At 44.9% G+C, this 201,848-nt stretch carries 191 protein-coding genes, 2 tRNA genes, 1 other RNA gene and 1 pseudogene (1 of these 195 running past the window's edge); 49 read left to right on the top strand and 146 right to left on the bottom strand.

Annotated features, from left to right (window positions below; all coding sequences use genetic code 11):
* Window positions 1-3,615: the 3' portion of a helicase-exonuclease AddAB subunit AddA gene (gene addA, locus BLV66_RS02430; protein WP_342746281.1), read on the top strand. It extends 198 nt beyond the left edge of the window; only the last 3,615 of its 3,813 coding nucleotides appear in the window; its start codon lies beyond the left edge, outside the window; its stop codon occupies window positions 3,613-3,615.
* A gap of 110 nt (window positions 3,616-3,725) precedes the next feature.
* Here addA and BLV66_RS02435 read toward each other — a convergent pair whose 3' ends face one another.
* Complete coding sequence (locus BLV66_RS02435) at window positions 3,726-4,187, bottom strand: DUF2798 domain-containing protein (RefSeq protein ID WP_086984916.1); 462 nt, start codon at window positions 4,185-4,187, stop codon at window positions 3,726-3,728.
* Between the two features lie 240 nt (window positions 4,188-4,427).
* Between BLV66_RS02435 and BLV66_RS02440 the strand changes: the two genes are divergently transcribed.
* From BLV66_RS02440 to BLV66_RS02470, 7 genes are all read left to right on the top strand, one after another.
* Window positions 4,428-7,304, top strand: a complete 2,877-nt coding sequence (locus tag BLV66_RS02440) for a sigma-54-dependent transcriptional regulator (protein WP_425445303.1) — start codon at window positions 4,428-4,430, stop codon at window positions 7,302-7,304.
* A gap of 208 nt (window positions 7,305-7,512) precedes the next feature.
* Window positions 7,513-8,499 (top strand): mannose/fructose/sorbose PTS transporter subunit IIA, encoded by a 987-nt coding sequence (locus BLV66_RS02445; RefSeq protein WP_086984911.1) that lies wholly within the window; start codon window positions 7,513-7,515, stop codon window positions 8,497-8,499.
* Window positions 8,500-8,520: 21 nt separating this feature from the next.
* Window positions 8,521-9,321, top strand: a complete 801-nt coding sequence (locus tag BLV66_RS02450; protein ID WP_086984909.1) for a PTS mannose/fructose/sorbose transporter subunit IIC — start codon at window positions 8,521-8,523, stop codon at window positions 9,319-9,321.
* A gap of 17 nt (window positions 9,322-9,338) precedes the next feature.
* Window positions 9,339-10,265: a PTS system mannose/fructose/sorbose family transporter subunit IID gene (locus tag BLV66_RS02455; RefSeq protein WP_086984907.1), complete on the top strand. Its 927-nt coding sequence runs from the start codon at window positions 9,339-9,341 to the stop codon at window positions 10,263-10,265.
* Between the two features lie 127 nt (window positions 10,266-10,392).
* On the top strand, window positions 10,393-10,773 hold the full coding sequence (locus tag BLV66_RS02460) for a DUF956 family protein (RefSeq protein ID WP_086984905.1): 381 nt from the start codon (window positions 10,393-10,395) through the stop codon (window positions 10,771-10,773).
* 61 nt (window positions 10,774-10,834) lie between these two features.
* Complete coding sequence (locus tag BLV66_RS02465; RefSeq protein ID WP_176974095.1) at window positions 10,835-11,332, top strand: mannose/fructose/sorbose PTS transporter subunit IIB; 498 nt, start codon at window positions 10,835-10,837, stop codon at window positions 11,330-11,332.
* A 94-nt stretch (window positions 11,333-11,426) separates the two neighbouring features.
* On the top strand, window positions 11,427-12,059 hold the full coding sequence (locus tag BLV66_RS02470; RefSeq protein WP_086984903.1) for a copper homeostasis protein CutC: 633 nt from the start codon (window positions 11,427-11,429) through the stop codon (window positions 12,057-12,059).
* 64 nt (window positions 12,060-12,123) lie between these two features.
* On the opposite strand, the gene BLV66_RS02475 is transcribed toward BLV66_RS02470, so the two are convergent.
* Together BLV66_RS02475 and BLV66_RS02480 are read right to left on the bottom strand one after the other, a co-directional pair.
* Complete coding sequence (locus BLV66_RS02475; RefSeq protein ID WP_245826644.1) at window positions 12,124-13,371, bottom strand: putative glycoside hydrolase; 1,248 nt, start codon at window positions 13,369-13,371, stop codon at window positions 12,124-12,126.
* A complete protein-coding gene (locus BLV66_RS02480; RefSeq protein ID WP_086984901.1) occupies window positions 13,371-14,750 on the bottom strand; it encodes a polysaccharide deacetylase family protein in 1,380 nt (459 codons plus the stop codon). Before BLV66_RS02480 ends, BLV66_RS02475 begins: the two co-directional genes overlap by 1 nt.
* Before the next feature lie 261 nt (window positions 14,751-15,011).
* Between BLV66_RS02480 and lspA the strand changes: the two genes are divergently transcribed.
* From lspA to rpoN, 8 genes are all read left to right on the top strand, one after another.
* On the top strand, window positions 15,012-15,491 hold the full coding sequence (gene lspA, locus BLV66_RS02485) for a signal peptidase II (protein ID WP_086984899.1): 480 nt from the start codon (window positions 15,012-15,014) through the stop codon (window positions 15,489-15,491).
* A 12-nt stretch (window positions 15,492-15,503) separates the two neighbouring features.
* Window positions 15,504-16,409, top strand: coding sequence for an RluA family pseudouridine synthase (locus tag BLV66_RS02490; RefSeq protein WP_086984897.1), 906 nt, complete (start codon window positions 15,504-15,506; stop codon window positions 16,407-16,409).
* A gap of 173 nt (window positions 16,410-16,582) precedes the next feature.
* Window positions 16,583-17,122 (top strand): bifunctional pyr operon transcriptional regulator/uracil phosphoribosyltransferase PyrR, encoded by a 540-nt coding sequence (pyrR, locus tag BLV66_RS02495; RefSeq protein WP_086984896.1) that lies wholly within the window; start codon window positions 16,583-16,585, stop codon window positions 17,120-17,122.
* Between the two features lie 121 nt (window positions 17,123-17,243).
* A complete protein-coding gene (locus BLV66_RS02500) occupies window positions 17,244-18,020 on the top strand; it encodes a dihydroorotate dehydrogenase electron transfer subunit (protein ID WP_218131786.1) in 777 nt (258 codons plus the stop codon).
* A complete protein-coding gene (locus BLV66_RS02505) occupies window positions 18,017-18,946 on the top strand; it encodes a dihydroorotate dehydrogenase (protein ID WP_086941438.1) in 930 nt (309 codons plus the stop codon). The genes BLV66_RS02500 and BLV66_RS02505 overlap by 4 nt, the downstream gene beginning before the upstream one ends.
* Window positions 18,936-19,649, top strand: a complete 714-nt coding sequence (pyrF, locus tag BLV66_RS02510) for an orotidine-5'-phosphate decarboxylase (RefSeq protein ID WP_086984893.1) — start codon at window positions 18,936-18,938, stop codon at window positions 19,647-19,649. The genes BLV66_RS02505 and pyrF overlap by 11 nt, the downstream gene beginning before the upstream one ends.
* Window position 19,650: 1 nt before the next feature.
* Complete coding sequence (gene pyrE, locus BLV66_RS02515; RefSeq protein WP_086984891.1) at window positions 19,651-20,283, top strand: orotate phosphoribosyltransferase; 633 nt, start codon at window positions 19,651-19,653, stop codon at window positions 20,281-20,283.
* A gap of 152 nt (window positions 20,284-20,435) precedes the next feature.
* The gene (gene rpoN / locus BLV66_RS02520) at window positions 20,436-21,764 is read left to right on the top strand and encodes an RNA polymerase factor sigma-54 (RefSeq protein ID WP_086984889.1); all 1,329 of its coding nucleotides are present in this window, start codon (window positions 20,436-20,438) and stop codon (window positions 21,762-21,764) included.
* Between the two features lie 300 nt (window positions 21,765-22,064).
* Here the strand turns inward: rpoN and BLV66_RS02525 are convergent, their stop codons facing one another.
* Both BLV66_RS02525 and BLV66_RS15410 read right to left on the bottom strand, forming a co-directional pair.
* On the bottom strand, window positions 22,065-23,768 hold the full coding sequence (locus BLV66_RS02525; protein WP_086984887.1) for an NFACT RNA binding domain-containing protein: 1,704 nt from the start codon (window positions 23,766-23,768) through the stop codon (window positions 22,065-22,067).
* A gap of 1,164 nt (window positions 23,769-24,932) precedes the next feature.
* Window positions 24,933-25,178 carry a hypothetical protein gene (locus BLV66_RS15410; protein WP_143033079.1) on the bottom strand — a complete coding sequence of 82 codons (246 nt, stop codon included), beginning with the start codon at window positions 25,176-25,178 and terminating at the stop codon, window positions 24,933-24,935.
* A gap of 482 nt (window positions 25,179-25,660) precedes the next feature.
* Here BLV66_RS15410 and trpX point away from each other — a divergent pair, with 482 nt between their 5' ends.
* The 11 genes from trpX (at window position 25,661) to coaBC (ending at window position 36,398) form a co-directional block, all read left to right on the top strand.
* Complete coding sequence (gene trpX, locus BLV66_RS02530) at window positions 25,661-26,704, top strand: tryptophan ABC transporter substrate-binding protein (RefSeq protein ID WP_245826643.1); 1,044 nt, start codon at window positions 25,661-25,663, stop codon at window positions 26,702-26,704.
* A 5-nt stretch (window positions 26,705-26,709) separates the two neighbouring features.
* Complete coding sequence (locus BLV66_RS02535) at window positions 26,710-27,606, top strand: ABC transporter permease (protein ID WP_086984885.1); 897 nt, start codon at window positions 26,710-26,712, stop codon at window positions 27,604-27,606.
* Complete coding sequence (locus BLV66_RS02540) at window positions 27,599-28,393, top strand: ABC transporter ATP-binding protein (RefSeq protein ID WP_086984884.1); 795 nt, start codon at window positions 27,599-27,601, stop codon at window positions 28,391-28,393. Before BLV66_RS02535 ends, BLV66_RS02540 begins: the two co-directional genes overlap by 8 nt.
* Before the next feature lie 20 nt (window positions 28,394-28,413).
* Window positions 28,414-29,268 (top strand): LD-carboxypeptidase, encoded by an 855-nt coding sequence (locus BLV66_RS02545; RefSeq protein ID WP_086984882.1) that lies wholly within the window; start codon window positions 28,414-28,416, stop codon window positions 29,266-29,268.
* A gap of 397 nt (window positions 29,269-29,665) precedes the next feature.
* Window positions 29,666-30,607: an aspartate carbamoyltransferase catalytic subunit gene (locus tag BLV66_RS02550; RefSeq protein ID WP_086984880.1), complete on the top strand. Its 942-nt coding sequence runs from the start codon at window positions 29,666-29,668 to the stop codon at window positions 30,605-30,607.
* Between the two features lie 29 nt (window positions 30,608-30,636).
* Window positions 30,637-31,914: a dihydroorotase gene (pyrC, locus tag BLV66_RS02555; protein WP_086984878.1), complete on the top strand. Its 1,278-nt coding sequence runs from the start codon at window positions 30,637-30,639 to the stop codon at window positions 31,912-31,914.
* Between the two features lie 88 nt (window positions 31,915-32,002).
* Window positions 32,003-32,656 (top strand): YczE/YyaS/YitT family protein, encoded by a 654-nt coding sequence (locus BLV66_RS02560; RefSeq protein WP_086984876.1) that lies wholly within the window; start codon window positions 32,003-32,005, stop codon window positions 32,654-32,656.
* 117 nt (window positions 32,657-32,773) lie between these two features.
* Window positions 32,774-33,013, top strand: coding sequence for a glutaredoxin-like protein NrdH (nrdH, locus tag BLV66_RS02565; protein ID WP_086984874.1), 240 nt, complete (start codon window positions 32,774-32,776; stop codon window positions 33,011-33,013).
* Window positions 33,014-33,150: 137 nt separating this feature from the next.
* Entirely contained in the window at window positions 33,151-33,567 is a 417-nt protein-coding gene (locus tag BLV66_RS02570; RefSeq protein WP_086984872.1) for an OsmC family protein, read from the top strand.
* Window positions 33,568-33,669: 102 nt separating this feature from the next.
* Window positions 33,670-35,163, top strand: coding sequence for a hypothetical protein (locus BLV66_RS02575; RefSeq protein WP_086984870.1), 1,494 nt, complete (start codon window positions 33,670-33,672; stop codon window positions 35,161-35,163).
* Between the two features lie 14 nt (window positions 35,164-35,177).
* Window positions 35,178-36,398: a bifunctional phosphopantothenoylcysteine decarboxylase/phosphopantothenate--cysteine ligase CoaBC gene (gene coaBC / locus BLV66_RS02580; RefSeq protein WP_086984868.1), complete on the top strand. Its 1,221-nt coding sequence runs from the start codon at window positions 35,178-35,180 to the stop codon at window positions 36,396-36,398.
* A gap of 639 nt (window positions 36,399-37,037) precedes the next feature.
* Here the strand turns inward: coaBC and BLV66_RS02585 are convergent.
* Both BLV66_RS02585 and BLV66_RS02590 read right to left on the bottom strand, forming a co-directional pair.
* On the bottom strand, window positions 37,038-37,421 hold the full coding sequence (locus BLV66_RS02585) for a hypothetical protein (protein WP_086984866.1): 384 nt from the start codon (window positions 37,419-37,421) through the stop codon (window positions 37,038-37,040).
* Window positions 37,422-37,592: 171 nt separating this feature from the next.
* Complete coding sequence (locus tag BLV66_RS02590) at window positions 37,593-38,303, bottom strand: redoxin domain-containing protein (RefSeq protein WP_086984863.1); 711 nt, start codon at window positions 38,301-38,303, stop codon at window positions 37,593-37,595.
* Between the two features lie 121 nt (window positions 38,304-38,424).
* On the opposite strand from BLV66_RS02590, the gene BLV66_RS15490 reads away from it, so the two are divergent.
* Both BLV66_RS15490 and BLV66_RS02605 read left to right on the top strand, forming a co-directional pair.
* Window positions 38,425-39,570 carry a hypothetical protein gene (locus BLV66_RS15490; protein ID WP_176974096.1) on the top strand — a complete coding sequence of 382 codons (1,146 nt, stop codon included), beginning with the start codon at window positions 38,425-38,427 and terminating at the stop codon, window positions 39,568-39,570.
* A gap of 13 nt (window positions 39,571-39,583) precedes the next feature.
* On the top strand, window positions 39,584-40,261 hold the full coding sequence (locus BLV66_RS02605) for a PspA/IM30 family protein (protein WP_086984861.1): 678 nt from the start codon (window positions 39,584-39,586) through the stop codon (window positions 40,259-40,261).
* Between the two features lie 153 nt (window positions 40,262-40,414).
* Here the strand turns inward: BLV66_RS02605 and BLV66_RS02610 are convergent, their stop codons facing one another.
* A complete protein-coding gene (locus BLV66_RS02610; RefSeq protein ID WP_086984859.1) occupies window positions 40,415-40,966 on the bottom strand; it encodes a tyrosine-type recombinase/integrase in 552 nt (183 codons plus the stop codon).
* A gap of 366 nt (window positions 40,967-41,332) precedes the next feature.
* Between BLV66_RS02610 and BLV66_RS02615 the strand changes: the two genes are divergently transcribed.
* Together BLV66_RS02615 and BLV66_RS02620 are read left to right on the top strand one after the other, a co-directional pair.
* On the top strand, window positions 41,333-42,301 hold the full coding sequence (locus BLV66_RS02615) for a DUF1002 domain-containing protein (RefSeq protein WP_086984857.1): 969 nt from the start codon (window positions 41,333-41,335) through the stop codon (window positions 42,299-42,301).
* 189 nt (window positions 42,302-42,490) lie between these two features.
* On the top strand, window positions 42,491-43,201 hold the full coding sequence (locus BLV66_RS02620) for a M50 family metallopeptidase (RefSeq protein ID WP_086984855.1): 711 nt from the start codon (window positions 42,491-42,493) through the stop codon (window positions 43,199-43,201).
* Window positions 43,202-43,276: 75 nt separating this feature from the next.
* Here BLV66_RS02620 and BLV66_RS02625 read toward each other — a convergent pair whose 3' ends face one another.
* The 5 genes from BLV66_RS02625 to BLV66_RS02645 all read right to left on the bottom strand — a co-directional run bounded on the left by BLV66_RS02625 (window position 43,277) and on the right by BLV66_RS02645 (window position 47,613).
* The gene (locus tag BLV66_RS02625) at window positions 43,277-43,657 is read right to left on the bottom strand and encodes a hypothetical protein (RefSeq protein WP_086984852.1); all 381 of its coding nucleotides are present in this window, start codon (window positions 43,655-43,657) and stop codon (window positions 43,277-43,279) included.
* Window positions 43,658-43,790: 133 nt separating this feature from the next.
* Window positions 43,791-45,056 carry a diaminopimelate decarboxylase gene (locus tag BLV66_RS02630; RefSeq protein WP_086984850.1) on the bottom strand — a complete coding sequence of 422 codons (1,266 nt, stop codon included), beginning with the start codon at window positions 45,054-45,056 and terminating at the stop codon, window positions 43,791-43,793.
* The gene (locus BLV66_RS02635; RefSeq protein WP_086627910.1) at window positions 45,053-45,757 is read right to left on the bottom strand and encodes a TrmB family transcriptional regulator; all 705 of its coding nucleotides are present in this window, start codon (window positions 45,755-45,757) and stop codon (window positions 45,053-45,055) included. Before BLV66_RS02635 ends, BLV66_RS02630 begins: the two co-directional genes overlap by 4 nt.
* A 157-nt stretch (window positions 45,758-45,914) precedes the next feature.
* Window positions 45,915-46,532 carry a uridine kinase gene (gene udk / locus BLV66_RS02640; protein ID WP_086984848.1) on the bottom strand — a complete coding sequence of 206 codons (618 nt, stop codon included), beginning with the start codon at window positions 46,530-46,532 and terminating at the stop codon, window positions 45,915-45,917.
* 142 nt (window positions 46,533-46,674) lie between these two features.
* On the bottom strand, window positions 46,675-47,613 hold the full coding sequence (locus BLV66_RS02645; RefSeq protein WP_086984846.1) for an AEC family transporter: 939 nt from the start codon (window positions 47,611-47,613) through the stop codon (window positions 46,675-46,677).
* Window positions 47,614-47,876: 263 nt separating this feature from the next.
* Here BLV66_RS02645 and BLV66_RS02650 point away from each other — a divergent pair, with 263 nt between their 5' ends.
* Window positions 47,877-48,596 (top strand): IS1096 element passenger TnpR family protein, encoded by a 720-nt coding sequence (locus tag BLV66_RS02650; RefSeq protein WP_086984844.1) that lies wholly within the window; start codon window positions 47,877-47,879, stop codon window positions 48,594-48,596.
* Window positions 48,597-48,845: 249 nt separating this feature from the next.
* A complete protein-coding gene (locus BLV66_RS02655) occupies window positions 48,846-49,814 on the top strand; it encodes a hypothetical protein (RefSeq protein WP_086984842.1) in 969 nt (322 codons plus the stop codon).
* Window positions 49,815-49,881: 67 nt separating this feature from the next.
* On the opposite strand, the gene BLV66_RS02660 is transcribed toward BLV66_RS02655, so the two are convergent.
* The 6 genes from BLV66_RS02660 to BLV66_RS02685 all read right to left on the bottom strand — a co-directional run bounded on the left by BLV66_RS02660 (window position 49,882) and on the right by BLV66_RS02685 (window position 61,447).
* Entirely contained in the window at window positions 49,882-50,112 is a 231-nt protein-coding gene (locus BLV66_RS02660) for a helix-turn-helix domain-containing protein (RefSeq protein WP_086984840.1), read from the bottom strand.
* Window positions 50,113-50,231: 119 nt separating this feature from the next.
* Window positions 50,232-51,488, bottom strand: coding sequence for a hypothetical protein (locus BLV66_RS02665; RefSeq protein ID WP_086984838.1), 1,257 nt, complete (start codon window positions 51,486-51,488; stop codon window positions 50,232-50,234).
* A gap of 179 nt (window positions 51,489-51,667) precedes the next feature.
* Entirely contained in the window at window positions 51,668-55,207 is a 3,540-nt protein-coding gene (gene nifJ, locus BLV66_RS02670; RefSeq protein WP_086984836.1) for a pyruvate:ferredoxin (flavodoxin) oxidoreductase, read from the bottom strand.
* Window positions 55,208-55,440: 233 nt separating this feature from the next.
* On the bottom strand, window positions 55,441-56,235 hold the full coding sequence (locus BLV66_RS02675) for a carbon-nitrogen hydrolase family protein (protein ID WP_218131787.1): 795 nt from the start codon (window positions 56,233-56,235) through the stop codon (window positions 55,441-55,443).
* Between the two features lie 101 nt (window positions 56,236-56,336).
* Window positions 56,337-58,739, bottom strand: a complete 2,403-nt coding sequence (locus tag BLV66_RS02680; RefSeq protein ID WP_086984832.1) for a GW dipeptide domain-containing protein — start codon at window positions 58,737-58,739, stop codon at window positions 56,337-56,339.
* Between the two features lie 260 nt (window positions 58,740-58,999).
* On the bottom strand, window positions 59,000-61,447 hold the full coding sequence (locus tag BLV66_RS02685) for an ATP-binding protein (RefSeq protein WP_086984830.1): 2,448 nt from the start codon (window positions 61,445-61,447) through the stop codon (window positions 59,000-59,002).
* A gap of 244 nt (window positions 61,448-61,691) precedes the next feature.
* On the opposite strand from BLV66_RS02685, the gene BLV66_RS02690 reads away from it, so the two are divergent.
* Window positions 61,692-62,150, top strand: a complete 459-nt coding sequence (locus BLV66_RS02690) for a VanZ family protein (protein WP_086984828.1) — start codon at window positions 61,692-61,694, stop codon at window positions 62,148-62,150.
* 62 nt (window positions 62,151-62,212) lie between these two features.
* Here BLV66_RS02690 and BLV66_RS02695 read toward each other — a convergent pair whose 3' ends face one another.
* From BLV66_RS02695 to BLV66_RS02765, 15 genes are all read right to left on the bottom strand, one after another.
* Window positions 62,213-62,911, bottom strand: a complete 699-nt coding sequence (locus BLV66_RS02695) for a DNA/RNA non-specific endonuclease (RefSeq protein ID WP_086984827.1) — start codon at window positions 62,909-62,911, stop codon at window positions 62,213-62,215.
* A 209-nt stretch (window positions 62,912-63,120) separates the two neighbouring features.
* Window positions 63,121-64,044 carry a metallophosphoesterase gene (locus tag BLV66_RS02700; protein WP_086984825.1) on the bottom strand — a complete coding sequence of 308 codons (924 nt, stop codon included), beginning with the start codon at window positions 64,042-64,044 and terminating at the stop codon, window positions 63,121-63,123.
* 348 nt (window positions 64,045-64,392) lie between these two features.
* Entirely contained in the window at window positions 64,393-65,316 is a 924-nt protein-coding gene (gene cysK / locus BLV66_RS02705) for a cysteine synthase A (protein WP_086984823.1), read from the bottom strand.
* A 169-nt stretch (window positions 65,317-65,485) separates the two neighbouring features.
* The gene (locus BLV66_RS02710) at window positions 65,486-66,634 is read right to left on the bottom strand and encodes an AAA family ATPase (protein WP_086984821.1); all 1,149 of its coding nucleotides are present in this window, start codon (window positions 66,632-66,634) and stop codon (window positions 65,486-65,488) included.
* A gap of 183 nt (window positions 66,635-66,817) precedes the next feature.
* Window positions 66,818-67,489, bottom strand: coding sequence for a uroporphyrinogen-III synthase (locus BLV66_RS02715; protein WP_086984819.1), 672 nt, complete (start codon window positions 67,487-67,489; stop codon window positions 66,818-66,820).
* Window positions 67,486-68,370 (bottom strand): hydroxymethylbilane synthase, encoded by an 885-nt coding sequence (gene hemC / locus BLV66_RS02720; protein WP_086984817.1) that lies wholly within the window; start codon window positions 68,368-68,370, stop codon window positions 67,486-67,488. Before hemC ends, BLV66_RS02715 begins: the two co-directional genes overlap by 4 nt.
* Before the next feature lie 61 nt (window positions 68,371-68,431).
* Window positions 68,432-69,205: a formate/nitrite transporter family protein gene (locus BLV66_RS02725; protein WP_086984815.1), complete on the bottom strand. Its 774-nt coding sequence runs from the start codon at window positions 69,203-69,205 to the stop codon at window positions 68,432-68,434.
* Window positions 69,193-70,164 carry a uroporphyrinogen-III C-methyltransferase gene (cobA, locus tag BLV66_RS02730; RefSeq protein ID WP_086984813.1) on the bottom strand — a complete coding sequence of 324 codons (972 nt, stop codon included), beginning with the start codon at window positions 70,162-70,164 and terminating at the stop codon, window positions 69,193-69,195. Before cobA ends, BLV66_RS02725 begins: the two co-directional genes overlap by 13 nt.
* Window positions 70,161-70,478 (bottom strand): nitrite reductase (NAD(P)H) small subunit, encoded by a 318-nt coding sequence (locus tag BLV66_RS02735; RefSeq protein WP_086984811.1) that lies wholly within the window; start codon window positions 70,476-70,478, stop codon window positions 70,161-70,163. The genes cobA and BLV66_RS02735 overlap by 4 nt, the downstream gene beginning before the upstream one ends.
* 1 nt (window position 70,479) lies before the next feature.
* Window positions 70,480-72,903 (bottom strand): nitrite reductase large subunit NirB, encoded by a 2,424-nt coding sequence (nirB, locus tag BLV66_RS02740; protein ID WP_086984809.1) that lies wholly within the window; start codon window positions 72,901-72,903, stop codon window positions 70,480-70,482.
* A 170-nt stretch (window positions 72,904-73,073) separates the two neighbouring features.
* Window positions 73,074-73,523 (bottom strand): precorrin-2 dehydrogenase/sirohydrochlorin ferrochelatase family protein, encoded by a 450-nt coding sequence (locus BLV66_RS02745; RefSeq protein WP_086984807.1) that lies wholly within the window; start codon window positions 73,521-73,523, stop codon window positions 73,074-73,076.
* Complete coding sequence (locus BLV66_RS02750; RefSeq protein WP_086984805.1) at window positions 73,511-74,200, bottom strand: sirohydrochlorin chelatase; 690 nt, start codon at window positions 74,198-74,200, stop codon at window positions 73,511-73,513. Before BLV66_RS02750 ends, BLV66_RS02745 begins: the two co-directional genes overlap by 13 nt.
* Window positions 74,201-74,210: 10 nt before the next feature.
* A complete protein-coding gene (locus BLV66_RS02755; RefSeq protein WP_086984804.1) occupies window positions 74,211-74,843 on the bottom strand; it encodes a response regulator in 633 nt (210 codons plus the stop codon).
* The gene (locus BLV66_RS02760) at window positions 74,840-75,832 is read right to left on the bottom strand and encodes a sensor histidine kinase (RefSeq protein ID WP_086984802.1); all 993 of its coding nucleotides are present in this window, start codon (window positions 75,830-75,832) and stop codon (window positions 74,840-74,842) included. The genes BLV66_RS02755 and BLV66_RS02760 overlap by 4 nt, the downstream gene beginning before the upstream one ends.
* Window positions 75,825-76,271, bottom strand: coding sequence for a GAF domain-containing protein (locus BLV66_RS02765; RefSeq protein ID WP_086984800.1), 447 nt, complete (start codon window positions 76,269-76,271; stop codon window positions 75,825-75,827). The genes BLV66_RS02760 and BLV66_RS02765 overlap by 8 nt, the downstream gene beginning before the upstream one ends.
* 120 nt (window positions 76,272-76,391) lie before the next feature.
* On the opposite strand from BLV66_RS02765, the gene BLV66_RS02770 reads away from it, so the two are divergent.
* Window positions 76,392-77,897 (top strand): amino acid permease, encoded by a 1,506-nt coding sequence (locus BLV66_RS02770; RefSeq protein WP_086984798.1) that lies wholly within the window; start codon window positions 76,392-76,394, stop codon window positions 77,895-77,897.
* Between the two features lie 70 nt (window positions 77,898-77,967).
* On the opposite strand, the gene BLV66_RS02775 is transcribed toward BLV66_RS02770, so the two are convergent.
* Window positions 77,968-78,537 carry an SF0329 family protein gene (locus tag BLV66_RS02775; protein WP_086984796.1) on the bottom strand — a complete coding sequence of 190 codons (570 nt, stop codon included), beginning with the start codon at window positions 78,535-78,537 and terminating at the stop codon, window positions 77,968-77,970.
* A gap of 275 nt (window positions 78,538-78,812) precedes the next feature.
* Between BLV66_RS02775 and BLV66_RS02780 the strand changes: the two genes are divergently transcribed.
* Window positions 78,813-79,577 carry a C39 family peptidase gene (locus BLV66_RS02780; RefSeq protein ID WP_176974097.1) on the top strand — a complete coding sequence of 255 codons (765 nt, stop codon included), beginning with the start codon at window positions 78,813-78,815 and terminating at the stop codon, window positions 79,575-79,577.
* A 53-nt stretch (window positions 79,578-79,630) separates the two neighbouring features.
* Here BLV66_RS02780 and BLV66_RS02785 read toward each other — a convergent pair whose 3' ends face one another.
* From BLV66_RS02785 to BLV66_RS02875, 19 genes are all read right to left on the bottom strand, one after another.
* Window positions 79,631-80,287, bottom strand: coding sequence for an amino acid ABC transporter permease (locus BLV66_RS02785; protein ID WP_086984791.1), 657 nt, complete (start codon window positions 80,285-80,287; stop codon window positions 79,631-79,633).
* Window positions 80,288-80,294: 7 nt separating this feature from the next.
* Window positions 80,295-80,942 carry an amino acid ABC transporter permease gene (locus BLV66_RS02790; protein ID WP_086984789.1) on the bottom strand — a complete coding sequence of 216 codons (648 nt, stop codon included), beginning with the start codon at window positions 80,940-80,942 and terminating at the stop codon, window positions 80,295-80,297.
* 12 nt (window positions 80,943-80,954) lie between these two features.
* Window positions 80,955-81,755, bottom strand: a complete 801-nt coding sequence (locus BLV66_RS02795) for a transporter substrate-binding domain-containing protein (RefSeq protein WP_086984788.1) — start codon at window positions 81,753-81,755, stop codon at window positions 80,955-80,957.
* Window positions 81,756-81,782: 27 nt separating this feature from the next.
* Window positions 81,783-82,511, bottom strand: a complete 729-nt coding sequence (locus BLV66_RS02800) for an amino acid ABC transporter ATP-binding protein (RefSeq protein ID WP_086984786.1) — start codon at window positions 82,509-82,511, stop codon at window positions 81,783-81,785.
* A gap of 745 nt (window positions 82,512-83,256) precedes the next feature.
* Window positions 83,257-83,613, bottom strand: coding sequence for a 30S ribosome-binding factor RbfA (rbfA, locus tag BLV66_RS02805; protein WP_086984784.1), 357 nt, complete (start codon window positions 83,611-83,613; stop codon window positions 83,257-83,259).
* Between the two features lie 37 nt (window positions 83,614-83,650).
* Window positions 83,651-86,104 carry a translation initiation factor IF-2 gene (gene infB / locus BLV66_RS02810; RefSeq protein ID WP_086984782.1) on the bottom strand — a complete coding sequence of 818 codons (2,454 nt, stop codon included), beginning with the start codon at window positions 86,102-86,104 and terminating at the stop codon, window positions 83,651-83,653.
* 22 nt (window positions 86,105-86,126) lie between these two features.
* The gene (locus tag BLV66_RS02815; RefSeq protein WP_086984781.1) at window positions 86,127-86,435 is read right to left on the bottom strand and encodes a L7Ae/L30e/S12e/Gadd45 family ribosomal protein; all 309 of its coding nucleotides are present in this window, start codon (window positions 86,433-86,435) and stop codon (window positions 86,127-86,129) included.
* The gene (gene rnpM / locus BLV66_RS02820) at window positions 86,432-86,716 is read right to left on the bottom strand and encodes an RNase P modulator RnpM (protein WP_086984780.1); all 285 of its coding nucleotides are present in this window, start codon (window positions 86,714-86,716) and stop codon (window positions 86,432-86,434) included. The genes BLV66_RS02815 and rnpM overlap by 4 nt, the downstream gene beginning before the upstream one ends.
* 18 nt (window positions 86,717-86,734) lie before the next feature.
* Window positions 86,735-88,036: a transcription termination factor NusA gene (gene nusA / locus BLV66_RS02825; RefSeq protein ID WP_086984779.1), complete on the bottom strand. Its 1,302-nt coding sequence runs from the start codon at window positions 88,034-88,036 to the stop codon at window positions 86,735-86,737.
* A 31-nt stretch (window positions 88,037-88,067) separates the two neighbouring features.
* Window positions 88,068-88,541, bottom strand: a complete 474-nt coding sequence (gene rimP / locus BLV66_RS02830) for a ribosome maturation factor RimP (RefSeq protein WP_086984778.1) — start codon at window positions 88,539-88,541, stop codon at window positions 88,068-88,070.
* Between the two features lie 170 nt (window positions 88,542-88,711).
* On the bottom strand, window positions 88,712-93,049 hold the full coding sequence (locus BLV66_RS02835; protein ID WP_086984777.1) for a PolC-type DNA polymerase III: 4,338 nt from the start codon (window positions 93,047-93,049) through the stop codon (window positions 88,712-88,714).
* An 82-nt stretch (window positions 93,050-93,131) separates the two neighbouring features.
* On the bottom strand, window positions 93,132-94,406 hold the full coding sequence (gene rseP, locus BLV66_RS02840) for an RIP metalloprotease RseP (protein ID WP_086984776.1): 1,275 nt from the start codon (window positions 94,404-94,406) through the stop codon (window positions 93,132-93,134).
* A gap of 36 nt (window positions 94,407-94,442) precedes the next feature.
* Complete coding sequence (locus BLV66_RS02845; protein ID WP_086984775.1) at window positions 94,443-95,237, bottom strand: phosphatidate cytidylyltransferase; 795 nt, start codon at window positions 95,235-95,237, stop codon at window positions 94,443-94,445.
* Window positions 95,238-95,247: 10 nt separating this feature from the next.
* Window positions 95,248-96,009, bottom strand: coding sequence for an undecaprenyl pyrophosphate synthase (uppS, locus tag BLV66_RS02850; RefSeq protein ID WP_086984774.1), 762 nt, complete (start codon window positions 96,007-96,009; stop codon window positions 95,248-95,250).
* A gap of 173 nt (window positions 96,010-96,182) precedes the next feature.
* Window positions 96,183-96,740: a ribosome recycling factor gene (frr, locus tag BLV66_RS02855; RefSeq protein WP_086984773.1), complete on the bottom strand. Its 558-nt coding sequence runs from the start codon at window positions 96,738-96,740 to the stop codon at window positions 96,183-96,185.
* Between the two features lie 2 nt (window positions 96,741-96,742).
* Window positions 96,743-97,465 (bottom strand): UMP kinase, encoded by a 723-nt coding sequence (pyrH, locus tag BLV66_RS02860; RefSeq protein ID WP_086627869.1) that lies wholly within the window; start codon window positions 97,463-97,465, stop codon window positions 96,743-96,745.
* Between the two features lie 87 nt (window positions 97,466-97,552).
* The gene (tsf, locus tag BLV66_RS02865) at window positions 97,553-98,434 is read right to left on the bottom strand and encodes a translation elongation factor Ts (protein WP_086984772.1); all 882 of its coding nucleotides are present in this window, start codon (window positions 98,432-98,434) and stop codon (window positions 97,553-97,555) included.
* Between the two features lie 136 nt (window positions 98,435-98,570).
* Complete coding sequence (gene rpsB, locus BLV66_RS02870) at window positions 98,571-99,356, bottom strand: 30S ribosomal protein S2 (RefSeq protein WP_086984771.1); 786 nt, start codon at window positions 99,354-99,356, stop codon at window positions 98,571-98,573.
* 201 nt (window positions 99,357-99,557) lie between these two features.
* On the bottom strand, window positions 99,558-102,782 hold the full coding sequence (locus BLV66_RS02875; protein WP_176974098.1) for a DEAD/DEAH box helicase: 3,225 nt from the start codon (window positions 102,780-102,782) through the stop codon (window positions 99,558-99,560).
* A gap of 170 nt (window positions 102,783-102,952) precedes the next feature.
* Between BLV66_RS02875 and BLV66_RS02880 the strand changes: the two genes are divergently transcribed.
* Entirely contained in the window at window positions 102,953-103,570 is a 618-nt protein-coding gene (locus BLV66_RS02880; protein ID WP_086984769.1) for a lysophospholipid acyltransferase family protein, read from the top strand.
* 105 nt (window positions 103,571-103,675) lie between these two features.
* Here the strand turns inward: BLV66_RS02880 and BLV66_RS02885 are convergent, their stop codons facing one another.
* The 3 genes from BLV66_RS02885 to BLV66_RS02895 form a co-directional block, all read right to left on the bottom strand.
* Window positions 103,676-105,451: an ABC transporter ATP-binding protein gene (locus BLV66_RS02885; RefSeq protein ID WP_086984768.1), complete on the bottom strand. Its 1,776-nt coding sequence runs from the start codon at window positions 105,449-105,451 to the stop codon at window positions 103,676-103,678.
* Window positions 105,448-107,202: an ABC transporter ATP-binding protein gene (locus BLV66_RS02890; RefSeq protein ID WP_086984767.1), complete on the bottom strand. Its 1,755-nt coding sequence runs from the start codon at window positions 107,200-107,202 to the stop codon at window positions 105,448-105,450. Before BLV66_RS02890 ends, BLV66_RS02885 begins: the two co-directional genes overlap by 4 nt.
* Window positions 107,203-107,288: 86 nt before the next feature.
* The gene (locus tag BLV66_RS02895; RefSeq protein WP_170100217.1) at window positions 107,289-107,519 is read right to left on the bottom strand and encodes a YneF family protein; all 231 of its coding nucleotides are present in this window, start codon (window positions 107,517-107,519) and stop codon (window positions 107,289-107,291) included.
* Between the two features lie 243 nt (window positions 107,520-107,762).
* On the opposite strand from BLV66_RS02895, the gene lexA reads away from it, so the two are divergent.
* Window positions 107,763-108,386 carry a transcriptional repressor LexA gene (lexA, locus tag BLV66_RS02900; RefSeq protein WP_086984765.1) on the top strand — a complete coding sequence of 208 codons (624 nt, stop codon included), beginning with the start codon at window positions 107,763-107,765 and terminating at the stop codon, window positions 108,384-108,386.
* 88 nt (window positions 108,387-108,474) lie between these two features.
* Here lexA and BLV66_RS02905 read toward each other — a convergent pair whose 3' ends face one another.
* The 15 genes from BLV66_RS02905 to BLV66_RS02975 all read right to left on the bottom strand — a co-directional run bounded on the left by BLV66_RS02905 (window position 108,475) and on the right by BLV66_RS02975 (window position 124,397).
* Window positions 108,475-108,987 carry an adenine phosphoribosyltransferase gene (locus tag BLV66_RS02905; RefSeq protein ID WP_086984764.1) on the bottom strand — a complete coding sequence of 171 codons (513 nt, stop codon included), beginning with the start codon at window positions 108,985-108,987 and terminating at the stop codon, window positions 108,475-108,477.
* A 16-nt stretch (window positions 108,988-109,003) separates the two neighbouring features.
* Window positions 109,004-111,334 (bottom strand): single-stranded-DNA-specific exonuclease RecJ, encoded by a 2,331-nt coding sequence (gene recJ, locus BLV66_RS02910; RefSeq protein WP_086984763.1) that lies wholly within the window; start codon window positions 111,332-111,334, stop codon window positions 109,004-109,006.
* 141 nt (window positions 111,335-111,475) lie between these two features.
* The gene (locus BLV66_RS02915; RefSeq protein WP_086984762.1) at window positions 111,476-111,883 is read right to left on the bottom strand and encodes a lipopolysaccharide assembly protein LapA domain-containing protein; all 408 of its coding nucleotides are present in this window, start codon (window positions 111,881-111,883) and stop codon (window positions 111,476-111,478) included.
* Window positions 111,884-112,001: 118 nt separating this feature from the next.
* The gene (gene rnz, locus BLV66_RS02920) at window positions 112,002-112,931 is read right to left on the bottom strand and encodes a ribonuclease Z (RefSeq protein ID WP_086984761.1); all 930 of its coding nucleotides are present in this window, start codon (window positions 112,929-112,931) and stop codon (window positions 112,002-112,004) included.
* A gap of 2 nt (window positions 112,932-112,933) precedes the next feature.
* Window positions 112,934-114,793, bottom strand: a complete 1,860-nt coding sequence (locus BLV66_RS02925; RefSeq protein ID WP_086984760.1) for an acyltransferase family protein — start codon at window positions 114,791-114,793, stop codon at window positions 112,934-112,936.
* 38 nt (window positions 114,794-114,831) lie between these two features.
* Window positions 114,832-116,139, bottom strand: a complete 1,308-nt coding sequence (obgE, locus tag BLV66_RS02930; RefSeq protein WP_086984759.1) for a GTPase ObgE — start codon at window positions 116,137-116,139, stop codon at window positions 114,832-114,834.
* Between the two features lie 291 nt (window positions 116,140-116,430).
* The gene (glyS, locus tag BLV66_RS02935; protein WP_086984758.1) at window positions 116,431-118,494 is read right to left on the bottom strand and encodes a glycine--tRNA ligase subunit beta; all 2,064 of its coding nucleotides are present in this window, start codon (window positions 118,492-118,494) and stop codon (window positions 116,431-116,433) included.
* Window positions 118,495-118,498: 4 nt separating this feature from the next.
* A complete protein-coding gene (gene glyQ, locus BLV66_RS02940) occupies window positions 118,499-119,410 on the bottom strand; it encodes a glycine--tRNA ligase subunit alpha (RefSeq protein ID WP_086628188.1) in 912 nt (303 codons plus the stop codon).
* A 270-nt stretch (window positions 119,411-119,680) separates the two neighbouring features.
* Complete coding sequence (gene recO, locus BLV66_RS02945; RefSeq protein ID WP_086984757.1) at window positions 119,681-120,520, bottom strand: DNA repair protein RecO; 840 nt, start codon at window positions 120,518-120,520, stop codon at window positions 119,681-119,683.
* Window positions 120,521-120,610: 90 nt separating this feature from the next.
* The gene (era, locus tag BLV66_RS02950; protein ID WP_086984756.1) at window positions 120,611-121,522 is read right to left on the bottom strand and encodes a GTPase Era; all 912 of its coding nucleotides are present in this window, start codon (window positions 121,520-121,522) and stop codon (window positions 120,611-120,613) included.
* A gap of 10 nt (window positions 121,523-121,532) precedes the next feature.
* Window positions 121,533-121,958, bottom strand: coding sequence for a diacylglycerol kinase family protein (locus tag BLV66_RS02955; protein ID WP_086984755.1), 426 nt, complete (start codon window positions 121,956-121,958; stop codon window positions 121,533-121,535).
* Window positions 121,930-122,412, bottom strand: coding sequence for an rRNA maturation RNase YbeY (gene ybeY / locus BLV66_RS02960; RefSeq protein WP_086984754.1), 483 nt, complete (start codon window positions 122,410-122,412; stop codon window positions 121,930-121,932). The genes BLV66_RS02955 and ybeY overlap by 29 nt, the downstream gene beginning before the upstream one ends.
* 8 nt (window positions 122,413-122,420) lie before the next feature.
* Complete coding sequence (locus tag BLV66_RS02965; protein WP_086985980.1) at window positions 122,421-123,368, bottom strand: PhoH family protein; 948 nt, start codon at window positions 123,366-123,368, stop codon at window positions 122,421-122,423.
* Between the two features lie 240 nt (window positions 123,369-123,608).
* Window positions 123,609-123,782: a 30S ribosomal protein S21 gene (gene rpsU / locus BLV66_RS02970; protein ID WP_086627850.1), complete on the bottom strand. Its 174-nt coding sequence runs from the start codon at window positions 123,780-123,782 to the stop codon at window positions 123,609-123,611.
* A 183-nt stretch (window positions 123,783-123,965) separates the two neighbouring features.
* Window positions 123,966-124,397, bottom strand: a complete 432-nt coding sequence (locus tag BLV66_RS02975; protein WP_086984753.1) for a Fur family transcriptional regulator — start codon at window positions 124,395-124,397, stop codon at window positions 123,966-123,968.
* A 92-nt stretch (window positions 124,398-124,489) separates the two neighbouring features.
* On the opposite strand from BLV66_RS02975, the gene BLV66_RS02980 reads away from it, so the two are divergent.
* Window positions 124,490-125,326: a pyruvate, water dikinase regulatory protein gene (locus BLV66_RS02980; protein WP_086984752.1), complete on the top strand. Its 837-nt coding sequence runs from the start codon at window positions 124,490-124,492 to the stop codon at window positions 125,324-125,326.
* Between the two features lie 77 nt (window positions 125,327-125,403).
* Here BLV66_RS02980 and BLV66_RS15880 read toward each other — a convergent pair whose 3' ends face one another.
* The 5 genes from BLV66_RS15880 to hisS all read right to left on the bottom strand — a co-directional run bounded on the left by BLV66_RS15880 (window position 125,404) and on the right by hisS (window position 131,111).
* Window positions 125,404-126,252: a TPM domain-containing protein gene (locus tag BLV66_RS15880; protein WP_086985979.1), complete on the bottom strand. Its 849-nt coding sequence runs from the start codon at window positions 126,250-126,252 to the stop codon at window positions 125,404-125,406.
* Window positions 126,253-126,280: 28 nt separating this feature from the next.
* Window positions 126,281-126,862 carry a LemA family protein gene (locus BLV66_RS02990; RefSeq protein ID WP_199902972.1) on the bottom strand — a complete coding sequence of 194 codons (582 nt, stop codon included), beginning with the start codon at window positions 126,860-126,862 and terminating at the stop codon, window positions 126,281-126,283.
* A gap of 86 nt (window positions 126,863-126,948) precedes the next feature.
* A complete protein-coding gene (locus BLV66_RS02995) occupies window positions 126,949-127,842 on the bottom strand; it encodes a deoxyribonuclease IV (protein WP_086984750.1) in 894 nt (297 codons plus the stop codon).
* 155 nt (window positions 127,843-127,997) lie between these two features.
* On the bottom strand, window positions 127,998-129,764 hold the full coding sequence (aspS, locus tag BLV66_RS03000) for an aspartate--tRNA ligase (protein ID WP_086984749.1): 1,767 nt from the start codon (window positions 129,762-129,764) through the stop codon (window positions 127,998-128,000).
* 24 nt (window positions 129,765-129,788) lie between these two features.
* A complete protein-coding gene (gene hisS / locus BLV66_RS03005) occupies window positions 129,789-131,111 on the bottom strand; it encodes a histidine--tRNA ligase (protein WP_086985978.1) in 1,323 nt (440 codons plus the stop codon).
* A 567-nt stretch (window positions 131,112-131,678) separates the two neighbouring features.
* Between hisS and BLV66_RS03010 the strand changes: the two genes are divergently transcribed.
* Entirely contained in the window at window positions 131,679-132,995 is a 1,317-nt protein-coding gene (locus BLV66_RS03010; RefSeq protein WP_245826641.1) for an N-acetylmuramoyl-L-alanine amidase family protein, read from the top strand.
* A gap of 65 nt (window positions 132,996-133,060) precedes the next feature.
* Here the strand turns inward: BLV66_RS03010 and dtd are convergent, their stop codons facing one another.
* The 6 genes from dtd to BLV66_RS03040 all read right to left on the bottom strand — a co-directional run bounded on the left by dtd (window position 133,061) and on the right by BLV66_RS03040 (window position 138,907).
* A complete protein-coding gene (gene dtd, locus BLV66_RS03015) occupies window positions 133,061-133,507 on the bottom strand; it encodes a D-aminoacyl-tRNA deacylase (protein ID WP_086984747.1) in 447 nt (148 codons plus the stop codon).
* A gap of 22 nt (window positions 133,508-133,529) precedes the next feature.
* Window positions 133,530-135,740: a RelA/SpoT family protein gene (locus BLV66_RS03020; protein ID WP_086984746.1), complete on the bottom strand. Its 2,211-nt coding sequence runs from the start codon at window positions 135,738-135,740 to the stop codon at window positions 133,530-133,532.
* A gap of 273 nt (window positions 135,741-136,013) precedes the next feature.
* Window positions 136,014-136,679 (bottom strand): deoxyribose-phosphate aldolase, encoded by a 666-nt coding sequence (gene deoC / locus BLV66_RS03025; RefSeq protein WP_086984745.1) that lies wholly within the window; start codon window positions 136,677-136,679, stop codon window positions 136,014-136,016.
* Complete coding sequence (locus tag BLV66_RS03030) at window positions 136,672-137,448, bottom strand: 16S rRNA (uracil(1498)-N(3))-methyltransferase (RefSeq protein WP_086984744.1); 777 nt, start codon at window positions 137,446-137,448, stop codon at window positions 136,672-136,674. Before BLV66_RS03030 ends, deoC begins: the two co-directional genes overlap by 8 nt.
* A 3-nt stretch (window positions 137,449-137,451) precedes the next feature.
* Window positions 137,452-138,402, bottom strand: a complete 951-nt coding sequence (gene prmA / locus BLV66_RS03035; protein WP_086984743.1) for a 50S ribosomal protein L11 methyltransferase — start codon at window positions 138,400-138,402, stop codon at window positions 137,452-137,454.
* 22 nt (window positions 138,403-138,424) lie between these two features.
* Window positions 138,425-138,907, bottom strand: coding sequence for a DUF3013 family protein (locus BLV66_RS03040; protein WP_086984742.1), 483 nt, complete (start codon window positions 138,905-138,907; stop codon window positions 138,425-138,427).
* Window positions 138,908-139,132: 225 nt separating this feature from the next.
* Between BLV66_RS03040 and BLV66_RS03045 the strand changes: the two genes are divergently transcribed.
* The 4 genes from BLV66_RS03045 to BLV66_RS03060 all read left to right on the top strand — a co-directional run bounded on the left by BLV66_RS03045 (window position 139,133) and on the right by BLV66_RS03060 (window position 141,692).
* Entirely contained in the window at window positions 139,133-139,507 is a 375-nt protein-coding gene (locus BLV66_RS03045; protein ID WP_086984741.1) for a hypothetical protein, read from the top strand.
* 169 nt (window positions 139,508-139,676) lie between these two features.
* Complete coding sequence (gene gpsB, locus BLV66_RS03050; protein WP_068559682.1) at window positions 139,677-140,018, top strand: cell division regulator GpsB; 342 nt, start codon at window positions 139,677-139,679, stop codon at window positions 140,016-140,018.
* 18 nt (window positions 140,019-140,036) lie between these two features.
* Window positions 140,037-140,402: RNase P RNA component class B (gene rnpB, locus BLV66_RS03055), an RNA gene on the top strand.
* 123 nt (window positions 140,403-140,525) lie between these two features.
* A complete protein-coding gene (locus BLV66_RS03060) occupies window positions 140,526-141,692 on the top strand; it encodes a THUMP domain-containing class I SAM-dependent RNA methyltransferase (protein ID WP_086984740.1) in 1,167 nt (388 codons plus the stop codon).
* A 92-nt stretch (window positions 141,693-141,784) separates the two neighbouring features.
* Here the strand turns inward: BLV66_RS03060 and BLV66_RS03065 are convergent, their stop codons facing one another.
* From BLV66_RS03065 to BLV66_RS03080, 4 genes are all read right to left on the bottom strand, one after another.
* The gene (locus BLV66_RS03065) at window positions 141,785-142,819 is read right to left on the bottom strand and encodes a zinc-binding dehydrogenase (RefSeq protein ID WP_086984739.1); all 1,035 of its coding nucleotides are present in this window, start codon (window positions 142,817-142,819) and stop codon (window positions 141,785-141,787) included.
* Between the two features lie 138 nt (window positions 142,820-142,957).
* Window positions 142,958-143,107 carry a hypothetical protein gene (locus BLV66_RS15725; protein ID WP_245826640.1) on the bottom strand — a complete coding sequence of 50 codons (150 nt, stop codon included), beginning with the start codon at window positions 143,105-143,107 and terminating at the stop codon, window positions 142,958-142,960.
* A 252-nt stretch (window positions 143,108-143,359) separates the two neighbouring features.
* Entirely contained in the window at window positions 143,360-144,358 is a 999-nt protein-coding gene (locus BLV66_RS03075; RefSeq protein WP_086984738.1) for an aldo/keto reductase, read from the bottom strand.
* A gap of 42 nt (window positions 144,359-144,400) precedes the next feature.
* A complete protein-coding gene (locus tag BLV66_RS03080; protein ID WP_256327588.1) occupies window positions 144,401-145,018 on the bottom strand; it encodes an NAD(P)H-binding protein in 618 nt (205 codons plus the stop codon).
* A gap of 239 nt (window positions 145,019-145,257) precedes the next feature.
* On the opposite strand from BLV66_RS03080, the gene BLV66_RS03085 reads away from it, so the two are divergent.
* Window positions 145,258-146,094 carry an SDR family oxidoreductase gene (locus BLV66_RS03085; RefSeq protein ID WP_086984736.1) on the top strand — a complete coding sequence of 279 codons (837 nt, stop codon included), beginning with the start codon at window positions 145,258-145,260 and terminating at the stop codon, window positions 146,092-146,094.
* A gap of 128 nt (window positions 146,095-146,222) precedes the next feature.
* Here the strand turns inward: BLV66_RS03085 and BLV66_RS03090 are convergent, their stop codons facing one another.
* From BLV66_RS03090 to BLV66_RS03175, 18 genes are all read right to left on the bottom strand, one after another.
* A complete protein-coding gene (locus BLV66_RS03090) occupies window positions 146,223-147,203 on the bottom strand; it encodes an aldo/keto reductase (RefSeq protein ID WP_086984735.1) in 981 nt (326 codons plus the stop codon).
* An 83-nt stretch (window positions 147,204-147,286) separates the two neighbouring features.
* Window positions 147,287-148,129 carry an aldo/keto reductase gene (locus tag BLV66_RS03095; protein WP_086984734.1) on the bottom strand — a complete coding sequence of 281 codons (843 nt, stop codon included), beginning with the start codon at window positions 148,127-148,129 and terminating at the stop codon, window positions 147,287-147,289.
* A gap of 203 nt (window positions 148,130-148,332) precedes the next feature.
* Window positions 148,333-148,743 carry a ribonuclease HI family protein gene (locus tag BLV66_RS03100; protein ID WP_176974099.1) on the bottom strand — a complete coding sequence of 137 codons (411 nt, stop codon included), beginning with the start codon at window positions 148,741-148,743 and terminating at the stop codon, window positions 148,333-148,335.
* A gap of 81 nt (window positions 148,744-148,824) precedes the next feature.
* Window positions 148,825-149,034 (bottom strand): cold-shock protein, encoded by a 210-nt coding sequence (locus BLV66_RS03105; protein WP_086984732.1) that lies wholly within the window; start codon window positions 149,032-149,034, stop codon window positions 148,825-148,827.
* A 114-nt stretch (window positions 149,035-149,148) separates the two neighbouring features.
* On the bottom strand, window positions 149,149-150,120 hold the full coding sequence (locus BLV66_RS03110) for a tetratricopeptide repeat protein (RefSeq protein ID WP_086984731.1): 972 nt from the start codon (window positions 150,118-150,120) through the stop codon (window positions 149,149-149,151).
* 117 nt (window positions 150,121-150,237) lie between these two features.
* Window positions 150,238-151,020, bottom strand: coding sequence for an acetyl-CoA carboxylase carboxyl transferase subunit alpha (gene accA / locus BLV66_RS03115; protein ID WP_086984730.1), 783 nt, complete (start codon window positions 151,018-151,020; stop codon window positions 150,238-150,240).
* Window positions 151,017-151,892: an acetyl-CoA carboxylase, carboxyltransferase subunit beta gene (gene accD / locus BLV66_RS03120; protein ID WP_086984729.1), complete on the bottom strand. Its 876-nt coding sequence runs from the start codon at window positions 151,890-151,892 to the stop codon at window positions 151,017-151,019. The genes accA and accD overlap by 4 nt, the downstream gene beginning before the upstream one ends.
* A 36-nt stretch (window positions 151,893-151,928) precedes the next feature.
* Window positions 151,929-153,305, bottom strand: coding sequence for an acetyl-CoA carboxylase biotin carboxylase subunit (locus tag BLV66_RS03125; RefSeq protein ID WP_086984728.1), 1,377 nt, complete (start codon window positions 153,303-153,305; stop codon window positions 151,929-151,931).
* A 1-nt stretch (window position 153,306) separates the two neighbouring features.
* Window positions 153,307-153,738, bottom strand: coding sequence for a 3-hydroxyacyl-ACP dehydratase FabZ (gene fabZ / locus BLV66_RS03130; protein WP_086984727.1), 432 nt, complete (start codon window positions 153,736-153,738; stop codon window positions 153,307-153,309).
* 18 nt (window positions 153,739-153,756) lie between these two features.
* On the bottom strand, window positions 153,757-154,218 hold the full coding sequence (gene accB / locus BLV66_RS03135) for an acetyl-CoA carboxylase biotin carboxyl carrier protein (protein ID WP_086984726.1): 462 nt from the start codon (window positions 154,216-154,218) through the stop codon (window positions 153,757-153,759).
* 3 nt (window positions 154,219-154,221) lie between these two features.
* Entirely contained in the window at window positions 154,222-155,457 is a 1,236-nt protein-coding gene (gene fabF / locus BLV66_RS03140; protein ID WP_086984725.1) for a beta-ketoacyl-ACP synthase II, read from the bottom strand.
* Window positions 155,458-155,472: 15 nt separating this feature from the next.
* Complete coding sequence (gene fabG, locus BLV66_RS03145; protein ID WP_086984724.1) at window positions 155,473-156,204, bottom strand: 3-oxoacyl-[acyl-carrier-protein] reductase; 732 nt, start codon at window positions 156,202-156,204, stop codon at window positions 155,473-155,475.
* Window positions 156,205-156,233: 29 nt separating this feature from the next.
* Complete coding sequence (fabD, locus tag BLV66_RS03150; protein WP_086984723.1) at window positions 156,234-157,160, bottom strand: ACP S-malonyltransferase; 927 nt, start codon at window positions 157,158-157,160, stop codon at window positions 156,234-156,236.
* Window positions 157,161-157,181: 21 nt separating this feature from the next.
* Window positions 157,182-158,141, bottom strand: a complete 960-nt coding sequence (gene fabK, locus BLV66_RS03155) for an enoyl-[acyl-carrier-protein] reductase FabK (RefSeq protein ID WP_086984722.1) — start codon at window positions 158,139-158,141, stop codon at window positions 157,182-157,184.
* A gap of 25 nt (window positions 158,142-158,166) precedes the next feature.
* Window positions 158,167-158,394, bottom strand: coding sequence for an acyl carrier protein (locus BLV66_RS03160; protein WP_086984721.1), 228 nt, complete (start codon window positions 158,392-158,394; stop codon window positions 158,167-158,169).
* Window positions 158,395-158,420: 26 nt separating this feature from the next.
* Window positions 158,421-159,404 carry a beta-ketoacyl-ACP synthase III gene (locus BLV66_RS03165; RefSeq protein WP_086984720.1) on the bottom strand — a complete coding sequence of 328 codons (984 nt, stop codon included), beginning with the start codon at window positions 159,402-159,404 and terminating at the stop codon, window positions 158,421-158,423.
* On the bottom strand, window positions 159,404-159,865 hold the full coding sequence (fabT, locus tag BLV66_RS03170; protein ID WP_176974100.1) for a fatty acid biosynthesis transcriptional regulator FabT: 462 nt from the start codon (window positions 159,863-159,865) through the stop codon (window positions 159,404-159,406). The genes BLV66_RS03165 and fabT overlap by 1 nt, the downstream gene beginning before the upstream one ends.
* A gap of 284 nt (window positions 159,866-160,149) precedes the next feature.
* On the bottom strand, window positions 160,150-160,488 hold the full coding sequence (locus BLV66_RS03175; RefSeq protein ID WP_086985976.1) for a DUF2187 domain-containing protein: 339 nt from the start codon (window positions 160,486-160,488) through the stop codon (window positions 160,150-160,152).
* Between the two features lie 235 nt (window positions 160,489-160,723).
* On the opposite strand from BLV66_RS03175, the gene BLV66_RS03180 reads away from it, so the two are divergent.
* Window positions 160,724-161,029, top strand: coding sequence for a hypothetical protein (locus BLV66_RS03180; protein ID WP_143033081.1), 306 nt, complete (start codon window positions 160,724-160,726; stop codon window positions 161,027-161,029).
* 84 nt (window positions 161,030-161,113) lie between these two features.
* Here the strand turns inward: BLV66_RS03180 and BLV66_RS03185 are convergent.
* From BLV66_RS03185 to BLV66_RS15890, 3 genes and pseudogenes are all read right to left on the bottom strand, one after another.
* Window positions 161,114-161,187: transfer RNA gene (locus BLV66_RS03185), tRNA-Arg, on the bottom strand.
* Window positions 161,188-161,455: 268 nt separating this feature from the next.
* Window positions 161,456-161,529 (bottom strand) — tRNA-Arg (locus BLV66_RS03190).
* 175 nt (window positions 161,530-161,704) lie between these two features.
* Window positions 161,705-161,797, bottom strand: a pseudogene (locus BLV66_RS15890) (methionine gamma-lyase family protein); the annotation flags it as partial.
* Between the two features lie 464 nt (window positions 161,798-162,261).
* Here BLV66_RS15890 and BLV66_RS03195 point away from each other — a divergent pair.
* Window positions 162,262-162,615: a hypothetical protein gene (locus tag BLV66_RS03195; RefSeq protein WP_143033082.1), complete on the top strand. Its 354-nt coding sequence runs from the start codon at window positions 162,262-162,264 to the stop codon at window positions 162,613-162,615.
* A gap of 64 nt (window positions 162,616-162,679) precedes the next feature.
* Here BLV66_RS03195 and BLV66_RS03200 read toward each other — a convergent pair whose 3' ends face one another.
* The 9 genes from BLV66_RS03200 to BLV66_RS03240 form a co-directional block, all read right to left on the bottom strand.
* Window positions 162,680-163,045 (bottom strand): hypothetical protein, encoded by a 366-nt coding sequence (locus tag BLV66_RS03200; RefSeq protein WP_086984717.1) that lies wholly within the window; start codon window positions 163,043-163,045, stop codon window positions 162,680-162,682.
* 289 nt (window positions 163,046-163,334) lie between these two features.
* On the bottom strand, window positions 163,335-164,417 hold the full coding sequence (locus BLV66_RS03205) for an AbiH family protein (RefSeq protein WP_086984716.1): 1,083 nt from the start codon (window positions 164,415-164,417) through the stop codon (window positions 163,335-163,337).
* A gap of 238 nt (window positions 164,418-164,655) precedes the next feature.
* Window positions 164,656-165,633 (bottom strand): DNA/RNA non-specific endonuclease, encoded by a 978-nt coding sequence (locus tag BLV66_RS03210; protein ID WP_086984715.1) that lies wholly within the window; start codon window positions 165,631-165,633, stop codon window positions 164,656-164,658.
* A 116-nt stretch (window positions 165,634-165,749) separates the two neighbouring features.
* Window positions 165,750-166,085: a DUF6075 family protein gene (locus BLV66_RS03215; RefSeq protein ID WP_086984714.1), complete on the bottom strand. Its 336-nt coding sequence runs from the start codon at window positions 166,083-166,085 to the stop codon at window positions 165,750-165,752.
* Between the two features lie 123 nt (window positions 166,086-166,208).
* Complete coding sequence (locus BLV66_RS03220) at window positions 166,209-167,375, bottom strand: AbiH family protein (RefSeq protein WP_176974101.1); 1,167 nt, start codon at window positions 167,373-167,375, stop codon at window positions 166,209-166,211.
* A 181-nt stretch (window positions 167,376-167,556) separates the two neighbouring features.
* Window positions 167,557-167,829, bottom strand: coding sequence for a LysR family transcriptional regulator (locus tag BLV66_RS03225; protein ID WP_086984712.1), 273 nt, complete (start codon window positions 167,827-167,829; stop codon window positions 167,557-167,559).
* A 107-nt stretch (window positions 167,830-167,936) separates the two neighbouring features.
* Window positions 167,937-168,503, bottom strand: a complete 567-nt coding sequence (locus BLV66_RS03230; RefSeq protein ID WP_086984711.1) for a recombinase family protein — start codon at window positions 168,501-168,503, stop codon at window positions 167,937-167,939.
* 375 nt (window positions 168,504-168,878) lie between these two features.
* Window positions 168,879-169,199, bottom strand: a complete 321-nt coding sequence (locus tag BLV66_RS03235) for a hypothetical protein (protein ID WP_086984710.1) — start codon at window positions 169,197-169,199, stop codon at window positions 168,879-168,881.
* Window positions 169,200-169,342: 143 nt separating this feature from the next.
* Window positions 169,343-170,533: an AIPR family protein gene (locus BLV66_RS03240; protein WP_086984709.1), complete on the bottom strand. Its 1,191-nt coding sequence runs from the start codon at window positions 170,531-170,533 to the stop codon at window positions 169,343-169,345.
* 79 nt (window positions 170,534-170,612) lie between these two features.
* Here BLV66_RS03240 and BLV66_RS03245 point away from each other — a divergent pair, with 79 nt between their 5' ends.
* On the top strand, window positions 170,613-170,876 hold the full coding sequence (locus tag BLV66_RS03245) for a helix-turn-helix domain-containing protein (protein ID WP_086984708.1): 264 nt from the start codon (window positions 170,613-170,615) through the stop codon (window positions 170,874-170,876).
* Window positions 170,877-171,165: 289 nt separating this feature from the next.
* Here the strand turns inward: BLV66_RS03245 and BLV66_RS03250 are convergent, their stop codons facing one another.
* The 7 genes from BLV66_RS03250 to BLV66_RS03280 form a co-directional block, all read right to left on the bottom strand.
* Entirely contained in the window at window positions 171,166-171,792 is a 627-nt protein-coding gene (locus BLV66_RS03250; protein WP_086984707.1) for a hypothetical protein, read from the bottom strand.
* A 43-nt stretch (window positions 171,793-171,835) separates the two neighbouring features.
* Window positions 171,836-173,158 (bottom strand): 5-methylcytosine restriction system specificity protein McrC, encoded by a 1,323-nt coding sequence (locus BLV66_RS03255; RefSeq protein ID WP_086984706.1) that lies wholly within the window; start codon window positions 173,156-173,158, stop codon window positions 171,836-171,838.
* On the bottom strand, window positions 173,142-175,418 hold the full coding sequence (locus tag BLV66_RS03260) for an MrcB family domain-containing protein (protein ID WP_245826639.1): 2,277 nt from the start codon (window positions 175,416-175,418) through the stop codon (window positions 173,142-173,144). The genes BLV66_RS03255 and BLV66_RS03260 overlap by 17 nt, the downstream gene beginning before the upstream one ends.
* 758 nt (window positions 175,419-176,176) lie before the next feature.
* The gene (locus tag BLV66_RS03265) at window positions 176,177-177,355 is read right to left on the bottom strand and encodes a DUF262 domain-containing protein (protein ID WP_086984705.1); all 1,179 of its coding nucleotides are present in this window, start codon (window positions 177,353-177,355) and stop codon (window positions 176,177-176,179) included.
* Window positions 177,356-178,500: 1,145 nt separating this feature from the next.
* Window positions 178,501-178,638 carry a hypothetical protein gene (locus BLV66_RS15495; RefSeq protein WP_176974102.1) on the bottom strand — a complete coding sequence of 46 codons (138 nt, stop codon included), beginning with the start codon at window positions 178,636-178,638 and terminating at the stop codon, window positions 178,501-178,503.
* A gap of 241 nt (window positions 178,639-178,879) precedes the next feature.
* Window positions 178,880-179,185, bottom strand: a complete 306-nt coding sequence (locus BLV66_RS03275) for a hypothetical protein (RefSeq protein ID WP_086984704.1) — start codon at window positions 179,183-179,185, stop codon at window positions 178,880-178,882.
* Between the two features lie 1,104 nt (window positions 179,186-180,289).
* Window positions 180,290-182,572 carry a virulence-associated E family protein gene (locus BLV66_RS03280; protein ID WP_086984703.1) on the bottom strand — a complete coding sequence of 761 codons (2,283 nt, stop codon included), beginning with the start codon at window positions 182,570-182,572 and terminating at the stop codon, window positions 180,290-180,292.
* A gap of 387 nt (window positions 182,573-182,959) precedes the next feature.
* On the opposite strand from BLV66_RS03280, the gene BLV66_RS03285 reads away from it, so the two are divergent.
* Window positions 182,960-183,418 (top strand): helix-turn-helix domain-containing protein, encoded by a 459-nt coding sequence (locus BLV66_RS03285; protein WP_086984702.1) that lies wholly within the window; start codon window positions 182,960-182,962, stop codon window positions 183,416-183,418.
* A 548-nt stretch (window positions 183,419-183,966) separates the two neighbouring features.
* Here the strand turns inward: BLV66_RS03285 and BLV66_RS03290 are convergent.
* From BLV66_RS03290 to BLV66_RS03395, 22 genes are all read right to left on the bottom strand, one after another.
* Entirely contained in the window at window positions 183,967-184,983 is a 1,017-nt protein-coding gene (locus BLV66_RS03290; RefSeq protein WP_086984701.1) for a tyrosine-type recombinase/integrase, read from the bottom strand.
* Between the two features lie 168 nt (window positions 184,984-185,151).
* Window positions 185,152-186,408, bottom strand: a complete 1,257-nt coding sequence (locus BLV66_RS03295) for a methionine gamma-lyase family protein (protein ID WP_086984700.1) — start codon at window positions 186,406-186,408, stop codon at window positions 185,152-185,154.
* A complete protein-coding gene (hflX, locus tag BLV66_RS03300; protein ID WP_086984699.1) occupies window positions 186,392-187,651 on the bottom strand; it encodes a GTPase HflX in 1,260 nt (419 codons plus the stop codon). The genes BLV66_RS03295 and hflX overlap by 17 nt, the downstream gene beginning before the upstream one ends.
* 37 nt (window positions 187,652-187,688) lie before the next feature.
* Entirely contained in the window at window positions 187,689-188,630 is a 942-nt protein-coding gene (gene miaA / locus BLV66_RS03305; RefSeq protein WP_086985974.1) for a tRNA (adenosine(37)-N6)-dimethylallyltransferase MiaA, read from the bottom strand.
* 1 nt (window position 188,631) lies between these two features.
* The gene (locus tag BLV66_RS03310) at window positions 188,632-189,372 is read right to left on the bottom strand and encodes a glycerophosphodiester phosphodiesterase (protein ID WP_086984698.1); all 741 of its coding nucleotides are present in this window, start codon (window positions 189,370-189,372) and stop codon (window positions 188,632-188,634) included.
* Window positions 189,373-189,415: 43 nt separating this feature from the next.
* Complete coding sequence (gene recN, locus BLV66_RS03315; RefSeq protein ID WP_086984697.1) at window positions 189,416-191,116, bottom strand: DNA repair protein RecN; 1,701 nt, start codon at window positions 191,114-191,116, stop codon at window positions 189,416-189,418.
* Between the two features lie 35 nt (window positions 191,117-191,151).
* Complete coding sequence (locus tag BLV66_RS03320) at window positions 191,152-191,994, bottom strand: TlyA family RNA methyltransferase (RefSeq protein WP_086984696.1); 843 nt, start codon at window positions 191,992-191,994, stop codon at window positions 191,152-191,154.
* 12 nt (window positions 191,995-192,006) lie between these two features.
* Window positions 192,007-192,900, bottom strand: a complete 894-nt coding sequence (locus BLV66_RS03325; RefSeq protein WP_176974103.1) for a polyprenyl synthetase family protein — start codon at window positions 192,898-192,900, stop codon at window positions 192,007-192,009.
* Window positions 192,901-192,905: 5 nt separating this feature from the next.
* Window positions 192,906-193,148: an exodeoxyribonuclease VII small subunit gene (locus BLV66_RS03330; protein WP_086984694.1), complete on the bottom strand. Its 243-nt coding sequence runs from the start codon at window positions 193,146-193,148 to the stop codon at window positions 192,906-192,908.
* Complete coding sequence (gene xseA, locus BLV66_RS03335) at window positions 193,123-194,484, bottom strand: exodeoxyribonuclease VII large subunit (RefSeq protein ID WP_086984693.1); 1,362 nt, start codon at window positions 194,482-194,484, stop codon at window positions 193,123-193,125. The genes BLV66_RS03330 and xseA overlap by 26 nt, the downstream gene beginning before the upstream one ends.
* Window positions 194,485-194,500: 16 nt before the next feature.
* Window positions 194,501-195,340: a bifunctional methylenetetrahydrofolate dehydrogenase/methenyltetrahydrofolate cyclohydrolase FolD gene (folD, locus tag BLV66_RS03340; RefSeq protein ID WP_086984692.1), complete on the bottom strand. Its 840-nt coding sequence runs from the start codon at window positions 195,338-195,340 to the stop codon at window positions 194,501-194,503.
* 126 nt (window positions 195,341-195,466) lie between these two features.
* Window positions 195,467-195,922: a transcription antitermination factor NusB gene (nusB, locus tag BLV66_RS03345; RefSeq protein ID WP_086984691.1), complete on the bottom strand. Its 456-nt coding sequence runs from the start codon at window positions 195,920-195,922 to the stop codon at window positions 195,467-195,469.
* On the bottom strand, window positions 195,919-196,344 hold the full coding sequence (locus BLV66_RS03350) for an Asp23/Gls24 family envelope stress response protein (RefSeq protein WP_086984690.1): 426 nt from the start codon (window positions 196,342-196,344) through the stop codon (window positions 195,919-195,921). The genes nusB and BLV66_RS03350 overlap by 4 nt, the downstream gene beginning before the upstream one ends.
* Window positions 196,345-196,370: 26 nt before the next feature.
* A complete protein-coding gene (gene efp / locus BLV66_RS03355) occupies window positions 196,371-196,928 on the bottom strand; it encodes an elongation factor P (protein ID WP_086984689.1) in 558 nt (185 codons plus the stop codon).
* 68 nt (window positions 196,929-196,996) lie between these two features.
* Entirely contained in the window at window positions 196,997-198,058 is a 1,062-nt protein-coding gene (locus BLV66_RS03360; protein ID WP_086984688.1) for a M24 family metallopeptidase, read from the bottom strand.
* 244 nt (window positions 198,059-198,302) lie between these two features.
* The gene (locus tag BLV66_RS03365; RefSeq protein WP_086984687.1) at window positions 198,303-198,629 is read right to left on the bottom strand and encodes a hypothetical protein; all 327 of its coding nucleotides are present in this window, start codon (window positions 198,627-198,629) and stop codon (window positions 198,303-198,305) included.
* A 34-nt stretch (window positions 198,630-198,663) separates the two neighbouring features.
* On the bottom strand, window positions 198,664-199,125 hold the full coding sequence (comGF, locus tag BLV66_RS03370) for a competence type IV pilus minor pilin ComGF (RefSeq protein ID WP_086984686.1): 462 nt from the start codon (window positions 199,123-199,125) through the stop codon (window positions 198,664-198,666).
* Complete coding sequence (locus BLV66_RS03375; protein ID WP_086984685.1) at window positions 199,100-199,441, bottom strand: hypothetical protein; 342 nt, start codon at window positions 199,439-199,441, stop codon at window positions 199,100-199,102. The genes comGF and BLV66_RS03375 overlap by 26 nt, the downstream gene beginning before the upstream one ends.
* Window positions 199,416-199,862 carry a competence type IV pilus minor pilin ComGD gene (gene comGD, locus BLV66_RS03380; protein WP_143033083.1) on the bottom strand — a complete coding sequence of 149 codons (447 nt, stop codon included), beginning with the start codon at window positions 199,860-199,862 and terminating at the stop codon, window positions 199,416-199,418. Before comGD ends, BLV66_RS03375 begins: the two co-directional genes overlap by 26 nt.
* Before the next feature lie 17 nt (window positions 199,863-199,879).
* Window positions 199,880-200,200: a competence type IV pilus major pilin ComGC gene (gene comGC / locus BLV66_RS03385; protein WP_086984683.1), complete on the bottom strand. Its 321-nt coding sequence runs from the start codon at window positions 200,198-200,200 to the stop codon at window positions 199,880-199,882.
* Entirely contained in the window at window positions 200,200-201,267 is a 1,068-nt protein-coding gene (gene comGB / locus BLV66_RS03390; protein WP_176974104.1) for a competence type IV pilus assembly protein ComGB, read from the bottom strand. Before comGB ends, comGC begins: the two co-directional genes overlap by 1 nt.
* Window positions 201,224-201,790: an ATPase, T2SS/T4P/T4SS family gene (locus BLV66_RS03395; protein ID WP_086984681.1), complete on the bottom strand. Its 567-nt coding sequence runs from the start codon at window positions 201,788-201,790 to the stop codon at window positions 201,224-201,226. The genes comGB and BLV66_RS03395 overlap by 44 nt, the downstream gene beginning before the upstream one ends.
* Window positions 201,791-201,848 lie beyond the last annotated feature (58 nt).

Genomic DNA, 201,848 nt, shown 5'->3' on the forward strand with positions numbered 1-201,848 from the left:
GAATCCGCAGCCAAGGAAATGAAGGAACGGATGACGGGAGCCATCCAGACCGCCATCAACGAAGCACAGTCGCAGGAACAATACCTGCACCTGATCAAGCAGCTCTCGCTGATGCCGCAGGCGAACATCTCGACGATCCACGCCTACTGCCTGAAGGTCATCCAACGCTACTTCTACCTGATCGATCTGGATCCGGTCTTCCGCTTGCTGGCGGACACGATCGAAGTCGAGCTGCTGAAGGAAGACGTCTGGGAAGAGGTCAAGGAGGAGCTTTACGGTGAGCCGGATACGCACTTCAAGAATCTGGCCAAGGCTTACTCGAAGGACCGCAGCGATGACGATCTGATGAAGCTGATCTTCTCACTCTACGATTTTTCGCGCGCGAATCCGAATCCTTACCGCTGGCTCGACTCCTTGCCATCTTTGTACAATACCGAGGACGGGTTGACGAACAGCGTGCTCTACCAGGATTTGCTGAAGCCGCAGCTGTTGAGCCTGATCGAAGGCATCCGCTACGACATCGAACAAGCCAAGCATTTGGCCGGCCAAGACGTGGAGACGGCTGCCCAGCGCGAAATTTTCGAAACCGAGCAGGGCTATGCCGACCGGCTGTTGGAAGCTGTCCAGCAGGATGACTATGGATTTGCCTACACGATTGCGAACGAACAAGTGCAGTTTGCACGCTGGCCAAGCGCCAAGAAAGCCGATCCGGATGAAGTGAAGGATCAAAAAGCGCTGCTGAAAAACCTGCGCGACAAATACAAGAAGGATTTCGCCGCATTGAGCGCGCAGTACCTCAACCGTCCGCTTGCGGAACAGGAAGAAGTGCTGAAAGGCATCCACCCGTATGCCGAAGAGATGGCCCGGGTGACGAAACGCTTTTCCGAAGCCTATTGGGAACGGAAATTGGACGACAATGTGCTTGATTTCAATGACTTGGAGCACCTGACGCTGCAGATTCTGGCCCCGATCGCCGAAGACGGGGAGCGCAAGATGAGCGACGCGAGCGCCTATTACCGCAACAAATTCGAGGAAGTGCTGATCGACGAATACCAGGACGTGAACCAGCTGCAGGAGAGCATCCTCTATTGGGTGACCCGCCATCAGCCGGAAACCGAGAACCTGTTCATGGTCGGGGATGTCAAACAGTCGATCTACGCCTTCCGCTTGGCCGACCCGAGCCTGTTCCTGCGCAAATACGCGGCCTTTGCCGACAAAAACGGCGGGGAACGGATCATTCTGGCCGAAAACTTCCGTTCGCGCGCAGAGGTCATCCATTTCACGAATTTCATCTTCGAACAGCTGATGGACGAAAAAGTCGGCCAGATGGACTACGATGAAGCCGCGAAGCTCCAAGCCGGCAACAAATCCTTCCCGGAGAGTGAGCGCAACCAGACGGAACTACTGATCTACCTGTCGGAGGACGTCGACAACGGCGAGGAAGCCCTCGCGCCGGAGAACGATCTCGAAGCCGACCTGACGATCGACGACAAGACGGCCGGGGAAGTCACGATGGTGGCGCAGAAAATCAAGGCGCTGATCGACGAAAAGTTCCTGATCTACGACAAAAAGACCAAGGAAGAGCGGCCGCTTTCCTACCGCGACATCGTGCTGTTGACGCCGACGAAGAAAAATAATCTCGTCATCCTGGAGATTTTCAAGGATTTCCAGATACCGCTCATCCTGAACGACACGGAAAGCTATTTCCAGCGCACCGAGGTTTCGATCATCCTGTCCTTGTTGCAGGTGATCGACAACCCGCGCCAGGACATCCCGCTCGCTGCAGTCCTGCGTTCGCCGATCGTCGGTTTGGACGAGAAGCAGTTGGCGCTCATCCGCATCCAGCAGAAGAACGGCGATTTTTACGAAGCCGTGCAGCATTTCATCAAAATATGCGAAGCTTCTGAAATCGACCAGTCTACGGAAATCAAGGATGCCCACAGCAAACTGGCGCTGTTCATGGGCCGCTTGCACGAATGGCGCAACACTGCCAGACGCAGAAGCCTCGTCACCCTGATCTGGACCATCTACAACGACACGCACTTCCTAGATTATGTCGGCGGCATGGTAGCCGGCAAACAGCGGACGGCCAATCTGCACGCACTATATGAGCGGGCCAAGAAATACGAGGAAACGAACTACAAAGGGCTGTTCCAGTTCATCCGTTTCATCGAGAAGATCCAACAGCGCGACAAGGATTTGGCTGAGCCGACTTCCTTCAGCGACGACGAGGATGCTGTCAGGGTTATGACCATCCACGCCAGCAAAGGCCTGGAGTTCCCGGTCGTCTTCCTGATGGATCTGTCGAAACGGTTCAACCTGAGCGACACCCAAAGCAAATACATCTTCTCGGAGACGCATGGGCTCGGGACCGATTATTTCGACGTCCAGCAACGGGTCCAGTACCCGTCCTTGGCACGCCAGGCTTTGGCGATCGAAAAGAAAAAGAAATTGCTGGCGGAAGAGATGCGCAAGCTCTATGTTGCTCTGACCCGCGCCGAACAGAAATTGTTCCTGGTCGGTTCCTACAAATCCGAAGAGAAGCTCTGGGCCGATTGGCAAGTGGCCGACGGGACAAGCGGAAAACTGCTGCCGGATTACCTGCGCCTGCAGGCCAGTTCGATGATGAAATGGCTCGGTATGTGCCTGTACCGGCATGAGGATGCCGAGAACGACCATTTCCATAAGGAATACCGGGGCGAACTGACGCACTACCCGGTGCACTTCAGCATCCAGACTTACCGCGAGGAAGATCTGTTGTCCTACATCCCGGTCGCCATGGAGGAAATCAACGAATCGCAGTGGAAAGATGAAATCGAGCAGATGGCGTCTGCCAAGGTAGAAACGCATGAACATTCCCTGGCGGAAGAAATGAAGCTGGCCGTTGCCCTGATGGAGGCGCAATATCCCCACGAAGCGGCGACGACGACAACTAGCTACCAATCTGTATCGGAGATCAAGCGGCTGTTCGAGGATCCGGACGAGAGCCATATGCTGAAGCTGGATCTTTCCAACACGAAGAGGGTCTCCCGCTATGTGGAGCCTGAATTCCCGCGCCCGCGCTTCATGCAGGAAACGGTGATGCCGAACAGCGCCGAAATCGGTACCGCGACGCATTTTGTGATGCAGTCCGTGGATCTGGAAAAGGAAATCACTGAAGCCTATGTGACGCAACTGTTGCTTGAATTGGTTGGTGATGGATTGCTTGAGAAGGCTGTTGCGGAGAAGCTCGACGCGAAACAGATCGCGTTGTTCTTCCTGACGGAACTGGGACAGGAAATTCAGGCGAATGCTGACAAGGTGAAACGGGAAATGCCGTTCTCACTGCTGATCCCGGCTAGCCGGATATTCGCGGAGATGCCCGAAGACTCAACTGACAATCTGCTGATTCACGGTATCATCGACGGTTTCATCGAGTACGACGATCACATCGTCCTCTACGACTTTAAAACCGATTTCGTGGGCGATCAAGCGCCGGTATTGCCGGAGAACATCGTCGACAAGTACCGCGGCCAGATGAATCTGTACAAGAAGGGCCTTGAGACCATCCGTCAGAAACCCGTCAGCGCGGCGTACATCGCGCTACTTTCGAACCATACGAATGTGGTTGTCTGATTGATTACGGCAGTATGTTATTGAACAACAAATAAAAGGTGCAGCATCCTTGGTTTTCGCCAAGGGATGCTGCACCTTTTTCTGATTTTTTTACACCTATGCGCTAACGTTTATTCCGAAACAAGCTGACCATTGGCTTGGATTTTACCAAGAATTGTCCGGGACATAGGCCCAACAAGCAACAATTGTAATGGTAAAGCGACAATAACATTCATTCTCCACGCTTCGCTATAAGCTGCCCATAAATTATCAGGGATGCCGCCTTCAATCAGAACACCGAATAATGACATGAAAGTGACCATCCCTAGAACCATCAAACTGGAGATTGTCAAAATTAACTGCAACTTATTTTCTTTTTTGATGGGTAGTCGAAAAGCGATTTTCTTTGCGATTACTCCTACAACGAATACGTCTAAAACAAAGGCAACAACAAAACCCGGTGCTAATCCTGCTACAAGCGGCATAAGAGCTAAATTGTCATGTAACTGCAGATTATAAAGGCTCATTCCTACCACCATCATCGAGCACATTATCGTCGTAAAAATAATTCCTTCTTTTTTGTTTGTGGGCATATAAACACTCCTTCTATTTTTGTGCAACGTCAACCATGGTATCACAAATGTAGAAAGCGTGTAAGAAGTATTTTCAGGATTAATTTAAGTGTTTTTAAATTCATTATATGACTATTGCATAAGTGTCCTTTGAGATTGCTCTTAAAGGCTCTTTTAAATGGCACTTTTCGTAAGCTTCCGCTTTCGTTTCTTTCGGGAATATGGTACTTTTAGGACGATGAAGTAAAAGGGGGAATCTTGGTGAAACGAATTGATAGAATCTACGAGTATATCAAAATCTGCTCACAGGAGTGGACAGAAGTTGCTTTTGAACAAGGGAACGAAGGTGTGACGACTCAGGATGTTGTGACGCAGCTCGAAATCAAACGGCCCAATGCAAGCAGTGACTTAAATGAGCTCGTGCGTCAGGGAAAACTAATCAAATCCTCTGGGCGTCCGGTAAGATATGCGGATCACTCTTTGAAATGGCAAAAGCAACCACAAAAAAAGATGCACTCATATAAAGAAGATCAACCCACTCCAATAGCAAGGCCTAAGAGCGAAACACGCATGCCTGCTTCTGAAATTTCTCGTGTTCCCGCAACCCGGGAAGGAAATAATACAGGCATCCGTGAAACAAAAAATGAGGTATTTGCGAATGTAATCGGTTCAAAAGACAGTATGCGGACGCAAGTTGATCAGGCAAAAGCGGCAATCCTCTATCCTCCTAAGGGGTTAAGCTGCTTGATCACTGGACCGACAGGAAGCGGGAAAACCTTTTTTGTTCATGCGATGTTTCGTTTCGCGCGAGCAAATCAAGTTTTTGCAGCTGATAAGGAGCTTGTTGTGTTCAATTGTGCAGACTACGCTCACAATCCCGAATTATTGATGGCTCATTTATTCGGATACCGCAAAGGTGCTTTTACAGGAGCAACAGAAACGACGGATGGGTTGATCCAACGGGCAGACGGCGGCATGCTCTTTATGGATGAAGTGCACCGCCTGCCGCCTGAAGGGCAAGAAATGATTTTTTATCTTCTGGATCACGGCACCTATAATCGATTAGGTGAAACCGATAAAGCCAATAAAGTCAATGTCCGTCTTGTTTGTGCAACGACGGAAGATCCCGCTTCCAGTTTGCTACAGACCTTTGTGCGACGCATTCCGATCGTCATTAAATTACCGCAATTTTCAGAGCGTCCGATTGCGGAACAAGTGGATTTGTTGAAGCGGATGGTCTCGATCGAAGCCAATCGAATCCAAAAAAGTATCCATGTGAAACAGGATGCAGTGAAAGCTTTGATCGGCAGCGTAACCTACGGAAATGTCGGGCAGCTGAAATCGAATGTCCAGCTTGTTTGTGCGCGGGCCTTTTTGAACTATATGAATTCAAGTGAAATAGCGATTACGTTGGATGAGCTTACACCAGAAATCCAAAACGGCCTTCTCAATCTGGCGAATAATCATCGTGAGCGCTTGAATGAACTCACTCGGATGCTGGAGCCCGTGCTGACGTTGGTGCCGAATGAAGGAGCGGAAAGCCCGCTGAAAGGCGATTCCTATGAGCTTCCTTATAATTTATATGAAATTATTGGGAATAAGGCCGCGCTGCTGCGGGAAGAGGGGCTAGATAAGGAATCCATCAACCATTATATTACGACAGACATCAATGTCCATCTGAAGTCTTTTTATCGTGATACGGGTTTGACTTTTGACACGGAGAAAAAGCTTTCCGAAATCATTGATCAACGAATCATTCGCTTTGCAAAAGACATGTTTGAGTATGCGCAAGATCATTTGGACTATCACATCCAACGGAATTTCGTCTATGCGATGAGTCTCCACATCAGTTCGTTTTTAAAACGGATTCAATTAGGGGAAAGCAGCCGGACGCTCCATGCAAGCATCAAAAATATGGTGGAAGATTATCCCCAAGAGTTTGCTGTCGCAAAATGGATGAAACAGGAGCTGCAAAAAGAATACAGCATCAACATCCCTGAGGTGGAGACCTATTATCTGACTTTGTTGCTGGTTTCATTAAAGCAAGACAAGGTCACCGGGCGAGTGGGTGTTGTGATTGCAGCCCATGGCAAGAGTACAGCAACGAGCATGGCGGAGGTTGTGACGACATTGTTGGGGGTCGACAATATTCGCGCTGTAGATATGCCTCTTGAGATGAAGCCCCAAGTGGCCCTCGAAAAAATTATTCATTGTGTCCAAGAAATCGATCGAGGGAGCGGCGTCATTTTGCTGGTCGATATGGGCTCGCTGACGACCTTTTCGGAAAAAATCACGGAAAAAACCGGAATTGAGGTCAAAACAATCGACATGGTCACGACCCCAATCGTTTTGGAGACGGTGCGCAAGACGAATCTTGTTGAAACGACACTTGATGAAATTTATCGATCACTCAAATCTTTTCGTGGTTATGCAGGCACCAACGTGACCACGAGAGAAGAGAACGGGCACACTTTAGATCGCAAAAAGGCAATCATTGCGATCTGCGCTTCGGGTGAAGGAACCGCGCAAAAGATGAAAGAGCTCATCGACAAGCATTTAGAAAAATATTTTGACGTGGAAATCGAGGTACTGCCGATTTCGGTGATCGAAATAGATGAGCAGCTGGCAAACCTGCAACAGGAGTATGAAATCCTGGCGACAACAGGGATCGTCAAACCAAAAATCGATGCCGTTTTCATTCCAATGGAACATTTCTTCAACGGGGATGCCGAAAAAGTATTGGACTATTTAGTGGAAGAGTCCGAATCCTATGATGAAAGCGAGCTGACATTGGAAAAGGCAAAGCAGATATGCGTGGAATACATGACGCAAAGCTTTACTTTCTTGAATCCGAAAAAGCTGATCGAACCTTTGTGGAAGTTTAGTCTTTCCTTATTGAAGAATGAAGAAAATTATTCCCAAGCAATCAATCTTTTGATGCACATCGCGGGAATGTTTGAGCGGTCACTGCGCCAAGATACATTGATCGCGCCGCAAGAAGAGCTGGAAACGACCGAACAGACAGAAACATTTAAGCAGCTGGAACAGTCCTTAAATCTCCTGAGCGGCACCTTTCAAATTGAAATGCCGAAAGATGAAGTTTACTATCTGCAGCAACTGCTTGCCTATCAAGAATAACGATACACTGCCTCATACACTAATGATAAATTAAAACGATACACTAAAACACTGTGGGTTTTAGTGTATTTTTATTGTTTTTTTCTCCGAGAGAATGAGCCATACACTAAGTTGGCACGCTTTTTGCATATAGTTAAGTGTCTGGGAAATAGCCTACCAAGCTATTTATCCAAACAGTCACAAAATACATTCAATAGGAGGTATACAAATGGTAGGAATTATCCTAGCAAGTCATGGGGATTTCGCTGAAGGCATTTTGCAATCTGCTTCGATGATTTTCGGCGAACAAGAAAATGTCAAAGCAGTGACCTTGGCACCTAGCGAAGGACCTGACGATGTCAAAGCAAAGATGCAAGAGGCTATCGCATCTTTTGACAACCCAGAGGAAGTGTTGTTTTTAGTCGACTTATGGGGCGGAACACCGTTCAATCAAGCCAACAGTCTTTTCGAAGCGCACAAAGACACATGGGCAATCATCGCTGGAATGAACCTTCCAATGGTCATCGAAGCGTATGCTGCACGTCTAAGCAGTGAATCGGCACAAAAGATTGCCGCACAAATTCTTCCAGCAGCGAAGGAGGGCGTAAGAGCTAAACCTGAAAGTTTAGAGCCAAAGAAAGTGGAAGCGGCTTCTAAGGGGCAACAGCTAAAAGGCAGCCTTCCCCCAGGGACAGTCGTTGGCGATGGCAAAATCAAGTTATCGTTAGTTCGTTTGGATTCACGTTTGCTTCATGGACAAGTAGCAACAACATGGGCGAAATCAGCCGGAACCGATCGGATCATTGTAGTTTCTGATGATGTTTCAAGAGATGAATTACGGAAAAACCTGATCGTGCAAGCAGCTCCTCCAGGAGTTAAAGCCAATGTAATTCCAATCAAAAAAATGATCGAAATTGCCAAGGATCCTCGTTTTGGGAACACGCATGCGCTCTTGCTTTTTGAAAACGTGCAAGATGTCGTTCGGGCAATTGAAGGCGGCGTGGAGATTAAAGAATTGAATGTCGGATCAATGGTTCACTCAGTCGGCAAAGTTGTTGTGAATAAGGTCTTGTCAATGGGGCCTAAAGATGTGGAAGCATTCGAAACATTGAAAGCAAAAGGCGTTAAATTTGATGTCCGGAAAGTTCCGAATGATTCATCGGAAAAAATGGATTCGTTGCTGAAAAAAGCTAAGGAAGAATTAGCTAAGGCATAACAAGAAAAGAGGAGGTATATTATGTCAGTCGTTTCAATTATTCTAGTCATCATCGTGGCATTCTTTGCCGGGATGGAAGGCATTTTAGATGAATTCCAATTCCATCAACCGCTCGTTGCATGTACACTTATCGGACTTGTCACAGGTAATCTTGAAGCTGGTATTATTCTTGGCGGATCATTACAAATGATCGCATTAGGTTGGGCAAATATCGGAGCAGCTGTAGCTCCTGACGCAGCACTTGCTTCTGTTGCATCGGCAATTATTTTAGTTTTGGGTGGTCAAGGCGTAAATGGCGTATCTTCCGCAATCGCCATTGCGATTCCTCTGGCTGTAGCCGGATTGTTCTTGACGATGGTCGTTCGTACTCTGGCTGTACCGATTGTTCACATGATGGATGCAGCAGCAGAACAAGGAAATTATCGCAAGATTGAATGGCTTCAAATTGGAGCTATTGGCATGCAAGGTTTGCGAATCGCGATTCCTGCTGCATTGCTTCTGTTCATCCCAGCAGACGCTGTCAGAGCTGGCTTGGAATCAATGCCTGCTTGGTTGACTGATGGAATGGCTATCGGTGGCGGTATGGTCGTAGCCGTTGGTTATGCAATGGTAATCAACATGATGGCCACAAAAGAAGTATGGCCATTCTTCGTCATTGGTTTCGTTGTTGCCGCTGTATCTCAATTAACGTTGATCGCATTAGGAGCCCTAGGTGTTGCAATGGCCTTGATTTACTTGAACCTTTCAAAAATGGGCGGTTCTGGTACTGGCGGTTCTGGCAATACTGGCGATCCACTTGATTCGATACTCAACGATTATTAGGAAAGGAGACTGCAAACATGGCACAAAATACGGTAGATAAAAAATTTGTATTAACTAAAAAAGATAGACTAGCGGTTGCTTGGCGTTCCACCTTCATTCAAGGATCATGGAACTATGAACGGATGCAAAACGGCGGCTGGGCTTTCGCAATGATTCCAGCAATCAAAAAACTTTATCCAGAAAAAGAAGATCGCGTCTTGGCGTTGAAACGCCACTTGGAATTCTTCAATACACATCCATATGTGGCCTCTCCAATATTAGGAGTAACACTGACTCTGGAAGAAGAACGCGCAAACGGAGTCCCAGTGGATGATGTTACGATTCAAGGTGTGAAGGTCGGAATGATGGGACCTCTTGCCGGTGTTGGTGACCCTGTGTTCTGGTTTACAGTCCGTCCCATTCTGGGGGCTTTAGGTGCATCCTTGGCCTTAACAGGAAACATTTTAGGACCTATCCTCTTCTTTGTTGCATGGAACATTATCCGTTGGTCATTCATGTGGTATACCCAAGAATTCGGTTATAAGGCTGGATCAAAAATCACCGAAGATTTGTCTGGTGGAGTACTTCAAGATGTGACAAAAGGAGCTTCCATTCTTGGGATGTTCGTATTGGCTGCCTTGGTGCAACGTTGGGTTTCCATCTCGTTTGCTCCAATCGTTTCTTCAGTGAAACTATCAGAAGGCGCATTTATCGACTGGGAAAACCTTCCAAGCGGCACTGCCGGCATCCAGCAAGCCCTGACGCAGTATACTTCAGGCTTGTCACTGACTGATACAAAAGTGACGACCTTGCAAAACAACTTGGATCAATTGATCCCTGGCTTGGCAGCTTTGCTGTTGACATTACTTTGCATGTGGTTGCTGAAGAAGAAAGTTTCTCCAATCGTGATCATTCTTGGCTTGTTCGTTGTCGGTATCGGCGGACGCTTGATCGGATTGCTATAATTTTCGGATGCATCAAAAATGACGATTATGAGGCTCAGGCAAACCTGCCTGAGCCTTGTTTTTCTTGTATAAAGTAAAGAGTGTATATTATACTCAAACCAGACGAAAAGAGAGAGGGGCATATGCAATGGTTGAATCCCTGAATGCAAAGGTTGATATGGCAGTGGATGGTACTTCTTATATGGGGTTGACGGACTATGGGAAAATTATGATCGGAGATAAAGCGTTTGAATTTTATCATCATCGTGATCCACGAAAGTTCATTCAAATTCCTTGGGAAGAGGTCGATTATGTCTTGGCATCCGTGATGTTCAAAGGGAAATGGATTCCACGTTTTGCGCTTCAAACAAAGAAAGATGGTACGTATACTTTTTCAGCCAAAAACCCCAAGGACGTGTTACGTGCGATCCGCATCTATGTTAGACCAGATCACATGGTTCAATCATTGGGTTTCTTCGATGTTATGAAGAATGCCTTCAAGCACTTGTTCAAAAAGAAAGCATCCTGAATTGTGGCGGGAAATGTAGATGCATGCGGTTGCTGGATGAGCGATTTAAGGAGGTTCTAAGGTGGTAATGGATATTCGATTAGTACGAATCGACGATCGTTTGATTCATGGACAGGTGGCAACCGTGTGGACAAAGCTAAGCAAAGCAGAGCGGATTATCGTCATCAGTGATGAGGTGGCGAAGGATCATCTGCGTAAGACGCTCTTGCGTCAGGTCGCTCCACCAGGTGTAAAGGTCAATGTGATTCCAGTAGAAAAGTTTATCGAAATTTACTTTGATGATACACACAATAATTTTCGCGCGATGCTCTTGTTTACGAATCCTACAGATGTCGCACGAATCGTACAAAGTGGCGTTCAAATTCATTCCGTCAACATCGGCAGTATGAGCTATTCAGATGGTAAGAAGATGATCACAAACGCAGTAGCGGTTGATAAACGCGATATTCAGGCTTTTGAGTATTTAAACTATAAAGGCATCCACTTGGATATCCGGAAGGTCGTCGCTGACAATAAAGTAGATCTCATGCAAGTGCTGAAAAAAGAAGGATTAGTGTGAGCACATATTAAAAGAAGACACGAAGCGAATGGAACATCGCCTTGTGCCTTCTTTATTTTTAGACGGAACGGTATACTATCCAGGAGGTGACAGAATGCTAAAAGAAGCATGTGTAGAAAATTTTACGAACGTCCCAGGAGTCATCGAGCGCGGGGCTAAACGGATTGAACTCTGCGACAACTTGGCAGTAGGGGGAACGACACCAAGCATTGGTGTCATCAAAATTGCAACGGAGTATTGCTCCGACAAAGATGTGTCCATTATCGTGATACTGCGACCACGAGGCGGAGATTTTGTTTATTCCAATATGGAAAAAGCCATCATGATGCGGGATTTAGAAGAAATAATAGCCTCGCATGCCAATGGTATTGCAGTAGGGGCTTTAACCGCAGCCGACGCATTGGATAAACCCTTTTTGGAAGAAATAGCCAAGCTGGCCTGCGATAATGGAATCGAACTTGCTTTTCACATGGCGTTTGATGAAATACCGGAAGATAAGCAAAGAGACGCATTATTGTGGTTGGGAGAAATTGGTTTCACGCGGATTTTGACGCATGGCGGTCCTAAAGAAAATACGATTTTCGATAACGCAGCCCACATTGCCGAACTTGCGGAAATCAATCCAGACATGACAATAATGCCGGGTGGAGGCATTACGAAAGACAACCTCGCAGACCTTGCAAAAATATTGGAATTTACCGAAGTGCACGGGACACGAATTGTGTAGGGGAGGGGCCTATCTAAGGCAAAGAAGGGGCTGCCTCATCGAGGTAGCCCCTTCTTTATGCATTTTAATACGTGTAGTTGTTCAATGCGTTCCACAATAGGAACTCGTTGACACCGGCATCATACAGTGCCTGCACTTGGGCATCGACTTGTTCTTTGCCGTAAGTTTGGTAGAATCCGGATCCCAAGTAGGAAGCGGTGAAGTCCTGCAACCAAGGACGGCTGGTTGGTGGAGTCTCAAGCGATGCAAGCAACTCATTTTCGACTATCATGTATTCGGATACCAATTCATACGGGTACAGATCCGGCTTGTAGATACCAAAGTAATCGGTGCCCCAGTGGCTCGGGTAAATCATCGAAGAGATGACATCAACATTCTCGGAAATCTCAGGGAAGTTCTGGCCGATGCCGGATGCTTCGACGACAGAAGCGGTATAGCCGAAGATATCAACGGATACGTCCACGCCGTATGGCATCAGTTTTTCTTTCGCATAAGCGGTAAAGTCGGTGATGGCCTGCACGCGTTTTTCGTCGTCGGTCATTTCAAGATTCGCGTATTCACCCATGTCATAATTCAATGTGTCGCCCCATACTTCAAAGCCTTCAGGGAAGCGAACATAGTCGAATTGGACTTCCTTGAATCCGACTTTGGCAGCTTCGATTCCGACATTGACGGCGTAATCCCAAGTCTGCTTCAGGAATGGATTTATGAATGATTCACCATTCGATGCGACCCAGACGGAGCCATCGCTTTCTGTGAAGGACATTTCCGGCTGTTCGTTAGCCAACAAAGTGTCCTTGAAGGTCACGATGCGAGCAATCGGATAGATCTGTTTCTCTTCCATCACGTCCATCAGCTTATTGACATCCGGGATATACTCTTCCGTATTTTCCTGGATGTGGGTATCATCGGAGTTGAAATCAGCAGTCACAACGCCCATGTCGTCCTTGATGTCGATGACCATCGCGTTCAGGTCGTTCGAATCGACGTACTCGATGAGTTTGTTGAATTTTTCTTCATAGCCGACCGAGTAGGCTGTCACATAGATCCCTTTGACGCCGTCAGCTGGATAGGCGATTTCGACGCCGCTGTCGTAGAAAAATTTCTTTGGCAGTTCCTTGGCGGTTGGTGTCTTCAAAAGCGCACCTTGGCGCAGCGTCAGCGCTGTAGTAGTTGTAGCTGCTGTGGTTTCCGCAGTTGCGCTTTCGCTGGCTGAGGAGCTTTCGGTTTCACTTGCTGATGCGACTGTTGTGCCTGATAGGAAAAACAATAAACTGGCGGCAGCGAGTGTCTGTTTAAAATAGGTCATCATTACATTTCCTCCCGTTCAGGCGATTCGATTACATTCGGATCCACGATTGTGATCTCTTTCGCGCGTAGGCCATCGATGATGGCAGCAATCGCGTCGTTTGTCCATGGACGATCATGCATCAGCAAGTTCGCACCGTCACCTAGGTACTGCGAGTTCACCATGACATCTGCTAAAGCAGTGCCTTCCATGAACTCTTCCACCCAATCATAGCCGTAGGTCCAGTTCATGATTGTCATGCCTTCTGCTGCAGCGATTGCGATGGTATCGTCATTGTACTGTCCGTAAGGGGCACGCAGGAAGCGCGGACGCTCACCGGTGATCTCTTCTATCAGGTCATTCGTTGATTTGATTTCTTCCAGTTGCTCATCGTAGGTCAAAGATTGGAAGTCGGGATGCGAATAGGAATGGTTACCGATTTCGAAGCCCATGTCATAGACGGTCTTGATATCTTCGCGCGCCTGTTCATTTGTGAGGAATTGTCCCATCACGAAGAAAATGGCATTGGCATCCTTCGATTTGACGGTTTCGGCAATTTCCACGGTGTAGCTGTTCGGTTGCTGCGGCGCATCATCAAAAGTCAACAAAGCGACTTGCGTATTGCCATCCTCAGCAATCGGTTGGACCGTGGAAATCTCCGGGTTGATGCGGTATTCGTAGCTGACGGGTTCAACTTTTTTTGCTGGCTTTTCTGCAGCAACAGTCTCTGAGGATTCCGCGGTGCCGGCAGAAGAATCAGCGGCTGTACTACCTTCCTTGCCGATTGCGGCGATAGCTGCTTCCAATTCAACCAATTGCGCATCCAGAGTCGTCAAAATTTCAGCGACGGGAGCAAGGTTGGTTTGGTTTGTTTCGGCGTTCAGATTGATTGCTTCGATTCCCGCAAAGAAGGTATCGAAAGTGGCATCATCCGCTCCGAATCCGGTCAACAGTTCTTCTTCTTTATCCAAGCTGTCTCGATAGGCAGCTAAGTAAGTCAATGAATTTTCGCTGAACAAATCCAGCGTTTCGCCGATTGCCTGCATCTGGTCCAGGGGCAGGGTTTCTTCGTCGAATGCAACGAACTCGTCTTTCGTCTCAGCCAAACCTTCCAAAGCGCTTTCAATCGAATCGGTTAAAGTACGGCGTTCTTCCAAGTTGCTGAACACGGCTGCAGAGCCGTCTTTGAAAGTCTTCAATTCTTCATCGCTGGCCAACGATGCATTGAATGCTTCCTGTAACGCAGTCTCCAATTGTTGCAGCTCATTCAATTGGTTAACAATTTCGGTTTCTTCGGTTTTGATCTGGGTCATTGTTTCTGTCGTTTCTTTCACTTGATCTGCGCAGGCTGACAATACCAGTGCACTGGTAAAAACTAATGCAATCTTCTTACCTCTCAACATAAACAAGCTCCTTTATTACGTGATATATAACAATACAATCTTCATTATACCGAAAATGAGGATTCTTTATCAAGGACGATTACGACATATGCAGAAAATTGTTAAAGATACATTAAAATGATAGTCGCAACTTACTTGATGTATAAGGCTTCAAGCGGAAATAAAGGAATCAATGACTATACAATTTTGAAAATTAGTTTACAATAGATAGAGGCAAAAGATACGGAAAAACGTTAATTTCAGAATAAGTGAGGCTATCGGATGATTATCTATTATATATTGGCCATCTTGCTGTTGGTCCTGGACCAGTGGAGTAAAATTGCCATCGTAAATAATTTTGCATTGCACGAAGTGAATGAAGTGTTACCGGGCATTTTGTCTCTGTTCTACATTCAGAACGAGGGCGCTGCCTGGGGGATTTTTGAAGGAAGGATGTTCTTTTTCTTCATCATCACCGTAGTTGTCGTGGGCGCGATGGTCTACAATGCGCACAAACAGGGATTCGACAAAAAAATCGTGGGCATCAGTTACGCATTTCTTTTGAGCGGTGCGTTAGGCAATTTCATCGATCGGATGCGTTTGGGATACGTGGTGGACATGTTCCGCCTTGACTTCATTGATTTTCCGATTTTTAATGTGGCGGATGTCTGTTTGACGATAGGCGTCATCTTGATGACGATCTATATCCTTTTCATGGAAGAGGAAGAAGAAAAAATAAGTTCTAAAAATAAGCTAAAGTAAAGTGGGATTCAAATGACAGAAAAAATCGTATTTAACATTGATGGTCAAACCGGCAGGATCGATAAGATCTTGGCGGATTTCATGACCGGCACGAGCCGTTCGCAAATTCAGGCATGGGTCAAAGACGGCAATCTGATGGTGAACGACAAAGCCGTCAAATCGAATTACAAGGTCCAAGAAGGGGATCTTCTGGAATTGACGATTCCGGAACCAGAACAAATCAACGTAACGCCTGAGGACATTGCATTGGATGTCATCTACGAAGACGATGCGCTGTTGGTCGTCAATAAGCCAACAGGCATGGTCGTTCATCCATCCAAAGGGCATCTTTCCGGCACCTTGGTCAACGGCTTGTTGTTTCACGTAAACGCGCTATCCGACGGCACAGCAAATATCCGTCCGGGAATCGTTCACCGCATCGATATGGATACATCCGGCTTATTGGTTGTCGCGAAAACGAACGAAGCGCACCAGAAATTGGCGGAGCAGCTTGAGAACCACACGATGGAACGGGCCTATCTTGCTTTGGTCCATGGCGTGATTCCGCATGATGACGGCACTATCGATGCGCCGATCGCCCGGATGTTGATCGACCGCAAAAAACGCACAGTGGCTGACGGCGGCAAAAAGGCAGTGACGCATTTTGATGTCATCGAGCGTTTCCGTGATTTCACTTTGCTGAAATTGCACCTCGAAACCGGCCGCACGCACCAGATCCGTGTCCATATGAAATACATCGGCCATCCGGTGGCTGGAGATCCTATGTACGGACCGGCTGAAACACTCAGCGGCCATGGACAATATTTGCATGCGTCCACTTTGGGCTTCATCCACCCGACGACGGGCAAGGAAATGCGCTTCGAAGCACCTTTGCCTGATTTCTACAGCGAAAAACTGGCGGAACTGCGCAAAAACTGATTGACAGCAACGCCTCTATTCGTTATCATTACAGTAATATTGAAGGAACCTTTAAAATAGTCCAGAGAGGCTAAAAGGTGCATCACATTTTGTATAGCGTCACGTGACTGTACCCTTATGCCCACATGCATAAGGGTATTTTTTTTCATTTTGACGATGAAGGAGTAGTGGACATGGCAGAAGAAATCGAAATCATGGATGCCCAGACGATGAAACGCGCGCTGACCCGCATCACACATGAAATATTGGAAAAGAACGACGGCACCAAGAACCTGATTTTGGTGGGCATCAAAACGCGCGGTATTTACCTGGCCAAGCGCATCGCGGAACGGATTAAAGATTTTGAAGGCTTCGAGGTACCGGTAGGGGAATTGGACATTACGCTGTACCGCGACGATGTGCACCGCGATATGAATGAAAACCCGGTGTTGCACGAAACGAACATTCCGTTTTCGGTTGCCGGCAAGCATGTCGTGTTGGTGGACGATGTGTTGTTCACCGCGCGTACGATCCGGGCCGGCATGGATGCTGTGATGGATCTGGGGAGAGCAAAACGGATCACGGTAGCGGTCCTGATCGACAGAGGACACCGGGAACTGCCGATCAAGGCAGATTATGTCGGCAAAAACATTCCGACATCCCAAGCGGAACAGATTTCCGTCCGTTTGGATGAAGTCGACGGCATCGAAAAAGTCACATTGATCAGAGCGTAAACAATAGGTTGGTGATTCTTTAACTGTGTCCAGTGAGACACAGAAGAATTTGCTTTGAAGCTTGCTCCATCGCATTTTTTGAGATCACCTTATTTTTTCAAAATTAAGGAGGAAAATAATTATGAGTCAAGCTATGATGACAGTCGTCAGTCAGACAGAAATCGCAAAAGACATCTTTGAATTGCGCCTGAAAGGTGCATTAGTGAATGAAATGGGAGCACCGGATCAGTTTTTGCATATCCGTGTCCCAGGGGATGAACTGCTTTTGAGACGCCCAATCAGCATCGCTTCAATCGATGCCGAGAAGGAAGAATGCGTCATTATCTACCGTACCGAAGGAAAAGGCACCACTATCATCAGCAAGCTTACAGCAGGGGACGAATTGGACATCCTGGGGCCATTGGGCAACGGGTATCCGATAGATATGCTCTCAGAAGGACAAAACGCTTTGCTGATTGGAGGGGGCATCGGCGTTCCTCCGCTTTATGAATTAGCGAAACAATTGCATTCAAAAGGCATCAACGTTGTCAACTGCTTCGGTTTCAAAAACAAAGAAGAAGTATTCTATGAGGAAGAATTTGCAGCATTCGGCAAAGTGAACATCGCGACAGATGACGGCAGCTACGGCAAGCAAGGCTTCGTTACACAATACTTCGATGAGCTGGACGGCTTCGTTCCGGACGCGGTCTTCGCTTGCGGTCCTAAAGGCTTATTGGTAGCAGTATCAAAGACATTCGACCCGAGCCTTACCTACCTTTCGCTGGAAGAGCGCATGGCCTGCGGTATCGGTGCCTGTTACGGTTGCGTCTGCGACAAGAAAGACAGCACATCAGCTTACGATAATTTCAGAGTCTGTGTCGAAGGACCGGTCTTCAGAGCAGAGGAGATAGTATTATGAATCGATTAGCAGTCAGTTTACCCGGTTTGGAATTAAAAAATCCGATCATTCCTGCAAGCGGATGTTTCGGCTTCGGCGAGGATTACGGCAAGTTTTACGACCTGAGCCTATTGGGCGCCATCATGACGAAAGCGACGACGCTGGAGCCCCGCAGAGGCAATCCTACGCCGCGTTTGGCAGAAACGCCATCCGGCATGCTGAATGCTATCGGATTGCAGAATCCTGGTGTTGAGGTTGTTGTTGCACAGAAGCACACAGCGCTTGAAAAATACGATGTGCCTTTGATTTCGAACGTCGCCGGAAATACAGTCGATGATTATTACCAAGTCTGCAAAGCCGTTTCCCAATCGCCGAACGTCAAAGCGATCGAATTGAACATTTCTTGCCCGAACGTCCACAAAGGCGGCCTGCAATTCGGAACCGATCCGGAGATGGCAGCTGCTGTAACGCGTGCGGCGAAAGAAGGGGCAACCGTTCCGGTTTACGTCAAATTGTCACCGAACGTAACGGATATCGTCGAAATCGCAAAAGCGGTTGAAGCAGCCGGGGCGGATGGTATTTCAATGATCAACACTTTGGTGGGCATGCGCATCGATTTGCACACGCGCAAACCGATTATCGCCAACAAAACGGGTGGCCTTTCCGGTCCTGCCATCAAACCGGTAGCAATCCGCATGATCTATCAAGTGGCGCGTGCAGTCAATATTCCGATTATCGGGATGGGCGGCGTCTATACGGTGGATGATGTGCTGGAAATGTTCATGGCTGGAGCAAGTGCAGTCGGCGTTGGCATGGCCAATTTCACCGATCCGTTCGTTTGCCCGAAATTGATCGAACAGCTTCCGCAACGCATGGACGAACTGGGCATCAACAGCCTGCAGGAATTAATCAATGAAGTGAGAGAAGGCATCCTCAATGAACGATAAACCGATAATAGCGTTGGACTTTTCAACGAGCGAAGAAATCAAGGACTTCCTTTTGCTATTCAAAGATGAGTCGCTTTATGTAAAAGTGGGTATGGAATTGTATTACCAACACGGAGCGGAAATCGTGAAAAAGATCAAGGAAATGGGCCACGAAATCTTCCTGGACCTGAAATTGCATGACATCCCGAACACTGTTCACCGCGCCATGAAAGGCTTGGCCGCCTTGGATATCGATATGGTTAATGTCCATGCAGCTGGCGGTTCGGAAATGATGAAAGCCGCCAAAGACGGCTTGATCGCAGGTACGCCGGCAGGAAGCGCCGTTCCGAAGCTGATCGCGGTCACACAATTGACTTCCACTTCCGAAGAAGCAATGCAGTCGGAACAGTTGATCAAAGTCAGCCTGCAGGAGAGCGTCTTGCATTACGCAGACCTTACCTGCAAATCCGGACTCGACGGCGTCGTTTGTTCCGCATGGGAAGCGCGCATGATCAAGGACCACACGAATGAGGAATTCATCTGTTTGACGCCGGGTATCCGCCCGGCCGGCAGTGCAGTTGGAGACCAGAAGCGTGTTGCGACACCAGGCCGCGCAAGAGAAATCGGCTCAACCTTCATCGTAGTCGGTCGTCCGATCACCCAGGCAGCGGATCCGGTTGCAGCCTATCATGAAATCAAGAACCAATGGAATGGAGCAGAATAAAATGACGATAGCAAAAGAAGTAGCAAAATCATTATTGGACATCAAAGCAGTGAGCTTGAGCCCGAAAGACCCATTTACTTGGGCATCCGGCTTGAGAAGTCCAATCTATTGCGATAATCGCGTGACAATGAGCTTCCCGGCAGTGCGTAAACAGATTGCGCAAGGTTTGGCTGATTTGATCAAAGAAAAATACCCGGATGCAGAAGTGATTGCCGGAACTGCGACTGCAGGCATCCCACACGCAGCTTGGATCGCTGACATTTTGGACTTGCCGATGGTCTACATCCGCAGCAAAGCGAAAGACCACGGAACAGGCCGCAAAATCGAAGGCAAAATTACCGAAGGTCAAAAAATGGTCGTTGTCGAAGACTTGATCTCCACAGGCGGCAGCGTCATCGAAGCTTCCAAAGCGGCTGAACTGGAAGGCGCAAACGTATTGGGTTGCGTCGCTATCTTCACTTATGAATTGGCTAAAGGAACGAAAAATTTCGCCGATGCTGGTCTTGCGATCGACACGTTGTCCAACTACAGCACATTGCTGGAAGTTGCCCATGAAACAAACTACATCTCCGAAGCAGAATTGGAGTTATTGAAAGACTGGAGCAAAGACCCTGAGAACTGGTTCAAGGGTTAATCCCATGTCCAAATAGTTGTTATGAAAAACCCGGCAAACAAGATCTGGAATCTTGCTTGCCGGGTTTTCCATTCATTTTTTTGCAAGTAAGCGCTCTAATGGTGGTATACTGTTTGCATATGTTTTCTTGATAAGGACGAGAAGAGGTGAAAATGATGGCGAAGCAGGAATTCCAACTGAAGCAAACGCAACAACAATCGATCCGGATGACGCAGCAGCTGCGACAGGCATTGCACGTTCTACAGATGCCCATGTCGGAACTTTCCAGCTACATAGAGGACCAGGCATTGGGAAATCCGTTGATGGACATTAAAAAGCGGGCATCGGACACGGGCGCGGTAGCCGTCTCCAATGTTTACACGGCGGATAATCAGACCCCCTGGTATGAACGCATGGAAAGCAAGAATCAGTCGCTCTATGATTTTCTGCATGAACAGATTTATCTGAACATGAAAAACACGCCGCTCAGGCAGTTGGTGCTGTTCCTCATCCGATATGTGACGGATAACGGCTATTTGGATATCAAACTGGCAGAAGTTGCGGAGGCAACTGCGGCCGAGGAAACGGAAGTATTGGATGCCTTGACGCTCTTACAGCAGTTGGACCCTCCCGGTGTCGGTGCCCGCGACCTACAGGAGTTTCTGATGCTACAGACCGAAAGGGATGAACAGTCGCCCCCGCAAGCCTACTATATATTGGAAAATTATTTCAAGGAGCTGTCTTCCTATCGCTTGGAGGCTATTAGGGACGTCGAGGAGATCGATCATGACGAACTGATTGAAATCATCACCTACATGAGCAAGCTGAAGACGAAGTTGCAGTGGGAGACCGTATTCGAGGAGACTGTCTTCATCGAACCGGACATCTATGTAGCCATAGCCGAGGATAACTCGCTGGATGTCTCGTTCAATCAAAGCGGCCTGCCATCGGTGGCGTTCAACGAAGACTATTACAGCGAATTGTTGGCGTTGGCGGATAAAGATATGAAACGTTATCTGGAAGAAAAAAAGAAAGAAATTTCCTGGATCCAGCAGTGTGTTCTCCAACGGACGCAAAACGTCATCAAAATTACGGAAGCCATCCTGCAGCTACAGGCGGATTATTTCATGGAAAAAGCCTCATCGATGAAGCCTATGACGATGAAAAACATCGCTAAACTAACGGAGCTGAGTATTTCGACGGTGAGCCGGGTCGTGAACGACAAATACATGGCGACCCCGAAAGGCATCTTTGAATTGCGCTTTTTCTTCCGGAGCGGTTTTATGAAAGAGGATGACGGGGATCAGGTTGCCATCTCATCCATCGTCATCGAAACCGAAATAAAGGAAATAGTCGGCCGCGAAGAAAAGACAAAGCCAGTTTCCGACCAGGTGATTGCCGATCATTTCACCGCGCAGGGAATCGACATCTCCCGCAGGACAGTGGCAAAATACCGCATGGGTTTGGGCATTCCCTCCAGTTCGAAAAGAAAAAGGCCATAATTATGTCGATCGGCGAGTGGTTAACAAGACGGTCAATGGGTGAAAGTAGGGATGATGCAATCATTGGCAGGGGTTGGTGAGCCAATCTTATCGGGAACATTATCAAACCGCTCTGAACGGAAACCGGATGCGAAAAAATGACTGCCTCATTTAGAGGCAGCCCGACGTTCCGCACAGCACAAATACGAAAATCACGCAGGCATATGAAGAGGCCCGAGAAATATTTCTCGGGCCTCTTTGCACGTTTTAGGAGAAGCGGACTTTGTATTATCGATCTTGCGATGCAAAGGTAATCTGCTCTCAATCGGCTTTCAGCGTCCGGACCAGTTCCTTATCCGGCGTTACATAAAGGGTTTTTTGCCCTTCGTAGATGACGAAACCGGGTTTCGCACCGTTTGGTTTGCGTATGTTCTTGACCACAACGTAGTCGACAGGGACGTTCGAAGAATTCTGGAACTTGGAATAATAAGCGGCCAATGTCGCCGCTTCAAAGAGCGTCTCCTCGGAAGGGTGATTGCTTTCGATGATGACATGCGAACCGGGTATGTTTTTCGTATGCAGCCAAATATCCGATTTTTTTGCCGTCTTCAGCGTCAGCTGGTCGTTCTGCACATTGTTCTTTCCGATCAGGATGGTCGTGCCGTCCGATGACAGGAATTTGTGGGGCTTGCTGGTTTTGTGTTTTTTCTGTTTACCTTTGTACTTTTTCTTCAAATATCCAGATTCGCGCAGCTCGTCCTTTATGTCCTCCAAGTCCTGCGGGTCGGAGAGTTGGATCAGCGTTTCGATGGATTCCAAATATTCGTTCTCTGCATGGGTATGTTCGACCTGCTCATTCACGTATGCGACGGCAGTGGTGAGCTTCTGATATTTGGAAAAGTATTTTTGGGCATTCTGGGAAGGGGTCAGCGCTGGATTCAAAGCAATCGTTATCGGATTCTCATCATCGTAGAAGTTGTTGAGCGTCACTTCCATATCGCCTTTTTTCATTTGATGCAGATAGGCCGTCAAGATCTCTCCCTTGATCCGGTAGACATCAGCTTTTTCCGTCTCCAACAGCGTCTGGTCCAGCTTCTTCAGCTTCAGCTGATTCTTCTTGCGTTCCGTGTTGACGACATGGAGCAGCTCGGAAGCCACTTGGTTGATGCGGTCCCGGGATGCTTTTTCATCATAGTAGGCGTCCAACAATTCGCTAAGGCTGTCGTAATGCCTTTTCTCTCCCGGAAGACTCCGGAACGGGAAGGGTGTAAAATGTTGTTTCTTTGCGGATTCTTCGGTCAATGTAGGGATAGCCGTGTCCAGCTGTTGTTTAAATGCGAGAATCGCATCCGCTGCAGACAACCCATCCTGCTCCGTATAGTAGCTGATTTCCATTGCGGAATCGCTGCCCAAGCCCTGAAAAGCTCCTTGCAATGATTTGAACAGCGGTAATTCATCGCTGAATGTGGCTGCGACAGATGCCAGTTCCTCCTTTTCCATCTCAAAAGGGTTCGCTTTGTCCTGATGGGGCGGTAACTGATAGGCGACTCCTGGATGCAGCGGCCGGAAACTGTTTTGATAAAACGGCACATGCTTCAGGCAATCGATGATCATCCTGGTTTGCTTATCGATCAGGAAGATGTTGCTATGACGACCCATCAATTCGATGATCAATTCCATTTGGCGCTGGTCGCCGAGTTCATCGAAATTCCGGAATGAGAAAATGATGATCCGGTCGTTGCCCAATTGTTTGATGTCTTCGATGTAGGCACCCTCCAGATTTTTGCGCAGCACCATACAGAAATTGGGCGCTGAATCGGGGTTGGATAAGTTATCATTGATTACTTGTATCCGAGCGTAGGATGGGTGAGCTGACAGCAATACCCGTTTGTTTTTCCGATTGGCTCGTATGGTAAGAATAATTTCGTGCTGAAACGGCTGATAGACCTTACTGATCCTTCCGTTTTCCAGGTCGCGGTTCAATTCCTTGACCATGGCACGTGTAAATACACCATCAAAAGACATGAAAACACCTCCTAGTACATGTCAATATACGCCTTTCATTATACCATATCATCTCCGGCGTCTGGCGTGTTTCTTCATTGTGTCATATTTTGGTGCAAACCATAAGGGAAGGCGCACTTGATATGTACCTATATTATCATTCACCGGATGACAGATATCCAAAACGGCATACAGAAAGACAATGTACAACCCTAACAATGAAAAAATACGAAAACATAAGTTTTGTTAATTTGGGTAATCTCAGAATAAAGAAGAAACATGCGAAAATAATCGGGTTTTTACTTTTATTTTTCTAAAAGAAGTAGATTTATAAATAAACACATGTTCCAAACGAGCGATTGCTAAAAAATGCGACAACTATAAAGTGTATTTAAACAAGAATAGCATCAATTCGACGAGGGGCTCCAGTTGCTGCTGGTCGCCAAGTTCATCGAAGTTCTGAAAAGAGAAAATGACGATCCGGTCATTGCCTAATTAGTGAATCTCTTCGATGATTTCTCCTTCGAGTTTCTTTCGGAGCACCATACAGACGTTCCGATGTCCTGAAAGGCAAGGGGAGTTATTCGTTTTTTGGACATTCAACATTCGGGAGGGGGGTGGATGAAAACAAAATACTGTTAGTTTCCTAAGAGAACACTCAACATAGTGATATTATATTTCATTTTCAGAGTTTACCGATTTTTAATAAACACCAATGCAAGTTGTGTCGGATATCTCATTCAAAAAATGTAAAGTCCTAGTGAACAGAGTGTAAAGATAGTATGATGAAATGCTTATACATAGGTATTGTCAGCATTCCCAACGGATTTTCCGGGTGGATAGATTTCAAAAAATCCGTTTTATAAAATGACATCATATAAATTGAATCCTGGACAGGCATCAGACTGTTTTTTTCGACTGATTATATAAAAGTAAATAATTTTACAATTAATGTTGCATTTACGTTTATAGTGACTTATACTAAGAAAGTAATCGAAACATGAATGCGATTGAAAACGCTTACTGTTTGTTTTTTTGAATGTCAGCACCACTATGATTGGAGCCCGTCATAATGGGGGCCTGCTGTTCATTCCTAAAGACCGATAGGCAGTTATTTGATGTAACTTCATGCGGTGTTGCAGAAGAAAAGGATTGCGATATCCAAACTGAAACCATCGCGACAGCTTAACTTGGCGTCTTGTCGCATATCAAAAATTTCATTACTGTGTGTGGTGATGAATGATAACCTTGGGGGGATGGAGTACGTAATGGATGAATCAACAAGATTGCAAGGTGTGGAGTTTTGCTCAGTTGTTCATAAGCTACATTTTGCAGATGTATACTGCCATTATTCAATGCATATCCATCTTTTATTCTGCACACTTCGATTACACGGACACGCGAAACAGGTGAGATCATTTCAAAAGCCAACTTGAACTTCCCCCCGAAGTTTTTTTGGGTCAATCAAAGGAAAAAAGCATGATCACAGGGTGGTTCCTTGATCATGCTTTTTGTTTTGCGGAATGGAAACGGTAAGTAATATGAGAATACCTCATCTTTTTCTAATCCTACTCTTGACTTTGTTTTTCCCATTGGTTACTATTAAATTATCAATCAAAAAGGAGCAATCAAGCATGTCTGCATATACTCGCGTTTCCAAATTGAATTTTTTCGATTGGCAAAGCCACGTGGAGTAGGTTGTTCTTTGTGACGTATTGATTGTCCGTAGATACAGCCTCAGATGAAACATCTGAACAGTATCTATGTGGATTACTAAAGATATTTAAGCCGCCACATAGACAATATCGGTCTGTGTGGCGTTTTCTGTATTCAGCCGCCATACTTGGTTCAGATGGCGGCTTTTTTATCACCTTTTTACAGAATAAGAAGCAGAAAAATTGGAGGAATCAGAAATGAAAAAATTATTCAGAGCACGCGCAAGTATCTTGACCCTAATGGCAGCGACAGTATTGATGGCATGCGGCAATTCGGATGCCAATAATTCGGACACCTCTTCGGACGGTTCCGCTGCAAGCTCCACCGACAGCATAAATCCAGATTTGCCATACATCGGTATTATGCAATTGACGACCCATCCGGCACTCGATCAGATTGGAGAAGGCATCATCGACCAATTAGAAGAAGCCGGCTATGTGGACGGCGAAACGGCAACAATCGATTTCCAGAATGCGCAAGGCGATCAGTCCAATATGCAATCAATAGCGGAGCGATTCGTTTCGAATGATGCGGATATCATGATCGGCATCGCTACCCCAGCAGCACAGGCTTTGGCGAATGCATCCAGTGATATCCCGATCATTTTGGGAGCCATCACGGATCCGGTAGCAGCCAGTCTTGTGGATTCATTGGAAAAACCGGGCGGCAATATCACCGGCGTCAGCGATAAGACTCCCGCCCGCGATCAATTTGTTTTGATTCAACAATTGCTTCCTGATGCCAAAACAATCGGTATCCTTTACTCATCAGCAGAGGACAACTCAATCAGCTCCGCTAAAGAGGCTGAAGAAATTGCCGCTTCATTAGGCTTGAAAACAATCACAAAAACAGTCACTTCCACGAACGATATCGCGCAAGTCGCTGAAAGCCTTGCTTCTGAAGTGGATGCAATCTACGTACCGACAGACAACACCATCGCAAGCGGTTTAGCGACATTGATCCCGGTTGCGGATTCTTACAACATCCCGGTATTCCCTGCTGTGGACACGATGGTTGAAGAGGGCGGGTTGGCAACGATTGGTTTGAATCAATATGCATTGGGTACCCAAACCGGAGCTGTGGCGGCTGATATCCTGGCTGGAGCTGATCCCGCAACTTATCCTGTACAATACGCGACTGGGATCCAACTGGTCATCAATCGAGCGAAAGCCGACCAATTAGGCATCACGATCCCCGATGATGTCGCACAGAATGCCATCTTTGTAGGAGAAGGAGAGTAACATTAATGAATATGATTATTTCTGCCGTCTCCCAAGGGTTGCTTTGGAGTATTCTGGCACTGGGTTTATTTGTAAGTTTCCGCATTTTGGATCTGGCCGACATGACTACCGAGGGTGCGTTCCCCCTCGGTGCGGCTGTGGCTGTCCAAGCCATCACTCTAGGCGCCAATCCTTATATCGCGATTATATTTGCCATCATTGCCGGCAGCTCAGCCGGACTGATCACTGGGTTTTTGATTACAAAACTCCAGATTCCCAGCCTTTTGGCGGGTATTCTGACGATGACAGGCCTCTATTCCATCAACTTGCGCGTGATGGGGAGGGCAAACATCAGTCTGTTGGGCAAAGATACAATTTTCACGGTTTTTAAAAACATGAATCTTCCCAGACATTTCGACACAATTATGTTGGGCTTGTTGGTTGTCGTCCTGATTATCGGGCTCTATGTTATCTTTTTCAAGACGGAATTCGGTCAAGCTGTTATCGCAACGGGTGACAACGAAGCGATGGCCCGCTCATTGGGTATATCCACAAACACAATGAAAATCGTAGGCTTGATGATTTCGAACGGGATCGTCGCTTTGGCTGGATCAATCATCGCACAGGACAACGGCTACGCCGACATCAGTATGGGTATCGGAACAATCGTCATCGGTTTGGCTTCGATCATCATCGGCGAAGTATTGTTCACGAATGTCTCTTTCAAAATGCGTTTGGTTTGCCTAATGTTGGGTTCAGTCCTGTATCGTCTGATTATGGTGATGGTATTGGAAGCCGGTATGAATCCGAACGACTTCAAGTTGATTTCGGCGGTATTGTTGACCTTCTTCTTGGCGTTACCGAAAATCAAGGAAACCTATTATATGTACTCATTGCGAAAGAAGGTGAAGCGAAATGACTAATCAGGAAGCGATGTTGACGATGTCACATGTCTCCAAAACGTTCTACCCTGGTTCACCAAATCAGGTCAACGCACTCCAGGACGTAAATCTGACTGTCAGACAAGGCGATTTCATCACTTTGGTCGGAGGCAACGGAGCTGGCAAATCAACCCTGTTGAATGCTATTTCCGGAAACTTTCTGCCTGACACAGGCGATATCATCGTAAACGGACAAAATGTTACCTTCTTAAAAGAAGACAAACGAGCGCCTTACATCAGCCGGGTCTTTCAGGATCCCAAAATGGGAACTGCCCCACGTATGACGGTACAGGAAAATTTATCTTTGGCATACCGTAGAGGGCAAAAACGGACGCTACGCTTCGGGACTTCGCAGGAAGAAAAAGTATTCTTCAAAGAAGAGCTGAAAAAATTAGGCTTAGGCCTGGAAAACCGGATGGGCTCAGAAATCGGGCTCTTGTCCGGTGGTCAGAGACAAGCAATCGCTCTGCTGATGGCAACGATGAAACGCCCGGACATCCTGCTGTTGGATGAACATACGGCAGCGTTGGATCCGAAAACGGCTAAATTGGTTCTGGAATTGACGAATCAACAAGTGATCGACAACAACCTTACCAGCATCATGATCACGCACAACCTGCAGGACGCCATTCAGTACGGAAATCGTATGCTTGTGCTGCATCACGGTCAAATCATGAAGGATTATGACTCCGAAATGAAGAAAACATTGACACCCGAAAAAATATTTGCTGAACTTCAGGAATTATCCATCCAAGACATACTAGTCTGATAGAAAGGTAAGTGATCTTTATGTGGCATCCGGGAGATGCGATCGGCTTCATCAGCTGTTCGAACGGATTAACGAATAATGATCGCTCGCTGGAAATGGTTTCGTCACTAAGCCGGAAAATCAAGAATGATTTTGGCCTGGAGACCGTAATGAGTGACGTCCTTTTTCTGGATAAAGAGACACAGCAAACCGAGGCCCCTGCATCCCGTGCAGGGGCTTTATTGTCTCTTTACTCTGATGCGAGTGTAAAAGCGATATTTGATTTATCCGGTGGGGATTTAGCAAATGAAATATTGCCTTATCTCGATTTCGAGAGTATCAAAAGTAATCCAAAACCCTATTTTGGATACAGCGATAATACTGTAATCGTGAATGCGCTCCAAGGCAAAACTGGCATCCAGAATGTCCTATATAATCCCAAAGTGCTTGTGGGCCAGGAAGAAGCGTTTCAAACACAAGCTCTCAGTGATTTGGTTACCCAAATCGACGCAGACTGGACTGGAATATTCAAAATAAGCGGAAATAGCGCCTCTGAACAATCCGCGGCAGTTTTCGTAGGCGGGAATCTGCGCTGCTTCCTGAAGCTAGCAGGAACCCCTTATTGGCCGGAATTGGAAAACAAAGTGCTGGTTATCGAATCGGCAGGCGGCAGGTACGAAGCGATGTGCAGCGGTTTGGCGCAACTGGAGCAGTTGGGGGCTTTCGGAAAAATCAACGGTCTGCTCATCGGGCAATTCACGCAACTGGCTTTGGACGAAAAAACGTCAGCTTTTCTGAGAGTGTGCCGCAACTACGCTTCTCGGTACGGGTTCCCCGTATGGGAAACAGACTTCATCGGGCATGACGACTATTCAAAGCCGATTCGCATCGGTTGAGGGGACTATGTCTGGTTTGATCGAGAAAAAACAGAGTATCCAATTAGCCAGCATTGACAAAAGCGATTATGCGCGTTATTATTTTAGCAACAGAATGAATTTCCTTTAACGAGAGTCCAGAGAGACTACTAAGGAGCATATCAGGCCTACTGCGCCTTTATCATGACTTTATGCCCATTGTCTCTTTGACCATGGGCTTTTTTTCTGGAGATTTATCCTATCGCACAACTTAATAGCGAATGTGAGACTTTAAGGGGGTCCTGTGAGGCCCGCAAGGTCACTAGATGGCCGCTCTGTATCCAAATATGGGAGCGGCTGGCCTAGAACCTGAAGAACTTACAAATTCTTCGGGTTCTTTTTGCCTCCATTCACAAAAAACTAATTGGAGGGCTTTAAAATGATGCAGACAACAAATCAGATCGCATTAAAAAACTTTGTAAGTGTCGAGGAACTAACGAATTTGGAAATCATGTCGCTGATCATGCGGGCATCCGAATTCAAAAACGGCGTCCAACCAGATCGGGATTTGACTGAGGGCATCTACGCTTCGAACTTGTTTTTCGAGAACAGCACACGCACACACAAAAGTTTCGAAATGGCGGAACACAAGTTGGGGATGAAAGTCATCAGCTTTGACACTTCGACTAGCAGCGTCAGCAAAGGCGAGACGCTTTATGACACGGTTTTGACCTTATCGGCGATCGGCGTGGATGTGGTCGTTATCCGCCACAGTGCGGAAGCCTACTACAAAGAATTGATCGAAAGCCCAGGTATCACCGCGTCAATCGTGAACGGCGGAGATGGCGCCGGCCAGCATCCGAGCCAGTGCTTGTTGGACCTATTGACAATCTACGAAGAATTCCATACTTTCAGCGGAGTTAAGGTAGCCATATGCGGCGACTTGTCGCACTCACGTGTAGCTAAAACAAACATGCAGATGCTGCAGCGCCTAGGAGCGACCATTTATTTTACGGGTCCGGAAGAGTGGTACGATTCTACTTTCGATCAATACGGCACGCACAAGGAAATCGATGACATCATCGGAGAAGTCGATGTCATGATGCTTCTCCGCGTCCAGACAGAACGCCATGGCGGAAAAGCGATGCGCTACACTAAAGCCGAGTATCTCGATCAATTCGGCTTGACCGTCGCTCGCGAAGCCCGCATGAAGGAATCCGCCATCATCATGCATCCCGCTCCGGTAAACCGAGATGTGGAATTGGCGGACAGCCTAGTGGAATGCCGCCGCTCGCGGATCGTGACGCAAATGAAAAATGGCGTCTTTGCGAGAATGGCCATATTGGAAGCCATCGTAAACGGAAGAACAATGAACGTATAATCATAACAATTCACCAGTGGAGGGATCACATGTCAGTTTGGATAAAAAATGCAAAAATGTTGGGTCAAAAAGAGGAACTTATTCCTGTAGAGATATATGTGAAAGACGATAAAATAGCAGCAATCGGTCAGGATCTTCAGGGAACGGCTGAGGATGCAACAGTCATCGATGCCAAGGGCGGTCTGGTAACTCCCGGTTTAGTCGACGTGCACGTGCACTTGCGTGAACCAGGTTTCACCTATAAAGAGACAATCGAAACAGGAACCCAGGCAGCCGCTCGCGGAGGCTTCACGACAGTCTGCGCAATGCCAAACCTGAATCCGGTTCCGGATACGGCTGATAAATTCGCTGCCATCCAACAACTGATTAAAGATACAGCCATCATCAAAGTAAAACAGTATGCGCCCATCACCGAGAACTTGCGCAGTGACGTCTTGACCGATCAGAAGCAATTATTGGAAGCTGGCGCCTTCGCCTTCACTAACGATGGTGTAGGTGTCCAAACAGCCGGAACGATGTATTTGGCAATGAAAGAAGCAGCAAAGAATAACGTTGCGCTTGTTGCGCATACCGAAGACGACTCGCTGTTGTTCGGAGGCGTGATGCATAAAGGCACCCGCTCCGACGAATTGGATTTGCCTGGCATCTTGAGCGTGACGGAATCGACGCAAATCGCCCGCGATGTGCTTTTAGCGGAAGCGACAGGCTGCCATTACCATGTCTGCCATGTTTCAACGAAAGAGAGCGTACGCGTTATCCGCGATGCCAAACGAGCTGGTATCCATGTCACTGCGGAAGTCGCTCCTCATCACTTGATCCTGATAGATGGTTCCATCCCAACCGATACTGCCATCTACAAAATGAACCCACCATTGCGCGGCGCTGAAGACCGTGCAGCCTTAATAGAGGGATTGCTGGACGGCACAATCGACTGCATCGCAACCGATCATGCTCCGCACGGAGAAGAAGAAAAACAAGGCGGTATGGTTGGCGCTCCATTCGGCATCGTCGGCATCGAGACTGCTTTCCAACTAATGTATTCCAACTTCGTCTTAGGTGGTGTCTTCACCTTGAAACAACTGGTTGATTGGATGACTGTCACGCCAGCAGCATTGTTCGGCATGGAGTCTGGGACGCTGGATATCGGCTCCCAAGCGGATATCGCCATCTTCGATTTGGCCAACGAATACGAAATCCGCAGCGAAGACTTCCTTTCGAAAGCGACAAATACACCGTTCACCGGCTGGAAAGTCAAAGGCGAAACGCTTTATACACTAGTGGACGGCAAAGTCGTCTACTCGAAATAAATAGATGATAAGGAGTAAGCAACGAATTGCAATTCGCTGCTTATTTCTTTATAATGACAAGGCAGAATAATGAATGGATAGGTGAAAAATGACGAAACATTTAAAGAACATGTTATTGGTCATCGTGGCGGTAATCATAACCGCTATCGGAGCAAGCATAACAGTAAAAGCCAATGTCGGCGTGGGTGCCTACGAAGCCCTTAACATGAGCATCAATCAACTTTCCGGCATCAAAATCGGAACGCTGGCGATTATACTGAATATCATATGTGTAGTGATCCAATGGCTTTTGATGAAAAAAGAGTTTTCGTTGAGACAATTATTTCAGATTCCGGTCACATTGATCCTCGGCCAAGTGATGAACCTGATGCTTTATACGGTATTTTCCAGCATGACGATCGACCAGTATTGGGTGAAAATCGCGATGGTCATTTTAGGGGGCATTATAGCAGCAATCGGCGTCGGATCAATGATGGCCTTGAATTACATCAATATGCCTTTGGAGGGCGCTTGTATGGCCTTCAGTAACCGCTTTGGCTTCAACTTTGGGAAAGTGCGCCAAATAATTGATATTTTGTTTATCGCATCTGCTTTGCTCATCGCAGTTTCTACCGATACCCCTATTACGGTGCGCGAAGGGACCATCATCAGCATGCTTTTCTTCCCGTCAAGCATGAATTTCGTTTATGAAAAACTCAAAGCATCGGCAGCTGCACAAGAACTGTCCATCGATTTGGACTGATTATTCTCGCTCGGAATCACTATATATGGTTTGTTTTTTGCAAAATAATACTGTATGATGTATCCATAAGCTTTATTCGAAAAAATTCTTATCGGATAACCAATGGAGGAAACTATTATGTCTAACAAGAGTGTCACAGTATATACAAAACCGAATTGCATGCAGTGCAATTTTACAAAGAAATTTTTGGATGATAATAGCATCCGTTATGAAATCAAAGACATTCAAGAGTCAGAAGTGGCCTTGGCGGAAGTCAAAGAATTGGGTTTCCAATCTTTGCCGGTAGTCGTCTTTGATGGCGTTGAGCCATTTTTCGGCTTTAGACCTGATTTGCTTGAACAGTTGATCACAGCCTAGTCGCGCAACATCTGACAGCATCAGATTTCCCTTTAGGAGAAGTCTGATGCTGTTTTTTTTCAGCCAAATATTGTGAATCGTGATAAGATAGAGGGAAGAATCAACAATTTTTGCGACTGGAAAGGGGACTAAATGAAATGAATAAATCGTTATATCATACAGAAGTTATCAATAGTGACGGATTGAACGGGACTGCCTCTGTTTCGGATGGAGAATCCCTGCAAACATCAGATCCGCTTAAGGATTTGGCCGGTTTCAATCCGGAACAACTATTCGGCTTATCATGGTCGACTTGCTTGAACGCCACAATAGAAGCATTGCTTAAAGCGAGGGGAGCCAAGGCGCGGAGCAAAGCGGAAGTCCATGTCGATTTCTGCAGGGAAGAAGACGGAAAAGGATTTTATTTCGATCTCAAAGCTTTTATTTCGGTCGAAGGCATGGAGTTGGCAGATGTTGAAAAACTTGCGCAATCAGCCCACAAACGTTGTCCTGTTTCAAAAATCATCGGTGACTATAATCATGTCACGTTGGAAGTTGTCCCGTACGCGGAATAACGACCTTTGAGTTCGTTGCTTCTCTTGACAGCTAAACCGTATCAGTTTGCTTCACTCTGTTTTGTGATAAAATAGTGAAAAGCAGAAAAGGTGGCGTAGCGTATGTTAAAAGATTTCGATTTTGACAAAAAAGACACGACATTATCCGGCACAAAAAGGTCCGAACTCGGCAGTGAATTGGCCGCTTTGCAAAGAAAGCTTGTCAACAGCGATTCATCCATGCTTATCATCGTCGATGGTTGGGAATCTTCAGGCAAAGGGCATATATTGAAGGATCTGACGAGGGAATTGGACCCGCGTTATTTCGAAGTAAGTGTCTTCGATGATGCGTTGGATGATTATGCAGAACGTCCGTTTTTGTGGCGCTTCGCAAGGGATTTGCCCGGTAAAGGCCGAATCGCCTTTTTTGACCGCAGTTTCTATTCGGAACTGATGAATGATCTGAAGGTGAAAGATGAACGCTTGGAACATCATCTCGGCTATATCAGTTTTCTGGAGCGGATGCTGATTGCCGATAACACAATCGTCCTAAAACTGTTTTTGCACCACTCGGAAAACACCATGGAACAACGGATTGAGAAACTTAAAAACGATCCGTACAGAGAGTTCCTCATCACGAAAGACGATGAAAAACAACTCAAAAAATACAATAAATATTTGAAACACTTCGACAAAATATTGGGAATGACCAATTTTGAGTCATCTCCGTGGCACGTGATCTCATCAGAGGACTTAAAGAATGCTTCCCGAGAAGCGATTAGCATCGCGAGCAGAACTTTGAAGAGCCACCTTGAACAAACTGAAAAGAAACCACCGGTCCCGATCCGTTCCGTCCTTAAGGAAAAGCCGTTGGCTAAAATCGATTTGAAAGCTACTATAACGGAAGAAGAGTACGAGGCGCAGCTGGCGAAACTGCAGGAAGAAGCGGGTGAATTGGTCTATGAAATGTGGCTGAAAAAGATCCCGTGTGTCCTTGTGTTCGAAGGGACGGATGCAGCAGGCAAGGGTGGAGCCATCAGCCGCTTGACAAGGTTGATTGATCCCCGAAGTTATGATGTCGCTACGACAGCAGCACCCACGGAAAACGAGAGCCGCTTTAATTATCTACGGCGCTTCTATCAGACTTTCCCGGTGAAAGGAAAGATGACCATCTATGACAGAAGCTGGTACGGCCGCGTATTGGTGGAACGGGTTGAAGGATTCACGCCAGAACATCGCTGGGCTGCAGCCTACGATGAAATCAATGAAATGGAACACAACTTGGTCCACGATGGTTTACTAATCATCAAATTCCTGATCGTGATAGATAAAGAAGAGCAAAAACAACGCTTTCAAGACCGTGAAAATGATCCGGAGAAGAATTACAAACTGACCGATGAAGATTGGCGGAACCACGAAAAATTCGAGCAATATGAAGAAGCGATGAACGAAATGGTCGCTCGGACGGATACGAAAGATGCTCCGTGGATCATTGTCGAAGGAACCCAAAAAGAATATGCCCGGATCAAAGTGTTGAAAGAATTCATCGGCCGGGCAAAAGCCTTCATTGATAGCCACGAGGGCAATAAGCAAGGAAAAGAAAATAGTCGAATGTAAGCGGGGCGTATAATTTGTTAACAAACAAGAAAGTAACCATCTATGTAACGGGCGGCATTGCAGTCTACAAAGTAGCTGATCTCGTCAGAAAATTTATTAAAGCTGGTGCAGAAGTTAAAGTCGCGATGACTGCTTCCGCACAGGAATTCGTCACGCCGTTGACATTCCAGGTATTAAGCAAGCACGATGTCTACACAGACACCTTCGATGAAAAAGATGCGCAGTTCGTCAGCCATATCCATTTGGCTGACTGGACCGAACTTGCCGTCGTAGTGCCGGCAACAGCAAATATCATCGCCAAGATGGCGAACGGCATTGCCGATGATTTTGTGTCCACCACGCTATTGGCGACAACAGCTCCACGTCTGATTGTGCCTGCCATGAACCAGCACATGCTGGAAAATCCGGCAACCGTAAGGAATATGGAAGCTCTAAAAAACTATGGCTACGAAATCATGGAACCTGACACTGGCTTTTTGGCTGAAGGTTATGAAGGCAAAGGTCGCATGCCTGAACCGGATAAAATTGTTGATGCAGCGCAATTGGTCGTTTTAAATAATGCCAAAGAACTGCCTTTAAAAGGCAAAAAGGTACTTATCACAGCAGGCGGAACGAAGGAGCGCATAGACCCAGTCAGATTCATAACCAATGATTCTTCCGGCAAAATGGGCTACAGTTTGGCGAAAGCCGCCCGTGACTTAGGGGCTGATGTGACGTTGGTCACCGCAACGAATTTGTTGCCGATTCCTTTTGGGGTTGAAGCAATATCCGTGCAATCATCCAAAGAAATGGCAGCGGCCGTTTTAGATAAATTTCACAATATTGATATGGTTATCATGGCAGCTGCTGTATCTGATTATAGACCCAAATCGCAAGCGACAGCCAAAATCAAGAAAACGAACGAGGATTTGACTCTGGTTTTGGAGAAAACGACGGATATCTTGGCTGAACTGGGAAAAAGAAAAATAGGTCAATTTTTGATTGGTTTTGCGGCTGAAACGCATGAAGTCGAACATTATGCGCTGGATAAGCTGAAACGCAAAAACGCTGATATGATCGTAGCAAATGACGTTTCAAAAGAATATGCAGGATTCAATAAAGATACAAATGAAGTGATCATTTACCAAGCGAATAAAGAACCGATCCAAATTTCGGTGAGATCAAAAGATTTGATTGCTGAAGAAATTTTGTATGCAGCCATCGAATCGATGCATAACAAAGTTGATTCAAACTAAGTCGTAAAAAATGAAAAATCAACATAATATAGCAAAATTGCGATCGTATGAAATGATTCGCAATTTTGCTATTTTTATATAGTGCAAACAAGCTTCATTGGATTATCAAGGCTCTGTATAACTTTTATATTTAACTTCGTATAATATATATTATGTAAACTAGAATATAGGATTTTCCTGGATACGACCTGATGCGGCCTGAATCCCCCATTTTTCAGGTTTTTGCAGGTCCAAAATCGCCTCAAGGTATCTATTGATAATTATTAGCAACAAAGGCATTATTTTTCATATTCATCCGTTGGATTCGTTGCTTCAGGGTTAATCACGTCATAAATGCTGGCAATCCAACAAAATAATTAGTTGGACGGTCAGCCATTACAAGCATTTATGGATTAGATAGACATGGATGGACATAATCAGGTCGCTGCAAATAATTATTGCTGAAGGGCCAGCGGATCGAAGGAATCTTAAGGTACAGGAAGGTTTGCATTGGTATTTGGGCCATTTGGCTTGAATGATGGAACTTCCATATAACGGGTCTTAGTATGGGTCTGAAATACAGATCGGCTTATCTGAGCTATAGGAACGGGATAAAATCTCGGCCGAATCACAGATAAGCCTGATCAAGCATCTTAGTTGTCAGTCGAAATACGCAAAAAGCTTTTCTTTGACTTCCTCAAGAAATTCCAAATCTGAAGCAACGGGATTTTCGATTTCCAGTAAAGTAAGATAATCATCCGTATCCACGCTGTTGACGACCAGTTCAGCAAAAGAACCATGGGAAAATTTGTTCATACGAATGTCGAGCCCAGCTTCCAGATAAGCACGGTTACAACCTGAACAGGACTGAACCTTTCTGATCAGATCATCATAATTCACATTTTTTCTTTGCTCTGTAACGATTTCTTCCATGAAGGTCAGGATATCTTGTTCCGTTTGACTCTTGTATTCCGGAGCCACCCTTTCTTTCAGAACAAGCAAAAACTGCTCCAATTTCAATCTGTTGACTGTTACGTTTTTCATAGTACCATTCACTCCTCGCTCCAGACGGGTTGCCATTGTCGTTTACACCTATATATTACCACCATGGGGGCTGATTGGACGAATGATAGCGTTTGGAGGAAAGACAACAAAAAAGCGGATGCGTCCTTTCCTTCTGTCAGAAAATGGATGCATTCGCTTCTGTTTTTATTTTCAGCTTCTTACAGGCACAGCCTGCAGCATTTGGTACAATTCTGATGGAGATGGCACATCGCTTATGTTTGCTGAGTAGTGGCCCAAAACAACTTGCCCTTTTCTGTCGATGACGATTGTCGCTTGCAGTTGCAGTTCATTCCCCTCAAAACGTTGACATTCGATCCCATAGTATTCGAATTCCAGCAGTTTTTCTTCGGAAACGCCGTAAACAAGATTGCGCATCGAATCCGATGAAGGGATATCGAAGTGTTCATACAAGGATTGCTCAGGGTCCGCTATGACGGTATATGGGATTTTCATTTTTGCTGTTCTTTCGGAAACAGCGGCTTCTGCCCCTTGGATCACCACCATGATCTCGATACCCTGGTCTTTGAGGAATTGATAGGCATCACGGTATTTCAGCATATCCAACTGACTCATGCCGCAGCCTAGATGTCTCAGGAAAATCACCGCAGTGAAATCGCGTTTCAGCTGAGATCGGAAACTTTCACAATTCCCATTCTTCGTCAAAAATAAAAAATCGTCTATTTCTGTTCCTTCGGTCAACTTCACTTGGCCCACCCCTTCCACATTTTCCAGCAACATATGTTTCTGCTGCAGTTTGCCGTGCCATTCAATCAATTTGTTGATTCCATGTAAGAATATCTTACCGTTTCTTTCTGATTTTGTCGATGATATGGTTACATTATTCGTCAGAAAATCTGACATAAAATTCTCTGACTAATATTTATGTTGTCATATTTGTACAATTGCTATAAATTGACAGCGTTTACATGGTGTGATAGATTAACTTTGATGAGGCAAACAAACGCATGAGGAGGTGCAGAATATGGCAAGAGGCGGCGGTGGCGGATCACGGGGCGGTGGTGGTTCTTTCGGCGGCAGCCGTGGTGGCGGAGGCCGCAGCAGCGGTGGCCGCGGAAGTTCTTTCGGTGGCGGTTCCTTCGGCAGCAGCAAAGGCGGTCGTGGTGGCGGAAGCAAAGGCGGAAGCGGATCTTTTGGGGGCGGCGGGTTTAATATCCCCCGTTCTGGTTCAAGTGGTCCGATTTTCCGGAGCGGCCCCATTATCAGAGGTCCATCTTCAGGTGGGCCCATATTTTCTGGAGGCGGTCCCAGAGGCGCTCCTGGTTGCGGCTTAGGTTGCGGAATGATCGCATTGATCGTAATGATTCTGGCTGTCGTTTTCGGTTTGATTTTCTTATTCAATTCAGGATCTTCATCTTCCGATTCGGGCGGGAACAACGAAATCACCCTTTCTACAGTGGCACGAGAACCCCTTCCGGATGGTTCGGTCACGGAAACGGATTATTACACAGACACAATCGGTTGGATCGGAAACCGCTCTGAATTGACGTCAGGAATGAAGCATTTCTATGAAAAAACCGGTGTGCAGCCCTATCTGTATTTGACGGATGACATCAACGGGTCGACGAATCCTTCGATGGAGGATTTGGAAAGCTTCGCGAACGAAAAGTATGACGAACTTTTTGCGGACGAAGCCCATCTGCTGTTGGTATTCTTTGAATATCAGTCCAGTCTTTACATGGATTATTATGTAGTCGGCACGCAGGCGGCAACTGTCATCGATACCGAAGCCGGCGATGTCTTGCTTGATTACATCGATTCGTACTATTATGATGACAACAAAACGGATGAAGAATTCTTCAGCGATGCATTCCGGGATTCGGCGGATCGCATGATGGAAGTGACGCGTTCCCCGTGGATTGCTGTTCTGATCGTGTTCGGCGGCATCATTCTGCTCGCCCTCCTGTTCTTGTGGTGGCGGCATGCCAAAAAACAGAAGAATCTCGAAGCGAAACAAACGGAAGACATTCTGAAGACGCCGCTGGATACGTTCGGCAACACTGAGGTGGAAGAACTCAAGAAAAAATATGATGCCGATGGCCCGCAGAAAACCGATACCAGCCCTACACCGCAGGTAGAAGACGAAACTCAGGAAGACACGAACCCATAAGGAGGAAACAGAAATGGCAATACTAGAGAGATTCTCGGATATCATCAGTGCGAACATCAATGCTTTGATCGACAAAATGGAAAATCCGGCAAAAATGATCGATCAATACCTGCGCGATATGATGGAAGATTTGGCCGAGGTCAAAAGAAGCACAGCCGGCATCATGGCGGAAGAGACCCGGACCAAGCGTTTAGTTGATGAAAACCAGGCAGAAGTCATCAAATACACAGATTATGCCAAAAAAGCCTTGGAAGCCGGCAATGAGAACGATGCCCGCATCTTCTTGACCAAAAAGCAGGAATTGGAAAATGTCGGTGCAGGATTGGCTACTTCATACGCATCGGCTCATGAAAATGCCGTCAAGATGCGCCAGATGCATGATAAATTGGCAACCGACATCGAAACGCTCAAATCCCGCCGTGAAATGATCAAATCCAAGATGGCGGTCGCTAAAACCCAGGAAACCCTGAACAAAGCGACGGATTCCATCGCGAGTACAAAAGGTGCCATGAGTTCCTTCGAGCGCATGGAAGAAAAAGCCGACAAAATGTTGGATGAAGCGAATGCGATGTCCGAGCTGAACATGGCACCGATCGACGAAGCGAAGGCTCTGGAGGAAAAATACGCCAGTCAAGGTTCGGCATCTGTCGAAGATGAGCTTGAGCAGTTGAAAAAAGATATGGGCTTGTAAAATTGTTCGATACTTACAAAAAGTGCACCCTACCGTTTTGGAAAGGTGCACTTTTTGCTGATTTTACGGAAACGCATTTTGAGGCGATTTCAATTGGGAATGCGCACCCACCATCACGAAACTCTCTCAAAATGCGTTATTTTTTTATTGTGGTTAAAATCCGAAATCGACCCGTTTGTATACGTTGTTGATGTTCTCTTGGGTGATGTCGATATAGCGGAGTGTGACCGCCTGCGAAGAATGCTGAAAGATTGTCTGGAGCAAAGAAATGTCGACGCCTTGCTTGTAGGAATGATAGCCGAAACTTTTCCGCAGCGAGTGGGCGCTCAAAGTGATGCCAATCATATCCCCGGCATGCGCAATGATGCGGTGTGCTTGCGTGCGTTTGATATGACTGTTCTTATTGGCGTTGGAATAGAACAAATAATCAGTTGCAGCAAGCCCCTCCCGTTCCACATAATCCAAAATGGATTGCTTCAAGCGGTCATGGATGGCCAGTTCCTTCTTCTTGCCTGTTTTCATCTCCACAATCTGATACGAGTCTTTCCCCAGCACTTGCCCTACCTTCACGTTCAGAATGTCGCTGATGCGCAACCCGGTGCGGATGGCATACTCCAGCAGCAGGCGATTTTTCGAATATGGCGGATAAACGTCCATCAATGTTTGGATTTGGCTGATGTCTTTGATTGCATGGGTGGTATTCACTGAAATGTCCTCTTGTTTCCTCTATTTTATGCCCTCCGATATCCAGGGTTTTTCAGTTGATTTCGATAAAAAAAGCATACCATTTCGGCATTGATAAATCAACGTTTTATAAGGAACACAATTATACATGTGTTCCCTCATTTAGCATGCAAAACCATAATTAGGACAGCTGCAGAAACGGCTTTTCAGGCGATTTCGGGCATGAATGCGGACAACTGTGCGCGAAACGGCACAACAAGTTGTTTTTGGGGAATGCTTTGACTTTGCGTCGCGGAAGCTTCATAATTAATTAAAGAAATCATAATACATTTCGTAGGTTATCTTTGATACAATGCAAACATGCTACGAAAGAAAGAAGGTTAAACCATGAAACTGAAAAAAATGATGACAGTAGGCCTGGCTTCATTGACCTTGTTGGGAATTACTGCTCCGGCAGCGTTCGCCGATAAAATCGCAATCGAACCGATCTTCACTTACGGCGAAAGCCTGAATGCAGCCCAACTGGAGGAAACCAGAGAAACGCTGGGAGTAGCCGAGGGAACGAATGAATTAGTCGTGGCCGTCAATGAACTGAACGGCTTGCTGCAGGATGATTATCCTTATAGCCAAGTCTATTCGAGCACGTACATCACGCCTGCCGACAGCGATGGTGCTGTTTCGGTGGAAATCCTGACTCCTGAAACCATCACTGCGATCACTGAGGCGCAATACAAGAATGCAGCCATCACAGCCGGCGCAGTGGATGTGGACATCAAGGTAGCGTCCGCCGTAAAAGTTGACGGATCCGGCGCATTGGCCGGTGTCTACAAAGCTTTTGCTGATTCTGGAAACACACTGGATGCAGCAGCTGTGGAAGTCGCCCAGGAAGAATTGGCTGTCACTTCTGCAGTAACCGAGGAAAACCAAGCCGACAGCGGCTATTCGGATGAATTGATGAACGCTGCGATCGTGGAAATGAAACAGGATATCCAAGAAGCCAAGGATGCGAACAACGGTAACATAAGCGCTGACGACATCCGTCAAATAGTTGAGGATGTGCTGAAGAACTATAATCTCGACAACATCCTTTCCCAAGACAACATCACGAACATCCAAAACCTGATGATCAATTTCGGCGACATCAATCTTACTGCGGCGCAGAAAGAACAGATTGCCGCTTTCGGTGAAGAACTGCAGGCAACCGGCGGAGAATTGTTCGAACAGGCAAAAACGGCATGGAGCAATGTCAATCAGGAACAACTGAAGGAAGACAGCATGGGAATCTGGGAATCCATCGTCCAATTCTTTACCAACCTTTTCGGAGGGAACGACAGCACAACGACTGAAACCGAATAACTGAAGCTTTACCAGTTGCATAATATAAAGAAGCCTCCCTTTCTGAATACGTCGAAAGGAAGGCTTCTTGCTATTTAGGGATTCAATTTGAATCATTCATGGTAATTCCCTATCATCTTCATAAAAAAATAAAATTTGCATGTTATCCTCTTTAAGAGTACTGATGCATTTATCGAAAGGAGGTATAGTATGATGGACCTTCCCTTATTGATCGTCCTCTTTATCGCGGTGGCCTATTTCACCTTTTCCAGCCGAGGCATGCTTGCGTATACGTTCGGCATTTATCTGGACCTCCCCAACGTCATCATCCACGAATGCGGCCATGCTCTGACTGCGCGCTTGTGGGGCGGAAGCATCCAGTCGATAAAATTCAATATCCTTCCCTCAATCGTCAAAAGCGGCGGCATCCTCGGTTTGGCCGAAATTGGATACCGCAGTGGATTGGGGATGTTTTTTAGCCTGTTGGGCGGTTACGTGTCGCAGGCATTGTTCTTCATTGTAGTGTCCTATCTCTATTTACAGGGATTGTTGCTGTGGATCATTCCGCTTTTCTTGGGAATTTATTTGCTAACGAATTTGCTGGCTAAAGAAAAGAGCTTTTGGCAGAATCTGATTATCCTGATTGTGATTGGGGCTTCCATTATGCTTTACCGTAACAACTACAACTTCCTGTTGCGGATTTATCAGTCAGTTGACGTCATCACAATCGGTTTCGTCGTCTGGTATATGCTTGGTTTGGCCCATCAATTTTTCATTGTTTTGCTTTTGAAAAATGGCAACCATTGGGACGGAACAGCCTTGGCTACAAAAACATATATCCCTACCATCATCTGGAAAGTTCTCTTTCTCATTGCCATGGGAGGAGCTTATTTCGCTCCTTTTTGGATGCAACTATTGTAAATTTGAAATTTGACAATCAAAAAAAAGCTGACGAACCGCCTGCACAAGGGCGGTTCGTCAGCTTTTTAGTTGGTTTTATTGTTCGGCCAGATGCGCTTCAATTTTAGCAATGTCGATCCAATCTTTTTCTCTGCCTAGCTGTCTCTTCATCACGATGACTGACTCCAGGCTCGCGACCGGAACCCCTTCGATCATGATGATATCCCCAACGTGCCAATCCTCGAAAATTTCCACATCATCACTGTAGATCACTTTGCGGGCAAATGCGCCCTGTTTGATCGGGTATCCTTGAACCACTAAAGTATGGAACGCTTCCTTTATGCAGCTGATGTCGATATCTTTTGTTTCCTCTTTTATGCCATGCATAACCAGTGCTGTTCCGGTGATGACGCAATAGTCTCCCGGCTTCAATGGAAGCGCCGATACGCTTTCCTTGATCGCTTCTTTTCGGAACATGTATTTCACCCCTCGTTTGTTCATCCAGGGAACATTATATCATGCAGTCAGATCAATTTATTAAAGCGAAGCAAAAAAAACAGGGGCCACCGAACAGTTTATGTGCTCGTTGACCCCTCTTTTTTGATTCCGTTTATTTCACGTCTTTGAAAAGACCGGTGAAGTCGAACGTTGCAAAGTAATCCGCTGGTGTTTCCGCGCGACGGATCATTTCCGTGCCGCCGTCTTCCTTCAACAAGATTTCAGCCGAACGCAATTTTCCGTTGTAATTGTAACCCATCGAGAAGCCGTGCGCTCCTGTGTCATGGATCACGACCAAGTCGCCGATGTCGATTTTAGGCAACATGCGGTTGATGGCGAATTTGTCGTTATTTTCGCACAATCCGCCAGTCACATCATACATGTGATCCGCTGGTTGATCTTCTTTGCCCATCACGGTGATGTGGTGATAAGCCCCATACATCGCTGGACGCAACAAATTGACTGCGCTGGCATCCAGACCGATGTAATCTTTGTAGATGTGCTTTTCGTGGATGGCCGTCGCCACCAAACAACCGTATGGCCCAAGCATGAATCTGCCCAGTTCCGTATAGATCGCAACATCTCCAAGGCCGGCTGGTACCAAGATCTCTTCGAACGCCTTGCGGACACCTTCGCCGATTTTCGCTACATCCGCAGCTTTTTGTTCCGGCAGGTAAGGGATGCCGATTCCGCCTGAAAGGTTGATGAAAGTGATATCCGCGCCTGTTTCTTCCTTCAGTTCAACGGCAGTCTGGAACAGGATGCCTGCAAGGATCGGATAGTACTCATCTGCTACGTTATTGCTGGCCAGGAACGAATGCAGGCCAAAGTGTTTCACGCCTTTTGCCATCAACTTTTTGAAGCCTTCCGTCAATTGCGGACGAGTGAAGCCGTATTTTGCGTCTTCGGGTTTGTCCATGATTTCATTATTGATCGTGAACTCGCCGCCTGGATTGAATCGGCAGCTGACCGTTTCCGGCAATCCGGCTGCTTCTTCCAGGAAATCGATGTGGGTAATGTCATCCAAATTGATGGTCGCATTCAGTTTGCGGGCGAATTGGAAGTCTTCCTTAGGCGTCACGTTCGAAGAGAACATGATTTCATCGCCTTTGAATCCGAGCGCATCGGCCATCATCAACTCTGTGTAGGTAGAACAGTCCACGCCGCAACCTTCCTCCTTCAGAATCTGCAAAATGGCCGGTGTCGGTGTTGCCTTCACAGCGAAGTACTCTTTGAAGCCTTTGTTCCAGGAGAAAGCCGCATTTAATTTGCGCGCATTCTCACGGATACCTTTTTCATCATATAAATGGAAGGGAGTCGGATACTGTTGCACGATTTCTTCCAATTGCTCTTTATCAACAAATACTTTTTTTGTCATTTCGCTTCAAATCCTCTCATCATTTCGACTACTTTGATTTCGTTCTGCAACGATTCTTTCAATAAATCAACTACATTTTTCTTCCCGGAATACAGGCAAGTGGAAAACTCACCCTCATCGATATCACCAGTCAGAACGGTCGTGGAATCCACGATGATCCGTACTTGCTTCTTCGGCTTCTCCAAAACATGGACAGTCATGCCTTCCTGAGGGAACGGCGTATCTGTTATGACAACCATTTTTATGCCGCGCTGATGCGCAGCCTGCATTTCCGTCAAAAGTTCCGGCAGGATATTCCCGGACACGGACAAGTAGACGCGAGACTTCGATTCTGAAATCATATTTCGCATTTTGTCCATTATGCGGTGTTCGCCTGTGATGGTTATGTACCCCTCCGCATCTTCTCTTCTTTGGGGGATATTCTTGATCAATTCCTGCTTGGATTCCTGAAGGGATCGAATTTTGTTCCCGCAGAATTCCTCCACAGGCACCGGGGTATAACGGGTCGTCTCCCCTTCGATGATGAAGGCCGCTCCTTTTTCAACCAACGAAGCCAATGATGCATAGGCGTTCGAGCGCGAAATACCGGTTATTTTTGATACTTCATAACCGTTCAGGTCCCCGTCCGAAAGCAAGGTCAGGTAGATGGTCGCTTCATGCCTGGTCAGATTAAATCGCGTCAACAATTCTGTGTTATCCACTGAATAAATCCTCCCATTTCGGTGCGTGTTCTGCTTTTTTGTCAGTAGTATTACTGCATAGGAACACTATATACTATTTCCGTTTTATTGTCTATTTCTAATGCTTTTTTCATGAAATATTTTTTTGGGGATTTATCTATTGGGAACATACCGCTCTTTAGACATGGTGATGGCTATAATGCTCCACCAAGTCTCCTAGCATATCGGTTGCGATGTCGTTCTGGCCCCCACGCGGCACGATGATATCGGCTTGGACTTTGGATGGCTCGATGAAGGCATCATGCATCGGTTTGACGGTCGTCAGATAGCGGGCTATCGTACTCTCGTATGTGCTGTTGCGCTCCCGGATATCCCTTTCGATTCTTCTGATCAGACGGATGTCCGGTTCCGCATCCACAAATATTTTGATGTCGATCATGGACACTAATTTGGGTATGGCCAAAATCAGGATGCCTTCCAATATGACTACGGGCTTCGACTCGATCGGGGTCGTCTTTTTCGAACGCGCTTGCAGACCGAAATCGTAGATTGGCGCCTCGATGTCTTGTCCGGAACGGAGTTTTGCCAAATCAGCTATCAGCAGTTCGTTATCGAAGGCGTTTGGGTGATCGAGATTCAGGTTTTCGCGCTCAATTGCGCTCAGATGCGATTGATCCTTGTAGTACCAATCCTGCGATAAATAGACGACATTGACCTTGCCCAGTCTTTTCGCGATTGTTTTTGCTACAGTTGTTTTGCCGGCTCCCGATCCTCCGGTAATCCCGATGATAATCATCTTTATCGTCCCCTGTCATAAGATGGTTGTGTTCCTTCTACATCCATTATAAGCTTTCACCGGGCCATAGGCGAACGCGAATGGCCAAAAAAAGAAACAAGAATCTGCTTCTGCAGCAGGCTCTTGTTTCCTTACATTGTATTCAAATCAAGAATAATGATTTCAGGACCGTTATGAACACAACCAAACTGAACATCGAAAAGATGGTGGTGAAAACGACAATTTGACTCGCTAAGTCCGGATCTCCGCCCATCTGTTGCGCCATCGTATAGCTGGATACGGCCGTTGGACCGCCCAGCATCGTCATCATCGGCACCAAATTTTCTCTAGTCAATCCGTAGAGGACAGCCAGCGTCAGACCGATTATCGGGATCAAAACCAACTTGAAGAATACAGTCATTGCCAGTTGGATCCGAGCATTATTCAAGGCGTCAAAGCGGAAAGTGCCGCCCATGACAATCAATGCCAAGGGTGTGACCAGCCCTTTGATGCCGCTCAGCGTATCGTCGAGGAACAGAGGGAATTTCAATCCGGAAAGGCTGATCAGGATCCCTACTATCGTACCGATGAACATCGGATTTTTCAGGATATCCAAGAGGATGCGACCGGGTTGGATTTTATGATCCGAATAGATGGAAAGTGCCACGACGGACAGGACATTATTCAGAGGAACGATGACCGCAATCAATATCGATGTCATCCCCAATTGGCTTTCGGACAACAGCGAAGTAGCGATAGGCAACCCGAACAGGACAAAATTGGAACGGAATGTCCCTTGCAGCATCACCCCGCGTTTGGCATTGTCCTTTTCAATCCGCGGAATGAATAAAGCAAAAAGCAAGAAGAAACTTAAAGTAAGTCCGACAGCGAAAAAGAGCACATCGACTCTGAAGGTGCTTCTGACATCCGCTTCGTAAACGTTCATAAGGAGATTGATCGGCAAAAAGAACCGAAAAATGGCATTATTCAATTTTTGATATGTTGTGCCGTCCAACAGTTTGGCCCGCAATAATCCCTGCCCGATCAACATGTACAACAATAACGGCATTACTGCATTCACTGCAATGGAAAAATTCCCCAACTGATTCTCTCCTTTCCTAGTATTAAATTGATGCTGATTCTTATTTTTGAATAAGTGAAGACTGATTCAAGCAACAGTATCAGTTTACCATACACAGTTGGAGAAGGTACACTGATACTATTGCTTGCCTTTGTGGGGAGAATATGGGTTTACTCGGTCTGTTTACCCTCAATAATTCCGATAAAAAAGCCATGTGTTAATCTTTGCTAGCACCCTTAAAAAAGGGTTATACTTGAGGAAAGTAAAGAACAGGGGTGGTCAAGATGATTTATGAATTCAGGATTGCTGTCCGCGACATCGGCGTACCAATTTGGAGGGATATCCAGGTGAACAGCGATGAGACTTTCTACGACTTCAACAGCATCATCCAAGCGGCATTCAGTTGGAGCGGGTTTTTCGAACACCGTTTTGAAATCACGCGCTCCGGCGGCACAGACCTCCTTCCCATCATCATAGAGGAGACACCTTTGGACACCTTGGAAGATTATACGGACGAGAGCGACCCCAGGGAATATTCCAATGAGGAACGTGAAGATGTGGATGAAATCGAAGAAAATGATTACGATTATTACGATGAAAACGACAGCGCGGAAAATGAGGACCAGACGCTACAAAAATTTTTCACCGAAATCGATGATGCGGCGACCTACATCTATTTCACGGATGCCGTCATAGAAGTGGATATCCAACTCACGGAGATGGTTGTTCCACAAGAAGATTGCCGTTATCCGATTTGTGTAGCCGCGGAAAACGCCAGTCCGGACGAAATGGAAGACCGCACCACAATTCTTCAGAATCGGGATAAACTAAAATTGACGAATACACAAGAGTTGATCAGTTTGATTAACTTCGCGTTATCTCAACTGGGTGACTCAGATATTTTCGACACGGAATATGAAGATTTTGGGTCAGAATATGCGATCGATACTAGCTGGGATGATGTGCTGCCTGATGAGACGGAAGATTCGCCGCCCAATTATTGAAGGTTCAAAAAAATACAGCAGACCACCCGAAAAAGTGGTCTGCTGTTTCTGTGCCAATTTATATTTTATGCGCGCTTAATTTCAAACAATATATTTTCCCGGTCATACTTTCTTAACAAAATAATCGTCATTCCGAAACAAATGCATCATAAATCTGTGTTATGATGTCCATTGAATGCTCCTGAACAACAAAAGTAGTTTTGTTGCAACGGTTGTTCTGAGCAAATAGACATGCAAGGGGGATTAGGTATGACCTACCCGATCATCATCGTTTTTCTTCTTGTCCTGACGTTTATCCATATCATGAAAAAACGCAACGGCAAGGAATCCAGATTTCCATTCACATCAGTGTTTCTCGGCGTGCTCTTCGGATATCTGCAGCAAGCCACTGCTATCGGCAGCATCATCGGCTTTCCGGATCTAGGACTTTACCTTTCGCTCGTATTTTTAAGCTTAGCCACTCTCCAGACCTTGGTTGGGAAAAGCAAGCAGAAACGCGAAGCGAATGCCCGATTCCGCAGCGGCGTATCCGGCTTGATCCTGGGGACCGGTTTTGTCTATCTGCACACCCAAACGGCCGCTGATCAACTGATAGCTGCCAGAACGGGCATTTCCAATTTGACGCTCTATTTGGCAATTGGTTGCTACGCCCTGGCTGCCTTGTCCTTTTCAGCCAATCTGAACAAACTCATGAAGAAGCAAGGCACACATTTTAAAAATGGTGTGCTCGGCGCACTGTTCGGCACATTGTTTCTTTTTCTGGATACGCAAACGATGGCCGGCGCCTTATTGGCGAACACCACTGGGCAGAACAGCCTGCTTTTGTATGCCGCACTCGTCAGTTATGCGATTGCCGTCTTCAGCATTCTTATGGAGGGCAACAAACGCTTGAAAGTGACCAGCGGCAATACCAAACGGGCGATCCTGTGTGCAGGTTTGGGGGCACTATTTAGATACATCCATCTCCGGACAACGCTGGATGACCTATTGGGTGTTTCCGGATGGATGGGCACCCTTTCGTTCGGTCTCTTCATCGCAGCCGCAGTCTTTCTGGCGCTGGACCTGTTCAAATCCGGCAAGTTCAAAGCCAAGAAGCGCTCTGCTGTAAAGTCGACCAAACAAACGAAACCTGTTTTTACAACCGAACAGAAGGCAGTCGAAAATCCGGAAGCAAACGGTCTCTCACGGTCTGAATATAGACGCAAACAAAACATGTAAACCCGGAACATCACTGCCAAAACAGCAAAAGTAGCGGCCTCTCATCATATGAGAGATCGCTGCTTTTTTAGTCCTCATCCTTGATGTCAGGGTCTTCCGGCAAAGGCGTATTCAGGTATGCCACCAGTTCTTGTTTGTACTTTTCCCTTTGTTCGATGAAAAGATTGAATTGATTGCGATTCAGGAGTAGTTCATCATCCACGCTGATTGTGCGGATTTGACGCTCGCGGATCAAACGATAGATTTCGTTGACCGGCACTTCCAGATAGTCAGCCGTTTCTTGAATATTCAAATACATAATAACACCTTCCACAAAGCCCATTTCGTTAAGTTTACACTAAGTTCAGCATTTTTGGGGAAATTTTCTTTTCTATAATCGCCGGCAGCCTTATCAGACACTTCTTACAGGAGGGCCTTTCAGCGCAGACGATTGATGTCGGGATTGAAATAGTTTTTCCGCTTGACCCAGACCGGACCGTCCCCTTTCGTGATCAGAAGCACATCAATCGGTCCGCCGACTGTTTCCATCGAAAAGGATATTTTCCCTTTGAAGGAAGTAATATTGACCAACGTTTCCGCTATCAGAGCAAGTTCCTCCTTCGGCATCGAATCAATCGTCATCAATACGGGGGTCAAATGCCGTTCCTGCTTCATATTTTCGAAGGCATCCAGACCCGATTCGACCAGCATCGCCTTCAGTTTATTAATTTCCGTAGCATCGCTTTCCTTCAACAGCTTTTTCTCCGTTAGTTCCGAAATGAGTTTTTCCAGAGTGGCTCGGAGCAGTTCCCCGAGGTCGGCCTCCAAATCCGGTGCTATGCCGTTAATGACAGTATGGACCATATCCTGTTGCGCAAATGGGACAATAGCTGAGGAACATCTGTCTTCGGCAAAATCATTCATCACAATCTGCCTGACAACAAGCCGTTTCTTGATCACTTTATCGACGACGCCGGATATATCATATTGATAGATGCTGGGAAAAAGCTCATCGTAGCCGAATCCGCCGATAACCAAGCCGGAGTAAGTGTCGGGATAGTAGCTGTCGCTGTATACGTAATTCCTCACGATCTTGTAAAGATCCGCCTTGAATTTATCGTAGAGGTTCAAGCCCAGGAATACGGTATCGAATAGCTCCTTGAAGACCTCATCCATTTTCTCCCCGTATCGGTCGGAGAAAACTTTTATCGGCGCTTTTTTGGTGATACTTTTCATTTTCTCGCTTTCCTTCAGCAACGCCGGAATCTTTTCTTCGACAGCTTTTTGGTAATCCGCCAGAGTGAATGCGCCGGGTGAAGGGATATAAGTCGTGTTCTCCAAAATGTAGCTGATATTCTCTACATACCCGATTATGAGCACTTCGGTATAGATCGAGGAGTAGATTTCATCCACACTTTCAAGATAATTGAAGAATTCCGTGCAGTAGTTCCAGACTGAATCCAAGGGGCGGGCACCTATTTTTTGATGGAAGCCTTTTACGATAATTTCCCAAGGAATCCCCATAAATTGAACATTCCCGAACATCATGATGCCGATCGAGTGGGTCGGTCCGAGAGAAAAAATTTTATTGCCGGAATTGAAAATTTTCATTTGTTCGCTGTTCCCCATTGTAAGAGCGGAATCAGCCGCCAGGACCAATCCGTTCGCGTTCAATATTCCTACTTCTGCCGTCATGACGCTTCCTCGCTTTCTTTTCAAACCTATTTTCCAAAAGCGTTTTCTTTCCTTCATTATAGCCTTACCGATCCCTTTTCTCAAAACATTAGTAACACCGCTCTAACGTTAATTGTTGCCTGAAAGCAACAAAAAAGAACCAGTGGCCACTATTTGGTGGCCACTGGTCCGGATTTATGCTAGTCAGTATAAGAATCCAAGCGTGCATAGGACTGATAACGGTCTTTTGCGGCTAGGAGGCTTTCATCGAAGATCGCCTGTACATGCTCAGCATCATACTGGTTATACAATGAAGAGTAGCGGACCTCTTCCATCAGGAAATCCTGGAAACGTTCAAATTGTGGTTCCTTGGAATCCAACTTGAACGGGTTTTTCCCTTTCAGTTTGTTTTCCGGGTGGAAGCGGTAAAGATGCCAATACCCAACATCCACAGCATCTTTTTCGTGTTCCTGCGATACGGTCAAGCCGCACTTGATGCCGTGGCTGATGCATGGCGAGTAGGCGATGACGATGGAAGGTCCATCGTAGGCTTCCGCCTCGGAGATGACTTTCAGTGTATGCCTAGGGTTTGCGCCCATCGCGATCTGTGCGACATAAACGTATCCGTAATTCATCATCATCATGCCCAAATCTTTTTTACGGACTGGTTTGCCGCCTGAAGCGAACTCGGCGATGGCACCCAGGTTGGATGATTTGGAAACCTGTCCGCCTGTGTTGGAATAGACTTCGGTATCCAGCACGAGGATATTCACATCTTCCCCGCTTGCGAGAACATGGTCGATTCCGCCGAAGCCGATATCATAGGCCCAACCATCTCCGCCGATCATCCAAGTGGAGCGTTTCATCAGATAGTCCTTATAGCCAAGCAAATCGTTTACCGATTGTTGGATAGTCTGATCCGTTGTGTCAGCAGTTTCCAAAGCCTTGATGTACGCTTCGGCTAATTTGCGGGCACTGCTTTTGTCGTTGAAGCCCTCAGTCCAGGCTGTTGCTGCCGTTCTGAGCGAATCGTCGATTTGCAGGTTCAAGAGTTCTCCTGTCAATTCCAGTGTCCGTTGACGCAGTTGTTTCGTCGCATGGTGCATTCCTAAGCCGAATTCCGCATTATCCTCCAATAAGGAATTTGCCCAAGAAGGTCCGCAACCTGCTTCATTTGTCGTATACGGAGTGGAAGGAGCCGATCCGCCGTAGATGGAAGAGCAGCCTGTCGCATTCGCGATCTGCATACGATCACCCACCACTTGGGTAACTAGTTTGATATATGGCGTTTCGCCGCAACCAGCGCAGGCACCTGAAAATTCAAACAACGGTTTTTCGAACTGGCTGCCCTTAACCGTGTTGATGCCGACAGGATTTTCTTTGTGCGGCAGACGGATCATGTAATCCCAGTTATTGTTTTCCTCCAGATGATCCTCGCGGTTTTTCATTTCAATCGCTTTTTTACGTGCCGGACAGGTCAAGACGCAGATGCCGCAGCCCGTGCAGTCGGCAGCGGACACTTGGATTCGGTATTTGTAGTCTTTGTATGGGCGCATCCCGTCCAGGAATTCCATACCTTCAGGGGCATTGGCTGCCTCGTCTTCGGTGGCCAGGAACGGTCGGATAGCGGCATGCGGACAAACGAAAGAGCATTGATTGCACTGGATGCATTCCTCGGGATTCCAGATTGGGATCTGGACGGCGATTTCGCGTTTCTCGTATTGCGTCGTCCCCTGCGGGAAAGTCCCGTCAGCCCGGTCCAAAAAGGCGCTGACAGGCAATTGGTTGCCTTCCATCCGTTCCATCATGTTGGCGATGTTGCGGACAAAATCCGGTTCTCCCTTCAACACTTCCGGCTCATCCTGTGCATCCATCCAGCTATTTGGAATGCTGATTTTTTGGACACCTTCCATGCCGGCGTCGATCGCTTTCTCGTTCATGGAAATGATTGCTTCGCCTTTATGACCGTATGACTTGCGGGCCGCTTCCTTCATGTACTGCATGGCCTCTTCAACAGGTATGACCGGTAGGATTTTGAAGAAAGCCGCTTGACAGATCGTGTTGATCCGCCCACCAAGTCCGATTTCCTTGGCGAGATTGATAGCATCGATCGTATAGAAGTCAACCTTGTTTTCTGCGATGTATCGTTTCATCTTGGCAGGCAACCGCGTTTCAAGATCCTCTGCGCGCCAATTGGTGTTCAGCAGGAAAGTGCCTCCCGGTTTCAGATTCTTCAGCATGTCGTATTTTTTGACGTAGGCGTGGTTGTGGCAAGCCACGAAATCAGCCTTTTCGATCAGATAGGGCTCATGGATTGGTTCCTTGCCGAAGCGCAAATCGGAAATAGTGACACCACCCGATTTTTTCGAATCGTAGGAAAAATAAGCCTGTACGTGCATATCGGTATGATCTCCGATGATTTTGATCGAATTTTTGTTGGCCCCAACTGTCCCGTCGGAACCGAATCCCCAAAATTGCGCCTCGAACGTGCCTTCCTGACGGACGTCGATCTGTTCATCGATCACAAGCGAAAGGTGAGTGACGTCATCGTTGATACCGATCGTGAAGGGGTGCTTCGGTTCCTCCTTCTTCAGGTTTTTGTAGACTGCGAACAGCTGCTCCGGCGTTGTGTCCTTAGAACCCAAGCCATAACGGCCGCCGATGATCATCGGACGGTCAAGGCGATTGTTGAAGGCCGCCACGACATCCAGAAAGAGCGGTTCGCCGATGGAGCCGGCTTCTTTCGTGCGGTCGAGAACCGCAATCCGTTTTACGGAGTCCGGTAAAGCCTTCATAAAGTGCCCAACGCTGAACGGACGGTAAAGATGCACATTGAGGACACCCACTTTTTCCCCTAAGCGGTTCAGGTAATCCGCCGTCTCGCAGGCTGTTTCATACACGGAGCCCATGCAGATGATGACCCGTTCTGCATCCGTAGCACCGTAATAATTGAACAGACGGTAGTCCCGGCCAGTCAACTGGTTCATTTTTTCCATATAGCCTTCGACAATTTCCGGAACAGCATCGTAATACCTGTTGGCGGCTTCCTTAGTCTGGAAAAAGACGTCGGGATTCTGAGCCGTTCCCCGCAATGTCGGATGGTTCGGGCTGAGGCTGCGGTCACGGAAGGCTTTCAAAGCATCCTGATCCAGCATTTCCGCGAGGTCGTCATACGATTGGACCTCGATTTTTTGGATTTCATGCGACGTCCGGAAGCCGTCGAAAAAATGCAGGAATGGCACGCGCCCTTTGATCGCCGCCAAATGGGCTACAGCTGCCAAGTCAGTCGCTTCCTGTACACTGGAGGATGCCAGCATAGCATAGCCCGTCTGTCTGCAGGCCATCACGTCCGAATGGTCGCCGAAGATGGAAAGCGCATGGCCCCCCACCGCACGAGCGGCAACATGAATGACGGAGGGCAACAGTTGCCCAGCCATTTTGTACAGGTCGGGTATCATCAGCAATAATCCTTGCGATGATGTATAGGAACACGCCAAAGCGCCCGCTTGTAGCGCGCCGTGAACAGTGCCCGCTGCTCCGGCCTCGGATTGCATTTGGGTCACTTTCACAGTTTGGCCAAAAATGTTCTTGCGGCCCTCCTGCGCCCAATGGTCGACAGCGTCTGCCATCGGTGAAGAGGGTGTAATGGGATAAATCCCTGAAATTTCAGTAAAAGCGTAAGATGTATAGGCTGCGGCAGTATTGCCATCGACAGTCATATACATTTTCTCGTTAGACATTAAGGATTCCTTCTCTCAAATCGTATAGTTCACATACAGCGGGTTATTTTTCTGATTTTTTCGACCAAGAGTCGCAGAAAATAACGAGCTGGTGCATTCGTGTGATTTCATTATAGCAAAAAAGTAAGTGCTCCGGTACACAAAGAAAGACGTTTCTTTCCGAATTTCCAAAAGCTTAAAGGTTCTTTATGCTTCAATAATCTATTTCATTTTGTATAGTCGTTGAAAATATTTCACTCCTTACCTGGGGGAGTAAGGATAGGAATTTGCCTTCTGACGGTTGCAACACGTCCGAGATCCACCGTTACGATCGCGATATCTTCCTCAAAACCCAGTTGGGTCAGAACGCTTCCCCAAGGATCTACCACCAGCGAATGACCGTAGGCATGGTACCTAAAATCGAGGTCGCGGGCCGGACTGACCCCCACCATGAACAACTGGTTGTCGACTGCGCGAGCTCGGAACAGCAATTCCCAATGCGCCGGACCGGTCGTCATATTGAATGCGCCGGGCACAATGCAGACGAGGGCTCCTTGTTTTTGGAGCAGCTCCCAGTCGGTCTGGAATCGGATGTCAAAGCAGATACCCAAGCCGAAGAGGCCGAATTCGGTCTGAAACACACCCATTCCGTCCCCTGGAGTCAACGTATCGGATTCTCTGAATGCTTGCCCTCCATCGACCTGGATATCGAATAAATGCGTTTTGCTGTAGTCGTGGATTTCGTTGCCTTGGCGATCGAACGTATAGTTCGTGTTGTATATTTTGTTATCTCTGATTTGCGGAATCGATCCTCCAACCACATAGATAGCACTTTCTTTAGCCATCCCCGCGAGCCTTCGGTAAGTTTCTCCACCTTTCGGTTCTGCGTAATCGCTGAAATAGGCGTTATCATAAGGACAATTGAACATTTCCGGGAGCACAGCCATATCCGCGCCACCCTGCGCTGCTTTTCTGACCAATTCCTCAGCACGTTTTAAGTTCGTTTCCTTATCCGCTGTCACCATCATCTGAAGTAAGGCTATTTTCATCCCCGTCACCCTCCTAATCGTTTCTATAAGTATAACGTTTTACTGCCCTAGTGTCACAAAAAGCAGAGACGGCTGGATTGCCCATCTCTGCTTCTAGAAATCTAATAGACAACAACTGGTGTACCAACCGGATAACTGAAATACAATGTCCGGACAGCTTCATACGGTGTGTTGACGCAACCATGCGAACCGTAGTATAGGTAGATATCGCCGCCATAGCCATGCGTCTGCCAAGGCGAATCGTGTAAGCCCACCATATTTCCCACGAACGGTATCCAGAAGCTGACGGGCGAAGCATAGTCCTCGCCGATCAGAACGGATGGCGATTGTTTAAACGGCTGGATATAGAACAAGCCTCGCGGCGTAGCGTTATTGGCCGATGGTTTGCCGGTGATGACCGGCGCTGAAACAAGCATCGTCTCGCCTTTATAGGCCCAAACACTCTGTTGACTCAAGCTTACGATAATATAACTGTTGCCAATGTAGTAATTGACACCAGAATTGCTGCGGAAATATCCGTTGATCACCGTCCAATCCGGACCTTTTGCATAGGTTGGCAAACCTGAAAGGGCCACTTTGTCCACCCAACCGATGTAGCTGCCGTTCAGGGAAATGAGAACATACTGACCGTCAGCGGATTCCCTGATCGCATCGACCTTCTGTCCGACATAGCTGTCCGTACTCGTCCGCCATTGGTAACCAGCATAGCCCCATGGCAAGGTATCGATCGAAAAACCCGCTTTGGCGATTGTCGGTGAATAGCTCACGGAGATTCCCCCCGAAATATTCTGTGCTTGGGATCTGTAGCTGAAATCCCCCAAAGCTTTCTTATCGATCCAGCCTAATTTTTTTCCATTCAGGGAAAGAAGTACATACGATCCGTTGGCTGCTTCTTTCACCGCCTCAAATCGTTGTCCGAGATAGTCGGTTGAAGTGGCCATCTGTTGATAGCCGGGGTAACCCCACGGCAGACTGTCGATCGAATAGCCCGGTGAGGTAATGGCTGCCGTATAAGCAACAACGACTGCAGAGGCGACATCCTGTAGTTTTGGCGGAACGGCGATATCAGTGAGTGCTCGTTTATCAACCCATCCCAATCGGGTCTCGTTGGAAGAAATCAAAACATAGAGGCCGTTCGGCGACTCTTGGACAGCTTGGATGCGTTCTCCGGTATGGTTGCTTGTCGAATCAACTTGCCCATACCCGGCATAACCCCATGGTAAGCTGTCGATGGAAAATCCAGGTGCTGCTATAGTTGCTTTATAATCTACGGGTATTCCCGTTGCCAATTCCTGTACTTTGGGTTGGATATAGATATCTGTCAGTGCCCGTTTATCTATCCAACCCAATCTGTTTCTGTTCAGTACAATCAGCGCATATAGACCGTTGGCTGTCTCCTTGACTGCCTGTACGCTTTGGTTCAAGTAAGCCAAACTTGTTGTCATTTGAGCATACCCGGCATAGCCCCATGGTAAGCTGTCGATGGAAAATCCGGCTGCACCGATCCGGGCGGAATAGTCGACAGTCAACGCTGAAGCAATATCCTGCACTTTAGGCTGACTGTAAATATCCGCCAGAGCGCGCTTGTCAATCCAACCCAACTTTTCTCCATTGAGGGAAATTAGCACATACTGACCATTTGCGGTTTCTTTTTCGGCCTGAATTGTTTGATTCAAATAAGCTGCGCTCGTCGTCATATGCAGGTACCCCGAGTAACCCCAGGGAAGACTATCAATCGAAAAGTTGGCTACGTTAATGCGGGCAGTGTAATCCACGGCAATCGCTGAAGCTAGGTCTTGTACCTTAGGAATGACGACGATATCGGATAAGGCGCGCTTGTCGACCCAGCCCAATTTTTCTCCGTTCAGCACTGCCAATGCGTAAAGACCGTTCTGCGATTCTCTGATCACCTCGATTTTTTGACCTACATAATCCTTCGTCATGTAGCGAAATGCATAGCCTGAGTAACCCCAAGGAAGACTGTCGAGCGTATAGTCCCCTTTGGCAATGACAGCTGTGTAGGAAACGGCAACGTCAGAAGAACTTTCCTTCACTTCGGGTAATATTGTTGCCGATGTAGTCATTTCCATTGCGGATGCAGACTCAAGAGGAGTGGCATCGCTTGGCTGAGGGGCGGCTTCGGTAACATCTGGTATCGATCCGGTCGCCGAAGGGATACCCTCGTTGCTTGCAGGCACCACTTCATCAGATGCTTCCGAAGAGTTATCCGATGGCGCAACCGCTGTAAGGTTCGGTGTTCCAGTCACTGGCTCCTCTGGCAGAACATCGGCAGCTTTGTCTGTGTCCTCATAGAGGATGGATGATTGCTCGATCATATCCGGTAATTCTGTTTGGGACGACTCGCTCCCGATGGTGCTGCTTGCTTTTGCACCGGTAGTTTCCGCAAAAACTGAAGGTGCCGGTGCCGCAGTCAGCATGGCTGCTGACAGACTGCAAACCAAAACGGTACACCATTGAGATTTGACTTTACGCAATTTTTTCATGACTTACCCCACCAATCTATTTAAAATTGCAAAGGCTTACATTTTATACGAAAAAATTTGAGAACGGCAATTCGAAAATCCATTTCATACTTTTATTATATCAATATATTTTATATCTTCAATATATATAATCTAATTTCTGATTTTTATTGAAAAATTGGCTACCGGACATATGAAAAGAGCCGAGCTGAAACCGATCGGGTCCCTGCTCAACTCTTCCTTTCATCTAAAGTACACGAGGACATTATGACAAAGCTGGATCATTCTAAATCGTACTCGTCACTGCTACTGTTGCCGTACCGGTCACTTGCAGCCTGAACGGCTTCTATGCTCTTGTTGTATTTTTCCAGTTTCAGTTGGACTTTACGGAAGACACTGCCTTCCGTGAAATTTCCGTCCGGTTCGCGTTTTCCACAATTCATCCCCGTCAAAAGCTCGATTCCTTCCGAAATAGTTTTAACGGAATAGATATGAAATTTAGCATCCTTCACTGCCTCGATGATTTCCTCCTTCAGCATGAGATCTTCCACATTTTGATTCGGAATAATGACACCGTGTTCTCCGCTCAATCCTTTCGCTTGGCACAGATCGAAAAAGCTTTCGATTTTCTCGGTGGCCCCGCCGATCGGTTGTATTTCACCTTTCTGATTGATGGAACCCGTGACCGCAAGATTCTGTCTCAGTGGCACATCAGCAAGGCTGGACAGGAGTGCATAAAGTTCAGCACTTGAGGCACTGTCCCCGTCGACTCCGCCGTAATTCTGTTCAAAAGTCAACTGGGCACTCACTGCCAGCGGTTTTTCCTGAGCAAACTGCCCACCTAGAAAGCCTGCCAATGTCAGTACCCCTTTTGAATGGCTGCTGCCACTCATTTTGGTTTCGCGCTCAATGTTTGTCACGCCATTCGAACCGATATAGGTACGAGCTGTGATTCGCGTCGGATGGCCAAAAGCATATTCTTCGGTCTGGATGACTGAAAGGCCGTTCACTTGGCCAACAACCGAATCCTGAACATCAATCATGATTTTGTTCTTCAATAACATTTCCTGGAATTTTTCTTCGATCATATTTGCCCTGTATTTCCTGTCTGCCAGCGCTTTTTTCACGTGACCCTCAGAAACGATCGTTGCGCCTTCGTATTTGGCGATGGCACTAGATTCATGGACAATTTCAGTGATTTCGTTGAATTGCGTGGACAATTTGGCCTGATTGCCGGCAAGCCGTGATCCGTACTCAATGATTTTACCTAAGCCGCTTCGGTCAAAATGTAGGATTCCTGTCTGCTCGCAGATTGAGCTAATAAATGAGACATATTTTCTGATATTCTCTCCATTGCGGTCCATACTGATATCGAAATCGACTTTTACTTTGAAGAGCTTCCTGAAATCTTCATCATAGGTCAATATTTTGTAAAATATCGGACTCCCGATCAAAATGATTTTGACGTTCAAGGGAATCGTTTCCGGTTTCAGTGTCAAAGTCGGCACGTAGCGGTATTGTTCCCCGATATTTTCAATCAGTGCTTGTTGATGTTTCAATACTTTTTTCAGGGCATCCCACATGAATGGATCAAACAGGACATCTTTTGCCTGCAGCACCAGATACCCGCCGTTTGCCTGATGGATGGCGCCTGCTTTCACCATTGTGAAGTCAGTCGTAGTGAACATAAATTGGTTTTTGTATTCTATTTTCCCGAAGATATTGTAATAGTTCGTAAAAGGTTCGATGATCGCTGGGGCACCTTTGCTGTTTTCATTGTTCACAAAGAGATTGACTTTGTATTTTATGAAGGGGTCACCATCGTTTTCCGGTAGCTGGAAAGGATTTTGCGCTTGTGGTGCATCAGCCAATCGGAAGATGAGATTGTTTTCGGTAATGTCCGTCAGCACCTTATCGAGGTAATCCAAGATTTTTTCTGAATAAGCGTACTTTTCTTTCAATCTGGCGATGGGAGGCTCCGTTGCAAACTGGGTTATCTGCCTGTCCAATTCCTTGAGCTGTTTGTCAGCCTCTTTTTCGAGTGCGCGGGAACCGCGGATGATTTCATCCAGGCGCTTTTCAAGCTTGTAGGTATTTTCATCAATGGTTTTGCGTTCTTCTGCCGAAAGAACTTTATATTCTTCCGGGGAAAGCTGCTTGCCGTCTTTGATCGGTATCAAAGCCACGCGGCCGGGTGCTTGCCGGACGACGAATCCAGCTTTGAAAGCCTCCTGTTCGATGCTCCGAAAAACAGCATCCACTTTCTCCTGAACCACTTGAATGATGGTGCCTTTCTGTTGATCATAATCACTGCTCTCGAATGTTTTCGGAATGAGGCTGCGCATGTCTTCTACGAACTCGGTCATGTCATTGCGGAATATTTTGCCTTGTCCTGCAGGTAGAGACACTGCGATTGGTTTGTCCCGATCGGTAAAATTGTAGATATAGCACCAATCATCGGGCGTGTTGCCTTTCTCGGCCAAACTGGACACTACGGTCTGGACGTAGGTGCTCTTTCCTGTTCCTGGTGGGCCGGAAACGAAAATATTGTAGCCAGGCACTGTCATTCCCAACCCGAAGTCCATCGATTTCACGGCCCGATCCTGACCGATGATGCCTTGCAAGGGAGGGACATCCCTGGATGATTCGCAAAAATTTAGTTCGCCGGTATGCAGATAACTCCAACGCAGCTTCTCGAACGGAATACGGTATTTTTCTTCAATCGACATGCAAAGGACTCCTTTACTGTTGGATTGCGCTGTTTGTGCCGACAAATATATATCCGGACACCAAATTCGTAAGCGCTATCATTCCTCTACTCTATTGTATAACAATTTTGATGAGATGTGGAATTTTTTCCTTTTTGATTTGATTGTTACACTAATTATTATTACGCAAAAATTATCATCAACCACTTTTCACGCATGGATTGCTGCGCTATACTGATTTAATAGGACGGAGGGACTCACGAGCATGCATTTTACTTTTAACACCAAATTTACAGTTTTATGCCTCTGGATGGGTGTCATTTTTCTCCTGTCGCATCAAAATGGTCAGGATTCATCCGAAACAAGCGGCATCCTTTTGGAATTACTGAAATTTATTGGGATTGGACCCGGCAGTTCCGTTCAGGGTGCACTCAGTTACCTGATCCGTAAGGCAGGCCATTTCAGCGAATACTTGATTTTGGCGATTTTATTTTTACGTTATCGAAAACAACAAGGATCGTCGGGAAAATCAGTTTTTTATGCGTTTCTGTTTGTATTTCTGTATGCCTCTTCGGACGAATTCCATCAATCCTTCATTCCGGGAAGAGGTCCGGCCTTTTCCGACGTATTGATCGATACAGCAGGCGGACTGACCGGCATCATGCTTTACGAATGGAAGCAGAGAATGATGGAGCGTCAAAATCCGATTTACTGCAAAAAATAAACAGGCATCCGTCTTTCTGATGGATGCCTGTTTTAAAATTATAGGAGCTTTATACCGCTGAGCTAGTCGACCGCGTCTTTGGGCTCGTTGAAGACATAGACGTTCAAATCGACTGAATCATCGTTGACACTTTTTGCCATGATGTGCAGCCCTTCGCAGATTAATTCATCATCTTGGAAGAGTGGTGTCACACGATAGCGGACGGTGGTGCCTGCTTGAATCGCTTCACTCACAATGAATTCCGAGGCGAAATACATTGCCGGATAGTTCGCGTTTCGGTACAACGTTACCAAATTGCGCCAGTCCTCACCACTTCCTCCGAGAACATCCGCCAGCAAATGACCGCGATTCAACTGTTTTGGATTCGAATCATTTTGATTGCTTTTCGACCAGCCGGTCGGCAGAATGCTGCTGTTTGCATCGGTTCCCGTCTGATACATTTCCAGTGTGATCATGGCGTTCACTGTGGTTACTCGGTTCAGCTCATCCAAATCGCCGTAACTGATCCAGCCTTCCTCATCAAAGTGCAATTCTGAATCATCAAAGGTACTCTTTCCACCATTTATTTCAATTGTATCCGTACCTGTATATTGAGGCGCATCATCCGTGGACAGGATTACTGAAGTAGTGATTGTAACATCCTGGTTTGAAGTCGGATTGACGTCTTCCTGTATCTCTATCCAGGTAAGGATGAGAAAACATGCAAACAACAACAGCAGCCGCAATAGTTTGTGCTTACCTGAAGTTTTTCTTTTTGCCATTTCTTCCCCCCATTGTTAAGAATTGTAACATCGTTCAGTATGGATAAAGAACGGCTTCATTCATTGAACGCATTCCTTCATTCTATCAGGCAACCATTGGGAGTGCAAACCAAATTCTAGTGACAAGCGAACACATTCCCTTTTACTTTTATAGTCCTTTATTTTTATAAAAAACGACTCTTCTGTATGGAAGAGTCGTTTGTGCACTATTATTCAGTTGCGGGTTCATTTTTGACACTCGCCCGGATATCGAATTTCCCGATTGGATCCGGTCCACGCATGACTTCCCGTTTGATCTGGAGCAGGCCGTCCTCATTCACGCGCGTTTTCCATCTGACCAATTGGATCTGGCCACCGGTAATCTCGATGGCGGTGATGCTTGTTGGATAGATGCAGCAACCCGAATTGAAGTAAGGCAAATCTTTGGTCTTAGGATATTTGAAGCGGTGCGTATGGCCACAGATCAGCATTTTTTCATGCTTCTGGATCCACTTCACGTAGTTTTTTTCAATTTTGTGCCGTTTGTTCATATTTTTCACGGGACTTGTCGGGCTCTTGACGCCGAATGCGTGCAGGAACCGCCAAAAGTACTTTAAGGAAAGCATCGTTGGATACCAAAGTTGATCATTAGGCAGATCGCCCTGCATCCCATGAACGACGAATATTTCCTGCTTCGTCTTCCGGTCCTTCAAAACCAATGCTTCGATTGGTCGGATCCCAGGGAGAAAATCATAGAAAAACTCGGTATACTCATCGTAGTTCCGGAAGTAATTTCGTTCCACATACCATTGATTTTTCAGAAAGATATTATGGTTCCCGTAAATCATGATCAGACGTTTTTCGTCATAAAAACGTTTCAGGATAGCAAATACCTCAGGATGGGCATTTTTGATGTGCTTAAACTCGTGGTGTTCCCACAGTTCATCACCGTCCCCGTTTTCAACGTATATGAATTCGTTCTTATAATAGTATTCCATCGCGTACAAAAAAATGTTTTTATTCCGTGAGAATTCATCTGATAAGCTCCCATCGCCTCTATGACAGTCACTCAAAAAAACATAATTGGATGTATCATCGATGTATTCAACCCTCGCTTTTTCATATGCCTCCGTAAGCCGTTTATCCGTAAACATGCACTTCACCTCATCTCATCTCATTAATCAAGTTAACTCTATTATAGTTCTCTAAGGTCAGAAGTGCTACTATTTAAAGTAAACAGTAGGATGACCAAAAAGACCATCCCGAAACCAACGATGTAAAAATAAGTGAGATGGGCTGAGATTGGGATACCTTGCTTGAAGCATCCACGGTAATTTGACCTTCTTCGATCAGGAAATCCATGCGAAGATTTGCGAAAAAAAAGTAGCAAAACATACACAAATAAAAGCTGTAACCAAATCTGCCACACAAAAAAAGTACCCCAACCACAGCAGGAGCGATTCCTGTAGGTAGTTGGGGTACTATCATTATTCGGTATATTGCTAAATTTGAAACACTGGTGTGGAAAGGTATCTTTCGCCGTTGTCCGGTGCGATCGTCACTACCGACTTGCCTGCACCAAGTTGACCAGCCAAGGCGATGGCGCCTGCCACTGCCGCACCGCTGGAGATGCCGACAAGAATGCCTTCCTCTTTGGCTAATCTGCGCGTCATTTCGAAAGCTTCTTCACTGGAAACCTGGAACACGCCGTCGAATACAGCCGTGTCCAATACCTGAGGAATGAAGCCGGTACCGATTCCTTGGATCTTATGCGGTCCTTTTTGGCCTCCGCTCAATACCGCTGATTCGGAAGGTTCCAAGGCATAGATGCCGACATCCGGATTCGCTTTTCGTAAGGCTCTCCCTACCCCTGTTATCGTTCCGCCCGTTCCGACAGCCGACAGGAAGGCATCAGGGCCTACACCGTCGAAAGCCGCAATGATTTCCGGACCGGTTGTCGTTTCATGGATAGCTGGATTGGCTGGATTTTCAAACTGCAATGGCAGAAAATGGCCAGGCTGTTCCGCAATTTCTCTGGCTTTCGCGATTGCTGTAGGCATCCCCTCAGCACCGGGAGTCAACACAAGTTCGGCTCCATAGGCCGAAAGCAACAGACGTCGCTCGATGCTCATAGTATCCGGCATCACAAAGATAGCTTTATAGCCTTTCGCCGCCGCCAACATCGCCAATCCTACGCCGGTATTGCCGCTTGTCGGCTCAACGATCGTGTCGCCCGGTTTTAAGATTCCCTCTTTTTCCGCTGTCGCGATCATATTCAAAGCGATGCGATCCTTTATGCTGCCGCCGACATTGAACGCCTCTAATTTCAAATAGACATCGGCAAAGCCTTCCGGCACGACTTTGCTTAATTTAATGATCGGTGTATCTCCGATCAACTCTGCTACTGATGTTACGATTTTAGCCATGTTAAATTCCCCCGTTAAGTTTGTTATGTACGATTGTATGTGCCAAAATTCGAGAATGACCTTACTTCTCGTACTTTGGGTGATGAGGATAGCATAACACGCTAATGCTTCTGCGAAAATCAGGCATAAACGAACAAGGGTGATCGATTTTCCCGATCACCCTTCAAATTCAATTATCGCTGGTATCCTGTTTATGCCCCATCAATCGATCTATCGCTTCTTTTGCTTGTTTGTAACGGGCGAAATAACTGAACTCGTCTTTATCGCCGATGCCTTTTGCATCCAACATGACAACTTTATCCAAATTTCCGCTTCTTCCGATTTCCTCCAACATCATCTCGTGGATGGTCGTCAAAAAGGTATCCTCCGAAAATTCCATATTGCGGTAACCATCGTCGACATATTTCAGAGTCGGTGGTACAACCAGGATCAAATCCCATAATTGGCGCGCAATGAAGGCGTTGGCCGATTGCTCCACTATCGCATATTCTTCCGAAGTGATCGCATAGTCCACGTCCTTAGCTCCAAGGCGTGCGTAGACTTTTGTGACCATTACATCCGTGTCTAGAATTGCCATCCCTTGGCTGGCTGGATCTGCGATTGTGTCACGGTTCAGCTGGAACTGACCCGTGACCAACCGCTGGTAATCCATGCCATCCAGCTCGAAATCATTCACATTCGATTCCTCTTGATACTGGCGTGAATATTCGAAACTGTAGGGACAGGAATACAGTTTCGCCAAATCCTTGACCAGTGTCGTTTTCCCGCCGCTCGGAGCGCCCAAAACCAGCACTTTTTTCGTGAATGCGCGCCGGAAAGGCAAAGCGATAGCATTAAAATAGCGCAAGGCATCAGTGCGGATATTCAGGCCGGTGACCGGGTAAAGTGTGGTGTCCACCAAATGGACTTCTTCCGCGGATTCACTCGCCAAAGCCTCAGCCTGTGCTATTTTCCCGGTATACCAGATTTTTTGCGCATCGCTGTGCTGAAGCGAATCAGCTATCTTGAGGTTGATGATTTCCAACCAGGACTTCCACTCGATTTCCTTTTGCGGAATGGCTTGGCCGGCTGCCATCACGACATAAATCTGGTTATCATCCGCAAATAATTCGCGCATATAGCGGAATCTTCTGTAGACATCCAGACCGAATGGCTCACCGAAATCGCCCTCCTGACCGCAGACGATCACGACGCAACCGTCATTCTCCTTCTTGGCCTGCATGATGACTTCCAAATGGCCGATATGGCATGGCGCGAAGGCTCCGAAAACGATGCCGATCCGGCTGCCGCTTAATTTATCCTTGTACAGATTCCCCATCTCAATTCTCCCTTCTGCAGGACATATTCTCTACGGTACGCATCCTACCTTTTACATACATTCTACAACTTCCTCACCGCAGCGTATAGCACGAAGGGTTTTTTCAAGATAGGGTATTCGGATACCGGATTGACTCGACAAAAAAACAAGCGGTCAGATCATGTGATCTTTGCGCCTGCTTGCTTATCGTCGGACCAGAACAGCCTGATAGCCGCTGTCATTGATGGATTTTTTTGTCGTATCACCAATCGCGTAGAAAACGAACGGCATTTTTTCGGTTTTGTTGTAGACCGAAAGGAATCTTTTCCATGCCGAAGGGCTGGCAAAGTAAACAGCGGATAGATTCCCCCAGTTGAGCAGCTCCACCAATTCCGCTTTGCGTTCGTCCGGGAAAATATTTTGGTACAGGACCGATCCAGTTACATCGTTTTCGATCCCGAGAAGTTCCTCGATATAGTCATCTGCGAGTTGGCTCTTAGGGTAGAAAATCGATGTTCCCGATGGAAAGCGTTCCTGCCAGGCGGAAACAAACTGTTTTTTTGTTTCCTCTGGGCTGACGAAAGCCACTTTAAATCCGCATGATTGGACCATTTTACCGGTTTTCTTGCCGATAACGGCAATCAATGGGTGATGTCCCTTTTCGATGACGGCCAGAACACTTGCCACAGGCGCTTGACTCGTGAAGAAAAGCCACTCAGCTGCATTAATTTTTCTTTTGATGGCTTCCGTTATCGGCAACGGTTTAATTTCACATAGGGGGATTTCATAAAACCGTCCGAACCCTTGCGCACGGAACCGAATCTGATCTTCCGCATTCATGTTCAACGGCCTTGTCAAAAGTATCGCCTTCGTCATGGCAACAATTCGTCTGCAGCCGTTTCCGCCAGTTTCAACGGATCATCCCCGATATAACGTCTCGTGACTCCAGGTTCGTCGATCGAACCAGCCAAAAACGCCAAAAATTCCCATTTTCCATCATCCAATCGATGCGCATAGCCGCCTATCGGCATGTCGCAATTGCCATTTGCGCGATGCAGGAAGGAACGCTCCGTAAGACAGGCCAATGAAGCTGCTTCATCATTGATGCCACTAAGCAGCTCAATCAGTTGCTTGTCATCCTCACGACATTGGACAGCCATGATCCCTTGTCCAATCGCTGGAACACAGACTTCCGGTTCAAGCATGAGCGTATGCAGCCCCTTAAGATAGTCCATCCTTTCAAGCCCGGCTGCTGCCAGGACTATGCCGTCTAATCCTTCTTCCTTCATCTTAAGGAGGCGGGTCTCGATATTGCCGCGGATCGGCACAAACGACATGTTCGGATATGCTGACTTCAATTGGTTGATCCGGCGCACACTGCTCGTGCCTATAACCAAAGGCCCTGTTGTCCCCGAGAAGGGTTTCTCGTCGTTCCAGATCAAGCAATCGAGCGGATTAGCCCTCTTAGGTGTGGCGACGATGGTCAATCCTTCCGGTAACCGGGCTGGCACATCCTTGAGGCTGTGCACAGCAAAATCGATTGTCTTATCCAACAATTGGGCCTCGACTTCCTTCACGAATACGCCTTTTCCCCCGATTTGCGTCAAGGGCACATGCACCAGCCTGTCCCCTTTGGTGGTGATGCCGACCACCTCTACAGTCACCGCGGGGTCCACTCTTTTCAGAGCCTCAATGACCAGTTCGGTTTGTTTCAGGGCCAACGCACTGCTGCGCGTCCCAACTCTTAGTGTCTTCATGCAGCGACCTCCCTTCTTTCACTATTATAGAGGACTTTCGCTTGTAATCAAACGGATATCTTTACTTCTGCATACCGATTCTGTATGCCATGAAATAAAGCCCGCCCATGAAGAAACCGCCTCCTACCAGATTTCCGATCCAGACGATGCTGATGTTCAGCATAAATTCCTCCCAAGTCGCCCCTCCGGCAAAAATCCCTGCCGGAATCAAGAACATGTTTGCGACGACATGCTGATATCCAGCGATAACAAAAGCCATGATCGGCAGAAACGTACCGAAGATTTTCCCGATGAAATCCTTGGCTGCATAGTTCATGTAAACGCCTGTGCAGACCAAAATATTGCAGGCAACCGAAGAAAAGAACAATTGAACGGGTGCCACATCGATACGACCTCTGGCGACAGCAATCGTCCTATCGATAAACGCTCCTTGCAGTGTTCCGGACAAATAGCCGAAGAAGTAAGCTACAAAAAGGGCTCCGATCAAGTTGAACAATGTAATGACCGCCATGTTCTTCAACCATGATTTTCCGGATATTTCTTTTGCGAACAAAGCAAGTGATACGGATAACATATTCCCTGTCACCAATTCACCGCCGACCAACAGCAGGCAGATGAGTCCGACCGGGAAAACCATTGCCCCCAATAAGTTGACGAGCGTACCCCACTCAGCTGGCATTGATCCCATTGTGCGGATCATGGCAACGCCCGCCAGTCCTATGAAGACGCCGGCCATGATACCCAATGCAGCCATCGTCATGATACTGTAATCGGCTTTATGTTTGCCTCTTAGAATGGCTTCTTCTAATAATTCTTTTGGGCTCAATGCTCCCATAATGGCTTCACCTTTTCCGCTTCATATATTTTTTTTGCTGCTGCATCATCAAAGATGATGCTATCGAAATGCTGTTCCGCCAAGTAGTGGCGGTTTACAGCATCAAAGCGCCTGTCCCGCCCTGCGCCTACTTGCATCCACCAGACATCCGCGCCCTTTTGAGTCTGTTCGAGCAATGCCTCCATAACCGGTTTCCGGGTTGAGACGTACAGCTTAGAGTCGCCTCTTTCAGGCAAGTCAGAAAACCAGTCGAAGCGTTCCCCGGCGTGGACGACTTCGCCCAGGATGATCATGGCCGGATTCTCGATTTTGGTTTCGCTGATTTTTTGTCTGATGTCTGCAAGCGTTCCTTGTATTTTCGACTGTCTGCCGTATGTCCCCCATTGGGTTATCAGGATGGGCATTTCCATGTTTTGACCCTGTTCCAAGGCTGCCGCCACGAATCGATCGAGCGCCTCCACACCCATATAAAGGCAGACTGTCTGGCCATTCAATAATTGTTGGAAAGTGTTTTTCTCGTTATCGATAAGTCTGCCTGTCGTAAAAGTCACCGAAGTGGCAATGCCTCTTTGCGTCAGCGAAATCCCGCTATAGCTGGCTGTACCACTGGCGGCAGTGATTCCTGGAGTGATGTCGAAACGGATACCCGCCTCTTGGCATGCTTTCAATTCTTCCGTTAGACGTCCGAAGATGGCTGGATCGCCTCCTTTCAGACGTACAATAGAATCATGTATTGCGGCGGTTTCGATCAGTTTCGCATTGATTTCTGCTTGCTTAATCGATTTCCGATCAGGTGTTTTGCCGACATAGATGAAGAGGCAATCCTCCTTGCAATGAAAGAGCAACAATGGATTAACCAACCGGTCATAGATGACCGCATCGGCGCACTGCAGCAGCCGCACACCTTTTGCAGTCATCAATTCCGGATCGCCCGGTCCGGCACCTACGAAATGGATCATAAGGAAGCACCCTTCAGGTAAATGTCCCCGTCTTCAATCAACAACTCATATACCTTCAATTGGCCTTCATCAGGGTCCTGGATACACCCGTCAATCAAGGATATTTTATAATCCCGCATCGGTTCATAGAGGTATTCACCTGATACGGTCCCCTCCAGAACAGGTCCGTCAGTCAATCGACAAAAATCTTCGATGGCCGTGATGCGTCCGTCGGATAGTTGGAAAAGAGCAATCTTTTTGTTTCCGATTGATACGGATCGTCCAATCTGCGGAAGCAAAGTATTTTTTGTGGTTAAAAATATTTTTTCTGTCATCTTAATCACCCACCGTCACAAGTTCTCTTCTGTCGATCGAATATAATTTTTCCTGGATGTCGCGATCGCCTACAATTTCATGCCATGGATCTTTCCGTTTCACTGCTGTTGCCACATCCAATGCCACAATCAAGTCTTTCCGTTTTGCAGCATCGCTCAGGATATGTTTAACAGCATCGAATCCCAAACGTTCAACCCAAGGCGCGGTCCTTTCGGCATAAATGCCCGTTTCGCGATAATACTGCAGCAAAGCGCCGCAATATTCGATAACTTCTTCTTCCGTTTCCACGGTCGTAAGCAACTGTGCTTCCTTAACTTCAGTACCGCCATTTCCGCCGATATAGATCTGATAGCCGTTCTCCACACAGATGATGCCGAAATCCTTCACACCAGATTCTACACAACTACGCGGACAAGCCGATACGCCAACTTTAAATTTGTGCGGCGTGTCGATGAACTCGAAACGTTCTTCCAATTTGATGCCAAGCCCCATCGAATCCTGAGTGCCGAATCTGCAGAAGTTCTTCCCGACGCAGGTTTTGACCGAGCGAAAAGCTTTCGCATAAGCCTGTGCTGAAACCATATCCAATTCTTTCCAGATGGCCGGAAGATCCTGCTTCTTGACCCCGTACAGGCCAATCCTTTGGCTGCCTGTTACTTTCACTAGTGGCACGCTGTATTTCTCGGCTACTTTAGCGATCTGCAGCAATTGCTGCGGATTCGTCTGGCCGCCCCGCATTCTCGGAATGACCGAGAACGTTCCGTCCTTTTGGATATTGGCATGCATACGCTCATTCACATAGCGTGATTGGCGTTCATCTTTATGTTCAGTCGGGAAGGCGACATTCAAATAGAAATTGACTGCCGGTCTGCATTTCGCGCAACCTTCAGGACTTGCGAAATGAAGTTCCTTGAATACATCCGAACTTGTCGTCAGATGCTTCGCATAGATCTGTGTCATGACTTGATCCCTGTTCAAATCCGTGCAGGAACAGATGCCGGTTGAAGCTGTGACTCCCTCGCCCAGTTCATGCTCCAACAAAGTTTGGATCTGCGGTTTGCATTTTCCGCAACTGGTCCCAGCTTTGGTTATTTTGCCGACTTCAGCTACATTCGACAAGCCTTTGTCACGGATGCCTCTGATGATGTCGCCTTTCGTTACGCCATTGCAGCCACAGACGGTTTCTTCATCATCCCAGGCAACGACATCATCACTGCCTGCGTCTTCACCTGAGGCTTGCAGGATTGCGATCGATTGCAGATCAGCGATTTGCTGGCCTTTTTTCATCATGTTGTAGTAACGGTTGCCATCAGCTGTTTCGCCGTAAAGAACGATCCCCTCGATGCGGTTGTCCTTGATGAACACTTTTTTGTAGTTCCTGTTGACACCGTCAAAAGCTTCGATGCTCTGCATCCCTTCAGTGTCCATGATGTTTCCCGCTGAATACAGATCGCATCCAGAAACTTTCAAGGAAGTGAACGTCTTGGAACCTTGGTATGGTTTGGCTTCGATGCCAGTCAATACGTCAGCCAGCACTTTCCCTTGTTCAAACAAGGGGGCAACCAATCCGTAGGTTTTCCCGTCATGCTCGACACATTCACCGATTGCGTAGATCGCCGGCAAATTGGTTTCCATGAAGTCATTCACGACAATCCCGCGGTTTACTTCCAGCCCGGCTTCCCGCGCCAATTCGGCAGCTGGTCGGATTCCGATTGACATGACGACAAGATCCGTATCAATCGTTGTGCCGTCCTTAAAGCGCAGTCCGGTGACGCGCTCGTCACCCACTATTTCGGTTGTGGCGTATTCCAGCAGGAATTTCAATCCCTGTGCTTCCAGATCGCCCTGCAACAATTTGCCGGCTCTTTCATCCAACTGCGTTTCCATCAACCATTTGGCCAAATGGACTATAGTGACGTCCATTCCTTGCAATTGAAGACCTTTGGCGGCTTCCAACCCAAGCAAACCGCCGCCGATAACGACGGCTTTCTTGTGCTTTCCGGCAGCTTCCATCATTTCAGCTGTATCATCGATGGTGCGGAAAGCGACTACACCATCTTTCTGCGAACCGGGTATCGGCAAAATGAATGGATGGGAACCTGTGGCAAAAACCAATTTATCGTAAGGGATCTTTAGCCCTTTTTCGCTTGTGATCATTTTGTTCGCTGTATCGATGCCGACCGCTGGATCTTCATTGATCAGCGTTATATTGTTCTCTTCGTACCATGTATATGGATTGGTGATGATTTCATCAACCGTCATTTTATTCTGAAGCACATTGGATAGCATGATGCGATTGTAATTCGGGTAGCATTCCTTCCCGATGATGGTGATATCATACCGTTCCGGATTCCTTTCCAGAATCTCTTCAACCAAACGAACCCCTGCCATACCGTTTCCGATCAAGACCAAATGTTCTCTCATTTGCGCACCCTCTTCTATTCGTTGTTATAAAATTCACAATAAAGGATTTGTGAATCATTTAATATTAGGGAAACGCCTATGTTTTGAGGAATGCCATAATTTGGACAAAGATGATGACTGTTAGCGTCTGCACCAATTCGCACTACCACTGCAACAAAAAAACTCAAGCATTAGGCTTGAGTCGGATTTATTTTTTCGGCTAGTTCATGCAGTATCTTTTTTGCTTTCCGCGGATCATTCCCGAAAGTGGAGACAGCCACCAGGTAGTCATCCTGGCGCAGCGTCGCGAGATTGATGAAGTCGCTGTTGTTGCGGTCGGTCGTATCGTTCAGGAACTGATGCGGCTCGACCGCCGATCGTACCGCTTTGTTTGTTGCCCTATCCCCTGTGCAGATGAAGATGAAGGTTGCATCATCAAGATCGCCTGATTTGTAAGCCCGCCTGACCAGTACTGCTTTTCCGCTTGCTACCCACTCTAGGATTTCCGGACTCACGACAGGCGAAATGACGGTTGGCTGGGCGCCGCAACGGATCAATTCCTGCAATTTCCGCGTAGCGATTTTACCGCCGCCGACCACCATGACTTTCCGTTTGCTGATGTCTACCATCATCGGATACATCCAGCTTCCTCCAACCGTTCCTTAAGGGCTTTATGGACTGCTTCTGAATCGAGCAACTGTTCCAGTAATAGATCCTGAGGCCGGTTTTTTTCGAACCAGCAACCAATTTTTTTGGCCAAGTATCCATCGGTAAAGAACAGCCGTTGCACGATGTAGGGCTGTTCTCCGGATATCGCCTGATAATGTGGTTCCCCCAAATGGTTTGTCGCCAAGACTGCTCGCCCTAAATCTGATCTTAAAGCAGCCGCAATCCTTTCCAGTTGTTCGCCAGGTTCCGGATAATGGGTCGTGCCGTGCGCGACCAACATGATTGGAAACTTTGGATGGCTCTCTGCAGCTTCCTGCAGCCGGTCTCTCAACCAGTCGTATACAGCTTTCGTTGTCCCCAGTGTCTCGCTGATTTCAAAGGGAACCGCAGAGCAAGCCTGCATACGCTGCGGGATATCCTCCCGGGCATGTGTGGCCGGGAAAAGCAGAACTGGAACGACAATTATTTTATCCACCTTTTGTTCTTCCAGCTGCTTGACAGCATTCTCCAACGTATGCTGTTGCCCTTCCAGCATACCTATCGCTTGGGGCAGATCCAAGGTGTCACTGAAATCTTTGACGATATTGGACAGTTTTTGTGGGATGCTGGTTTTTCTGCCGTGCAGCACGTACATGATTCCGATTTTCATCTTATTCCTCCTAGAAATCGACCAGATGATTTTTCACACTATAACGCAAAAGATCGGCGTAGCTGTCAACCTTCAGTTTTTTTCTGATGTTAGCTTTATGCACTTCTACCGTTTTGACTGAAATGAACAGTTTTTCGGCAATATCCCGGTTGTTGTATCCCAAAGCTACGAGCGGTAGGACCTCTTTTTCCCGTTTCGAAAGACTGGCATAGAGGCTGTCTCCCTGAAAGGTGTCCAGCTCATCCAACTTATCGTTTGGATAGCCACTGTAGTAACGTTGATTGGCATGGACCTTCCGAATACCGTCCAGCAAGATGTCGTCTGTTGTGCTTTTGAGGATGAAACCATCGGCTCTTGCATTCAATGCTTCCCTCACGTAACTTTCCTCATCATGCATCGTCAAGACGATTACTTTGATCTCCGGATGCGTTTCTTTGATTCGGCGGGTCGTATGCAACCCGTTTTCCCCTGGAGGCATACTGATGTCCATCAGCACCAGATCGGCCTGCGTATTTTCCAGCTTCATGAAGACTTCGTTGCCGTCAGCGGCGTCCCCGACGACTTCCATGTCTGGTTGTGCATTCAACATGAAAGTCAGCGCGTTACGCACCAGTGCATGATCGTCTGCAATAATGATTTTCATGTCAACCCCTCCTTATAAGGCACGCTCATGGTGATGCGTGTCCCTTTTTCTATACCTGTATCAACTTCCATTTTTCCACCTACAGAGTGAGCGCGTTCCCGCAAATTCAGCAGACCAAATCCAAGATGATAAGGATCGTAAATAAACCCTTTACCTTCGTCTGCAATCGTGACACGCAGTTCCTCTTGGCCAAAATCAAGAGTGAGGCTCGCTTCGTTCACTCCGGAATATTTCAAAGCATTTGAGATAGCCTCCTGAATACTGCGGTAGATGACAACATTCCCTCGACCGGTGAGCGCATTCCGCTCCCCGTCAACGATAACATGGATGACGAATCCTGTCATTTCCATTGTCTGTTCGACAAACTGATTTATCGCCGGGATAAGCCCAACATCATCCAGAATGCTCGGCCGCAATTCAGTAGCCAAACTTTTGATTTCCAATAGTACGTCCGCGAAATGACGGTCGATTGCTTGAAGCTTTTGCTGATGGTCTTCAACTGGTGTCCACTTGAGTCCTCTCGTTTCAAGCATCAAGCTGTAGATGCTCTGGGCAATCCCATCATGGAGTTCGCGCGCAATCCTTTTTTGCTCACTCTCTCGTGCTTCGTTCAAATATGTCAGCATACTTTTCCCCTCCAATTCGAAGGGTTTATCAATATAGCGGATCTCGAGAATCCAATGGTGTTCCCTTTTCACGAGTTTTCCGAAAAATTCATATGACACCCCATCGCGGCCCATAAAAGTGATGGGAAAACCATCCGAGGCAGCCCATTTATTCTCGAGCGGACAGTTTTTGCATGCTGTTTTATCGGTATGAAAAGCGCAACAAGTGCCCCTGGCTACTTGCACCGCGTATTCCATTAAAACAACATAATCTTTCTCGAACTTTTCTGCCTGCGCATTCTTTTCAACTACATTATAGTCAGCATCCATGAGCCAAGTCGGTTGAAGCAAAAATTGGGGAATGCGTTCCTTTGGATCAGTCATCTATGTGCGCCTCCTCTTCCAACAGGGCCGATAAGACTGGCAATGCTGCGTAGACAGCAGTCACGTCTGAAACATCAGTACCAATCGGTTTGCGGTATCCCAGCAACAAAACAGCACGGATGATGCCGTTCTTCAATATCGGGATGCCGATTGTCATATCGAGCTGCTCTAGCCTTGCGATTGGATACTTCAAAAGATTTTGACTGTCTGATTGAATATCAGTGACGCGTTGTTCCCTGCCTGTGCGCCAAACTTCACCAGCGATGCCCTTGCCGATCCGTAAGCGAATGGATTTGTAGTGATCACTTGTGTTTCCGGCTACATGTGTCCAGCGCAATTCGGTCTGTTGGGAGGGTGGGGCAACATCCTGGGCCAAACCCAAAAAATCTGCCTGCCATTCCTTTCTTTGCTCTTCCAACCAAACATCCATTTGTGACATTGTTCACTACTCCAATTCCCTATATTTTTCGAAATCTATGGATTTCTGTTGCCCTTTATCCAAAAAGTTACTATGATGGTACCAATTGTTGGAAGTAAATTATTTACTAAGGAGTGTATTATGAAACAAATCAAAAGTCTATCATTTTTCAATCTGATTCTGATCATCGTCATGACAGTATACTCTTTTTCAAGTATGTCGTCCTCTTTTTTCATGATGGGTCTGAAAGCATTCCCTTGGTTTTTGATCAGCGCGTTTTTTTATTTTATCCCTTATGCCCTTATTGTATCAGAATATACGCGCAGCTATTCGAATCGCACAGGCGGCATTTATGATTGGCTGAAAGATGCTTTCTCGCCGCGTATCGCTTTCATTACCGCTTTTCTTTGGTACTGCAGCTACTTCACTTGGATCATCAGCCTGTTCATGAAATTATTGATTCCTTTCACGATCATGCTTTTCGGGCGGGACTTGACTTCCGCTGAGCAATGGTTCGGAATCGACACAACCTACTGGATCATGGTGCTCTCGCTCTTCGCCGTATTTTGCATGACTTGGGTGATCAACCGTGGACACCAAGCCGTCTTTTCATTCCTGAAGACGAGCAGCTATGCAATGGTCGGTCTGCTGCTTATTTCCGGAATCGGCAATCTGTTGCTGATGGTGAACAATCCCCAGCTCATCATGCAGAACATGCAACAAAGCCTGGCTGCCCCGAGTTTCTTCAAGGGAACCAGTGACTCTTTCCTTTCGCAGTTGCCATTCTTTATTTTCGCCATCACCGCATTCGGCGGGCTCGACACAATCGCCAGCCTAGTGGACAAATCCGGCGAACAAAGAAAAAAATTTCCGAAAGCGTTGATCATCAGTGCCGTGATTATCGTCGTCCTCTATTTCGGTGGCATCATGCTTTGGAGCGGCGCAAATAACCTGAATGTGCTTCGCGAAACCGATCAATTCCACCTCGGAAATCTGATGTACGGTTTGATGGGGAGCCTGGCCAATAACATCAGCGTTTCATTCGGTCTGTCTGCAGCCGCTCAGACGTTCCTTTATCAAGCGTTCATACGCTACACTGCCTTTACTTTGTTCGTAGCCTATATTGGGTTGTTGTCGTCCATCACCTACACCCCGTTAAAAAGTTTGATCCAAGGAACGCCTAAGGAAATCTGGCCGCAATTCCTGACAAAAATCAATCAAAAAGAAATGCCGCAAACGGCGCTTTGGATCCAAGCCGTGGTTATTTCTGTATGCATTATTGGATTATCATTAAATAGCACCATTTTAGGTGCATTATTCAATCAATTGACCTATATGACAAATGTAGCCCGCGCCATTCCGTATTTCGTCGTAGCCGCGAGTTATCCGTTCTATCGCATCAAGAACCCTGGACTGCTGAAGCATTCATTGATTGCTTCGCACTGGCAAGGGTACCTTTGCTCGCTGAGCGTCTGCACGGCTACCTTGATCGCCATCACTTTCCAAGTGTACCAGCCGTTCCATACCGGAGAATATGTCCAAGCCATGTTGCTTATCATTGGACCGATTCTTTTCGGGCTTCTCGGGAGCAACATTTATCAAAGGTTTGAAAAGAAACGGGCACAATTTATGTTTGAAAATAATTAACGGATTTTACTATGAAAAAAAGAACCGCTCAGCTGACTTGAGCGGTTCTTTTTTGTTTCTGCACCAGCTGCTACATCGCGCTGCGTCTTAACCCATAGAAGTATTGCACAATCGGATGCTTCATTTTCACTGATTTTTCCATGTCCATAGTCCGCTTTTTGCCGACGCGCCTGTCCAACAAGGCCAAGCAGTTCAAAAGGATATCAGTGCTGGCAAGACTGGCTTCGATGGGTTGGGTCAGAAAAACATTGGCCGTTTTGTAGAAATCGGATTTACTTAAGGCTACTTGGGCGCCCATCGTTTCCTTCGCATAGGCCAACAGTTTGCGGTCCCTCGCGATCACTGCCAAGCGTTCTTCCGGAACTTTTCCGCCGGTTTCTTTCCGGATATGCTCAATTTCGGCTTCGCTGAGCGGAATCACGAGGGCAGGGTCATTTTTGATATCCTGTTCCGACTGGTACCACTTCATCCCAGTCGTTCCGTCCCTCATATTGAAGATTTTTTTATTGTCCACGGCTATGCAGCATTGGCCGTTTTTATCGGGTGAATAGCGGTAACTGGTGGAGAGATACTCCACTCTGCCCGCCAACGCAGGCGTGAGAAAGTTCTCCAACAGCTGCTTCATCTTGCTCCAGATCATAATATCCTCCATCAGACAACTTTATTGTTGTCCCTTTATTCTTAAATCCGACTTCTACCATTATGGACAACAAAGACAGGGTAGGTCAATCCTTTTCAAACATCCGGATCATCTTTTTGTCTCTAACCCATTCGGTAATCGACTCGCACGATGCCCTTGATTCTCACATTATTTATTGGGACATTTCAATCGTCCTGGATTTTGGAATATGCTAAAATGTAAGCGTAAAGAATATGTTTAAGCGCAGCCAGCTATGCCGGATAAGGAGGATCATCATGAAAAGAGGCAGGCTCAACATAACGCTGTATTCTGGCATTTTACTCAGTCTGATACCACTGAGTCTCATTCGCATGGAACCTGATGAAGCCGAACCAGAGACCACAGAATTTGGGATAATTTTGCAACCAGGGTCTTCTGTTTCGGTACGGTTGGATGTGCCGCTCCTGAATCAGCTGGATCCGCCAGCCTTGCTGCTCGGCTGCGAGGTCACCTCGCTTGCCATGATCCTACAGTACAACGGAATAATGGTCACGAAAAACGGGCTCGCAGCCAAGCTTCCGGTCGTTCCGATCCACTATGAAAACGGGCTGCACGGCAACCCGAATGAGGGTTTTCTCGGCGATGTTACCGGGGCGGATTACGGTTTTTGCGTCTACCATGGCCCCATCGCAGCCTTGGCATCCGAATACATCGCGCCCGGTCGCGTGGAGGATATCAGCGGGCAGGATTTTGATTTTGTCATCGCAGCCTTGGATAAAGGCTATCCCGTCTGGGTCGTCACGACGACCACCTTCCTTCCCGATGCTGAGTTGGAAGTGTGGCAAACGCCGGCAGGTCCGGTAAACATCAGCTACATCATGCACAGCGTTGTGGTTGTCGGGTACGACTTCGATAGTCTTTACATCAACAATCCCTACGGCCAAAAGGACCAGAAAGTTGATCGGCAGAACTTTATACTGGCATGGGAACAGATGGGCAAACAAGCCCTCTACATCGCAGCAGGCACGCCCACTCAGACGGTAATACAGGTAAAAGAATAGGATTCCGGTGTTATCCCGGAACCCTATTCTTTTCATTTATTCACTATGCGGGCTCAATAATCGACTTCAAAGCGTTTGGAAGCCTTCGAAAGCGTGTGGCAAATGATCCAGTACAGGAAAGCCATGATGACATACATCGGCAATACATAGGCCGAATCCATCGAATAGATGATCTTTGAGCGATATGTCAGCTCTGAAAACGAGATGATCGTTGTCAGGGAGGTATCCTTGATCAAAGAAATGAATTGTGACACTAATGACGGAACCATCGAACGGACGCCTTGCGGTATGATGATGTGCCGCATCGTCTCGGAAAAAGTGAACCCAGTCGAAAGTCCTGCTTCCATTTGCCCTACTGCGACTGATTTCAGTCCGGCGCGTACGATTTCTGCGATCATGCATGACTCGAATACTACAAAAGCGATCAACGCCGCTCCAAAAGCGCTGAAACGATAGCCTAACTGCGGAAAACCAAAATAGAAGACCACGATAATCAAGAGCAAAGGCACACTGCGGATGACGTCCATGAGGAAACCGAGAGCATTCGACGCGACCGGAACTTTCATGTAACGGATGACCCCGAGACCTAAGCCGATGATGAAGCTGATTGCGATGGCCAGCACAGAGAAAGACAGTGTGCTGCCCATGCCCTTCATCAGATAAATAAAATTGCCATTTGATAAAGCACCTGTAATATCAAACATCTCCATTTTCCCCCTAAGCCATTTCCATTTTTCGTTCAATATGCGCCATTAGGTAATTCAAAGGCAGCGTGATGATCACATAGAACATGCTGATGACCAGATAGGAGCCCATCATATTGAATGTTTCGCCTGCGATCAGGTCTCCGTAGTACATCAAATCCATCCCGGCAACGAACCCTAAAACCGAGGAATCCTTCACCAAGGTAATGAATTGATTCCCCAGCGGAGGGATTACGATTTTGAAAGCTTGCGGCAATACGATATGGTACATCGTTTCCCAATAGGAGAAGCCTGAAGCAAGTCCAGCTTCCAACTGGCCGGCCGGTACCGCTTGAATACCGGTCCGCACGATTTCTGCGATGAACGAGGTAGAGTAGATGACCAAGCCGATCGCCCCAGCAATCATTCCGTTCACTTTGATGTCCAACACCATAGGGATGGCAATGTAGAAAAACATGGTGATGACTAGCAGCGGAATATTTTTGAAGCATTCCACGTAATAGCCGCTGATTTTATTCAAAGCCTTGTTTTTGGAGACATGGAACATGGCCAAAATGGTTCCGAAAAGCAAACTCACCAGCATCGAAATCATGCTGATGGCCAAAGTGTGCCCAAAAGCTGTTAGTAATGTACTGTAATGCTTCGTTAATATTTCAATCATTTCCCGCACTCCTTAGTAATAGTCGCCGAACCACTTTTCTTCGATTTCCGCTAAAGTGCCGTTTTCTCGAATGATTGCGATTGCTTCATTTAATTCTTCCCGGAATTCGTCTTCATCCTCATTGAGCGCAATTCCGTATGGTTCATCGGTGATTCTTCCGCCGGCAAATCGGAAACCGGACGTTTTCGACATCATCCCCATCAAAACGACATTGTCGGATGTGTAGGCATCCGCTTGGCCGGCAATCAAAGTCGTAAAGGCTTCGGATTCGGTGTCATATTCCCTTGTCGGTGCTTGCGGCGCAATAGTCTTCATGTTGAGCATCATCGTTGTCCCTTTTGCTCCTGCGACAATCGTGTCGGCAGTCAAATCCTCGATCGCTTGAATGTCGCTGTCTTCCGGCACAATCAACGCTTGACCACCGATATAATAGGAGTCCGTAAAATCAACTTGCTTTTCTCTTTCATCTGTAATCGTCATCGTGCTGATGACGGCATCCGCTATATTGTTCTTAACAAATGCCACCCGATTCTGACTCGATACCTCAACAAAAATTGCATTTTCAGCAGACCCTGTAATCACTTCAGTCAGCGCGCGCGCAACATCGGAATCATACCCTGCTACTTTACCCGTCTCTACATTCAATTGCCCGACTAAGGGTGTGGTAACGTTGGTGGCCCAGACAATTTTCTTGTCCCCACTTTCTATGCGCTCCATCACGCTTTTTTCCGAAACTTTCATGCAGCCGCTCATCAGAAGCAGCACCGACAGCGCACTTGTCAAGAGCACTTTTTTCATCGTAACTTTCATCATACCATTGCTCCTTACTTTCGACTTTAATTAGTGGTTGATAACTTTGCTGAGGAACTGCTTGGCTCGTTCATCTTGAGGATCCAGGAAAAAGGACTCGCTCGGGCGGTCTTCCAGGATTTCGCCATCTGACATGAACAACGTACGATCGGAAACCTCGCGGGCAAAGCCCATTTCATGGGTCACCACAATCATCGTCATCCCCTCTTTGGCAAGGTCCGACATGACCTTCAATACCTCGCCGATCGTTTCAGGGTCCAGTGCAGAAGTCGGCTCATCAAACAGCAGCACTTTCGGATTCATTGCCAAGCCGCGTGCAATTGCGACACGTTGTTTCTGGCCGCCGGACAGTTGATTCGGATACATGTCCTTTTTATCCAACAGCTGCACTTTTTCCAAAAGTTTTTCGGCCTGCTCGATAGCTTCTGTTTTGTTTTTTTTCAACTTGAAGATCGGAGCCAAAGTGATATTTTCCAACACTGTTTTATGCGGGTATAAATTGAAATGCTGGAACACCATGCCGACTTCCTGACGGATCAGGTTGATGTTGGTGTTTTTATCGTGGATATTAACCCCTTCGATCAATAATTCGCCTTCGGATATTTCCTCCAATCCATTGATACAGCGGATCAATGTGCTTTTACCGGAACCGGATGGCCCAAGTATGACGGTCACTTCTCCTTGATTAAATCTGACATTGATATTTTTCAAAGCGTGGAAACTGCCGTAATATTTGTTGACATTCTTAAATTCAATCATTTTTTGAATCTCCCCATTGTGTAATATTTAACTTTTATTAAAGCAAAGTTAGAAACAAATTACAATAGCAATTCCTTAATGTTAATTCGATAATTCACAAAAATATTCGTATATAGCGCTTCCATTTTTTTGAAATGATATTTAAGCATCTCATCATTCGCAATTCTCCTGCTAACACATGCAAGATCGGGTAAGTGGATGATTGGCGAGTGGTTGCCTTTATGGCAGTTTCACTACTCTATGATTAGAAAACCCCAACCAATCTGATAGCTTCCCGCAATCTGGAACTTTTGAACATGAATGAATTGTAATTTTGCCATATAATTTGTTTCAATTTCCTGAATATGATATTTCGGTTAGATTTCAATTGGGATATAATGATATTGGAAGTGTGAATTTGAATTTTGTTACCCTCTGAGCACCAAAAGGCCCATTTACACCTATTACAAATTAGAGTCCGGCATCATTCCAATCTGTGCAGATGCATTCGCGACGTCAGTACGGGTACAATGTTTGTTTATGATTCATCTGAATAGGTTATCCGAGCCATCTCTAAAACCCGCAAAAATCGATCCGTAAGCACGTATAGTCAAATGGACGCATCTTAAGCCAAAGCGCTCGCAAAAGTGTACTCTAGGCAATTTTATGTGCTTTTAGGGCTGACTTATGATCGTTATGTAAAAAAAGACAGACACAACGATCGCAATGATCATTGTGTCTGTCTTTTAGTGCGCAAATATGTAATCTATTTTTTTCCGTCTTCGTGCATCTTGCGGATTAATTCATCGATCTTGCTGCCGTAAGCCACCGATTCATCACGTTTGAAGATTAATTCCGGTGTCTTGTAGAGTGTCAGACGCGTTCCAAGTTCCTTGCGGATAAGGCCAGTAGCCTTATCCAATCCTAGTTGCGTTTTTTCACGATCGCTGGCAAGTTCCGACAATGTGCTGTAATAGATGGTTGCTTGCTGCAAGTCACCGGTGATTTCTACATCAGTGATGTTCACATTCGCAACACGCGGATCTTTTACACGTTTAGCCAGGATATCATTAACTTCGCGTTGTATTTCTTGCTTTATTCTTCCGGCTCTGAAATTAGCCATATCGGTTCACCTCTCACTAGCTTGATTGCTGTTGCTTTTATTTCTTGATTTCAACCATATGGTACGCTTCGATGACATCATCAATGCGGATATCGTTGTAATCTTCGATCATCACACCACATTCGAAGCCTTTTTTAACTTCTTTGGCATCATCCTTGAATCGCTTCAAGCTTGCAAGTTTACCGTCGAAAATGACGATGTTGTCGCGGATGATACGGATGCTGCTGCTTCTTCCGATGTAGCCATCCGTTACGAACGCTCCACCGATTGTGCCGACTTTAGAAACTTTATAGGTCTCACGGATAAGTGCTTGACCGGTTACTTGCTCTTCGAATTCCGGATCCAGCATGCCCTTCATCGCTGTCTCGATTTCATCGATGGCGTTGTAGATGATACGGTGTAGACGGATATCCACATTTTCACTGTCCGCTTGGATCTTCGCTTGAGGAGTCGGACGGACGTTAAATCCGATAATGATTGCGTTGCTGGCTGCCGCCAAGGTAACATCACTCTCGTTGATTGCGCCTGCTGCCGAGTGAACAATCTTGACTCGAACACCTTCGACCTCTATTTTTTGTAAGCTCGCAGCTAACGCTTCAACTGAACCTTGCACGTCAGCCTTGATGATGACATTGACATCTTTAAGTTCTCCGTCTTTCAAGCTGGAGAACAAGTTATCCAAAGTCACGCGGTTCTGCGTTGAACGTTGTTCCATTAAGGCACGTTTCGCACGTTCTTCACCGGCTTGACGCGCTGTCTTCTCATCTTCAAAGACAACAAAGTGATCCCCTGCTTGTGGTGCTGCATTTAAACCTGTGATTTCGACAGGCATTGCAGGTCCAGCGGTTTTTACGCGTCTGCCTTGATCGTTGGTCATTACGCGTACGCGACCATGAGTATAGCCAACTACGATCGGATCGCCGATTTTCAAAGTACCTGACTGCACCAAGACGGTAGCAATCGGTCCTTTGGATTTATCCAAACGGGCTTCGATTACGGAACCGATTGCTAAACGATTTGGATTAGCTTTCAATTCTTGGACTTCAGCAACCAACAAAATCATTTCCAACAATTCATCGATCCCTTGACCAAACTTAGCTGAGATGTTGACAAAAATCGTTTCGCCGCCCCAAGCTTCCGGAACCAAACCATGGTCGGATAGTTCCTGCATAACGCGATCTGGATTTGCTGTCGGTTTGTCGATTTTATTCACGGCAACGATGATAGGAACATCAGCCGCTTTTGCGTGGCTGATAGCTTCGATTGTCTGTGGCATCACACCGTCATCAGCTGCGACAACGATGATCGTGATATCTGTTACATCCGCTCCGCGGGCACGCATCGTCGTGAAGGCCGCATGTCCTGGTGTATCCAAAAATGTGATTGGCTTACCATCGATTTTAACCTGATAAGCGCCGATATGCTGCGTGATTCCGCCTGCTTCAGTTTGGATTACGTTCGTATTGCGCAGTGAATCCAAAAGCGTCGTTTTACCGTGATCGACGTGACCCATGATAGTGACAACAGGTGGTCTTGAAACTAAGTCTTCCGGATTTTCTTCCATTTCGAAATAGCTGTCCAAATCGGAAATATCCTGAACGATTTTTTCCTCTGCTTCGATACCGTAATCAGTAGCCAACAATTCCAAGGCGTCTTTTCCTAATGCTTGGTTTTGAGTGACCATGATGCCCATCAGGAATAACTTTTTAATGATTTCGGCTGGCTCACGGTGCAGCTTTTTGGCAACTTCCATTACATTCATACCGTCTGTATAGACGAATGTTTCCGGTAACTCGCGGAATTTGCGTGGCGGTACTGCCGGTCCTTGCTTGGTCGTGCCTTTTTTGAACTTCGAGCGTTTATTTTTGTTGTAGGGATTGTTGCCTCTGCCTTGATTTCCTTGACCGCGGGGATTGGATCCACCTGAATTTTGACCGTACGATGGACGGCTTGATTTGGCTGGCGCATTGGTAGTAGTATTCGTGTTTGCAGTTTTCTGCACTGGTTTATCATTTGATTTGTTTGGCGAAACAGAGTCAACTCGATTCATTTTAGTATTTGGACGATTTTGTCCAGCTTGGCTTGTGGCTTGCGCCGGCCGATTTGTATTCTTTTCTGCAGTATTTCTTGCTTGTCCTTTATTTTCGGAACCGTTTTTTTGATTCGAAGAAGGATTCGATGGTTTATCTTTCATGTCTGTTTTTTTCCTCAGTTCACTCTTATCATTAGGTTTATGTGTTCCGGTTGCAGGCGACTTTTTGTTGTCTACTGGTTGCTTCTTCTGTGGCGCATTGGATTGCGGTGCACTAGGCTTGGCAACCTGGTTTCCAGCAGTGGAAGCGATGGATTGGTTCAACTTTTTGATGTCTCCGTCTTCCATGGTTGACATGTGGCTATGATAATCGATCCCCAATTGTTTTGCTTTATCCAACACCGTTTTGCTTGGTATCTTGTGTTCATTTGCATACTCGTAGACACGTTTTTTTTCCATGTCATCACCTTCCCTTATCTCATTACTTTGTTCCTTTCAGCCGCATGAAACTTTTGGCGAATCCTCTATCGGTCAAGGCGCAAATGGAACGGGACTTGCCTATTGCTTGACTGATTTGTTCCGAAGTGAAATGCACCTGGAACGGGACTTCATAATAGCGGCATTTGTTTTCTAATTTTTCTTTCGTGTTATCGCTGCAGTCCGTCGCACAGAGGACGAAGACTGCTTCATTTTTTTGGATGGATTTGATGGTCATTTCTTCACCTGTGATCAGTTTGCCGGCGCGCAATGCCAATCCCAGCAAATTCAACATCTTATCTTCAGGTGTCATAATAAGCTCCTTGCTTTTTGGTGTTCGACATAATCGAACAACTCTTGGTAGAACGCGTCACTGATCGCGGTCTCGAGGTGTTTGTCCAAAATGTGTTGCTTCCAAGCTTTCTGCACCAATGCAGGTTCCAGAGAGACGTAGGCTCCACGACCATTCATGCGGCCGGTAGGGTCAATGGCGACTTCACCTGCTTGGTTTTTTACGATTCGGACTAATTCTTTTTTGGGTTTCATCTCGTTGGAGACGACACATTTCCTCATCGGAACTTTTCTTGTCTTCATAAACCTTCACCTCACTGATTAGTCTTGATAGTCCTCTGCTAATTCATCATAGCTTTGTTCCGGATCTGTCTCGACTTCCGAGATCAGCTGCTCTACATCTTCAGGATCAAGGATTTTTTCATCATTTTCGTATTCTTCCGTATAATCCGTTTCGTCCGCTGGAACAGCGATATCTTCAGCGACTTCCTCAGCCGTAAATATCTTATCCAAGCCAGCGAAGGAATTGATTGCATCAGCATCTTCTTCATCTGCTGCAACTTTTTGAGCACCGGATTCCATCAATAACTTATTATACTCCGTTTCGGACTTGATATCGATTTTATAGCCTGTCAATTTAGCCGCTAAGCGCGCATTTTGACCTTTTTTACCGATTGCCAATGATAGCTGATAATCCGGAACGATGACCGTGCAACTGCCGTCCGCTTGATGGAAATCTACATTCACAACTTGTGCTGGATTCAATGCGTTTCCGATGTAGATCGACGGATCTTCATTCCATTCAACGATATCCATATTTTCTCCGCGCAATTCGTTTACGATTGCTTGGACACGCTGGCCTCTTGGCCCTACGCAGGTTCCGACAGGGTCAACGTTCTTATCGCGTGAGCGCACGGCTACTTTTGAACGGTCTCCGGCTTCACGGGCGATCGAAACGATTTCGACTACGCCGTCGAAGATTTCCGGAACTTCTTGCTCGAACAAGCGCTTCAACAAGTCGGGATGACTACGGCTGACAAAAACTTGCGGCCCTTTCGAAGTGTTTTCGACTTTTGTGATGTACACTTTGATGCGGTCGTGCGGTTGGAACGTTTCATTCGGAATCTGCTCCTGCTTAGACAATACTGCTTCAATTTTCCCAAGGCTCACATAAATATACCGGCTGTCCATTCTTTCGACGACGCCCGTCAGAATGTCATTCTCATATGCGATGAATTGATTGTAGACGATGCTGCGTTCCGCTTCACGGATACGTTGCATGATGACTTGCTTGGCTGTCTGAGCGGCAATCCGTCCAAAATCTTTAGGAGTAACCTCAAAACGGATCTTATCGCCTAATTCGTATGCTTTATTGATCTGTAGAGCATCCTCCAGACTCACTTCCAATGTCGAATCAAACACCATATCCACTACTTCTTTAACAGCGTAGACATGGATGTCCCCTTTTTTTGTATCGAATTCCACTTCAACGTTTTGGGCCTGACCATAATTACGTTTGTATGCAGACACAAGCGCAGCTTCCAACGCACTGATGACAATCTCTTTTGAAATACCTTTGTCTTTTTCCAACACTTCGAGAGCACTCAACATTTCTTTGCTCATATTATTCGTTCACTCCTATCTCAAAAAATGATTAAAATTGGATAGCCAATCTTGCGTTTGCGATCTGTTTTCTTTCGATTTCGATATCTTTTGTTCTGGTTTTGATTCTGATCGTCAATACGACGGACTCGTCATTTATTTCCTTCAACGTTCCTTCGTAGAATTTCTCACCATCAATCGCCTGATAGAAGGACAGATGCACGTATTTTCCAATGGCATTCTGCATATCTGCTTCAGTCTTTAATGGACGCTCTGCTCCTGGTGATGACACCTCCAAGAAATACGCTTGCGGAATCGGGTCCGGGTCGATGGCATCCAAAGCTCCACTGACTTTTTCGCTGATCAATGCACACTCTTCGATATCGATGCCGCCTGGTTTATCTATATAGATTCTGAGAAACCAGTTTTTCCCTTCCTTCAAAAACTCCATATCCACTAATTCTAAATTCTGTTCATCAACTATTGGTTGAACCACTACTCGAACTTCATCTACTACACGACTCACAGAAATCCTCCTTTATCAATCCTACACCACTGTCATACATTGGCTGACTGCGTAAAAAGAGTGAGCGTTTCCGCTCACTCCATCCGACGACTTATTCTCATATAATCATACACCATTGTGTCAGTAAATGCAAGGACTTCCCAATCAAATGGCTTTGGAATAGCCTTCCCCTAAAAATCAAATAAAGAAAGTTGATTTTCGTCAGGCAAGTTTTTCAACACACCATTTTCATTCATGTAATCAATGATTGTCTTCGAAACTTTCCCCCTAGTGGCCAAGTCCTCTTTGGACAGGAACGGTTGGGTTTCCCTCGCTTGAACGATTTGGTTCGCCACGTTGCCTCCTAATCCCGGGATGGCCCGGAACGGCGCAATCAGCGTATCCCCTTCGATCACGAAGTTATTGGCATGCGATTTATCGAGATCGACCATCTTGAAAGTGAAGCCGCGCTCGACCATTTCGTTCGCCAATTCCAATACGGTCAGCAAACTTTTTTCCTTGACCGAGGCTTCTAAACCTTTGTCCATGATTTCTTTCATGCGGGTCTTGATCATTTCTTTCCCTTGCGTCATCGCGACCAAATCGAAATCCTGTGCGCGCACGGAGAAGAAAGCACAGTAATAACGGATTGGCTGATGCACTTTGAAATATGCGACACGCAAAGCCATCAGAACATACGCTGCAGCATGTGCTTTCGGAAACATGTATTTGATCTTCAGGCAGGATTGGATATACCATTCAGGTATTTCTTTTGCCCGCATGTCCGCTTGCCAATCATCAGGAATCCCTTTCCCTTTACGGACACTCTCCATGATTTTAAAGGCCAGACCATCGTCCATGCCGTGATGGATCAGATATACCATGATATCATCACGACAGCCGATAACATCCGCCAGCGGGATATTATTTTCGCGGATGAGCGTTTCTGCATTGCCCAGATAGACATCCGTACCATGGGAAAGTCCCGAAATCTGAAGCAATTCCGCAAAGGTGTTCGGGCTCGTCTGCTCCAGCATTCCCCGAACAAAGCGCGTCCCGAATTCAGGTATTCCGAGTGTTCCGGTTTTACTGAATATCTGATCCGGTGTGATACCCAATACTTCGGTGCCACTGAATATCTTCATGACATCCGGATCATTTGGCGGAATCGTTTGCGGATCGATCCCGGACAAATCTTGCAGCATACGGATAACGGTCGGATCGTCATGTCCAAGTATATCCAGTTTCAGCACATTATCATGGATGGAGTGGAAATCGAAGTGGGTCGTTTTCCATTCAGAATCCTGGGCATCGGCCGGGAACTGGATAGGTGTAAAATCGTAGACATCCATATAGTCCGGAATGACGATGATGCCGCCGGGATGCTGTCCGGTCGTCCGTTTTACGCCCGTGCAGCCTTTTGCCAAGCGATCGATTTCCGCCGATGAGAATCGGAAGTTGTGATCCCGCTCGTAAGCTTTCACATAACCAAAGGCAGTCTTATCCGCTACCGTACCGATCGTCCCGGCACGGTACACATACTCCTCCCCGAAGAGCTCCTTCGTGTAGGCATGAGCCTGGGCTTGATATTCCCCCGAGAAGTTCAAGTCGATATCGGGTACTTTGTCTCCGTAGAAACCTAGGAAGGTTTCGAACGGGATGTCGTGCCCATCGCGGTCCATGTCCGCCCCGCATTTCGGACAGTCTTTCTTTTCCAGATCATAGCCGGAACCAATCGAACCATCTTCGTAGAAATAGGAATATTTACATTCCGGACAGCGGTAATGCGGAGGCAGAGGGTTAACCTCCGTTATGCCGGTCATAGTGGCTACGAAACTTGAGCCGACCGATCCCCGTGATCCTACCAAGTAACCGTCCTGATTGCTCTTCAGCACCAGTTTTTGGGAAATCAGATAGATAACTGAAAAGCCGTTGCCGATGATCGAGTTAAGCTCCTTCTCCAGCCTTTTTTCAACCAGTTCAGGAAGTTCTTCGCCATAGAGACGCTTGGCTTCGTCATAGGAAAGTCGCGTGACCTCCTCGTTCGCACCTTCCATGTTGGGCGTATACAATTGATCTTTGATCGGAACAATCACTTCCGTGCTCTCAGCAATTTTTTGAGTGTTATAAACGACTATTTCCTTGGCTTTTTCTTTGCCCAGGAAGGAGAAACTGTCCAACATCTCATCTGTCGTCCGGAAATGGACTTCCGGCATGTGCAGAACTTTCCCTTGATTCACCTTCAATGACCCAATCAATATTTCCCGGTAGATGGCGTCCTCCTTGTTCAGATAATGGACATTCCCGGTTGCGACGACCGTTTTTCCCAGTTCATCCCCGATGGCAACGATTTGGGTGATGATTTCCTCCAGATCGCTTTCATTCTTGACCAGTTCTTTCGTGATGAGCGGTGCATAAACTTCTTTCGGCATGACTTCGATGTAATCGTAGAACTTGGCTTTCTCCTTTGCTACCTCTGCCCCTTTTTGCATCATCGCCTCAAAGATTTCGCCTTCGCTGCAGGCAGAACCGATCAACAAGTTTCCCCGGATCGCTTGAAGAACGCTGCGCGGAAGGCGCGGTGTCCTGTAATAATACTCGATATTCGAAGCAGATATAATTTTGAATAGGTCCTTCAACCCATCTTGATTCTTTGCCAAAATCGTTGCATGAAAAGGTCTTGCCCGTTTGTAGGAATCGCCGCCACCAATATATTTGTTGAGTTCATCATGAAACAAGATGTTATGCTCTTCACGTGCTTCCTTCAGGAATATCCAGCAAAGTGCCCCGGTTGTTTCCGAATCATAAACCGCTCGGTGATGCTGTTCCAAGCCGACACCATAGCGTTTTGCCAACGTATTCAAACGATGGGATTTCAATTGTGGATGCAGGAAACGGGACATTTCCAAAGTATCAATCACCGGATGTGGCGCCTCTGGCATACCATGACGTTCATAACTGTTGTTCAGGAAGCCCATGTCAAAACTGGCATTGTGGGCTACAAGAATGGATCCTTCTGAGAATGCCGCGAATTCCTCTAATACCGTTTTTTCCGGTTTGGAGTCGCGCACCATGTCATCGGTTATGCCTGTCAATTGAATAGTCGTCTGCGATAACAGATGACCCGGATTGATGAACTCTTCGAATGTCTCGATGACATTTCCTTTGTACATTTTTACGGCAGCCAATTCGATGATCTTATCGTATACTGCCGACAAGCCCGTCGTTTCCACGTCGAAAACCACGTAGATTGCTTCGCTGAGATCCTCATGGACCGGATTATAGGCAATCGGAACGCCATCATCGACGACGTACGCTTCAATACCATACAAGATTTTCACGTTATTCGCTTTCCCGGCTGCATGGGCGTCAGGATAGCCTTGCGCGGCGGCATGGTCAGTCAGCGCGATGGCTTTGTGTCCCCATTTGGCTGCCTGTTTGACAAAATCACCGATGCCATTGGTGGCATCCATCTGACTCATGTTTGAGTGCAGATGCAATTCAACCCTTTTTTCGTCTTCAGGCGCACGATCTTTTCGTTCCGCATGCGCTACCTCATTCACGTCCCGGCCATTCACAACCAAGTCCCGCATGAACGTGTCTTCTTGGACACTTCCGCGAACGCGCACCCAGATGCCTTTTTTGACCAGCTCGAAATTTTGTTCATCCGTTTCGTTTGACGAGAACAGCTTCACCGAAAACGAGGAAGTGTAATCCGTCATTTTGAACACGAGCAGTTTCCGGCCGGAGCGCAGTTCCCTGATTTCGCTGTCAAAAATGTATCCTTCGATGACAACCGAACGCTCTTCTTCAGTAATCGAAGCCATCTGCTTGATTTCTTCCTTGCCGGAAATTTGTCTGCCAATCAGTAAGGGGCCGTTGTTGCCGCCCTTAGATTGTGAGCCGTCACTGCGTTGTCTGTCCTGCTGGTTTTGTTTGATGGCTTCTTCTGCTTGTTTGACCAACATTTCATCCTGCTCTTGTTTCCTTGCCAGATATTGCGCCATTCGGGCTTCCGATGCTTCCTCGTCCACTTCAATCGTGATTTGGAAACTCGGGAAACCCAAAACCAGATAATTCTGTTGGATCACCGATAAGTAGTTATCCGCTAAATGATTTTTGGTGATCTCATTTTCAACATTGATAACGACTTTGTTGTTCAGGACGACTGGAGTATGTTTGGCAAATAGCGTCTGGACCAGAGGCGAGGATATGTTGCTTCGCTGGACGACTGTTTCCCAATAATCCAAGATGCTCTCGTTCGTCAAGATCGGTTTCCTTGTTTTGATCTGAAAATCGATCGCTGCAATAGATTGGAATTTTATTTTCATATGGTTCATCAAAGCATTGAATACCTCGAAAGGCAGGACGTTGTCAAAAACGAACTGGAATGACCATAATTTGGATTTTTTATGCACGATGACCTGTTCGATTTCCCCATTTTCAAAATACGGCAGATACTCCGGCTTGTGATGCATATTTATCTGTTCCAGCATCTGCTGGAACAATTCATGTTTCGATAATGCCATTTAATCGCTCCTTCTCAACTAACAAACAAAAAGATTCAAAGAATGAGCTTTCCTTTCTTTGAATCTTCTTATTTACTTCCTATCATTGCCCAAAGAAAAATCTTTGGATATCGTTCCAAGTGACGATGACCATCAGGAGGAGCAGAAGCCCCATTCCGATAGCTGTAATGATGCCTTCCTTCTCTGGATCCAGCGGCTTTCCTCTGATGCCTTCCACTACGTTCAGCAGTAATTTCCCGCCATCCAATGCTGGAATCGGCAATAGATTCACGACACCAAGGTTGATGCTCAAGTAGGCCAAGAAACTGAGCACGCTCAGAAAGCCATAATCAACGACTTGTTCCGTTGCCGCATAGATGGCGACAGGTCCGCCGAATGAATCGGCTTGGAAGCCGGTCCTGAACATGGAGAAGACCAATCCAAAGATGGAAGTGGCTATCAACCAGAATTCTTTAAAACCGTAATTGATTTTCGCCATCACCGTGCGATCCATTGGGGGAGCGACACCAATCAGTCCGTAATCATTTCCCTGCTCATCGGTTTTCGTTTCGGGCGTGATGAGCACATCACGCGCTTTTTGATTTTCAGTCACAACTGTTAGTGTGATTTCATTGCCCGGATTAGCTTGGATTGATGCAACCAGTTCCGTCCATTCAGCGATTTCCTCGCCATTCACAGCCAAGACTTCGTCATCCTCCCGCAATCCGGCCGCTTCCGCCGGGCTGTTAGGTTGGATTTCGCCTAGGCGATTATCGTTGACCGTAACGCCGCCTTGCACGAATGCAATCGTGATGAATACCGCAATGCCCAAAATGAAATTATTCATCGGTCCAGCAAAGTTTGTCATCATCCGTTTCAGCAAGGGCGCTGATTGGTATTGCACATCGAGGGGAGCAATCTGAACCTCTGTTCCATCCGCTTCGATGATTGTGGCATCGCGTTTGACTTCATAGGTAACAGGCTCCGAACTTCCCGGAATGGTGCCCTTAATGAAGAGCGCTTGTTCCAGATCAGCTTCCAGTAATTCTATGGGAACAGCACGCAAATGCTGCTTATTGCTTAAATCTATTTGAGTGACTTGTTGTGCCTCATCAAGGGATATATTAAGCGGCATACCGGGTTTTAACTCGGTATCCTCATCCCCAATGCCTGCCATTCGCACGTATCCGCCTATAGGCAGCATCCTGATCGTATAGGTCGTTCCGTTTTTGCGATGAGAGAAGATTTTTGGTCCCATGCCGATTGCGAATTCACGAACTAAAATGCCCGCTTTTTTCGCAAAATAGAAATGGCCGAATTCATGGATGATCACTAATATGCTGAACACGATAATGAACGTTATGATTGTCTGAAACATGTAATCCCTCCCTTTCTGTATCTTGACTTACCGTTCTTAAAATATGAAATGCAGAAAAATATGGAACACAGGCATCACAAAAAGCGTGCTGTCGAAACGATCGAGCATGCCGCCATGTCCAGGCAATATCTTACCGGCATCCTTGACGCCGAAATAACGTTTGAATGCAGATTCGACCAAATCACCCATCTGCCCGCAGACCGAAAGCAGGACTGCCAACATAATCTGGAGACCCATCGATAAACCCAACGGATTGTAGTAGTGGAAAAACACGATGGCGATCAGCACTGCAGCAATTGATCCACCGACGGAGCCTTCGATTGTTTTGTTGGGGCTGATTGTTGGTGCCAATTTGTTCTTGCCAATTTTTCTTCCGATCATGTAAGCACCAATATCCGTTCCCCAGATGATGAACAGCACTAAAAGCACCATCCAAAATCCAATATCCCTTGTCTGCATGAAGTAATAGAAGCCTCTCCCGACATAAAGGGAAGTCAGAACGGAAGCAGCTGCATCGTCGAAGGTGAAATCATTTCTTGAGAACACTGTGAATACGAACAGGATCAATGCTTCCAAATAAATCAAAAGCATCGCATCGATGCCGTCTGGGATGAAATGCAGGTAGGATTCCGGCAACATCAAAAGGATGGTCGCCAAAGCGGTAATGATTCCCTCCACGCTGAAGATGGTCAACTTTTTCATCTTTAATAGTTCTTGGACGGCGATCAATCCGATTGCTGTCATAAGCAGTTGCAACGCCAGTCCCCCAATCCATAAAAATGGGATAAAAACGGCGGCAGCCACTATGCCTGTGATTACTCTTTCCTTCATGGTATCCTCCCTATATGCCGCCGAAGCGGCGATTACGATGCTGATATTCTGCTAGCGCAGCCTGCAAGCTGGCTGTTGAAAAATCAGGCCAAAATTCTTCCGTGAAGTACATTTCACTGTACGCAGCCTGCCAGAGCAAAAAATTGCTCAAACGGATTTCCCCGCTGGTACGAATCAGCAAGTCTGGATCTTGCCATTCACCAAGTCCACTTGTGAATAGGTATCCGGCGAATACGTCATCGTTAAGGTCGTCTTCTGAGAGTTTTCCCGCTGCGACATCGCGCGCAATCATTTTTGTCGCTTGAAGAATTTCTGCCCTGGAACCGTAATTCAATGCAAAATTCAGAATCAAACCGGTATTGTCTTTCGTTTTTTCAATCGCATTTTGCACGACTTTCAGCGTCTTTTCGGGCAATTGATCAATCCAACCGATAGTTGTCACTTTGATGTTGTTCTGCATCAATTCCGGCATGAACACATCAAAAAAATCGATGGGTAAACCCATTAAAAAACTGACTTCATCAGTCGGACGTTTCCAATTTTCTGTTGAAAAAGCATAGAGCGTCAATACTTTTACATTAAGGCGGCTTGCTTCTATAGCTATCCTTTTCACGGTATTCATGCCCTCTTTATGTCCGTAGACCCGCGGCATCAATTTTTTCTTTGCCCAACGGCCATTTCCGTCCATGATGATGGCGACATGGGCTGGAACGATGCCGTTTTCATCGAACGGCAATTCTGTTTTTGGATTCTCACTCTTGAATAGAGCCATGTTTTATCCCTCACTTTTTCATAACTCTCTATATTTTAACAAAAACCCGCTTGAATTCCTATGATTAACAGGAAATTATTAAATTTTTAAAATGGCCCACTATTTTGAAAAAAGCCAAGGCACAAATCATTCGAAATGATTTGTGCCTTGGCTCCTTTCCAACGGATGAAATTTTAAACGTCCAAAATTTCTTTTTCTTTGTCCGCTGTTATTTTATCGATTTCTTTGGAAGATTTATCGGTCAAGTCTTGCACTTTCTTTTCATAGGTGCGCAACTCATCTTCTGTGATTTCTTTGTTCTTTTCTGCTTTTTTCAATGCTTCGATGGCATCGCGGCGAATATTTCGGATAGAGACCTTAGCCGCTTCGTTTTCTTTGCCGACGGTTTTTGCCAACTCTTTGCGGCGCTCTGAAGTCAGTGCCGGGATCACCAAACGGATGACACTCCCGTCATTGGCTGGATTGATGCCCAGGTCGCTTTGGTAAATCGCGCGTTCGATATCACCAATACTCGATTTATCGTAAGGTGTCACCAGCAACATGCGCCCTTCAGGAATCGTGATGGAAGCCAATTGATTCACCGGCGTGTTCGTTCCGTAGTATTCCACTTCGATGCGGTCCAATAAACTCGCATTCGCGCGGCCTGCCCGAATCGAGCCAAGTTCGCGGATCAATGCAGCTTCTGTTTTTTTCATTCTGTCGGTCGCATTATCCAGGATTTCTTTAACCATGATTATTTCCCCCTAACAGTCGTTCCGATATCTTCTCCAAGTATAACACGGCGAATATTCCCTTGTCTGTTTAAGTTAAACACAACCAACGGGATGTCATTATCCATACTTAATGAGCTTGCTGTAGTATCCATTACTTGCAGTCCTTTGGAAATAACATCCAAATGAGTCAATTCAGAGAATTTTGTTGCGTTCAAGTCTTTCATCGGATCAGATGAGTAGACCCCATCAACATTGTTCTTAGCCATCAAAATAACGTCAGCATTGATTTCAGCGGCACGAAGGGCTGCTGTTGTATCAGTAGAGAAGTAAGGATTGCCGGTACCGGCAGCAAAGATCACAACGCGTCCTTTTTCAAGATGACGGACAGCACGTCTGCGGATGTAAGGTTCGGCAATTTGTCTCATTTCGATGGAAGTCTGAACACGGGTCGGAACGCCTGCATTCTCCAGTGCATCCTGCAAAGCCAAAGAATTCATGACAGTCGCAAGCATACCCATATAGTCGGCTTGCGCTCTCTCCATGCCCATTTCAGCGCCTGTCGTGCCGCGCCAAATATTACCGCCGCCCACAACGATAGCCATTTCTACGCCTAAGTCATGTACTTCTTTGATTTCTTTAACGATTTCTTCGATCGTCGGCGGGTTGATTCCGAAACCAGTGTTGCCCGCTAAAGCTTCACCGCTTAGTTTTAAAACAACGCGTTTGTATTTTGGTTCACTCATTCTATATTTCCCTCCGTAATTGGCTGACCCCTGATCAATCAGGCTTATGACTATGATAAAAAAGCCCCAATTAAGGGGCAATTTTCATTATTTTTTAACTTGGCTCATTACTTCTTCTGCAAAGTCTACAGAGCGTTTTTCGATACCTTCGCCTACAGCGTAGCGAACGAATGATTTAACAGTGCCGCCTTTGGAAGCAGCAAATTGTCCCACTGTTTGATCTGGATCTTTAACAAAAGGTTGATCGTTCAATGAAATTTCGCTCAAGAACTTGTTCAAACGGCCTACGATCATTTTTTCAACGATGTTGGCTGGTTTGCCTTCGTTCAATGCTTGTTCAGTCAGAACTTTCTTTTCATGCTCAAGTTCTTCTGGAGAAACTTCGTCGCGTGAAACATATTTAGGATTGATGGCAGCAATGTGCATAGAGATGTCTTTAGCAGCATCAGCATCAGCAGATCCTTCCAATAATGTCAATACAGCAATACGTCCGCCTTGGTGTAAGTATGCACCGAAAGCATCAGCATCCGTTTTTTCAACGATAGTAAAGCGACGCAAAGTAATTTTTTCACCGATTATTGTAGTAGCGCTCAAGATAACATCGTTTAATGTACCTTCAGCAGTTTCGATTGCTAAAGCAGCTTCCACAGTTTCTGGCTTGTTTTTAGCGATGATTGCTGTGATGTCGGCTACTAAGTTTTGGAATTTGTCGTTTTTCGCAACAAAATCAGTTTCTGCATTGATTTCAGCGATTACGGCTATATTTCCATCAACATATACGTTTGCAAGTCCTTCAGCAGCGATACGGTCAGCTTTTTTAGCTGCTTTAGCCATACCGTTTTCTCTTAAGTAGTCAACCGCTTTGTCCATGTCGCCATCGACTTCTACTAGAGCTCTTTTAGCATCCATCATGCCTACGCCTGTCATGTCGCGTAATTCTTTAACCATTTTTGCTGTTACTTGTGCCATTCTATGATTCCTCCTGAATATTCTTTTTCATAAAAAAAGCTGTCCCAAAGAGAATAGAAAAGATGTCGGCTGCCAAATTGGCTATATCTTTCTTCTTTTCTGAGACAGCTCGTTACTTCAAACTAAATAGGAAATATTACTCGTTGTTGCCTTCTACAACTTCAACGATTTCTTCTAATGAAGTTGCTTCGTCAGCTTCAGCTGCAAAAGTTTCTTCAACAGAAATTTCAACTTGATCTTTTCCTTGGTTGCCTTCGATGAAAGCATCAGCCATTTTAGCAGTGATCAATTTAACTGCGCGGATAGCATCATCATTTGAAGGGATTACTACGTCGATTTCATCTGGATCACAGTTTGTGTCAACCATAGCGACGATAGGAATGTTCAATTTGTGAGCTTCTTGAACAGCGATTCTTTCTTTTCTTGGGTCAACGATGAACATTACGTCCGGGATTCTAGGCATATCTTTGATACCGCCCAAGAATTTTTCCAAACGTTCTTGTTCTTTCTTCAAGATAGAAACTTCTTTTTTAGGAAGTAGTTCGAAAGTGCCGTCTTCAGACATAGCTTCGATTGATTTCAAACGTTTGATACGTTTTTGGATAGTATCCCAGTTAGTCAAAGTACCACCTAACCAACGGTGATTTACGAAGAACTGACCTGAACGGATTGCTTCGTCTTTGATTGAATCTTGCGCTTGTTTTTTAGTCCCTACGAATAAAGCTACGCCGCCGTCTTCAGCAACGTTAAGCATATATTTGTATGCTTCGTCGACTAATTTTACAGTTTTTTGCAAGTCGATGATGTAGATACCGTTTCTTTCTGTAAAGATGTATCTTTTCATTTTTGGGTTCCAACGACGAGTCTGGTGACCGAAGTGTACGCCTGCTTCCAATAATTGTTTCATTGAAATTACTGCCATGTTTGTTTCCTCCAAGTTTGTTTTTATTTTCCTCCCCCGATTTCTTCTACAGCAGAAACTCATCTTACGATAAGCAACGTCCGCCGTATCGATCAAGGTGTGAAATGTGGTTTTGCACCGTTGATAATTATATCGAATTATACTGAAAGAAGCAAGTGTTTTTCTGGAAATGGAGATCAAACAGCCTCATTAGTGGTTATTTCAGAATTGGATCCCCAAAATTTGCTTGATGTCGTCGTTCGTCAACCGTTGTCGGCTGAGCGCCTCTTCCCCTTCGGAGACGATGAGCTGATCAAAGAGCATCTTTTTGTCCTGCTGCAGCTGATTGATTTTCTCTTCGATTGTTCCCTCCGCTATGAAACGATACACCTGCACATTTTTCTTTTGGCCGATGCGGTGTGCTCGCCCAGCGGCTTGCTCTTCGACTGCCGGGTTCCACCATAAATCGAAGAGGATGACGGTGTCCGCGCCGGTCAGATTCAAGCCGGTGCCGCCCGCTTTCAGTGAGATCAAAAAGACATCCGTGTGGCCCTCGTTGAACTGATTCACCAACGTAATCCTTTCGGCGGGAGGCGTTTTTCCGCTGAGATAGAGATGGCTTAAATTTTCCTTGACCAGCTCTGCTTCGATCAGCTTCAACATGGAAGTAAATTGTGAAAATACCAAAACATGCTGGTTGTTCTCTTGAGCATTTTTCAATATTTCGACCAGTTGCTCTAATTTCCCCGAGCCGCCTTCGTAAGTTGCATCCACCAAACGGGGATCGCAACAGATTTGACGCAGACGTGTCAGCCCGGCCAAAATCTCCATTCGGTTCCGTTGGAAATCTTCACTGTCATAATCAGATACCTTTTCCTGCAATTGCTGAAGATAAGCCAAATACATGATTTTCTGTTCGCGATTGAGACTGCTGTACAGATCGGCTTCGGATTTTTCCGGAAGATCACCCAAAACATCCGCCTTCAGCCTACGCAACATGAAGGGTTTTGCTGTTTTCGAAATGTCTTCGAGCGACATTTTTTTGAATTCTTGTAGTTTCGGGAACAATCCCGGCAAAATCAATTGGAAAATCGCCCAGAATTCCGTCACGCTATTCTCGATTGGCGTACCGCTCAACGCAATATTGACCCGGGCATTCATCTTCGCTATTGCACGGAATGTCTTCGTATTGTAGTTGTTGACATACTGGGATTCATCCAGGATCATCGCATAGAAATCACACTTTTGATAAGATTCGATATCCTGTCGGAAACTTTGATAGGAGGTGATCGCAATGCCGTTCTCGGGCAATTGAGACAACTGCTCTTCCCGTTCCTTCTTCACGCCGCTGATGACACTTATCTGAAGCAAGGGCGCAAATTTTTGGAATTCGTACTTCCAGTTGTAGATCAGTGAAGCAGGCGCAATCACCAAAGCGGGCTTGCCATCATTTTTACCTTCCTCTACTTCGCTAAGTAAGAAGATGATCAACTGGAGCGTTTTACCAAGACCCATTTCATCAGCCAAAATACCGCCTAAGCCGTAGTTAGCGAGAAATTTCAACCATTTGAAGCCGGTCACTTGATAAGGACGCAAATCCGCTTGCAACGTTTTTGGCAATTCAGCCGGAAACTCATTTGGGTGCTTGATGAAATGATACAGTTCGTTAAGGAAATCTTGACTGCCCACTTCAGGGTTCAGATCATTGATTTCTTTTTCGAGTGTCATGCTCTTGATCATCGGCATGGAAAGTGTGCCATCACGGAGCTGGGACTCATCTTTGATCAATGAAAGGAAACGATTCATCTCTTTCATTGTTTCCGTCTCTAAAGATAAAATGCGACCATCTTCTGTCTTGTAATAAGCGTCATTTTTTTTGAGGCTATTCAACAATCTGTCGATTTCGTTTTCCGAAATGCCTCCGACATCAAACCGGATATCCAAAAAAGAATCCCTGGTCCTGCGTTGAACAGATGTTGATACTTCAGTATTTTCCACTATCAGATTTTGCAGATCCGGACTTAATTCGACCTCGGCATAACGGCGCAAAGTAGGAACTTTCCTGTAAAGAAAGCTGAATAGATCAACATCTTTCGAAGCCATGAAGGCTATTTGGTTTTCGATTATGTTGAATTCCAAATTTTCCAATACCTGCAGTATCCTCTCTTCACCTATCGTATCCCTGATCAGGAATTGGGACTCCGTTTTCGAAGAGCGGTTCTGACGGAAGACCGTTTCCCCGTATTTGAAGAAAATTTCACCTTTTATGCGCTTGGCCGGACCTCGGAAATGGATGGAGACGGTCAGCGGCTCATCAACGATGGTGCGCTCCAGTTCTTCACTGAAGTGCACCGTTCCGATCTGTTTCAGCAACGGAATAACATAGGTCAGCAAATCCGATACATCTGATTCTTCGATTCCGATCACATTTGAGTCTTCAAAACGTTTCTCAAAGAACGAGAGGTACCCCAACAGTTTATGTTGCTGAACACTGAGCGGATGGACTTTGTTGCCCTCGATCAACCAGTCGTAATCCAACAAATGGATGATGTTGTCGCACTGGATGCGAAGTTCTATTCCCTTGCCTTTTTTCCCCAAAAGGAATTGATAGCCTGGTTTTTCGGAACTGATCTGCACATCCTGATACGTTTGCTCGCCGGCAATCCATTCAACCCGGCCGGTTTGGATCAAATCCTCCAGAATGGAGTGCGCAGAACTCGGTGGAAGAATCAGATAGGAATCCAATTTTCTGGCCGTAACATTCAACAATTGCTTGTTCAACGCAGCTGGTTGCTCCTCCAGCAGCTTATGCAATCGGTAGATGATTGGCTGGTCCATTTCCTGTATCTTTACTGTACGGAAATCGATCCCATCACCGACACGGTATTCCCATTTTTCTTGTTTGATGAATTGTTCCGTAAATTGTTCGATATTGGTGACCATGTACGGCTTATCGACCCCTGCACGCAAGGATAGAGCCAATACATGCTCACCTGTATTTTGCATCAGACTGTTTGGTTTCATACGCAGAACCTGCAGCGTATACTGCACTAAAAAATCTGCTTGGGTGTTCAGGATTTGGGCGCCTTTGTTTTCTTGGAAGAAAATCTGCGTCAAATCGTTCACAAATTCTTGACCGGCAGTTTCCGCATCGACCTGAAACTGTTCTGCGCTACTTTCCGTCAGAATACGGGTACCGCATTTCTCCTTCAGATACAATTCAACAGCGATCGTATGTTTGCAATACTGATGATTTTTCCAGTACTTGCACTGACATACATCCTGTTCCCTGGCTGTCCCGTCTAAGGTGACATGATACATTTTACTGCCGAGCACCTCACAATGCCAAACCTGGCTGTGGAAATCCGGTTGCACGGATAGCACGCGATCCTCATTCACATATTCGCGTCCCTCTTGTATCAACTTGTCCGGCATACTCCATTTCACGCTATCACTTCCTCTGCTTCTTGCTGTCCATCCTTTATTGTACTGCAATTTCGTCGAAAAATATACCTTCTTCCCCATTGATGGCGGTCAGAACTGAATATTTAACTTGAAATATTCAACAAACTATCTCATACTGATTAGCATAATGCCAAAGCAAAAGGAGCCCTGTCATGTTTTTTAAAACAGTCGTCATCATAGTAAGATTTCTGGTCCGTATCCTGAATGGCAAGACCGAAATCCAAAACAAAGAGTACATCCCGAAAGACACAGTCTATATCCTTGCAGCTCCCCACAGAAGTCTGCTGGATCCCATTTTCATTTCGTTCGGCGTTTATCCGCACGTATTTTCATCAATGGCGAAGCAAGAACTCTTCAAGGGGAAATTCATGAACTGGTTGCTCACTCACATGAACGCTTTCCCTGTCAATCGTAAAAATCCGGGCCCGAGCGCCCTGAAGCAACCGGTTTCGATCCTGAAGGAAGGTAAAACTAATCTGTTGATCTTCCCGACCGGGTCGAGGCATTCCTCAGAAATCAAGGGCGGCACTTCTTCCATCGCTAAACTGGCAAACGTGCCGATCCTTCCGGTTGTCTATCAAGGTCCACTCACACTCAAGGATCTCCTGAAGCGCAAAAAGGCGACGGTTCGCTTCGGTAAGCCCATCTATTTGCCGAACGAAAAGCGGATTTCCAGAGAAGAACTGGCTGCCTATGACGAACTGCTCGGAACCACCTTCCGCAAATTGGATCAGGAAATCGATCCGAATTTCGTCTACATCGCAAAATAAAACACCTGATGTCCATTATCGGGTCTTAATCATCTCGAAAACAAACAAAAAACAGCACCGGAATATTTTCCGGCGCTGTTTTTTTCATTGCTGTTTAACAAGCGATCAGTCGTTCATCGACTGCAGCATGTACATGTCATAATAGGTACCCTGTTTGGCGATCAGTTCTTCGTGTGTGCCTCGTTCAATGACGCGCCCTTTGTCCAAAACCAAAATCAGATGGGCATCGCGGATGGTGGACAGACGGTGAGCAATCGCAATCGTCGTACGGCCTTCACGCATTTTCCGCATGCTTTCTTGGATCAGTAGTTCTGTTTCGGTATCGATATTGGCTGTCGCTTCATCAAGGATCAGCACTTTCGGATCCCGCAAAATTGTTCGGGCGAACGAAATCAATTGTCTCTCACCACTTGAATAACTGGCCCCGCGCTCGATCACTTTTGCATGATAGCCCCCAGGCAGCGACTCGATAAATGAATCGGCATGCACAAAAGCAGCCGCGCTTTCGATATCACGGTCGGTATAATCCTTGTTCATCAAACGGATATTATGAGTGATGTCGCCGTAAAATAGGAAGGAATCCTGCAGGACCAAGCCTATTTTTGAGCGGATCTCCTCGATCGGATATGTCTTGATCGATTTCCCGTCAATCAGGATGTCGCCTTTCTCGAACTCATAAAAACGTAGCAAAACATTGATGATGGAACTTTTCCCGCTTCCGGTGTGGCCCACAAGTGCGACCGTCTCGCCCGGATTCGCTGTGAAGCTGATGTTCTTAAGCACATCCTGTTTCCCGTCATAAGAGAAGGAAACATCTTTGAATTCGATCCTTCCCTGTGCAATTTCCAATTCTGAATCCTCCGGTTGGCTAGGCGCCAATTCGGAATTATCCAATACGCTCAGTACCCGTGAACTGGAAACAATGCCGTCCTGCAGGGCGCTGAGGTTGTCCATCATCATCCCCATCGGACGGAAGAAATTTTGGATGTAGGTGGTGAAAGCATAGATGACCCCCAGCTCCACGACGCCATTCAAAGTCTGATATCCGAATAACCAAAGTACGATCGCCAACGCGATAGCCTGCAACAGATTGACGACCGGCATCAGCATCAAGGCGTTCATCTGGACCATCGCTACCCGCCCTTTGCTGTAATCGTCGTTGATCGCATCAAATTCCGCACGCAGACGTTTTTCTTGGCGGAACTGCTGGATGATCGCCATACCGGAAATTGATTCATTCAATTTCGTGTTCAGTTGGCTCAGTCTTTCGCGCATCGTGCGGTAAACGCGCGTGCTGTACTTTTGATAATACCAAATCAGACCGGCCATGATTGGAACAAATACGATAAAAAGAAGGGAAATCTGCTTATTCAATGTCCACATAGCGATGAACACAGTGATGATGCTGAAGATTCCCTCTGCCAAGGCCAAAAATACATTCCAGAATTCCTTGATGGTTTCTGTGTCATTCGTGACGCGCGAAACGATCGATCCAGCCGGGGTGGTGTCATAGTAGCGCATCCCCAATTGATTGATCTTACGGAAAACGGCATTTCGGATATTCTCAACTGTTTGTTCAGATGCCATGCTGAAAATATAGCGCTGCAGATACGTGACCAACATCTTCAGCAGAACGACTCCTACATAAGCCAACGCAAATAGCACACTGATGTTGGTCGTGACATTGCCAACAGCCAGATAATCATCCATGTAAATTTGGATGATGCGCGGCGCCACCACATTTACCAGCGACAACGCGATGCTGAAAAGCAAAGCAATCAAAAATTGATGGCGGAAAGGATGGGCAAAGTGGAAGATTCGTTTGATTACCCGGAGTTGTTCCTTCAATGGGATTGTTTTAGACCATACTGATCCACTCATTCTTCATCCGCCCCTTCCAATTTTGTTTCGAGTTGTTGTTTTTCGTACATTCTACGGTACCAACCGCCCAGTTCCATCAACTCATAATGAGTTCCGCGTTCGACGATGCGCCCCTTATCAAGGACGATGATCTCATTTGCATGCATCACGCTGCTGATCCGATGGGCTGCGATGATCGTTGTCTGATCGGCTCGCTTTTCCTTAAGCCCTGTCAGGATCGCTTCCTCCGTCTTCGCATCCACCGCGGATAAAGAATCATCCAGGATAAGCAGCTCGGGTTCAGTCACTAAAGCCCGCGCAATCGCTATCCGCTGTTTCTGTCCACCGGATAAGGAAACGCCCCTTTCGCCAACCAACGTATCGTAACCCTCCGGAAACCCGAGGATATCCTGATGGATGGCGGTCAAGCGAGCTGCCTCTTCAACCTTTTGTTGGCTGATGGATGGATCAGCGAAACGGATGTTTTCCCGGACGTCAGAAGAGAACAGGAAGTTGTCTTGGGGGACGTAACCGATTCCGCTCAGCAATGCGTCCAATGAGTAATCACGGATATCGATCCCATTGTAATTGATGCTGCCGGCATATTGATCATACTCACGCAACAGCAGACGGAAAATCGTGCTTTTGCCCGATCCGGTTCTGCCGACAATCCCTAACGTTTGTCCCCGCTCCAAATGGAAACCGACGTCCTGCAGGCTGATTTCTTCGCTGTTTGGGTAACCGAATGAGGATACCTGAAAATCCAGATTGCCTGTAATTGGAGTCCGGACAGCATTTTTCTGCTCCTGGATCGTTGATTTTTCCTTCAGAAGCTCATCGATCCTGCTGTAACTGGCACTGCCTCGTTCCAGCACATTGAATAATCTTCCCACTGCCAACATCGGCCACGCCATCATTCCGATATAACTGATGAACGAAACCAACTGGCCGATACTGATGCTGCCCTCCACGACAAAACGGCCACCAAAGATGATCGTCAGTGCGAAAGAAAGCCCCAAAATAAGTTGTATCGCCGGGTCAAATAAGGCATCCACCAAGTAGACAGCTTTATTTTTCACGACGACATCCTTCGTCATCGCTTCGAAATCACGAATATCTTCTTCTTCTTCGCCGAACGTCTTGATTACCTTAACGCCGGACACACTCTCCTGCGTTTTGTCATTCAGATTTGAGAAAGCAGCTTGTGCTTTACGGAAACGCTTGTGCATCTTCTGTCCGAGGATCCGTGACACTAGCGTCAAAGCCGGCAACGGAATCATGGCAATGAGCGTCAAACGCCAATCGATCAAGAAGAACATTGTGAAAAGCGTGATTCCGCCTGAAGAAATCGAATCTGCCAATGTCAGGATGCCAGCGCCTGCGACCATCCTGATCGCATTCAAGTCATTCGTCGCATGCGCCATCAGATCACCGGTTCTGTATTTCTGGAAAAAGACAGCATCCATTTCGGTGAAATGCTTGAACAATCGTGAACGAAGTATCTTTTCCAACTCTGCCGAGGTGCCCCATATCTTCATCCGCCAAATGTAACGGAAAAGGTACTGCAGGATGCCCGCAATCAATATGACCGCCGACCACTTCCACAAAGAAGCCATCGTTAAGGTCCCTAAGGCAATTTCATCGATGATGATTCCGACAACGCGCGGCGAAACAACCTGAAGTATCGCCACAATGATCAGGAAAAAGACGCCCACAAAATACGATTTCCATTCTTGCCGGAAAAACCAACTCAATTTTTTGAAAATACTCACGTTTATTGCTCCCTTCTTACCTGTATTCGGACAAAATAAAAATGTGGAACCGTAGAGATCCACATTTTGTATATTATTTCATTAGTCTATTTCTTTTTCTTTGTTGATTGTGCTTTCATAGAAGCCAAGATCTGTTTTACTTTTCTTTCGGATGGTTTTTGACCCATCTGCATCATCATAGAACGCAACATTTCTTCATTGATCGGTGGATTTTCTTCAAAATATTTTACCATATAACGTCTTGCAAGGAAAAATCCGCCAACCGCGCCTATTACTATTCCTAAAATGACCATCATTACCCATGCTGTTGTTGACACGTATTCATCCCCCTTTCCAAAGCATTCATTCATTAATTGTACTAAAGATTATGAGAAAAAGAAATAGCAATCACGGATAAATTTAGTGAATTTTCGAAAACGCTTCAGCAGTCACTGGTTCCAAGACAATTTTGAGCATATTATTGCGTGACCACCCCAGAATATGCGAACATCTGTTTGATTTTTTGGATGATTAATGGTATTCTAAACTTATAAATTTAGGATTACGGAGATGATGATCTCATGGTTAAAAATAAAGATTCACGCCAAGTTGAAGTGCTTCAATACATTTATGAAGAAGTCCAAGAAAAAGGCTATCCGCCAACCGTTAGAGAAATCGGGAATGCAGTCAAACTCTCCTCAACGTCCACAGTGCACGGCCATCTGTCGCGTCTAGAAAAAAATGGCTTTATCCAACGCGACCCTACAAAACCCCGTGCGATCGAACTGACCCAAGCAGGTCTGGATAAACTCGGGATAATGTCGGATAAAATGCCGCTATTGGGTACCGTCACAGCCGGTGCTCCCATCCTGGCTGTCGAAGAAGCAACAGATTATTTCCCGGTCCCACCGGATTTGAAATCCTCTTCCGGAAGCTTGTTTATGCTTAAAATCCGCGGGGAAAGCATGATTGACGCCGGTATATTCGATGGCGACTCAGTCATCATCAGAAAACAAGCCACGGCTGAAAACGGCGACATCGTCATAGCCATGACTGATGATGATGAAGCGACCTGCAAACGATTCTATAAAGAAAACAACTACTATCGTCTACAACCTGAAAATGCCAGCATGGATCCGATCATCTTGGATTCCGTCATCATTCTGGGAAAAGTAGTCGGTCTATACCGGAACCACATCATATAACGGACAGTCCCCCGACTGTAGCAAAAAAGGCTGCCAACTACTGGCAGCCTTTTTTGCGTGTCTGTAAATTTTCGGATTGTTAGTATTTTTAGTATTCCATCAGCGTGAAGATGTCATACCCTTGGATCAGATCACGGCCCTTTAAATCCAGCAACTCGATCAGGAATGCCAAAGCGACGACTTCTCCGCCTAATTTTTCAACCAATTCGATGGTTGCGGCTGTGGTGCCGCCAGTTGCCAACAGATCATCGCAAACCAGAACTTTGTCACCAGGCAGGATGGCATCTTGATGCAATTGCAGGGTTGCTTTTCCGTACTCCAGTCCATAGGATACTTCTACCGTTTCGCGCGGCAATTTGCCTTTTTTACGGGCCATTGCGAATCCGCAGCCTAATTCCACAGCGACCGGACAACCAACCATAAACCCACGCGCTTCGGGTCCGACTACTTTATCGACATTCAAGTCCTGGGCATATTTCACGATTTCTTTGATTGAATATCGGTAAGCTTCTCCGTTCGCCATCAAAGGTGAAATATCTCGGAAAATGATGCCTTGCTCCGGGAAATCTTTGACATCAGCAATATATTGTTTCAAATCCATTTTGTGTTCCTCCTAATTATTGTACCATCATCTGTTCATTCAACCATTTCGTCAACTGCGAAAATGGGCTATAGATGAATACCTTCTCAGCTTCCATTTTCTGTAGGCGATCTTTGTATACCTGAGTGTCGTCCAAAGCCCTTTTGACAGGGTTTTGGACCTCATTGATGAAACCATTGTCTATTGTAACAAATCCCGCCTCCAAAAACACTTGAATCATAAAAATGGCAAGATTTTTTTTGATTTTTAAGTATTTTGCTAAGGCATCTAACCGATTTCTCACATCGATATCCTTATGGGAACGGATATATTGGTAGAATTTTGCAAATTGGTCTTTAGGAGGGACTCCGTCTGCGTAAACGCTGTTTGTTTCATGAGAGACGACATACACATTTTCGAACTGATTGCTCTTTAAAAGATCAGCCAACAAATCCATCTTCAAGGGACATTCGAAGAGCACCAAGTTGCTGGCACTGACATCCTGCAAAGCATCCGCTGTATTGTCAGTGAGTAACGCAGCGTTCGAACTGTTCGGGATGCGCTCATAAAATTGTTTCATGATACCGGAAGTCGAAAATAGGTACAGGGCATCTTCCACAGCCAATACCGATTCTTGGATAATCGAACTCCGTTTGTCGAAAAACTGGACATTTTTGTTTTTGATGTCCTTTAGTTGCAGCTGCGGTTTCGCACTGTCCCGCCAAACGTTGATCGAAAGTTCCCCAATCAGAGAAACGACATCCGCATCGTTCAAGTGGTTGCTGATGCTTCCTTTGTTGAAGCCAATCACATCCAGAAAAAGGTTTTTGTCCTTAAGTTTGAATTTCAGATGTTTGTTGTCCGCACCGATCTGTCTGATATCTGTCAACGGCACATTTTGGAAGCCGAATATAGGCTTTGGATTGTCGGTCCCGTATGGTTTGAGCAATTCCAATTCCTTCAAAAAAGGCAGAGTGACATCAGCAAGCGGCAGCATGGCGTCTATATAAATGGATTCGCCCAACACGATCGCATCATGATAAAGGGTCGCATAGCTATTTATTTTTTCACTGAAGGCTGACAAATCGGCAGCGGGAAGGCTCATGCCCGCTGCCATTTTGTGCCCTCCGAACTTCGTAAGCAGATCTTTTGAATCGGTCAGTGCCGTATAGATATCCAATGCTTCCGTGCTGCGGGCCGAGCCTTTGGCGATGCCGGTTTTTTCGTCGATACAGAATAAGATAGTTGGACGCCCGAATTCCTCGACCAACTTGCTTGCAACGATTCCAAGTACTCCCTCATGCCAATTCTTTTTGCCCAAGACGACAACATCCGGCAGGCTTTCGTTCTTCGCCAGTTCGGCAATGGCTTCTTCATGGATGGATTGGACAATCCCCTGTCTCTCGACATTCTTTTCCTGTATGTAAGCAACCAGTTCAGCTATTTTTTCCTCATCGAATGACAGCATCAGTTCAGCGCCTGGCCCCGCATCCTCCAACCGACCGACTGCATTCAAACGCGGCCCGATGATGAAACCGATGCTTTCCTCGTCCAAATTGGTCGCGTCTATTCCCGCGGCTTCCATCAGCGCAGCCAAGCCAAGTCGATGCGTTTGTTTCATGACTTGCAGGCCCTGCTTCACGATCCAACGATTCTCGCCTGTTAAACTGACAAGGTCCGCAACGGTACCGATCGCTGCCAAATCGAGCGATTCATAAGGCATTTCCCCCAACAAGGCCGCTGCAATTTTCAAAGCGACACCAGCTCCGGAAAGATCCGGGAAAGGATAGGAGCCGGCAGGATGTTTCGGGTGGATGATGGCATACGCATCCGGCAACACGTCTGGCACTTCGTGATGGTCAGAAACAATGACATCCACGCCCATTTTTTTTGCCATCGCTATCGGTTCGTGGCCGGAAACCCCGTTATCGCAAGTCAGGATCAATTGTGCCCCATTCTCGATCAATTTCTTGAATGCAGCAGCGTTGGGACCATAACCATCCGTGAAACGATTCGGCAAATAATAGCCGACATTACCGCCCAATACTTCTATCGTTTCCACGAGAATGCTTGTACTTGTGATACCATCCGCATCATAATCCCCATAAACGACGATTTCTTCTCCAGCCTCAATAGCTTCCATCAAGCGGTGAATCGCCTTATCCATATCATGCAGCAGATACGGATCATGGAATTCCATTTCGGCTCCATCAATGAACGCTTTGATTTGCTCTTTTGTTTCCAATCCTCGCTGCATGCAAAGCAGTATGAATTTTTCTGATAAGCCTGTAGCCTGACTGATTTCCCTGGTTACAGAATCATCAATTTCTGATTTGCGTATTTTCCAATTCATCTTTGATGATAACAATTTATCGACTCCTAACTATATAAACTGTGAGGGTGCACCTAGGCCCCCGGTAATCCAAAAAAGACTAGAAGCTGAAATCGTTCTAGTCTTTCTTTGCAACTGAAAAGTGGCCGATTGGATAGATCTGCCACTCTATTTTCGTCAAACGCTTGGCTGATTCGGGTTGCCCACTGTGAACTGTTTGACCAATTCCTCTTCAAGGGATTTGATTTTTTTTTCTTTCTGAGTCAGTTCCGCTCTCAGATCGGCGAGTTGCTGCTCATACCCGATTTTCGTGGCATCGACTGCCGCTTGGATTTCTTTACCTTTTGTATCGATCTCAGTGCGCATCTGTTTGAATTCTTTATTCTTCTTCGTTGCACTCCCTGTCGCAACCAACAAGGTGATGAGCGAGCCCATCAGGAGAGAAACAAGGATGACAATGATAAGCGGTCCATCCACAACTGCGAATCCAAAATTGACCGGCACAGAATCGACATTGAAAACGGCAAACAACACAATGATGATGATCAAAATTATGCCTGCTACTAATCTCCATTGATTTTTCATTATAATCGCCTCACTCATTTTGATATATCCCACTCTTATTATCATCTTTTTGCCGATGCATAGTCAACTTGCAACGCTTATCAACGGAATGATTCTCAGACAATCAAGCATCCGGGGATCATTTCGTCAGCGCTATTTCGAACTCATCATAATCGTTGACGAGTTTCGTGTCAGGAAAGACTTTTCGTGCATCCCGCTGCAACTGATTCGCATTGCCGTTGAGGTAACGCGCGCTAATATGGGTCAAATAGAGTTGCTTAACATTTGCTTCTTTGGCTACTTTAGCCGCATCGATGCATGTAGAATGGAAATAATCCGACGCGATCGCTTGGTCTTCCTTCCCGAAGGTGCTCTCGTGAACCAGAACATCGGCATTTTTAGCTAAAACCACTGTATTTTTCGTTCTTCTTGTGTCGCCCAAAATCGTTACGATACGTCCCTTGGTCGTTTTCCCAATAAAATCCAGGCCATCGATGGTTCTGCCATCCGGTAAAACAACAGTCTCACCATTTTTCAGCTTTCCGTAGAGAGGTCCCGCGGGAACATCCATCTCTTTCAGCTTATCGGCCTGCAATTCGCCCGGATAGTCTGCCTCTTCGACACGGTATCCGTAAGAAGCGATGCCGTGATTCAGTTTTGCGCAACTCACGCGGAACTGTTCATCTTCAAACACTACGCCATCTTCGGTTATTTCATGAAAGAAGATTGGATATCGCAGATGGGACTGGGAAATACGCAGGCTGGTCAAAACAAATTCTTTGATTCCAACAGGACCATAGATGTTCAAGGGCGTATTGCCACCTTGAAAAGCTCTGCTGCTCAAGAACCCGGGTAAGCCGAATATATGATCTCCGTGCAGATGGGTAATGAAGATTTTTTCGACTTTCCTAGGTCGAATCGTTGTTTTGAGCACACGTTGCTGTGTCCCCTCCCCGCAGTCAAAAAGCCAGATAGCATTGCGTTCATCCAACAGTTTCAATGCTATGCTGGAAAGATTTCTGCTAGTGGAAGGGACACCTGCTCCGGTGCCTAAAAATTGAATTTTCATAATCAATTGCTCCCATTTTCATCATTTAATTCTTGATAGATTTCCTCAGCCACAAAAAGGGCTAATTGTTTTGCACCCGTTGGATTCGGATGGACCCGATCCTCCAGAAGCCACTCATCGTGCTCGCTGCTGTATGCATTCCAATCCAAAATATGGACATTGGAATGATTACTTTCGGCAAGCATCAACTGTTCATTCACGCTGTCCTTCCAGATTCTCGGAACATTTGTCGTGAGGAAAAATAAATCCCTGGATGTCCCGATTTCCTCTATGAACGTTTCCATTTGCGTACGGGTGAAAGTCCCATTAGAACCCAAGAAGACAACTACCGTGTCATGCAATTGTTCCCGTTTTTCCAAAGCAACAACGACCGCAGAGGTTTGGTAAAGCTGTCTGCTGACAGCACCATCCACAACCGCTTGACCGAATATTGTCACCAATTGATCCGCGACGGAGAGTAACACAGAATCGCCTATGAAGGTAATATCTGCGCTGTGAGCAAACAACACGGTTTCCCGTTCGAGGCCATCGATATTGTTGATGGCCCTACTGCGCGTAGACTCGTCACGATTCATCTCATCCATTTTACTTTGGCTGGCTGCAATCTGCTGTCGCAGTTCCTCCACAGCGGCATTTCCGCCGGATCGTGCTTGAACAAATCCCGCCAGAGCGGTCAGCAAGAGGAAGAAACTGACGAATGCGGCAATTTTTTCCGTGAAATGCCTGACCGAGTCTGTCGATCCGGAAGACTTCATTCGGGAAACCGTATCGGCAGGCTTCCAAAACTGAAAAGTCGCCATCTTCCAACGTTTTTTTTCGAATAATTGGTAACTTATTTCAGAGAGGCTAAGCATGAAGACCAGTTGGATCAAAATGTGGCGCCCGGGATCAACGCTCATATCGATTACTTTCGCTTGATAAAGGGAAAGTACAGGATAGTACCAGAGATAAAGCAGGAAACTCCGCCTGCCGAGCCATTGAATAGGCTTGAACCGCATTATTCTAGAAAGACTCGTTGCCGGGTGTGCTGTCAAGATAACCGCAACACCGATGATGATACTGTTTAGGTACATTCCACCTCTGTAAGTGAATGTCTGACTATCCAGCATCCTACTGAACATCAAACCGAGAATCGCGTAGCTTAAAAATGCTGCAAACGTCAACCTTCGCTTCGTTCGTTTTGACACTGGCTCGTTCAATTTCGTTAACGGCCAAACAACCGACAGCGCACTGCCTACCATAAATGAAAACAAGCGCGTATCCGTCCCATAATAGACGCGCGAGGCGTCCTCTCCTGGTACATACAGCATGGCCATAGTAAGGGCGGAAAACAAAGAAAGCCCGACAGCCGTGTAGAAGATGATCCGTTTATCCTTGAAAAGGGCCATCAGCAAAAGAACAATCAAAGGCCAGATGACATAAAATTGGCTTATGACAGAAAGGAACCAGATATGTAGAAAAGGTGATTGCACATAGAATTGTTCGAAATAAGACCCGCCAACAGAAATTTGCCACCAGTTGTTGACCATCCCCAATGACGAAAGAAGCCATGGCCGCAAATTCAGTAATAAATCCCTTTGGAACAAAGTGATATAGGCTGTCACCGTCACCAGCATCCCCAGCAACGGAAGGAATAATCTGTTGAACCTTCTGGCCAAATAGCACTTGTAAGCCAACTTCTCTTTTTGGCCGTATTCTTCAATCACCGACGCTGTGATGAAATAACCAGTCAGAACGAAAAAAATGTTTACTGCCAAGTAGCCGCCAGGCAAAACATGAGGCATCAAATGATAGAAAAGGATGGCAATAATCGCAAGCGCCCGCATTCCATCCAATGGAACGGAGCGTGTCTGTAATGTCACGATAATTATCCCCCATTTATTGGTAATGGTGATGCTTTTTAATCTACGAACTCAAAATGGTAGGTCATGATACGGACCATGTCCCCATCTTTCGCTCCCTTGGCTCTCAGTTTTTCATCAACACCCATGGAACGTAATTGACGTGCGAAACGCATGATGCTTTCGTCATGCGCAAAATTAGTCATGTTGAATAGTTTTTCTAATCTTTCACCACCCAATACCCATGTGGAATCAGGATCGCGTCCGATTGTGAATTGTTCTTGGTTTTCTTCGAATTTGTAAAGCACCGATGATTCGACTTCTTCTTCGTCGAATAATGGGAACTCAGGAGTATCCTTCAGAACTTCAGCAGTGTAATCCAATAATTCGGCTACGCCGGCAGTCGACCAGGCTGAAATCGGGAAAATCCTTGGTGCTTCTTCATCCCCGAATTTTTCGGCGATTTGCTGTTTGAAGATTTCAAGATTGTCTTCCGCTTCCGCCACATCCATTTTGTTGGCTACAATGACGGTCGGTCTTTCAAGTAAACGCAATTGGTAACTTTCCAATTCCTTGTTGATTTTTTCATAGTCATCGAAAGGATCTCTGCCTTCTGTGCCACCCATATCGATGACATGCAAAATAACTCTTGTACGCTCGATGTGGCGCAAAAATTGGATTCCGAGACCTACGCCTTGGGACGCGCCTTCGATTAATCCCGGTAAATCGGCCATAACAAACTCTTCTCCGCTGCGTGTTTGTACCATACCTAAGTTAGGTACAAGCGTAGTGAAGTGATAAGCTGCGATTTTTGGTTTCGCTTTCGACACGATCGAGAGCAATGTCGATTTACCTACTGAAGGGAAGCCAACCAAACCGACATCCGCGATGACTTTCAACTCAAGCTCCAACTCTAGCTCTTGCCCAGGTTCCCCGTTTTCGGCGATTTCGGGAGCAGGGTTTCTCGCAGTGGCAAAACGGTTATTTCCGCGTCCGCCACGTCCGCCTTTTGCAACCACAGCCTGTTGTCCAGGTTCCGTCAAATCAGCGATGAGCTCTTTTGTTTCCGCATTGCGTACAATCGTACCAGGCGGAACTCTGACAATTGTATCTTTTGCGCCGCGGCCGAACATGCTTTTGCTCATGCCGTTTTCGCCGGGCTTACCTCTGAAATTCCGGTTGTAACGGAAATCCAATAACGTGCGCAGACCTGGATCCACTTCAAATATGATGCTTCCCCCACGGCCGCCATCGCCACCTGCAGGACCCCCATCGGGAACATACTTTTCGCGACGGAACGCTACCATTCCATCGCCGCCTTTACCGGCTTTTACATGCACTTTTGCATGATCCAAAAACATTGACATCTTTTTTCCCCCTTGGAAAACTGTTCGGCACTCTTTGAGCCGAACAAAATGATTCGATTGGTCCAACTTTTCCAAATGCGCTTCCGCAATCAAAAATTTGGACAAGTATCCTTAACAAATAATTTGCGTTTCTTTCTTCTGAACCGCTCAATCTCCCCTCTTAATTTACCATATTAACCAAAAAACGAAAAGAAAATACAGCGTTGAGGGTCTTGATCCTCCCCACTCATGGTGGAAGACAAAATGATGGAGCCGGGAGTAAACAATGTTAGCCCCGCCTCCATCACTTCACTATTTAAGAATCAATTTTCTGACATCAGCAAACTGTAGAATACTCAAGGTCAGGTTGCCGAGCGTGTTCAAGCGGTTGCTGCGGATAGCAATATCCTCGACCATGACCATATTTTCATCAAAATAAGCTTCAATGTATGGCGCAATAGCAGCCAAGGCGGCATAATCCGCTTCAGGATCGCCGTGGGACAGAGCCAAATCGAGATGGTTGATCTGCACATACAGATTCTTCTCGCTGGCTGTTTCCAGCAGATCTTTCTGAACGGGAATCGATTCATCAGGATCCCCGGAAATGTTTACGACACGCGCAAGAGCTTCCATAACTGCTTTGAATGATTCCTCTTCACTGTGCGCCTGCAATACTTTAGCGTTAGCGAACAAGGTGTTGACATCTTTTTCACCGGATTGCAGTACAGCTTCCACGATGTCATAACGGATGCCATAGGTTTGAAGCTTCTGTTGGATACGGCCATTTGCGAAAGCAGCAAGTTCATTCATTGTTTTATCGAATGTTTCTGCATCTTCAACCGCATAAACCTCCGTCAACAAGGCTGACAGCAGTTCTTCCAACGAGAATGCCCATTGGTATTTCTCGATGATTTGAATGACTCCGATCATTTGGCGGCGCAAAGCATACGGGTCGTTCGATCCTGTAGGAACCATACCCTGCAGGAAGAAACTGATGATGCTGTCCAATTTGTCCGCCATCGCCAAAACTGCTCCGATTTGAGTTTCCGGCAATTCGCCTTCACTGGATATCGGAAGGTAGTGTTCGCGGACCGCGGTTGCTACAGCAGCAGCTTCGCCTTGTTGCAATGCATAGACCTCACCCATAATACCTTGCAGTTCCGTAAATTCGGAAACCATATTGGTCACCAAATCAAATTTGTAGATGGATGCTGCACGCAATAAATGGGTTTTGTCGTCCTCTCCCAAATCAAGCACATCAGCAAGATGGGCAGCGATTTTCGCTGTGTTGTCCATCTTATCATGAATGGAGCCGATTTTCGAATGGAATGTGACTTTCTTTAATTTTTCTACCGACTGCGTGATGGCGATGCGTTGGTCTTCGTTGAAGAAGAACAGGCCATCCTCAAGCCTGGCTGTCAGCACTTTCTCGTTCCCTTTTTTCACGTTATCGATGAATATGCCATTCCCGTTGCGTACAGATATGAAGTACGGCAATAATTTACCGGATTTGTCTTTCACTTCGAAATAACGCTGATGGTCTTTCATCGATGTGATCAATACATCTGCTGGCAACGTCAAGTATTTGCTGTCATATTCGCCGAAGAATGCTGTCGGATATTCAACAAGTGAAGTGACTTCTTCCAATAAGGTCTCATCGGTAGGGATGATCCAGCCATTTTCAGCTTCAATTTGTTGGAATTGGGCCCGGATCATATTTTTCCTTTTGTCCTGATCGGCGATGACATGTTGTTCAGCCAGTTTCTCCATATACTCGCTCGCATGCGCCATCGTCACTTCTTCGCCCAAGAAACGGTGTCCGCGGGTGGTCCGGCCTGAAACGATATCCAAGACTTGGAATGGGATGATGTCATCATCGGCCAATGCCGCAATCCAATGGATCGGACGGATGTACTTGAAATGATGGTTGCCCCAATGCATCGAAACAGGGAAAGTCAATGACTCAACGACTGTATTCAATTCCTTCAATACTTCGGATGAAGCTTTTCCGTTGATTTCTTTCTTGACGAAAACATACTCTACACCCTTTAGTTCATCAAAGAAGATGTCTTCAGGAGTCAAGCCTTGTCCGCGGACGAAGCCCAGTGCAGCTTTTGACCAAGTGCCGTCCGCCTGCAAAGCGATTTTTTTTGCGGGTCCTTTGACGACTTCAGCCAAATCCGCCTGTTTATCACTGACTCCGCTGGCGATGACCGCCAAACGTCTCGGCGTCGCATACATTTCGATCGCATCAAAGTTGATGCGATTTTCTTCCAAAAAAGCAGCCATTTTTTCTTTCAGTTGGATACTGCTGCTGCGCACATATTTCGCAGGCATTTCTTCAAGTCCAATTTCTAATAATACAGTTTGACTCATCACGTTAGTCCTCCTTCAGGGCAAGTTCTTTTTGATCATCCGAAAGCAAAGGGAAACCCAGTTCTTTTCTCTTTTGGACAAAAGCTTTCGCCAATTGGCGCGCCATATTGCGGATACGTGCGAGATAACCCGCGCGGTCTGTCGCAGAAATGACCCCTCTTGCATCCAAAAGGTTAAAGGCATGCGAACTCTTCAGGACATAGTCATAAGCTGGATGCACAAGACCATTCTCGATCTGTTTCGTCGCTTCCGCTTCAAATGAATCAAACAGTTGGAACAACAAATCGACGTTGCTTTCCTCAAATGAATATTTGGAATGTTCATATTCCGGCTGGCCGAAGATTTCTCCGTATTTCACGCCTTCGGTCCACTCAAGATCGTAAACACTGTTCACATCCTGGATATAGGAAGCCAAGCGTTCCAGACCATAAGTGATTTCGCTTGTGACAGGACTGCATTCCAATCCGCCCACTTGCTGGAAATAGGTGAACTGGGTGACTTCCATCCCATCCAACCAAACTTCCCATCCCAAGCCTGCGCAACCCAATGAGGGGTTTTCCCAGTTGTCTTCGACAAAACGGATATCATGTTCGATTGGATTGATTCCCAATACCTTCAGACTTTCCAGATATAGCTCCTGGATATTATCCGGTGATGGCTTCATGACCACTTGGAATTGATGATGTTGGTACAGTCGGTTGGGATTTTCGCCGTAGCGCCCGTCAGCCGGACGACGCGAAGGCTCCACGTATGCAGCGTTCCAGGGTTCTGGGCCGATTGCGCGCAAGAAAGTGTACGGGCTCATTGTTCCCGCACCCTTTTCAGTATCATAGGATTGCATCAAAAGGCAGCCTTGATCTGCCCAAAAATTTTGTAACGCTTGAATCATTTTTTGCACAGTTAATTTGTTTTCCATCATAAATCTCCTCCACTTGAAATAATACATAAAAAAAGTCCCTATGCATCAAGTCTCCTTGAAACATAGGGACGAATATTTTCGCGGTTCCACCCTAATTCCGGCAAATGCCGGCACTTCGTTACAGGACTCGGATATGCCTTTCCGCAATAGTCTCCCGCTTTGGCTCACACTATCCCAAATTCGCTTTTCGGTACTGACCAGAGGTACTCTTATCTTCAACGTCCAGTATTTAGTTCTTCTCAATAGTAGCCTTGTTCCAACAGAATGTCAAGAACTACTTGGATGGGACTGTTCGCCTTCGCTCGGCTTGTTCGACACCTCTTCAGAAGCGGAACGGAACGGAATTTCCACCTTTGTCTCCCAAGCGTACATCTGATCGATGAAACTCTTGCTTTTCAGGCGAATTCCGACATATTCCTCATAGAGCTCATCGATGAAGGCTCTGAGCGCCTGTTTCGTCTCCGATTTGATTTGGATATTCCCGACTTGCTTCGGCGTGACCAATTGGAAAATCCGGGCAAAATGGACAGCTGCGGGGCTTGCATGCAATCTTCTGGGGTCTTCCCCGTAATGGTTCTGACACAGGGCGCCGGAATATTTGACTGAATAATCAAAAGGTTCCTGCTTGCTGTGACAGATGACGCATTCCTGCAATTGCGGCGCAGCTCCAAAATATTTTAGTATTCGCATTTCAAAAATGTTCACTACGATTTCTGCATCCATCCCATTCTGCATAGCAACCAATGATTCCTCCAACAGATCATAGAGATCGGCGGCTTTGATGGCATCGTTGACGGCTGCATCGGCAAGGTTATTCAAATAGGTCGCATAGGCGTTCAGATGGATATCCGTCTGCATTTTGGAAAAGTGGATGATTTCACGGCTGTCCTGCAGAAAACTGAGTCCATCATCCTTGATGCGGCCCAGATAATTCGCTTTCGTGAATGGCAGCAGGGCAGCTTTCAAGGAGTGGTTCGGATTTTTGATGTTCTTCACGAAAAACATCCGTTTTCCATGATCGCGCGTAAATATTTTTACCAAGGCATCCTTTTCCCTGTGTTTTCGGATCGATAGGACGATGCCATCAAATTCCTGATATGTCTCCATGTCGCACCCTTTCGAAAAGAGAAGAGTCCGGAAGGCAGCCTCCCAAACTCTTACTGATTGCTATTCATGTATCCATTGAGCATTTGCTGATCAATCGTAATCTTTTTGGCGGTATCCATAGTCCTGCAGATAACTCTGCTTGTCGCGCCAATCTTTTTGGACCTTAACCCAAAGTTCAAGGTAAATTTTGTCGCCAAGCATCGCTTCGATATCCCGACGTGCCCGGACACCGATTTCTTTTAGCATTTTTCCGCCTTTGCCGATGATGATGCCTTTTTGACTGGCTCGATCGACGATGATGGTCGCATGGACATGGACTTTATCATCCTCGTTGCGCTGCATCGATTCCACGACAACAGCAACGGAATGCGGCACTTCTTCCTTAGTCAACTGAAGGATCTTTTCGCGGATGAACTCGGACACGACGAAGTATTCTGGGTGATCGGTCACTTGATCGTCCGGGTAGAATTGAGGCCCTTCCGGCATGTATTTTTTGATGGTGATCATCATTTCATCGACATTGTTGCCTTGGATTGCGGAAATCGGAACCACTTCATTGAACTCATTGTCTGAAGTATAGTCCATGATAATCTTCAGTAATTGTTCCGGCTTGACCTGATCGATTTTGTTGATGATCAAAAATTTCGGAGTGCGCAAGTTCTTGAGTTTTTCAAGAATGAAATTGTCCCCCGCTCCTCTTTTTTCTGCCGCATTCACCATGAACAAAACCAAATCCACTTCATTGAAAGTGCTGTAAGCACTCTTCAACATGAAATCGTTCAAGCGCGTCTGTGGTTTGTGGATTCCAGGCGTGTCGATGAAAACGATTTGGGAATCATCCGAAGTGACTACGCCTTGGATTTTGTTCCGGGTAGTCTGCGGGACATCGCTCATGATGGCGACTTTTTGACCGACGATGCGGTTCAACAGTGTTGATTTACCGACGTTTGGTCTTCCGATAATAGAGACAAATCCTGATTTGAAACCTTCTTTTTTATTCATAAAAAACTCCTCAAATTAACTTATAATATAATTCCACGAACTTGGGCAAAAAAATGATGGCAGCAATAAGGACGGCAAAGAATGCCGTAACCAAGACAGCACCGGCAGCAATGTCCTTTGCTTTCTTTGCGAGCGGGTGATATTCGTAATCGGTCACCAAATCAACGACATTTTCAAATATCGTGTTAAGAAACTCCATAATGATGACTAGAAAAATGCAGAAGATGATCACGATCCATTCCGTTTGGCTCGATTCGAAGAACCAAGCCAACAAGAGCGGTATCAAGCCAACCAAGGCATGGCTGCGCATGTTTTTTTCTTCTTTGAGGATAATTCCGATGCCATCCAAAGCATGCTTCACTGAAGCGAAAAAGCTCGGATTCTTTCCGATTTTCCCCATCTTTTCCCTACTCGTCTCTTTTAAGTCCATAAGCATCCAGTATCTCTTTCTGAAGACCGAACATTTCCTTTTCGTCTTCTTCCGTCATGTGATCATAACCATTCAAATGCAGGAAACCATGCAACGCAAGGAAACCTAGTTCTCTCTCAAAACTGTGACCATAGGACTCCGCTTGTTCAGCGGTCTTGTCGGTCGAGATGATGATATCGCCGATATTTGTCGGAAAGGCACCGGTTATGCTTTCCATGTTGATTGGGAAATCGTCCTCCATGTCATCGTTCAGTGCAAAGCTGATGACGTCCGTGGCCTGGTCTTTGTTGCGGTATTCACGATTGATTTCCCGGATACGCTCATTGTCCACAAAGGTGATCGACAATTCGGTATCGGGCGCCAACTTCAGGTACTCCCCCGCAAAAGAAATCAAGGAATGGACCAATTCGGTGTGCTCATTCTGTACAGATTCAGTTTCATCAAAAATATCTATTTCCATATAATCGCTCACTTTTCTATGTTGTGTTTTGTTTCCTCTTTGACATCATATGCTTTGATGATGCTCGCAACGACCGGATGGCGCACGACATCATAAGTATCAAAGGTGACAAAAGTGATATCAGGGATACCCCGCAGTTTCTTCTCGGCATCGATCAACCCGGAAAGGGCGCCTTTCGGCAAATCGATCTGGGTCTTATCGCCGTTGATGATCATTTTAGATCCGAAGCCAAGCCGCGTCAGGAACATCTTCATCTGTGCGACAGTCGTGTTCTGCGCTTCATCAAGGATGATGAAAGCATCTTCCAGTGTCCGGCCGCGCATATAAGCGAGCGGCGCAATTTCGATGACTCCCCTATCCATCAAGCGGGTTGTGTGCTCGACGCCATAGATGGCATAAAGAGCATCGTAAACCGGGCGCAGGTAGGGGTCCACTTTTTCCTTCAGATCGCCGGGCAAGAAGCCGAGGTTTTCTCCAGCCTCAACAGCCGGACGGGTCAGGATTATTTTTTTCACCTTACCGTTCTTCAGAGCCTCCACCGCCATCACAACGGCTAAGAAGGTTTTTCCAGTTCCGGCAGGTCCTATTCCGAAAACGACATCTTTTTTCTTGACGGCCTGCACATATTGCCTTTGGCCGAAATTCTTCGCCCGGATAGGCTTGCCTGCGTAAGATCTGCCGATTTCCTCTTCGTAAAGGTTGATGAAGAAATCAAGGCTTCCACGCTCCGACATTTTTATAGCTGTGACGATATCTGTTTGTGAAATAGGGATGCCGCGCGCTAATAATTCCAAAAGTTGCTTCAACAGGGAACGGGCCTTGTCAACAGCCGGCTCTTCGCCACTAATTTCGATTTTCATGCCGCGGCTTGTAATGGTCACATGCAAAGCATCTTCCAGCATCTTCAGATGCTTATCCTGTGATCCAAATAATTGAGGCAAAACGGATGCGTCCATTACTTCAATTTTCTCTGTTTTATTCACTTTATCGGTCAAACAAGCTACACTCCTCTTTTTGGGAATTTTTTTCACTGCTTATTGCTAATAGTATAACATAAAGCGGCATGGCTTATGAAAATATTTATCCCCTTTTGATTTAGGCGCCTTTCTGGACAACAAAAAAATGGAATGATACGGAGATCATCCCATTCTTTATCGATTAGTCTCTAAGAATTTTAGAAAGTAAGCATCCGGCTATTAGAATTTACGCTTTCTAGCAGCTTCAGATTTCTTCTTACGTTTCACACTTGGCTTTTCATAAAATTCATGTTTACGAGCGTCTTGTAGAGTTCCAGTTTTTGAAACAGTACGTTTAAAGCGACGAAGAGCATCATCAAGAGATTCGTTTTTACGAACAACTGTTTTTGACATTAAATATTCCCTCCCTCCGAGCATTAAAAGTAACGTTTCCTTTTGAAAAATAGTGAAATCAAAATGAAATTGTTCTTTTGATATTATATCATAGGAGGAAGCAATTGCAACGTTTTATTGCAAAACTAAAAAGTGGATTATCCGACTGGGCGAAAGTTTCACTTCATTAGCCAAATGGACGCCCTATGCATTTGCCAAACATTTCTTGCAGACTCCAAATATTTCGAAGCGATGGGACGAAATTTGGCACCCTTCCAACTGTTGCTCAAAGAAATCCATCGGACACATCTGCAAAGCAATTGTCATCCCGCATTGTTGACAAATAAAGTGATGATGATGGTGCCCCTCGTGCAAACAAGTTATTCGGAACAACTTTTCGTTGTTCAATTCTGTTTCTTCCAAGATACCAACTTCTACAAAAGTATACAGGTTGCGATATATTGTGTCATAGCTGAGTGTTGGATATTCATCCTGTAACGCATGCAGAACAGCTTTTGCAGACAGATAGCGGTTAGCTTCCACAAAAACCGTAATGATATCTTCTCTTTTTTGGGTATATTTATAACCTTGTTTCTTTAATTGCTGCAGTGCAATGGTTACCGTATCTACCGGCATCATTTTCCCTCCCGACTCTATCAATTTCAAATTGACTATAGTATATTATTACTGAGATTGCAATCATTAAGATTTAGAAAGGACGAAATTATATGGAGCAACCAGAGCAACATGACCTGCACTTTGTCATCATATCCGATTCGGTAGGAGACACCGCCAGAAAAGTCCTTCAGGCTGTCTTGGCACAATTCCCATCGATAACTGTTCATATGTATCATTATCCATTCATTAGAAAAATGAAAGACTTGGAGCCTGTATTAGTAGAGGCCAAAGAGCTGAAAGCATTTGTCATCCATACTTTGGTCGTCGAGGATTTGAGTGAGTACACGGACAGTTTCTGTGCTGCAGAGGACTTGCCTTGCTATAATATATTGAAAGCAATGGTCAGGGATATCACCGAAATGACTGGGCAGCAACCCATACGGAGAGCAGGTGCCCTGCATCGTTTGGATGATGAATACTTTAACCGGATAAGCGCCATCGAGTTTGCCGTCAAGTACGACGACGGCAAAGATCCAAAAGGTTTCTTGGATGCTGACTTGGTCCTGCTTGGCGTTTCCCGCACTTCTAAGACGCCGCTCTCCATGTTTTTGGCGAACAAGACCATCAAAGTAGCAAACCTGCCGATTATGCCGGAAGCTGCAGTGCCTGACGAAATTTGGCAAGTGGATCCTAAGAAAATCGTCGGATTGACCAATGATGCAGAGGTATTGAATAATTTCCGCAAAGAGCGGATGATTGCCTACGGATTATCGCCGGAAACCATTTATTCGGACATGGACCGCATCCGTGCTGAGTTGGAATACGCCTATGAATTGTACAACAAATTGGGTTGTATCGTCATCAACGTGTCCAAACGTTCTATAGAAGAAACAGCTGCCATCATCATGAGCAGCATCGAAATTTCCGATACCACCATTATAACCTGACGCAAAAAGAAGAGGACCCGGATTAAAATTCGGGTCCTCTTCTTTTTGTTTTTATATTCATTGCTGCAACAGGTGCGTTAGAATCCTCTGCTGGATCCGCCGCCTCCGGAAGAACCGCCGCCTCCGAAACCGCCTCCGCCACCAAAGCCACCGCCTCCGAAACCGCCTCCGCCGTATCCTCCACGATGATTGTTTCCGCGATAACCGCCGCCGCCTCCACTAAGAAGCAACCACCACAATGGATTCATTCCGCCACCACGACCACCGCGACCTCCTCTGCCTCTGCCGCCAAAAAAGAAGGACAACAGCAAAAGAATGAACAGGAATTGGACGAGTGATGCGAAGAACGATGAATCTCCTTCCGCGTATTGCGTTGTATCAACAGGATAGCCGGAGAAAATCACTTCGTCATCAAATTGGTATTCCTGATTGACGACAACTGCCGCCTCAGTAAAGATTTCTTTCAGACCGCCATCGAAATCATTGGCCGAAAGATATTCCAAGTGATTGTCCAGAATTCTACCAGTTCTGCTGTCCGTTAGAGCACCTTCCAGACCGTAACCGATCTCGAAGCGGATTTCCCTTTCCTCCAGAGCCAACAAAATCAGCACACCATTATCAGCATCCGCCTGGCCAATTTTCCACTTTTCGAACAGATCGACAGAATATTCCTCGATTGTCTCACCCTGCAGTGAATCAACCACTGCCACGACAACTTGAGGTTTTTCTTCGGTCAATTCATACTGCTCATTCACGCTCATGATGAATGTTTTTGTTTCCTCGGAAAGCGTACCGCTTGGATCATAGACATAAAATTCGCTAGTCGGATCAGGTAATTCCTGCGCGTTTTTGGATGGCGCGAACACCATCGAAAAGAAGAACGCTCCCAAAATCAAAAGTAGTTGCCATCGTGCCTTTTTCCTCATTTGAAACAAAGCGTCATCAACCCCTCAATTATTCGTCGTCTGTATTCAGGTCTACACTAGGTGCGGTTTCAGCGCCGCTGACCGCTTCGAAATAAGATTTTTCATCAAATCCGAAAAGCCCTGCCATGAGCGATCCAGGGAACCGTTTGACTTTGTTGTTGTATTGTTGCACAGATTCGTTGTATCGATCCCTTTCGACAGAAATCCTGTTTTCGGTACCTGCCAACTCATCCATAAGAGCCGTCACTTGTTCGTTTGATTTCAGTTCCGGATAGTTCTCTACGATTACCAACAGGCGCGAAAGTGCAGATTCCATTTCGTTGCTGGCTGTAACCTGTTCTTCAGTCGTCTGAGCACTACCGATTCTTGCGCGGGCATCAGCGATTGCACCGAATACTTCCTGTTCTTGTTCCATAGCGCCTTTGACCGATTCCACTAAGTTGGGAATCAGATCATAACGTCTTTGTAGTTTGGTTTCAACATTCGCCCATTGCACATCGACATTGCTTTCCTCCGTCACCAAACCATTATAAGAGCTGATCAATGGCACTCCCAACAGCAACACCGCAATAAACACTCCAATTAAGCCTTTCAACCAACCTTTCATCATTCCATCTCCTTTATTATTTCATTTTGTGCTTACATACAATTATCCCTGATTTCAGGCAAAACCGCATCCATCCAAAGATGTATTTCTTACTGGTTCAGTATGTCTTCCAATAAACTCGGATTGAATGTCTGGGACTTCAGCATATCCAATTCGAATCTGTAAGGCGCCTTTTTATTCTTTTTGTCCTCGCCCACAAACGGCGTTTCCAATATTTTCGGTAAATTCTGTAGTTGCGGATGGTGAACAATTTTATTTAAGGTTTCGAAGCCGATGGTGCCAAACCCGATATTCGCATGTCTGTCCTTGTGCGTCCCTCTCTCGTTTTTCGAGTCGTTGACATGGATCATTTTCAAACGTTCCAGTCCGATGATGCGGTCGAATTCTTCCAAAACACCGTCGAAGTCCTCTTTGACGTTATAGCCTGCATCATTCGTATGGCATGTATCAAGCGTTACAGACAACTTGTCATTATAGATTACGCCATCCATTATGGCAGCCAACTCCTCAAACGTCCGGCCGATTTCCGTGCCTTTTCCGGCCATCGTCTCCAAGGCAATCTGCGCTGTTTGACTTGGCTCCAGCACTTCATTCAGGCCCTTGATGATCTGTTTGATGCCTATCTCGGAACCTGCACCCACGTGCGAACCTGGGTGCAGCGTGATTTGTTTTGCGCCCAGCGCTTGCGCTCGCACGATTTCATCGCGTAAAAATCCGATTGCAAATTCAAAATGATCTGGTTTCGTTGTGTTTGCCAAGTTGATGATGTAGGGTGCATGTACGACCAGCTCCACCAGACCGTGCTTTGCCATATAGTCCATACCTTCCGGAATATTCATCTCATCGACGCTTTTTCTCCGGGTATTCTGTGGAGCACCTGTATAGATCATAAAAACCGAAGAACCGTAAGATGCTGCCTCCTCTGCTGAACCCAGCAGCATCTTTTTACCGCCCATAGAAACATGTGAACCTATCTTTAACATATCTTCACCCTTTTATTGTGTATTATCCTAAAAAGCATTTCCATCTTATACAAAATAAGAGACGAAAAAAACAGCCTTATGATACGATTATTGTATCATAAGGCCTGTTTTCCTTACCATCAGATGCTCTTTTTAGTGCAATTGTTAGTCCGAGGTTAATCTAATGAAGCGATTTTCAGGCTCAATTCTTTCAACTGGGCTGCGCTAACTTCACTTGGAGCGTTCGTCATCGGGTCGAAAGCTTTTCCGTTTTTAGGGAACGCGATCACTTCGCGGATGTTCGATTCGCCAGCCAACAACATGACCAAACGATCCAGCCCTAACGCGATGCCGCCATGCGGTGGGAAGCCGTAGTCGAATGCATCCAACAAGAAACCGAACTCCTCTTCGGCATCTTCTTTGCTGAAGCCAAGTGCTGCAAACATCTGCTCCTGTACTTCCCTTGTGTAGATACGTAGAGAGCCGCCGCCGATTTCATAACCGTTCAGGACGATATCATAGGCTTGTGCATAAACTTCTTCGGGATGATCTGCTAATTTTGCAAGATCTTCATCGTTTGGACGGGTGAATGGGTGGTGCATTGCAGTGTATCGTTTAGCGTCCGCATCGTACTCAAGCAATGGCCAATTCACAACCCAAACGAAAGCAAATTGAGATTTGTCGATCAGGTCAAGATCGCGGCCGAACTTCAGACGTAGCTCTCCTAATGCTTGATAGACGATCTCTTTTTTATCAGCAACGAAAACCAGCAAGTCGCCAGGCTCCGCATCCATTAATCTGATCAATTCTTCGCTGTCTTCGGTGAAGAATTTTGCCACGGCACCTTTAAGTCCGTCCTCTTCGACTTTCATCCAAGCCATGCCTTTTGCACCGTATTGTTTGGCGTATTCGATCAGGTTATCCATATCTTTGCGCGAGTAGGCATCGGCTTTGCCTTTGACGTTCAAACCACGGACTTGGCCGCCGTTTTCGCTGGTCGCTTTAAATACATTGAATGAAGAAGTTTTCGCAAATTCATTCATGTCGATCAGTTCCAATGCAAAACGGGTATCCGGCTTATCGCTGCCGAAACGGTTCATCGCTTCATCGTAGGAAATACGAGGGAACGGAGCCGGAATGTCTTTGCCCAAAACGTCCTTCATGACTCTCTGAAGCATTGTTTCGGTGATTTCCTGGATCTCCGCTGCAGACAGGAAACTGGTTTCGATATCGATTTGGGTGAATTCCGGCTGTCTGTCGCCGCGCAGATCTTCGTCGCGGAAGCAACGCACGATCTGGTAATAGCGGTCAAAGCCAGCGCCCATAAGCATCTGTTTGAACAGTTGAGGTGATTGCGGCAGTGCATAAAACTCGCCTTGATGGACACGGGACGGAACGATATAGTCACGCGCACCTTCCGGAGTCGATTTCGTCAAATAAGGTGTTTCGATGTCCATGAAATTCAAGTCATCCAAATAGTTGCGGACAGTGCGCGTCGTTTGGTGGCGAATTTTCATGTTGTTCATCATCTTGTCTCTTCTTAAATCGATGTAACGGTATTTCATGCGCAATTCATCGGATACGTTCAGATCGCCTTCGATATAGAAAGGCGGTGTTTTTGCTTTCGCCAAAATCTCCACGGATTCCGCTTCGATTTCGATTGTGCCTGTGCCGATGTTCGGATTGACCTGATTTGCTTCACGAAGGACTACTTTACCTTTGACCTGCAGGACATATTCCCCACGGATCGTTTCCGCGATGCGGAAAGCTTCTTCATTGAATTCTGTGTTGAAAACGACTTGGACGATGCCTTCGCGGTCACGTAGATGGATAAAGATCAATCCGCCTAAGTCTCTTCTTTTGTTAACCCAACCATTGGCGACGACTGTCTGTCCAACGGTTGCTTCCGTAAATAATCCGCAATATTCTGTTCTTCTATCCATTTTCACTACCCTTTTCTGTATGTTCTAGTCTTCTTTTCCGAAAAATTCATTGAAAGCCGTCATATCTGCTGTCTGTGTTTTGTACACTTTATCAAAATCAGCGTAAATCTCAGTCAACGCCACTTTCTGCTCTTTGCCTGTCGCCATCACTTTGAATTGTACTTGTTTGTTGTTCAATTCATCCTCGCCGATGGTCAGCACTACTTTGGCCCCATTTTTCGTCGCGGTCTTGAATTGCGCTTTGGCTTTGCGGTCTTGGAAGTCCCGATCAGCAGAATACCCTGCTTGGCGCGCATTTTGAACCAATTTCAAGGATTCGATGTTCGTAGCTTCTCCCAAACCGACCACATAGACATCCAACTCGGATAGTTTCGGTACATCAACTTGCTGATCTTTCATCAAAAGGATCAATCTTTCCAAGCCCATCCCGAAGCCAAACCCAGGCACTTCCGGTCCGCCGATTTCCTGGACCAGGCCGTCATAACGGCCGCCACCGCAGATGGTCGTTTCCGCTCCGAAGACTGCGGATGAGGTCATGATTTCAAAAATCGTATCCTGATAATAATCGAGCCCGCGGACCATGTTGCTGTTGATCGTGAATGGGATTTCCAATGCCTGAAGCATTTCCTGAACCGATTCAAAATGTTTCTTCGAATCTTCCGACAGGAACTGCAAAATGCTTGGTGCCTGGGCAACGATTTCCTTATCGCGCTTGTCTTTGCTGTCCAACACACGCAAAGGATTCTTGTGGAGACGGGTCTGGGAATCTTTGCTCAGTTCATCATGGAAAGGTTCCAAGTAGGCGATCAACGCTTCGCGGTATCTGATCCGATCTTCTGTCTTGCCCAACGAATTGATGACCAATTTCAGATCGCTCAATTCCAATTCCTTCAGTATATCCCATGCCAATGCCATCGTTTCTACATCGGTCGCCGGATTGACGCTTCCAAAAACTTCGACACCCAGTTGGTGGAATTGGCGCATCCTTCCGCCTTGTGGCCTTTCGTAGCGGAACATTGGGCTGATGTAGTAGACTTTTAGAGGCTTCGGATATTCTGGACCGAACAGTTTGTTTTCGACATAGGCCCGAACCACTGGAGCCGTTCCTTCAGGCTTCAACGCGATGTGTCGTTCCCCTTTATCGTAGAAGTCGTACATTTCCTTCGATACTATGTCGCTCGTATCGCCGACCCCTCTTGAGAACAGTTCATAACTTTCGAACATCGGGGTGCGGATTTCTGAGAATTGATAGTCATGCAGTAAGATGCGGGCTGTTTCTTCCACGTATTGCCAAATTTCTGCTTCCTGCAAAAATATGTCGGCAGTCCCTTTTGGTTTTTGTATCATTTTTATAACCATTCCTTTCGCTTCATACTGTCTTCTGTCTGAAAAAAAGCAAAAAAATAGCCCTCTTTCCATCATGGAAAAGGACGATTAGTCAGACGTGGTGCCACCTTTATTCGAAAGCATAGCTTTCCTTTAACGAGTAACGTTCGTGGCGTAATAGCTTTTCACTATTAATCCTCCAACCTGTCTTTCGAATAAACGTTTGGGAGTGCTCTCAGCCGCGGCAATCCTCTCTGAATCAAACCAATCTATTCTACTTCGATCTTCACTGGACATTTATAATTTCTTTAACGATACAAGATAAGCTCCGAATTGTCAATACTGTTTTCATCATATTTTCACTTTCCGGGCTAACGCAGCGGCACGCCTGCTTCTGCGTGGGTTTCAGGAACAGTTGCGCATGCAGTGTTGGAAGGTTGCGATGCGGTTCTGCCTTGTCCGCAAAAGTAGCACAGCTATAATTTCTGAAAAGGCTTTGCATTGGATACCGTATCTTTGCTATAATGATAGAAGAATTGAACAATTTTTGTAAAATTTATGCATCCCAAACCAGAAAGGAGACAATCAGTGAAGACTATCGCAAAAAATAGACACCTGTTCTTCTTGGCGCTTGTTCTGCTATTTGTCGGATTTGGCTCCTTCGGTACGGTAGCATTAGCCAACTATACTACAGTCAGCATATCCGCCAACATCGTAAATGTTCGATCCGGTCCAGGATTGTCGTATGATATTATGACGCAAATTCAAGGCGGTTCCTCAGTCAACGTTCTGGCCAATAAGAACGAATGGTACAAAGTTCGGTTATCGGACGGAAGGATCGGATGGGTGGCCAGTTGGCTGATCAACAACACCGAGATCGCGGCAACATCCGAATTACTGGCAACAATACTGGTGCCCTCTGCCAATGTTCGGCAAGAGAACAATGAAACATCCGAAGTTATTGGAACAGCAAGTGAAGGCGAAAAATTCGCTCTGCTGTATGAGGAGAACGGTTGGAGCCAAATCCAATACAACAATAAAGTCGCTTGGATTCTGTCTGAGCTGATTGAAATTTCTCCTGGCAGCATTCAGTTGGCGCCGGAAACAGTTGATACTACAGCAGTTGTCGCAGACGACGCTAATCCAAAAGTCCTCATCACTATGGATGGCGTAAATGTCCGCAGCGGGCCTTCTACCGGTAGTGACATCCTGTTCATTGCCGAAAAAGACGAAGAGTACGAACTGATCAGTGAATCCGGTGATTTCTATAAGATCCTTTATGAGGGAAACAAGGAAGGCTACGTCGCCTCCTGGTTGGTGGAAACATCCGAGTCGCTTAATACGCCCGTCACTGCGTCATCCACCACCACGCTAGCCGAAGCGACCATCGTGATCGATCCGGGCCACGGAGGGGAAGATCCAGGTGCGGAAGGTACTTATATCTACGAGAAGGAAGTCACACTCAAAACCGCTGAAACGGTGGCTGAAAAATTACGCAGTGCCGGAGCAAACGTCATATTGACGCGCACCTCTGATGTATACGTCACCTTGGAAGATCGAGCAGAAATGAGTAATGTCAACAACGCCGACCTGTTCATCAGCCTTCACTATGATTCCACTGCAAGCGGTACTTCTGCGACCGGCTTCACGACTTATTACTATGCTGATGCGGATATTCCATTGGCAAATTTGGTCGATGATCACCTGGCTGACACATTGCCGCTGCAGGACAACGGATCCAAATTTGGCGATTTCTTGGTCACACGCGAAAATGATCAACCTGCTTTGTTGTTGGAGCTTGGCTATATGAACAACGATTCCGACGTCAAGACCTTCAATTCCGACTATTATCGCTCACTGGTGGCAGAAAGCATCTACCAAGCACTGACTGAATATTTCCAATAAAAAAAGCTGAATAAGAAAACAGAGTCGGCAGCTTGAACCTCGAATGGTTCAAGCTGCCGACTCTGTTATTTGTTTTTGGAATCGATGAGGATGGTTACGGGCCCATCGTTGTTCAAACGGACAGACATGTGTGCACCGAACTTGCCCGATGCCACCTGAAAGCCTTCTGCGCTCAACAACTCGTTGAATGCTTGATATAGTTCCTCCCCGATTTCCGGAGGGGCTGCATTAGTGAAGCTTGGGCGATTCCCTTTTTTGGTATCAGCGAACAAAGTGAATTGGGATATCGAAAGGATGGCTCCAGACACATCCTTCAAAGATCGGTTCATTTTGCCTTCCTCATCCTCGAACACCCTGAGATTCGAAACTTTTCGGACGAGGTAATGGACATCCTCTTGGTTGTCGTCCTTGCCGATGCCGACCAAAAGCATGAAGCCTTCACCAATTTCTCCGATGATTTCATCATCAACAGAGACGGATGCTTCCGTCACTTTCTGTACAACAATTCGCATATCTGGCCTCGATTCATTTTGTTTAGGATGTGACCCTTCTGACTGTGTAAACATCCGGAATATTTTTGATTTTATCAACGATTTTATCCAGTTGACTTAAATTTTGAATCCCAATTTTCAATGTAATGACAGCAATTTTATTGCTGTCGACCTTACCGTTTACGCTGCTGAGATTTTTGGTCATCGTGTTCACGACATGCAGGATCTCGTTCAGCAGCCCGGAACGATTGTAGCCCTCGACCGTCAATTCGGTTTCGTAATCGATATTTGAGGTGCCGGTATCTTCCCACTCGACATCGATCAAGCGGTTGCCGTGCTCTCCGGATACCTGAACATTCGGGCAATCTTTCCGATGGACCGAGATGCCGCGCCCTTTTGTTATGTAGCCGACGATTTCATCCCCCGGGACCGGATTGCAGCAGTGGCTGATGCGGATGAGCAGGTTGTCTACTCCTTGAATGACAACGCCGCCTTCATGTCGGATCTTCATTTTAGGATTATCTTTTTTCGTTTTTTGCTCGATCGTATCCAGCTGTTGTTCCGCTTTGTGTTTATCACGCTCACGGCGGGCTTTTTCGGTCAAACGATTGGAGACGATGAATGCAGACAGTTCGCCGAAGCCAATTGCCGCATAGAGGTCATCTTCCGAATTCACATTGAAGCGATTCAATAAATCTTTGATCGCTAATTTGGTCAGGAACTCTTTTGGCGAAAATTCCATTTCCGTCAATTGTTTTTCCAGCATATCCCGGCCTTTGATTACATGTTCATCGCGGTCCTGAAGCTTGAAGTAGCGTTTGATTTTATTTTTTGCCTTGCTTGTAGAAACCAAGTTGACCCAGTCCCTGCTTGGACCGAATGAGTTCGGGGATGTCATCACTTCGATGATATCGCCATTCTGCAACTTGTAATTCAAAGGGACAATCTTCCCGTTGACTTTCGCCCCGATGGTTTTGTGGCCAATTTCGGTATGGATGTTATAAGCGAAATCCAAAGGACCGGCACCGGATGGCAATTCCACAACATCGCCTTTCGGAGTGAAGACATAGACTTTGTCCTTAAAAATATCCTCCTTGACGCTTTCGACAAATTCGCTAGCGTTCTTGGAATCATCCTGCAGATCGATCAGATCGCGGAACCAATCAATCTGATGAGGCATTTTATCCGGATCGATTTTTTTGGTGATGCCTTCCTTGTATGCCCAGTGCGCCGCAACCCCATACTCCGCGACTTGGTGCATTTCGATCGTCCTAATTTGGATTTCTACAGGTGTTCCCTGCGTCCCGATGACGGTCGTGTGCAGTGACTGATACATATTAGCTTTGGGCATGGCGATATAGTCTTTGAAGCGGCCCGGCATAGGTTTCCATTTTGTATGGATGGCCCCCAAAACGGCATAACAATCTTTGATGGAATGGACGATGACGCGGATAGCCAACAGATCATAGATTTCTGTGAACTGTTTCTTTTGGTCCTTCATTTTTCGGTAGATGGAGTTGATGTGCTTCGGTCTGCCGTAGATGTCGGCTTCAATTTCCAATTCATCGATCGAATCTTTGATTTTGTTGATCGTATCTTTGATGTACAATTCCCGTTCATCACGTTTGCTGTTCATCAAATGAACAATCCGGTAATATTGCTGCGGATTCAGATATCTGAGCGACGTATCCTCCAGTTCCCACTTGATTCGGTTCATCCCTAGACGGTGGGCTAAGGGTGCGTATATTTCCAGTGTCTCATTGGAAATGATCCGTTGTTTTTCAGGTGTATGGTATTTCAGGGTGCGCATGTTGTGCAGTCTATCCGCCAGCTTCACCATGATGATCCGCAGATCCTTCGCCATAGCCATCAACATCTTACGGTGGTTTTCTGCCTGTTGTTCTTCATGGGACTTGTACTTGATCTTCCCCAATTTTGTGACGCCATCCACTAAGATGGCTACGGTTTTGGAGAATTCACGCTCGATATCCTCTAATGTATATTCTGTATCCTCCACAACATCATGTAAAAATCCTGTAGCAATCGTTTCTGGATCCAATTCCAAATCTGCCAATATCGCGGCGACTTGAGTCGGATGAACGAAGTACTCCTCACCGGACTTCCGCATCTGTCCGCTGTGAGCGTCCCTGGCAAAGTCGCAAGCTTTTTGGACAAATGCCACATGGGTTTCATTCATATATTCCGCGCATAGCTGCACAACCTCTTCAGGCGAATAGTTTTTGATTTTCGGCATGTTGTCACTCCTGACTCTTAAGATTATGTATTTACTTACTGCGATTCCGTCCGTAAACGGAAAAGATGCTGAATATATACTATTCTGCACACAAAAAAGTGAATATATTTCCCTTTATTATACTTTAAATCAGAACGATGCGCCATCAACATTTATCCTCTGTTTTCAACCTCAAACCTGAAAAAACCTTGAAGGACCTCTTCATAAAAAAGAAGTCCCTCAAGGTTTCCTTGATCATTCGATTATTCGGATGCAGATGGAGCATCCTTGCATTTATTTTGCTGCAAGCCAACCTTCGACGATTTTCTTCCCGCTGGAAGTGCCCAAGCGCGTTGCTCCAGCTGCGATGAAGGCCAATGCATCTTCATACGAGCGCACGCCGCCGCTTGCTTTTACGCCCATCACAGGTCCGACTGTGTTGCGCATCAGTGCAATATCCTCCAATGTTGCGCCCCCTGTTGAAAAACCGGTGGAAGTCTTGACGAAGTCGGCGCCCGCCTTTTGAGCCAGTTGGCAAGCGATGACTTTTTCATCATCTGTCAATAGGCACGTCTCGATGATGACCTTCAGGATTGCCTTGTCTTTGACGGCTTCGACCAAAGCTGCGATTTCATGTTCGACTGTTTGGTAATTGCCATCTTTCAAAGCTCCGATATTGATGACCATATCCACTTCATCGGCACCGTTCTGCACCGCCTGTTTCGCTTCGAAAGTCTTCACTTCTGCCGTATTGGCGCCATGCGGAAAACCGACGACGGTGCAGACAAGCACATCCGAACCGGTCAGGAATGCTTCAACCTTTTTGACCCAGCAAGGTTGTACACAGACGGATTTGAAGTCATATTCCCTCGCTTCTTCGCAAAGAGCTTTGATTTCCTCTTCTGTCGCATCTTGTCTTAATAAAGTGTGATCAATATATTTGTTTAATTTTTCAACCATTTTTATCCGCTCCCTTTCTTAATTCCATTTCATAGGATACTGCCGCCAATGCATACAAGGGCGCTGTTTCAGCCCGCAAAATCCTCGGCCCTAAGGCACAGCTCTTATGGCCGGCTTGTCTGAATGCCGCCAGTTCCTCAAACGTTAATCCGCCTTCAGGCCCGAACACAAACAACAATGAATCACCTGGTTCAAGATTTTCAAGCGTGTTCACCAAGATGCTACCCTCACCGGCCTTTGCATCCTCTTCATAGGCAATCAACACTTTGCTGTATTTTTCCGCTTCCGCCAGCAACTCTTTGAGATTGTGGACAGGGTGCACAAAAGGCTCTTTTTGGCGGTGCGATTGCTCGGCTGCCTCTTTCGCAATTTTTTGGAGCCGCTGCTGTTTTTTTTCACTTTTGTCCGCTGTCCACTTTACAACCGCATTTTTTGCTGCGAATGGGATGAAGGCTGTCGCGCCCAACTCCGTGCCCTTCTGTACGATGTATTCCAGCTTGTCGCCCTTCGGTAATCCGCAGGCAATCGCAATCTTGAGCGGAAGTTCCGTGGAGCGGTCTTCATCGGCTACCCACTTCAAACTCACTGTATCTGCGGATATGTCGGTGATTTCAGCAACAAACGAAATGCCCGAGTTATCGGCTAAATACACTTGCTCCCCTGGCTTCATGCGCATCACATGCACCATATGGTGATGGAAATCATCCGATAAAATAATCGCCTGCATTTGGTAATCTTTTGCTAGAGGCGGAATGATGTATCGTTGCATGCTTCAATCCTCCACATTTTTAGTGCAGATCAGGCAAACCCAATCTTTCATTTGCTTTTCTTGCTCGATCTCAAAACCATTGCTTACCAATGCTGCGACCAGCTCATCTTTCTTCGAATCGATGATCCCCGAAAGGATGAAATAACCATCATCCTTGAGGTTGTTGTAAGCATCGGGAAGCAACAACATCAGGATTTCCGCCAGTATATTCGCAACGATGATGTCCGCTTGCTGATCGGCAATTCCTACCAAAAGGTTGTTCTCTTTGACGATGACATCCGAAGCATAGGCATTATAAGCGATGTTCTCTTTGGAAACGCGTGTGGCAATTTCATCGATATCGTAGGCATAGACAGTGTCTGCACCCATTGCCTTGGCTGCGATGCTTAAAACGCCAGACCCGGTTCCGACATCGATTACTTTTTCGCCACCCCGCATCACTGCTTCAAGCGCTTCGATGGACAGACGCGTCGTTGGATGCGTGCCGGTACCGAAAGCCATGCCTGGATCCAATTGAATCAGGATTTCTTTTTCATCTTCAGGCGTGTATTCTTCCCAATAAGGTACAATCGTCAAAAAGCGCGTCAGTCGGATCGGATGGAAATATTCTTTCCAAGAGTTTTCCCAATCCTCTTCTTTCACTTCGTTGATCTGCAGCTCATTCTTCCCGATTTTTAGATCAAATTTTTCCAGTTCCGCCAGCCGTTCTTTGATGAACAACACAGTATCCTGGAAGCCCGCGTTGTTCGGATAATAAGCCATGATGTACACGGCATGCCCTTCTTCGGGCAACGCACGTTCCTCCTTTATTTGGCCGAAGCCATCATCCTGCAGATTGACAAAGTCCAATTCGTCATCTATCGCGACGCCTTTCGCACCGGCTTCCATCAATATATTTGATACAGCCTCAACCGCTTCGGTAGCAGTCACAACCTTTACTTCATTCCATTCCATTTGCAATCACCTTTCCTACCATCTAAGGGTATCGATAATACGTTTCATCATATCTTCCTATTTCCTTCAGTGTTTCGATTGTCTGAACAAAATTCTGCTCATTCCAATGCAATTCGAAGCTGGAGTCTCCTTCGTTATTCAGAAAGTCCCTGAGCTTGCTGTTGGCCTCACCAACAGTCAAGCGGATATTCTTGACAACCGCTTCGGCCAATCCGCCTTGAATCCCTTTTTTCCGATCAAAGGGAATACCGGTCAAATACTCCTCTGTTTTGATTTTTGAGGATGAACGATCATAGAACAAAACAGAATCTTCAAAAATGAACCGATCTTCGTGATTCGAATGGCCAAATATATCAGAAATACTGTTGTCTGGAGGATAACTGACTTCTAATAATAACACAATTTCGACTGTATGGAAGGGTTTATGCCACTCCAATCGCCATTCGCAAGGCAAGTGCTGTTCTTCCAATTCCTCATGGATTTTGTCGATCATACTTTTGTCCATTTTCTTCCTCCTCGTAGCTTCGTTTCGGCATAGCCTAAGCGGCTGTGCATCGCCTCCGGATGATGCTCTCAATCCATTGTAGCAAAAAATGGGAAAAAGATATATTCCGGGCTATGCAGCAGCTGGTCATTTGCCATAAAAGGTCTAACGACTTGTATGGAAGGATTTCTATAAGGGGTAGTTTGTGCTATATTTACTATAGGCAAAAAGTTGGAGGGATATTTCATGACAGCACAATCAGAGATCAGACAATCCATCGATTACTTAGTGACGCGCATCGCCCGTGATTACCAAAAAGAAGAATACAAAGGCAGCTTAAAAGTCCAAATTCCATTCGGTAGAAGGGCTGAAATACTGCTGGCTGATGATTATCTCACAGCAGATGAAAAGATCATTTTCGAAGATGGTATCGATCCGGCTAAAAAAAGTCAACTATTCAAAGAGGTCCTGCAATCCAAAACGGATAAAGTCTTCAAGAGTTTTTTGTTGGAAATATTCGGTAAGCAGCCCGTTCTTAATGAAAATTTATTCATCACGACAACCAACTCCGGAAACAAGCACTACATTATCATCAATTTTCAAGGAGCCATGCCCTACTAGGCTTTCCCATCACTTAGGTCTTTCCTGAACACCGGCGGGAACAATAAAAAAATAGGTTGAGTTTATGCGAAAAGCCTGATATGATGTTGATTAGAATATTTGCTTATTAATATTACTGTTTTATGCTATACTGTTTAGGTAACAAGGACAACTAAAGAGGTGTGCAAATATGGCAGATAAAAATCTAACAACTAAAGATATTCTGCAAAAAGAATTCAAAAGCGCTATGAGAGGCTATAATGTTGCAGAAGTCGATGAATATCTGGATATGATCATAAGAGATTATGAGTCTTATCAAAAAGACCTTTCTTATCTTCAAAGCGAAAATGAACGTTTGATGAGCCGTGTGGATGAGTTGACGAAGCAAGCAGTTTTAGCTAAGCCGACCCAATCGAATGTATCATCAGTCGGCAGCGGTGTAACGAATTTTGATATTCTGAAACGCCTTTCCAACTTGGAGAAACATGTATTCGGTTCAAAACTGGATGAAACCAACGAAGAAGCAAACTAGCATCAAAAAACATTTGTAAATTTCGGGTAATTGCGGTCTCCTTTATGGAGGCTGAGGAAAGTCCATGCTCGCACAAGCTGAGATGCTTGTAGTGTTCGTGCTTAGCGAAACAATAAGCTAAGGCAATCGAGAGATTGACGGCAGAAAAAAAGGCTAAGGGCTTTGCCTATGCCTGAGTATTCTTGAAAGTGCCACAGTGACGAAGCAGACGGGGAAACCTTTCTGGTGGAACGCGGTAAACCCCTCGAGCGAGCAACCCAAACTTTGGTAGGGGCACTCTTTCCAAGGAAATGAACGAGGGAAAGAGGCAGAAATGCAGATAGATAATTACCTCCGCCATCAGAGGCCTGGCTCCGATGGCGCGACAGAACATGGCTTACAGAAATTTACAAATCAGGCTTTTTTTTCTTCAAAATGAATACGATCGAGGATGGGACAAGCTAATTTTTGTCCCATTTTTCGTGCATTAACCGGCAATTTCTAAGGCAAAACAATAAGGAGCACTAAATGAAAACATATCAACTAATGGCTACGGCCGCAAGTGGCATCGAAGCCATCACCGGCAATGAGCTGAAAAAAATGGGCTACAATGTCCAAGTCGAGAACGGCAAGGCCTACTTCACCGGTACGGAAGCGGACATCATCACCACCAACCTGTGGCTACGCACCGCTGACCGCATCAAAATCGTGTTCGGCAAATTCGAAGCAAAAACTTTCGATGATCTTTTCGAGCAAACGAAAGCTTTACCATGGGAACAAATCCTACCGATGGATGCGGAATTCCCTGTTTCCGGTAAATCACAAAAATCGACTTTGTACAGTGTCCCCGATTGCCAAGCAATCGTCAAAAAAGCCATCGTCAACCGTCTGAGCGAATACTACCACCGCCGTACCCGTTTGCCTGAATCCGGCGCCCTCTATCCGATTGAAGTAGCGATCAACAAAGATGAAGTGATTCTGACGATCGACACTAGCGGATCAAGTCTGTTCAAACGCGGGTACCGTTCCGAAAAAGGCGGCGCTCCACTGAAGGAAAATATGGCAGCTGCTTTGGTGATGTTGACCAATTGGTTCCCTGACCGTCCCTTCTATGACCCGACTTGCGGTTCCGGCACGATTCCAATCGAAGCGGCTTTAATCGGCCTGAATATAGCGCCTGGTTTGAAACGCTCATTTCCTTCCGAAGAATGGAACATCTTTGAAGAAGGTTTATGGGATCGCATCCGCAATGAAGCAAAAGCTGCTGCAAACTTCGATGTGAAATTGGATATCGGCGGTTCGGATATCGATCCGCATGTCATCGCCATCGCGAAGAGCAATGCCGAAAAAGCAGGCGTTGCGGATTATGTCACTTTCAAACAATTGGCTTTGGCCGATTTCACGACAACTAAGGAATATGGCACCATCGTATGCAACCCGCCGTACGGTGAGCGTCTTTCCGATCAGGAAGAGATCGAGATACTCTACAAAGAGATGGGCCAAGTTTTCCGTCCGTTGAAGACATGGAGCAAATACATCCTGACGAGCGAATTGCTTTTTGAAGAATTCTACGGCGAAAGAGCCACGAAAAAACGCAAACTCTACAACGGCAGATTGCGTACCGATTTCTTCCAATATTGGGGAACGCGCCCGCCAAGAATCAAAAAAGAGCTTGATACCAGCGAAACCAAATAAAAATAATTTTTCCAAATAAATAAAAGCAGTCTGAACGCCCCGCATCAGCGAGGGAGTTCAGACTGCTTTTTTGGTGAACAGCACCCAGTTGATTAAGGTCTGATCAGCACTTTCAACGCTTCACGATTGTCCATGGCCCTGTAGCCATCAGGAACACCGTCCAGGTCGACTGTCACGTCGAAGACACGGCCAGGTTCGAGTGTGCCGTCAAGGATATCGGGTAAAAGCTCTTCCATGTAGGCCCGTGTTGGTGCCGGTCCTCCGGTAAGCGTGATGTTGCGGCCGAAAAGACTTGCAAAGCCGACTGGTGCTTCGACATATTGGGGAACACCGACACGGCTGATGACTCCGCCGGCACGGACAGCACCCAGGCTCATCTCGTAAGCGGGCATCAGGCCGACGCATTCGAGCACGACATGCGTGCCTTCCCCGTTAGTCAATTCCTTGACCTTCGCGATCCCCTCTTCGCCTCGTTCAGCGATGACATCCGTTGCGCCGAAGTCAATCCCAAGATCGGTACGATCTTTGTGGCGGCCCATTAGGATGATCTTCTTGGCGCCGAGTTTCTTCGCTGAAAGGACTGCCAGCAGGCCTACAGCACCGTCTCCGATGACCGTCACCGTCGTATTCTCGTTGACGCCGCCCATGACGGCCGCATGATAACCGGTTCCGTATACATCGGACAAAGTCAACAATGAAGGCAACAGAGGCGAATTTTCGTCAATGTCGTCGGGTAATTTATACATGCTGCCTTGCGCTTGAGGCACCCGAACGTATTCCGCTTGGCAACCGGCCATGAAGCCGCCGTTCACGCAGGAAGTCATCAAGCCTTCTTTACAAAACGGACAAGTGTTGTCGCCGTATGCGAAAGGAACAACGACCAAATCGCCTTTTTTGAATCCAGAAACTTCAGAACCCATTACGTCGATTCTGCCGATTACTTCATGCCCCATCGCTTCGCCTTCACCGTGCTCGTGCGCATGCATTTTGTGGTATGGATGCAAGTCACTGCCGCAGATGCAGGCAGCCACTACTTTCAGGATCACATCCGTTGGTTTCTGTATTTCAGGTACTGGCATTTCTTCCACGCGCACGTCGCCGGCTGCGTACATTATGTTTGCTTTCATTTATTTCTCCACCTTTACTCGAGAGTCACTTGCGCTTACATAAACCAAGGGTAACACTTAAAGTCCACATGAAGGCAAGTGTTTTCTGAGAACTTTGTTTATTCAATCAAAATTATCAGCATTAGATTGACTGATCTTTTATAAAGTCGCCATATCGATGACGAACCGGTAACGGACGTCGCTGTTCAAAATGCGCTCATACGCTTCTTCGATTCGGTCTGCGCTGATGATTTCGATTTTGGGCAGAACTTCATTCTCAGCTGCAAAATTGATCATTTCCTGCGTCATTGCAATCCCGCCGACATTCGATGCTGTAAATGGTAGCTTGGTTGCCGAACAGACTGCCCACATAGAATTCTTGAGGTTCTGTGGCGAGCCCAACGTAAACCATTACGCCATCAACCTTCAACAGACGGACGTAAGCATTGACATCCAGACTCACGGCCACTGTGTTCAGAATAAAGTCGAACTGTCCTACTAAAAAATTCGATTATTTGTTGTTTGTGGATCTTTACCTAGCGGCGTCCGCATCAACTGCATTTATTTTTGCCACATGCCGAACTGGCCGAGCGTTTTTTCCTCCGAACGTCCTGTTGCCGGTTCCGGGGCTAGGGAAATCGAACTGATTTCAGCCCGCAATTCAGGCGTCATCTCAAAATCGGCTGCAGCCAAGGAGTCCTCCAATTGGGCCAGATTCCGGGCGCCGATGATTGGGGCGGTCACGGCTGGATGGCTTTTTGCCCATGCCACCGCCAACGTTGCCGCACTGACGCCCAATTTTTTGGCGAAGGCCGCAAAGCGATCCGCAAGTTTCAAGTCATTTTGATAACGCAAACGATTCAGTTCGCTCTCGACGAGACGGCCGGAATCCGGTTGTTTAGCCGCTCCGTATTTCCCCGTCAGCAAGCCTGCTCCGAGTGGGCTGTAGGGAATGACGCCGATGTTATTGGCTTCAGCCAAAGGCAGCAATTCCACTTCGGATTGCCGTTTCGCCAAGTTATACAAAGGCTCCATAATCTCGAAGCAGCTGAGCAACTCCCTTTCCGAAATGCCAAGCGCATCCATGATCTGCCATGCGGCCCAATTGCTGACGCCGGAATAAAGGATCTTCCCCTGTTTTTGCAGGTCATCTAAAGCACGCAAAATCAATTCGATATCTGTAGTCGGGTCGAAGTAATGCAGGATATAGAAATCGATATAGTCTGTATCTAAGCGTTTCAGACTGGCATCGATGCTTTTCAGGATATGTTTACGCGAAAGACCGCGATCATTGACATTCGGTGTTTTTGAAGTAGGGAAGAAGACTTTGCTCGTGATCACTAGCTCCTCCCGTTGACCCTTCATCAATTTCCCGAGAATTTCTTCGGATCGTCCGTGCGAATACATATCTGCTGTATCAAAAAAGTTGATTCCAACCTCAAGGCAGCGGTTATACAAGGCTTTTGACATTTCTTCATCTGCGTCGCCCCCAAAAGACATGGCACCGAAACACAATTCAGAAACTTTGATGCCTGTTCCGCCAACTGATGTATACTTCATTATTTATCATCCTCTCATTAGCGGCATAATGGATCGAATTGATCATTCCGGACGATTGATGCCGACACTTTCACGGACATAAAGGGTCGGATCGGCAGCAAGACGAACAACCAGATCCGCGATGCTTTTTCTGGATACGTCATGTCCGCCGAATGGCTCGCCCTTGACGGTAATGTCATAATCGGTATCGTTGCTGCTGTCGAACCAGCCCGGACGGATGATCGTATAATCCAGATTGGATGCTTCAATGACGTCCGCCGCATCACGGTATGTCTGCAAAACCGGATTGGAGCGCAGGTTGCCGGAAGATCCGACTGAAGCCGGTATTTCGTTATAGATACCCATCGAAGTGATAAAAATCAACCGGTTGACCCCTACGCGTTTCATCGATTCGACAATCGCCTTGGCCATTTTCCCTAAATTTCCTGTCAAAGAAGCAAATACTACATCCTGGCCAGAGATGACCTTGTCCAGGTCGGATGCATTCATCACATCGCCCGAAACGGCACCCTCTCTCGTTGAATCAATTGGCTTGAGTCTATCCGGCCGTCGCGAAAAAAGGGTTAGTTCATCATTTGTTTTTTCAAGGAATAGTTGTCTTGCTACAAGACCGATTGAACCGGTTGCGCCGATAATCACTATTTTTTTCATCATTTCCACCTCATATTTCTGTTTGATACGCTCATGGTAACACTTGGAGTGAACTCCAAGTCAACCATGACAGGTCATCTTTTTTCTCGGCAATGAATCTAGCCTTTAAATGGTCAATACAGAAACGTAACGGTATAATAAAATCAAACAAAGCAAATGAAGCCAAGTCCAAATTTCATACACAAAGCGCTTGACTTGGAGTCCACTCCAAGAGCTACAGTCAGAATAGAAATGAAATGGAGGCAAAAATGATGAGCAAAATATGGTTGATTACAGGGGTGAGCAGTGGTTTTGGTTACGAGCTGACCAGGCAGTTGTTGGATAAAGGCGATACGGTGATCGGAACGGTGCGCAATAAAGCCAAAATTTCTGATTTGATTGCGGAGTACCCGACGCTGTTCGATGGCAAGATCCTTGACCTGACTGATACGCCCTCGGTCCATCAGGTGGTGAAGGAAGCTTTTGAAAAACACGGGGCAATTGACGTCATCATCAACAACGCGGGCTATGGCCTGTTCGGTGCTGCAGAAGAGTTGAGCGATGAGCAAGTGGATCTCATCATCGCAACCAATTTGACCGGTTCCATCCAGATGATCCGTTCCGCCCTTCCGTTCTTACGCAAACAAGGTCATGGCCGCATCATCCAAATATCTTCCTATGGCGGACAGGTCGCTTTCCCGGGCAATTCCATGTACCATGCCACGAAATTCGGAATCGAAGGCTTCTGCGAATCCGTCTCCCAGGAAGTGGCACCCTTCAATATCGGCGTGACTATTGTAGAGCCAGGCGGTGCCCGAACCGAATTCCGCTACGGCAGCGCGCAAGTCGCTGACCTGATGCCTGAATACGACGGCAACCCGGCGCACAGCTTTCTTGCGATGCTTGATTCAACAAAAGTACAGGCTCCCGGAAATCCTGCGGAAATGGCAAAACGAATCATCGAAAGCGTGGATATCACACCCGCCCCGCTTCGCATGGTCCTCGGGTCGCAAGCGCTGGCCAGCACCATTGCTACGCTTGAGAACCGCTTAGCCGATTTCCGGACGCAAACAGAATTGGCCGCATCAACGGACTATAAGGAATAATCCCTATGGCCTGAACTAAGGCAACACTGATTAGCACACTCATCAGGATACGAAAAAGAAAGCCCGAATGGATCTCCTGGCTGCAGGACTCCTTTCGGGCTTATTTGTATTTTCAAACTCGGATCTTTTCAGTTGTGTCCCATTATGTGATGAGGGATGTATGGTTCTTCCAGAGACAGGATGTCCTCTACAGAAAGCTTGAAGTCAAGAGCCGAAATGGCGCTGGTCAGATGGCTTTCATTTGTGGCTCCGATGATCGGCGAAACGACTTGATCCTTCTGCAGCAGCCAAGCCAGAGCGACCTGAACCCTCTCGACGCCATATTTTTCGGCAATCGCTGCAACCCGCTCCACAATGACGCGGTCCTGTGCTTCGGTCGTATCATACTTATGCTTCGCCACCTGATCCATTTCGAAGCGTTTCGTAGTGGCTGACCAATCACGGGTGAGCCTGCCTGAAGCCAGCGGGCTGTATGGCGTCACTGCAATCTTTTGATCAGCGCACAATGGCAGCATTTCCCGCTCTTCCTCGCGGTACAAAAGATTCAAGTGATTCTGCATCGAAACGAACTTTGTCAACCCTAGTTTTTCGGCAGCCGACTGCGCTTTGGCGAATTGCCACGCAAACATGGCGGATGCACCGATATAGCGAGCTTTGCCGGATTTCACGACATCATGCAATGCTTCCATCGTTTCCTCGATTGGTGTGTTGTAATCCCAACGGTGGATGATGTAAAGGTCCACATAGTCCATGCCCAATCTTTCCAAACTGTGATCGATTTCAGTCAGGATCGCTTTGCGGGAAAGGCCCCCTCCGTTCGGCGCCTGGCGCATCTTCTGATGTACTTTTGTCGCCACAACGATCTCATCCCGATTGGCGTAATCGTTCAAGGCTTTCCCGAGTATGCTTTCACTGGCTCCGTATGAGTAGATATTTGCCGTATCGAAGAAATTGATCCCCAAATCCAACGCACTTTTTATGACTTTTCTGCTCTCTTCTTCTTCCAGAACCCAATTATGGAAGCCGCTGTTCGGATCGCCGAATCCCATGGCTCCCAAACAAATCCGTGAAACATCCATTCCTGTATTGCCGAATTTCACATAATCCATCATCATCTCTCCATTTCTTTAGTGTAGGACCACTGCTGATTGATCGCAGTCCATGCCTGTTTCATCAGCTCATCTGCCTGGCATTAACCGCGGTTCACCAGCATTTCGACCAACTGCGGATCGTAGTGTGAGAAGAAGGCGCTCTCTTTTTTGTCCAAGCCTTTGATCGTTTCCATATCCTCTTCAGACAGACTAAAGTCAAAGACATCCAAATTTTGAATCATCCGCTCTTTATGCGTCGTTTTCGGAATCACCACGACGTCACGCTGCAACAAATAGCGCAGCGCAACTTGAGCCGTCGTTTTGTTGTATTTGTCGCCGATCATTTGTAACGTTTCATTCGTGAACAGTTCATTTCTGCCTTCAGCAAAAGGACCCCAGGATTCGATTTGTGTTCCGTATTTTTTCATGATTTCATGCGCATCCAGCTGCTGATTGAATACATGGGTCTCCACTTGGTTGACGGCCGGTACGACATTTGTGAAACGAACCAGATCGATGTACCGGTCAGGATAAAAGTTGCTCACGCCGATGGCACGGATTTTGCCTTGCTCATAAAGTTCTTCCATGGCGCGGTAGGTCCCGTAATAATCACCGAAGGGCTGATGTATCAGAACCAAATCCAGATAGTCCAATTGAAGTTTCTGCAGCGATTCTGTAATCGAAGCTTTGGCTTTCTCATAGCCGGCATTCGATATCCAGACTTTTGTCGTAATGAATAGTTCTTCGCGGGCAACACCGCTTTTTTTGATTGCATTGCCGACCGCTTCTTCGTTCCCATATGCTTGGGCGGTATCGATCGAGCGGTAGCCTACCTCGATCGCATCAAGCACACAGCGTTCGCATTCTGCGGCATCAGGTATCTGATACACGCCATAGCCCAAAATTGGCATCTTGACACCATTATTTAAAGTTACATATTCCATCAATATTTTCCTCCAGTTCAAATTTGATGACATAGAAATTTACTATGTTGCTGATAGTATACTCCTTGAAGTGAACTCCAAGTCAAGCATAACCAATGGATGAAAGGCAATGACAAAAAAGCCATCCCCGTTAAACTCGAAAGGATATGGCTTTTTGATAGACGAAATGTGCAATTAATTGTTCCTGAGATAGTCAGTCGGACTCATTTTTTCATTTTGGTGAGCTGATAGAGCGCTTTTTTGGCGAGATTATCGGCCCCTTTGTTTTCCTTTTCCGGAATCCATTCCAAGTAAAAATTCGTGAACGCAGCCAAATCCTGCAATGTCTCTTCCAGCAAAAGCTTATGTTCCGCTTTTTTGGTATACTTTTTCCTGATCGACTCGGCAACGAGTTTACTGTCGGTGTAACAAAAAACGAGCTGATCCTGTTTGCTGTGTTTTTTCAGATAACGCAATCCGTACAGGATCGCTTCGAATTCTGCCTGATGATTATCCATTCTGGCCTCTAAAGGCAGGCCGATCTGCTCTTGTACCCCGTTCTCAACGACTAAAATTCCGATAGCAGCATATCCTTCTTTTCCGGTAGCTGCCCCATCCACAAATAATTTTATCACCTGATCCACATCCTAAAAAACAAAGGTGAAAGAAACCCGGAACGGATGTCCTTCACCTTTGCGATTTACTGTACTTTTTTATTATTCTGCCAAGACCATCACATTAGTGGCCTGTGGTCCCCTTACGCCTTCAGCGATATCGAACTGAACGCGTTGCCCTTCTTCAAGTCTTTTGAAGCCTTCTCCAGCTATACCGGTAAAATGTACGAAAATGTCGTCATCCTGTTGATCGAGTTCAATAAAACCATACCCTTTATCATTATTGAACCACTTTACTTTGCCAAATTCCATTGTACATCCTCCTTCAACACTCATTTCTTTGGAACTGCTTTCACAAAGACGGGTTACCCTCATTATAGAGAGGAATCCCTATAGAGTCAATTATTCTGATAGCCTGGTTGGCACTTATTCAAAAAAACCAAAAAAGTCGGCCAGCTTATTTTCTAATTGTTCAATTTCATCGCGGATACTCTTTTCGCTTGGATCGCCCGTCGATTCCACCCCGTTGTAAATGCTGTAAAGCACCTCCAACCAGTCCGTCACGACTGGGATTGTCCTGCCTTCGAACGGATAAAGGAGCGATAATTGCATGAAGAAGGCATTTTCCATGGCATCTGCTATAGTCGGATTTTTATTGGCAATTTCTTCCCGGATGTACGCCATTCCTTCTTTGTACGTTTTCGAGTCGATCAATGGGACCACTCCAGCCAGGTCCAAGTTTTCTTCGGTCCCGTCCAATCTGACAGCAACCGTCGGATGGAGCCCGCGGGCAAGAAAATGATGGATGATCTCTGTCTTAAGCATCCGGTGGAGATTGTTATTCATGAGAAGACGTTGCGCTATCTTGCCGAATTGATCATCCTCCAATTCCTTCAATTGTTGCGCGTAAACTTGTTGCTTGTGGAACGGTTGCGTATCGATGGTTTTTTCGGCTTGGAGTATTTCTGAACTTTTTTTCAGTTTTTTCTCCAAATTCTTTAGTTCAACTTTTTCGACTTCAGCCTCCAATTGCTCCAAAGCGAATTGATGCTCCATCGACAGACCAAAAGTATTTTTGCGTGCTTCGATTTGCTCTCGGGCCATGTCGAATGATCCGGAATGCAACAAGCCTTTCAAGTAAAGGAAATCGATGTCGTCCACCGAAATGGAGGAAGCAATATCCGGACGCATTTCGGTTATCATTTCCAGACTCTTCTCTGCTTGATCGGTCTCTTGCAGCAACATGAGATACAGCGGGAGGATATCGTCCGCTTTTTTGATGGCAACAGCCTTGCCGATCCATTCTTCCGCAAGTTGCAGATTCCCCTCTTCAAATGCCAACAAGCCCTTTTTCAAGTATCCCTCGTAATTTAGTGGAAAAACAATTTTTTCCCCCATTTCCATCACCCCAATCTAAACTGATTTTCCTGTTAGGTCATTATATCATAAAAGCGGACGCGAAAAAAACCGCCTGCACAACTGCTGCTGTGCGGGCGGTCCAAAGCTGTTCTTGAATCAATAATTACGGAATCGTTTTTGGCGTTGCTCAACCAATTCTGCTGGAGTCAGTTGCTTCAGCTCTTTCAGCTTGGCACTTAATTCCCGCTTCAGTTCCAGCATCACATCATCCGATTTACGGGCCACTTTCCTGCGGGTTTCCATAATGATTTTGTCTATGACGTCCAATGAAAAAAGATCATCAGGTGTCAACTTCATTACTCTGGCTGCTTCATCGGATCGCGAGGAATCTTTCCATAAAATAGAGGCAAAGCCTTCCGGAGACAGAACGGAATACATGGTGTTCTCCAACATCCAAACCTCGTTGCCCATCGCCAGCGCCAATGCACCACCGCTGCCGCCCTCGCCGATGAAAATGGCGATGAATGGGACAGTCAGTTGGCTCATCACTAAAAGCGATTCAGCGATTGCTTCACCGATACCTCGGTCTTCAGAATCGACATCGCAAAAAGCGCCTGAGGTATTGATGAAAGTAACAATCGGACGATTGAATTTCTCCGCCTGCTTCATCAAGCGAATCGCTTTACGATAGCCTTCCGGATGCGGTGACCCGAAATTCCGATAGACATTTTCAGTCACATCATGGCCCTTTTGGGTTCCGATGACGGTTACCGGCATGTCATCCAGCAATGCGATCCCACCGACGATAGCAGGGTCGTCACCGAACTTTCTGTCGCCGTGGAATTCAACAAAACCTTCACAGATGGCATGGATCATTTCTGTCGCCGTCAGACGGGAGATGCTTCTTGCAGAGGTGATAATTTCTTTGACATCCTTCACTGCACTTCACCCGCCTTTTCTGTAGGAGCATGCAACAGCAATAGGTGCTGCAATGCTCTTTTCAAATCTTTTCTGGCAACAATTTTATCGATAAAGCCATTTTCCAGCACCTTTTCAGCTGTCTGGAAACCTTCAGGCAATTTCGCTTTGATTGTCTGTTCAATGACGCGTTTGCCGGCGAAACCGACAGTCGCCCCTGTTTCAGCCAGGATAATATCCCCTTGCATCGCAAAGCTGGCCGTTACGCCCCCAGTCGTCGGATCGGTCAAGACTGTGATGTACAACAGCCCTGCTTTACTGTGATTGGAGACTGCAACGCTGACTTTCGCCATCTGCATCAAGGACATGATGCCCTCTTGCATTCTAGCGCCGCCCGAAGCAGTGAAAACAATGATTGGGAGCCTTTCTGACGTTGCGCGTTCAAACGCGAGCGTCAGTTTCTCACCGACAACTTTCCCCATGCTTGCCATGATAAAGTTCGAATCCATCACACACAAAGCAACTTTATGCTTATTGATGAATGCCGCGCCGGTTACAACCGCCTCGTCAAGTCCCGTTTTTTCTTTGGCAATCTTCAGTTTGTTCTCATACCCCGGAAAAGCCAATGGATTTTCTTCGGGCATGAGCGCGTTCCATTCATCAAAAGAACCTTCATCAACAATATTGGAAATGCGTTCATATGCCGAAATCCTAAAATTATAGGCACAATGCGGGCATACTTTATCTTTCCCTAAATCCTTGCTGTAGATCGTCTTTTGACAATTCGGGCATTTTTCCCATAAGCCTTCAGGAACGATCGGTTTCTGATCGTCTGTTTTTGAAGCGGGAACTTGAGCTATCGGAATGTAAGGACGCTTACGAAATAATTTCATTTCCTCACCTCTAGTGTGACTTCTTGACTAATTGATTTATACACGTTCCTCTACTTCAGGTGCCCACGTTTTCAGGAACACGTTCTGAAGATATTCCGTATCGTAATCTCCGGAAATGAAATTAGGATCCTGTAGAATATCTTCCTGGAAGAATTGGTTCGTGTCGACTCCTTCGATGACAAGCTCCTGAAGCGCACGCCTCATTTTGGCGATTGCTTCGCTTCTGTCGTCGCCTTTTGTGATGATTTTGGCGATCATCGAGTCATAGAATGGCGGAATCATATATCCTCCATACATGGCGCTTTCCACACGCAGTCCATTCCCACCGCTAGGCAAGAATAGGTAGTCGATTTTCCCGGATGAAGGCCGAAAGCCTAAAGCCGGATTTTCAGCGTTGATACGGCACTCGATCGTATGACCGGTGATGGCTACGTCATCTTGCGTAAAGGACAAAGGCTCACCGCTCGCGATGCGCAATTGTTCTTTGACGATATCGATGCCGGTCGCCATTTCGGTCACCGGATGCTCCACCTGGATACGCGTGTTCATTTCCATGAAATAGAAACGTTGTTCCGCATCAACAAGGAATTCAATTGTACCTGCATTCGTGTAGCCGACATGTTTAGCCGCTCGGATAGCGACGTCTCCCATGGCTTTGCGCGTCGTTTCAGTGATGAACGTAGACGGGCTCTCTTCCAACACTTTCTGATGATTACGTTGAAGAGAGCAATCACGCTCGCCCAGATGGACGACATTGCCGAATGAATCCCCTAAAATCTGCACTTCAATATGACGAGCCGGTGTGATGATCTTTTCAAGATACATGCGGTCGTCCCCGAAGGCTGCCTTTGCTTCCGCTTTCGCTTGGCTAAAAGCTGCTTCCAGACCATTTTCCTGGTAGACTTTCCGCATCCCTTTACCGCCACCACCAGCGGCAGCTTTCAGGATGACCGGATAACCGATTTTCTCTGCTTGCGCCACGGCCTCTTCATAAGAAGAGATGTAGCCTTCGCTTCCCGGAGTGACAGGTACGCCTGCTGCGATCATCGTTTTGCGGGCGTTTGCTTTGTTGCCCATAAGGTCGATGATAGTGGAAGAAGGTCCGATAAATCGGATATTCATTTCTTCACACATTGTAGCAAATGCACTGTTTTCCGAGAGGAACCCGAAGCCTGGATGGATGGCTTGAGCTCCTGTAACGACTGCCGCACTCAAAATGCTTGTCATATTCAAATAGGAATCGCTCGCTTTGGCAGGACCGATACAAATGGCCTGAGTGGCCAGTTGTGTATGCAACGCTTCGCGGTCAGCTTCAGAATAAACCGCTACCGTCTGGATTCCTAACTCATGGCAAGCACGAATGATCCTTACAGCAATTTCTCCTCTGTTTGCGATCAATACCTTCGTAAACATGTTATCTACCAATGATGAAGGTCATTTCAACTTCACAAACTTTTTTGTCTCCGACAAAAGCTTGTCCATAACCGATACCTGCAAATTTTTTCAATTTGATGATATCCACTTGAAGACGCAAAACATCGCCAGGAACAACTTTTTGACGGAATTTGACTTTATTCAATCCGCCTAGGTAAGCTGTTTGTCCTTCGAAATCCGGTAATGTCAACAATGGGATAGATCCTGCTTGAGCTAATGCTTCAACGATCAATACGCCTGGCATTACTGGTTCGCCTGGGAAATGCCCTTGGAAGAAAGGCTCATTGATTGTAACGTTTTTGTAGCAGACGATGTGCTCGCCTGGTGTCAACTCTTCAACTTTGTCGATGAAGAAAATTGGATAGCGGTTCGGGATGATAGCCATAACTTCTTGTGCGCTTAATAAACTCATTTTAATAGTCTCCTTTTTTTAGACGATGCGGAACAACGGTTGGTTGTATTCAACGATTTGTTCATTTTCAACCAACACTTCAACGATTTCCCCATCGAATTCGCTTTTGATTTCATTCATAAGTTTCATTGCTTCCACTAAGCAGACTACATCGCCTTTAGAGATGATTTGGCCTTTAGTGGCATACGGTTTCGCATCCGGAGTCGGTGAAAGATAAACAACGCCGACAATCGGAGAAGTAATGATCTGTCCTTCTTTTTTCGCAATAGCTTCAGAAACGGCTTCTTTTATGTTTTGGACCGGAGCAGTCGCTGCTGGAGTTGGAGCTGCTGCCGGAACACTGTCGCTTGACTGTTGTTTCGATTGGACCGACTTGTTTTTGGACAACAAAAGTTGAAAGTCGCCGGTCTGATAATGCAACTCAGTCAAGGTCGATTCATCGATCAAGGAAATGAGGCTTTTTACATCTTCAATATTCACGTATTAAGCCTCCCATTTTTTGAAACATAGTACGGCATTGTGGCCGCCAAATCCCAAAGAGTTGCTCAATGTATAAGTGACTTCTTTTTCACGACCGACATTCGGGATGTAATCCAAATCGCAGCCTTCATCAGCCACTTGGAATCCGATTGTTGGCGGCAGGAAGTCGTCTTGAATAGCTTTAACGCAGACAACAGCTTCGATTCCGCCGGCAGCGCCAAGTAGATGACCAGTCATGCTCTTTGTGCTTGAGATAGCAACATTGTATGCTTCTTCGCCGAATGCGTATTTGATGGCAGCTGTTTCGCCTGAGTCATTTGCTGCCGTACTTGTTCCGTGAGCGTTGATGTAATCAACTTGCGCCGGAGTGATGCCCGCTTCTTTCATAGCTTGAAGCATCGCTTTTCCAGCTCCGCTGCCATCAGCTGATGGCGCAGTCATATGGTAAGCATCACAAGTGACACCGTATCCGACAACCTCAGCCAAGATGTTTGCGCCGCGTTCCAATGCGTGATCAAGATTTTCAAGCATCAAGATGCCGGCTCCCTCACCCATGACAAAACCATCTCTTTCTTTATCGAAAGGAATGGAAGAGCGATCCGGATCAGTGCTTGTGGACAAAGCAGTCAGTGCCGCAAAACCAGCGATGCCGATTTCGCAGACCATTGCTTCTGCTCCACCAGCAAGCATCAGGTCTGCGTAACCATGTTTGATGCTGCGGAAAGCTTCTCCGATTGAGTTTGTCGCGGAAGCACAAGCAGTGACGATGTCCATGCTCGGTCCTTTAGCGCCGAATTTGATGGCAGTATTCCCTGCCGCCATGTTTCCGATCGCCATCGGCACGAGCATTGGCGGTACACGTTTCGGTCCTTTTTCGTGCATTTTGATGATGCCGGATTCCATTGTGATGAATCCGCCGACACCAGAGCCGATGGTAACGCCAAAACGATCCGCATCGATTTTATCCATGTCGATACCGCTTTGTTCCACGGCTTGAGCTGAAGCTGCTACTGCGTATTGCGAAAACAGATCCATACGCTTGTACTCTTTACGGTCCATATATAAGGTCGCATCGAAGTCTTTCACTTCACCCGCGACAGAAATTCCCGTCTCACTTGCATCAAAATTAGTGATGGCAGCAATACCGTTTTTACCGTTTTTGATGCCGTCCCAATATTCAGTTACTGTATTTCCTAAAGGTGTGATAGCACCCATACCTGTAATAACAACGCGATTCATATTTATCCTCCTGTCTTACATGTACATGCCGCCATTGACACTGATGGTCTGGCCGGTAATGTAAGTATTCTCACTTAAGAAGACTGCAGTGTTTGCAACTTCTTCGGCTTTTCCAAATCGTTTCAATGGGATTTGCGTCAACATCTGTTCCTGAATCTTTTCTGAAAGAACATCCGTCATTTCCGTTTCGATGAATCCTGGTGCAATGGCATTACACGTAATGCCTCTTGTTGCAGCTTCACGGGCGACAGATTTCGTCAATCCGATGATTCCGGCTTTGCTGGCAGCATAGTTGGCCTGCCCTGTATTTCCGGTTTCACCGACGACGCTTGAGATATTGATGATGCTGCCGGCTCTTTGCTTAAGCATCAGTGGCAACGTGTGGCGAATCATATTGAAAGTACCCTTCAGATTCACTTGATAAGTGGCATCGAAATCCTCTTCATCCATGCGCATGATCAATTTGTCGCGGGTGATCCCTGCATTGTTAACCAAAACATCAACGGAACCGAACAATTCTTTGGCTTGGCTGACGATTTCTTTGGCAGTCTGAAAATCGCTAACGTCACCTAAGAGTGTTTTGACAGTGACGCCATAGGATTCCAGATGCGCAACTTTTTCTTCAGCAATCGGTTTGCGTGCATTTAGAACGATATTGGCTCCACGTTTCGCATATGCTTCAGCGATGGCTTCCCCGATTCCTCTTGAACTACCAGTGACGATGACCGTCTTTCCTTTTAAATCCAAGACTATCCCTCTTTTCTTGTCTGATCTACTTATTTTTGTAATGCTTCAAGGGTCTTGGTGAGGGATTTCAAATCCTCCACATTGTATACAGCGACCTCTTTGTTGATTTTTTTGATGAATTTGCTTAAAGTCGTGCCTGGGCCGACTTCCACGAAGGTGTCCACACCCAATTCAACCAGCTTGCGGACGCTGTCTTCCCATAATACCGGCGATTCGATCTGACGCACCAAAAGACCCTTGATGGCATCCCTTGTTACGATGGTCGCTTCGGTATTGCCGACGACAGGTATCTTCGGTTCATCCACATTCACCTCAGCCAAAGCCACTTCCAACTTTTCCGCTGCAGGATGCAACAGTGCTGTATGGAAAGGACCGCTGACGTTCAAAGGGATGATGCGTTTCACGCCTTTGGACTCAAGGATTTCGATGGCTTTATTGACGCCTTCGATTTCCCCACCGATGACGATCTGCGTCGGCATATTATAGTTGGCAGGCGCGACATAAGCTGTCTCGCTTGCTTCCCGGCAAGATTCTTCGATCACAGAGCGTTCCGCATTCATGACGGCAGCCATTTTGCCACGGCCGGCAGGAACTGCTTCGCTCATGTATTTGCCGCGTTTCGCTACGAGCGAAATAGCCTCATTAAAAGAAAAAGCATTGGCTTTCACCAGTGCTGTATATTCTCCGAGGCTCAATCCTGCAACAAAATCTGGCTGAATTCCCTTTTCAGCTAGTAATTGATCAAGGGCGTAGCTAACCGTTAAGATTGCTGGTTGTGTATATTCAGTTAAATGAAGCTTGTCATTCTCTTGGAAACATAATTCTGCAACATCGTAACCAAGCGTTGCTGAAGCTTCATCAAAAACAGTGCGCACAACGGCATACTCGTTATAAAGTTCTTGACCCATTCCGAAATATTGCGCACCTTGACCACTATAGACAAAAGCTGTTGCCATTATTTCACCTCTATAAATTTGTTACTCAGCCCACAATTTTGCTTGGGCCAAGATAACTTCTTTGCATTCCGTCATATACTCTTGTATGATATCGTGGCACGTTTGTTCCTTCGAAATCAAACCGGCAATTTGCCCGGCCATCATCGAACCGTAGTCTTTATCACCATCGACAGTCGCTCTTCTCAGAGCGCCTTTGCCCATTTCTTCAAGTTTTGCCAAGTCCGGATTTTCCTTGCTCGTCTCTTCTTTCTCGACTTGCAGATATTCTCTGGTCAACTTGTTGCGCAACACACGAACAGGATGTCCGGTAATCTGACCGGTAATGACTGTGTCGATGTCTTTCGCCTTAAGGATGGCATTTTTGAAATTTTGATGTGCATTGGATTCTTTGGCAACTACAAAACGGGTCCCGACTTGAACAGCAGATGCGCCCAACATAAAAGCAGCTGCCATTCCGCGTCCGTCACCAATACCGCCGGCTGCGATGACTGGAATCGATACGGCATCGACAACCTGAGGAACCAGAGCAATCGTCGTTGTTCTTCCGATGTGACCACCGGATTCCATGCCTTCAACAACGACAGCGTCCGCACCGTCTTTTTCCATTCTTCTCGCTAAAGCAACGGAAGCAACAACCGGAATGACCGTGATGCCTGCTTCTTTGAATTGGCTCATATAGCGGGCTGGGCTTCCGGCGCCGGTTGTGACAACCTTAACGCCAGAAGCGATCACTGCTTCAACAACAGCATCGACCTGCGGATTCAAAAGCATGATGTTTACACCAAAAGGTTTGTCCGTCAATGCTTTCATTTTGGAAATCTTTTCTTTCGCTACATCCACACTATCATGTCCAGTCCCTATAAGACCAAGCCCACCAGCATTGGAAACGGCACTTGCCAAATCAGGATCCGCTACCCACGCCATTGCTCCTTGAATGATTGGATATTGGATGCCTAATAATTCACATAATTCTGACTTCATACAAGGCCTACTTTCCTTTTACTGCTTATTCTGCTAGTTGAGCGTCAACGTATTTAACTAAATCTTCAACAGTGTTGATGCCTTCGTCTGATTCGATTTTGATGTCAAATTCGTCTTCGATGTCATTGATGATTTGGAATAAGTCCAGGCTGTCAGCATCCAAGTCTTCTCTGAAGTTAGTTAATAATTGTACTTCTGATTCTTCCTTGTCCAATTGGTCCACGATGATTGCTTTGATTTTTTCGAATGTCATAATAAATTCCTCCAAATATTTTTTTTTTAGTTTAATGATACTACGATGGCTCCCCAAGTGAGGCCGCCACCAAATCCTGTCATCAGCACCTTATCTTTGGTGCCGAGTTGAATTTCCTTGGTTTGAACAAGCTGATCCAATAGTATCGGAATGCTTGCTGCTGAGGTGTTGCCCGTTTCCGCAATGTTTGTGGCAAACAATGAAAATGGCAATTTCACTTTTTTGCTGATTGCCTCCAATAATCGTACATTCGCTTGATGAGCTAAAATCTTCTTCAGATCGCCGTCAGAAAGATTTCCTTTCTCCATCACTTCGCGTATGACGCTTGGCACACTGCGGATTGCAAAGTCGAAGATGGCTCTGCCATCCATCGTAAGGAAAGCTTGATCCTCCTGGGAGGACTTTCCATACGGATTTTCAACTTTCATCGTGTTCGCCACTAATGCCATATGGCGTCCGCCATCAGAATGGATCGCTTCTGCAACGAAGCAATCGTCTTCCGTTCGTTCCAACAACACACCGCCTGCGCCATCCCCAAACAAGACAGCCGTAGAACGGTCTTCCCAGTTGACGACTTTTGACATTGTCTCAGCACCGATGATCATGCCATACTGATATAGACCGCTCTGCATCATATGGAGTCCGGTAGACAATGCATAGACAAAGCCGGAACATGCTGCATTGATGTCGAAACAGAAAGCATTTACTGCACCTATCTGTTCTTGCACTAAGCAAGCCGTTGATGGGCTGAGAGCATCCGGAGTCATTGTTGCTACTATAATGAAGTCCAGTTGGTCTGCAGTGATGTTGCCGTTTTGCAAAATTCTGAGGGCCGCTTTGCTTGACAGATCGGAAGTATTTTCATCCTTCGAAATGTGTCTGCTGCGGATACCTGTCCTTTTGCTGATCCACTCATCACTCGTGTCCATGATTTTAGACAGATCATCGTTCGTGATGATCTGTTCAGGAAGATAGTGACCTGTTGCGCTAATTTTTGAACCCAATTCCATCAACCCTGTTCCTTGATATTTTGAACTAACCCAAATAAGAAACCGTGAAGATTGTTTAGGCCTTTCAGCAAAACTTTCACTTCCTGATCTTCCATATCGCGAATGGTATTCTTTACCATCTCTCTATGGAACTTATCATGAAGACGATACAGTAAGCGTCCTTTTTTGGTTAATCCTAGTTTTACGACTCTGCGGTCTTTCTCCATCCGAATGCGTTCGACATACCCCTTTTTTACCAGAGCGTTTATGGCCACCGTTAAAGTTCCCGCAGTTATGTTCAATTTTTTTGCTACTTCTGAAGTTGTATGAGCTTGATACATGCCGATTGCCTCGACTGTATGCATCTCCTTGATGGATAGATCAGAAAATGTACTGACACGCAATGCACCCTCTTCGATATCCAACACTTCATTGAAGACAGCTACGAGATATGAGTTAATTTTATCTATGGAATGATCCAAAGATAGCTCTCCTCCTTTCGATGCCCAATCAAACCACATTTGTTTGAAGGTCAAAATAGTTTGATGTTCAAACCTTTCGACTTTCAAACTATATAAAATTTTATACAACCTGTCAAGCATTTCGATAATAATTTTCTCTTATATCTTCAGCTGTAGCAAGATTCATTGATTCCTTACTACTTTAAAACGGTTACGGTAAACTGCAGTATAATCAGCCTGCTTTGTACGACCTGCTACGACAAAAAGAAGCGACAATGAGCGCCGCTTCTTTTTACATATATGTATTAATCAACTTTAACAAACTCTTCAATGTCTTTGAAATTCACAATCGTTTTATCTTCACAGATATCCTTCATCGTGCCGGAGGATAAATCCCAATAGATTTCTACGACGGCGCTATTTGTCAATAATTTTCGGATTATCCCTACCATTTCCTGCTTGCGGAATGTAAATTTTATTTCATCACCGATTTCAGGACGTATAGATTCCTTGATGGCATCAACGACCTCCAAAGCCTGCTCATACGATACGCCAAGTAGATTCGCAATACGTGAGTTGCTCGTACCTTTACGTAATTCGCTCTCAATCATGGTTTTCGTTTCGTTAGTAATATTTCGTACCATTTCCATTATCGCCTCACTTTTAAGAACCAGGAACTGCAACAGACTTACAAGTAGTAGTATACCACACTTTTCAGAATATAGCCTAAATTTCCACTTATTGTCTTTAACATCGACATATAACTTTCAAATTATTGACTTGCACCCGCAATTTCATTTCATAAATGTATTAATTATCTGCTTAATATGGGGTATAATGGGGATGTGAAGAGTTTAACATTCTGTTTAGGAGGGATTTATGATGTTGAATGACCTTATTACGATACTGAAATATGAATACACAGTTCATCCAGGTGAATATTTCAATGTGGATACCTACTGGGTGAAGAGCATGTCTGAAGTGAAGACTGTCATCATTGATCAAGATCATGTATTCACGAAAATGGTCAGTTTCTACCCGAAAAATTTTGTCATTTATTTGGAGCAGTTCCCTGATCAAAGCATCTACCGCACAAATTACCCATTGAAGAAAATCGACAACAGCGACTCGCATGAAGTTGTTTTCGACGAAGTGGCAAAAAATGTCTTTGAATACCTGGATTGATTTCTCGAAACCTGGAATCATTCCCATAGAAAAAGCCCGCCGCAAGGATCTGTTCCTTGCGGTGGGCTTTATATTTGTTTGATACGTCTCAAGAGAGATTCGAACTCCCGACCGTTCGCTTAGAAGGCGAATGCTCTATCCTGCTGAGCTATTGAGACAAAGTTGATATTCGGCAAAGCAAGTTTGATTCCATTTCAAACCGGTGTCACAAGAAATGATTATACAGCAAACCATTTAAATTGTCACTATGATTTTGATTTTTTATCAAAAAATGTTTCACAATCGCAATAAACGGATAATCCCGCTGCGGCTTCTATCTGTCGACCAGTCCATAAGGCTGTAATGAGAAAAAAAACGTCGCATCCGCTTCTTCACGGATGCAACCGATTCTCTGTTATGGACTTATGAACCTTAAAATAGATATGACGTCTCAAGAGAGATTCGAACTCCCGACCGTTCGCTTAGAAGGCGAATGCTCTATCCGGCTGAGCTATTGAGACAAAATTTTGAGCCGTCTGAATGACTCACAACATTTAATAGTATAGACGGAAATCAGCTTAAAGTCAACACTTTTTCGCAGTAAGGTTTTGAGGTATTACATGATTGGTAGTTCTTTATTCCCAAAAGTGTGATTTCTGGGCTGAATGTGTGTACTGTTCAGCCCAGAATCACAAATTATTGTGCGAAAAATGTATCCTTCACCGCTGCTGTGACTGCCAATTTGACATGCTCATACGTCAAGCCGCCTTGCACGTAAAGCAAATAAGGCTACATCATGAGTTATTGCAAATTCACTTCAATTGTTGTTCTACCAATGATTCTACGCCCTATTATTATTCACGTCAAAGGAAATTTAGCTTTTTCACACTGAACATACATATATGATTCACCTTGAACATAATTTTGGCTACTTCACTAACCAAATTCAAATCGATAATTTTTTTCTTCCTTATAATGGCTATATACATGTCGCCGTTTAAAGCTAAGCTATTCTAAAATAACACAGTTAAATGCTAGCTATTGATTTGTCTTTTCCAAACAACTTAACTATTTAAGTTGAATAAAATAATTACCCTACATTCGTACGCATAGACGGTCAATAACGGTTACTCTTTGTTGGTTGATCCAATAAAGGAAAGGACCTGACGGCCAGTTTGGCAAATGGAACTTTTTGAATTGTTTATTTATCAGAGGAATACAGGGGCGAATATATCTGTCATTAGGATATGGAAGTGGTTTACGACGTACGCGGGAAAAAATTGTTGAATTGGGATTTAATTATCAAAAGCGATTTTGAAATTGGGAATAAAAAATACAGAGATAATTTAGCATTAGACGCGATTAAACGATACCTTTCTTATTTAGGAAAACTGAGATTTATAGAGTACTATGGAGATTTTATATATAGAAAAGATTATGAAGTTATTTCTAAAACTATAGTTACGCCAAACACAGCGATCGCTAAGAATTTTGAATTAGTTTTTAATAGTGTAAAGGATAATACACCCACAGTTGATTCAGATGTCGAAGAAGTTTATAACCATTTTTTTCAGAACTTATTACCAAAGAAGGAACAAAATCTATAATCAAAAATAGGGGTTGGTCCTAAGACCGCTCCTATTTTTGATCAATTCCATAATCTGTATATTTTTATAGCTTGCTTTCTAACATTTCATATATTTCGAAATCAAATTCAAATTCTTCTCGTGAAGTAAATACTTTCAGTTTATTTACGCCTGGTAGCATAGATTCTTTTTCGGAGATATTAAAGAAAATGTAACCTTGAACTGACGCATAAGGTTCTATGGTAAATATGGGATTAAACCACCTATCTTCCAAAAAAAATTTGCATATACTTTTGTCCCCTAATCCAAACAATACACCATCTTTACTTAATATTTTATCTGGAAGGATGGTGATAGTATAATATCCTCCGGGCTTAGAGTAAGAATTGAAGTGGTATTTATCATTAAGCGTGAATTCAATTATTGAAATAGGTTCAGAACTTTTATTCACAAGTATTATTTCTGAGATTACCCTGTAATCGCTATCCCAATAAATATCCGGGTCTTCATTATTTATCCGGTCTGGCTTGATTAAATAGGAGGGATTGGAACCACTAATTGCTTGATAAAGTTCAATATTCGCATCCTTTGAAGCATGATCTTTTTTACTTATCCTGTAAGCTAAATAGGATAATACTAAAGAAATTATCGAAATGACAATACTACTATTAGTAAGGGAGGCGTATAAAATATTTTAAATATTCATATTCTCTATCTCTACCATGTTATTTATTGTGTGTCTAATAATCAAGGAGTTCTATGTTGCCCACAAACCCTCTATCTAAGAAAAATCTTCTTTTAGTTTCAATTTCAGCGGTATCTTCCCCTGGGTAAGTGTATATTTTTATCTGTTTTAAATTATCAAGTTCCTTGAATAATTCGTTAATAATATCCATGTCAGCTTTAAGACTATGTCCCAGGATAATTAACTCCTCTATTTGATTAGGATTATAATTCTTTTCAATGCTAAAACTATCCCAACCATATTGCTTGTAGTAACTATTTATTATATGTCCTAATTTTTTTTCTCGTTCACTATCCATGATTCGCAAAATTTCTTTTTGTTGCATGGGAGTTAGTTTATAATCGTACCATTCAACATTTATTCCTGATGAATAGTCAAAATCATAACCCCCTTTTCCAGTTAGAAGGTGAGGAATATGTCGATAGCGCATTTCTCTAAACAGTTCTTTTATTTCTTGTTCGGTATTTATGTGGCGGATTTCTCCTAAAAATCTTTTGAATTTTAAAGATTCTCTTAAAACTTTCTTACTGAAATACTGTGTAATCATATCTATAAAATCTGGTTCAGGTTGTCTTCTTGTGGGAAACCCTAAAACAATAAAATCATCCTGACATGATCCATGAATATAGTTGATATTAGAGTTATAAAGTTCAGCGGTGTCTGAGTAATTAAAATTTACTAGTACAGTATGAAGATTTTCTATTTCAGAACTAACACTATTTATTTTCTCTCTTTTAATGGTGGTAGCTTCCTCGATATACATCATTAGGTTTTTAGAAATTTTGCTAAATAAAACATTGAATCTATTTATGTCTTCCTTTTCCAATAAATTATCTGAGTCGTATTGAATATCTGGAAAATTTACATCTAAAAACCATTTTAAAGTAACATCATCAGCAATACTTTCAAATTCATACCAATTTAATTCATCGTCATCATAGTTCTTATCAATGAACTCTTTAAAACTCTTGATAGATTTGTCCTCTGATTTTGATTCAATAAAATCTTTGAATGTAGTCTTGTAACCATGCGACAAATCAAAACCATTGCCAATTATTGCTAATTTAGTAAATTCCATAATTAAGGCAATCTCCTCTTTTATTATTTACCCTATTTCTAAAATCCCAACCTGAAGTTCATCAACGTTTGCTGATTCTTCATCTTGGAATCCAGTTCCCCAGGCTACCTGTTAAATACCCAGCTCTTTACAATAGTTTATTAACTTGTATTGATGTAAGACCTAATTGCTCTCCAATCATTTTGGCTGATATTTCATGAGAGCAACACCTTTCTCATAATTCCGATATACTCGATACCTATTCTCCGACTTGTCCATCCCCATCTCGGTCATCCATAAACTGGTATAACCCATGATTACTATAAATTGGCATAGCGTACCCCGCGTTTTTCGCTTCTTGGATTGTGACTTGTTCATTACCATTCATGTCTACAGCGGATACGTCTCCTCCTGCGGCATCGGTGGGTGCAGCGAATGCTGCTGTTCCGGAACCGTCAGAAGGCGAGCTGCCCTCTCCTGTTAATCCTTGTGCTGCATTGTATTCATCTGGATTAATATTTTCGAATTCATCTACTACTTGGTACCCATTAATCGTATAAGTGTATCTATAATAACTTGGAACGTGGGTAGTCGTGTTTGGATAAGTGATAATAGCCTCGAAATTAGTTGCGCCACCTGCTTGTTGGATTGTTCGTTCCATATAAGCCTGATCCCCATGACGGTTCAGCACACTGTCTTGTGGCGTAATATTATAGGCATTGGCCACACCCCCTAAAGAGTCAGCTATGACATGTCCTTCGTCGAGATTTTCATTCTCTGTCCCCGGAACTTTTGCTTCGTCATCATAATAGCGTCCGTCAGAATTGACTGGTTCAGTGGCATTATCTTGCAAAATAATTTCTGCTGCAACAACCCGAACCAATTGTCCATATTCATTTGTATAGGCCCAATACTCCCTATCACCAAAACCGATATCAACGACAACATTTGCTGCACGGTATCCTGATATATTTCCGCCGTCCACTTCAATTAATGCATAGCCATCATGAGATACAGAGGATTGGGGTTCGGTACTTTCAGAATACTCTGAGGAAACGGCTGATTCCGGAGAAAATTCCTTGCTTTCTTGCTTAGCTGTAGCCACTGAAGCGACTTCAACGCTAGATTTGATTGAACTGGAAGCCATTATTTCTTCTGTGACTGCTTCTGTTGGTGTACAAGCACTGAGCAACATCATACTGCTAATAGCCCACAATAACTTTCTTCCTTTTATCATACGATTCACTCCCTTTTTAAGTTGAAGTTAAAAAAAATCCTAATTTAATAGGATTCCAGATACGAGCGGTGTAGAAGAGCATACTCCGATAGCATGGTGTTTAAATAAATTTTTGTTCATTTGTCCTTGTTGAAGCGGATTTTTATTGCTTGTATCACTAAATCAAAGTTCTCGTCGTCAAGACCAGCGAAGGTATCAAATATATCGGCTGTGTAGTGTCCATTGAATAAGTTGAACGCTGCCATAACTAATTTGCGTGAACTGCTGCTCAAGTCCACCTCTCCGTTATCCAGAGAATCCGGTTTAATAGAATGCTCCTGAAAATCATACAGGTGCGTCACTTTTCCGAACAAGTCGTCATTCGACAAGATAAGAAATAGGGCTTTGCGTTCAACATCGGTTTCAGCGGTCTTATCCTTGATGAGCAGCTCTGTGTAACTGTCCGTATACACATACGTCCTGGGGTTATATTTATATCTTAGCTTATGCTCCAAAGAATACTTTTAAATTTACTATTAATTGCGATTATTCCTAATTAAATTTTAAACTTGGTTTGTGACTAAATGATTTTTATTTTATTCAAGTAAATATTGGTTCAATACGGTGCTGTTAAAGATACTCTTGCTGTTTAAATTAACAAATATTTGTTTTTTTAGTTCAATAGTTTCCTCGACTGTAAGCTTATCATCAAAAGAGAGAAGGTGTTCTTTTACGTCTTCTTTCATTTCTTCTAAAGCAAAAAAGTCATCTTCCTCAGTATCAATTTCTAAATCAAATTTGTGAATCAATACCATGTGTGACTCTCTATTTTGTAAAAAAGTGATTATTTTTTTCCACCAAGTTAAATCAGTAACTCCTAATGCTGTTCCATAAATCACAATTATATTACTAGAGGCTATTTCTTTATCCGCTCTATCGGTAATATTATTGTTATGTATTTGGTTGCTTAAAGGTTTAATTAAAATAGATAATTCTTTTGCTGAAAATACTTCACTATTCAGTTGGGAATCATTATCTACACCTAAAAACATACCTCCGTTTAACTTTGAATGAATATGATACACTTGACCTATGCTCGTTATTATCTCTAGATCTGTATCAGCTTCATCATTAAAATTTTTACTAATTTGTTGAGATACTTCATTTGAATCTATATAAATTTTTCCTAATTCTAAAAATTCAGTATAGTTAAATGTAAGGAAAGAATAATCGATAGAAAGCTTACGTGCAGCATTTGAAAAAGTAGCTTGATTATTCATATTAGAATAGATACTAATTTTTTCATTATCATTATAATCATCAGAAAAACTTGTTAGACCTTTATATAAAACTGCGCCCAATAAACGATTTACATTATCAAGCCTTTTAGATTCTTGAATTAAATACTTTTTAAAACTTTTGCGAAAATCAGTTAATGCCGATAAAAAAACATCACTAGAAAAGTTTATATTGTTATTCAACTCATTTTCTATAAAGTCATTATCGTCAGATAATGACTTAGCTTGTTTTAAAAGGTTTACTCTACCACTGTCGCTACTATTTGGAGGAAATGTAAAAAGACCTAAACGAGTCTCAAAATCTACCCAATCCTCAATATTTTTGTCTATATATCTATACAATATATTATTGTTAATAGATTTTGAATCTAATGTGCTCAGATAATTTTTGTAAAAGTCTTTATAAGTAGTTTTTAATCCTAAATTAAGATCAAATCCATTACCAATTAAAAATGTTATTTTCAAAATAAAACTCCTTACAATCTAATTAGTTTTAAACAAAGGTCTATAAATAAGCCGTACTTAAAATGATAACATTCTCTCTTAATTAAAAAAGACAGAGTTCAAATTTATAGAAAAATATACTATGTAATTATACCGTATCTTGTTAAATAAATACGTCTATAACGACAAAATTCAGATAACTTTAACTACTCAGTAGTAATTTGGTAGCCAGCGAGCGTAATAAATCGTCAATGTGGTCATTGATTACAATTAAATGGTTCTTCAGTAATTGCCCTTTTTTGGTCAGCCTCAAATTATCGCCTTGGTTCTGGAATAATATAACTTCCAAATCATTCTCAAGATAGTGGATATGCTGCATGATCGTTGGTTGTGATAAAGCGAGTGCTAGCGCAGCCTTTGCATAGTTTAAGGAATCAGATAAAACCTGGAAGGTTTGGTAACGATAATCAATCATGAACTCACCATTTCACTTTTTGTTGATGTATCTCAATTGGGAACATCTGAAGCCAGTTAAAAGTCATTTTCCTCAAGTATGTTTCTATCTCATTTTTAGTTTAGACGCTAAGCCTTGGTATTCAACTGCATTTTCCTTTTATTACGCGTCAAGGTGCTCTTGCTGATGCCAGTCATTTTTTCAACCTCTTTGTAGGAATGATTCTTCAATAAGTTCATGGCCAGATTGATTTGTTGCTGATTGAATTTTTTGGGGCGCCCTTCCCGAAAATCGGGTTTCTGTTTGGCCAATTCTTTACCCTCTTGTGTACGTTCCACAATCAGATCTCGCTCAAAATCAGCAAAGGCACTGAAGATGGTGAAAATTAATCTTCCAGTGGACGTATTTTCAATAATCCCTAAATTTAGCACATTAATTCGAACACCTTTCTCGAAAAAGAGTTTGATTGTGTTCAATGCGTCTTGCGTGCTGCGAGCGAAGCGATCCAACTTCGTCACAACCAAAGTATCTCCTGTCTCAATTTCCTGAAGTAGTTTTTGGAACTCGGGACGATCACTTTTTGTTCCGGTAATTTTCTCGAAGTAGATTCGTTCGCAACATTCCTCTTCGAGTTGACGCAGCTGTCCTTCCAGATCCTGTTGGCGGGTACTCACCCGTGCGTAGCCATATTTCATCTTTTTTCACCCTCATTTTTGACCATAAGTTATGACACTCTCGTACCCCTTGATTTTACTGGACGAGGGAATCATAGTCAATACTCTAAAGTTATGGATATAGTCAAAAAAAATCTGCTTGTCTTTAAGCAGATTTTTTCAATCATTTGATTTTTATATTTTCAGATTTATTGTGCTTCATTTTATACCAGGTTGTTACTCTTTCTAGCGTAGACTTATTAGGAGTATCCTCATAACCAGAGAAGTATTTGATCATATCTTCTTTAGAAAATATAATAAGTTTGTCATAGCCTTCTGAAACACGATTTTTAAATACGTATTGTCCATCATCTAATATCCCATGTAAATACCATTTCTTTTCATCAATTGTAACACTTAATACTCTTTTTCCTTTTTTTCAATAACACTAATAACATAAAGCCAAGGAATTATCGAGAAAATTACAAATAAAAGTACAGATATAAATAGATTTACTTTAGTTATGTAAGAGATAAAATAAGCAATTAATACAATGATTATTGAAAAAGTAAAAGTATTAATGTCTTTTTCTTTTGGGTTGGTTAAATCATCTTTTAATCTAGTGTCATCAGTTTGCCTAAAAGAGAAAAACACCAAACTCTCTGTTATTTTCTTTGTAATTTTAAAAATAAATGTTACTAGTGCAGTTATTAAAGTTATAGTTCCTAAAATCTCCATTATATTTACTCCTCCTAATTATACAGTAATTATTTTTTGTTCTTTATTTTCAAGTTATGATACTAACTTAATGAAACAAGAACTATAAACCATTCAAGGGAAAAGGAGATCTTAGAGATCTCCTTTTCTTTTTTATTAATAAATCATTTGCTTCTTAATTTTTCTAATTGCAGTTGAAGTTTAGCTGTATTAACTGCATCTAAATTTTGTGACCACAGCGTACCGCTTTTTCCAGCACTTTGAGGGTTATTTCCTAGTTGGCGAGACATTTCAACCGTGTTATTCACCAATTTGCTTTTGATTCTCGACCAAACCTGTAGAGGATCTACTTCCCAGGCTAACGTTCCATTTTCCTCTGTTACTAAGCCCCGAAAAGCTGCTATGATCGGAAAAATCAATCCTTGAGAGATTTGGTATTTTATCGGCCATTGGTAAAATTTTGTAGTAGTTCCGTTTTCTTTGTCGTCTACCCCTTTGACTCTTCCAAACTGTCCACCTGGAGTGACTTCAAGGTATGCTGCATGCATTTCTTGTTCAATCGCATCGTACAGTTTTGTAATCACCGGTAACAAAGGGGCAATCTTGGTGTATGTTTCGTATCTACCATAATCAGTTAAATAATCTTTCAACACCTGAGCCTTCCCGCTATAAGCAGCAATCGGTTGTTTGTTAGAATCCGTAGGAAATTTAAAAACGTTAAAGCAGTACATGAGACGAACGAAATCAACAGAATCTAGACGCTTGTCACTTTCATTTTCTCGGTATGAAATATCATCTTTGTACGGTTCAGAAGAAAGCGCTACTTTAACAAAGTCAAACTTCTCAGCTAGTTCAGCTATAGCCTTGTCAGAAACTTGTACACTCGTATTTCGTGCTGCAGCCATTTCATCGATGTTCCTTACATGAGTCATAATTTCAAGGTGTACATACTGCGTGATACTGTCGTCGATTTTTCCTCTTTCGGTTAAAATAGCATGGTAAGTATGACCTCCATCAAGTACCCCGTATATGCTCTTGTCTTCGTCGCTCAAGTTTCCGATATTAATGTTCATGACTCTGTTGAGTGTATCAATTTTCAAATCTTTGGCAGAAATCAATAGCCCTCTGTTGTGTACAAAGAAGGACTCGTCAGAAGAGGTCAACGCACTTTTAAGTTTTCCATACACTTTTGTCCGAACATTCACTTCCCTCGGATTTACCTCAGTTGGGATTCCTTCTGGTAGATCACGAACATCGACCCAGGCATGGTAAACAGTACGATTATCTTCCTCATAAGGGCTTTCTAAATTGACTATTCTCTTATAGGGTATGGGTTTTAGCACATCATTTTTCATTTTGGATCCTCCGATTTCGTTTTTCTTAAGTTTATAGTACACTTAGTGCAGTAACATTTAAAGGAACCGGGGGTTCAAAATGACGAAAAGAAAAAAAATGAGTAAAAACGACAGAATTAGTCAAATGGGGAAACAGTTATCGGGGCTTCGCAATAAAGAAAGACTAACTATTGAAGAACTTGCAGAGAAATTAGATGTGAGTTCTCGCATGATATACAATTACGAAAATGGATACAATGTCATCTCAATAGAAGTAATTGTAAAAATGTATGAAAGAAAAGTATTCAAGGATAGAACTTTGGAAGAACTGGCGGATATTTTTATCATACAAATCTATAAATAGAATTATTCTTTTATAGGTAGCTCAATAAAGCACTCACTTGAGCATTATGTTTTCTATTTTTGTCCTGCGTTATCTTGCCAATACTTGCCAGAAAAACTAAGTGTAATTGCCCAATTTATATAAGTTATTACGCAATATGACGAACTACTAGTCCGGCAAATTATGGTCTACAAAAGCAAATTCACCGTGGAATTTAAATCCGGCTTTAGCATTGATATGAACGAATAAGAGAGCAAGTCGCCCTGATGGATCATTAAGTCCAAAAGGGTGACTTGCTCTCTTATTGTCGTCATGCCGCTATTTCAAAAATCCTCTTCTGAGCCTTGAGATATCGTTGTAGATTAAGAATTGTGCCATCTGATATTTGTGCATTAAGTTCATCTTCCGTAAGCTCGATAGAATTGTCTTTCGCCAGTTTTTCCGTATACTCAAAAATTCGATTTACAAGAATACCTAATTCCTCGGTTGAAAGCTGAATACTGATTTTCTCATAGTCTTTGTGTTTTTTCAGATTTTCTAAGCAAATCATCAAATCATTTATCGAATCTACACTAAGATCACCTCTACGGATTCCGTTTATATAGTTCTTTAATGATGCTCTAAATTTAGTTACAACTTCTGGATCGTGATTCTTTATTTTATAGTAAATACCAACTCCTGCAGCGACTATACCAGTGCTTATTCCTGCAATAACAAGTGCCTTCTTATTGTTTTTTGCGAACTGAATTGCTTTAGCACCCAAGCTCTGAGCTTGTTGAGCAACTTCCATATGAACGGGTTCAAGGTGTTTTACTATGCGGCCTTTGTTTGGTCCTGTTGCATAACGAATAACGCTTCCGATTCTTCTGTATTCTCCCGTGAGGATTTTCGTCAAAATATCATCTGCTAAATCATAAGAGTCTTGTACAATTGCCATTTCCTACGCCTCCTCTGCAACGCTTTAATCATCGATGTGATTATTAACTTTCTGCTTTACCGTATAATAGCTTTATAATTTCCTTTTTGAAATTGTCCTCAGACTTCTTAATGTGTGTATCAAACTCTCTATAACTATCAACCTGTTGCGGAATATGAATTGATTGCTTAAATATATCCGCGCCATAACCCGATAGTTTACCAATTTTACTGTGCTCAGACTCACTAGTACTTGGGAATACAACCCCAGCACTTTTTGACTTCAAAATATACGAGTAAGTAATTATCTGATACAAATCTTCTCGGTTAATGCCCTTGGCAGTATACTCAAGTTTCTTATATTTTGCATCAAGAACCACATCGATGTCCGTATTATAAAAATCAGGGTATACCATTCTTTTTCTATCAAAAAATAACGAAATACCGTCTTTACTTTGTTTGTTTTTAGGATGAATGAAGTCCGCCTTTAGCATCGTGTTCAAATATTCTTCCCACAGCCATGCAACATCAAATAAGATACCATGAATATTTTTACTTTCCCCACCGAGGCTGTGACGTCTATGTGTTAAAATCATCAAGCATAATTTTTGAAGTGCTAAATATTCAGTATAGTAGGCGTGTCTTACGGGCGTATTTTTATTAGCGATAATTACTTTCCTCTTGTTACCTAAATTATATGATGACGTAACAAGGATGACAGCTGAAACATTTTGTTTTGTAAGCTCCGATGAATTAAGAATTATTCTCCCATTCTTTGCTGAAAGTTGGATAAATTCTATTGTATGTCTCAGTAGTTGCATCAAATCGTTATCCTGAGTAAACTCTCGCGTTGAATAGGCCACTTTACCTGTAAACGGAGTATTCGATTTAATGTGTCTAGCAATATCAATATTTCCTTTAATATTGGTATTATTGTACTCAAATCTACGGTATTGCTTGAATATACCTTTTCTCATAGCGGCATTGAGATATCTAGGGAACAAATACATCAAAAGTTGATAGAGTTGCTCCTCCATTGATAGTTTAGAATCCAAATCCACGATATTGATACTTAGTACTTTCTGCAACATATAGTGCAAAAAATAATTATTTTTACCTGGTGAAAACCGTGAGTGAATCTCTAATTGTTCATCTTCGCAACCAATGAAGCCAATTACATTTTGAAATTTGATGGTATCATTTACGGTTTCAATGATTTTTGAATCGTGGTCTAAATCATCAACAGCTAAAAAATCACTTGGGAAAACAAGTAAATTTTCATTCTCTGAAAGTGCCGATAATGTCTTATCTACCAATTTTGCTGAAAGTTTCGGATAAGCTGCAACAAATTCAGATTTTAAATAAGTGTGATTATCTTCTATCCTCATCAGCATTTTCCTCGTTTGTTTGGTCTATTAAATCATAAGCATTTTTCATGGCGTCTAATTTTTCTTGTTCTTCATAGTTTCCACGAAGATACTCTTCCAATAAAGGCTGAAGGTAATCTGTCCACAATACATCATAGTTATAATCTAACTCAGGTAATTTCAAAAAGTAACTTGGTCCAATGTGGTAATTAGAATTCAGATCATCTGTATCTGCAATTTGCTTATTCAATGTAACTAGACGATTAGTAGCTTCTTCTATCTTAGTGTCATCTAGCTGTCCTTGCCACATAGTTGTCGTTTCTTCCGCCTTAATTTCAATAAATCTGAAGCGTCGTCTCATTGCAAAGTCAAAGCTGTCAACAGAACGATCAATATCATTCATCGTTCCTATAATGTAAACATTATCCGGAATATAGAATTTTTCCTTACTATTTATGTGAAGATTTGAGCATTGAGTATAGATACCGTATTTTTCTTCCCCGCGATAACCAGGATCGATTGAAAAGAAAAGCTCTCCAAATATTTTTGAAATTTCGCCTCGGTTGATTTCATCAATGACGAAAATATATTTTTTCTTTTCACTACTAACTGCTTCACCCTCTTCAAAAGGTTTCAAGCCAAACACTTCAGTCAAATGATCTAATACAATATTTTGGTATGTCTCATATTTAAGGTTTGTGTCTTCTCCCCGATAAAGTTTATATACATTCTCTTTAGTGGCAACTGGGGACCTGAATTTGATTGAGTTATGTGAATTTAACGTTGCTGGAACAGTACTATTATCCATTATATAGTCGTCTGTGCTCTCATTGATCGCATGAATTAAGTTTTCCCACGCAGTATCAAAATTGTCAACTACATCGACTATATCAGATTTAGCAGCATGTTTACAAAATTTTTTAAAAATACCATCAACTAGTTTGAAAGAAACTTGCTCTTGTTCATCACCAGTTATAGGTCGCAATCCCTCAACGAAATCTGAATAGTCATAACTAGGATGAAACTGAACGAATCCATATTGTTCACTTTCATTTAATTTATCTTCATCTTCACCGATTAACGAAGCAGCTATTTGTCTAGCTAAATATGTTTTCCCTGTTCCCGGAGCACCACGGAGTATAATATTTTTCGATTTTTCTAGCTTATCTGCTAATTCATTTGCTTTATCATTGACTATCACGCTATTCTCCTCGCCTTCAAGAAGTGAAAACTCTTTGTATAATTTTTTCAAGTTATAGTTTGGTTCTTCATCAGAAAACAGGTCCAAAGTATCAATCATATAAGAAATACCACTTTCTTTATCTCCTGAATTTTTATTCCATTCTACTATTCTTAATGATTTCATTTCGAAGTTCTGGAAAGTAGCACGGATATTGGCCCAGTACTCATTTGCTAACCCATGACAAAAATATGGCAACATCTTGCTCCCGTTCCCACTGAAAGGTCCGTAAGACCCGTTATTAAATAAATGAATATGATACTCAACGCCATCAATAGTAATATGATCATAACCATTTGAATGTTGAAAATGGTTATGATCGAACCCCGCAATACCTAGAGTTGTCTTTCTCTTGTCCTTATCTTGAATGTTAATATTTCCTTGTTCGACAAAGCGTTTTAGAAGATACTTAAATTCTTTGTATTTATTTGAAGTATCATTTCTCATAATTTTTGAGTAAAATTTTTCAAGATTCTTATCATTATCAACAAAGAACTGCTTAACCTTAGCGTAATCACTCAACAATGAGTCCAAATCAGATAATAATTTTTCCTCGGTTGGCATATTCGAAGTGTCATACTCGAATGCACTCACCGTAGTAGATTCGTATCCTTTTCCTAGAGGAGTGTCAGAGTTTAAATCAATTTCCATCCTTGCTGCTGTTGAACTAGGAAATCTTTCGTATATTTTATTTGATATATCCTTAACTTTGGATTGTTTATATTTATTTTTATTAAAATACGTTATTCCTTGATTTAGTGTTAAATAAACTCTTTTTCCATCAGAGCTAAAGAGAAATACAATATAAAATCCTTCTGTGGTACTAGAAGTAATCTCACGATCCATTATTGCAATCCAAGGAATCGAAGCAAATCGTCCATTACCAATGCTTCCTTTGACCACATAATTTAGCAATTTGTTTCGAATTGCTTCAGGGATCTCATTTTTTATAATATTTCCTATTGGTGCCTCTCCAAAAGGGCCTTTTCTAGCTTCTGGATATTGTATGGCTGCTTCAGCAATCATATTAGATATATTCATGTTGCCTCCTTAAGTATTTTCTACGTCTTTAAATGAACTAATTCTTGAGAGGGAGTTCTTTCTTAAGTCTATATATGGTATCTCGATTAACCCGCTATACCTTAGCAATCTTCTTAATAGGATAACGTGGTGGATATTTCGCATCGGCGGCATACTTAGCCGGTTAACAATTTTAGACCTTCCCCACAGGAAGCCCAAGGCATTCTATAGTTCTTCTCGATCTGGCATACTTTTTTCGAACATTTTCTCTTCTTGATTTTCAGAGATTCGGGGATATCGCCTTAAATTTTGACATATGGTGGAGACACGCGCATGCCTAATTTTCCCTCTTCTTTTCACAGCGTTTATTATACACTTATAATTCATAAAAAGAATCTAACAGAATCAACATTTTACAATTGATTGTTTTGGCTATACCCTAAATAGACATTAAAATGAAAAGTTCGTTGCCTGATAAGAAATAATCGAGACTCAGAAATTGCTGAAAAATATTAATTCCAAAAAATAGCCAGCTAGATTGTCAATCATATTTCTAACTAGCCATTTTTACTATTATTCGACTTTGTCAGCACTTTACAATGTTCTATTAAAATGGGCATTCCACGGAGGAGTATATTTTCTTATAAAGTAAAGGCCTGTTCGAATTCCTCAGTTAATTTTCCACTCTATAAAAGAAAAAAATGCCCATCACGTATTTGTGATGAGCAAAGGGTACAAGTTTTTATGAAATTTAGGTAATTACAATTCAAGCTTAATTTTTATTTAAATTCAGAATAAGGATTAATCAATTTATCAAAAATTTCCCGCCGATCACTATTTCCTTTATCCGCAAAGTCCACAGTGTCATACCATGAAATCAGTACTTCTTTATCATATGGTTTATCACCGATATACATAAAAGCACCCGCTAAATAAGTTATATAGTCAATTCGTTTTGGTATTGATAGGTCAGTTGCCTCGATAAAATCAATTGCTGTTTTCAATCCATCCAAAGCAATGTCAAATAACTTCCTAATGTCCTCGGTGTCCAATTTACTTACCAAGGATGCTTTTACATCCGATGGTATTGGACAGAAATTATTTTTATGTGGTCTTTTTTGTAAAACTTCAATAGCGGGATTAAGCATTGCTAAAGGTATAGAAAGTTCAGTTGACTTCTGGACCAGTAAATTATCAAGCTCTGCTTCCCTAAGTATTTCTAGAAATTTACCTGAATACTCTCTATAGTAGTCAACGCCCTTTACTAGCATTTCAGTTAACTGAACTTGAACACCAGTTACTTTAGTTCCAGCTAAGTTTAGAACCTCAAACCATTCAAGTTGCTCCGCCTCACTCAAATCATTTGCAATATTCACGGTATAATAGTAACCCATGAATTTGTTTCTTACTCGGTCTAATAAACCACTAATCTGATAAGGTTGCAGATACTCACGCTCACTAATAAATTGACCGAGTTCTTTAGCATCCTTATTATATAAAATCCCAACAGGAATTTGGCTATCTCTGAATGTCTCAACATTTAGTAAAAACTTACCTAATGATATATCAAAAACAACATTTTTAAAATCAGGATGATTTGAATAGGCTTTATAATTACAAGTTAAGCGTTGCTGTCCATCAACCACAGACTCCTTATTGATAATCTCATCTGGAGCTATAACTTCTCTTTCAATAAATGTAATCTGAGTACCAACATCTCCATGTTGTCTGATTTTGTTTATAGAGATAGGTGCAACAGCTGCTTTACCTCTTAACTGAAAGTTCAACAACGACACCGCTTTTTCAATTTGCCATCGTATGTACGTTTGAAAAATAGGAAGCACTATATTTCCCTTTTCAATCTCATTGCATAAGTCTTTTGTTGCTCTCGGATTAGATTCTTTTGTCGGATCAAAATCAACATATTTTTCTAAATCCTTGTGAATTTTAATTGTCATAAAAACCGTCCCTCTCAATTTGGTACTCTAATCGTAACAGAAGCTAAAGAAAAAAACAACATAAAATTATCTGTAAAACAAAGCTGCTAATTATATCTATTACTTAAAACGTTGTTTTATAGGTGTTTAATATTAATAAACAAATATTTATTTTCAGCTGCTAAAATTAGCTGCTAATTTTCCCCGAGCTACGCAGCAATAAAAAACACCAAGCGGCTGAATCAGCCAACTCAGTGGATTCCTACACTACTTCTTCACTATATAATATTTTCCCCCGCCTCGTTTAATTGAAACACGATTATCCGCCATAATTATACTGCATTTTTCATGAGCAACAGATTAGGATGCTATTACTGGACTGGTTATACTGAGCGATACATTAAATATGTGTATTTTGAAATTTAATAGTTTTCTTGTAGCTCAAAACAATGAAGAAGCAATATTGAAAAGGTAAATATTGGTTTTATTCGCAAAACAAATAGTTAGTAATAGAAAGGGTGACCCGAATGTCAGATATAAAAAAGCATATGATCAAATTATGGATTTTATGAGCAATGATACAAAAAAACTTTACTGTTAAGCGGTATAGCTGACAAGGAAAAGTATCAGGTTTTTCTTAAAGCTTTGAAACATCAAGGGAGGCTAAAAGGACTAATTAACTGAATTCATACTTCAAAAGATGGAATGAAGGACTTCTTCCGATGAGCTGAACTTTATAAGGTTAGCGTGCTTAAGATGTTTCCAGTATCGGAAAAAGTGGAGAATACCGATTGATATTATTCAAGCATATGTAAATTCCATTTTATCCGTGAGCTTAAACATAAAAGAAAGCAAGGTACCCTACATTTATAATTTTCGTAGAGTGCTTTGCTTTCTTTCAATCCTATTCATTCACACCCACTGTCACGTCTGATTTGAATTCCATGTTGAAATCGCAGTTTTTTTCAATAGATGACACATCAAGAAATGAATATTGCTGCTGAATAGAGCGCCCTGTGCGGAAAAACGAGCCACTAAATGCGAGAAATAGAGCCACTCGTTGCGATAGCGAGAACCATTCACCTACCTCCTTTTCTAATCGTATATATTGGTTAATGTAGCAGCTAAATCCGCAGCTTCTTTAGTTCAAATTCTTTTAATCTAATCTATTGTCCGTTCACTTCATCATACCCACAACCTGATTCAGATGCGCAGACACTTGCTCCAGGAAGTCCTTCTCCGACAGCACACAAATCGTCCCTCCTTCTTGCTATAAGCTTCAAACTTTTTGCATCTTCAGACATCGCGGATCCTCTTGGAAGATATTGGTGTTCGCCTTTCCTATCACCAGGATGGTTGTATCTTTGGTGACAACCGTTTGCGATTTCCCCCATAAGGCGGGAACTAAATCTTACGCTTGTTTTTGGTATAAGGTATCCAGTTTCCCAGCAAATACAACTTTCTCACCTCATACCATTGCGCTTACTCCCCTTCCTCATAGTATATCCTGTCTATTCAGATCAGTTCTATTCTTCTATTTTATCTCTATTGCCTGTTTAATTCTCTAACTCTTTTAACGGATTTTTTAGAAATGTTAAAATGCCAATTGGGGCTACCTATATGCTCTTTGTGTTTGAATCCGGCTTTAATCATAGCTCCTTTGAATGAACCATTGGAAATATAAAAACCGTCTGTAGAATACTCAAAGTCATGTTTTAAACCATAAGAAGATCGGCAGTTCGTTATATTTTTTATTTGAATGAATGATTTTTCACACCAAGTGACAAGTTGTATTTGTTGTTCAGGGTACAGTTTGTCAAATTCTGAAATATCATTTATTGTATGAACCATGATTTCACTCCTTTTATTTATGAATCACTGTAACTTTCTGTATACCTTAAAAATCAAATTCGCATAATTAATGAATTATGCGAAATTTTTTGCGGTCTGTTCTTTGGTTCTCTCACTGACGTGAGTGCAAATATTTATAGTCGTTTGAATAATTATAGTGACCAAATCGATCTTTTCCTTCCTGGATTGATGCACTGTTCTCAAAGAGCTGGTTGTACTTAGTATTCTGGCAACCGTAAATCATGATTATCTTCAGAGCATACTTCTAGATGATTCTATTTAATCGATTAACAACAACTAGCTATTACATTGATTCATTGTTCAAATTGGGAAAGATATATTAAATATATTTAATGTTATATTGTTATATTCCAATTTCAAGGAGAAAATAGCTTGTTCAGGACGGTATTAATTTGCAATTTCAAGCTCCTTCTTTTATTACAATTAATCTGATTATCAGTATGTAAAATATCTAATAAAAGGAGATTTGTATGTATTAAACCTAGGTGCGGTCTCAAAATTTTTTCTGCCAAGGATTATAGACAGGGGGGATCTAAAGTTTCATTACTTAATAAGCGAAAATATTTTACCATTCCAAAATAGACATTACTAAGTTGTTATCCTATTTATATATTTTCGATAAGTTAATTATTATTTCGCTTAATATACACCTTTCTATCTATTCAAACTCATATTGAATAGATAGCAGGGCACAGTTTTAGATGGTGCCCATACCATTATCAAAACTTAATCATCTAAAATGTCATATATCTTAGACTCTCCTTTATTAAATCAAATATAACCTTAGTTCTCCTTTGTATTTTAAGTTTGAATAATGAAACTTTTAGAAACTGCATAGAACTTTATCAAAAATGGCTATGTGCCTTGTACTATAAGGGTTTAATAGATATAGAACTTTAGAACTTCATTTTCTATCAAAGTGTGGAATAGATTCTTGTCTCTCTATCTTTAAATATATATTTTTATTTTCTAAATCTTTTATCTTTTTTAAAGTTCCAAAGTTCTATAAGTCCATTAGCCTTGGTATAATTGATTTTCCAATAGAACTTTAAGAAGTTCTATTAAAGTTCTATCAAGATTCTCTCATTCTGTTAAGCTAGACCTACGCACATAGCCTCTAACCTTTTGTGTATTGACATAATACGATGTAGATTTCCATTCATCGTGATTGTTCATGATAAGTCCTACTTTTTTCGCTTCGGATTGACCCCTTAGTTCCTCTTTCGAATCCCGACAAAATAGTTCTGTCAGAATTTCTCTTGTTGTAACTTTATTACGTTGGACTTTACCTTCCGAGTTAAAATCACAATTATTCAATTTTCCATCTATATAACTTCTCTTATAAGCTAAACTCTGTATTTCCCATTCCTCTGGTAAAAGAAAATCTAAATATCTGTATATATCATCCTGCATCGGATTAGTTTCTGTTGCATTCCCCCGGTATTCGTTGGCTATCTTTTCCAACCGTTCCGGCATATAAATTTTTTCGCCATTCTGATAATTAATTAAGCTCTCTGCCCATATCTGTTGCACTGTTGCGGCCTCAATACTGAATACATCCGCTGTACGTTCATTCTCATCAATCGGTATAGGATAGAATCTGCGATTTCCTGATACATCTTTTAAAAACTGTAGATCATTTGTCGTACCCATGAATACGCAAGTTCTTGGATGATCCAGCGTGATTCTTCCATAGGACGGTCGGTATCTATCCATTTTTGCCGATATGAAAGACTTTACCTCTTCCACCTCAGTCCTTCTCATTGCAGCCAGTTCTCCAAGTTCAATTATCCAACTCCCCTGCAAAAAATCTTTAGAATCTTTTGATTTCATATCCTTCAGATCATCATTGAAATGTTCACCCCCCAATTTGGCTGCAAGGGTAGATTTTCCACGACCTTGTTTTCCTGTTAACATTGGTACAATTTCAAACTTAATACCGGGTTCGTAAATCCTAGCAACAGCCCCAGTTAGCCATTTTTTCGCAACAGCTCTTATATATTCGTTATCGTCAGCACCTAAGTAGTCAATAAATATCGTTTCGGCTCTTGGAGTACCATCCCATTTAACACTCTCTATCAAACTTTTAACAGGGTGATATGAGTTATCCTTAGCTACAGATAGAATTACATCAAATAGGTTTTCACGTCCAAATTCAATATCATAGTTCTCTGACAGGTATAGTCTTAGCCCTGCTACATCATCATCTGACCATTGTCTATTGAATCTATTTTCCCAGGGTGGTGTAGCACCTTTCTCAATCATTCCAGTAAATTCATTGTATAGTAAAACCTCGTTTAAAGAAGGATCATTTTCAAGAATCCGCTTTAGATTGTTCATAGTTTTCATAACATTGTACGGCTCTTTACTATTTTTTTTGAGACTGCTCCTCCAGTTAATTTCACTTCTTCTTGAAATTTCTTCCAACCCATCAGCCTTATCGTTAACTCCTCTTATGGCAAAATTTGTCCAAAAATCCTGTGTTTCATTGAAGTAGTTCGAATTACGTCTGCCGTTACTGATTTTATTCATCAATGCACGTTCATTCTCATCTGCCCACGACTTGTTATCACTAGTTTTTCTCCCTATCCCTAGCGCTCTCGCATATCTGATAGCAGTTTCTTCCTCCATATTCCCTTTGCATACATGCATCCCCAGAGTATAGATTCTACCTAAATAGAAGTTATCCTCTAATAATTTTGTTTCCCGATAATGAGCAATGAATGCAGCCACGATAGGATCACTTTCATTTTCAGGAATCCTTCTAAACCGTTGATTGATTGTATGTTCAATTTGTTCATTTTCATTAAAACAAACCTCTGGTACAATAGAGGCATCAAATAGCTCTCCGCTTTCAAATATAACCATGTTCTCTTTGTTGTGGTAAGCAGGCAAACTAAGTAGGTGGCCCCAACTTCGCAAGTTTTTGTCAGCTATTTCACCTACTTTTTGTTCTAGATATAGGTGGCAATTATAATAATGTGAAGCAGTTAAAATTCTTTGTTTTGTTGGAATAATTAAATGTATTTTCCTTATTTGATTTTCGTCTGAATAACTCCATGAAGCATGTATAATATAGGAAATATTCGGCAACTTACTAGTAATAAGTTTTTCGAACTCTTTTACATTCATCGCCGGTGGTAGCTCGTCAAAATCCATTGTTATGGCATCACGATAAAGCAGCCCCCCACCATTAACAATATTATCTTGGGACTCTCCACTAACAAAGTACTCTAATCCATCTTTATTAGTCAATTCTTTTTCAGGTTGATATTCTCGAAAAAATTTAAATATATTTTTTCTTACTGGTGTCATAATATTTCCGCTGATACCCTGTTTCTTAGAAATCGTGCATGTTTCTGTCAAATTCTTAAGCCTTCTTCCTTAATAAATTTTTTCTTTTTCCTCGGTGGGCATCTAATTAATACTCGATGACACAAATTTGAAGCCTATAAAAACCATTTGTCTACATCGATTTGTTCACGAGATAGATAGCCATTATTGATTAAAAAACAAGGTATTTCGATTTAGTTCTGTTATTACATGCTTACTGCATAGTTTCAAACTTCCAATTTACTTAGCCCCCTTTACGTGATTTTGTCTACTTAACGTATTCTAACACCATTTCACGTATAGTTGTTGCTTTCACGTAATTTGTAATATTAAAGAAATATAATTTACACAAATTTTACAATTAAACAATGAGCATGTGTGTGCTATAATGAGTAAAAGACTTATAAATGAGGGTTTTCAATGACTGAAATAAATTTCGGTTCGGCTTTACGTGCTTTTAGAGAATCACGTAAAATGTCGCGTAAAGAATTTGCCGAGAAAGCTGCTGTATCATTATCACGTTTAAGCGACTTAGAAAATAATCGTTATAAAAATAGTAAAAATACAATTACTAATATATTGGAAAAATTTAATTATTCATATGCGAATTTCTTGATTGTTTACTGTGGATATAAATATGAGGGTAGGTCTTTCAATACTGAGGAGTCTTTGTCTGAATACAAAGCCAGAAAAAACAATGCCTTATTGAAAATTGAAGAGAATAAAGCCGCTGAATTACAAGAGGATCTTGAAGCAGAGTATTACATTTCTATGTATGAAAATGTTAAAAATTATATTACAAATGAATCCACAAAAAAAGAACTTGAAATGCTCAGTGAATTGGTGGACTATTTCCAATGGAAAAAAGACTGTCAATAACAATCAAAGAACCCAGATAAGCACTTACCACTCTTAATGGTAAGTGCTTATTTTTGTCCCATTAATATTTCCTCATTCCCTGGATCAACTATGTGTCTGTCATTCCCTAATGCTTTGATAACTGTAACCACTCTAGCCCCAGTTTTTATTAAATTACTCAAAGTACTTACAAAATTTACTACAGGGCTAAAATCTAATGCTTTTATGGCACTTCTACTTATTTGAACTCAAAATATTGAATTGCCATATTCAAGAATTCTCTAAAACGAAATGACATTTCCCCATTGACTAGATCACTCCTCTTCAAATTCGAAATTTTACTCTACAGTAATTCACACTCGAATTCCTGTGCCCTTTCACTACGTATAAGAAGAATCGCTACAATACGCCTTAATTCAAATTAATTACGCATGGTTGATAAGAAAGTAACTCCGGTACTTATTAATCTTCTTTTCCACGTTATTGTTTCCAATTCTGACACTACCTAAAAAATCTCACAAACGAAGTACTAATTATTTATTCTATAGATCAAGAAGAACCTATTTCAATTACATAAAGTTTATCGGCGAAAATTTATTTTGCTTGAAAGTGATATCTTTTTGAGACATGTCTACATAAATCTTAACCATCTCAAGAGAAGAGTGTCCTAGTATTTTCTGTAAACTAAGCGCATCACCTCCATGTACCAAGTATTGTGTCGCAAAGGTATGCCTTATCATGTGTGGATGCACATGTTTTATTCCAATTTCGTTCGACAGAGAGTTAAGTAAATTTCTGTATTCTCGCTGCCTATATGGTTTGTCACCATAGATGGATGGAAAGACGTAATACTCTGACACTTCGGCAACCTCTTGTTTCCATTCACGAAGTAGTCTGTTCGTTTTCTTAGAGAACGGAACAAATCGCATCTTTCCACTCTTCGTTTCGGATGCATTCAATGTGACAACATCATGTTTGAAATCTATTTGGTTCCATTTTAAGTTGATTGCTTCCCCGGAACGCATCCCCGTATCTGCAAGCAATAACGTCAGTAGATATCCCCGGTACCCAGCATAGGTGTCTTGATTGAACCCGTCCAATAACAATTTCAACTCATCCATCGCGAGGCCTTCAACTTGAGTCGTATTTTTCATTAATTTGATGTTCTTGAGTGGATTCGAAGGGATATACTCTTCATCATAAAGATAATTGTAAAACGCCTTCCAATGCCCCACGATAGAGTTGATAGTTGCTATCGCCAAGCCTATTGTTTTGTATTCTTCCTTTTTCTCTGGGTTGTTTTCAAATTTTCTATGCTCAAATCTCATATAATTTACAGCTTCCCTCATCATATCCGAGCTTAAATCGTTGGGATAAACCAATTCGTATTTACTTGATAGGTAATTAAAAACGATGTCAAAGTTAATCTTTTTGTTGTAAAGGGTTCGTTCGGTAACCCCTTCACTCTTTTTGGCAAAAATGTATTTTTCGAAACACTCTTCCAAAGTCATACTATTGACAATGTTTATCTTCTTGTGTTCCCTTGCCAGCTTTGCCCTAATTACCCTTTTGCTTCCGTTAGACATAAAAAAACCTCCAGTTGTTGTATTTTAGAACAACAATCGAAGGTTTTTGATTTGCAATTAACAAGAAGTTCATACTTCCCATCCACTCATTTTTGGCGAGACAGCCCTTATGTGATGCAGTGAGAGCGCCCTGAACACACGCTTACCTAACCGCCACACACAAGTAAATTATTGTGCGAAAAACGTATCCTTCACCGCTGCCGTGACTGCCAATTTGACATGCTCATAGGTCAGTCCGCCCTGCACGTACAACAGATAAGGCGGTCGAATCGGGCCATCTGCCGTCAGTTCCAAGCTCGCGCCCTGAATGAAGGTTCCAGCAGCCATGATGACATCATCCTCGTAACCGGGCATATAGGCCGGAATCGGTTTGACTGCTGCGTTCACGGGAGAATATTTCTGGATTGTCTGTGCAAAAGCGATCATAGCTTCCTTGCTCGGCAGTGCGACCATTTGGATCAAATCAGTGCGAGGGCTGTCCCAAGTAGGTGTGGAAGATACTCCGCATTCTTCCAAGAGTCCAGCAGTATAGACTGCACCCTTCACTGCTTCACCAACAACGTGGGGCGCCAAAAATAAACCTTGGTACATCTCCAAAAGGCTGTATAAGGAAGCTCCAGCTTCACGGCCAATCCCCGGAGTTGTCAGCCGGTATGCGCACCGTTCGATCAGGTCTTCCGTGCCGGCGAGATAACCGCCCATCTTCACGATGCCGCCGCCCGGATTTTTGATGAGGGAGCCGGCAATCAAATCGGCTCCGACTTCGATTGGTTCCAGCATTTCGACAAATTCCCCATAACAATTGTCGACAAAAAAGACGGTTTTTGGTCCTACATACGGACGGATCGCCGCAATCATCTCTTTTATTTCATCGATTGTAAAGGAAGGTCTTGCTGCATAGCCGCGGGAGCGTTGAATCGCGATCATTTTTGTTTTGGAGCTGACTTTCTCCAGAACCGTCGGAATATCCACTTTGCCGTCTGCACGCAGATTGATGTGCTGATAAGCGATATTGTATTCCTTTAAAGAGCCAATTCCGTTCCCGGTCAGACCGACAATATCCAAAAGGGTATCGTATGGCTTTCCTGTAACGTACATCAATTCATCCCCGGGCCGCAGCACTCCGAAGAGCGCAGTTGAGATAGCATGTGTTCCGGAAATGATTTGCGGCCTGACCAAAGCGGCTTCAGCCTGAAAAACCTCCGCATAGACTTTTTCCAGCGTATCACGGCCGTCATCGTCATAGCCATAGCCTGTGCTTGGGTTAAAGTGGTAATCGCTGACGCGGTGTTTTCGGAAAGCCTCCAGCACCTTGCCTTGATTAAATAAAGCCTTTTCTTGTATCCTTTTAAAAACGGGCTGGATTTTGTTATCGACTTTTTCGACTAACCCTGCCAGCCTTGCTTCTTTATTCGTCGCCTGCATCCGTTGCTTTATCCCCTAACCATTTTGAATTGCTTTTAGCGTACCCTCTTAAGCGATAGGCGTTTTTTTCTTCTATATATTCGATGGATTCCACAAAGGTCTCTTGCTGCATTTTATTCATTGTGCGGGCTTCAGGTCCGCTGGCATCAAGGTCTTTTGTATAAGGAACCAACATTTTGGCGATTTCATCCCAGATGAAGTCCTTCAATCGATTGATGTCGTTATCATCAAGTGCTGAAATAACGATATTCGGAAAGAGGCGCGGCTGGAAATCCGGACCGGCAAGATCGCGTTTGTTGTAGATTGTCAACATCGGTGTCTTATCCATATCCAAATCCTTTAATAAATCCAATACGGTTTTTTCATGTTCATCGATAAAGGAAGTCGATGCATCGACCACGTGCAAAAATACATCCATATTACGGCTCTCTTCCAAAGTTGAATGGAAAGCATGGATCAACTGTGTCGGAAGATCCTGGATGAAGCCCACGGTATCGGTTATCGTAGCCTGGAATTGATTCGGCAACGTCAGCTTTCTTGTCAACGGATCCAGAGTCGCGAACAGTTTGTCCTCCTCCAGCGTTGCTGCGTCAGTCAAACGATTGATGACCGTTGATTTCCCTGCATTCGTGTAACCGATCAAACCGATTTGGAAGACTTCGCTGGCATGGCGTTTTTCTCTTGCTCTTTGGCGGTGCAACTCTGTTTCTTCCAAGGTCTTCTTGATTTCCTGCATCTGGCTGTGGATGTGTCTGCGGTCGGTCTCGAGTTTTGTCTCACCTGGCCCTCTTGTTCCGATCCCTCCTCCCAGACGGGATAAATTGACGCCTTGGCCCATCAAACGCGGCAACAGATAACTCAACTGCGCTAAGGCTACCTGAAGTTTACCTTCTTTACTGCGGGCGCGCATCGCAAAGATGTCCAATATCAGTTGAACGCGATCGATAACTTTACAATCGACACTCTCTTGGAGATTGCGTACATGTTTAGAGGAGAGTTCTTGTTGGAAAATAACGGTATCTGCATCCAGTTCTGCACACAAATTCACCAGCTCTTCCACTTTGCCTTTGCCGATGACCGTCCGGGAATCTTTGCGGTCCCTCTTTTGGGTCAATACGCCGACAACTTCCCCTAACGCGGTTTCGGTCAATTCCGCCAGTTCTCTCAGTTGATATTCAAACGCTTCATCTGTTTGAGTCGTCTGCACGTTAACCAGAATAACTTTTTCTTTCTTATTTTCCATAAAATTTCCAACTTTCTTTTTTCGTTCTTTTCAAAGCTTAGGCTAAGAACGACTCGACTGAATCTTCGATTTTCTTCATCTCATGATCGTTCCGAACCAGATCAAACCAAAGGATGCCGCTCATTCTGTTCCGGAACCAGGTCAACTGCCGTTTGGCATAGCGCCTTGAATTTTGTTTCAGCAGTTCTATTGCTTCTTCGAATGTGACTTCACCATTGAAATAAGCAAACCATTCTTTGTATCCGATGCCTCTTGTCGCTTGTGTCTTGGCCGGCAGCTGTTTGTCAAAAAGAGCTTTTGCCTCTTCAACAAGTCCGCCTGCCACCATCAGATCAACGCGTCGGTTGATGCGCTCGTAAAGAACGCTTCGATCGGTGTCAAGACCAATCAGCAGCGCATCATAATGAGGAGCTGCTTCCCGATCGGTCTGATCCGAGAAGCGTTTCCCGCTGAAGTGAATCACTTCCAAAGCGCGGATCACCCTTCGGCTGTTGTTCGGGTGAATCTGTTCAGCCGCTTTTGGATCCTGCTCCTGCAATTGCTTCCATATATGCATGGCATCGGTCCGTGCCAGTTCAGCTTCCAGTTTTTTCCGGTAGTGCAGATTTTCGGCAGCCACCCCTCCGAACTGCATATCGAACAAAAGTCCTTCTATATAAAGTCCCGAACCCCCGACCACAATTGGAATCTTGCCCCTTGCCAGGATCGACTCGATGGCCTGTCCCGCATCCCTTTTAAAATCAGAAGCAGTATAGTCCTGCTCGACCGGAACGATATCCAACAGATGATGCGGGATGCCTTCCGCCTCTTCTTCGGTTACCTTCGCCGTCCCGATGTCCAGCCCTGCATATACTTGCATGGAATCCCCATTGATAATTTCACCGTTGTATTTTTTTGCCAGTCGGATGCTCAGCGCGGTTTTCCCGACAGCTGTTGGACCGACAATAACCAAGATTTTAGCTAATTTTTTCTTTGTTATTTCAGACACCCTGAATCACCTTTCTCATTTGCAGTGCGCGTTCCGGATAATCCGTGATCATCGAATCGATATTTTTGCGCAGACAGACTTGCATTTCGACCTTTCGATTCACCGTCCAAACGCGAAGCGGTATCTTGGATTGTTCGAAAGGGGGCAGGCTGCGCAGAATCGAAAACTTTGGGTGCCACCCTTCTACAGGGATCCCTTCGCCCAGATCGTTTTGCTGCTTTCCTTTTTTGCTGAAAAGTAAGGCAATTTTTGAGTCCCCGCGTAAGGCTTTGATTTTTTTCAAGGTTTCGTAATGGAAACTGGAGTAGATAACCGAAAACTGGTCAAGATAAGGTTCTGCCAAAGCCAGCACTTTTCCTTCGATGGAAGGATATTGGAACACGTCCGTTTTCAATTCAATGTTGAGCACACCTGTAAACTGATTTCCCTCCAAAAGGGTCAATACCTCTTGGAGTGTCGGGATGCGAGCGTTGCTGTATTTCGGATCGAACCAGCTTCCGGCATCCAATTCCTTCAATTGTTCCAGGGTCATATCCTTGACATAGCCTTTTCCGGAGGTGGTGCGGTCCACGGTTTCATCATGGATGACCACGACCTCACCATCTTTAGTCAGATGGACGTCCAATTCTATGCCGTCGCTTGCAACTTTCAGCGCTTCCTGAAAAGACTCCAGCGTATTTTCTGGTCGGGTCCCACGACTACCCCGATGCGCGATGATTTTAGTGTATGCCAATTTCCCCAGCCCTTCCGGTCTGCTCTGCTGCGCAGTTTTTCTTTTATGCTTTGTTTTTTTCGGTATCAGCCAAATCCAGCAATTCTTTTGCGTGGGCCAGTGAAAGTTCCGTGATATCGGTACCCGCCAGCATGCGTGCGACTTCGTTGATGCGTTCAGGCCCGAACAGCGGTTTGACATGTGTCTTTGTCCGTTCTGCGATTATCTCTTTTTCGATATAGAGATGCTGATCCGCCATCGCAGCCACTTGCGGAAGATGCGTGATGCAGAGCACTTGTGAGTAACTGGCCACCAAGTGGATTTTATTGGCGATCGCTTGCGCCACCCTGCCCGAAACGCCGGTATCCACTTCATCAAAGATGATGCTAGTGATGCCCTGCGTTTTGGTGAAAATGGCTTTCATCGCCAACATCATCCGCGAGAGTTCGCCGCCGCTGGCAACCTTAGCCAACGCTTTCAGTGGTTCGCCGACGTTCGTCGCGATATAGAATTCAACGTGGTCCAACCCGTTGTCGGTAATCATAAGCTTACCTGGCTGTGCATGGAAAACCGTCTTGAAAAGGACCTTTTCCATATACAGTTCCTTTAACTGCAGTTGGATCTGTTCTTCCAGAATGACTGCAGCTTTTTCGCGGAGGGCTGTCAGTTGTTTGCCGATGGCCAGAATCTCTTCTTTTGCCTTATTATAGTCCACGTTGAGTTTCTCTAGGTAGCTTTCCCGGTTTTCGATCAGATCGAGTTCTCGAGAAATTTTTTCGTAATGCCCAAGAACTTCGATGATTGTATTTCCGTATTTCCGCTTCAACTGGCGGATCAATTCCAATCGGTTCTCGATCTCGTTCAAGCGTCCTTCATCATAAGACAATTGTTCGATCTCCGACAAGATGTCACCGGCACATTCCTGCAGCTGGTAATACGCTGCCGAAACCGAGGATGCGATTGTCTGATAGACCGGATTGATGTCCTGCACCTTTTCCAACGCTGCCATACCGAGGCCGATTTTGTCGATGCCGTTCTCTTCGCTGTTCTGCATTGAATCGTACGCACTCGTCAAAGCTTGCATGACTTTTTGATAATTGACGAGCAGGTTCCGTTCTTCCTCCAGTTTTTCATCCTCCGCGGGATCCTTCAACTGTGCTTGTTCGATTTCCTGGATTTGGAAAGTCAACAAGTCGATTCTTTGAACTGTTTCTTTTTCGTCTGTCTTCAATTTGATCAATTGCTTGCGTGTATCCATATAATGGGAATAGATATGGAGGTAATGCATTTTGACATCTTTCAGTTCATTCCCGGCAAACTGATCCAGAAGATCGATATGTTTTTGCGGATCCATCAATTCTTGATGCTCGTTTTGCCCATGGATATCGATCAGCGTTTCACCGACTTCGCGTAGCGTCGCAACCGTTACGATGGTGCCGTTGACGCGGGAAATATTTTTTCCGTTCCGGGAAAGTTCCCGTTGCAGCAGAACTTGATTCCCATCCGCTTCGATTCCATAGGATTCCAGCACAGCCACTGTCTTGGCGTTTTCGGGAATACTGAAAAGCCCTTGAATGACCGTCTTGTTTTCGCCGTATCGAATCAAATCGTTGGATCCTCTACCGCCAGCCAACAGACCGACGGCATCAATGATGATGGATTTCCCGGCTCCGGTTTCCCCGGTAAGCACAGTCATCCCCTCATCAAAACTCACTTGAAGATTTTCAATTATCGCAAAATTTTTAATGGACAACTCTTGTAACATTCCGCATTCCCCTTCGCAACAGTTCCTTGAAATACCTATTTATCGGAAATTGAGATTGATTTGCTTTTCAGTTGCAGATAAGCCTCTTTAACCACTTGTGGGCTGTCGATTTCCGGAGAGACGATACCCGGCACATGATCATTGGCCTGTAAATGGACCAAAAATTCGATGTTTCCGGTTCCTCCAGTTATAGGCGAAAAGCTCAGATTTTTCACATCGAATCCGGTCAGGGAAGCAAACTCCAAGATATCCCGTAACACTTCATTATGGACTGCTGGGTCGCTAACGATGCCTTTTTTGCCGATTTTCCCTCTTCCTGCTTCGAACTGCGGTTTGATTAGTGCAACGACGTCTCCGCCAACTGCGATGATTTGCTTTAGAACCGGCAAAATCAGTTTCAGCGAAATGAAGGATACGTCAATCGAAGCCATCTCCGGCCTGCCTTTTTCAAAATCCTCTAACTTGCTGTAGCGGAAATTAACCCGTTCCATCACCACGACCCGTTCATCCTGGCGCAACTTCCAATCCAATTGATTGTAGCCGACATCGAGTGCGTAACATAGCTTTGCGCCATTTTGCAGCGCGACATCCGTGAAGCCTCCCGTTGAACTTCCGATATCCAAAAAGATTTTGTCTTTTGGATCCACTTGGAACAATACGATGGCTTTTTCTAGTTTCAGCCCGCCACGGCTTACATATTTCAACGTTTCTCCCTTTATATGGAGTATTTTCTCGACGGATATCTTTTCGCCCGGTTTGTCGTAACGCTGGTTATTTTCGTCATAGATTTGCCCGGCCATGATCAATCTTTTGGCTTTTTCACGGGAATCTGTCAAGCCTTGTTGTACTACAAGTAAATCTAATCTTTCTTTTTCCATGGTAATCTCCCGTTAAATTCTGACGTAGTCCAATAATTGGCGGAATATATCTATTTTTCCCTCCGCACCGCCATAGGACAGAGCCGCCCGGTCCAAACAGCCTTCCGCTTGAAGGATAACGCTGTTCAGTTCCTGTATGGCTCCTGTGACTCCCAATAAGGATGGGTATGTATTTTTGTTCAATGCGGCATCATGATGGATGGTTTTGCCTGTCTCGGCCTCATCCAAAACGACATCCTTAAGATCATTGTGGATTTGGTAAGCCAAACCCAACTGACGGGAGAAATCTTCCATTTCAGTTGAGAATGGTTCATCCGCCTCCGCAATCAGGCATCCTGCTGTGACAGCATATCTTATCAATGCGCCTGTCTTTTTATCGTGCACTTGTTCCAATTCTTCTATTGTAAGTGCCTTCGTTTCGCCCTCAACATCATCCATCTGTCCCGCAATCATTCCGCTCGGGCCAGCGGCTTTCGCCAACAAGCCGATCAGTTTGACTTTTTTGTCTGCCGAAACGACGGAGGATGCCGCAAGAATCTCGAAAGCTGCAGTCAACAACGCGTCCCCCGCAAGAATTGCGGTGGATTCTCCGAATACCTTATGCGAGGTCAAGCGTCCCCGTCTGTAATCATCGTCATCCATAGCCGGCAGGTCATCATGAATCAATGAATAGGTATGGATATATTCCAGAGCGGCTGCGGCTGCAAAGCCATCCGAAATCTCGCCGCCCGCCATCGAAAGGGTCGCCAACACTAAAAGAGGGCGAATTCTTTTTCCGCCCCCCATTAAAGAATACGCCATCGCTTTGTGCAGATTTTCTTGCGAAGGCACACGTGCATCCAATTCCGAGTAGAGGTAATCATCGAATCGAGGCATCCATTCCGATTGAAATTCGCTAAGATTCATGCTTGTCATTCTCCTTCAGTTTGGGCTGCGAGCTCTTCAAAATTCGCTTCCGAACCATCCGGGTTGACGATTTTCGTCAATGTCTTTTCAGCATTGTTCAAAGTGTCTTGGCAATACTTGCTGAGATCCATCCCAACCTTGAATTGCTCCAATGCCTCTTCCAGTGGAACGTCCCCTGCTTCTAGTCTTGTTACAATAGCTTCTAATTGGTTCATTGCTTCTTCAAAACTTACTTTCTTTTCGGCCATCATTATTTTCCTCCACCACTTGTTTTACTTCTGCATCAGCATAACCGTCTGAAAAATTCACTTTCAATTTATCACCACTGCGCAACTCTTTGACGGATGCGATTACGTTCCCATCTTTTGTCGTATACGTGTATCCGCGCGACATGATCTTCAATGGACTCAACAAGTCCAAGGATTGCATAGCTGTTGTCATACGCATTTTTTTCTGTTTCAGATAGCGATCCATGGCCCTTTGCAGTTCACCAGTGATCTGTTGCCTGCGATTGCCAGCAAATAGTACATCCCTTGCTGGATTGCGGTTTTCAAGGCGCAATTGCAGCCGTTGCAACTCATTGAAGCGCAAATGGATCTGCTGCTGCATCTGATTGGCTAGACGTTGTTGTACCTGGTCCGCTTTGATGGCATAACCTTCATACATCCTCTCCGGTTGTCTGAAGATATAGGATTGCATGGCGCGGTTCAATCGTTGTTGTTGCATCGTTTGCAGATGCCGCATCTTTTGATAGAGTCTGTTGTCGATCTGATGGATATACCGGATGACATCGCTCAATACCGGAACAGACAACTCCGCCGCTGCTGTAGGAGTAGCGGCGCGTACATCCGCAACAAAGTCAGCCAATGTCGTATCCGTTTCATGTCCCACGGAAGAGATGACCGGGGCACTCATGGCAGCGATTTGGCGGACGACTGTTTCTTCGTTGAAGGACCAGAGATCTTCGATGGAGCCGCCACCCCTTGCAACGATGACCACATCAAAATCACCTTTTTTTTCAATTGCTTGAAGATTCTTTATGATGTTGGCGGCGGAATCCTTTCCTTGCACAATGGTCGGATAGAGCACGAGCTGGACAATCGGGTATCTTCTTTTCACAGTCGTCATGATGTCCCGGATGACCGCACCACTTGGACTAGTCACTATGGCGATGCGTTTCGGAAATACCGGAAGTTCTTTCTTAGGCAGAGAAAACAACCCTTCGCGCGCTAATTTCTCCTTCAGCTCCGAGAACGCTTGGTACAAAGCACCTACGCCATCGGGTTCCATATGCTCGACCATGATATTGTAGGTTCCGCCCGATTCGTAGACGTTCACCCGTCCGATGAGCATGACCTTCATCCCTTCCTTGGGCTTGAACGTCAACTTGTCGAATCTGCCTTTGTACATCACTGCTGAGATGACGGCATGGTCATCCTTCAGGCTGAAGTATTGATGGCCCGGACGCGGACGATAATTGGATATTTCTCCAGTAAGGTAGACACGTTCGAGATAAGGATCGGCATCAAATTTTCTTTTGATGTATTTGGTTAAAGCGGTGACGCTGAGATAGAGAGGTTCCAACTTTGTGCCTCCTTGATTATTTTGCTTTATCGATTGTTTGTTGCAACAGCATCGTGATGGTCATCGGACCGACGCCGCCAGGAACTGGTGTGATATGGCTTGCGATTCCCATTGCACCGGCCGTGTCCACGTCGCCAATCAATTTGCCTTCCACACTGCGGTTCATCCCTACATCGATGACGACTGCGCCCTCTTTGATGAAATCGGCAGTGACAAAATGGCCTCTGCCAATCGCAGCAACTAGGATATCGGCTTCTTTAGCCAATTCTTTAAGGTTTTTGGTGCGGGAATGGGCAATCGTGACGGTCGCATTCTCGTTCATAAGCATGATGGCCATCGGTTTGCCGACGATATTGCTGCGGCCGATCACTAAAGCTTTTTTACCTTCAAGTTCGATGTTGTATTCTTCCAAAATCTTCATGATGCCGTAAGGTGTACAAGGTAAGGCTGATTCATTGCCCAGGAAAAAGTTCCCGACGTTCATTGGATGGAAACCATCCACATCCTTCTCATAACGGATGGCGCGCAAAACTTTTTGTTCATCTATGTGTTTCGGCAAAGGCAGCTGTACCAAAATACCATGCATACTGTCATCTTGGTTCTGCTTTTCAACTTCTGCCAGGAGATCTTCTTCGGAAATGTCTTCCGCAAGACGAACGACACGTGAATTCATACCCATTGCTGCGGATTGCTTTTCTTTATTGCGGACATAGACTTGGCTCGCTTTATCCTCGCCGACCAAAATGACGCAAAGACCCGGGGTTTTCCCTTCTGCTGTCAATGCTGCTACCTGTTCTTTCATCTGATCTTGCATTTTTTTTGCTAAGCCTTTTCCATCCATGATAATCGTTTCCATTAATCAATCTCCTTTTCCTTGGTGTTATCGTCTATTTTAACATATTATCTTTGATTACGGTTAGAAAAGCGGGCTTGGTATGCCTGAATTCATCGACAAAAAAAGAAAAACCCTTATGCCTAAGCATTAAGGATTTTCCGTTTTAGGAATGAGGTTCGACAATACACCATTGATGAATTTGCTCGATTGTTCATCGCAATAAAGCTTTGAAATTTCGATTGCTTCATTCAACGCTACCCTTTGAGGTACTTGTTCCGTATCTCCCAACAGCATTTCATAAGCAGCAATCTGCATGATCAAAGCGTCTGCTTTGGCCAATCTGCCCACAGTCCAGTTCTTCAGATAAGGTTGGATCGCTTCATCGATCGCCGCTTGATTGTCCAACACGCCGTGCACTAATGTGACCAAATAAGGATAATCCTGAATTTCGACATCCTCTTCGCTGTTCCATTCCTCTGAATCGCTCAAAATAGCTTGCTTGATGGCTTCTTCAGGGGTCAATTCTTCGTTCGTTTTCAATTGGAAAAGGGCTTGAAGCGCCTTTTCGCGGATTTCTCTTCTGGTTAAATGGGAAGTGCTCACGCATTCTCCCCCAATTCTGTATCCAAATCAAGATAGGCATTATCTTCGGATTTCGGTGCGACAAGGCCGACCACATGGACGTTCACTTGCGACACTTCGAGATTGCTCATGTAAAGGACTTGTTCCTTTACTTTTTCTTGCATATCCAAAGCGACTTTTGGCACGGAAGTCCCGTATTTGATGTAACAGTACACATCAATCGCCAAACCATTTTCATCGACTGTCAAATGTACACCTTTGTTATGGGCAGTACGTCCTAACAATTCATTGACGCCGGTCTTGAAAGACCCTTGCATCGCATAAACACCTTCTACTTCATTCGCTGCAATACCCGCGATCACTTCAATCACTTCAGGAGCAATTTCAATCTCTCCCAGCGGAGCTGGACCGTTTGCTAAAGGAATGTTTGTTTCTTCCATCATCTGTCATTCTCCTTTCTTGGGAAACATTATGCGCGGGACACGTAAGAACCGTCCGTTGTGTTGACGATAAGCATATCATCCGCATTCACGAAGAATGGTACGTTGACCATCAATCCAGTCTCCATTTTAGCCGGTTTTGAACCGCCTGAAGCTGTGTCGCCCTTGATCCCTGGCTCAGTTTCTTCCACTCGCAGAATTACAGTATTCGGAAGATCTACACCGATTGTTTCTGTTTCGTACATCAGGATGTTGACTTCCATGTTTTCTTTCAGATAGTTCAATTCGTATTCGATTTGGCTTGCATTTAATTCGATCTGTTCATAGTTTTCAGTATCCATGAAAACGTAAGCACCGGCACTCTCGTATAGAAATTGCATTTTACGGTTCGCGATATGCGCTTTTCCGACTTTTTCACCCGCACGGAAAGTTTTTTCCTGTACAGCTCCTGTGCGAAGATTTTTCAATTTTGAACGGACGAAAGCCGCACCTTTACCTGGCTTTACGTGTTGGAAATCGACAACTTTCCATAACCCTCCATCAATTTCGATCGTTAGGCCTGTCTTAAAATCATTTACTGAAATCATTAATAATTCCTCCTGTGGCAACTCATTTGAAATAAGTTTACCATTAATTTAGTTCGGATTCTATTTTTTTATAAAATAATCAATTCTTTTGGAGAATGTATCAAAATTTCGTTGCCGCCATCCCTGATAACAAGATCATCTTCGATCCGCACGCCGCCAAGACCGGCAAGATAAATGCCCGGTTCGTTTGTGATGACATTTCCTGGTACAAGCACTTTCCCAGCTTTTTGTGATGTATTCGGTCCCTCATGTATCTCCAAACCGATACCGTGCCCATTGGAGTGGCCGAAAGCTTCCCCGTAACCTTGTTCCGAAATATAATCGCGTGCGATACTATCGACTTCGATGCCTGTCATGCCGGCTTTGGCCGTTGCATTCACGCGCAATTGAGCGGCTAGAACGATATCATAGATTTCCTTCAACTTTTCATTCGGTTGGCCCACTGAAACCGTACGGGTCATATCCGAAACATAGCCATTGTAATAACAACCGAAATCCAGTGTCACGAAGTCGCCTTTTTCGATCAACTTGGGACTGGCAACACCATGGGGCATAGCGGAACGGATGCCGCTGGCGACAATCGTTTCGAACGAAACGCCACTCGCACCCAATTCGCGCATGTGGAAATCCAAACGGTTAGCAATCTCTATTTCCGAAACTCCTGGACGGATGTAATCAAGGATGAACAGGAAGCCGGCGTCCGCAATTTCACAAGCCCGTCTGATGGTCTGAATTTCTGCTTCGTCTTTGACTTCACGCAATTCTTCGATGATGCCTGAAGCAGAAAGTAGATCGCACGTCAGCAGGTCCTCTAAATCCTCAACATTGCGGAAAGACATGATGGCGTCTTCGAAACCTAGAGACGAAAGTCCCTTTTCCTCCACAATCTTTTTCACTTCATCAAATATCGGCCCTTTATTCTGAATAATCTGAAACCCCTGCGCCTGTGAAGCGGCTTGCTGGGTATAACGGAAGTCGGTCACAAAAAAAGCTTCCTCTTGAGTGATGACCGCCAAACCGGTCGTACCCGTAAAATTGGAAACATAACGTAAGTTATATTGACTTGTCACCAGCATTGCATCCATCTTCTTCGCTTTGATGGCAGCCTGCAATTTTGAGACTCTACTCATTTCACATACTTCCTTCCAAAAAAATATCCTGTTTGTTTACAAACATACTTATTCAGTATATCAAAAAAGAGCTCGCATAGATAGAGGAAATATCGACATTACGCATGACAAAGTAGATCTAAAGCAATTCCCAAAACAGCTAGCACGAAAAAACGCACAAACAAGCCGGCAGGTTATCGGCTTGTTTATGCATCTCTCTATTATGCATGACTTCTCATTCGCTGCAAAGCACGACTTTTCCTGCTTATAACTCCTGAGACAAGATTTCCAACACCAATATTTCGCTGTAGGCATTTTGTAGGGTCACGGTCGCAGTGACTTTTCCGGTCTCATCCATCACGCAGTGCACGATTCCTTCTTCGAAAGAAAGGACGGCTGGTACGATTAGATTTTCCGGAGTTGATGCTTCTTCATTTCGATTTTTCAGCCAATAGTCGGTGTAGGCCAGCAAAGTTTGTGCTTTGTAGTGGTTTTCCGTCAATCTATACAGATAGAGCTGATTCTCATATACCCGAATAATTCCGAAAAGCATCATTTGTGAAAGGAATAGGTAGAAAATGGTGATTGGCAAAATGGAACCGCCTTTTCTCCGTAAATGATCACTCTTAAATGGGTACCTTAGGTAAGATGAGATGCGCTCTGCGCGTCTGGTCGTCCGAAAGCGTAGCCTGGATAGAAATCCCTTCATTGGTCACCTCGTATTTTAGCGCTTTGACATGCAGCAACATCGGATGATAGCCTTCCCCATTTTTGTAACGGAGGACTTTGTTGATCCGGAATTCATAGGTGTAGGCAGCTGTATCGGCTTGATGTATTGATTTTGTGCGGATGGTCGTGCTGGCCTTTTGCACCAGCAACTCATCCTCCAACTCATGCTCGAGTTGAATAAGGAAAAGATGCCATTCCGCGTCCTGGGTCTTCTCCATCTGGCTATTCGAAGTGCGGATGACCTCCATGCCTCCCACCATCAGCAGGAGCACCATCGTATTTACCATCAGTGCAAATGTCGCTTCCAACAAAGTGAATCCAGCTTGTGATCGTTTATGGGTCTTTCGTTTGGATTTCATCGGCACGCACAGTCACCCTTTCTTTCCCGTCACCGCCGCTCACAACCAACTCTGCGGTTTCCGAATCCCAAGTAGTGGTGAACAGAATCCCTCCGGAAGCCTGATTGCCGATCAGGCTTCCTCCTCTGGCGATGACCTGCATCTGGTCCTGGGCGACCCTCCAGTAAGCAATTTCTGCTCCTGCCGCTTTTAAAGTCGTGAAAAATTGAACGGAATGCGGCATCAGCACATAGAGCGAGATACTGACCATGGCCAAAGCGATCAGACTTTCAAAAAGCATATAACCACTGCTATCGTTTAGTTTTATTGACTTCATAACGACCGCTCCCCAATTGTATTGTGATGGTATAACGATATCGAGCCGTTTCCATGATGATGGTGTTCGGCTGTAAATACCCGCTGCCTCCTTTGATGAATCCGGTGTAGCCTTGGATCACCTTGGCCCCTTCAGGCAACAACAGCTTCCGGTTGATGTAACGATCCGATACGGCACCGTCTTTAAAAACAGCGTAATGCGTTGTCCCGATTGGACGTACGACATCGATATTGACGCCTTTTCCAGTGATGACCGCATAACTCTGCGCCGTGTGCAGTTCCGTAAGAAAATCGTCCAAAAACAGGTTGAACGCGAATTCATCCGTTGCGGTTTCCAATTGCGGGGTCAGCAACAAGATCATGGATGCGACCATCAGCACCAACAGACTCTCCATTAAAGTAAATCCGCTTTTATGCATCATCCATTCCTACATTCGGATTATTCGATTTTGGACACATTACCGTCTGTTATCGTCAGTTTTGTGGTCGCTTGGGCCACTTGATTGTCACTTAGGTATCCACCAGCCTTGAGTTCAGTAAAATTGGCAGCTTCCGTCCCCGTATCGAGTTCGTACATGTCGGCTTGGGTCTGCACGACAACCGCCAATGCATCCGTGCCTTTAGTCTCCACGCTAGATTTCGTGTTCGCCACATTTGGGATAATCATCAGCATCAGCACAGAGATGATGAATAGAACCAAAACCATTTCCATAAGAGTAAAAGCTTGTTTATTTTTTAGTGTTTTTTTGATCGATTTCATTAATACATTCCTCCTAATGAGCTTAGCATCGGCATCAACAAGATTAGATAGATCGCCATCACGATAACGGCAACCATGAGAAATAATACAGGCTGCAGCCAGCCAATCTTCTGTTCAATGTCCGCGATCAGCAACCGGAAACATTCTTCGCTGTACATGCTCAACTTGATCGGCAATTGACTGGTGAGTTCGCCATGATAGATGATCCAGCCCATCTCTTCTTTGAAGATGGGATAACGTTTGATGATCGTTGTCAGGCTATCTCCCTTCATCAACCCTTCCTCCACTAATCCGGATATTTCCTTCATCCAGGCAGTTCCTTCGTCGCTACGCATCAGCGAAACGATTTGGTTCAATTGCATGCCGTTGCGGAAGAAATAAGCGTATTCGCGGCAGAAAAAAAAGGAATAATAGAGTTGGACCCATTTGCTGAAGAGCGGAATCCTGCAGAAAAACAACGACTTTTGGAAAGCTGACTTCTTTTTCAAATAACTTTTTGCCAGCAAGAACACACTGGCACTCAAGGCTAAACTCCCCAATATTATGAGCGGCAGGTTTTCCAGGTAACTAAGTATGAAGCGGACCATCACGCCGGAACCTTCTTCCGAGGGCACCAGCATTGTTTCCAAACTGGGAAGCAGAACCTGCCTGATCGCAATCAGCATCCCATTCGCGAATACCAGTAAAAACAACGGATAGATCAAAACTTTTCTGAGCTTATGCAGCTGTTTGTCCTTTTCCGTCAGGAAGTCTGAACAAAACAACAAGGTTTCCGTCAATTTCCCGTGAAGGAAGGAAAGTCGCAGCTGCGAGACGACTTGCTCCGAAAAGCCGCAGCCAGCTAATGCATCCGCAAGATTGATTCCTGTCTCCAGTTTGACCAGCATGCGCTGGATATCATCCACGCGCTTCGGTTGCATCAGCTCCAGGAAAGAGAGACCCTCGGATAACGAAAAACCTTCCTTCAGCAATTCTCCCAAGCGCCTCAGAAAATAAGCCTGCTCTTTTGCCTGCCAACGATTTTCAGACGAGATTCTCCAGGTAATTTTTTTCCGTAATGTATCCACATGCATAGGCTTTGCGCAATTTGTCATTCAGTGTGACAAATCGCTTTCCGTCCTCCCTGTTCTGCAGATGATTCTGCAGTTGCTTTCCTGACAATATTTCGTAGATTGCAGCCGACTTTTCGTTTACCTGATAGTGGGAACAGTGAATCGTGCACTTACCGAAGCACAGCGGACAATATTTTGCGATCAGACGTTGGGAGACGACAGCGAGCAGCGTCTGCTTCATTTGTTCGGAAGAAATAGCCAGTTCCCGCAACCTTTCCAATACGCCGAACGACTCTTTGGCATGGATTGTTGCGATCACCAAGTGCCCCGTCAATGCGCTTCTCACTACCATTTTGGCTGTTTCCTCATCCCGTATTTCGCCTATGACGAGAATGTCCGGATGATGGCGCAGGCACTGGCGGATGAGCAGGTCGTAAGTGATGCCCGCAGCTTCGTTCACTTCAGCCTGCAGAAACAGCGGCTCTTCAATTTCGACCGGATCTTCCATCGTAATAGCATGAGTTTTATGACTATGCATGAACAGGTGAGAATATCCTTTATTTATAAAGGTTTTAGAGTCTTGCGTTTAGACCACA

It is taken from the genome of Trichococcus collinsii (assembly GCF_900107505.1).
In the GTDB taxonomy this organism is placed as follows: Bacteria; Bacillota; Bacilli; order Lactobacillales; family Aerococcaceae; genus Trichococcus; species Trichococcus collinsii.

Excerpts from the sequence above, each read along its gene's own strand:
- BLV66_RS02435 (WP_086984916.1), bottom strand. The coding sequence starts at position 4,187 with ATGCCCACAAACAAAAAAGAAGGAATTATTTTTACGACGATAATGTGC.
- BLV66_RS02445 (WP_086984911.1), top strand. The coding sequence starts at position 7,513 with ATGGTAGGAATTATCCTAGCAAGTCATGGGGATTTCGCTGAAGGCATT.
- BLV66_RS02450 (WP_086984909.1), top strand. The coding sequence starts at position 8,521 with ATGTCAGTCGTTTCAATTATTCTAGTCATCATCGTGGCATTCTTTGCC.
- BLV66_RS02455 (WP_086984907.1), top strand. The coding sequence starts at position 9,339 with ATGGCACAAAATACGGTAGATAAAAAATTTGTATTAACTAAAAAAGAT.
- BLV66_RS02460 (WP_086984905.1), top strand. The coding sequence starts at position 10,393 with ATGGTTGAATCCCTGAATGCAAAGGTTGATATGGCAGTGGATGGTACT.
- BLV66_RS02470 (WP_086984903.1), top strand. The coding sequence starts at position 11,427 with ATGCTAAAAGAAGCATGTGTAGAAAATTTTACGAACGTCCCAGGAGTC.
- BLV66_RS02475 (WP_245826644.1), bottom strand. The coding sequence starts at position 13,371 with ATGATGACCTATTTTAAACAGACACTCGCTGCCGCCAGTTTATTGTTT.
- BLV66_RS02480 (WP_086984901.1), bottom strand. The coding sequence starts at position 14,750 with ATGTTGAGAGGTAAGAAGATTGCATTAGTTTTTACCAGTGCACTGGTA.
- lspA (WP_086984899.1), top strand. The coding sequence starts at position 15,012 with ATGATTATCTATTATATATTGGCCATCTTGCTGTTGGTCCTGGACCAG.
- BLV66_RS02490 (WP_086984897.1), top strand. The coding sequence starts at position 15,504 with ATGACAGAAAAAATCGTATTTAACATTGATGGTCAAACCGGCAGGATC.
- pyrR (WP_086984896.1), top strand. The coding sequence starts at position 16,583 with ATGGCAGAAGAAATCGAAATCATGGATGCCCAGACGATGAAACGCGCG.
- BLV66_RS02500 (WP_218131786.1), top strand. The coding sequence starts at position 17,244 with ATGAGTCAAGCTATGATGACAGTCGTCAGTCAGACAGAAATCGCAAAA.
- BLV66_RS02505 (WP_086941438.1), top strand. The coding sequence starts at position 18,017 with ATGAATCGATTAGCAGTCAGTTTACCCGGTTTGGAATTAAAAAATCCG.
- pyrF (WP_086984893.1), top strand. The coding sequence starts at position 18,936 with ATGAACGATAAACCGATAATAGCGTTGGACTTTTCAACGAGCGAAGAA.
- pyrE (WP_086984891.1), top strand. The coding sequence starts at position 19,651 with ATGACGATAGCAAAAGAAGTAGCAAAATCATTATTGGACATCAAAGCA.
- rpoN (WP_086984889.1), top strand. The coding sequence starts at position 20,436 with ATGATGGCGAAGCAGGAATTCCAACTGAAGCAAACGCAACAACAATCG.
- BLV66_RS02525 (WP_086984887.1), bottom strand. The coding sequence starts at position 23,768 with ATGTCTTTTGATGGTGTATTTACACGTGCCATGGTCAAGGAATTGAAC.
- trpX (WP_245826643.1), top strand. The coding sequence starts at position 25,661 with ATGAAAAAATTATTCAGAGCACGCGCAAGTATCTTGACCCTAATGGCA.
- BLV66_RS02535 (WP_086984885.1), top strand. The coding sequence starts at position 26,710 with ATGAATATGATTATTTCTGCCGTCTCCCAAGGGTTGCTTTGGAGTATT.
- BLV66_RS02540 (WP_086984884.1), top strand. The coding sequence starts at position 27,599 with ATGACTAATCAGGAAGCGATGTTGACGATGTCACATGTCTCCAAAACG.
- BLV66_RS02545 (WP_086984882.1), top strand. The coding sequence starts at position 28,414 with ATGTGGCATCCGGGAGATGCGATCGGCTTCATCAGCTGTTCGAACGGA.
- BLV66_RS02550 (WP_086984880.1), top strand. The coding sequence starts at position 29,666 with ATGATGCAGACAACAAATCAGATCGCATTAAAAAACTTTGTAAGTGTC.
- pyrC (WP_086984878.1), top strand. The coding sequence starts at position 30,637 with ATGTCAGTTTGGATAAAAAATGCAAAAATGTTGGGTCAAAAAGAGGAA.
- BLV66_RS02560 (WP_086984876.1), top strand. The coding sequence starts at position 32,003 with ATGACGAAACATTTAAAGAACATGTTATTGGTCATCGTGGCGGTAATC.
- nrdH (WP_086984874.1), top strand. The coding sequence starts at position 32,774 with ATGTCTAACAAGAGTGTCACAGTATATACAAAACCGAATTGCATGCAG.
- BLV66_RS02570 (WP_086984872.1), top strand. The coding sequence starts at position 33,151 with ATGAATAAATCGTTATATCATACAGAAGTTATCAATAGTGACGGATTG.
- BLV66_RS02575 (WP_086984870.1), top strand. The coding sequence starts at position 33,670 with ATGTTAAAAGATTTCGATTTTGACAAAAAAGACACGACATTATCCGGC.
- BLV66_RS02585 (WP_086984866.1), bottom strand. The coding sequence starts at position 37,421 with ATGAAAAACGTAACAGTCAACAGATTGAAATTGGAGCAGTTTTTGCTT.
- BLV66_RS02590 (WP_086984863.1), bottom strand. The coding sequence starts at position 38,303 with ATGTCAGATTTTCTGACGAATAATGTAACCATATCATCGACAAAATCA.
- BLV66_RS15490 (WP_176974096.1), top strand. The coding sequence starts at position 38,425 with ATGGCAAGAGGCGGCGGTGGCGGATCACGGGGCGGTGGTGGTTCTTTC.
- BLV66_RS02605 (WP_086984861.1), top strand. The coding sequence starts at position 39,584 with ATGGCAATACTAGAGAGATTCTCGGATATCATCAGTGCGAACATCAAT.
- BLV66_RS02615 (WP_086984857.1), top strand. The coding sequence starts at position 41,333 with ATGAAACTGAAAAAAATGATGACAGTAGGCCTGGCTTCATTGACCTTG.
- BLV66_RS02620 (WP_086984855.1), top strand. The coding sequence starts at position 42,491 with ATGATGGACCTTCCCTTATTGATCGTCCTCTTTATCGCGGTGGCCTAT.
- BLV66_RS02625 (WP_086984852.1), bottom strand. The coding sequence starts at position 43,657 with ATGTTCCGAAAAGAAGCGATCAAGGAAAGCGTATCGGCGCTTCCATTG.
- BLV66_RS02630 (WP_086984850.1), bottom strand. The coding sequence starts at position 45,056 with ATGACAAAAAAAGTATTTGTTGATAAAGAGCAATTGGAAGAAATCGTG.
- udk (WP_086984848.1), bottom strand. The coding sequence starts at position 46,532 with ATGATTATCATCGGGATTACCGGAGGATCGGGAGCCGGCAAAACAACT.
- BLV66_RS02650 (WP_086984844.1), top strand. The coding sequence starts at position 47,877 with ATGATTTATGAATTCAGGATTGCTGTCCGCGACATCGGCGTACCAATT.
- BLV66_RS02655 (WP_086984842.1), top strand. The coding sequence starts at position 48,846 with ATGACCTACCCGATCATCATCGTTTTTCTTCTTGTCCTGACGTTTATC.
- BLV66_RS02660 (WP_086984840.1), bottom strand. The coding sequence starts at position 50,112 with ATGTATTTGAATATTCAAGAAACGGCTGACTATCTGGAAGTGCCGGTC.
- BLV66_RS02665 (WP_086984838.1), bottom strand. The coding sequence starts at position 51,488 with ATGACGGCAGAAGTAGGAATATTGAACGCGAACGGATTGGTCCTGGCG.
- nifJ (WP_086984836.1), bottom strand. The coding sequence starts at position 55,207 with ATGTCTAACGAGAAAATGTATATGACTGTCGATGGCAATACTGCCGCA.
- BLV66_RS02675 (WP_218131787.1), bottom strand. The coding sequence starts at position 56,235 with ATGAAAATAGCCTTACTTCAGATGATGGTGACAGCGGATAAGGAAACG.
- BLV66_RS02680 (WP_086984832.1), bottom strand. The coding sequence starts at position 58,739 with ATGAAAAAATTGCGTAAAGTCAAATCTCAATGGTGTACCGTTTTGGTT.
- BLV66_RS02685 (WP_086984830.1), bottom strand. The coding sequence starts at position 61,447 with ATGTCGATTGAAGAAAAATACCGTATTCCGTTCGAGAAGCTGCGTTGG.
- BLV66_RS02690 (WP_086984828.1), top strand. The coding sequence starts at position 61,692 with ATGCATTTTACTTTTAACACCAAATTTACAGTTTTATGCCTCTGGATG.
- BLV66_RS02695 (WP_086984827.1), bottom strand. The coding sequence starts at position 62,911 with ATGGCAAAAAGAAAAACTTCAGGTAAGCACAAACTATTGCGGCTGCTG.
- BLV66_RS02700 (WP_086984825.1), bottom strand. The coding sequence starts at position 64,044 with ATGTTTACGGATAAACGGCTTACGGAGGCATATGAAAAAGCGAGGGTT.
- cysK (WP_086984823.1), bottom strand. The coding sequence starts at position 65,316 with ATGGCTAAAATCGTAACATCAGTAGCAGAGTTGATCGGAGATACACCG.
- BLV66_RS02710 (WP_086984821.1), bottom strand. The coding sequence starts at position 66,634 with ATGGGGAATCTGTACAAGGATAAATTAAGCGGCAGCCGGATCGGCATC.
- BLV66_RS02715 (WP_086984819.1), bottom strand. The coding sequence starts at position 67,489 with ATGACGAAGGCGATACTTTTGACAAGGCCGTTGAACATGAATGCGGAA.
- hemC (WP_086984817.1), bottom strand. The coding sequence starts at position 68,370 with ATGAAGACACTAAGAGTTGGGACGCGCAGCAGTGCGTTGGCCCTGAAA.
- BLV66_RS02725 (WP_086984815.1), bottom strand. The coding sequence starts at position 69,205 with ATGGGAGCATTGAGCCCAAAAGAATTATTAGAAGAAGCCATTCTAAGA.
- cobA (WP_086984813.1), bottom strand. The coding sequence starts at position 70,164 with ATGATCCATTTCGTAGGTGCCGGACCGGGCGATCCGGAATTGATGACT.
- BLV66_RS02735 (WP_086984811.1), bottom strand. The coding sequence starts at position 70,478 with ATGACAGAAAAAATATTTTTAACCACAAAAAATACTTTGCTTCCGCAG.
- nirB (WP_086984809.1), bottom strand. The coding sequence starts at position 72,903 with ATGAGAGAACATTTGGTCTTGATCGGAAACGGTATGGCAGGGGTTCGT.
- BLV66_RS02745 (WP_086984807.1), bottom strand. The coding sequence starts at position 73,523 with ATGTATCCGATGATGGTAGACATCAGCAAACGGAAAGTCATGGTGGTC.
- BLV66_RS02750 (WP_086984805.1), bottom strand. The coding sequence starts at position 74,200 with ATGAAAATCGGAATCATGTACGTGCTGCACGGCAGAAAAACCAGCATC.
- BLV66_RS02755 (WP_086984804.1), bottom strand. The coding sequence starts at position 74,843 with ATGAAAATCATTATTGCAGACGATCATGCACTGGTGCGTAACGCGCTG.
- BLV66_RS02760 (WP_086984802.1), bottom strand. The coding sequence starts at position 75,832 with ATGACTGATCCAAAGGAACGCATTCCCCAATTTTTGCTTCAACCGACT.
- BLV66_RS02765 (WP_086984800.1), bottom strand. The coding sequence starts at position 76,271 with ATGTCACAAATGGATGTTTGGTTGGAAGAGCAAAGAAAGGAATGGCAG.
- BLV66_RS02770 (WP_086984798.1), top strand. The coding sequence starts at position 76,392 with ATGAAACAAATCAAAAGTCTATCATTTTTCAATCTGATTCTGATCATC.
- BLV66_RS02775 (WP_086984796.1), bottom strand. The coding sequence starts at position 78,537 with ATGATCTGGAGCAAGATGAAGCAGCTGTTGGAGAACTTTCTCACGCCT.
- BLV66_RS02780 (WP_176974097.1), top strand. The coding sequence starts at position 78,813 with ATGAAAAGAGGCAGGCTCAACATAACGCTGTATTCTGGCATTTTACTC.
- BLV66_RS02785 (WP_086984791.1), bottom strand. The coding sequence starts at position 80,287 with ATGGAGATGTTTGATATTACAGGTGCTTTATCAAATGGCAATTTTATT.
- BLV66_RS02790 (WP_086984789.1), bottom strand. The coding sequence starts at position 80,942 with ATGATTGAAATATTAACGAAGCATTACAGTACATTACTAACAGCTTTT.
- BLV66_RS02795 (WP_086984788.1), bottom strand. The coding sequence starts at position 81,755 with ATGATGAAAGTTACGATGAAAAAAGTGCTCTTGACAAGTGCGCTGTCG.
- BLV66_RS02800 (WP_086984786.1), bottom strand. The coding sequence starts at position 82,511 with ATGATTGAATTTAAGAATGTCAACAAATATTACGGCAGTTTCCACGCT.
- rbfA (WP_086984784.1), bottom strand. The coding sequence starts at position 83,613 with ATGGCTAATTTCAGAGCCGGAAGAATAAAGCAAGAAATACAACGCGAA.
- infB (WP_086984782.1), bottom strand. The coding sequence starts at position 86,104 with ATGGAAAAAAAACGTGTCTACGAGTATGCAAATGAACACAAGATACCA.
- BLV66_RS02815 (WP_086984781.1), bottom strand. The coding sequence starts at position 86,435 with ATGACACCTGAAGATAAGATGTTGAATTTGCTGGGATTGGCATTGCGC.
- rnpM (WP_086984780.1), bottom strand. The coding sequence starts at position 86,716 with ATGAAGACAAGAAAAGTTCCGATGAGGAAATGTGTCGTCTCCAACGAG.
- nusA (WP_086984779.1), bottom strand. The coding sequence starts at position 88,036 with ATGAGCAAAGAAATGTTGAGTGCTCTCGAAGTGTTGGAAAAAGACAAA.
- BLV66_RS02835 (WP_086984777.1), bottom strand. The coding sequence starts at position 93,049 with ATGGCATTATCGAAACATGAATTGTTCCAGCAGATGCTGGAACAGATA.
- rseP (WP_086984776.1), bottom strand. The coding sequence starts at position 94,406 with ATGTTTCAGACAATCATAACGTTCATTATCGTGTTCAGCATATTAGTG.
- BLV66_RS02845 (WP_086984775.1), bottom strand. The coding sequence starts at position 95,237 with ATGAAGGAAAGAGTAATCACAGGCATAGTGGCTGCCGCCGTTTTTATC.
- uppS (WP_086984774.1), bottom strand. The coding sequence starts at position 96,009 with ATGGCTCTATTCAAGAGTGAGAATCCAAAAACAGAATTGCCGTTCGAT.
- frr (WP_086984773.1), bottom strand. The coding sequence starts at position 96,740 with ATGGTTAAAGAAATCCTGGATAATGCGACCGACAGAATGAAAAAAACA.
- pyrH (WP_086627869.1), bottom strand. The coding sequence starts at position 97,465 with ATGAGTGAACCAAAATACAAACGCGTTGTTTTAAAACTAAGCGGTGAA.
- tsf (WP_086984772.1), bottom strand. The coding sequence starts at position 98,434 with ATGGCACAAGTAACAGCAAAAATGGTTAAAGAATTACGCGACATGACA.
- rpsB (WP_086984771.1), bottom strand. The coding sequence starts at position 99,356 with ATGGCAGTAATTTCAATGAAACAATTATTGGAAGCAGGCGTACACTTC.
- BLV66_RS02880 (WP_086984769.1), top strand. The coding sequence starts at position 102,953 with ATGTTTTTTAAAACAGTCGTCATCATAGTAAGATTTCTGGTCCGTATC.
- BLV66_RS02885 (WP_086984768.1), bottom strand. The coding sequence starts at position 105,451 with ATGAGTGGATCAGTATGGTCTAAAACAATCCCATTGAAGGAACAACTC.
- lexA (WP_086984765.1), top strand. The coding sequence starts at position 107,763 with ATGGTTAAAAATAAAGATTCACGCCAAGTTGAAGTGCTTCAATACATT.
- BLV66_RS02905 (WP_086984764.1), bottom strand. The coding sequence starts at position 108,987 with ATGGATTTGAAACAATATATTGCTGATGTCAAAGATTTCCCGGAGCAA.
- BLV66_RS02915 (WP_086984762.1), bottom strand. The coding sequence starts at position 111,883 with ATGAAAAATCAATGGAGATTAGTAGCAGGCATAATTTTGATCATCATC.
- rnz (WP_086984761.1), bottom strand. The coding sequence starts at position 112,931 with ATGAAAATTCAATTTTTAGGCACCGGAGCAGGTGTCCCTTCCACTAGC.
- obgE (WP_086984759.1), bottom strand. The coding sequence starts at position 116,139 with ATGTCAATGTTTTTGGATCATGCAAAAGTGCATGTAAAAGCCGGTAAA.
- glyS (WP_086984758.1), bottom strand. The coding sequence starts at position 118,494 with ATGAGTCAAACTGTATTATTAGAAATTGGACTTGAAGAAATGCCTGCG.
- glyQ (WP_086628188.1), bottom strand. The coding sequence starts at position 119,410 with ATGGAAAACAAATTAACTGTGCAAAAAATGATTCAAGCGTTACAAAAT.
- recO (WP_086984757.1), bottom strand. The coding sequence starts at position 120,520 with ATGGAGACATATCAGGAATTTGATGGCATCGTCCTATCGATCCGAAAA.
- era (WP_086984756.1), bottom strand. The coding sequence starts at position 121,522 with ATGAATAAAAAAGAAGGTTTCAAATCAGGATTTGTCTCTATTATCGGA.
- BLV66_RS02955 (WP_086984755.1), bottom strand. The coding sequence starts at position 121,958 with ATGCTTATGGACTTAAAAGAGACGAGTAGGGAAAAGATGGGGAAAATC.
- ybeY (WP_086984754.1), bottom strand. The coding sequence starts at position 122,412 with ATGGAAATAGATATTTTTGATGAAACTGAATCTGTACAGAATGAGCAC.
- BLV66_RS02965 (WP_086985980.1), bottom strand. The coding sequence starts at position 123,368 with ATGGACGCATCCGTTTTGCCTCAATTATTTGGATCACAGGATAAGCAT.
- rpsU (WP_086627850.1), bottom strand. The coding sequence starts at position 123,782 with ATGTCAAAAACAGTTGTTCGTAAAAACGAATCTCTTGATGATGCTCTT.
- BLV66_RS02975 (WP_086984753.1), bottom strand. The coding sequence starts at position 124,397 with ATGCCGGTAGATACGGTAACCATTGCACTGCAGCAATTAAAGAAACAA.
- BLV66_RS02980 (WP_086984752.1), top strand. The coding sequence starts at position 124,490 with ATGGAGCAACCAGAGCAACATGACCTGCACTTTGTCATCATATCCGAT.
- BLV66_RS15880 (WP_086985979.1), bottom strand. The coding sequence starts at position 126,252 with ATGAGGAAAAAGGCACGATGGCAACTACTTTTGATTTTGGGAGCGTTC.
- BLV66_RS02990 (WP_199902972.1), bottom strand. The coding sequence starts at position 126,862 with ATGATGAAAGGTTGGTTGAAAGGCTTAATTGGAGTGTTTATTGCGGTG.
- BLV66_RS02995 (WP_086984750.1), bottom strand. The coding sequence starts at position 127,842 with ATGTTAAAGATAGGTTCACATGTTTCTATGGGCGGTAAAAAGATGCTG.
- aspS (WP_086984749.1), bottom strand. The coding sequence starts at position 129,764 with ATGGATAGAAGAACAGAATATTGCGGATTATTTACGGAAGCAACCGTT.
- hisS (WP_086985978.1), bottom strand. The coding sequence starts at position 131,111 with ATGATACAAAAACCAAAAGGGACTGCCGACATATTTTTGCAGGAAGCA.
- dtd (WP_086984747.1), bottom strand. The coding sequence starts at position 133,507 with ATGCGAATTGTTGTACAGAAAGTGACGGAAGCATCCGTCTCTGTTGAT.
- BLV66_RS03020 (WP_086984746.1), bottom strand. The coding sequence starts at position 135,740 with ATGCCGAAAATCAAAAACTATTCGCCTGAAGAGGTTGTGCAGCTATGC.
- deoC (WP_086984745.1), bottom strand. The coding sequence starts at position 136,679 with ATGGTTGAAAAATTAAACAAATATATTGATCACACTTTATTAAGACAA.
- BLV66_RS03030 (WP_086984744.1), bottom strand. The coding sequence starts at position 137,448 with ATGCAACGATACATCATTCCGCCTCTAGCAAAAGATTACCAAATGCAG.
- prmA (WP_086984743.1), bottom strand. The coding sequence starts at position 138,402 with ATGGAATGGAATGAAGTAAAGGTTGTGACTGCTACCGAAGCGGTTGAG.
- BLV66_RS03040 (WP_086984742.1), bottom strand. The coding sequence starts at position 138,907 with ATGGACAAAAGTATGATCGACAAAATCCATGAGGAATTGGAAGAACAG.
- BLV66_RS03045 (WP_086984741.1), top strand. The coding sequence starts at position 139,133 with ATGACAGCACAATCAGAGATCAGACAATCCATCGATTACTTAGTGACG.
- gpsB (WP_068559682.1), top strand. The coding sequence starts at position 139,677 with ATGGCAGATAAAAATCTAACAACTAAAGATATTCTGCAAAAAGAATTC.
- BLV66_RS03060 (WP_086984740.1), top strand. The coding sequence starts at position 140,526 with ATGAAAACATATCAACTAATGGCTACGGCCGCAAGTGGCATCGAAGCC.
- BLV66_RS03065 (WP_086984739.1), bottom strand. The coding sequence starts at position 142,819 with ATGAAAGCAAACATAATGTACGCAGCCGGCGACGTGCGCGTGGAAGAA.
- BLV66_RS15725 (WP_245826640.1), bottom strand. The coding sequence starts at position 143,107 with ATGACGCAGGAAATGATCAATTTTGCAGCTGAGAATGAAGTTCTGCCC.
- BLV66_RS03075 (WP_086984738.1), bottom strand. The coding sequence starts at position 144,358 with ATGAAGTATACATCAGTTGGCGGAACAGGCATCAAAGTTTCTGAATTG.
- BLV66_RS03085 (WP_086984736.1), top strand. The coding sequence starts at position 145,258 with ATGATGAGCAAAATATGGTTGATTACAGGGGTGAGCAGTGGTTTTGGT.
- BLV66_RS03090 (WP_086984735.1), bottom strand. The coding sequence starts at position 147,203 with ATGGATTATGTGAAATTCGGCAATACAGGAATGGATGTTTCACGGATT.
- BLV66_RS03095 (WP_086984734.1), bottom strand. The coding sequence starts at position 148,129 with ATGGAATATGTAACTTTAAATAATGGTGTCAAGATGCCAATTTTGGGC.
- BLV66_RS03105 (WP_086984732.1), bottom strand. The coding sequence starts at position 149,034 with ATGGAATTTGGCAAAGTAAAGTGGTTCAATAATGATAAAGGGTATGGT.
- BLV66_RS03110 (WP_086984731.1), bottom strand. The coding sequence starts at position 150,120 with ATGGGGGAAAAAATTGTTTTTCCACTAAATTACGAGGGATACTTGAAA.
- accD (WP_086984729.1), bottom strand. The coding sequence starts at position 151,892 with ATGAAATTATTTCGTAAGCGTCCTTACATTCCGATAGCTCAAGTTCCC.
- BLV66_RS03125 (WP_086984728.1), bottom strand. The coding sequence starts at position 153,305 with ATGTTTACGAAGGTATTGATCGCAAACAGAGGAGAAATTGCTGTAAGG.
- fabZ (WP_086984727.1), bottom strand. The coding sequence starts at position 153,738 with ATGAGTTTATTAAGCGCACAAGAAGTTATGGCTATCATCCCGAACCGC.
- fabF (WP_086984725.1), bottom strand. The coding sequence starts at position 155,457 with ATGAATCGCGTTGTTATTACAGGTATGGGTGCTATCACACCTTTAGGA.
- fabD (WP_086984723.1), bottom strand. The coding sequence starts at position 157,160 with ATGGCAACAGCTTTTGTCTATAGTGGTCAAGGTGCGCAATATTTCGGA.
- fabK (WP_086984722.1), bottom strand. The coding sequence starts at position 158,141 with ATGAAGTCAGAATTATGTGAATTATTAGGCATCCAATATCCAATCATT.
- BLV66_RS03160 (WP_086984721.1), bottom strand. The coding sequence starts at position 158,394 with ATGACATTCGAAAAAATCAAAGCAATCATCGTGGACCAATTGGACAAG.
- BLV66_RS03165 (WP_086984720.1), bottom strand. The coding sequence starts at position 159,404 with ATGGAATTGGGTTCAAAAATTAGCGCAACAGGTCACTATCTTCCTGAA.
- BLV66_RS03175 (WP_086985976.1), bottom strand. The coding sequence starts at position 160,488 with ATGGTACGAAATATTACTAACGAAACGAAAACCATGATTGAGAGCGAA.
- BLV66_RS03180 (WP_143033081.1), top strand. The coding sequence starts at position 160,724 with ATGATGTTGAATGACCTTATTACGATACTGAAATATGAATACACAGTT.
- BLV66_RS03205 (WP_086984716.1), bottom strand. The coding sequence starts at position 164,417 with ATGGAATTTACTAAATTAGCAATAATTGGCAATGGTTTTGATTTGTCG.
- BLV66_RS03210 (WP_086984715.1), bottom strand. The coding sequence starts at position 165,633 with ATGATAAAAGGAAGAAAGTTATTGTGGGCTATTAGCAGTATGATGTTG.
- BLV66_RS03225 (WP_086984712.1), bottom strand. The coding sequence starts at position 167,829 with ATGATTGATTATCGTTACCAAACCTTCCAGGTTTTATCTGATTCCTTA.
- BLV66_RS03230 (WP_086984711.1), bottom strand. The coding sequence starts at position 168,503 with ATGAAATATGGCTACGCACGGGTGAGTACCCGCCAACAGGATCTGGAA.
- BLV66_RS03235 (WP_086984710.1), bottom strand. The coding sequence starts at position 169,199 with ATGGAGATTTTAGGAACTATAACTTTAATAACTGCACTAGTAACATTT.
- BLV66_RS03240 (WP_086984709.1), bottom strand. The coding sequence starts at position 170,533 with ATGAAAAATGATGTGCTAAAACCCATACCCTATAAGAGAATAGTCAAT.
- BLV66_RS03245 (WP_086984708.1), top strand. The coding sequence starts at position 170,613 with ATGACGAAAAGAAAAAAAATGAGTAAAAACGACAGAATTAGTCAAATG.
- BLV66_RS03250 (WP_086984707.1), bottom strand. The coding sequence starts at position 171,792 with ATGGCAATTGTACAAGACTCTTATGATTTAGCAGATGATATTTTGACG.
- BLV66_RS03255 (WP_086984706.1), bottom strand. The coding sequence starts at position 173,158 with ATGAGGATAGAAGATAATCACACTTATTTAAAATCTGAATTTGTTGCA.
- BLV66_RS03260 (WP_245826639.1), bottom strand. The coding sequence starts at position 175,418 with ATGAATATATCTAATATGATTGCTGAAGCAGCCATACAATATCCAGAA.
- BLV66_RS03265 (WP_086984705.1), bottom strand. The coding sequence starts at position 177,355 with ATGACAATTAAAATTCACAAGGATTTAGAAAAATATGTTGATTTTGAT.
- BLV66_RS15495 (WP_176974102.1), bottom strand. The coding sequence starts at position 178,638 with ATGTCTGAAGATGCAAAAAGTTTGAAGCTTATAGCAAGAAGGAGGGAC.
- BLV66_RS03275 (WP_086984704.1), bottom strand. The coding sequence starts at position 179,185 with ATGGTTCATACAATAAATGATATTTCAGAATTTGACAAACTGTACCCT.
- BLV66_RS03285 (WP_086984702.1), top strand. The coding sequence starts at position 182,960 with ATGACTGAAATAAATTTCGGTTCGGCTTTACGTGCTTTTAGAGAATCA.
- BLV66_RS03290 (WP_086984701.1), bottom strand. The coding sequence starts at position 184,983 with ATGTCTAACGGAAGCAAAAGGGTAATTAGGGCAAAGCTGGCAAGGGAA.
- BLV66_RS03295 (WP_086984700.1), bottom strand. The coding sequence starts at position 186,408 with ATGCAGGCGACGAATAAAGAAGCAAGGCTGGCAGGGTTAGTCGAAAAA.
- hflX (WP_086984699.1), bottom strand. The coding sequence starts at position 187,651 with ATGGAAAATAAGAAAGAAAAAGTTATTCTGGTTAACGTGCAGACGACT.
- recN (WP_086984697.1), bottom strand. The coding sequence starts at position 191,116 with ATGTTACAAGAGTTGTCCATTAAAAATTTTGCGATAATTGAAAATCTT.
- BLV66_RS03320 (WP_086984696.1), bottom strand. The coding sequence starts at position 191,994 with ATGGAAAAAGAAAGATTAGATTTACTTGTAGTACAACAAGGCTTGACA.
- BLV66_RS03325 (WP_176974103.1), bottom strand. The coding sequence starts at position 192,900 with ATGAATCTTAGCGAATTTCAATCGGAATGGATGCCTCGATTCGATGAT.
- BLV66_RS03330 (WP_086984694.1), bottom strand. The coding sequence starts at position 193,148 with ATGGCCGAAAAGAAAGTAAGTTTTGAAGAAGCAATGAACCAATTAGAA.
- folD (WP_086984692.1), bottom strand. The coding sequence starts at position 195,340 with ATGGAAACGATTATCATGGATGGAAAAGGCTTAGCAAAAAAAATGCAA.
- BLV66_RS03350 (WP_086984690.1), bottom strand. The coding sequence starts at position 196,344 with ATGATGGAAGAAACAAACATTCCTTTAGCAAACGGTCCAGCTCCGCTG.
- efp (WP_086984689.1), bottom strand. The coding sequence starts at position 196,928 with ATGATTTCAGTAAATGATTTTAAGACAGGCCTAACGATCGAAATTGAT.
- BLV66_RS03360 (WP_086984688.1), bottom strand. The coding sequence starts at position 198,058 with ATGAGTAGAGTCTCAAAATTGCAGGCTGCCATCAAAGCGAAGAAGATG.
- comGF (WP_086984686.1), bottom strand. The coding sequence starts at position 199,125 with ATGAAATCCAAACGAAAGACCCATAAACGATCACAAGCTGGATTCACT.
- BLV66_RS03375 (WP_086984685.1), bottom strand. The coding sequence starts at position 199,441 with ATGAAGTCAATAAAACTAAACGATAGCAGTGGTTATATGCTTTTTGAA.
- comGD (WP_143033083.1), bottom strand. The coding sequence starts at position 199,862 with ATGATGCATAAAAGCGGATTTACTTTAATGGAGAGTCTGTTGGTGCTG.
- comGC (WP_086984683.1), bottom strand. The coding sequence starts at position 200,200 with ATGAAATCGATCAAAAAAACACTAAAAAATAAACAAGCTTTTACTCTT.
- BLV66_RS03395 (WP_086984681.1), bottom strand. The coding sequence starts at position 201,790 with ATGCATAGTCATAAAACTCATGCTATTACGATGGAAGATCCGGTCGAA.